Raw genomic sequence first — 227761 nt, 5'->3', positions numbered from 1 at the left:
CGCCGGGCGGGCTCCGGTGGCAGCCGGTCGACTCCCGCGAGGTGGCGGCCCGGCTCGTGGAGCTGGCCCTCGGCGAGCCGGCGGGCCTGGTGCCGGACCTGGCCGGGCCCGCGGTGTACGGCTTCGCCGAGCTGACCCACGGATATCTGCGGGCGCGCGGGAAGCGGCGGTTGACGCTGCCGGTCCGCATGCCGGGGAAGGTCGGCCGCGCCTATCGCGCCGGGGCGAACCTGACGCTCGAAGGGGCGGTCGTGGGCAGGCGGACGTGGGAGGACTTCCTGGCGGAGCGGGTCGGCTGACGCCTCCGCACGGCTTGCGGCCTCGGCCCGGTGCGCGGCGCGGGCCGCGTCGGCGGCGTCACCGCCATGAAGATCACGGACCCGCCCCGCGGCCCGGAGCGGCGCGAAGCCGGCGTACTGGCACGCCTGGTGACGGAAAGGCCGTCACCTCAGGCGCGGCGGCGCGCGGGTGGCCTGACGGTGCGGGGCGCCGGCTTCAGGGGCGCCGGCCCGAGACCACCGTGGCGTGGAGGTCCTCGTCGTGGCTCACCTCGGCGATCAGGCCCGCGTGGGTGAACCAGGCGGCCGTGGCGGCGGCCTGACGTCGGCTCGTCTCGACCAGGAGGTGGCCGCCGGGCGCGAGCCAGGCGAGGGCCTCCGCGGCCACGCGGCGCTGGACGGCGAGGCCGTCCGAGCCGCCGTCGAGCGCGACATGGGGCTCGTGGACGCGCGCCTCGGGTGGCAGGAACTCGATCTGTTCGGTGGGTACGTACGGCGCGTTGGCCACCAGGACGTCGACGCGGCCCCTCAGCGCGGCGGGCAACGGGGCGTAGAGATCGCCCTCGTGGACCGGGACGTCCGCCGCGAGATTGCGGCGGGCGCAGCGCACGGCGGCCGGGTCGATGTCGGCGGCGTGCAACTGGGCGCCGGGCAGGGCCGCGAGGAGCGCGGCGCCGACCGCGCCGGAGCCGCAGCACAGGTCGACGATCACGGGGGAGTGGCCGCCGGACAGGGCGGCGGCCTGCCGGACGAGGTGTTCCGTACGCCGCCGGGGCACGAAGACGCCCGGATCCACGGCTATGCGCAGGCCGCAGAACTCGGCCCAGCCGAGGACGTGTTCCAGCGGCAGACCGACGGCCCGCTGGTCGACCATGCGAGCGGCGTCGTCGGGCGTGCGGGCCGTGGCGAGGATCAGCCGGGCCTCGTCCTCGGCGAAGACACAGCCCGCGGCACGCAGCCGGGTGACGACGGCGGAGGGGGAAACGAGGGGAGCAAGAGCAGACATGAGGGCCTTCCGGGAATCCGAAGGGCGCTCTCGCGGCTCACCCGCGCGGGGCGGACCGTACGGCCACGAGGAGGGAGCGCCCTACCTGAACTGCGGTAATGGGTCTCACCTCCTCGGTCGCGTACTGCCTGAGCCGCCCACACTACCCGATGGGCCCGGACGGGAGTTCGTCCGCGATCCGGCCCGTGGCGATCAGGCCGCGGCGATCAGTCTGTGGCGATCAGCCTGTGGATCGAGGCCGCCATGCTCGCGGCGAACGCGTCCCGGGCGGCGGGCTCCAGCAGGTCCAGGGAGAGATACGGATTGAGGTCTTCCAGTTCCACCAGGAGGAGTTCACCGCCGGGCGCCCGGCAGGCGTCCACGCGCTGGATGCCGTGGTCGATGCCGTTCCAGTCGACGAACCGCTGCGCGAATTCCAGGTCCGCGGCGGTGGGTTCGTACGCCTCCAGCTCCCAGCGCCGGTCGGGGCGCGGCGCGTAGAGGGCGTACTGGAAATCCCGGTCGACGAAGTAGAACGACACCTCGTAGGCGAAGGGAATGCGCGGCTGCACGAGGACGTCCCCGTAAGACAGTTCCGCGAGCCGGTCCCCGGAGATGAATTCCAGACCTATGGAATCCGCGCCGAGCTTCGGCTTGACCACGTATGCGTCCGCCGCCGGCAGGCGGTCGATGTCCCGCGCCGCGTCGATGGTCGGTATGACGGGGAAACCGGCGGCGGTCAGGTCGAGGAGATACTGCTTGCCGACCATGTCGGCCTTGCCCGACAGCTGGTTGTAGACCCGCACACCGTGCTTCTCGGCGAGCGCGCGGAAATCGTCGTACGCGGCCTGGTAGTGCAGCACGGGGCCGCTGTTGCGGACCACGACCGCGTCGAAGTCCGCCATCAGCGCGGCGGCGTCCAGGGGATGGCAGAGGGCGATGTCGAATTCCTGGCGCAGCCGGGAGGAGAGAAAGATGTCCTCGTCGCAGTAACGGCGTCCTTTGGCCTCGTAGGCGAGGTCGGTGACGTAGAGGAGGCGGCGGCGAGGCTGGGAGGGCATTGGTTTCTCCTGGTGGGACGGGGTGCTCGCCAAGTTACACGGGTGCGCTGTTGCCTGCGGCGGGCTTTGTTCCCCTACCCCGCCCCTTCCCGGCTGCATCCGATATGCGGCTCCGCCGCGTGGGGGCAAGCCCCCAGACCCCGCAACACGCTTCGCGCGTTGTCCTGCCGGACGGGCTGAAAAGAAAATACCGGCGCGCCCCGCAACCGAATGGTGCCCACCCCCGGCACCCACCACAAACCAAGCCCGGCCGGCGCTTGAGGCCACCCGAACCGCAACTACACACAACCCGCAAGCGACCCGCAGGCGAATTCACGCCCCATACGGCCGGGCCGCCCGCGCCTCGCGGAGCGAAAGCGCCCACCACGCCAGCTGATCGAGCATGACCTTCGCCGCCCCCGCCGCCGCCTCGCCCGCCTCCACATCCACGTGCGCGCCGTTCTCCTCGAACTTGCCCCAGGGGCTGTGGAAGCTGACCGTCTCGCGAATGGTCACCGCGTGCAGTTCCGCGAAGACCGGGCGCAGGTGGGCGACGGAGCGCAGGCCGCCGGAGAGGCCGCCGTACGAGATGAACGCCACCGGCTTGGCGCGCCACTGCGAGTAGTGCCAGTCGATGAGGTTCTTCAGGGGCGCGGGGTAGCTGTGGTTGTACTCCGGCGTGAGGATCACGAAGGCGTCGGCCCGCTCCAGCCGCGGGGTCACCGCGCCCAGCGCCGCGGCGTCCTCCGAGGACAGCTCCCTGGAGAGGTGCATCGGCAGCGGGTGCTCGGCGAGGTCGATGATGTCGACCTCGACGTCGCAGCGCTCCGCGAGCCGCGCCTCGAACCACTTGGAGATGGTGGTCGCGAAGCGGCCCTCGCGGGTGGAGGCGATGATGACGGCGAGGCGGTAGGTGTTCTCGGACATGGGGTCCCCCGAGGATCTGTGCCGGTGGGATGACCGGCCCTGGCTGATGACCGGAAGCTTGTTACCTCAAGTTTGCTTGAGGTCAAGCGTGGTCTTCCGCTTTCGGGTTGGCCGTTGCCGGGTGCGAGTTTGTTGTGGTTGCGGTTCGGGTGGCCTCAAGCGCCGGCCGGGCTGGTTTGTGGTGGGTGCCGGGGGTGGGTCTTCCGGGCTGGGGACCTGGAACGCGGTGCGGGTGCCGTTTCGCGTGTTGAGTGCCCCGAATTCGCACCGCGTTCCAGAACCCCACCCTCCAGCCCCACCCCCTCCCACCGGAGGGCGAGTGCGGGACGTGTCCGCTTCAGGGTTCGCATTCAGCCCGTTGGGGGCACCTCCGTTAGCTGGGGGAGATTGAGGACAACGCGCGAAGCGAGTTGCGGGGTCTGGGGCGCAGCCTCCCCACGCGGCGGAGCCGCATATCGGATGCAGCCGGGAAGGGGCGGGGCAGGGGAACAAAGCCCGCCGCAGGCGCCACAGGACCGTACCCGGCCACGAACCAGCCCCGCGCAGCGACCCGTTGGGTCAGAACGCCGCGCGGATCTCGCCCACCCGCACCGCCCCGCCAAGGAGAGGCACCGAAGACATCCGGGCGACCGCCGGCACGGACACCCCCAGCAAGGACAGCGCACGGCCGAGCACCGGCCCCGTCGCCCGCAGCGCGCCGTCGTCGATTTTGAAGGCGAGGGCGCGGCCGTCGGGGAGGGCCACGGCCTGGACCGCTTCGGCGCCCATCTTGGAGAGGGCGCCGGGGACCTCGCGCATCAGCCAGGTGTCGGCGCGGCGCGTGCCGGCGACGTACTCGGGGTGGGCGCGCATCGCGTCCGCGACCCGGCGTTCCGGGGTGCCCGGCTCCGCGAGGACGAAGGTGCGGAAGGCCCGCGCGAGGCCGGTGAGGGAGATCGCCATCAGGGGCGCGCCACAGCCGTCCGTACCGACGTGGGCGACGCGCTCGCCGCTCGTCTCCTCCACGACCTGGAGGGCGAGCCGCTGGAGCGGGTGGTCGGCGGCGAGGTAGGAGGCGGTGTCCCAGCCGTTGACGGCGCAGGCCGCGATCATGGCGGCGTGCTTGCCGGAGCAGTTCATGGTGACGCGGTCGCGGACGTGCCCGGCCGCGAGGTACGCCTCCGCCTCGACGGGGTCGAGGGGCAGGTCGGGCGGGGTCTGCAGGACGTCCTCGGAGAGGCCGAACTCCGTGAGCATCGTCCGCGCCAGCTCAAGGTGGAACGGTTCTCCGGAGTGGCTGGCCGCGGCCAGTGCCAGCCGCTCACCGGAGAGCTCAAGACCGGCCCGCAGCACGGCGGCGGCCTGCATCGGCTTGTTCGCGGAGCGCGGGTAGACGGGCGCGGTCACGTCGCCCAGCGCCAGCTCGACGCTGCCGTCGGCCGCCAGCACCACCAGCGAACCGCGGTGGCGGCCCTCGACGAAGCCGGAACGTACGACCTCGGCGAGGACCGGCGATATGCCGGGGACGACGGCCGTGGCGGGGGAGTCAGTCGAGGAGGTCATCGTCGGCCTTCCGGGGGAGGTGGTGCGGACCGCCCCCGGTGGGTCACGAGAGGAGGTCGTCGACTTGCGCTTCTCCTTCACGGTACCTGCGGGCGATCTCCGCACTGCAATCGTCGGCCGTGCGCTGAAGCGCCTGGCGGCGTACGGACACCTGGCGCTCGTACGTCTCCAGGCGGCGCATGCCGCTCAGCAGCTCGGCGTCGGTGCGGGCGCCCAGGTCGGAGAGTTCCACCTCGGCCAGCATGTCCTCGACGAGCCGCCGGGACTCCTCGCTGTGCGGGGTCCCCAGCGTCACATGGCGGGCGGACGAGCGCTGGGTGGAGGGCCCGTCCGCGAGGATCTCCGACAGCCGCTCCACGACCAGCCGCGCCATGAGCGGGGCCCCCGGCGAGGCGCGGCGTGCCAGCTCGGCCCGCAGGATGTCCACGCGGCCCTGGAGGAGGCGCCGTACGTAGCTGAGATCCGCCTCGTCCCGCTGCGCGTCCCTGCGCAGCACGCGCAGCTCCGCCAGGCTCAGCTCGCGCAGCTCCCGCGCGGGGACGTCCGCCAGCCGCCCGGCGCGCTGGCTCGGCGGCCTCGGGTGCAGGCTGTCCGCTGTCTTGAGCATGGGACCGTCCTCAATGGGTGTGGACATGCGCTTTCCGTTCCCCTGGGGCGGCGCGCGTCCGGGGCACGTCGCCCGTGCGAACACCGCCTGCACGCATCGTGCCACTGTGTGATGCCCGGGCGCAGGGTCTCTCCACCCGAACGGCCCTGGATGGACGCAGGGCATCATGGTCCGTATGCGTGCAGTGGTGCAGAGGGTGGACGGGGCGAGCGTCGTCGTCGACGGTGAGACCGTAGGCGAGATCATCGGACAGGGCCTGTGCGTGCTTGTCGGAGTGACGCATGAGGACACGGAGCAGAAGGCGGCGCAGCTCGCCCGCAAGCTGTGGTCGCTGCGGATCCTGTCCGACGAGAAGTCCTGTTCGGACGTGGGGGCGCCGCTGCTGGTGATCTCCCAGTTCACTCTCTACGGTGACGCGCGGAAGGGGCGGCGGCCTACGTGGAACGGGGCAGCGCCGGGTTCTGTGGCCGAGCCGCTCGTGGAGGCGGTCGTCTCCGAGCTCCGGGCGCTGGGCGCGCGGGTGGAGACGGGGCGCTTCGGGGCGGACATGAAGGTGTCGTTGACGAACGACGGTCCGTTCACGGTCCTTGTGGAGGTGTAGGGGTTTTCTTCCCCCCCAGCCAGATCCAGCCCGTTGGGGGCACCTCCCAGCGGTAGCTGGGGGAGTTCGAGGACGCGGCCGCGGGCCGCTCCCGCCGCAGGCGGCAACGCACCCGCACCCGGAAGCGCACCCGCACCCCCGCCCCGGCGAACCCTACGGCTCCACCACCACCTCCTGCGAAGCAGCCGTCGCCTCGCCCACAAGCAGCCCCGCGTCCGTCGCGACGTTCCGCTTCACCAGCGCCAGAGCGATCGGCCCCAGCTCGTGATGGCGCGCCGCCGTCGTGATGAAGCCGAGCTGCCGCCCCTCGGGGCCGTCCGAGGCCAGGCGGACCGGCGCGCCGTGTGCCGGGAGGGAGACCTCGCTGCCGTCCAGGTGCAGGAAGACCAGGCGGCGCGGCGGCTTCCCCAGGTTGTGGACGCGGGCGACCGTCTCCTGGCCGCGGTAGCAGCCCTTCTGGAGGTGGACGGCCGTGCCGATCCAGCCCAGCTCGTGGGGGATGGTGCGGTGGTCGGTCTCCAGGCCCAGGCGGGGGCGGTGGCCCTCGACGCGCAGCGCCTCGTACGCGAGCACGCCCGCCACCGGGCCGTGCGCGGCGGCGAAATCCGCCAGGCTCGCGCGCGGCAGGAAGAGATCGCGGCCGTGCGCTGTCTCGCGCACCCGCACGCCCTCGGGGACCTCGGTGATCGAGCCCGCGGGGAGGTGGACGACGGCGAAGTCGTCCGTGCGGTCGGCGACCTCGACGCGGTAGAAGAACTTCATGCTCTCCAGATAGGCGATCAGGCCGCCCTGGGTGCCGGGCTCGACGTGCGCCCAGGTCGTCTCGCCGTCGTCCACCAGATAGAGCGCGTGCTCGATGTGGCCGTTGGCGGAGAGGACCAGCGCCTCCGTGGCCTGCCCGGCCGGGAGGTCGGTCACGTGCTGGGTGATGAGCAGGTGCAGCCAGCTCAGCCGGTCGGCGCCGGTGACGGTGACGACGCCGCGGTGCGAGAGGTCGACGAGACCGGACCCTCCGGCGAGCGCGCGCTGCTCGCGGAAGAGGTCGCCGTAGTGCGCGGCGACGCCCTCGTCGGGAGCCTCGGCGGCGACGGCGCCGGGCAGCGAGAGCAGCGGGCTGGCTTTCGAATGACGCAGCATGCGCACAAGCCTACGACCCGCCGGCGGCCGCCTTCGAGGAGCAGTCGGCGCACCGGCCGAAGATCGCGAAGTGCTTCATGTCGGTGTCGAAGCCGAAGGTCTCGCGCAGTCGCGCCGTGAACGGCTCGGCCACCGCCAGGTCGGCCTCGATCACAGTCGTGCAGTCGCGGCAGACGAGGTGTATGTGGTGGTGCCGGTCGGCGAGGTGGTAGGTCGGGGCGCCGTGCCCGAGGTGGGCGTGGCTGACCAGGCCCAGCTCCTCCAGCAGCTCCAGGGTCCGGTAGACCGTGGAGATGTTGACCCCGCCCGCCGTGCGCCGGACCTCGGTGAGGATGTCGTCCGGTGTCGCGTGCTCCAGCCGGTCGACCGCCTCCAGGACGAGCTGGCGCTGCGGCGTCAGCCGGTAGCCGCGCTTACGGAGGTTGCTCTGCCAGTCGGTGTCCACCACGCCACCAGTCTAGGCAGCGTCAGGCGCCGCGGACCCCCTTGAGGAAGCCGGCGAGCGCCGCGATGGCCGCGGGGTTGCGGGGGCTCTCGACGAGGTCGACGTAGTCGAGGACGAAGATGCGGTCGTTCTTGACGGCGGAGACGTTCGCCAGCGGGCCGTAGGACTTCAGGAAGCGCTTCTTCTGCTCCGCGCTCACGTCCCCGTAGTTGTTGATCACGATGACGTCGGGGTCGCGCTCCACGACCGTCTCCCAGCCGACCTCGGTCCAGGAGTCCTTGAGGTCCTTCATCACATGGTCGCCGCCGGCCTTGGTGATGATGTCGTGCGGCCCCGCGTAGGCGCCCGCGGTGGTGGGCTTGTCCTGGCCGCTGTCGTAGAGGAAGACCTTGGGCTTCGGGGCGTCCGCCGGGACCTGCGCCTGCGCGTCGGCGACCTGCTTCTTGAAGCCGTCGATCAGCTTTCGCGCCCGGTCCTCGACGTCGAAGACCTTGCCGAGCGTCTCCAGGTCGGTGTAGAGCGCCTCCAGCGGCGGCATCACGCCGCGCGAGCTCCCCGTGCCGTTGTGGCAGGACTCGGTCAGGACATACGACCCGACGCCCAGCTTCTTCAGGGCGGCCGGGGTGAAGCCGTTGCCCTCGCCGAAGCCGTAGTTCCAGCCCGCGAAGACGAGATCGGCCTTGGCGTCCAGGACGAGCTCCTTGGTGATCTCCTTCTTGGACAGCCACTTCACCTTCTTGTAGCCGTCCGCCCACGGCACCGACCGGCGGTCGCCCTTGTAGTCGGGCGCCACATAACCCGCCATGTGGTCCTCAAGGCCGAGCGCGAACATGATCTCCGCGATGCCGACGTCATTGGTGACCACCCGCTGCGGGGCCTTGTCGTACGTCGTCCTCACCCCGCAGTTCTCCACGGTCACGGGGTAGTGCCCGGAAGCCTTCGCCTCGGCGGGGGAGTCCGGGGAATCCGACACCTTCGCTCCGCAGCCCGCGAGGGCCAGGGCGGCGAGCAGGGCGACGGCGGTGCGCAGAGCACGCATGGGGCGGGTCCTTACGGGGTCGGGAGACGGTCGAAGAGCAGGCGCGTGGCGCCGGACTCGGGGTGCGGTACGCGGTGGGCCCGTACGCCGAAGACGTCGGCGAGCAGCTCGGCGGTCAGCACCTCGTCCGGCGGGCCGGACGCCACGACGCGGCCGCCCGCGATGACGTACAGCGCGTCGCAGTGCGTGGCGGCCAGGTTCAGGTCGTGCAGCGCGGCCAGGACCGTCAGCCCCGCGCCGCGTACGAGCGAGAGGACCTCCAGCTGCTGGGCGATGTCCAGGTGGTTGGTGGGCTCGTCCAGGACCAGCACCTTCGGCTGCTGGGCCAGGGCGCGGGCGATCAGCACACGCTGCTTCTCGCCGCCCGACAGGGTGGGGAAGGCACGCCCGGCGAGGTGGCCCGCACCGACCCGCTCCAGGGCCGCCGCGCACACCGCGCCGTCCTCGGCGGTGGCCCGCGCGGCGGCGCCCTGGTGCGGCAGCCGGCCCATCGCGACGATCTCCGCGACGGTGAAGTCGAACTCGCTCGCCGACTCCTGCGGCAGCGCGGCCAGCCGCCGGGCGCCCTCGCGGGCGGTCAGCGCGTGCAGGTCGTCGCCGTCCAGCCGTACGGTGCCGGTGGCCGGGCGCAGCGCGCGGTAGACGCAGCGCAGCAGGGTGGACTTGCCGCTGCCGTTCGGGCCGATCAGACCCACGAACTCCCCGGTCCCCGCCCGCAGCGCGATCTCCGCCACGAGGCGGGCGCCCGCGATCTCGACCGACAGGTCCTCGATGTCGACGCGCATGGTCAGGCCCCTCCGAAGCTGTAGCCGCGGCGGCGCATGAGCAGCACGAAGCAGGGCACGCCGATGATCGCGGTGATGACGCCGACCGGCAGTTCCACGGGCGCCAGCAGCAGCCGGGAGACGATGTCGACCCACACCAGCAGCACCGCGCCCAGCAGCGGGGCCACGGCCAGCACCCGGCGGTGGTCGGCGCCGACGAGCATGCGGGTGATGTGCGGGACCATCAGGCCGACGAAACCGATCGCCCCGCTGACGGCGACGACGGCGCCGGTGACGGCGGCCGCCACGACGAACAGCTCGCGGCGCAGCCGGTCGGGGGCGACGCCGAGCGCGGCGGCCGTCTCGTCGCCCATGGCCAGGGCGTTGAGGCCGCGCGCCGTCCACAGCAGATACCCGAGCCCGGCCAGCACGACCGCGGCCGCGATCGGCACGGACGCCCAGGTGGCGCCCGCCAGGCTGCCGAGCAGCCACATCATGGCCGAGCGGGCGGCCTCGCCGCGGTCGGCGCTGAAGACCATCAGGGTGGTGACGGCCGAGAAGCCGTAGTACATCGCGGAGCCGGTCAGCACCAGCCGCAGCGGCGTCAGGCCCTGCGGGGTGCGGGCGGCGAGGTAGACGAGCAGCATCGCGGCGAGCGCCGAGGCGAAGGCGGCGCCGGACAGCGCCCAGACGCCCAGGGAGCCCAGCGCCCCGAAGAGCAGCACGGCGTTGGCGCCGACGGCCGCGCCCGAGGAGATGCCGAGGACGAAGGGATCGGCGAGCGCGTTGCGGACCATGGCCTGCACGGCCACGCCCACGGAGGCCAGCCCCGCGCCGACGACGGCGGCCAGCAGGGCGCGCGGGAAGCGCAGCTCCCACACGATGGTGTAGGCGGAGACCTCGTCCGGCGCGATGGTCCCGCCGGTCAGCCCGGCCCGCAGGAAGCGGAACGTCTCGCCCCAGGTGATCCCGGCCGCGCCGAGGCCGACCGCGCACACGAGGGAGACCAGCAGGGCCACGCCCAGCCCGGCCAGCAGGGGCGGCAGCGGCGGCCGCCGGAGTGGCGGCGGTCCGCCGGTGGTCACGGTGGCCTGGAGGGTGGTCGCCACGGGGTACGCCTTGGGCTCGGGCCGCTTCGTACGTACCAAGGAGCGGCCCGGGACGAGGAGTGCGCCCGGGTGTCCCCTCGCAGTCCACGGCGAGTTGTCAGGAGCTGACGCCGCCGCGGGTGATCGGGCTCGCGGAAGGCCCCTGGGGGGCCTTCCGCCTACCGTTGCGGGTCAGCGCCGGACTTCGACCGGACTTCCCCCGCGGGGCGCTTCTTCGAGTCGTACGGGTCGTGCTCAGCCGGTGTAGGGCGTGCCGTCCTGGTTGAAGAAGGCGACGCCGTCCGGCATGTCGTCGGGCAGGCTCGCGGCCCACTCCTTGAGGTCGGCGACCTTCTTCAGGTGCGCCGACATGTAGGGGCGCAGCGGCACCTCGGGGGTGGCCTTCTCGCCGACCCACATCAGGTCGCCCTTGACATAGCCGTAGAGGCGCTTGCCGCCTGTGTACGGACCGGCGGCCGCGGTGCGGGCGACGGCGTCCGTCGCCAGGTCGATCTGCGGCTTCTGGTCGGCCAGCTCGCCGTACCAGACCTCGGCGACGCCCTGGTCGCGGATCATGACGATCTCGACCTTGCGGTCCTTGTCGATCCGCCAGTAGCCGCTCTCGGTCTCCAGCGGGCGGACCATCTTGCCCTCACCGTCGAGCACCCAGCTGTGCGACGTGTACTCCAGGAAGTCACGGCCGTCGTGCGTGAAGGTGACTTCCTGCCCGAAGTTGCACTTCTCGGAGCCGGGGAAGTCGGCGACGCCGGCACCCTCCCACTTGCCGAGGAGGAAGACGAGGGGCACGAGGTCCGGGTGGAGGTCGGACGGAATCTCGATCATGGGCTCAGACGATCTGTAGGAGACGGTGAGGGAGAACGGTCAGCTGCCGTGGGTCAGCGCTGGCCCTGGTAGAGCTTCTTCCAGGTCAGCCCGGCGAAGGCGAGCACGCCGACGGCGACCAGCACGAGCAGGGTGGTGAAGACTGCCTCAAGCACGAGCGTGCTCCTCGGTCGGAGAGAGGGGGTACGGACCGCCCCCGAGTCTAGTCGGACGCGTCGGGAGCGGCTCTGTGAGGTGGGTGGCACGCGGTGGGACCCGCCTACAGTGAGCGCATGGCGAAGAAGAAGCTTGTCCTCAAGGTCACGGCGGGCGCGGACGCGCCCGAGCGCTGCTCCCAGGCATTCACGGTCGCGGCCGTCGCCGTGGCCAGTGGTGTCGAGGTCTCCCTGTGGCTCACCGGCGAGGCGTCGTGGTTCGCGCTCCCCGGCCGGGCGGCGGAGTTCTCCCTGCCGCACGCGGCGCCGCTGCCGGAACTGATCGAGGGGATCCGGGTCGGTGGGGGTCTCATCACGGTGTGCACGCAGTGCGCGGCGCGCCGCGACATCGAGGAGAAGGATCTGATCGAGGGCGCGCGGATCGCCGGCGCGCAGGTGTTTGTGGCGGAGGCGATGGGGGACGGCGTGCAGGCGTTGGTGTACTGAGCCGTTGTGAGGGCCGAGGGGGGCGTGGCGCCTGCGGCGGGCCTTTCCCGCTACCCGCCCCTTCCCGGAACCGGTGAAGACCCCGGATTCCCGGAACCGGGGAGACCCCGGACCCCAGTGCCCTGCGGGCGCGTCCTCGATCGCCGGACGGGCTGGTCGCTAGCGCCGCCTCTTCCCGTCCAGCTCGTCCCACCACTCATCAGACTTCGGGTCGCCCGACGGATCGTCCCACCAGCGGTCATCCGGCCCGTGCCGGTTCGCGACGATCGCGGCCACCGGGGGGATGACCATGGCGAAGAGGCACATGCCCACCGCGGCCGGCACGGACCACAGCCGCACCACGCCCCACGCCAGGACGAACATGCCGATGCACGTCCCCATCATGGCGAAGTACCAGTGCCGGCGCCGCGCGTACATACACCCACCGTACGACCGGACCCCGCACGGCGCGAAGGGCCGCACCCCGATCATGGCGTCCAACCCCGGGGTGTGGCCCTCCGGCCGATCGCGAGCCGTCAGACGGCGATGGCGACCTCCGCGAGGGCGCCCTTCTCGGCGACGACGACCTTGCGGTCGGCGGTCGCCCCGGGCACCAGCGCGCGCAGCGTCCATGTGCCCTCGGCGGCGTAGAACCGGAACTGACCGGTCGCGGACGTCGGGACCTCGGCGGTGAACTCGCCGTTGCTGTCCAGGAGTCGGACGTAGCCGGTGACGGGCTGGCCGTCGCGGGTCACGGAGCCCTGGATGGTGGTCTCACCGGGCTTGGCGGTCGACGCGTCGGGGCCGCCGGCCTTTGCTCCACACATAAGCGTTCCTTGAGGGGGAGGGGAAGGGTCAGTTGGCGCCGAGCTCGATCGGCACGCCGACGAGGGAGCCGTACTCGGTCCAGGAACCGTCGTAGTTGCGGACGTTCCGCTGGCCGAGCAGCTCGTGCAGCACGAACCACGTGTGCGCGGAGCGCTCACCGATGCGGCAGTAGGCGATGGTGTCCTTGGACAGATCGACGCCGGCGGCCTCGTAGATCGCCTTGAGCTCGTCGTCCGACTTGAACGTGCCGTCGTCGTTGGCCGACTTCGACCACGGGATGTTGCGCGCGGTCGGGATGTGGCCGGGGCGCTGCGACTGCTCCTGCGGGAGGTGCGCCGGGGCGAGCAGCTTGCCGCTGAACTCGTCGGGGGAGCGGACGTCGACGAGGTTGAGCGTGCCGATGGCCGCCACCGCGTCGTCGCGGAACGCGCGGATCGAGGTGTCCTGCGGCCGCGCCCGGTATTCCGTACGCGCCCGCTGCGGCACCTCGGCCACGAGGTCGCGGGAGTCGAGCTCCCACTTCTTGCGGCCGCCGTCGAGGAGCTTCACGTCCTGGTGGCCGTAGAGCTTGAAGTACCAATACGCGTACGCCGCGAACCAGTTGTTGTTGCCGCCGTAGAGGACGACGGTGTCGTCGACCGCGATGCCCTTCTCCGACAGCAGCTTCTCGAAGCCGGCCTGGTCGACGAAGTCGCGGCGCACGGGGTCCTGGAGGTCGGTCTTCCAGTCGATCCGGACCGCGTTCCTGATGTGGTTCTTGTCGTAGGCCGAGGTGTCCTCGTCGACCTCGACGATGACGGTCTTCGGGTCGTCGATCCGGGCCTGTACCCAGTCGGCGTCCACCAGGACGTCACTGCGGCTCATGCTGTTCTCCTCCGGGGCGGTTGCAAGTGTGCGCGGTGAGCTTCCGGATGAAGGGAGCGTGCGTTGCCGCGCAGCGGTTGGTGCGGTGGCCTCGACGGGCCGAGGGGGAACGAGCGCGGGGCGGGCGGCGGCGTTGGAGTGTGCCGGGTGCGCGCCCCCGTCAGACATCGCGACAGAGCATGGCGGCGACGCGGCATAGGTCGACTGCCCGCCGCTTCGTGAGGTCCGCCTGTCGCTTCATGGGTCGATCGTAGGGAGGGGTGGGTGGGCGTGTCACCGGTGTGTTGAATGCTGAGACGAAATCTTCCGTGATGTGGGATTTCGGGGTGGAGCCGAGCGGCCGGGTGGGGCGGGGGCGCCGTCCGGGGCCCGGGAATCCTGGCTTGCGGACGCGGTTGTCTCGCAGGGTGGATTTCCTGGGGCGGGTCCGTCGCGGCTTGCCATGGGGTGGCCTCAGGCGCCGGCCGGGCCTGGGTCTGTGGTGGGTCCGGTGGAGGTGGCTGGGGGAGGCGACGGGTCCGCGGGTCGGGGTCTGGGGCAGCGCCCCGGTTCCGGGAAGGGGCGGGCAGGGGAAAAAGCCCGCCGCAGGCGGCCCCCGGTCAACCCGCCAGATTCACATGCGACCCAGCCAGCGTGATGTCCACGCCATCCCCCGTCGCCACGACCTGATCCAGCTTCAGCCCCCGCGGCAACCCACTGATCTTCCGATCAAAATCGATCTTCTGCCGGATCAGCTGCTCCAAGCCAGGAAACCCCTGAGCCGGAATCGACTCCGCCCGCACACTGATCGTGTCGCCCCCGGATACCGAGACCGTCGATTCGACGCTGCGCTCGATGCTCTGGCCCATGGCCGAGATCTTGCCGGTGACCTTCACCTGGCTCTTGCCCGCCGCGTTCGTGCCGCCGTAGCCGACCGTCACGGCCGGGTCGTTCACGGCCTTGGTGAGGTCGGCGTACGAGATGTGGGCGGTGCCCGTCGCGCGGTCGGCGACGGCGGAGGTGAAGCTGCTGTTGATCTTCACGTCCTGGAGCTTCGCGTCGAAGCCGGTGACGCGGACCGACTTCTCGCCGTCCCCGGCGGTCACGCCGTCGAGCTTCACATCGACCTCGTCGAGGGAGGAGCTCGCGATCTGGGTGAGGAAGGGAAAGCCCTTGATGGATACGTCGGGGGTGCCCGAGAGGTTCTGCGAGCTGCGTATCTTCTCGGCGGCCTGGTCCTCGGCGAAATAGACCGCGACGCGGTCGGCACCCACGAACAGGGCCCCCAGGACGACGGCGATGATCAGGGTTATTCGTAGCGCGCGCATCGGTTTCTCTCGCTCCCCCGGGTCACGGTCAGGCCCCCTGCCTGTGCAGGGAGCCTAACCGGACGGCGCGGAAAACCGGCGAACCCGCTGATCAGGGGACGATCAGCCGAGAGCCCGGCCGAGCACGTAGACGGCCGGGGCGGCCGCCGCCAGCGGGAGCGCGACGCCCGCCGTCATGTGCACGAAGCGGGACGGGTAGTCGTAGCTCGCCGCGCGCAGCCCGGCCAGCGCGCAGACGCCCGCGGCCAGGGCGAGCAGCGCCGCGGAGGTCCCGAAACCGGTCAGCTGGCCGGTCGCGACGCCCGAGCCCGCGGCCGCGATCAGGGCGACGACGGGGGAGGCGACCGACGGCAGGGGCAGCGCGCGGGCCAGTGCCGTCACCGCCACCGCGACCGCGCCGATCACGACGGCGTCGGAGGTCGTGGCGGCCAGGTGCCCGGCCGCGACCACCGTGAGGGCGGCCGAGGCGCCGGCGACCATCAGACCGTACAGCCGCTCGTCGGGCGCGGCGTTGCTGCGCAGCTGGAGCACCAGCGTCAGCAGCACCCACACGCCGAGCGTGCCCATGAGCACGGTCGGCGCCTGGTCGGCGTCCGTGGCCAGCAGCCCGATGTCCGCGGCCAGACCGCCGAGGAAGGCGAGCGCGATGCCCTGCCGGGCCGGCCACATGCCGTTGAGCCGGAACCAGCCCGCCGCCGTCACCGCCTGGAGCAGCGCCACCGGCACGGCCAGCGCGACGTGCCCGAGCGGCGCGGCCGCCGCGAGCAGACCCGCGAGCACGGCGGTCAGCACGGCGGGCCGGAAGCCCGGCGCGAGGATCTGCGGGCGGCCCTCCGCCTTGGCCTTCTCGGCCGCGGTCATCGGCCGCTCCGGAGCTGCGGGCGCGGGCGGCACCTGCGAGGAAGCGGCAGACCGCGCCTCAGGCTGTGCGGAAGGCCGCTCGGCCGGCATCTGCCCGAAGCCGTCCGCCTCCGGCGCCGCCGCGCGGCCGTGGCTCGCGAACGCGCCGTCCTGCGCGGGCTCGCCGGGCCACGACGCGCCGTAGCCCTGATCCGCCGCCGAGGGCGCGACCGGCTGCTGCCAGGTCTGCGTGTCCCAGGTCGGGGTCTGCCAGGTCTGCGTCACGGGCTCCTGCTGCGCGTAGCCCTGCTGCCCGCCCTGCGTCGTGGGCCACGCCGAGGGGCTCTGCGGCTGCTGGGGCTGTGCTTGCGCGTACGGGTCGTACGGCTGATAGGCGTCGTAGCCGGGCTGGGCCGGAGGCTGTACGCCCTGCTGGTCGTAGGGACCGTACGGTTCACGTGGTTCGTACGGTTCGTAGGGCTCTCGCTGCCCGTATCCGTTGTGCGGCTGATTGCTCATCGTGCCGGGGTCACCCTCCTGCGAAGGGCGGGAGCACCTCGACGGTGCCGCCCTCGGCCAGTTGGACCGTCGTGTGGTCGCGTGTGCCGACCGGGTCGCCGTCCACGAGGAACGAGCAGCGCTGGAGCACCCGGGCGAATTCGGGGCGCTCCAAGTGGCGCCGCCGGGCCGCGTCCAGCGCGTCCGCGAGCGTGCGCGCGGCGTACGGCTCCTCGGCCGTGCCCGCCGCGGCCTTCGCCGCGGCCCAGTAGCGGATCGTGCCCGCCGGCCCCGGCTGCCTCGGCAGCTCCACCGGCCGCGCCGGTTGTGTCGTCGCCACGGCGACCCCTTTCCTTCATGTGCGGCTCCCATGATGACGGGTGTATGCGGAGTCACGACGCCCACCTGCAAAACGGGAAGCCGTGTGGCGGGGGCCTCACATAGGCTGCATGTGTGTTGGTACGACTTACGCGGGCGTATCTGAGGCCCTACTCCAAACCCATCGCGCTGATCGTGCTCCTACAGCTCGTCCAGACGCTCGCCACGCTCTACCTGCCCACCCTGAACGCGGACATCATCGACGGCGGTGTCGTCAAGGGTGACACGGGATACATCCTCCGCTACGGCGGCTGGATGCTCGGGGTGACCCTCGTCCAAGTCGTGTGCGCCGTGGGCGCCGTGTACTTCGGCGCCCGGACGTCCATGGCGCTGGGGCGCGACCTGCGCGCCGCCGTCTTCGACCGGGTGCAGTCCTTCTCCGCCCGCGAGGTGGGCCAGTTCGGCGCGCCCTCGCTGATCACCCGGACGACCAATGACGTCCAGCAGGTCCAGATGCTGGTCCTGATGGCGTTCACGCTGATGGTGTCCGCCCCGATCATGTGCGTCGGCGGCATCGTGATGGCGCTCAACCAGGATGTGCCGCTCTCCGCGCTGCTCCTGGTGATCGTCCCGATCCTCGGCATCATCGTGTCGCTGATCATCTGGCGGATGCGCCCGGTCTTCCGGGGCGTCCAGGAGCGCATCGACACGGTCAACCGCGTGCTGCGCGAGCAGATCACCGGCATCCGTGTCATCCGCGCCTTCGTCCGCGACACCCACGAGCGGCGGCGCTTCGGGGGTGCCAACACCGAGTTGATGGACGTCTCGCTCAAGGCCGGCCGGCTGATGTCGCTGATGTTCCCGTCGGTGATGCTGGTCGTGAACCTCTCCTCGATCGCCGTCCTGTGGTTCGGCGGCCACCGCATCGACGGCGGCCACATGGAGATCGGCGCGCTGACGGCCTTCCTCAGCTATCTGATGCAGATCCTGATGTCGGTCATGATGGCCACCTTCATGTTCATGATGGTGCCGCGCGCCGAGGTCTGCGCCGAGCGCGTCCAGGAGGTCCTCTCCACCGACTCCAGCGTCGTGCCCCCGGCCGCGCCGGTCACCCGGCTGCGCCGCTCCGGCCATCTGGAGCTCACCGGCGTGGAGTTCCGCTTCCCCGGCGCCGAGGAGCCCGTCCTCAAGGACGTCTCGCTGGTCGCCCGGCCCGGCGAGATCACCGCCGTGATCGGCTCCACCGGCAGCGGCAAGTCCACGCTGCTCGGCCTGGTGCCCCGGCTCTTCGACGCCACGGCGGGCACGGTCCTGGTCAACGGCGAGGACGTCCGCGAGATCGACCCCGTGCTGATCTCCGAGACCGTCGGCCTCGTCCCGCAGAAGCCCTATCTCTTCTCCGGCACCGTCGCCTCCAACCTCCGCTACGGCAAGCCCGACGCGACCGACGAGGAGCTGTGGCACGCGCTGGAGACCGCGCAGGCCCGCGACTTCGTCGAGAGCATGGACCTCGGCCTGGAGGCGTCCATCGCCCAGGGCGGCTCCAACGTCTCCGGCGGCCAGCGCCAGCGCCTGGCCATCGCCCGCGCCCTGGTCCGCCGCCCGGAGATCTATCTCTTCGACGACTCCTTCTCCGCGCTCGACTACGCCACCGACGCGCGGCTGCGCGCCGCGCTGGCCCGTGAGACCGGGGACGCGACCGTCGTCATCGTCGCCCAGCGGGTGTCCACCATCCGTGACGCCGACCGCATCGTCGTCCTCGACGAGGGCCGGGTCGTCGGCACCGGCACCCACACCGAGCTGATGGCGTCGAACGAGACCTACCGGGAGATCGTGCTCTCCCAGCTCACCGAGGAGGAGGCGGCGTGACGTCCCCGGAAAAGCCGGCGCAGCCGGGCCAGGAGGGCGGGCAGCCCGGCGAAGGGTCCGGCGGGACGCCGCGCAGAGGCCCCGCCCCGGCGGCCGGCATAGGCCGCTTCATGGGCGGCCAGCCCACCGAGAAGTCCATGGACTTCGCGGGCTCCAGCAAGCGGCTGCTGGCCGTGCTCCGGCCCGAGCGGGCCCTGATCACCGTGGCCCTGCTGCTCACCCTGGGCAGCGTCACGCTGTCCGTGCTCGGCCCCAAGATCCTCGGCCGGGCCACCGACCTGATCTTCGCCGGCGTCGTCGGCCGGGGCTTCCCCGAGCACGTGACCAAGGCCCAGGCCATCGACGCCATGCGGCAGAAGGGCGACGGCAAGGTCGCCGACCTGCTCTCCTCCGTCGACTTCACCCCCGGCAAGGGCATCGACTTCGGCGCCGTCGGCGACGTCCTGCTCTGGGTGCTGCTGATCTACGTCGCCGCCTCCGTCTTCGCGCTCATCCAGGCCCGCATCGCCACCGTCGTCGTCCAGCGCTCGGTCTTCCGGCTGCGCCAGCAGGTCGAGGACAAGCTGGGCCGGCTGCCGCTGAGCTACTTCGACAAGCAGCAGCGCGGCGAGGTCCTCTCCCGGGCCACCAACGACATCGACAACATCCAGCAGACCTTCCAGCAGACCCTGAGCCAGATCGTCACCTCCGTGCTCACCATCGCCGGTGTGCTGGCGATGATGTTCTGGATCTCCTGGCTGCTGGCCCTGATCGCGCTGGTCACCGTCCCGGTCTCCGTGATCGTCGCGACCCGCGTCGGCAAGCGGGCGCAGCCGCAGTTCGTCGCGCAGTGGAAGAGCACGGGCAAGCTCAACGCCCACATCGAGGAGATGTACACCGGCCACTCCCTGGTCAAGGTCTTCGGCCGGCAGAAGGAGTCCGCCGAGACCTTCCGCAAGGAGAACGAGGACCTCTACGCGGCCGGCTTCAAGGCGCAGTTCATCTCCGGGATCATCCAGCCCGCGATGATGTTCATCGGCAACATCAACTACGTGCTCGTCGCCGTCGTCGGCGGTCTGCGCGTCGCCTCCGGCTCGCTGTCCATCGGTGACGTCCAGGCGTTCATCCAGTACTCGCGGCAGTTCAGCCAGCCGCTCACCCAGGTCGCCTCCATGGCCAACCTCGTGCAGTCCGGCGTCGCCTCCGCGGAGCGCGTCTTCGAACTGCTCGACGCCGAGGAGCAGTCCGCCGACGCGGCCGCCCCGGCGGAGCCGCGCCCGGTGCGCGGCGAGGTCGCCTTCGAGGAGGTCTCCTTCCGCTACGAGGCCGACAAGCCGCTCATCGACGGCCTCTCCCTGACCGTGAGCCCCGGCCAGACGGTCGCCATCGTCGGCCCCACCGGCGCGGGCAAGACCACCCTGGTCAATCTGCTCATGCGGTTCTACGAGGTGAGCGGCGGCCGCATCACCCTCGACGGCGCCGACATCGCCGCCATGCCGCGCGAGGAGCTGCGCTCCCACATCGGCATGGTCCTCCAGGACACCTGGCTCTTCGGCGGCACCATCGCCGAGAACATCGCCTACGGTGCCGAGGGCGCCTCCATGGAGAAGATCGTCGAGGCCGCGAAGGCCACCCACGTCGACCGCTTCGTCCGCACCCTCCCCGACGGCTACGACACCGTCATCGACGAGGAGGGCTCCAACGTCAGCGTCGGCGAGAAGCAGCTCATCACCATCGCCCGCGCGTTCCTGGCCGAGCCGGAGATCCTCGTCCTCGACGAGGCCACCAGCTCCGTCGACACCCGCACGGAGGTGCTGATCCAGCACGCCATGGCTCAGCTGCGGACGGGCCGCACGAGCTTTGTGATCGCCCACCGGCTCTCCACGATCCGGGACGCGGACGTGATCCTGGTGATGGAGTCGGGGCACATCGTGGAGCAGGGGACGCACGAGTCTCTGCTGGAGGCGGACGGGGCGTATGCGCGGCTTTATGCGGCGCAGTTCGCGGAGGCGGTTGCCGGGGGCTGAGCGGTTTTTGTCTGCGGGTGCGTTGCCGGGTGCGGGTCCGTTGTGCTTTCGGTGGGGTGCCGGGTGCGAGTTTGTTGTGGTTGCGGTTCGGGTGGCCTCAAGCGCCGGCCGGGCTGGTTTGTGGTGGGTGCCGGGGGTGGGTCTTCCGGGCTGGGGACCTGGAACCCGGTGCGGGTGCCCTTTGCGTATTGAGTGCCGCGAATTCGCACCGCGTTCCAGAACCCCACCCTCCAGCCCCACCCCCTCCCACCGGAGAGCGAGTGCGGGACGTGTCCGCTTCAGGGTTCGCATTCAGCCCGTTGGGGGCACCTCCCAGCGCTAGCTGGGGGAGTTTGAGGACAACGCGCGAAGCGTGTTGCGGGGTCTGGGGGCTTGCCCCCGGTTTCGGGAAGGGGCGGGTAGGGGAAGAAGCCCGCCGCAGGCGCCGACCGGCCGGCCGCCGGGGCCTGGGGCACGTGCCCCAGTGCGGGAAGGAGCGGGCTGGCAAAAGCCCGCCGAACGCGCCACGCGCCCCCATGCCTCAACGCGCCCCCCATGCCGCGATGTCAAGCCCCACCCCCCACGACCACCCGAAGTGACCGACGAAACACAAGGTCATGCAAAATCGTCCGGCCACCGCAAAGCCCCGTGGGCTATCCTGCTGCGCAGAGAGGATCCGGGCAGAGCAGCCCCCGGGTCCTTTTGTGCATTCAGACGCGCGCCCGCGCGGATGAGCGCAAGCGCGCTCCAGGGCGCGCACCCCGAAGACCGCCAGCACAAAACCGTACGAAGCAGAGCCGCACACTCCCCCAGTGCGTCAGCCTGGGTGGTATCCCCTTTGCAGGGACCGAGGAGGACCGACGTCATGGGCGAGCGAAGCGCGCGCGACACCCGGAAACGTACGACGACCCCGGCAGGGGGCGGCCGATGAGCTCTCTGCTGCTCCTTACCAACGCCCTCCAGCCGTCGACGGAGGTGCTGCCCGCCCTGGGCCTGCTCCTGCACAGCGTGCGGGTGGCCCCCGCCGAGGGGCCGGCGCTGGTGGACACCCCCGGGGCCGACGTCATACTGATCGACGGCCGCCGCGACCTCCCGCACGTACGCAGCCTCTGCCAGCTGCTGCGCTCCACCGGCCCCGGCTGCCCGCTGATCCTCGTGGTCACCGAGGGCGGCCTGGCCGCCGTCACCGCGGACTGGGGCGTCGACGACGTCCTGCTGGACACCGCGGGGCCCGCCGAGGTCGAGGCGCGGCTGCGGCTCGCGATGGGCCGCCAGCAGATCTCCATGGACGACAGCCCGATGGAGATCCGCACCGGCGACCTCTCCGTGGACGAGGCCACCTACAGCGCCAAGCTCAAGGGGCGGGTGCTGGATCTGACCTTCAAGGAGTTCGAGCTCCTGAAGTATCTCGCCCAGCACCCCGGCCGGGTCTTCACCCGGGCCCAGCTGCTCCAGGAGGTCTGGGGCTACGACTACTTCGGCGGCACCCGGACCGTGGACGTCCACGTGCGACGGCTGCGCGCCAAGCTCGGGCCCGAGCACGAGTCCCTGATCGGCACCGTCCGGAATGTCGGGTATCGCTTCGTGCTCCCCGAGAAGCCGGAGAAGGCCGCCGAGCGCCCCGATGACCGCAAGCCGGAAGAGGGGGCCGGGATAGAGTCCGCGCCCCCGGAATCCCATGGTGCTCGACCGGCCAAACGCTAGGTGGACCCGCGTAGACTGCCGCGCGTGGCCAAGGTGACGCGGGACGATGTGGCGAGACTGGCGGGGACGTCGACCGCGGTGGTCAGCTATGTCATCAACAACGGTCCGAGGCCCGTGGCCCCGGCCACGCGCGAGCGTGTCCTCGCCGCGATCAAGGAGCTCGGCTACCGCCCCGACCGGGTCGCCCAGGCCATGGCCTCCCGACGGACGGATCTCATAGGTCTGATCGTCCCGGACGCACGGCAGCCGTTCTTCGCGGAGATGGCACACGCCGTCGAGCAGGCGGCGGCCGAGCGCGGGAAGATGGTCCTCGTCGGCAACTCCGACTATCTCGACGAGCGCGAAGTGCACTATCTGCGCGCGTTCCTGGGCATGCGGGTCTCCGGCCTGATCCTGATCAGCCAGGGCCCCAGCGAGCACGCCGCCGCCGAGATCGACGCCTGGGACGCCCGGGTGGTCCTGATGCACCGGCGCCCCGACGCGATCGACGACGTGGCCGTCGTGACGGATGACGTCGGCGGCGCGCAGCTCGCCACCCGGCACCTCCTGGAGCACGGCCACCCGTACGTCGCCTGCCTCGGCGGTACGGAGGAGACGCCCACCGTCGGCGACCCCGTCACCGACCACGTCGAGGGCTGGCGCCGGGCCATGCGGGAGGCCGGGAAGTCCCTGGAGGGCCGGCTCTTCCAGGCTCCCTACAACCGCTACGACGCCTATCAGGTCGCCCTGAAGCTGCTCTCCGGCCCGGACCGGCCGCCCGCGCTCCTCTGCGCCACGGACGACCAGGCCATCGGCGTCCTGCGCGCCGCGCGCGAGCTCCGCATCGACGTGCCGCGCGACCTGGCCGTGGCGGGCTTCGACGACGTCAAGGAGGCGGCCCTGACGGACCCGCCCCTGACCACCGTCGCCTCCGACCGCATCGCCATGGCCCGGGCCGCGGTGGATCTGGTGTTGGACGACGGCCTCCGCGTGGCCGGCTCGCGCCGCGAGCGCCTCAAGCAGTTCCCTTCGGCGCTGGTGGTCCGCCGGTCCTGCGGCTGCGGCGGCTGAACCCGGTCAACGGATCTGTCCCTTGAGCATCCGGATGAGGGTGCGGAATTGGGTGACGGTGAGGGTGAGGACGGTGGTGGGGTTGTCGCTCTCACGGAGGAGGAGGGTTCCGTTGGGCGAGGTGGTTATGTTCAGGCAGGCGTCGCCTTCGGAGCAGTAACTGGACTGCTGCCAATTGCCGGGGGTCATTGGCCGCTTCCTTCACAATTGTTGGGCGATATTGTGGATGAAGTCGCGTGACTCGCTCTCTTTCAGCGCGATTGCCTCCATCCGGTCAAGCAGTACCCGGTACTTGTTCAACTGCGCCTCGGCGTCGAGCAGCACAGAGCCGTGCGATTGATCGAGGTGCACAGTGTCGAGCTGCGGAACCGGGCCGTGTGCGTAGCAGATGGACTGTGCAGAACCGGGATACGCTCCAGCGTCGAACGGGATCACCAGTACCGTGATGTGTTCCTGCTCGCTGAGCTCCAGCACGTGTTCAAGTTGACGTCGGGTGACCTCGGGGCCGCCGAACTTCATTCGAAGCGCGGCCTCGTGAATGATGGTTGTGTACGGGGTCGGGGTGTCGCGGTAAAGAATCACCTGACGTCTGATCCGGTAAGCCACTCGGTGTTCGACTTCTGGGGGCGAGAGCTCCGTCACGCCATTGCGGAAGACTTCACGTGCGTGTTCCGCTGTCTGCAACAGTCCCGGAATGTGCGCTGTGTAGGCCGTGCGAATGCGCACCGCATGGTGTTCCATCTCGGCCAGGTCGAGGAGCGACGACGCCAGGATCTCGCGGTACTCCTCCCACCAGCCGCGCTTCCGTTCTCCGGCCATGCTGACGAGCCCCTCGATCAACTCCTCGTCCGAGCAGTCGTAGTGACGCGCCCAGGAGCGGATTCGCTCCGCGCTCACCCCGAAGCGGGCCACTTCGACGTTGCTGATCTGGGCCTGGCTGGCGCCGAGGACGCGGCTCGCCTCGGTGGCGGACAATCCCGCGCGCTCGCGGAGCCTGCGTAGCTCGGCCCCAAGTCGCAGTCGTCGTGCGGTCGGTGCGGGCCTGCTGGCCATACCCGCTCCTCCTTGCCTGTGCATCGTGCGCATCCGTCACCCGTACGAGCGCACATCTCAACTATTCGGCAGATCGGCATGAATTTACATGCACGGCAGCGCTACGGTGTGACTCAGGCCACCAATCGGCCCGCCGTGCAAACGGAAGCGCATCGCCCTGCTCGGGCGACATTGACACCGTGCGGCAATCGCCAACCACCTCCTCCAAGGAGCCGTCATGGCAACCGTATCCCCGGAGAACCCCTGGTCGTACACGCTCAACCTGCCGAACGACCCCCGCTCCGCGTGGATCGCCCGCATCACCCTGCGCGGCGTGCTCAGCAGTCACGAGCTCAACGAACTCCGCGACGACGCCGAGCTGTTGACCTCGGAGCTCGTCACCAACGCGTACCGCTATTCCGACGGCGCCGTCGAGCTGCGGATCCGCGAACTCGCCACCCCCGGCATCCGCATCAGCGTGTGGGACACGAACCCCGAAGTGCCCGAGCCGTTCGAGCAGCCCGTGCTGCGGCCCGTCGAGCCCCGGCGCACCGACACGACGTACGGCAGGGGGCTGTTGATCGTCCGGCGCTGCGCGGACAACTGGGGGAGCACCTCCTACGGGCACCGCTGGTACGGGCCGGGGTTCCGGGGGAAGTGGCTGTGGTGCGAACTCGGGGCGAAGCGGGGCGCCGAAGGCGCCGGTCGGGCCAAAGTGACCCCTCTTGTCAGTGGCACGTGAGACGGTGATCTCCAGTCCGCCGACAGTGAGGATCCGTAATGGCGAAGATCAAGGGCCAGGTCAAGTGGTTCAACGAGTCGAAGGGTTTCGGCTTCATCACCCCGGCGGACGGGAGCAAGGATGTGTTCGTCCATTTCTCCGCGATTCAGGGCAACGGCTTCAAGACGCTGGCCGAGGGGCAGCACGTGGAGTTCGAGATCCAGGACGGCCAGAAGGGCCCGTCGGCGGTGAACGTCACCGCTGTCTGAGAAGTCAGTGTGGCGTGGTCGTCGTGATCGTGTGCCCATTGCATGTCGGCAAGCTAGGCGGATCGCGACGACCCATACGCACGACGCTCGGCAAGTGCCCCTGACTGCACGCGAATTGGTGGCGGCCCGGCCGGGCGTTCGAGACGAACCGGCTGCTCAGACCCGCTTCGCGTGGAAGATGCCCCACACGATGAGCCCCTTGCGGCAGGCCGCCGCCACCTGGGGCAGGCTCCGGCGCAGGCCGTCGAGGTAGGTGGCGTTGACGGAGGCCGCGAGGGTGGGGGAGGGGGAGAGGACCTGCTCGGTGAGGCGGTCGTAGTGGGTCTGGAGGTGGTCGCTCAGATCCTCGAACGTCACGTCGGCCAGCGGCAGCTCACGCAGCTGGTCCTGGTAGAAGCCGAGGGTGGCGAACTCCTCGATGGCCAGCCGCTCGGTGAGCGGGCGCAGTTCCTCGGCGGGGGCGTCCACGGCGGCCATGAAGTCGGTGAAGACCAGCTGCCCGCCGGGCCGCAGGACGCGCACGGCCTCGCGCAGCGCGGTGGGGCGGTCGCCGCTGTGGCACAGGGCGTCCTGCGACCAGACGACGTCGAACGAGCCGTCGGGCGCGGGGACGTCGTGGAAGGATCCGGTCACGACGTCGATCAGGCCGTCGAGCCCGCGCGCGAGGTTGAGCTCGTGGTTCCGGCGGTTCTGCACCTCGCTGATGTTGAGCGCGGTGACGCGGCAGCCGTACGTCTCGGCGAGCTGCCGGGCGGCACCGCCGTAACCGGAGCCCATGTCCAGGACGGTGCTGCCGGACCCGAGCGCGCCGGCCGTCTTCGCGGCCATCCGCTCGACGGTCCGGCGGGCGGCCACGGCCACCGCTTCGTGCGCGTTGTCGTAGATGCCGACGTGGATGTTCTCGCCGCCCCACGCCTGCGCGTAGAAGCCGTCGACGTCGCTGGTGTCGTAATACGTCCGTGCCACATTGTCCTCAGCCATGGCGCATACCTAGGCAATACGCGCCCGGCGCAAACCCCCGGTCAGAGACCGGGTGGCGCCACCGGTGCGCCCGGCAGCCGGACGGACGCCACCGCGCCGCCGCCTTCCGCCGGGCCGAGGGACACCTCGCCGCCTGCCTGGCGCACCGTGCGGGCCACGATCGAGAGGCCCAGGCCGCTGCCGGGGAGGCTGCGGGCCGAGGGGGAGCGCCAGAAGCGTTCGAAGACGTGCGGGAGTTCGTCGGCGGGGATGCCGGGGCCGTGGTCGCGCACGGTCAGCTCGCCGCCGGTCAGGGTGACCTCGACCGTGCCGCCGGGCGGGCTGAACTTCACCGCGTTGTCGAGGAGGTTGACCAGGGCACGCTCCATGGCCGCCGGTTCGGCCCGTACGAACCAGGGGTCCATGCGCACCGCGAACCTCAGGCCCGAGCCGCGCAGCCGGGCCCGCTCCACCGCGCGCCCGACCGCCTCGTGGAGGGCGATCACCTGCACCGGGCCGCCGTCCGGCGCGGCGTCCGGGCGGGAGAGCTCCTGGAGGTCGCCGATCAGCGCCGCGAGCTCGGTCATCTGCGCCTTGACGCTGGCGAGGAGCGCCTTGCGGTCCTCCGGGGGGATCGCCCGGCCGGTCTCCTCGCTCCGCACGAGCAGATCGATGTTGGTGCGCAGCGACGTCAGCGGCGTACGCAGCTCGTGCCCGGCGTCCGCGATCAGCTGCTGCTGGCGGTCGCGGGAGGAGGCGAGGGCGGCCGTCATGGAGTTGAAGGAGCGGGACAGCCGGGCGATCTCGTCCTCGCCGTCGACGGGGATGCGCACGGCGAGATCCTCCGTGCGGGCGATGTGCTCGACCGTGTCCGTCAGCCGGTCCACGGGCCGCAGGCCGGCGCGGGCGATGCCCAGGCCCGCGGTGGCGGCGCCGAGGACGCCGACCCCGGCGGTGAAGGCGAGGACGAGCGCGAGCTTGTTGAGCGGCTTGTCGATGTCGCTCAGCGGCTGGGCGATCGAGACCGCGTAGACGCCGGGCACGGTGCTCGACGAGGTGGCGACGCGCATCTCCTGGCCGTTCTTCGCCCGCCCGTCGTGCAGCACCGGGTCCGGGCCGTTCTGCCCGACGGTCAGATCCTCCGGGGAGACCTCGACGGGCGACTTCCCCGGCGTCGTGCAGATCGCGCCCCGCGTCGTGATGATCTGGAAGGTGTACTGACTGGGGGTCGCCCGCTGCCCGGCGCCGCACGTGCGCTGGAGGTCGACGACCGTCTCGTCCGTCGGCCGGACGTTGGTCAGGGTGGTGTCCCGCTGCTGTTCGAGCTGCTGCTTGAGGACCACCCAGGAGACCCCCGCGACCGCCGCGACCGCGACGGCGACGGCGGCCGCCGAGAGCAGCGCGAGCCGTGAGCGCAGGGGCAGCCGACGGAAACGGCCGATCATTCGGACCCGCCGCCGTCCGCCCGCAGGACGTATCCGACACCCCGCACGGTGTGGACGAGCCGTGGCTCGCCACCGGCCTCCGTCTTGCGGCGCAGATACATCACATACACATCGAGGGAGTTGGAGGACGGCTCGAACTCGAAGCCCCAGACCGACTTCAGGATCTGCTCCCGGGTGAGGACCTGCCGCGGGTGCGCGAGGAAGAGCTCCAGCAGCGTGAACTCCGTGCGGGTCAGCTCGACCGGCCGGTCGCCGCGGGTCACCTCGCGCGTGGTGAGGTCCATGTGGAGATCGGCGAAGGCGAGCGTGTGGGAGACCGCCTCCACGGCCGCCGCCGCGTAGGAGCTGCGGCGCAGCAGGGCGCGGATCCGGGCCAGCAGCTCGTCCAGCTCGAAGGGCTTGACCAGATAGTCGTCCGCCCCGGCGTCGAGGCCGGTGACGCGGTCGCCGACGGTGTCCCGGGCGGTGAGCATCAGGATGGGCACGGTGACCCCGGAGGCGCGCAGCCGGCGGGCGGCGGTCAGGCCGTCCATCCGGGGCATCAGCACGTCGAGCACGATCAGCTCCGGGTCGTAGGCCGTGACCTTCTCCAGCGCGTCCAGCCCGTCGACGGCGAGCTCCGTGCCGTACCCCTCGAAGGCGAGACTGCGGCGCAGCGCCTCGCGGACGGCGGGCTCGTCGTCCACGATCAGGATGCGGGCGGGCTGGTCGCCGTGCTCGGCGGGGCTCATCGGCTTACCTCACGGGTCTACGGGTGGCGTCTCCTGTCCCCCTCAGCGTCGCACGCCGGGCGGTGGCGGGTTTCCTCCCCTGTGGACAACTCAGCTGCCGCCCGCCCGGAGCTTCGCCAGGTCGGCCTTGACGGTGTTGATCGGGATCGCGAAGCCGAGGCCGACGCTGCCCGCGGAGTCGCCCTGGCCGCCCGAGGAAGCGGACGAGTACATCGCGGAGTTGATGCCGATGATCTCGCCGCTCATGTTGATGAGCGCGCCGCCGGAGTTGCCGGGGTTGAGCGAGGCGTCCGTCTGGATGGCCTTGTAGGTGGTCTTGGAGGAGCCGGTGTCGCCGTTGTACTGGTTGCCGCCGAACTCGAACGGCCACTGCGGGAAGCCGCCGCGGCCCTGCCGCTGCTGCCCCTGGTCCTGGCCCTGCTCCTTGGCGACCGTGACATCGCGGTTGAGGGCGGAGACGATGCCGCTGGTCACCGTGCCGGTGAGGCCCTCGGGGGAGCCGATCGCGACGACGTCGTCACCGACCCGGATCTTGCCGGAGTCGCCCAGGGTCGCCGCCTTGAGGCCGCTCGCGCCGTTCACCTTGATCAGGGCGAGGTCCTTGTCGGGGTCCGTGCCGACGACCTTGGCGGTCTTGCTGCTGCCGTCGCTGAAGGAGACGTTCACGCTGTCGGCACCCGCGACCACGTGGTTGTTGGTGACGATCTCGCCGCCGCTCGTGACGATCACGCCGGAGCCGGTGGACTCGCCGGAGGTGGTCTGCGCCTTGATCTCCACGATGCTCGGGCTGACCGCCTTGGCCACGGCGGAGACGCCGCTGGTCTTGGAGGACGCGTTCTGCACGGGCGTCGAGTGGCTGCTGGTGCCGGAGTGCGAGGCGAACTCGCCGACCAGGGCGGCCGAGCCGCCGCCGACGACGGCCGCGACCAGCGCGCAGGCGGCGATGAGCGCGACGGGGCGGCGGGCGCGGGGCGCGGCGTGGGTGTTGCCGTTGCCGTTGCCGGGGATGCCGTTGTCGGGGGTGCCGAAGCCGGTGTAGCCGCCGTCGCCGGGGCCACCGGTGCCGCCCGCGCCACTGCCGTGGGCCGCGCTGCCGTGGGCTGCGCTGCCGTCGCCGGGCCAGACGGTGACGCCGGACGCCGTGGTGACCGGCTGCTGAGGGGCGTACGACGGCTGCGCCGGGTACGCGAAGGGCTGCTGCTGGAAGTCAGGTTCCTGTGCGCCGTTGCGGCGGTCGTTGTCCGTCATGGCTATGACTGTGCTCCGGCTAGATGAAAACAGTCTGAGTGGGCCCTGAGAAGCCCGACAGAAGCGGGTATGCCCGGTATAAGGACCGGTCGGCGACCGGATGGGTGATCTTCGGCCGCCCGGGCGGGGAGGCGGTCCCGTCGAGGGTACTGACTGGTAGCCGCGGGCGGGCGCTTCCGGCCGGCCGGGGCTTCCCGGACGACGTCGCGGAGGTAGTGATCATGCAGGTGGCCGGCTGGCACGTCGAGGTCGAGTTCGACGAGGACGAGACGCGCACGCGCGCGGCGGCGCTGCTGCGGCTGCGTGACGGCACGGACTTGAGGGGGCGGGGGCAGGCTACGCGGGATCCCCGGGACGCTGACGAGCGGCGGATCGGGGAGGAGCTTGCCGGGGGGCGGGCCTTGCTCGATATCGGGCAGCAGTTGATGGTGAAGGCGGGGGCTGAGGTTCAGAATCTTTGAGGGTGGGGGCGGTGGGGTGGGCGCGGCGCGGTTGCGCCTGCGGCGTTTTGTCCCCCTGCCCCGCCCCTTCCCGAAACCGGGGGAGGCCCCCGGACCCCCGACGCGGCTGCGCCGCGTGTCCTCAAACGCCGGACGGGCTGGATTTCGCGGACCGTAGCCGCATATCCAGCCCGTCCGTTGGTTTGGAGACCGCCTGACCGCTAAAGGTCAGAGCGCTACTTCACCACGGTGATCCTGTCCGCCTTCGGCGGGCTCAGCGGATTCGTCTTCGACGAGTGTGCCGTCAGGTACGCGTTGAAGACGTCGAGGTCCGATGCCCCGATGCGCGGGTTCTTGCTCTCCTTGAACGCCGGGAAGCCGTCGCCGCCACCCGCAAGGAACGCGTTCGCCGCGACACGGTAGGTCTTCGCCGGGTCGATCGCCGCGCCGCCGAGCTTCACCGAGGAGACGTCGACGCGGGCCGCGCCCTTCTTCGTCATGTCGAGGGTGTAGGTGAGGCCCTTGCTGACCTGGAGGATGATCGGCTCGGCCTCGTTCACGCCGCTGACCTGCTGCTGGAGCAGGGAGAGGAGCTGGGCGCCGGTCAGGTCGGCCGTGGCCATCATGTTGGTGAAGGGCTGCACGGTGAAGGACTCGCCGTAGGTGACGACGCCGTCCCCTTCCGCCCCCGACGCCTTGTAGGCGAGGTCGGAGCGGATGCCGCCGGGGTTCATGAACGCGATCTGGGCGCCGCCCTTGTCAGCCGGGGCCAGGGCCTCCAGCTGGGCGTCGGCGATGACGTCACCGAGCGGCTTCTCGTAGTCCTGCGAGCCGCGGCCGTTGATGTCGGCGGAGATATAGCCCACCGGCTTGTTCGCCACCGGCGCGGACAGCTTCCGCCAGCGGTCGACGAGGGCCGTCATGTCGGGGGCCTTCGGCTGGTCGCGGTCCACGACGTGGTTGGCGGCGCGCGGGTGCTTCACCGGGGTGCGGACGATGTCCTTGGTCCGCCGGTCGTACGTCAGTGTGGTGTCGGTGTACAGCCGCCCGAAGGACGCCGCCGAGGTGACCGTGCGGGGCGCGCCCGACGGGTCGGGGATGGTGCAGGTGTACGCCGCGTGCGTGTGGCCGGTGACGAGGGCGTCGACCTTCGGCGTGATCTTCTTCGCGATGTCCACGATCGGGCCGGAGATCCCGGCGCCCGCGCCCGGGGAGTCGCAGTCGAAGTTGTACGCCCCGGAGGCCGGCAGCCCGCCCTCGTGGATGAGGGCGACGATCGACTTCACGCCCTGGCGGTCGAGCTCCTTGGCGTACTTGTTGATCGTCTCGACCTCGTCACCGAACTTCAGGCCCTTCACGCCCTCCGCGGTGACGACGTCCGGCGTGCCCTTGAGCGTGACGCCGATGAAACCGATCTTCACGCCGTTGTGCTTCCACACGGTGTACGGCTTGAGGATGGGCTTGCCGGTCTTCTCGTCCGTGACGTTCGCCGCGAGATACGGGAAGTCGGCGCCCTGGAACTTCTTGCCCTTCTCGAAGCAGCCGTCCTTCGGGTGGCAGCCGCCCTTCTGCATCCGCGTCAGCTCGGCGCGGCCCTCGTCGAACTCGTGGTTGCCGACGGAAGTGACGTCCAGCCCGAGCTTGTTCATCGCCTCGATGCTCGGCTCGTCGTGGAAGAGCCCCGACACCAGCGGGCTGGCCCCGATCAGGTCACCGGCCGCCGCGGTCACGGAGTACGGGTGGCCCTTGCGCGCCGTGCGCAGCGAGTTGGCGAGGTACTCCACGCCGCCCGCCGGTATGACCTTCTTCGTGCCGTCCGGCCGCAGCTCCGTGACGGTGCCCGAGGAGCCCTGCGGGGGCTCCAGGTTGCCGTGGAAGTCGTTGAAGGAGAGCAGCTGTACGTCGACCGTACGCGAGTGGTGGGCGCTCGCCGGGCCGGCCGTCGCCAGGACACCGGCGGTGGCCGCGAGTACGGCGACGGTCGTGGTCAGCCGTCTGGAGCGGCGCTTCCGTGGCGGCGTCGCGTGCATTTGTTCCCCTTTGTGCTTATGCGGTTGTTACTGGTCGCCGGAAGCTTAGAGTCAACGCGCGTAGCGCGTCAGGAGGGTTGAGATGACGATTCCGTAGCTCCTGGTGCCCGAGGTCGTAGGCTCGACCCATGAGTGACGTCGCGAACAACACAGGCGGCCAGCGGTCGGTCGAGGTAACGGAGGAACTCGCGCCCGAGGTGGCGCGGGAGGTGCTGGTGCTGATCGAGGAGGCCGCCGCCGTCGACGGCCAGCCGGCCGTCTCGGAACAGGGCCGCCTCCAGCTGCACGGGCGCCGCGCGGGCGTACGGCACGTACTGCTGCGCGACGAGGAGGGCGAGCTCATCGGCTACGGCCAGTTGGAGGACAGCGACCCGGTGGAGGCGCCCGCCGGCGAGCTCGTCGTGCACCCCTCACGGCGCGGCCGTGGGCACGGGCGGGCGCTGGGCAGCGCCCTCCTCGCGGAGTCCGGCAAGCGGCTGCGCGTCTGGGCCCACGGCGGCCACCCCGCCGCGCGCCACCTCGCGCAGGTGCTGGGCCTGAGCCTCTTCCGCGAGCTCCGCCAGATGCGACGCCCGCTGGCGGGTCTGGACCTTCCCGACCCGGTCCTCCCGCCGGATGTCACCGTACGCACGTTCCGCCCGGGCGCTGATGATGCCGCGTGGCTGTCCTTGAACGCCGCCGCCTTCGCCCACCACCCTGAGCAGGGCTCCCTCACGCAGCGGGACCTCGACGACCGCAAGGCGGCCGAGTGGTTCGACCCGGAGGGCTTCTTCCTCGCGGAGCGGGCCGGCGAGATCGTCGGCTTCCACTGGACGAAGGTCCATGCGGCGGAGGGGTTGGGTGAGGTCTATGTGCTGGGGGTCCGCCCCGGGTTCCAGGGGGGTGGCCTGGGGAAGTCGCTGACGACGATCGGGCTGCGGCATCTGGAGGGGCGGGGGTTGGCTACGGCGATGCTTTATGTCGACGCGGATAATGTGGCGGCTGTGGCGGTTTATGAGGGGTTGGGGTTTGGGGTGCATGAGACGGACCTGATGTATCGGACTGAGAGCTGATCTTTGGGTGCGGGTCCGTTGTGCTTTCTGTGGGGTGGCCTCAAGCGCCGGCCGGGCTGGTTTGTGGTGGGTGCCGGGGGTGGGTCTTCCGGGCTGGGGACCTGGAACGCGGTGCGGGTGCCGTTTCTTGTGTTGAGTGCCCCGAATTCGCACCGCGTTCCAGAACCCCACCCTCCAGCCCCACCCCCTCCCACCGGAGGGCGAGTGCGGGACGTGTCCGCTTCAGGGTTCCCATTCAGCCCGTTGGGGGCACCTCCCAGCGTTAGCTGGGGGAGTTTGAGGACAACGCGCGAAGCGTGTTGCGGGGTCTGGGGGCTTGCCCCCAGTTTCGGGAAGGGGCGGGGCTGGGGAACAACCAGCCCGTCCGGCGTTTGAGGACGCGGCCGCAGGTCGCTCCTGCCGCAGGCGGCAACGAAACCCGCGGCCGGGGCCTGGGGCACGCGCCCCGGTGCGGGAAGGGGCGGGGCTGGGGAGCAAGCCCGCCGCAGGCGACAGCCCGCCCATTTGACACGCACCAACCCCATGCCCCACCCTTTCACTAGTCAAATAGTGAAAGGGTGCTCGTGGTCGAGTTCCGCATCGACCGCCGCAGCGGGGTCGCCACCTACCTCCAGATCGTTCAGCAAGTGGAGCAAGCCCTCCGGCTCGGCCTCCTCGCGCCGGGCGACAAGCTGCCCACGGCCAAAGAGGTCGTCGCGGCCACGGCCATCAACCCCAACACCGTGCTGAAGGCGTATCGCGAGCTCACCCGCGACGGCCTGGTCGAGGCGCGCCCCGGGCTCGGGACGTTCGTACGGCGGTCGCTCGCCCGCCCGCAGGCCGGTGCCGATTCGCCGCTGCGCGCCGAGCTCGCCGAGTGGATGGAGCGCGCTCGCGCGGCCGGGCTCGCCCGGGAGGATGTCGCCGCGCTGGTCGGCTCCGTCCTGGAAGAGCGCTTCGAGGCCCCATGACCGACTTCACCTTCCGTCCCGGCCTGACCGCCCTGGAAGCGGTCGGGCTCGGTGTGAGGCACCGGCGTGGCTGGGCGCTGCGCGACTGTTCCTTCCGGCTGCCCGCGGGCCGCGTCTGCGCGCTGGTCGGGCCCAACGGCGCGGGCAAGTCCACGCTGCTGTCCCTGGCCGCCGGGCTGCGCAGGCCCACCGAGGGTTCGCTGACCGTCCTCGGCGGCAGGCCCGGCGACGAAGGGGTGCTGCCCCGTGTCGCGTACCTCTCCCAGAACAAGCCGCTCTATCCCCGCTTCACTGTCGCCGAGACCCTCCGCATGGGCCGCGAGCTCAATCCCGCGAGCTGGGACCAGGCCACCGCCGAGGCGCTCCTGGCGGACGACGGCCTGCCGATGGGCGCCCGCGTCGCCGACCTCTCCGGCGGCCAGCGCACCCGCGTCGCCCTGGCCCTCGCCCTGGGCAAGCGGCCCGAACTGCTGCTCCTGGACGAGCCGATGGCCGACCTCGACCCTCTCTCACGTCACCGCACGACCACCGCCCTGATGACGGCCGCGGCCGAGCGTTCCGTGACGGTCGTCATGGCTTCGCATGTCCTCGCCGAGCTCGACGGGATCTGTGACTACCTGCTGCTGGTCGCGGACGGGCGGGTGCGGCTGGCGGGCGAGGTCGAGGATCTGGTGGCGGCTCATTCGGTGCTTGTGGGGCGGTGCGAGGGTTCTGACGATCCGTTCGCCGCGCATACGGTGGTGGAGGCCCGGCGGACGGGCCGTCAACTGACCGCTCTCATCCGGCCGGAGGGCCGTCCGGTCCTCGGCTCTTGGCAGAGTGCGGAGCCGTCTCTGGAGGAACTTCTCCTGGCCCATCTTCGCTCGCCGGGGGTGCCTTCTCTTTTGACGCCTAGCGCGGAGCCGCGGGGCGGGGGCCGTGGCGCTCGCGGCGGGTCCCTCCCCTGCCCCGCCCCTTCCTGACCGCACCTGTCCTTGCGGGTCGGCTCGCCGCCTGCGGCGGGCTTGTTCCCCTACCCCGCCCCTTCCCGCACTGGGGCGCGTGCCCCAGGCCCCCGGCCGCGGGTTTCGTTGCCGCCTGCGGCGGGGGCGGCCTGCGGCCGCGTCCTCAAGCGCCGGACGGGCTGTTTGTTCCCCAGCCCCGCCCCTTCCCGAAACTGGGGCTGCCGCCCCAGACCCCGCAACACGCTTCGCGCGTTGTCCTCAAACGCCGGACAGGCTGAAGAGAAAAGACGGGCGTGCCCCCACAACCCGCTGTCGCCCCCCGGCACCCACCACAACCCAGCCCGGCCGGCGCTTGAGGCCACCCCACCGCAAGCACAACGGACCCGCACCAGACAACAGCAAACCCCACAACCGAGCCCGGCCGGCGATTGAGGCCACCCGAACCGCAACCACACACAACCCGCACCCGACAAATGAAACCGCGCCCGCGCCAGCGCAAGCGCACCCGCACGTCATGTGACCGTTACCCCCAATTCAACACCGGTTGCGACTCTTGCCGAATGCAGCCCGCCGTGCCCCACGCACCAGATCGCCGGCTACGCGCCGCCGGCGCGTCCGCGCGGAACAATGAAGACATGACCTCGTCGAGCAGCGCTCAGGCACACGGTTTCGGTAATCCGCAGCCTTCCGTCGGCTCCATCGCGGCGCACAGGCCGTACGCGGTGGCGGCACCGGCCTCTCCGGGGCTGGAGCCGGATCTGGACGCTTCGGATCTGGGGACGTACGGGGACCCGGCGTACGGTGACGAGGGGCTCGAGGGCGCGTACGGAGAGGAGCCGCTGCCGCACGGACGGTTCCTGGACCGGGAGCGCAGCTGGCTGGCGTTCAACGAGCGGGTGCTGGAGCTGGCCGAGGACCCGGCGACGCCGCTGCTGGAGCGGGCCAACTTCCTCGCGATCTTCGCGAGCAACCTCGACGAGTTCTTCATGGTGCGCGTGGCGGGGCTGAAGCGCCGGATCGCCACCGGGGTGGCCACGCGCTCGGCGTCCGGGCTCCAGCCGAGGGAGGTGCTGGAGCAGATCTGGACCCGCTCCCGGGAGCTCATGGCCCGGCACGCCGCCTGCTATCAGCAGGACGTCGCGCCCGAGCTCGCCGAGCGCGGCATCCACCTGATCCGCTGGCCTGAGCTGACCGAGAAGGAGCAGGGCCGCCTGTTCACCCTCTTCCGGCAGCAGATCTTCCCGGTGCTGACGCCGCTGGCGGTCGACCCGGCGCACCCCTTCCCGTACATCTCCGGGCTCTCGCTCAACCTCGCCGTCGTCGTACGCAACCCCGTGAGCGGTCATGACCACTTCGCACGTGTGAAGGTCCCGCCGCTGCTGTCGCGCTTCCTGGAGGCATCCCCGGAGCGGTACGTCCCGCTGGAGGACGTCATAGCGGCGCACCTGGAGGACCTGTTCCCGGGCATGGAGGTGCTCGCGCACCACATGTTCCGGGTGACCCGTAACGAGGACCTGGAGGTCGAGGAGGACGACGCGGAGAACCTGCTCCAGGCGCTGGAGAAGGAGCTCATGCGGCGCCGCTTCGGCCCGCCCGTGCGGCTGGAGGTCGAGGAGACCATCGACCCGTACGTCCTCGACCTGCTGGTGCGCGAGCTGAAGATCTCCGACGCCGAGGTCTACCCGCTGCCCGGCCCGCTCGACCTGACCGCGCTCTTCCGCATAGCGTCCCTGGACCGGCCCGAGCTGAAGTACCCGAAGTTCGTGGCCGGCACCCACCGGGACCTCGCCGAGGTCGAGTCCGCGTCCGCGCCCGACATCTTCGCGGCGCTGCGCGAGCGGGACGTGCTGCTGCACCACCCGTACGACTCCTTCTCCACCTCCGTGCAGGCGTTCCTGGAGCAGGCGGCGGCCGACCCGGACGTCCTCGCGATCAAGCAGACGATCTACCGGACCTCGGGCGAGTCGCCCATCGTGGACGCTCTGATAGACGCCGCGGAGTCCGGCAAGCAGGTGCTCGTCCTCGTCGAGATCAAGGCCCGCTTCGATGAGCAGGCCAACATCAAGTGGGCGCGCAAGCTGGAGGAGGCGGGCTGCCACGTCGTCTACGGCCTGGTGGGCCTGAAGACGCACTGCAAGCTGTCGCTGGTGGTGCGGCAGGAGGGCGACACCCTGCGCCGCTACTCCCACGTGGGCACCGGGAACTACCATCCCAAGACCGCCCGCCTCTACGAGGACCTCGGGCTGCTCACCGCCGACCCGCAGGTCGGCGCGGACCTCTCCGACCTCTTCAACCGGCTGTCCGGCTACTCCCGGCGCGAGACCTACCGGAGGCTGCTGGTCGCCCCCCGGTCGCTGCGCGACGGGCTGATCGCCCGGATCGCCAAGGAGGTCGGGCACCACCGGTCCGGGCGGCCCGCCTACATCCGCATCAAGGTCAACTCGATGGTCGACGAGGCCGTCATCGACGCCCTCTACCGGGCGGCGCGCGAGGGCGTGCCGGTGGACATCTGGGTGCGCGGCATCTGCGCGCTGCGGCCCGGGGTGGCCGGGCTCTCGGAGAACATCCGGGTGCGCAGCATCCTCGGCCGGTTCCTCGAACACTCGCGGGTCTTCGCGTTCGGGAACGGCGGCGACCCCGAAGTCTGGCTCGGCAGCGCTGACATGATGCACCGTAACCTCGACCGGCGCATCGAGACGCTGGTGCGGGTCACCGACCCCGCGCACCGGGCCTCGCTCGGCCGGCTGCTGGAGACCGGGATGTCCGACTCCACCGCCTCCTGGCACCTCGGCCCGGACGGCGGCTGGCGGCGGCACGCGACGGACGCCGACGGGCAGCCGCTGCGCAACGTACAGGAGATGCTCATTGACGCCCGGAGGCGCCGGCGTGGCTCAGCGACCGCATGACCAGCCGCTTACGGTCACCGTGGCCGGGGGACGGGAAATGACGACGACGCGGCGGCCGGCCGCGCCGGACCCGGCCGTGGACACGGCGACCTCCGGAGAGGTGCTCGCGGCCTATCTGCACGGCCAGGCCGTGGAGTTCCTGCGCAGCCTGCGGCTGCACGCCGAGAGCGGCGCGGGCGCCGAGGACGCGACGGAGGCCGCCCGGCTGCTGCGCCGCTCGGCCCGCCGCATCGCCGGTGTCCTGGGTGTCTACCGCCCGCTCACCGACGCGGCCTGGACCGACCACCTCAGCTCCGAACTGGTCTGGCTGTCGGAGACGCTGGGCCGCGAACACGCCTACGCGGCACGGCTGGCCCGGCTGCGCGGGGCACTGCACCGGCTGTCCGGGGCGACGCCCTGCGAGGAGCGGGCCTGGAGCGGGCTGACGGTCGGCGCCGCGCGGGCCGGGGCGCTGCTGGAGCGGCAGTTGACGCTGGCCCGGACCCGGGCGCACTCGGCCGCGCTGCAGACCTTCGGCTCCTCGCGGTTCCACGCCGTCGCCGACGCGGCCGCCGTGCTCGCCTCCGAGGTGCCGCTCGACCCGGCCGCGCACGACCTCCCCGCCCGCGAGGCGCTGCCCCGGCTCGTGGAGCAGACCCAGCGGCGGCTGGTGGAGGCCGTCGAGCAGCTGCCGCTGTCCGTCGCCGGGCACCCGTACAACGCCGAGGCCCTCACCCACGGCCTCGCCGCCCTGCCGTCCTCCGACGCACCGCCGGCGGAGGCGCGCCAGGACGCGCCGTGGCACCAGGTGCGCAAGCTCGTACGGCTGCGGCGGTACGCGCAGGAGGTACTGGACGAGCACCGGCAGGGCGAGGCCGAACCCTCCCTCTCCGTCAGCCTGCTGAACGCCGGTCAGGCCCTGGACCGCCACCGCGACGCCGCCGAAGCGGCCGCCGCGGCCGCCGCCGCGGCCCGCACCCCGCGCATCGCCCCGGCCACGGCGTACGCCCTCGGCGTCCTCCACGCCGACCAGCGCCACGAGGTCGAAGCGGCCCGCTTCGCCTTCGGCCGGGTCTGGCAGCGCATGGGGGGAGCGGCGCTGTGAGCGACGACGTCATCCGCGCGGCGGGGTGCGTGCTGTGGCGGCACGGTGCCGGCCTGGAGATCGCCCTCGTCCACCGCCCGCGCTACGACGACTGGTCGCACCCGAAGGGCAAGCTCAAACGGGGCGAGGACGCGGCGGGCTGCGCGGTGCGGGAGGTGCTGGAGGAGACGGGGATGGTGTGCGTCCTGGGGGCGCCGTTGCCGACGGTTTGTTATGAGGTGGACGGGCGGGAGAAGGAAGTGCGGTATTGGGGGGCTCGGGCGGTGTCCGGGGTGTTTGTCCCCAACCGGGAGGTGGATGAGCTTCTTTGGCTTTCGCCGGGGGTGGCTCGGGGGCGGCTCACGGAGGCGCGGGACCGGGAGTTGGTGGATGCGTTGCTGGGGGTGCTGCGGGTGGGGTGACGGGGGTTTGTTCCCCCGCCCCGCCCCTTCCCGGCTGCGTCCGATCCCGGCTGCGTCCGATGTGCGGCTCCGCCGCGTGGGGGCTGCGCCCCGGACCCCGCGACACGGCTTCGGCGCGCGCTGGGGTCCGGGGCCTCCCCGGTTTTCGGGAAGGGGCGGGGCAGGGGAACAAGCGCCGCGGGCGCCACCGGCCCGCACCCGCAAACGGACCCGCGCCCGAACCGCCGAAAACTACAGCGGAGCCACCGCGTCCCAGCGAAGCGAGAGTTCCCCCTGCCGCCACCGCCCCGGCCCGTCCGTCAGCGGCCACGACCCAGCCAGAGAAGCCGCCGTACGAATCCACCGCTGCCGGGCGGAGAGCGCGGAATACGGCGCGGCCGCCGCCCACGCCCGGTCGAAGTCCCGCAGGAACGCGTGCACCGGCTCGCCCGGGACATTGCGGTGGATGAGCGCCTTGGGAAGGCGTTCCGCCAGGTCGGAGGGGGTGCCCAGGGAGCCGAGGCGGGCCGCGAAGGTGACCGTGCGGGGGCCCTCGGGGCCGAGGGCGACCCAGACGTGGCGGCGGCCGATCTCGTCGCAGGTGCCTTCCACGAGCAGGCCGCCCGGCGCGAGCCGCGCGCAGAGGCGGGACCAGACGGCGGCGACCTCGTCCTCGTCGTACTGCCGCAGCACGTTCGCCGCCCGGATCAGCGCGGGCGCGCGGCCCGGGCCGCCGCCGAGGGGGACCTCGAAGCCGCCGTGGGCGAAGGCCAGCCCGTCGCGTTCGTACGGCTTCGCGGCGGCGACCCGCTCGGGGTCTATCTCCACGCCGACGACCTCCGCCCCCGGGCAGGCGGTGCGCAGCCGGGTGAGCAGCTCGACGGCGGTCCAGGGGGCCGCTCCGTAGCCGAGGTCGACGGCGACGGGGTCACCGCTCCGACGCAGGGCGGGGCCGTGGGTGTGGGCGATCCAGCGGTCCATGCGGCGCAGCCGGTTGGGGTTGGTGGTGCCCCGGGTGGCCGTCCCTATGGGGCGGCGGGCGGGGGCGGTACGGCTGGCCATGCGCTCAACTGTAGGTCAGCCCTCCGTTCCCGGGTCACACTTTGGTAAAGGGGAAATGGGAGGCGACCTCCGCGACGTTGCCCCCGTGTAACGCGCTGCATGCCCCTCACGAAGCGGACGGAGGACTCACCCGGTGAGCCAGTACGCATCCAGGCTCGGCGCACGCCGTGGCCGCGCGCTCGGCACCTTCGCCCAGAGCCCCCTGCGGCGCATCGGCACCCCTCGGCGGCCCCGCCGCATAGCGATGCTGAGCGTCCACACGTCCCCGCTGCACCAGCCGGGCACGGGCGACGCGGGCGGCATGAATGTCTACATCGTCGAGCTCGCCAAGCGCCTGGCCACGCTCGACATCGAGGTCGAGATCTTCACCCGGGCCACCACCGGAGCCCTCCCGCCCGCCGTGGAGCTGGCCCCGGGCGTGCTGGTGCGGCACATCGACGCGGGCCCGTACGAGGGGCTGGCCAAGGAGGAGCTGCCCGCGCAGCTGTGCGCGTTCACGCACGGCGTGATGCGGGCGTGGGCGGGCCACCGGCCGGGCCACTACGACCTGGTGCACTCGCACTACTGGCTCTCCGGCCACGTCGGCTGGCTCGCCGCGGAGCGCTGGGGCGTGCCGCTGGTGCACGCCATGCACACCATGGCGAAGGTCAAGAACGCCGCGCTCGCCGCCGGGGACACCCCCGAGCCCGCCGCGCGCGTGATCGGTGAGACGCAGATCGTCCGCGCGGCGGACCGGCTGATCGCCAATACGGACGGCGAGGCCGAGGAACTCGTGCGGCACTACGACGCCGAGCCCGGCAAGGTCGCCGTCGTCCACCCCGGTGTGAACCTCGACCGCTTCACCCCGAGCGGCGGCCGCGCGGCGGCGCGCGAGCGGCTCGGGCTCCCGGCCGACGCCCTGATCCCGCTCTTCGCCGGGCGCATCCAGCCGCTGAAGGCGCCCGACATCCTGCTGCGCGCGGTCGCCGAGCTCCTCGACCAGGACCCCGGCCTGCGCCGGCGGCTGGTCGTCCCGGTGGTGGGCGGGCCGAGCGGCAGCGGCCTGGCCAAGCCGGAGGAGCTGCACAAGCTGGCCGCCCGGCTGGGCATCACCGATGTCGTACGGTTCCGGCCGCCGGTCGGCCAGGAGCAGCTCGCGGACTGGTACCGCGCGGCGTCCGTGCTGGTCATGCCGTCGTACAGCGAATCCTTCGGCCTGGTGGCCGCGGAGGCGCAGGCGTGCGGCACGCCGGTCGTCGCGGCGGCCGTGGGCGGGCTGCCGGTGGCCGTGCGGGACGGCGTCAGCGGCTTCCTCGTCGACGGCCACGACCCCGCCGACTACGCGCGGGCGCTGCGCCGCTTCGCCGACCAGCCCTCGCTCGCGGACGCGATGGGCGCGGCCGCGGCCCGCCACGCGCGGTCCTTCGGCTGGGACACGGCCGCCGCCGCCACGGCGGACGTGTACTCCGCCGCGGTCCAGGACCGGCGGCGTCGCCTACGCTCGTCGCATGTCTGACGCGAAATCCGTCATCGAGCAGACGTTCCACGAGGCGGGCCTCGAATGGGAGAGCCCCGCCGACGGTACGTATGTGGTCAAACTCCCCGGCACCCGCAAGCTGTCGACGACCGTGTCCCTGATCGTCGGCAAGCACTCGCTGTCGGTCAACGCCTTCGTCGTACGCCGCCCCGACGAGAACCACGAGGCGGTGCACCGCTGGCTGCTGGAGCGCAACACCCGGCTGTACGGGGTGGCGTACGCGACGGACCGGCTCGGGGACATCTACCTCGTCGGCCGCCTGCCGCTTGCCGCAGTCACCCCGGACGAGATCGACCGCATCCTGGGCACGGTGCTGGAGAACGCGGACGGCAGCTTCAACACCCTGCTGGAGATGGGCTTCGCGAGCGCGATCCGCAAGGAGTACGCGTGGCGCACCTCGCGCGGCGAGTCGACGCGCAACCTGGAGGCGTTCGCGCGCCTGACGCAGGAGGAGCGGGGCTGAGCCCCGCGTCCTCACGCCCCTGACATGCTCGCTCCCTCGGGCGCGGGCGCGCTCTCCACCCGGCGGTCCGGCTCAGGCGCGGAGCCCCGGGAGAGCGTGCGCGTCAGCGCCCAGTAACCCGCACCCGCCACCGTCCCCACGACGGCGCAGCCCGCCCACAGCGCGTCCGCCCCGTAGTGGTCGAGCACCGTGCCGCCCGCCAGCGGGGCGACGAGCGCGGCGCCGGACCAGGACAGGGCATAGACGCCCTGGTAGCGGCCGCGGCCGTGGACGGGGGAGAGGCGCACGACGAGGCCCATCTGCGTGGGGGAGTTGACGATCTCGGCCAGGGACCAGACGCAGACGGTCAGCACATAGGCGGCGAGCGACCCGCCGGCGAAGGCGGTGAGCCCGAATCCGTAGCCCCCGAGCAGCGCGGAGATCACCAGCAGCCGGCCCGGGTCGCGGTGCTCGATGAAGCGGGTCACCGGGATCTGGAGGGCCACGATCAGGATGCCGTTGACGGCGATGGCCATGCCGTAGTCAGTGGTCGAGAAGCCGTCCTTCGCCATGGCCACGGGCAGCGCCACCGAGGACTGCAGGAAGATCAGCGCGAGCAGGAAGGACAGCCCGACCACGCTCATGTAGCGCCCGTCGCGCAGCACCGTGCCCATGCTGACCGCCGGCCCCTCCTCGCCGGTGGCCGCCGCCGGGGTGGCCGGGCGGGACTCGGGCAGCTTGACGAAGACGAGGACCGCGCACACCAGCGTCATGACCGCCTCGCCGAGGAAGCCGGCGAGATAGCTGTACTGCGCGATGAACCCGGCCGCGGCCGACGAGATCGCGAAGCCCAGGTTGATGGCCCAGTAGTTGAGGGCGAAGGCCCGCACGCGGTCCTCGGGCGCCACGATGTCCGCCATCATCGCCTGCACCGCGGGCCGCGAGGCGTTGGAGGCCATGCCCACCACGAAGGCGACCGCGGCGATGGCCACCGGGCTCTGCGCGAACCCGAGCGCGGCCACCGACACCGCGGTCGAGGTCTGGGCGATCAGCAGCGTCGGTCTGCGGCCCAGCCGGTCGGTCATCACGCCCCCGCCGATCGAGGACACGACGCTGCCGAGACCGTGCAGCGCGGCCACCAGCCCCGCGTACGAGGCGGAATAGCCCCGGTCGACGGTGAGATAGAGGGCCAGGAAGACGGAGACGAACGCCCCCAGGCGATTGACCAGGGTGGACGTCCACAGCCACCAGAACTCCCGGGGCAACCCCGAAACGCTCTCCCTCGCGGCGCGCCCGACGCTCGCTACGGCCATTCCCCAACCCCCGATATGTAAGTGTCTCCTGCGAAACCCGCAACTTACAGAGGTGGGATCATCGAGCGCCACCGAATTGACGGCGGCGGTCAATCGTCCGTACCACGGCAGGGGCGGGCGGCACCACCCCTGCCGTCGATTACGCTCATGGGCATGGCCGACGCACCGTACAAGCTGATCCTCCTCCGCCACGGCGAGAGCGAGTGGAACGCGAAGAACCTGTTCACCGGCTGGGTGGACGTCAACCTGAACGAGAAGGGCGAGAAGGAGGCTGTCCGGGGCGGCGAGCTGCTCAAGGACGCCGGCCTGCTCCCCGACGTGGTCCACACCTCCCTCCAGAAGCGCGCCATCCGCACCGCGCAGCTCGCGCTGGAGTCCGCGGACCGCCACTGGATCCCCGTGCACCGCTCCTGGCGGCTGAACGAGCGCCACTACGGCGCCCTCCAGGGCAAGGACAAGGCCCAGACCCTGGCCGAGTTCGGCGAGGAGCAGTTCATGCTCTGGCGCCGCTCCTACGACACCCCGCCGCCCGCCCTTGAGGACGGCACCGAGTTCTCGCAGAGCGACGACCCGCGCTACGCCTCGATCCCGAGCGAGCTGCGCCCGCGCACCGAGTGCCTCAAGGACGTCGTCACGCGCATGCTGCCGTACTGGTACGACGGCATCGTCCCGGACCTGCTGGCCGGCCGCACCGTCCTGGTCGCGGCCCACGGCAACTCCCTGCGCGCCCTGGTCAAGCACCTCGACGGCATCTCCGACGCCGACATCGCGGGCCTGAACATCCCCACCGGCATCCCGCTCTCCTACGAGCTCGACGCCGACTTCCGCCCCGTCGTCCCCGGCGGCACCTACCTCGACCCGGAGGCCGCCAAGGCCGCCATCGAGGCCGTGAAGAACCAGGGCAAGAAGAAGTAACCCTCCCCGATCACCGGCGCGCCGCGCCCTGAGCGCGTCCGGAAAAGGCCCTCTGCCTGCGGTTTCACCGCCGGCAGGGGGCCTTTTCGTGTTGTCTCGCGTGGTGACGGAGAGCGAGTTGGTCACCGAATGGAGCAAGAGAACCACGGTGCGGATGCGGCGCGTGAGTAGCGGGGTGAGCCTCTTGTCAAGGAGGTAACACCATGGATTCAATCCGTACCGCTCTGTGCGGCGCCGCGGTCGTCGCGGCCTGCGCGGTGCCCGCAGCTCCCGCCTACGCCTTCGGCCACCTCGGCAACCTGGCGACCCCGGTCGAGAAGACCACGGTCCCCGCCACCGGCCACGGTCACGACCGGGACGACTGCGACGACGACCACGACGGCCGCTGGGACCACGACGGCCGCCACGACCGTCATGACCACGACGGGCGTCACGACGGCCGCTGGGACGACGACGACTGCGACGACGACGGCGGGCGTCACGACCACGACGGTCGTCACGACGGCCGTGACGACCACGACGGGCGTCACGACGGCCGGCACGACCACGACGGCCGTGACGACCACGACGGCCGGCACGACGGGCGTCACGACGAGGGCCGCCACGACGGCCGGCACGACCACGACGGCCGTGACGACCACGACGGCCGGCACGACGGGCGTCACGACGAGGGCCGCCACGAGGGCCGTCACGACCACGAGGGCCGCCACGACGAGCACCGTCCGCACGGGCACGCCCACGCGGGTGGTGGAGCCACCGCACTGATGGCCTCCTCCACGGAGTCGTCCAGCGACACCCCCGTCCTCATCCTCGCCGCGGGAGCCACTGCCGGCATAGCCGGTGGCATGTTCTGGTACCGCCGCCGGACCGCCTCGGCCAAGCAGTGATGTGACGGGAAGAAACAGGTGACATGTCAGAACCGCGCACAGGCGGCTTCACGAAGCGCCTGCTGACAGGGGTGGCCTGGGCGGCCGTCGCGCTCGCCCTGTGCCTGGTGGGCGGCGGTGACACCGATGAGCCGGCGATCGTCAAGGCTCGGAAGACCGGTGGAGCCGCGGCCAAGAGCCACCCTCCCGCGCGTGGCCTGCCCCCGGTACACGAACCGTTGCCGGGGGCGGGCCCCCAAGGACTGGTCATCAAGCCGCTGGGGATCAAGGCCCCCATCGAGGCCCACGGCCTCGACGCACAGGGCGGCGTCGAAGCGCCCCCCTACGAGCGGGCCAACACCGTGGCCTGGTACCGCGACGGCGCCCAGCCCGGCACCCCCGGCGTCGCCGTCCTCGTCGGCCACGTGGACACCAAACAGGCCCCGGCCGTCTTCTACGAACTGAGCAACACCAAGCCCGGCACGAAGATCGATGTCTCCCGTTCGGACGGCTCCACCGCGGAGTTCACCGTCGAGGACGTCTCCGTCGTCCCCAACGACCACTGGGACGACGAGAAGGTCTACGGCCCGCGCTACAAGGACGACCCGGACCGTCCCGAGCTCCGGCTGCTCACGTGCGGCGGTGACTACGACCGCAACAAGCACACCTACCTGGCGAACATCGTCGTCTACGCCTATCTCACCGGCAGCACGGAGCCCAAGGTCCCGCCGGCACCCCCGCCGCCCCCGCCGCCCGCTCCCGCACCGGACACGTAGGGCACGGGCGGTGCGGAAAGGGGCCCCCGGCCGGAGAGAATCCGGCCGGGGGCCCGCTTCCGTGAGTGACGTGCGCGTGTGCGGCTAGCCGCAGCCGCCACCGCACTGGCACGGTCCGCCGGACTGGCAGCCGCACGAACAGCCGGGCCCGCACTGGCAGCCTGAGGCCGGAGTCGGAGGGGTGTGAGTCATATGCGGTACCTCCTCGAAGGGTGGTCTGCCTGACTCTCAGTCAAGGACGGTCCGCTTCGCCCGTCAATGCCCATGGCGTACGCATGTCCGGGCGCACGGAGGGCGCGACGGCGCACTTCCGGAGATCACGCGCCGTCCACTGCTCCTGTGCGCCCCTCGCCCTGGGTCAGCTCGTCGGCGTGCTCACCCGTCACCAGATAGACCACCCGCTTGGCGACCGAGACCGCGTGGTCGGCGAACCGCTCGTAGTAACGGCCCAGCAGCGTCACGTCGACGGCCGTCTCGATGCCGTGCTGCCAGCGGTCGTCCATCAGGTGCTGGAAGAGCGCACGGTGCAGCAGGTCCATCGCGTCGTCGTCCTGCTCCAGCTGGAGCGCCAGGTCGACGTCCTTGGTGATGATCACCTCGCCCGCCTTGGCCATCAGGCGCTGCGCCAGCTGCCCCATCTCCAGGATCGTGGCGTGCAGATCGCGCGGGACCGCCCTGTCCGGGAAGCGCAGCCGGGCCAGCTTGGCCACGTGCTGCGCGAGGTCGCCGGAGCGCTCCAGGTCGGCGCTCATGCGCAGCGACGTCACCACGATCCGCAGATCGGTGGCGACCGGCTGCTGGCGGGCCAGCAGGGCGATCGCCCGCGCCTCCAGGTCCCGCTGGAGGTCGTCCACCTTGGCGTCGGCGGCGATCACGGACTCCGCCAGCTTGAGGTCCGCGTCCAGGATCGCCGTGGTGGCGCGCCCGATCGCGGAGCCGACGAGCCGGGCCATCTCGACGAGGCCCTCGCCGATCGAGTCGAGCTCCTCGTGGTACGCGTCCCGCATCCTTGACCTTCTCTCCTGCTCGATGGAACGCCGTGCGGAGGTGTGCGGCACGGCGCCTTCCCGGACCGCTCCCGCCGGCGGATCCCACGTTCCGGCCGGAACGCTACGGCCTGCGGCCTCCGGAGTGAATCCGTGCTGTCCTGAAGGTGAACTCTCGGCAACGTATGTTCGAGATGGCACTCGTTTGGCTGTGGATGCCTCCTGGACCCCGCATAACCTTGACTCATGAACGTGAACGCGGCAGTCGCCGCAGCGGCAGCGATCGCCGGTCTGTGCACCGGAGTGATCGCCATGCTGGCGTTCCGCTGGAGCGAGCGCGACCAGGCGAGGCCCACCCGCAGCTCCCTGCACACCGACGCCGTGCTCCCTCCCGGCGTCGACACCGTGCTGTCGGTGCTGCGCTCCTCGGCCGTCGTGCTCGACGAGGCCGACACCGTGGTCAAGGCCAGCTCCGCGGCGTACGCCCTGGGGCTGGTCCGCGGCGGGAAGCTGGCCGTCGAGCCGATGCTCCAGATGGCGCGCGACACCCGCCGCGACGGCGAGATACGCCAGGTCGAGCTCGACCTGCCGCGGCGCGGCACGGGCCGCGGCGACGCCCTCGCGGTCTCGGCCAGAGTGGCTCCGCTCGGCTCCCGGCTGGTGCTGCTGCTGGTCGAGGACCTCACGGAGGCGCGCCGCATCGAGGCCGTCCGCCGGGACTTCGTCGCCAACGTCAGCCACGAGCTCAAGACGCCGGTCGGCGCGCTCTCCCTGCTGTCCGAGGCCGTCATGGACGCCGCCGAGGACCCCGAGGCCGTCAACCGCTTCGCGGGCCGGATGCAGATCGAGGCCACCCGGCTCACCAACCTCGTCCAGGAGCTCATCGACCTCTCCCGCGTGCAGAACGACGACCCGCTGGAGGACTCCGAGCCCGTCCGGGTCGACGAGCTGGTCGCCGAGGCCATCGACCGCTGCCGCCACCAGGCCGGCACCAAGCAGATCACCATGGCCGCGGGAGGCACCGCCGATCTGCATGTGTGGGGCAACCGCGGCCAGCTCGCCGCCGCGCTCGGCAACCTCGTGGAGAACGCGGTCAACTACAGCCCCGCCCGTACGCGCGTCGGCATCGCCGCCCGCCATATCGCCGCGCCTGGCGGCGACCTCATCGAGATCGCCGTCACCGACCAGGGCATCGGCATCTCGGAGAAGGACCGCGAGCGGATCTTCGAGCGCTTCTACCGCGTCGACCCGGCGCGCTCGCGCGCCACCGGCGGCACCGGCCTCGGCCTCGCCATCGTCAAGCACGTGGCCGCCTCGCACGGCGGGGAGGTCACGGTCTGGAGCGCCGAGGGCCAGGGCTCCACCTTCACCCTGCGGCTCCCGGAGGCCGGCTCGGTCCGCGACCGCGACCGCCGCGGCCCCCGCCGCGTCGACGACTCCCTCATCAGCGAACACCTTCCCACTCCGGAGGTGCTTCCGTGACCCGTGTTCGGGGAACGACCCCCGTTGCCCCCACAGAGACCCGACCGGAGGTCCACCCGTGACCCGTGTGCTCGTCGTCGAGGACGAGGAATCCTTCAGCGACGCTTTGTCCTACATGCTCCGCAAGGAAGGGTTCGAGGTCGCCGTAGCCGCCACCGGGCCCGACGGGCTGGACGAGTTCGAGCGCAACGGCGCCGACCTGGTCCTGCTCGACCTGATGCTCCCCGGCCTGCCCGGCACCGAGGTCTGCCGCCAGCTGCGGGGGCGCTCCAACGTCCCGGTCATCATGGTGACCGCCAAGGACAGCGAGATCGACAAGGTCGTCGGCCTGGAGATAGGAGCCGACGACTATGTGACCAAGCCCTTCTCCTCCCGCGAGCTGGTGGCCCGCATCAGGGCCGTCCTGCGCCGCCGGGGCGAGCCCGAGGAGGTCACCCCCGCGGCCCTGGAGGCCGGCCCCGTCCGGATGGACGTCGACCGGCACGTCGTCACGGTCTCCGGCGGCAAGGTCGACCTGCCGCTGAAGGAGTTCGACCTCCTGGAGATGCTGCTGCGCAACGCGGGCCGGGTGCTCACCCGCATGCAGCTCATCGACCGGGTCTGGGGCGCGGACTACGTCGGCGACACCAAGACCCTCGACGTGCACGTCAAGCGGCTGCGCGCCAAGATCGAGCCCGACCCGGGCGCGCCGCGCTATCTGGTGACGGTCCGCGGCCTGGGCTACAAGTTCGAGCCGTAAGCAGGCGGGCGTACGGGGGCCGCACGGCCGCCCTTGCGCCGGTACCGACGCCGAGGGGCCCGGAAGCACGCGCTTCCGGGCCCCTCGGCGTGGATCAGCCGGCCGGGATCAGTGACCGGCGTGCTGCTGGCCGCCCTGCGAGGGCTCACCGGCACCCGGCTTGCCCTCGGCGCTCTGCTGGCCGCCCGGGGCGCCCGTGGAGCCCTCGGCGCCGGGCTTGCCGGGCTTGCCCGCCTGCGCCGGGGCGGAGGCGGACTGCGACGGGGCGGAGGAGGGCGCCTCGGGGCCCCACTCCTTGAAGAAGCTCTTCGCGGGCACGACGAAGGCGCCGATGTTCACCGCGCCGGTGTCGCTGAAGTCGAAGCTCAGCTTCTGCTGCTCGCCGTCCTTGAGCGCCTCACGGCCGTTCGGCAGGACCGCGGAGGCATTGCCCTTGCCACCGAGGACGACGGAGCCGCCCGCGGGCACCACGAGCTGGCCGGAACCACTCGCGGGGGTGATCTTCACGGTCGCGTTCTTGCCGACCAGGGAGATCGCGCGCAGCGTCTGGTCCTTGCGGCCGTTGTTGAAGAGCTTGCCGGTGATCACGGCCGGGCCCTTGGCGTCCAGGTCCGGCTGGGTGATCACGTTCATGTTCTGGAGCTTGATGTCGCCGACCGAGGTGGCGGCGTTGTCCGGCTTGACCTCAAGCGTCTGCGCGCTGTTGCCCGCCGCGCAGGCGGAGAGCGAGGCGATCGAGAGCACGAGGGCGGAAGCGGCGAGGGTGCCGCGTCGAAGGCTGCTGCTCACGGCGGCGGCATCTCCTTGGACGAAGTAAGAGGTGTGTCAGCGCGCTTAGGTTACCGAGCCCCGTCCGGGCCCTCGCACCCGACCCGCCCCCATGGTCAACTCGGCCCCTGTCGGCGGCATGGCCGAATATCCGCCCCGAACGCACGCGGAGCCGAGTGACGGGTGATGCGGGGGATTATCGGCAAGGAATGCGGGAGGCCCGGGAAGATGTCCCGGAATTGATCAAGACGCCCGTGATCAATTCCGGAATCCGGCCGCGGAAGTGAGTCCGGCCCCGAACGGAGTAGCGGAAGTCCGCCGTCCGGACCCCGGCAAAACGGGACGTTCGACCGCTCGCGAGCCACTCCGCACGCGTGTAACGTGCCCGTTTCGCCTTGCCCGAAGAACCGCTCCGACCTGCGAATACCCGCTTCCGGAACCCTCCCGCAGCACGTTCCGGTTGCTGTTGTCAAGCCCCGAGATATGCCCTGACCTGCGGAAACGCCATTCAGAACGGGCAGTTCCCGTGTTAGACTGGATAGCCACGGAAGGGGTACCTGTCACATGACGTTCAAGGTTGGCGACACCGTGGTCTATCCCCATCACGGGGCCGCGCTGATCGAGGCCATCGAAACTCGCCAGATCAAAGGCGTGGACAAGACCTACTTGGTGCTGAAGGTCGCCCAGGGTGACCTGACGGTTCGGGTGCCGGCGGACAATGCGGAGTTCGTCGGTGTGCGCGATGTGGTCGGCCAGGATGGGCTGGACCGGGTCTTCGAGGTGCTGCGCGCACCGTATGCGGAAGAGCCGACGAACTGGTCCCGTCGCTACAAGGCAAATCTCGAGAAGCTCGCGTCCGGCGACGTGATCAAGGTCGCCGAGGTCGTGCGCGACCTGTGGCGTCGCGAGCGCGAGCGCGGCCTCTCCGCCGGTGAGAAGCGCATGCTCGCGAAGGCGCGCCAGATCCTGGTCAGCGAGCTCGCTCTCGCGGAGAACACGAACGAGGACAAGGCCGAGGCCCTGCTCGACGAGGTTCTCGCGTCCTGACGCAGCGCTCCACTCGTCATCGAGGGAGCACAGCAGCGCTGCGCGCAACGCAGCAGGTGCCGGACGAAAGAAGTGCCGCGGTGCCCGCGCGATGACGACTGTCATCCGCCGGGCGCTGCGGCATCTCTGCTCCGGCGCCGGGGTTTCACGCCGTGCCTGGCGTGCCGGGCCCGGGCAGCCGACCCGACCAATGTCACGGAAGGGGCTGGTCGGGGCGTCGTGCCCGGCACGCTGAGGCCATACCCAATTCGGCCGAGGAAGCAAACCTGAACGCCAACGCAATGTCTGATCGAGCCCCCGCCGTCACTCCTTCGCGTACCGCCGCGGTGATCCCCGCGGCCGGGCGCGGCGTCCGCCTCGGCCCGGGTGCCCCCAAGGCCCTGCGCACGCTGAGCGGCACCCCGATGCTGGTCCACGCCGTACGGGCGATGGCCGCCTCCCGGGCCGTGAGCCTCGTCGTCGTGGTCGCCCCGCCGGACGGTGCCCCCGAGGTCCGCAACCTCCTCGACGACCATCCGCTGACCGGCCACGGCGCGGCCGAGATCCTGGTCGTCCCCGGTGGCGAGACCCGGCAGGAGTCCGTCCGCCTCGGCCTCAAGGCCCTCCCCGGCGACATCGGCGTCGTCCTGGTGCACGACGCCGCGCGCCCCCTGGTGCCCGTCGACACCGTCGACGCCGTGATCTCCGCCGTACGGGACGGCGCCCCCGCCGTCGTGCCGGCGCTGCCGCTGGCCGACACGGTCAAGCAGGTCGAGCCCCGCACGGGTGACGCCGCGGGCGAGCCCGAGCCCGTCGTCGGGACGCCCGAGCGGGCGCTGCTGCGGGCCGTGCAGACCCCGCAGGGCTTCGACCGGCGCACCCTCGACGAGGCGCACGAGCAGATCGCCACGGAGGGCGAGGGCGCCACGGACGACGCCGGGCTCGTGGAGCGGCTCGGCAGGCCCGTCGTCGTGGTGCCCGGCCACGAGGAGGCGTTCAAGGTGACCCGGCCGCTGGACCTCGTCCTGGCCGAGGCCGTACTCGCCCGCAGGAGGGCCAATGACCGGTATTGATCACTCCGCGCAGATCATCCCGCTCGTGGGCATCGGCACGGATGTGCACGCCTTCGAGGAGGGCCGCGAGCTGTGGTGCGCGGGCCTGCTCTGGGAGGACGCCACGCACGGCCTCGCGGGCCACTCCGACGGCGACGTCGCCGCGCACGCCGCGTGCGACGCGCTGTTCTCCGCCGCGGGCGTCGGGGACCTCGGCGAGCACTTCGGCACGGACCGCCCGGAGTGGTCCGGCGCGTCCGGCGTCACCCTGCTGGCCGAAGCGGCGCGGATCGTCCGCGCGGAGGGCTTCGAGATCGGCAATGTCTCGGTCCAGGTGATCGGCGTGCGCCCGAAGATCGGCAAGCGGCGCGCGGAGGCCCAGAAGGTCCTCTCCGCGGCGGTCGGAGCCCCCGTGTCGGTCTCCGGCACCACGAGTGACGGTCTGGGCCTCACGGGCCGCGCCGAGGGCCTCGCGGCCGTCGCCACGGCGCTGGTCTTCCCCAGGATCTGACCGGCCCGGCCCTCGGGGGCATACGGTGGTCGCGCACGGTGACATCCGGTCGCTGTGCGTGAGGCCCGTCCCAGCCGTCCCCCGAGGGAAGGATCCGCGCCGTGTCCGCCGCACTCTCCGACGACCTGAAGAAGCTCCTCGACGACACCCCCGTCTTCGCCACCGTGGGCACCGTCCAGCCCGACGGCAGCCCCCAGCTGTCCGTCACCTGGATCGCGCGCGACGGGAACGACCTGCTGATCTCCACGACCGTCGGCCGCCGCAAGGAGAAGAACTTGCGGCGGGACCCGCGGGTGACCGTGCTGATCAACCCGCACAACGCGCCCTACACCTACGCCGAGGTGCGGGGGACGGCCACGCTGACCACCGAGGGCGCCCAGGAGCTGATCAACACGCTGTCCCGGAAATACACCGGGAAGGATTACGCGGACTTCAACCCGGCGGCCGCTGAGGACGCGGAGCGCGTGGTCGTGCGGGTGAGCCCACGCAAGGTCATCGGCTCGATCTGACGACGCCCCGCCGGGGGCGGGCCGGGCGGACCGGCCCGCTCGGCGGGGCGTGCGATCGGAGGTGGGGCGCGCGGGTCAGACGCGGTCGGACTTGCCCGCGCCCACGCGGTCCGGCTCGGCGGGTTCGTACAGCCGGACCCGCTTCGGCATCGGCAGGCCCTCCCGGGTCTGCGCGGTCGGCTGGGCGGGGGCGGGCGGCGCCGAATGACGGCGCATCTCGTCCATCCCCTTCAGCAGGCCCTTGCGGAGCCTCTTGCCCAGCGGCCGCTCCACGTATTTGTGCAGCAGCCACGCCGCGCCCAGCATCACCACGACCAGGCTCGGTACGAGCACGTGCGGAGGGATGCGGTCGCGCAGGGCGTAGATGACGGTCATGCCGATGTACTGGTGGATCAGATACACCGGATAGGTGAGCGCGCCCGCCGTCGACAGCCAGCGCCACTGCACGCGGTTGAGCTTGCCCAGCGCGATCAGCGCCATCAGGGCGAAGGCCACGACGACGATCAGCGAGGCCGGCCAGGTCGGGACCGTGTGGCTGGAGTTGTCCGCCACCCGCCGCGGCACGTGGTGCAGGGCGAGCAGCAGCGACATGGCCACGATGCCCCAGAGCAGCGCCGTGGGCTTGTAGCGGTACATCAGATAGAAGGCGATGCCCGCGATGAAGTACGGCGCGTAGAGCGGCATGGTCCACATGTCGAGGATCTTGCTGTCGACGCTGGACGAGGTGACCGCGGCCACCGTCCAGATGCCGCAGAAGAGCACGCACTTGCGGTACGTCACACCGGTGGCGACGACGATCGCGAAGAGCACGTAGAACTTCAGCTCGATGAAGAGCGTCCAGTAGACACCGTCGACGTCCCAGACCCCGACGCCCGTCTGGAGCATGGTCAGGTTGGTGAGGACCGCGTCCCAGTTCTGCACCTGGCGCACCTGCGGCCACAGGGTGACCACGGCCGCGGTCAGGAAGATCGCCACCCAGTAGGCCGGATAGATCCGGGATGCCCGGGAGACCACGAAGTCGCCCAGGGAGCGGCCCCAGGTGCTCATGCAGATGACGAACCCGCTGATCAGGAAGAAGATCTCGACACCTGTCCACCCGTAGCGGGCGAACATCTGCAGATGGGGGAAGATCTCCCGGGTGTCACGGCCCCAGCCGCCGCGCAGGGCGACGTAGTGGAACGTCACGACCATCAGGGCCGCGATGATGCGGAGCCCGTCCAGGACATAGAGCCGTGGTGCTGACTGCGGGACGGCTGCCCGGCCGCCATCGAGTTCACCTCGTCTGGCGAAACGCATGTCGTCCTCTCCGATTGGCTGAAGTCGGCTCATCCTACGCAGGCCCATTCGTAGGCATGCTGACATAGGAAGTCCCCGTGCTGCCGTGACAGTTATCTCCTGTCTCTCGCGTATTTCCAAGCCCCGGCCTGACGTGATCTTCACAAGGGTCCACGGATATCCGTACAAGGCAGGTCACCCCGCCCGGATATCCGTTGCCGCGCGGCGCAGACCGCGCCCGAGAACCCCCGCCAGCGGGCGTTCCACGTACCGGTGCACGAGCCACGCGGCCTGGAGCATCCCCAGGACGAGGGCCGGGAGCAGGACGTAGCGCGGCACCAGGCCGGCGGTGTGCCGGATCACCAGCCAGCCGACGCGTTCGTGGATCAGATAGAGCGGGTAGGTCAGCGCTCCGGCCGTGGTCAGCCACCGCCGGTCCAGCCGCCGGGTGCGGCCGAGCGCCACCGCCGCGACCGCGACGAAGAACAAGGTCAGCAGGGCCGTCGTCGGCCAGTGCGGCACGTGCCGGCCCATGTGGCCTTCCGCGCGCGCCTGGGCGTCGACAAGGGCGTGCTGGGCGATCAGGAAACAGCTGCCCACGATCAACCAGAGCGCCATGTTCGGGCGGAAGCGGTACATCAGGTAGAAGGCGATACCGGCGATGAAATACCAGCAGTCCTCCGGCATGAGGATCTGGTCGAGCACCGGGTTGTGCACGGCGGCGGCGATGACCCCGGCGAATCCCCAGACCGCGCAGAAACCGACGGCCCGCCGATAGGTCAGTCCACGCCAGGCGATCAGCGCGAAGAGCAGGTAAAAGCGCATCTCGACCCAGAGCGTCCAATAGACGCCGTCGACCGAGTCCACCCCCAGAGGCGATTGCAGCATCGTCAGGTTGACGGCGACATCCCTCGGACGGAGGGTTTCGTCCACCGCGGGCCACAAATAGACGGCGAGGGTGACGAGGAGTACCCCGAACCAGTACGCGGGGAAGAGCCGCGTGACGCGCGACACGGCGAACTGTCCGACGCTCTTGCCCCAGCCGCTCATGCAGATCACGAAGCCACTGACCAGGAAGAACAGCTGCACGCCCAGCCAGCCGTAGGACGCGGGCAGGAAGGCCGTCGGGAAGACCGCCGCGGACGGCCGCTCCCAGATCCCGCTGCCGAAGGCCACGTAGTGATAGGCCACCACCATCAGCGCGGCGAACAGCCGCAGCCCGTCCAGCGCGGCCAGCCGCCCGCGCCGCTCACCGCCCGCCGGTCTGCGCGCCGTCTCCAGCGGCCCGGCGGGCGGGCCCGGCCGTTCGGGGTGCTCCTGTTGTACCGGCAGAGTGGAGTGCAACACCCCTCCAGGTTTCCGCGGCGTCCCACGAGAAGTCGTCACCGAGAAGTTGGCTTCGTGCCGCGGAAGTTACCACGCGAAGTTATATTTTTGGCGCAATAAGCAAATAAGGGGCAAAATGTTCCGTCCGATGAACGAACCGGCCGTTTGCCCGGGGCACTGCCCGGAGCCCACTACCCTGGTTCCGTGACCATTCGCCTGTACGACACCAGCGCCCGGCAGATCCGTGACTTCTCCCCGCTCACGCCGGGCTGCGTCTCGATCTACCTCTGCGGCGCGACCGTGCAGGCCGCTCCGCACATCGGACATATCCGCTCCGGTCTCAACTTCGACATCATGCGCCGCTGGTTCACCCACCGCGGCTATGACGTGACCTTCGTACGCAACGTCACGGACATCGACGACAAGATCATCAAGAAGTCCGCCGAGCAGGGTCGCCCCTGGTGGTCGATCGGCTATGAGAACGAGCGCGCCTTCAACAGCGGTTACGACGTGCTCGGCTGCCTGCCCCCCACGTACGAACCACGCGCCACCGGCCATGTCACCGAGATGGTCGAGATGATGCGCGGCCTCATCGAGCGCGGACACGCCTATGAGGCGGAGGGCAACGTCTATTTCGACGTGCGCTCCTTCCCCGGCTACCTCGAGCTCTCCAACCAGGAGCTGGACAACCTCCTCCAGCCGTCCGGCGAGGGCGAGACCGGCAAGCGCGACTCCCGCGACTTCGCGATGTGGAAGGCCGCCAAGCCCGGCGAGCCCTCCTGGGAGACCCCGTGGGGCCGCGGCCGGCCGGGCTGGCACCTGGAGTGCTCGGCCATGGCGCACAAGTACCTGGGCGCGGCGTTCGACATCCACGGCGGCGGCCTGGATCTGATCTTCCCGCACCACGAGAACGAGATCGCCCAGGCCAAGGCGTTCGGTGACGACTTCGCCTCCTACTGGGTGCACAACGCCTGGGTGACCATGAGCGGCGAGAAGATGTCGAAGTCGCTCGGCAACTCCGTGCTCGTCTCCGAGATGGTCAAGCACTGGCGCCCGATCGTCCTGCGCTACTACCTCGGCACCCCGCACTACCGTTCGATGATCGAGTACAGCGAGGAGGCCCTGCGCGAGGCGGAGGCCGCCTTCGCGCGGATCGAGGGCTTCATCCAGCGGGTCGTGGAGAAGGCCGGCCCGGTCGAGCCCGCCGCCGAGGTGCCGCCCGCCTTCGCCGAGGCGATGGACGACGACCTGGGCGTCCCGCAGGCCCTCGCGATCGTCCACACCACCGTGCGCCAGGGCAATTCCGCGCTGACCGCCGACGACAAGGAATCCGCCGTCGCCCGGCTGGCCGAGGTCCGCGCCATGCTCGGCGTGCTCGGCCTCGACCCGCTCGACGCGCAGTGGGCCGGTGCCGCGAGCGGCCGTGGTGACGATCTGCACGGCGTGGTGGACTCGCTGGTCAGGCTGGTGCTCGAACAGCGCCAGGCCGCCCGCGGCCGCAAGGACTACGCCACCGCCGACGCCATCCGCGACCAGCTCCAGCAGGCGGGCCTCGCCATCGAGGACACCCCGTCCGGGCCCCGCTGGTCCCTGTCGTAGCGGGCCCGGCACCCGAGCGACGCCGCCCGTCCTGAGAGACACTTTTCGTACGTACGTTTACAAGAGCCGCCCCCGGTGGCTCTGAGCAGTGAAGAAACAGGTGCACCCATGGCCGGCAACAGCCAGCGCAGGAACCGCCGCACGTCCAACAAGAAGGGCGCGACGGTCGGCAGCGGCGGCAAGCGGCGCCGTGCCCTGGAGGGCAAGGGTCCGACCCCGCCCGCTTCCGAGCGCAAGGGCCACAAGAAGAACCGTCTCGCCAACGCCAAGGTCCGGCACGAGTCCAAGCGCCCCGCCCCGCGCCGCGGCGGCCCCAAGGGCGCCAACGAGCTCGTCGTCGGCCGTAACTCCGTCGTCGAGGCGCTGCGCGAGGGCGTCCCCGCGAACACGCTCTACATCCAGCAGTACCTGGACAACGACGAGCGCGTCCGCGAGGCGCTCCAGCTCGCCACGGACAAGGGCCTCAACCTCATGGAGGCCCCCCGTCCCGAGCTCGACCGGATGACGAACGGCCTCAACCACCAGGGCCTCGTCCTGTCGGTGCCGCCCTACGAGTACGCCCACCCCGACGACCTCACCGCCGCCGCGTTCGACGACGGCGAGGACCCGCTGATCGTCGCCCTCGACGGCATCACCGACCCGCGCAACCTCGGCGCCGTCGTCCGCTCCGTCTCCGCCTTCGGCGGCCACGGCGTGGTCGTCCCCGAGCGCCGCGCGGCCGGCATGACCGCCAGCGCCTGGAAGACCTCCGCGGGCACGGCCGCCCGTACGCCGGTGGCGCGCGCCACCAACATGACGCGGCTGCTGGAGTCGTACCAGAAGGCCGGGCTCGTGGTCGTCGGCCTGGCCGCCGACGGCGACGTCGAGCTGCACGAGCTGGAGGCGCTGGGCGGCCCGGTCGTCATCGTCGTCGGCAGCGAGGGCAAGGGCCTGTCCCGCCTCGTCGGCGAGACCTGCGACTTCCGCGTGCGGATCCCGATGCCGGGTGGCGCGGAGTCCCTCAACGCCGGTGTCGCGGCGGGTGTGGTCCTCTACGAGGCGTCGCGCCGCCGCGCCTGACCCTTTGTGACCGCTCGTGGTCACTAAATGACATCGAACGCCGGAAGGGCCGGTTAAACCAGCCCTTCCGGCGTTCGGCGTCTCATGATCTTGACGGGTCTCGGACAGTTCGAACCGGTCAAGGCAGTGTCCTAATCAGAAGTCACTCGGTTAGATGAGTGTGGACACCAGAACACCCCGCACACCCACGGGGGGAAGCTCTTCCGGGTACGACGACCAGCCCGCGCTGAGTACGGTGAAAGTGCCGTCCGACCCGGCGCAGATCGTCGTCAACCATATGAGTTTCCGCGTGCAGCTCGCCCGGCCGCCGCGTGTCGCCCGGCAGTTCGCCGGGGTCGCCGACACGGCACAGCTGCCCACCGTCAAGGGCGCGGCCAGGCGCCGCGCCCCGGTGGTGTGGAGCGGCCGGACCCAGCCCGGCGACGCGGCGCCCACCGAACTCCTGCAAGCCGTAAGGGACTCCGCGGCCGGGCCTGTGGACACCGCGACCGGCAAGGACGCGGGCTCCACCCAGGTGCTGCCCCGGATCCGCGTCGACGGCCCTCCGCCCACGGTGGTCGGCCCCCGCGGCTCCGGCGAGCACACCGGCCCCGGTGAGCTCGTCGACGCGGTCGGCCCCCAGACCCAACTGCTGCGCGGGGTGCGCCCCACGGACAGCGCGTACGACGAAGACCAGTACCAATACCCGGAGTTCGACGAGGACGACGGCGACGACCCCGGGCGCAGGCGCGAGCGCGGCGGCAACGACTCCGTCCGGCACGCCTATTACCCCGGGCGCCGGATGAACCTCGGCGTCGTGCTCCTGCCGTTGCGGATCTTCCTCGGCCTCATCTCCATCTACGCGGGCATGGGCAAGCTCTGCGACCCCGTCTATTTCGACGGCGGCCGCCGGGGCTCCATGGTCACCTGGCTCACCGCGCTGCACCCCTGGCCCATGGCCGCGCCCCTGCGCACCCTCGCCCTCGCCCATCCCGTGGGCTCCGGGCTCACCGTCGCCTTCCTCCAGGTCGTCGTCGGCGTCCTCACCATCCTCGGCCTCTGGCAGCGGCTCGCCGCGGGCATCGGCGTCCTGCTCTCCGCGGTCCTCCTCATGACGGTCAGCTGGCGCACCGTGCCCGTCTACAACGCGCCCGACATCGTCTACCTCGCCGCGTGGAGCCCGCTGGTCATCGCCGGAGCGCCCTTCTACTCCATCGACGGCCGCCTCGCCGGGGAGGCGTGGCGGCGCCTCGGCCCCCGCGCCGAGCTGTGGGACCTGCGCCGGCGCGTGCTGCGCCGGGGCACGGTCATGGCCACCGTCGTCATCGGCCTGTCCCTGATCGCCGGTTCGACGCTGGGCGGCGCCGTGCGCTCCTCGGAGACGGTGCGGACCCCCGGGCCGAGCGACCCGCCCGTCAACAACCTCCCCGGCACGCCGCTCCCGCAGACCCCGGGCACCGGCGCCCCGACCCACGGCGGCCGCGGGTCGGCCACCCCCGGCACCCCCAGGCCGACCCCCTCGGGCAAGAAGACCGCCACGCCCTCCGCCACCGCGCCCGCCGTCCCCGGCACCGCGCGGGCCCCGGAGAGCACGGCGGGCGCGGCCGGGCACCCGGGCGCCAGCCAGGGCGCGCACTCCACGCCGCAGACGCACGTGCGGCCCGCCGCTCCCGCGGCGCCGCGCAGCCCCTCCGGATCGTCCGCCGCGAACGGCTCCACGGGCGGCGGTACGGGATCCTCCGGCAACTCCTCCTCCGGCGGCTCGACCGGCGGCGGAGGGGCCCTGGGCGGCCTCCTCGGCTGAGGCACGGCGCACCGCGCCCCCGCACCCGGCCAGGGTGCGGGGGCGCTTTCGTACGCTCGTCAGCCCGCGAGCTCCTTGGCGGCCTCGGTCAGGTCCTTCGCGGTGTCGATGGCCCGCCAGTACGCGCCGTGCGGCAGCGGGTAGCCCGCCAGCCGGCGCTCGCGCGCGAGGCGCGGGAAGGTCGTGCGCTCGTGGTCGCCGTGATCGGGCAGCAGGGCGGTGAAGGCCGCGGAGAAGACATAGACGCCCGCGTTGATCAGATACGGCGAGGGCGGCGACTCGATGAAGTCGAGGACCTTGCCGAACTCGTCCGTCTCCACGGCTCCCCAGGGGATCCGCGGCCGGGCCAGTGCCAGGGTGGCCGTCGCGTCACGCTCGTGGTGGAAGGCGGCCATCTCGCGGAGCGAGAAGCGGGTCCAGATGTCGCCGTTGGTGGCGTACCAGGGGCGGTCGGGGTGCGGCAGCGACGCCGCCGCGAACTTGAGGCCGCCACCGCGGCCCAGGGGCTCCCGCTCCACCACGGTGGTCACGCGGAGCGGCAGATCGGCCGACACGAGCCACTCCTGGAGAACCTCGGCCAGATGGCCGCAGGAGACGACGGCGTCAGTGACTCCCTCGGCGGCGAGCCAGGCCAGTTGATGGCCGATGATCGGGGTCCCGGTGCCGGGGATCTCGACCATCGGCTTGGGGCGGTCGTCGGTGTACGGGCGAAGCCGTGACCCTTGGCCTCCGGCCAGGACGACGGCTTGGGTGGGGTACGGGTACGCGTGCGTGCCTGTCATGCTCCGCACGATATGCCGTGGCCCGGGCGGGGGTGCGGGCGGCGGTGCGCGCGGTCGCGCGGGGTGCTGCCGTACGGCGGGCCGTACGGGTGGTGCGGCGGCCGGGCCCGTGGGCGGTGCTCAGTGGGCCTGGGCGACGCCGGAGGCGAACGAGGTGTCGCAGACGGGCCGGGAGAACTTCTGGGCCTGCTTGGCGCCGTACTTGGCGACCGCGGCGCGGCCGAGCGCACGCGCCAGCTCGGCGCAGTGCTGAGCGAGGGACGGACGGCCGTTGGTCGCGGCCTGGAGGTGTGTGAGCGCGGTGCCCGGGTTCTTCACCTGGAGCTCGGTCAGCAGCTGGTCGCGCAGCACCTCGTACGGCGCGCGGGCTGCCTTGGCCTGGGTGGAGGCGGTGTCGGACGAAGCGGTCAGCACCTGCGAGTCGGCACTCGGCGCGGCCCACGGGACGCGGGTGACCGCGAGTGTCCCGGAGAGCACGAGCACGACGGGGAGGACGAGGGCGAGAGTTCTGCCGATGCGGCGGGCGGCCTGGTTCATGTCGCAGATGGTAGCGAGGGGTAATGATATGGCGACATTTAGTCACCCCTTTGAGCGAATGATTCGAGGTTTATCGCGGGACGTGAGTTGACGTACGCGCTCGAAAAGGTGACGGGTGTCGGGGTTGGGCGGGACATGCGTCCGGGCTCCGCCCGCTGCCGCGTCCTCAAACGCCGGACGGGCTGATTGTGCTGGTTACGGTCCGCACAATCAGCCCGTCCGGCGATTGAGGACAACGCGGCGGAGCCGTGTTGCTGGGGGCCCGGGGTCTCCCCGGTTTCGGGAAGGGGCGGGGCTGGGGAAAAGTGCCGCAGGCCCACCAGCCCGCACCCGGCAACGGACCCGCACCCAGGCCCAACCCGCCCTCCCTAGTCGCTCAGCCGCTCACCCGACGACGTCGAGAAGACGTGCAGCTCGCCCGCCCGCGGAACCACCCGCAGGAGCGCGCCCTTCTCCGGGACGTTGCGGCCGTTGACGCGGACCACGAGGTCCTTGCGGTCGTCGCCGACCTCGGCCGTGCCGTAGACGTAGCCGTCCGCGCCCAGTTCCTCGACGACGTTGACCGTGACCGCGAGGCCGGCGGGGGCCTCCTTGCCGAGGGACGGCGCGGAGCCGCCCTGCTCGACCACGTCGAAGTGCTCGGGCCGGACGCCGACGGTCACCGTGCGGTCGCCCCGGTCCGCCGCGGCGGAGAGCGCCTCACGGGAGACGGGCACCACGCTGTTGCCGAACTTCACGCCGCCGTCGGTGATCGGCACCTCGACGAGGTTCATGGCGGGGGAGCCGATGAAGCCCGCGACGAAGAGGTTGGCGGGGCGGTCGTACATGTTGCGCGGGGAGTCGACCTGCTGGAGCAGGCCGTCCTTGAGCACGGCCACCCGGTCGCCCATGGTCATGGCCTCGACCTGGTCGTGGGTCACGTACACCGTGGTGATGCCGAGGCGCCGCTGGAGCCCGGCGATCTGGGTGCGGGTCTGGACGCGCAGCTTGGCGTCGAGGTTGGACAGCGGCTCGTCCATGAGGAACACCTGCGGCTCGCGGACGATCGCGCGCCCCATGGCCACGCGCTGCCGCTGGCCGCCGGAGAGCGCCTTGGGCTTGCGGCCGAGGTACTCCGTGAGGTCCAGGATCCTGGCCGCGTCCTCGACCTTCTGCCGGATCTCCGCCTTGTTGACGCCCGCGATCTTCAGGGCGAAGCCCATGTTGTCGGCGACGGTCATGTGCGGGTAGAGCGCGTAGTTCTGGAACACCATCGCGATGTCCCGGTCCTTGGGCGGCAGGTGGGTGACGTCGCGGTCACCGATGCGGATCGCGCCGCCGTTGACGTCCTCCAGCCCCGCGAGCATGCGCAGCGAGGTGGACTTGCCGCAGCCGGAGGGCCCGACGAGGACGAGGAACTCGCCGTCCTCGATCGCGATGTCGAGCTGGTCGACGGCGGGCTTGTCGCTTCCCGGGTAGATCCGGGTCGCCTTGTCGTACGTGACCGTAGCCATGGTTCGAGATCCCTTCACCGGCAGGAACGTGCCGGACGATCCGAGTAAAAGGAGTGGTCCAGTCCAATTGGACGGGTTGCCGGTGACGCTACCTGTGGGCGGGGCGGTTGTCAGCAGGCGAGCGGGCCCGACCTTCGCGCGCCGTCTTCCGGCCGCCCGGGGCCGTGGCAACTCTGTGGCTGGTCGGAGGGGGTGCTGTGTAGAGTGGGGCAGCGTTCGTGGGCGCAGCCCGCGTGCGTCGTGCCGCCTTAGCTCAGTTGGCCAGAGCGTCGCTCTTGTAAAGCGAGGGTCGTCGGTTCGAATCCGACAGGCGGCTCGCGTCAGCGCCGCACAGCGCGTGGACCGGCCCTCCGTGATCTTTCACGGAGGGCCGGTGTCATTGCGGGAGCGTACGCGTCAGCTCCGTACCTCCTCGCCCTCCGTCCGGTACGGGGACACCCGCGGGTGCTCGGTGGCCGGCTCCGCGCGGGGCGCGTCCTGGTGACCCGGCCACCATGCCTTGTGGCCGAGGAGCGAGGTCACGGTCGGGACCAGCAGCATGGCCATGATGAAGGCCGTGAGCAGGATGCCGAAGGCGACCGCGAAGCCCATCTGCTGGAGCATGGAGTTGTCGGCCAGCATCAGGACGCCGAAGGTGCCCGCCAGGATGATCGCCGCGGAGGAGATCGTCGGTGCCGAGCGGGAGACGGCCGTGCGGATGGCCTCGCGGGCCGGGACGCCGCGGCGGACCTCCTCGCGCAGGCGGGCGACCATGAGGATGTTGTAGTCGGTGCCGATGGCGACGACGAAGAGATAGACGATGATCGGCAGCATGAACAGCAGGCCGCTCTTGTGCTGCGCGCCCTGGAAGAGCCAGACGGTCGCGCCGAGCGTCGCGCCGAAGCCCAGGGCGACGGAGATCATCAGATAGAGCGGCGCCACCAGGCTGCGGAGCAGCAGCCCCAGGATGATCATGATGGCGAGGCCGGCGACGGGGAAGACGACCGTGTAGTCGTGGGTGACGGCCTTCTCCACATCGGAGAGGACGGCCGAGGTGCCGCCGACGACGGCCCGGGTGCCCTCGGGCGCGGCCGCGTGCGCGCCGTCGCGGAGCGAGCCGCCGGCCAGCTCGATGGCCTTGTCCTCGGTGGGCCGGTACTTCAGGACGACGCTGTACTGCGCGACGGTGCGGTCGGGGCTGGTGGCCGTGAGCGCGGCGGAGCCGACCCCGTCGAGCTTCGCGAGCCTGTCGCGGTAGGTGTCCAGGGCGCCCTTGTCGAGCGGGGCGGCGTCCTTGGACTGGACGTAGACCATCGCCGGGTCGGACTGGCCGGCGGAGAAGCCCCGCTGGAGGTCCTTCATCGCCTGGACGGACTCCAGCTTCTGCGGCAGCTGGCTGTCGGTGTCGAACTCGGCCTTGAAGCTGAACGTGCCGATGGCGAGCACCGCGAGGACCAGGGCGGAGACGGCCCCGATGAGCCCCGGGCGGTGGGCGACGGCGGAGCCGAGGCCGTTCGCGACGCGGTTGCGCGGCTTCTTCTTCCACGACTTCGACGGCCAGAACGCCTTGGTGCCGAGCAGGGAGAAGACGGCCGGCACGAGGGTGAGCGCGGCCACGAGGGTCACGCCGACGGAGATCGCCAGCGACGGGCCCATCGCGCGCATCATGCCCATGGTGGAGAGCAGCAGGGCGAGGAAGGCGACGATGACGGCGCCCGCGGCGGAGGCGATGGTCTCGCCGACCCGGGCGACGGCGTTGACCAGCGCGTTCTTGGGTTGTTCGCCGGCCCTCAGCTCCTCGCGGTAGCGGAAGAGGAGGAAGAGGATGTAGTCGGTGCCGACGCCGAAGAGGACGACGATCAGGATCGCGGATATGGAGTTGTCGGCCTTGAGTCCGCCGAGGTGGGCGACGGTGCCGATGAGTCCGAGGGCGACGGAGAAGACGACGCCGATGATCAGTACGGGCAACAGGGCGATCAGCGGGCTGCGGAAGATGACGAGCAGCAGAATGACGATCAGGAGGAGGGTCGCCGACATGATCATGGAGTCGGTGTCGCCGGAGGACTCCTTGGCGTCGAGAGCGGTGGCCGCCTGGCCGGTGAAGCCCACCTTCAACTGAGTGCCGCCGAGCAGGGACTTGGCATCCGAGCGGAGGTCCTTGACCGCGTCGGGGACGGTGCTGTCCTGGGAGTTGCGGTCGACGGCGATGACATTGGCGAGGGCTATCTCACCGTTGGGCGACACGGCCTGCGGATTGGTCGCCACCTTGGCTATGCCCTTGTGGTGCTTGGCGTCCAGGCCCTGGGTGATCCGGGCGACGGCGTCCTTGTCGGGCTGGGTGAGCCTGCCGCCGTCGGTCCGCTGGAACACGGCGATCGCGGAGGGCTGTTGGGTCTGCGGGAATGCCTTCTCCTGAAGTTTCCCGGCCTGTACGGACTCGTAATGCGAAGGCAGAAATTCCGTTTCATCGGTTGTCGACTTCAAACCAGGGGCGAGCATGGCGAGTGCCACAGCCGCGATGATCCAGCCCGCTATGGTCAGCCAAGGGCGGTGGACGGCGAACCGCCCGATCCGTCGGAACATGGTGCTCCTTCAACTATGGTTCAGCGCTGCCCGGCGGAAGAACGACAACGGAATGAGTTCGGTTCGGGCGTCAACACGCTAGGGGGGCGGGATTCCCCTCCACAACGAAATCAGGGGGAAATCGGTCCTGGGTCGGGGTGCTTCTCATCCGGGCGGATGAGGGGCTCTCACCCGTGAGGTAGAGAAATCGCTGCCGACCGCCTCCGTCCGGATTACGCTGCCTTCATGAGCGATGCCGCTGAGCCCGCCCCCTCGGCCGCCGGGGCGACCGAGGGATCCCAGGTCCTGGCCGCCCGCATGGAGCGCGCCGCCGTCTCGGCCGCCGCGGCGGGGCTGGCCGGCCTGCTGGTCACGCCGGGCCCCGACCTGACCTGGCTGACGGGCTACCGCCCGCACACCACGGAGCGGCTCACCGCGCTGCTGCTGGCGCCCGGCCACCGCCCGCAGCTGCTGGTCCCGGCGCTGGAGGCGCCCGACGCCGAACGGGCCCCGGGCGCCCACGCCTTGACGATCACGGGCTGGACGGACGGCCAGGATCCGTATGCCGCGCTCGCCCCGCTGCTGGACCCGCGGGGCCGCTACGCCGTCTCGGACGGCGCCTGGGCACTGCACCTGCTGGCCTTCCAGCGGGCCTGCCCGGGCGTGAGCTTCGGCGCGTTCACCGAGCTGCTGCCGATGCTGCGCGCGGTCAAGGACGCGTATGAGGTGGAGCGGCTCGCGGCGGCCGGCGCGGCCGCGGACGCCGCGTACGAGGACATCGTGCGGCTGCGCTTCGCGGGGCGGCGTGAGCGGGACGTGGCGGCGGATCTGGCGCGGCTGCTGCGCGAACACGGCCACAGCCGGGTGGACTTCACGGTGGTCGGCGCGGGCCCCCACAGCGCGAACCCGCACCACGACGCGGGCGACCGGGTCATCGAGGACGGCGACATGGTCGTCATGGACTTCGGCGGCCTCATGGACGGCTACGGCTCGGACACCACCCGTACGGTCCACGTGGGCGAGCCGACCGCCGAGGAGCGCAAGGTGCACGATGTGGTGCGCGAGGCGCAGCAGGCGGCCTTCGAGGCCGTACGGCCGGGCGTGGCGTGCCAGGAGATCGACCGCGTGGCCCGCAAGGTCATCCGCGCCGCGGGCTACGGCGAATACTTCATCCACCGCACCGGCCACGGCATCGGCGTGACCACCCACGAACCGCCCTATCTGGTCGAGGGCGAACACCTCCCGCTGCGCCCGGGAATGTGTTTCTCGATCGAACCGGGCATTTATCTCCCGGGCCGCTTCGGGGTCCGTGTCGAGGACATTGTGGCCTGCACGGACTCGGCGGGCCGCCGCTTGAACAACACGGCGCGGGAACTGCTGGTGGTGCGGTGAGAGAGCGGGCCGTCCGCCGCTCTGCCCGGCGGCGTCGAGCCATGCCGCCCGACAGCCCTCGATGTGCGCCCGTGCGCATTCACCGAGGGCTCGTTCGGATCCGCCCAAGGCCGGGGCGAAGGGATTTCCCCGGACGGCGGCGGAGTTCGCCGGATCAGGCCGGCGGCTCGCCCGGTTCGTAGGCGTGCAGGTGGTGGCGGGCCTCGGCCTCCGACCGGTCGGGGGGCGGGGGCGCGGTGTGTTTGGGGGCGCCCGTGGTGACCAGGAGGCTGCTGGTCGCGGCGGCGAGGAGCATGATGCCCGAGGCCACGCCGATGGCGACGTTGAAGCCGTGGACCACGCCCGCCCTCACGATCGCGTCCCGGGCGGCCGGGGTGAGCCGTCCGCCTGCCCGCAGGCGGTCCGCGACGTACGTGGCGCTGGTGGACGTGGCGATGGTGTTGAGGAGTGCCGTGCCGATCGAACCGCCCACCTGCTGAGCGGTGTTGACCGTCGCGGACGTGACGCCGGAGTCCCGTGGCGCCACCCCCGAGGTCGCGGTGGCCATGACCGGCATGAAGATCAGGCCCATGCCGAGGCCCACCATGATCTCCGACGGCAGGACGTGCGAGATGTACGCGGGCTCCACCGGCAGGAAGGTCAGCAGGAAGAGCCCGCCGGCCGCCAGCAGCGCGCCCGGTGCCATCAGCGCGCGCGGCGGTACGTGGGTCATCAGCCGCGCGGAGACCTGTGTGGAGCCGGTGACGATCGCGGCGGTCATCGGCAGGAAGGCCAGGCCCGTCCTGACCGGTGAATAGCCGCACACGACCTGGAGGTAGTACGTCATGAACAGGAACATCCCGAACATGGCGATGACCGCGAGCGCCATCGTCAGCACCGAACCCGCGCGGTTGCGGTCGCGCAGTATGCGCAGCGGGAGCAGCGGGCTCGGCGCCCGCTTCTGCCACCAGGTGAACAGCCACAGCAGCGCGGCGCCGCCGGTCAGCAGCCCCAGCACGCGCGCGTCGCCCCAGCCGCGCGGCTCGGCCTCGCTGCACCCGTAGACGATCGCCACGAGGCCCCCGCAGCCCAGCAGCACGCCCGGGATGTCCAGCCGCGGCTTGCCCTGGCCACGGCGGCGGTCGTCGTGGAGGAACGCCCCGGCGCCCAGGAAGGTGAGGATCGCGATCGGGGTGTTCACGTACAGGCACCAGCGCCAGTTCAGGTATTCGGTCAGCAGGCCGCCGGCGATCAGCCCGATCGCCGAGCCGCCGGCCGCGATCGCGCCGTAGATGCCGAACGCCTTGGCGCGCTCGCGCACGTCCGTGAACGTCGTGGTCAGCAGGGACAGCGCGGACGGTGCCAGCAGCGCCCCGAACGCGCCCTGGAGCGCCCGCGACATGAAGAGCATCCCCGAGGACTGCGCGGCGCCGCCGAGCGCGGACGCGGCGGCGAAGCCGACGAGCCCGGTCATGAAGGTGAGCTTGCGTCCGACCAGGTCCGCGATCTTGCCGCCGAGCAGCAGCAGACCGCCGAACGCGAGGGTGTAGGCCGTGATGACCCACTGCCGGTTGCCGTCCGACATCTGGAGGGCGCGCTGCGCGGACGGCAGGGCGATGTTCACGATGGTGGCGTCGAGGACGACCATGAGCTGCGCTGTGCCGATGACGACCAGACCCCACCAACGGCGGGGGTCCGATGCGGTCCGAGTGGCGGATGGGGTAGGTATAGGGCCCGTATTCCTGAAGCTCATCGGAACCTGCTCTCGCGTCCGATTCGGTGCGTATGCGGTTGTGCGCGACGCGTATACCTATGCGCTCACGCGCGCCATCCAGACTAGGCCCGATGAGGGACGTCCGCCCGTCGGAGGGCGGCTTGTTTTCGCCCCCGATTACCGGACGGAAGCGCTCCGGGACACGCGAACGTGCCCCTGGGACGGATGGGGAGCGAGGGGTCAGGGGACGAGCACGACCTTGCCCACCGTCCCGCGCGACTCCAGCGCCCGGTGCGCCGCGGCCGCCTCCGCCAGCGGGAAGCGCGTGACGACCGGAGCCACCCGCCCGGCCGCGGCGTGGGCGAGTGCCTCGGCCTGCGCACGGCGCATGCCGGCAGGCCCCCCGAGCCGCTCCATCATCGGCTGTCCCAGCACGCAACTCGACGTGACGCCCCGCGCGGCGAGCTCCTCGGGGGTGAACGCCGCGACGGGCCCCGGGCTCGCCGGGACCGCCGTCCAGCCGTGGCTGAGGTGCCGTCCCCCGCGCCCCAGCAGGCCGACCGCGGCCCGGGCCGCGTCCCCGCCGACCCCGTCGAGGACGACGGTCGCGGCCCGCCCGCCGAGCGCCGTACGGGCTCTTTCCGGCCACGCCGGGTCCGTGTAGTCGAGGGCGATGTCGGCCCCCAGCTCCCGCACGCGCTCCACCTTCGCGGGCCCTCCCGCGAGGCCGACGACCTTGGCGCCCGCGCGCTTCGCGTGCTGCACCAGCAGCGTGCCGACGCCGCCCGCGGCGGCCAGGACCACGACCACGTCGTCACCGGTCAGTTCCGCCAGGGCGAGGATGCCGAGAGCGGTGCGGCCGGTGCCGACCATGGTCACGGCGTGATCGTCGGCGAGCCCCTCGGGGATGTCGAGCAGCTTGTCCGCGTCGGCGAGCGTGAGCTGCGCGTAGCCCCCCGGCACCTGGCCCAGGTGGGTGACGACGCGGCGGCCGAGCAGCGCGGGATCCACGCCCGCGCCGAGCGCCTCGACCGTGCCCGCGACCTCGTGCCCGGGGATCACGGGCAGCTCGGGCGGCTTGTGCGGCCCCTTCGCCCGCCCTTGCCGCAAGGTCGTGTCGACGAGGTGGACCCCCGCCGCCGCGACCGCGATCCGCACCTGACCGGGGCCCGGCACGGGGTCGTCGGCGCGCTCGTACGTGAGGTTCTCCGCGGGGCCGAAGGCGTGCAGCCGGATCGCGTGCATGGGTGCTCCTCCTCGGGGCAGGGCGCCGGTGATGAGGCCGGACACCCAGGTCAGGGACGTTGTCAGTGCCATGTGCCACCGTGGACGCATGGTGATGGGCGACAGGGCACAGGGCAGGGCGAGGCCACGTAAGGCGGCCCCCACGGCCAGACTCCCAGAGGTGCGGCTGCCACCGCTGCGGCCGTACGAGGGACCCGGGCTGGAGCCGGAGGGGGATTACGACGGGCTGGACTTCACCGAGGCGGACCTCGCGGGCCAGAGCGCGCGGGGCGGCCGCTTCATGGACTGCCGGATACACCGCTGCGCGCTGGACGAGGCCCGGCTGGGCCGGGCGCGGTTCATGGACTGCGTGCTGGACGGCGTCCGGGGCGTGGGCACGGATCTCGCGGAGGCCACGCTGCGCGATGTCGAGGTGCGCGACGCCCGGCTCGGCGGCACGCAGCTGCACGGCGCGGTCCTGGAGCGGGTCCTGGTGCGCGGCGGCAAGATCGACTATCTGAATCTGCGCGAGGCGAAGCTGAAGGACGTCACCTTCGAGGGCTGTGTGCTCTCCGAGGCGGACTTCGGCGGTGCCGTCCTGGAGCGGGTCGTCTTCCGCGACTGCGCGCTGCGGCGCGTCGATTTCTCGGCCGCCCGGATGACGGACGTCGATCTGCGCGAGGCCGGGGAGCTGGACATCGCCCGGGGCGTCGAGCGGCTCTCGGGAGCGGTCATCAGCCCGTCCCAACTGCTCGATCTCGCGCCCGCGTTCGCGGCGCAGACGGGCGTCAGGGTGGAGGCGCCGCCCGGGTGACCCCGCCGGCGGGCCGGGCTCAGGAGCGGCGGTTCACACGCGCGGGAAGCGGGCCTGGAGGTCCCAGATCACCGGGTTGTCGGCGAGGCCCTCGTGCATGTCCGACAGGTCCGCGATCAGGTCGTGCAGGAAGTCCCGGGCCTCGCGTCGCAGTGCCCGGTGGTTGAAGTTGAGCGGCGGCTCGTCCGCCGGCATCCAGTCGGCCTCGACCTCCACCCAGCCGAACCGCCGGGCGAAGAGCATCCGGTCGGTCGACTCGGTGAAGTCCAGCTCGGCGTACTGCGGGACCGAGGAGCGGTTGCCCCGGGGGTCCTGGTCGACCTGTTCGAGGACGTCGCACAGCGCCCAGGCGAAGTCCAGGACCGGCACCCATCCCCAGGCTGTGGACAGCTCGCGGTCGGTCTTCACGTCCGCGAGGTAGACGTCACCGCAGAAGAGGTCGTGCCGGATCGTCCGCACGTCCGCCGTGCGGTAGTCCGTCTGCGGCGGGTCGGGGAAGCGGCGCGAAAGCGAGTAGCCGAGGTCGATCACGCTTCGATGGTGTCACGGCAGGGAGGTGTACGCGTAAACGCGCGGCCCGGGGCCCACGCGCACCGGACCGCGCCCCCGCCTTCCTGGGCGGTGGGAGCGCGGTCCGACGGGGTCACGGGAGGGGTGGGGGGTTCACCAGGGGCGGATCACTTGACGTTGATCGCGGTCCAGGTGGCCGCGACCGCCTTGTACTCCGCGCTGGTGGCGCCGTAGAGGTCCGCGGTGGCCTTCAGCGTGCCCGCGCGGGCGCCCTTGTAGTTGGTGGTGGAGGTGAAGTACGTGGTCAGGGCCTTGTACCAGATCTTGGTGGCCTTGTCCCGGCCGATGCCCGCCAGCTTGGACTTGTCGTAGGTGGGGCTGTTGTAGGTCACGCCGTTGATCGTCTTCGTGCCGCTGCCCTCGGACAGCAGGTAGAAGAAGTGGTTGGCGGGGCCGGAGGAGTAGTGGACGTCGACGTTGCCGAGGCTGGACGACCAGTAGTCCTTCGACGAGCCGTCCTTGCTCGGCTTGTCCATGTAGCGCAGCGGGGTGCCGTCGCCGTTGATGTTGATGGCCTCACCGATGAGGTAGTCGCCCTTGTCGGTGCCGTTGTTGGCGTAGAACTCGGCGGCGGTGCCGAAGATGTCCGAGGTCGCCTCGTTGAGGCCACCGGACTCGCCGCTGTAGTTCAGGCCGGCCGTCGCCGAGGTGACACCGTGGCTCATCTCGTGGGCGGCCACGTCGAGCGAGGTCAGCGGGTGGCTGTTGTTCTCACCGTCGCCATACGTCATGCAGAAGCACTCGTCGTCCCAGAAGGCGTTGACGTAGTTGTCGCCGTAGTGGACGCGGGAGTAGGCGGCCTTGCCGTCGTTCTTGATGCCCGTGCGGCCGAGGACGTTCTTGTAGAAGTCCCAGGTCACGGCCGCGCCGTAGTGCGCGTCGACCCCCGCGGTCTGACGGCCGCCGCCCCAGGTGTCGGTGGAGTTGGTGTACAGCGAACCCGTGCCGGACGTCCCCTGGTTGAGGTCGTACGTCTTGTGACCGCCGCGCGAGCCGTCGGTGAGCTGGTAGCCCGAACCGCTCTTCGTCGTGGTCAGCGGGACATTGCCGCTGTAGGTGCTGGTGCCCGTGCCCGTCTCGATGGCCTCGCGCTGGAAGAGCTTCTTGCCCGTCGACGCGTCGGTGATGACGTGCAGCTTGCTCGGCGTGCCGTCCTTCTGGACGCCGGTCACCACGGTCTCGTAGGCCAGGACCGGCTTGCCGCTCGCCGCCCAGACGACCTTGCGCGGGGCCTGGCTGTCGGTCTTGGCGTTCTTCTGGTCCGCGGAGGCGCTCAGCGCGCTCTTCTTCGCGGCGGCGGGGGCGAGCGAGGGCGTCGTCGTGGGCACGGATATGTCGGCGTCCGTCGCCTTGTCGACGCTGCGCGAGCCGCTCTTGCTCTCGTGCACGACCAGGTCGCCGCCGAGCACCGGCAGACCCTCGTACGTCCGCTCGTAGCGGGTGTGCACCGTGCCGTCGACGTCCTTGATGACGTCACGGACGACCAGCTTCTCCTTGCCGCCGAGACCGATCTTCGCGGCGGTGCTTCCCGCCTCCGTCTGCGCGGTCTTGATCGCGGCCGACCGCTGCCCCGCGGAGAGCGCGAGCGCCTGCGCGCCGTTCTGGTGGTCCGTCCTGGCGGTCGCCGAGCCGCTCTGCACGCCGACGACGACCATGGCGGCCGAGGCGACGAGGGCGGCGGCACGCAGGGTGTTCTTGCGGGAGGTGGAGGTGATGCTTCTCAACTCTGTCTCCTATGAGGGGGGTTAGGGCAGGCGGGTGTACGACTGCCCTTTGGTGCGCGTGTGGTGCAGGAGCGAATTGAGAAGAGACTCTGCCACTGATGCGGCGTCATTGACAGGGGCGCAACAAGGAATTGATCTCCCGTTCTCCGAAACGCGGTTGTTTGGTTCCGCTATGCGGTGAACTGGGTGGGGGGTTTGTTACGCGAGCGCCTGGGGTGGCGGAACGGGGACTTCCGTAAAAGGGCATGCGAGAGCCGCCCCGGGCGGTGGGTGCCCGGGGCGGCTTTCGGATGCGGTGCGGGGGTGGCCGGAGCGGGGGCGCTCGACGGCGGGGCGCGCTCAGCCGAGCCGGTCGGAGGCTCCCGCGGGCGGCGCGGCCTCAGGTGTTCCCTCAGGCGTGCGCTCAGGAAGCAGGCCGGCTTCTTCGGGGCGCGGGCCGCGGCCGCAACGCCACTGTGCCCGGCATTGCGGCCGTATACGGTCGGCGGACGCGCGGACTACCGCTGCTCGTCCGTCGGCGGCTGGTTGCCGAGCTGCTCGTTGAGCTTCTGCTGGACCGTGTCGGTCTGGCTCTGGTACTTGTTCTGTGTCTTCGCGTCGAAGGCGTCACCGGCCTTCTCGACGCCTTGCCGCGCTGTGTCCTCGTGGCCCTTGAGCAGGCCCTTGAGCTTGTCGAGCATGGACATGGCTGTCCTCCTCACGGAACGCTGACGCACCCAGCATCGCCGCATTCCGCCCGGCCCGCATCCTCGGCGGCTCCCCGGCGAGCGGCGCGCGGGGGCCCCGGGGCGGCGTGCGGTGCCGGGGCCGCGCCGGGGGAGGTCAGCCGGTGCTCGTGTATCCGCAGTTCCAGCACTTGTACACGCCGTTGCCCATCTGCTGCATCATGTTCTGGCAGTTCGGGCAGGCGAGCGCCAGGGGTGTCATGGGGCGACGGTGATCGCCCCGCTGGGGCAGCCGGGGCAGACGCCGCGGACGATCGCCGGCGAGGTGGCGTCGCCGGGATTCTCCGCGACGACGACCACCTTCAACGGAAGCCGGCAGTCCGGGCAGCGCTCGTACTCCCGATCCCGGTCGCCGATCGCCGCGGCGAGGATGCGGTCGAGTGAGTCGCCGTCGTCCATGGTGCGTATGTCCTGTCTCCACGGGATTCCCCTCCTTGGGTACTACGTACCCGCCGTGGAGCACCCCAACTCTGCGGCCGGGGCCCGGCTTACGGGGCGGGGGCGGAAGGTGGCCTGTGTGCCGAGGTATTCGCGGGTGTGTATCGTGCGGGCCCGATCCGGAGCCTCGGCGCGGGCACCCGATTTTCCCCACCGCTGGGCCGCGTGCACTGCCTGCCGGTGCCGGTCCAGCTCCGTGCCGAGTGCGTCGCCTCCGGCGAGATCGCCCGTGCGGCGAGCCGTCTCTCGGGCCAGGAGGAGCTTGGCGCACATGAAGCAACCGGGTCCGTGCGCTGCCTGGAGGTGACTGCGGGCCTCGGCGGTCTTGCCGCCGCGCGTCGGGAGAGCCGAAACGCGTCCCCCCGCAGTACGCCGGGCGGCAGCCGCCCGAGGTGGTCGAAGCCGGCCGGGCCGGAAGAGGAAGGGATCTCTCTTCCGGCCGTTCGCTCAGCGGAGCGCCGTCAGCTGTTCTTCCTGATCGAGAGCTGGTCGAGGTGGACGTCGCACGAATTGCCCTGCTCGCACGAGAGCTTGATGGAGTTCGGGCCCTTCTTGAGCTGGATGAGGGACCAGGTGCCCTTCCAGCCGTTCTCCCAGTCCTTCGTGCCGCCGAAGTTCTTCATGTTGATGGGGCGCGACTCACGCTGGCCGTTGGTGGTGATGGTGAGGTTGGCGTCCGTGCCGGGGACGCCGTAGCGGGCGTCGAGGCGGTATTCGCCGTCCGAGTCGACATTCACCTGCCACTCGACGGCGGCACCGACCTGGTTCATGCCGGTTATATACAGCCCACCGTCGGCCTGCGCGCCCTTCACCGTCTTCTCCGTGGTGGCGCCGCCCGAGAGATTGAGGGTCGCCGCGTCGCGCTGCTGAAGGCCCGCCGCCGAGGAATTGCTCGGCTCGTCCTTCCGCGGTTCCTTCGGCTTCCCGCTCTCCTGCTGCTTCGGCTTGTTGTCGCCGCCGTCGGCGCTCGTCTTCGAGTCATCGCCGCCGCTGTTGGTGATCATCGCCGCGCCGATGCCGCCCGCCACCACCACGACGACGGCTATGGCGGCGACGAGCAGACCGCGGCGCTTCGGGCGCTGGGGGCCACCGTGGCCGCCGGGCGGGGGGCCCGGCTGGCGGGGGGTGCCGCCCGGGAGCGTCTCGGGGGCCGCGTAGTGCGGTGCGGGCTGGTGCGGGGGCTGCTGGCCGCCGTACGTCTGGTTCTGCTGCCCGTACTGCCGGGTGCCCACCGTGCGGACCTGGTGGTAGGACGTGCGGGGGACGCCGGGCCGGGGCGCGGCGGAGCCGGCTTCCTGGCTCCCGTCACCACCCTCCGAGCGGTACAGGTGCGCGAACGGGTCGTCGCCCTCCGGCGTTCCCGAACCGTTATTACCGGCCGTCATCCCCTGTCACTCCCAACCTGGTGCCCACCGGCGCTCACGTGCGCGAGCGCCCCGGACCGCCGCTGCCGAGCCGGGGCGGCCCGGGCATCCACGCGGTCCGGATGGCCAATTTTCACGATCGATTCACGTCGGCGGCGGTGGCCGCATTCGGCGCAGCCTACCCGGTAATCATGGGCCCACGCCGTGGTCCGGACCTCAGCCTGCCCGCCGCCCCGCCTTGGCACGTGACCGTTTTTCGACGTACATCCGCTGATCGGCGGAGCGGAGCACCTCGTCGGCGGACATCCCGCAGCCCGCCCAGCCGATCCCGAAGCTCGCGCCGACGCGTACGGCGCGGCCGTCGACCCTTATCGGCGGGATGATCGCGTTGCGCAGCCGGACCGCGAGGTCCTCGGCGTCCGCCTGGCCGAGACCGTCGGCGAGGACCACGAACTCGTCGCCGCCGAGCCGGGCCACGGTGTCTCCCTCGCGCACGCCGTCGGTCAGCCGCCGGGCGACCTCGATGAGGACGGCGTCGCCCGTGTGGTGCCCGAAGCGGTCGTTGATGGACTTGAAGCCGTCGAGGTCGCAGAAGAGCACGGCCAGGCCCTTGGTCCCGTCGTCCTCGGAGTCCTCGTCGGGCGCGACGGTGTGCACGTGCCCCGGATAGGGCGCGCCGCCGTGTTCGGCGCCGAATTCGCCGGTGGCGCTGTCGGGCGCGAAGTCGGAGGCGTAGTCGGCGGCGAAGTCGGGGGCGTAGTCCGGCCCGAGGTCGGAGCCGAAGCCGTGTCCGTACTGCTGCTGCCCGTACGCCGCGCTCTCGACCTCGTCGAAGCCGTCGAGGGAGCCGTACGGGGCGACCGCCGCGTGCTCCTCGGCGCGGGCCGGGGTGCCGCACAGCCGGCTGCTGAGGCGGGCGCGCAGTTCGGCGCTGTTGGGCAGGCCGGTCAGGGAGTCGTGGCTGGCGCGATGGGCGAGCTGCAATTCGTGGCGCTTGCGCTCCTCGATGTCCTCGACGTGGGTGAGGAGATAGCGCGGGCCGTCCGCCGCGTCGGCCACCACGGAATTGCGCAGCGAGACCCAGACATAACTGCCGTCGCGGCGGCCGAGGCGGAGTTCGGCCCGGCCGCCCTCGGCGGAGGTGCGCAGGAGGGTGCCGATGTCCTCGGGGTGGACGAGGTCGGAGAAGGAATAGCGGCGCATCTGCGAGGCGGACCGGCCCAGAAGGCGGCACAGGGCGTCATTGGTGCGGTGCAGCCGCCCGTGCTGATCGCCGCCCATCTCGGCGATGGCCATGCCGCTGGGCGCGTACTCGAAAGCCTGGCGGAAGCTTTCCTCACTCGCGCGCAGCGCCTGCTGCTCGCGCTCCAAGCGGACGAGTGCCCTTTGCATGTTTGCGCGGAGCCGAGCGTTGCTGATCGCAATCGCGGCCTGGAACGCGTACATCTGGAGGGCCTCCCGGCCCCAGGCCCCCGGGCGGCGTCCGTTGCGCGGCCGGTCGACGGATATGACGCCGAGGAGTTCGCCCCCGGCGGTGCCCGCCGTGTACATCGGGGCGAAGAGGCGGTCCATGGGGTGCCACTCGTCCGGGAAGCGCGGGGCGGGCCCGGCGGTGTGCCACTGAGGCACGTCGTCGTCGTCGAGCACCCAGCCCTCGGTGTACGGGATGAAGCGCAGCGAGCCCCACTGGTCCGCCATGGCGAGCCGGCGCTCCCACGAGACCCGGGAACCGACCCGCCCGGCCATCAGGGCCTCGGCGTGTGCGCTGCCCGCGACGGCGGCCACGACGAGATCCCCGTCGGGCCGCACGAGATTGACCGCCGAAAGCTCATAGCCGAGGCCGGCGATGATGCCGTCCGCGACGGTCTGCAAGGTGTCCGCGAGGCTACGTGCTGTGTTCAGATCGGCAACCACCTGATGCAATCCCCGCAAGGTCGCAAGGCGGACGTACGGCTCCGACTCGGTCTCCATCTTCGCTCTCCCCCGAGACCTCGACAGCAACTCCAGGCTTCTTGTCGTCCGTTTATCACGGCCACTGAATCACAGCGAGCTGACCACTCGGTACACAGGGTCAACAATTAGCGCCCTCTGTGACTCATGTCACAGGGCGTGATGAAGTCCCGCCACTGGCGTTCGAGCGCGCTCTTATGCTTCGTGAACGCAAATCCGAAACCCATACGGCACCCATATGGACGCCATCCGGAGGTGAATCGGATGACCGCCGAAAGGTAATCGGCCACGCTTTGGCGCGAATCGGTCGCGGAGCGCGAGGATCCCCGGCGGGCCGGGGATTTCTTGCCCGGGAGGCAGCACCGGCGACCTAGGACCCGGCTGGTCCTGAAGCCCGATGCGGGGGGACGGCGCGGCGGCTAGCGTGCACAGCGTGTTGCAGACGACTTCGCCCCACGAGACCGCCATACCCCATGCTGAAGGGGTGAGTGCCGACGAGTTCCGGGCCGCCCTCGCACGCCTCGCCGCGGGCGTGGTGCTGGTGACCGCCCACGACGCCGAGGACGGGCCGCAGGGTGAGGACGTCGGGATGACGGCGACCGCGTTCCTGTCCGTCTCCCTCGAACCGCCGCTCGTGATGGTGAGCGTTCGCAACGGCTCCCGCATGGACGACCTTCTGGAACGGCAGCCGCTGTGGGCGGTGTCCGTCCTCGCCGAGAGTCAGCGGCACATCGCGGGCCGCTTCGCGATGAAGGGCCGGATCAGCGACCGGCTGCTGTTCGAGGACATCCCCTACGAGCGCGGGGCGCGGACGGGGGCCCCGCTGGTGCGGGGCGCGCTGGCCGTCCTGGAGTGCCGGACCGAGCAGCGGGTCGAGGCGGGGGACCACACGCTGGTGATCGGCCGGGTGCTGGCGGCGCACGCGCCGGGCACGGAGAGCGGGCCGCTGACGTACTTCAAGGGGCGCTACCGGCGGCTGGCCTGAGACCGCCTCGCGGGGCTTCCGTGAGTCCCGCGGGGCTCAGCCCCAATCCCGCCCGGAGCGGCCGCGCTTGGTGTCGCCGCGCTGCTTCTTCTCGCGCAGCCGCCGTTCGTTGATGCCGCGCGGGATCTTCGTGGGCCGCCGCGGCCGGGGCGGCGGCGCGGACGCCTCGGCGAGGAGCGCGGCCAGCCGCACGGCCGCGGCCTCGCGGTTGCGCCACTGGGAGCGGTGCTCCGACGCCCGTACGGTCACCACGCCGCCGACCAGGCGGTTCGCGAGCCTGGCGAGGGCGCGCTCCTTCCACACCGGGGGCAGCGCGTCGGTGGCGGCGAGGTCGAAGCGGAGCTCGACCTGGCTGTCGCTGGTGTTGACGTGCTGGCCGCCGGGGCCCGAGGAGCGCGAGAAACGCCACATGAGCTCGGACTCCGGGAGGCAGACGGAGCCGCGGATGACATGGGGACCGGACATGTCCCCCATGATCCCGCGCCCGGGGCGGACCGTCACCCCGTTTTGCGCCGGGCCGGGCCGGCCCCGGCGACGCCCCATCAGGAAATGGCAAAGAAAGTAAAGCTGACTGGAACCCTGGGTCCCCCGGAGGGCGTTATCAAGGGTGACGGCGACCCCGCGGCCGCCATCGCAGCGATTCCATCAGAAAGGGACCTTTCCCATGGCTGTAAGCCTGTCCAAGGGCGGCAACGTCTCCCTCACCAAGGAGGCCCCGGGCCTGACGGCCGTCACGGTCGGCCTCGGCTGGGACGTCCGCACCACCACCGGCACGGACTTCGACCTCGACGCCAGCGCGATCGCCGTGAACCCCACGGGCAAGGTCTACTCCGACGCCCACTTCGTCTTCTTCAACAACAAGTCGACGCCGGACCAGTCCATCGTCCACACCGGTGACAACACCACCGGCCAGGGCGACGGCGACGACGAGTCGATCAACGTCAACCTCGCCGCGCTCCCGGCCGACGTCGAGAAGATCGTCTTCCCCGTCTCCATCTACGACGCGGCGAACCGCGGCCAGAACTTCGGCCAGGTCCGCAACGCCTACATCCGCATCGTCAACCAGACCGGCGGCGCCGAGATCGCCCGCTACGACCTCAGCGAGGACGCGGCCACGGAGACGGCCATGGTCTTCGGCGAGCTCTACCGCAACGGCGCGGACTGGAAGTTCCGCGCGGTGGGCCAGGGCTACGCGTCGGGCCTGGTGGGCATCGCGCAGGACTTCGGCGTGAACGTCTGAGGCGAGCGCGTCGGACAGACGCAGGAGGGCCGCCCCTTTGGGCGGCCCTCCTGCTGTTCCTGGCGATGGGGAACTGGTGAACGGATCGGGATTCCCGAACGGGTGAACGTGCTTCGAGAGGGTTCCTCCTCGCTATAGAGGAGGGCGCCAGGACCGGGACAAGGCGGCCGGCTGGGCGTACCGCCTGTCCTGCCTGAAGGCGAAGTACGCCTGTCCCGCGCTGCTCCTCGTGGTGCCAGGACAAGGCGAGGATCGGCCTGGGGGACTCCCGGGCGGGAGAGACCTGGAGGAAACTGATGCCTATCCGTACCTACTTCCCCGGCCGCGGCACCATGATCGAGCAGGCGCTCCTCGAAGGCGAAGCGAAGGGGCGGGCCGAGGGGCGGGCCTGGGAGCGTGCGCTGATGGTGATGCGCGTGCTGAGGAACCGGGACGTCGCCGTCTCGCCGGAGGTTCGGGAGCGGGTCTCCAGCTGCACCGACCTGGACACCCTGGAGCGCTGGCTGGACCGGGCGTTCATCGTGGCCACGGCTGAAGAGCTCTTCTCCGAGCAGGACTGACCCCAGGACGCCGGGCGGGCCCGGTCAGGGTCCGTCCGGTCGTCGCACCGCCTCCAGGAAGTGGCGCACCGTCTCCGTCATCGCCGCTCGCGCCGAGGTCAGGTATTTCCTCGGGTCGGCCGTCGACGGGTGGGCCTCCAGGAAGGCCCGTACCGCCCCCGTGAAGGCCACGTTCAGCGCCGTGCCCACGTTGATTTTCCTCATGCCCGCGGTGATCGCCCGGCGGAGTTCCCGGTCCGGGACGCCTGAGGAGCCGTGGAGGACCAGGGGCACGGGAACGGCGTCCCGGAGGGCGGCGATCAGGGTGTGGTCGAGGGTGGCCGTGCGGGTGGACATCGCGTGGGTGCTGCCGACCGCGACCGCGAGGGCGTCCACGCCGGTCTCGGCCACGTAGGCGGCCGCTTCCGCGGGGTCCGTGCGGACGCCGGGGGTGTGGGCGTCGCCCGCCTTGCCGCCGACGCGGCCCAGCTCCGCCTCGATCCACAGGCCGCGTTCGTGGGCCCAACGGACCGCTTCCGCCGTGGCCTTGACGTTCTCGCCGTACGGGAGCTTCGACGCGTCGTACATCACCGAGCTGAAGGGGTGGGCGTGCGCCTCGCGCAGCAGGGCGTCGTCCTCGACGTGGTCCAGGTGCAGGGCGAGGCGGGCCGTCGAGGACGCGGCGACCGCCGCCGTCGCGGCGGCGATGGGGGCGAGGGCGCCGCCGTGGTACTTCACGGCGTTCTCGGAGATCTGGAGGACGGCGGGGGAGCCGGCGGCCTCCGCGGCCGTGGCGATCGCCTCCGCGTGCTCGACGGTGATGACGTTGAAGGCGATCACGGCCTCGTGCGCGGTGACGAGATCGGCGGTACGGGTCAGGGGCATGCGGGGCAACTCCCTTGCTGGTGAGGGGTTCTGTGCCGGTCTACAGCGGCGTCACCGAGACCTTCGGCAGCAGCTCCTCGTACGTCTTCCGGTCGAACTCGCCCGCCGCCCGCGCCCGTACGGTCGCCGCCGCGAGGGCCACGGCGCGGGCCACGCGCTCGGGCCAGGGGGTGCCCTCGACCCAGCCGGCGAGGAGGGACGCGACCGCGGAGTCGCCCGCGCCGGTCGGGTTGCCGGTCAGCCGCCGCGGCGGGGCCGCGCGCCAGGTGCCCTCCGGGGTGACGGCGAGCATGCCGTCGGCGCCCAGGGTCGCGGCCACCGCGTGGGCGCCCCGGCGCCGGGCGTCGAGGGCCGCGCGCAGCGGTTCGGTGGAGCCGGTGAGGGCGGCGAGTTCGCCGGCGTTGGGCTTGACCAGGTCGGGGCGGGCGGCGATGCCCCGGCGCAGCGGCTCGCCGCTGGTGTCGAGGAGTACGGGCACGCCGAGCGCGCGCGCCTGCCGTACGAGATGGGCGTACGCGCCGACCGGCACACCCGGCGGCAGGCTGCCGCACAGGGCGACGGCGGCGGCCTCGGGCAGGAGGCGGGCGTAGGCGTCGGTGAAGGACGCCCACTCCTCGGGCGAGATCGCGGGGCCGGGTTCGTTGAGCTGGGTCGTGTCGCCGGTGGCGGCGTCGACGACGGCGACCGTGCGACGGGTGGGGCCGAGGACGGGGACGAGAGCGTCGGTGAGGTTGCCCGCGGCGGGGGCGCCCTCGGCGAGGAGGCGGCGCACGGTCTCGCCCGTCGCGCCCCCGGCGAAGCCGGTGACGACGGTGGGGTGGCCCAGCGCGGCGAGGACGCGCGCGACGTTGAGGCCCTTGCCGCCCGCCCGTTCGGTGACGTCCGTGACGCGGTGCGAGGCGTGCGGCCGCAGACGTGGAACGCGGTAGGTCAGATCGAGTGCGGTGTTGAGCGTGACCGTGAGGATCATCGGCGGCTCTCTCCCATGACCGGGGACGGCGTTTGACCGGGGACCGCTTTTACGACGGCATGACGGCTCTGTGAACGGCTGCCCGAGCGATCATGCCAAAACCGCGGCGGCGCGCCCAGACCTCGGACGCGCCGCCGCGGTGTGAACTCCCGTCAAGGGCGCGATGAACTACCGCACTTCGGGCCTAACCACCCATTCGCCCTTGCGCATGACACCCACCAGGTCGTAGGAGGCGTCGAGGACGACGAGGTCCGCGTCCTTGCCCGCCTCCAGGGAACCGACGCGGTCGTCGACGCCCAGCAGCCGCGCCGGGTTCGCCGACAGGGCCCGTACGACGTCCTCGACCGGCAGCCCGTCGACGGTCACCGCGCGCTTGAAGGCGGTGTCGAGTGTGAGCGTGGAGCCCGCGATCGAACCGGCCGTCGGACCGTCGGCGATCCGCGCGACGCCGTCCTTGACCTCGACGCGCATCGGGCCGAGCGGATACATGCCGTCGTTCATGCCGGCCGCGCCCATCGCGTCCGTGATGAACGCGACCCGGTCCGCGCCCGCGCTGTGGAACGCCAGCTGAAGGGCGGCGGGGTGGAGGTGCGTGCCGTCGTCGATCAGCTCGACCGTGACCCGCTCGTCCTCCAGCAGTGCCGCGATGGGGCCGGGCGCGCGGTGCAGCAGGGACGGCATCGCGTTGAAGAGGTGGGTGGCCACCGTCGCGCCCGCCTCGACGGCCTCCAGCGTGGCCTCGTACGTGGAGTCCGTGTGGCCGACCGCCGCGACGACGCCCGCGTCCGCGAGCAGGCGGACGGACTCCAGGCCGCCGGGGAGCTCCGGGGCGAGGGTCATCATGCGGGCCGCGCCGCGCGCCGCGTCGATCAGCTTGCGCACGTCCGCCGGGTCGGGGTCGCGCAGCAGCCCAGGCTGGTGCGCGCCGCAGCGGTGCGGCGAGATGAACGGGCCCTCGAAGTGGATGCCCGCCAGGTCGCCCTGCTCGGTCAGCTCCGCGAGGACGGCCGCCTGCCGGGCCAGGTCGTCGAGGCCGCCGGTGACCGTGGAGGCGACGGTCGTGGTCGTGCCGTGCGCGCGGTGCGTACGGATGGCCGTGAGCGCCTCCTCGGCGTCGCCCGAGGAGAAGGACGCGCCACCGCCGCCGTGCACGTGCATGTCCACGAAGCCGGGGACGATCCAGTGGCCGGTGAGGTCGAGGACCGGGGCGCCGGCGGGCGGCACCGCGGCGATCCGCCGGCCTTCGACCGCCACCCGCCCGTTCTCGACCACGCCGGACGGCAGGACCACGCGGGCACCGGCGAGAACCGTTCGTTCGACCATCAGGCGGATACCTCCGTGGCATCGGTGGAGAGAAGGTCCCAGGCGAGCAGGCCCGCGCCCAGGCAGCCGGCGGCGTCCCCGAGCGCCGCCGGGACGACGCGGGGGGTCTTCTGGAAGGTGATCCGCTCCGCGACGGCGGCGCGCAGCGGCGTGAACAACGTTTCCCCGGCCTCGGCGAGCCCGCCACCGATGATCAGCGTATGGGGGTCCAGGAGGGTGAGCCCGATGACGAGGCCGTCCGCGAGGGCGTCGACGGCCTCCTGCCACACGGCGCGGGCGCGCGGGTCGCCGGCCGCGACGGCCGCCGCGCAGGCCGCGGCGTCGGCGGCCGGGTCGCCGGTGGCCCGCGCCCAGGCGGCGCTCACGGCCGCCGCCGAGGCCACGGTCTCCAGACAGCCGAGGCCGCCGCAGCCGCACTTCGGGGCGTTCGGTCCGGAACGTACGGAAATGTGGCCGATCTCGCCCGCGTAGCCGTGCGCGCCCTGCTCGATCCGGCCGTCGATGCCGATCGCTCCCGCGATGCCGGTGCCGAGGGCGACGAACAGGAACCGGTCGGCGCCCCGGCCCGCGCCGATCCGGCCCTCCGCGAGGCCGCCCGTGCGGACGTCGTGGCCCAGGGCCACGGGGGTGCCGCCGCCCAGGCGCTCGCGCAGCAGGTCGCGCAGCGGGACGTCGCGCCAGCCGAGGTTCGCGGAGTAGACGGCGGTGCCGGCCTCGCTGTCCACGATCCCGGGCACGGCCACGCCGGCTGCTTCCGCCCCCTGCCCGAATGTCTCCCGCCCCGTCGCTTGCAGCTCGGCCGCGAGGTCCAGGATGCCGCCGACCACCGCGTCCGGGCCCTGGCCCCGGCGGGTGGGACGGCGGGCTTCGTGCAGGAGCTGGTGGTCCGGACCGATGAGTGCGGCTTTCATGGCGGTGCCGCCGACGTCCAGGGCGATGACGTGTTTCACGTCTGTAGTGTCGCGTGTGGGGTGGGAAAGGTCTAGTCCACTGTTGGGTGGGGGCGGTTCGTTCGTCGGGTGCGGGTTGTGTGTGGTTTCGGTTCGGGTGGCCTCATGCGCCGGCCGGGCTGGGTTTGGTGGGGTTCGCCGTTGTCTTCTGCGGGTCCGTTGTGCTTTCGGTGGGGTGGCCTCAAGCGCCGGCCGGGCTTGGTTTGTGGTGGGTGCCGGGGGTGGGTCTTCCGGGCTGGGGACCTGGAACGCGGTGCGGTGCGGGTCTTGCGTATTGGGTGCCGTGATGTCGCACCGCGTTCCAGAACCCCACCCTCCAGCCCCACCCCCTCCCGCCGGAGGGCACGTTCAGGGTCCGTTCCGGGCGACAACTCAGCCCGTCCGGCGCTTGAGGACGCGCCCGCAGGGCGCTCCCGCCGCAGGCGGCGAACCGGCCCGCAGCTCGGGGTCCGGGGCAGCGCCCCCCACGCGGCGGAGCCGCACATCAGACGCAGCCGGGAAGGGGCGGGGTGGGGGAAAAGCGCCGCAGGCCAACGCACCCGCACTCGTGGGCCTGGGGCACGCGCCCCGGTGCCCCTACCCGTTCAAGATGACGCTTCGCGTCAACCCCCGCGGTTCGTCCGGGTTCAGGCCCTTCGACTCCGCCACCGCGACAGCGAGACGCTGCGCACGGATCAGGTCCGCCATCGGATCGAGGCGGGAGCCCGCCGCCACGAGCGTGCCCCCCGACCGCTCCACATCCGCCGGAAGCCCCGCGGGGACCGTGCCCAGGATCCACGCCACCCGGCCGGGAGCGGTGATCGAGATCGGGCCGTGGCGGTATTCCATCGCGGGGTAGGACTCGGTCCAGGCGCCCGCCGCCTCGCGCATCTTCAGGGCCGCCTCCTGCGCGAGCCCGTACGTCCAGCCCGTGCCCAGGAACGTCCACTGCCCGGCCGAGACCACGGACGGCGGCAGCGGCTCCGTGAGAGCGGACTCCGCGTCCGCCGCCGCCTCGGCGACCGTGCGGACGTCCGAGGGGAGCGGACCGTACGCCTCCAGGCCCGCGCGGAGGCAGGCGAGGGCCGTGGTCGCGAAGCGGGTCTGGACGACGGACTCCTCGTCGGCCCAGTCGAGCGGGGCGACGGAGCCGGCCACGTCCGTCACCGGCGTCCCGGGGCCGGCGGTCAGCGCGAGCGTGCGCGTGCGGCCGCGCAGGGCCGACAGCAGGTCGAGGACCTCCGTCGTGGTCCCGGACCGGGTGATCGCCACGACCCGGTCGTACGCGCGGCCCCGGGGGAACTCCGAGGAGGCGAACGCGTCCGTCTCGCCCTGCCCGGCGGCCTCGCGTAGCGCCGCGTACGCCTGGGCCATGAACCAGGACGTGCCGCACCCGGTCACCGCGACCCGCTCGCCCGGCCGGGGCAGTTCCGTGGCGGCCGCCGCCCCGGCGGCGCGCCGCCAGCAGCCGGGCTGGGTGTCGATCTCCGCCGCCGTACGGGAAGCGGAACGTGAAGAGGAAGGCTGCTGCATGCGCTGAGGCTCCTTGCGAGAGGTGCGGTGGGCGTCGGGAACGTGGATAGCAGCCCCGCCATGAGGGAGGGAAGATGCGGAAGGGCGATACCGAAGCGCAACCGGAGCCGGCTGGACCGTAAGGTGGCGCGCGGGAGAGACTCACGGTCTCCAGCGAGGAAAACGAACCACGAAGGTGGGAAGCAGTAGTGCAGCGGCGGCGGTTCCTGGGTATGACGGCGGCGGGTGCCGCCACTGCGGCGTTGGCTCCCGCACTGACGGCTTGCGGGAGCGGCGGTCCCGGTTCGGGCACCAAGAAGCTGAAGCTGATCGCCGCGGACTACGGCGACAATCCGTCGAACAGCTCGAAGAAGTACTGGGACGCCCTCGTCCGCGACTTCGAGGACCAGCACAGCAAGATCAAGGTCGACGTCGAGGTCTACAGCTGGACCGAGGTCGACAAGAAGGTCGCCGACCTGGTCGCGGCGGGCAAGGCCCCCGACCTCGCGCAGATCGGCGCGTACGCGGACTTCGCGGCGGCCGGCAAGCTCTACAGCGCCGACCAGCTGCTCACCGTCCCCACCCAGGCGGAGTTCATCGCGTCGATCGAGAAGGCGGGTGAGGTGCACCGCGTGCAGTACGGCATGCCGTTCGTCTCCAGCACCCGTCTGCTCTTCTGCAACAAGGAGCTCTTCGACAAGGCCGGCATCGCCAAGGCCCCCGAGACCTGGGACGAGCTCCAGGCCGCGGCGAAGAAGCTCCAGGCGAACGGCGTGAAGATACCCTTCGGCCTGCCCCTCGGCCCGGAGGAGGCCCCGGCCGAGACGATGATGTGGTTCCTCGCCGCCGGCGGCGGCTACACCGATGCCAACGGTGTCTACACCATCGCCCACGACGAGAACGTCAAGGCGCTGGAGTGGCTGCGCGACGAGCTCGTCGCCAAGAAGCTCACCGGCCCCCTCGACCCCGCCCGCACCAACCGGCAGGACGTCTTCGACGCCTTCTGCAAGGGCGACGTCGGGATGCTCAACGGCCACCCCACGCTGATGCAGCAGGCCGACGCCAAGGGGATCAAGTACATCACCGCGCCGCTGCCCGGCATCAAGGGCAAGTCCAAGTCGACCATGGGCGTCGCCGACTGGATGATGGCGTTCAAGCAGAACGGCAACCGCGACCAGATCGGTGCCTTCCTCGACTTCGTCTACAGCACCAAGAACGTGCTGGACTTCACCGGGCAGTACGACCTGCTGCCGGTGACCGCCTCCGCCTCCGCGAAGATGGCCGCGGACTCGGGCCGCAAGAGGCTGAGGCCGTTCCTGGACCAGCTGGAGAGCGCCGAGTTCTACCCCGCCGACAAGACGTCCTGGGCGGCGGTCAGCAAGGCGATCAAGGAGAAGATCGGCTCCACGGTGAAGACCGGCGGGGACCCGAACAGCGTGCTCAGCGAGATCGAGCGCGAGGCGAACTCCCTGGAGACGGCGAGTCAGGGGCATTAGACGATGGCCGGCGAAGATCCCGTGAACCCCGGGCCGGGCGGGCCGGGGCTCTCCGGGCGGGACCGGGACGTGCTGGCGCTGGAGCGCCGCACGTGGCCGGGGCCGGGCGCGAAGGAACGCGCGATCCGCGAGGACCTCGGCCTCACCCCGACCCGCTACTACCAGCTGCTCAACGCGCTGCTGGACGACCCCGCCGCGCTCGCGCACGACCCGGTGACGGTCAACCGCCTCCGGCGGCTGCGCGAAGCACGGCGGGAACGGCGCTGACCGGGCCGGTCCCAGTCGTACGTTCGAGCCCCTCCGGCGCTCCGGGACAGTAGGGTCGTCCCATGGGCAGTCATCCACTCCCCGAACCCCGCAGCCGCGCCGGCCGCCACGGCCTCGCCGAGCTGCTCGCCGCGCCGGACAAGAGCGTCGTCGCGCTGGACTTCGACGGCACGCTCGCCCCGATCGTCCCGGACCCCGAGCAGGCCCGCGCCCACCCAGGCGCCGTGCCCGCGCTCGCGCGCCTCGCGCCCGCGCTGCGCTCCGTCGCCGTGATCACCGGCCGCCCGGCGGGCGTGGCCGTGCGCTACGGCGGCTTCGCCGGAGTCCCGGGGCTGGAACACCTCGTCGTGCTGGGCCACTACGGCGCCGAGCGCTGGGACGCCGTCACCGGCACCGTCAAGGCCCCCGCCCCGCACCCGGGCGTCGCGGCCGTGCAGGCCGCGCTGCCCGGGGAGCTCGACCGGTCTGGCGCCTGGCGGGGCACCTGGGTCGAGGACAAGGGCCGCGCCATCGCCGTGCACACCCGGCGCGCCGCCGACCCCCAGGCCGCCTACGACGCCCTGCGCGGCCCGCTGGAAGCGCTCGCCGCGCGGCACGGCCTGATCGTCGAACCGGGCCGGTTCGTCCTGGAGTTGCGCCCGCCCGGCATCGACAAGGGCGTGGCCCTCGCTGAGTACGTGCGCGAGACGGGCGCCCGCGCCGTCCTCTACGCCGGTGACGACCTCGGCGACCTCGCGGCCTTCGCCGCCGTGGAGGAGCTGCGCGCCGAAGGGCTGGCCGGCCTCCTCGTGTGCAGCGGCAGCACGGAGGTCACCGAACTCGCCGAACGGGCCGACCTCGTGGTGGACGGCCCGAGCGGCGTAGTGGAGCTGCTGACGGCCCTCGCGGACCGCCTGCCTACCGGCTGAACCTCATTCGTCGTCCGGGTCCTTGGCGGCGGTCGGGTCACCCTTGGCCGCCTTCTCCGGCAGGCCCAGGGTCTTCAGCGCCGTCGTCCAGTCGTGGGCGATCGCCTGCTGCGCCTTGACGAGATCCGCCTTGCCGGCACAGATCGCGGTCTTGAGCTTGGTCTCGACCACGTCCTTGGGGTTGTTGGGCCCCGCGCCCGGCTTGTGGCCGGGGGAGGGCGGCTCGACCCACAGATTGCGCGGGTCGTTGGGGTCGCCGCCGAGCTGGAGGCTGATCAAGTGGTCGTACTCGTAGTCCTTCAACGAGCCCTTGTAGCCGTACGAGGCCGCGTTGGCGGTCTTCTCGCGGCTGGTGATGCCGACCGGCGGCCGGATGTCCTTGGTGTAGCCGCTGCGGCAGATCGTCGTCTTCACTGTCGCCTGCGTGACCTTCGGATTCGTCGCTCCGGGCGTGCACTTGGGGTCGGGCAGGGGCTCCTTGGCCGAGGTGTACTGGTAGTGACAGCTGCCCTCCGCGGGCTGCTTCTGCACGGTGTACGCGGGCTGGGGGCCCGGGCCCACGGGTATGGCGCCGTCTCCCGCGGCGGGCGCGGACGACCCTGTGGCCGAAGTGGAGGGGGAGGCGCCGGACTTGGCGTTCTTGGTGTCGTCGGAGCTCTTGCTCCCGGAGTCGGAGGAGCAGCCGGTGGTCAGTGCGGCTGCGACGAGGGCGACGGCCGCGAGGGCGGTGGCGGCTCGGGGTGGGGCGATCTGCATGGCCTCATGGTTACCCGGGGGCGGGGCGGGGCAGGCGGCGGCCCGAAGCACTTTGCCGAAGGCTGGCCGGGTGTTTGCTCCGGGGTGTGCGCGGGGGGTGGGTGCGGGGCGGCCGGCGCCCGCAGCGGGCTTTTTCCCCTACCGCCCCTTCCCGCGTGCATCTGATGTGCGGCTCCGCCGCGTGGGGGCGCGCCCCAGCCCCCCCGGCTACCGGTCCGTTGCCTCCCCCGGACTCCGTCTGGGGGAGCCCCCAACGGGCTGGATTTCGCAGACCGTAGCCGGCACATTCAGCCCGTGGGGGCACCTCTGGGGAGGTGGCTGGGGGAGTTCGAGGACAACGCGCGAAGCGTGTTGCGGGGGTCCGGGGCCCGTAGCCCAGGCGACTACAGCGCGGCCAGCTGGTCCAGGAACCAGCGTGCCGGAGGGAGCGCCACCGCCGCGGCGGCAAGCCGCTTCGTGCGCGACGCCCGTTCCGACGGGTCCATCAGGAGAGCCGTGTGCAGAGCCGACGCCGTGGCCTCCACGTCGTACGGGTTGACCACGAGCGCGTCGTCCCCCAGCTCCGCCACCGCCCCCGCCTCCCGGGAGAGGACGAGAGCGCAGCCGTGGTCGGAGACGACGGGGACCTCCTTGGCGACCAGGTTCATGCCGTCGCGGATGGGGTTGACGAGCGCGACGTCCGCCAGGCGGTAGGCGGCGAGCGAGCGGGCGAAGTCGTCCTTGACGTGCAGGGAGACCGGTTCCCAAGCCGCGGTGCCGAAGGTCGCGTTGATCTCCCGGGCGACCCGCTCGACCTCCGCCGTGTACGCGCGGTAGACCTTCAGATCCTGCCGGGAGGGGTACGCGAAGGCGATGTGCACCACCTTGCCCCGCCACTGCGGGTGGTCCTCCAGCAGCCGGCGGTAGGCGTGGAGGCCGCGCACGATGTTCTTGGACAGCTCGGTGCGGTCGACGCGCACGATCGCCTTGCGGTCCGGGCCGAGCTGTGCGCGGAGCGCGGCCATCCGCTCCTCGACGTCCGCGCGGTGCGCGCGCTCCCGCAGGAAGTCCGCGTCGGCGCCGAGGCCGTGCACGCCGAGCCGGGTCGTCCGGCCCTCGAAGAGCACCGCCGTCCCGCCCGTGCCGCGGACGACCTCAGCCCCCAGGACCTTCTCGCAGCAGTCGGCGAACGCGTCCGCCCAGCGCTCGGTCAGGAAGGCCGCGCGGTCCCCGCCGAGGATGCCGCGCAGCACCCGCTCGGCGATGTCGTCCGGCAGCAGCCGGTAGTAGTCCGGCGGGGCCCAGGGGGTGTGCGAGAAGTGGCCGATCCGCAGGTCGGGACGGCGCTCCCGGAGCAGACCCGGCACCAGCGTGAGGTGGTAGTCCTGCACGAGCACGGCGGCTCCCTGCGCGGCCTCCTCGGCGAGGGCGTCCGCGAAGGCCGCGTTGTACGCCTCGTACGCCGCCCACTGCCGCCGGAAGTCCGCGTCGAAGACGGGTGCCAGGGGCGTCTCGTAGAGCATGTGGTGGACGAACCACAGCACGGAGTTGGCGATGCCGTTGTAGGCGGCGGCGAAGGTGTCCGGGTCGACGTCCAGCATGCGCACCCGGTGGCCGCCGGTGTCCTCGGTGTCGAGCCTGCGGCCCGCGCGCCGCGCCGCCTCGCGGTCGCCCTCGCCCATGGCCGCGCACACCCACACGGCGCCGGCGTCGCGGTCTATGGCGCTGAGCCCCGAGACGAGGCCGCCACCGCCCCGGCCGGCGGTCAGCTCGCCGTCGACCAGCTTGTACGAGACCGGGCCGCGGTTGGAGGCGACGACGATCTGTGCGGTGTGCGTGTGCGGTTGCATGTGCTCAACGACCATGTGGCCAGCCTTGCCTGGCCGCCGGTCGTTCAAACGTTTGTCGGGGCCGGGGTGCGGGTGCGGACGGGCTGGCGCCTGCGGCGGGCTTGTTCCCCAGCCCCGCCCCTCCCCGCACATCAGACGCAGCCGGGAAGGGGCGGGGCTGGGAAAAAGGCCCCCTACGCCGCGTCCCGTGCCGCGTATTCCGGGATTTCCCGCATCGGCGGCCGCTCCTCCGTGTCCACCGCGTACGTCCGAGGGACGAATCCCTCGGACGTACGCTCGAACTGGGTCAGGGACGGCCGCACCAGGTGGCCGCGGGCCAGGCGCAGCTGTGCCGTGCGGTAGATGGCCGCGGCCATCCGGCCCAGCGCGCGGCCGTCCTGGTGGCGGTGGACGCGGACGCCCACGTCGACCTGGGCCAGGGCGTCCAGGCCGACGGTGTGGAGGGCGTCGACCAGGAGGCCCAGTTCCACGCCGTAGCCCACGGGGAACGGCAGGCGTTCCAGGAGCGAGCGGCGGGCCGCGTACTCGCCGCCCAGGGGCTGGACGAAGCCCGCCAGCTGCGGCCAGTGCAGGTTGAGCAGGGGTCGGGCCACCAGCTCGGTCACCCGGCCGCCCTGCCCGGCCACTTCGCCGAGCGGGCGGTCGTACATCGCCTTCACGAACGCGATGCCCGGGTCGGTCAGCAGCGGGCCGACGGTGCCGGAGACGAAGTCCGCGGAGAAGTCGCGCAGATCGGCGTCGACGAAGCAGACCACGTCCCCGCGCGTCACCAGCAGCGACCGCCACAGCACCTCGCCCTTGCCGGGCAGGGCGGGCAGTCGCGGGAGCACCGAGTCGCGGTGCACCACGCGCGCGCCGGCCGCGGCGGCGACCTCGGCCGTGCGGTCGGTGGAGCCGGAGTCGAGCACCACCAGCTCGTCGACCAGCGGCACCGCGTCCGTCATCAGTTCGCGCCGGATCGTGGCGACGATGTCGCCGACGGTCGCCTCCTCGTCCAGCGCGGGGAGCACCACGCTGATGGTGGTGCCCTTCTCCCGTTTGGCCGCGAGCAGCTGGTCGAGCGGACGGTCTCCGACGGACCAGGACCGCCGGCCCAGCCAGCGCTCCACCTCTTCCAGCACGTGAACGACTCCTTCGCTCCGGTGTTGTCCTGTGACGCATCTCGCGGAACGGACGACCTGCTCGGGTGTCCGTGCCTTCGGTTACAGTCTGAACAACGCGGAACGCCGTCGTATGTCGGGGTCACCGCGCGCACAAACGCCTGGGCAGTGCCCAGTGCCATACCGCTCATCCAGAGGGGCAGAGGGACACGGCCCGTTGAAGCCCCGGCAACCCTCCCGCCGGTCTCGCAAGCGCGAGGCTCCCGGTGGGGAAGGTGCCAATTCCGTCTCGTGGCGAGGTTCGCCGCGAGGAAGATGAGGAGAAAGGGCCTCGCCTCCATGGCTGTGCAGTCTGTCGAAAGCTCAACCACTTCTGTCGCGCTCGGTCCCGCCGTCGCCCTCTCGTGCCGTGAGTGCGGGGAGCGGTTCGACCTCGGTCCCATCTTCGCCTGCGCCGCCTGTTTCGGCCCGCTCGAAGTCGCGTACGACCTCCCCACCGGCGATCCCGAGGCCCTGCGCCGCCGCATCGAGGCCGGTCCCGACAACATCTGGCGCTACGCCCCGCTGCTGCCCGTACCCGAGAACGTGGCGGAGAAGCCCAGCCTCAACCCCGGCTTCACCAAGCTCGTCAAGGCCGACAACCTCGCCCGCGAGCTGGGCGTCACCGGCGGGCTGTACGTCAAGGACGACTCCGGCAACCCCACGCACTCCTTCAAGGACCGCGTCGTCGCCATCGCGGTCGAGGCGGCGCGCGCCTTCGGCTTCACCACGCTCTCCTGCTCCTCGACCGGCAACCTCGCCGGCGCGGTCGGTGCCGCCGCGGCCCGCGCGGGTTTCAAGTCCTGTGTCTTCATCCCGCACGACCTGGAGGCCGGCAAGGTCGTCATGGCCGCGGTCTACGGCGGCGACCTGGTGGGCATCGAGGGCACCTACGACGACGTGAACCGCTTCTGCTCCGAGCTGATCGGCGACCCGCTCGGCGAGGGCTGGGGCTTTGTCAACGTCAACCTCCGCCCGTACTACGGCGAGGGCTCCAAGACCCTCGCGTACGAGATCTGCGAGCAGCTGGGCTGGCGCCTGCCGGACCAGATCGTGATCCCCATCGCCTCCGGCTCCCAGCTCACGAAGATCGACAAGGGGCTGAAGGAGCTGATCGCGCTGGGCCTGGTCGAGGACCGGCCGTACCGGATCTTCGGCGCGCAGGCGGCGGGCTGCTCGCCGGTCTCCCGCGCGTTCAAGGACGGCCACGACGTGGTGCGGCCGGTGAAGCCGGACACGATCGCGAAGTCCCTCGCCATCGGCAACCCCGCCGACGGGCCGTATGTGCTCGACATCGCCCGGCGGACGGGCGGTGCCGTGGAGGACGTGGACGACGCGGAGATCGTCGACGCGATCCGGCTGCTGGCCCGGACGGAGGGGATCTTCGCGGAGACCGCGGGCGGGGTGACGGTGGGCGTCACCCGCAAGCTCATCGAGCGCGGGGTGCTCGACCCCGCGCTGACGACGGTCGTGCTCAACACCGGCGACGGGCTCAAGACGCTGGACGCCGTGGCGGCCGGGCCGTCCGCGACCATCCGGCCGTCCCTGGAGGCGTTCCGCACCGCCGGGCTCGCCACCGGCTGATGTCCCCACCCGACCATTCACCGGACACCGGAATACCGGAAAGGCAGGACCCCCATGAGCATCTCCGTTCGCATCCCCACCATCCTCCGCACCTACACCGGCGGTGTCGCCGAAGTCCCGGCCGAGGGGGCGACGCTCGCCGAGGTGATCGGCGATCTGGAGAAGAACCACCCCGGCATCGCCGCCCGCGTCCTCGACGACGCGGGGAAGCTGCGCCGGTTCGTGAACGTGTATGTCAATGACGACGACGTGCGCTTCGAGCAGGGGCTTTCGACGCCCACGCCCGACGGCGCCGGGGTGTCGATCATCCCCGCCGTCGCCGGCGGCTGAGCTTTACGCAAGCTTCCTGCGAAAGGTCCCCTGAATCGCCCCGGCCGTGAAACGGACGGGGCGATTCCGTCTGTTGAGCGCGATACAGTTGGGGCGATCCCCCTCCGGCGTCAGTGCCGAACGCATATGAGAACCCGTCAAGTTGTGCGCGAACTGTGTGCGCGAATTGTCGGGTTGCTTGCGCTATGCCCGGCCCGACTTGCCCTGGATCCACCGGAGTTCGCCGCATTTCGGCAATCAGCCGCGCCGGGAATTCTCGTCCGAGTGACCTGTTGCAGACGGCATCCGTGCAGATACATTCAGCCGCGGTCGACGCGTTCCGGCGCACACCACCGGGATTTCCCCTGCCACCGGCTGGGGAGAAGTTCCGGAGGTGAGGTCTGACCCGGGTCCGCGAAGTGCGGTCCTGCGCAAGGGCCAGTAATAGGGGAGTTAGGCATGGCTCAGGGCACCGTCAAGTGGTTCAACGCGGAGAAGGGGTACGGCTTCATCGCGGTCGACGGTGGTGCGGATGTATTCGTCCACTACAGCGCGATCCAGATGGACGGCTACCGCACCCTCGAGGAGGGTCAGCGAGTGGAGTTCGAGATCTCGCAGGGCCAGAAGGGGCCGCAGGCGGACATGGTCAAGCTCGCCGTCTGATCTCGGCGCATCGACCACCGGCTCACTCAGCTCGCCGAGGGGCCCGTACCCGCGCACCGGGGTACGGGCCCTTCGTGTGCCCTCGCGCGCGTATGTGTGCGCGTACGCGCGCGTTCCGTGTGTACCCGGAAGTCACGCCGTAGGGGCGCCCTTCTGTGGAGGCGCTCGCGCCCCCGGGCTTCGTCCGGGGGTGCCCCCGGTGCCACTAACGGTGCGCTCATGAACGGATCGCTTGCGCCCCCAGACTTCGTCCGGGGGTGCCCCCGGTGCCACTAACGGTGCGCTCATGAACGGATCGCTTGCACTCTGGGGGGTCGAGTGCTAATCATTGGCGTTAGCACTCTCCGAGTGAGAGTGACAGATTTGGACCGTCGGTGAGGTCCATCAGCCGGGTGGGGCAAGGAACCGCCAGGCCGGTGAGCCGTCCGTCGCGGGCGCCAGCGCGGTCCGGAGAAATCCACCCCGTCCTGGGAGGACCACTTCACATGGCCAAGATCATCGCGTTCGACGAGGAGGCACGGCGCGGTCTCGAGCGCGGGATGAACCAGCTCGCCGACGCCGTCAAGGTCACCCTCGGCCCCAAGGGCCGCAACGTCGTCCTCGAGAAGAAGTGGGGCGCCCCCACGATCACCAACGATGGTGTGTCCATCGCCAAGGAGATCGAGCTCGAGGACCCGTACGAGAAGATCGGCGCCGAGCTGGTCAAGGAGGTCGCGAAGAAGACGGACGACGTCGCCGGTGACGGCACGACGACCGCGACCGTCCTGGCCCAGGCGCTGGTCCGCGAGGGCCTGCGCAACGTCGCCGCGGGCGCCAACCCGATGGCCCTCAAGCGCGGCATCGAGAAGGCCGTCGAGGCCGTCTCCGGTGCGCTGCTCGAGCAGGCCAAGGACGTGGAGACCAAGGAGCAGATCGCCTCCACCGCCTCCATCTCCGCCGCCGACACCCAGATCGGCGAGCTCATCGCCGAGGCGATGGACAAGGTCGGCAAGGAAGGCGTCATCACCGTCGAGGAGTCCCAGACCTTCGGTCTGGAGCTGGAGCTCACCGAGGGTATGCGCTTCGACAAGGGCTACATCTCGGCGTACTTCGCCACCGACATGGAGCGTATGGAGGCGTCCCTGGACGACCCGTACATCCTGATCGTCAACTCGAAGATCGGCTCGGTCAAGGACCTGCTGCCGCTCCTCGAGAAGGTCATGCAGTCCGGCAAGCCGCTGCTGATCATCGCCGAGGACGTCGAGGGCGAGGCCCTGTCGACCCTGGTCGTCAACAAGATCCGTGGCACCTTCAAGTCCGTCGCCGTCAAGGCCCCGGGCTTCGGTGACCGCCGCAAGGCCATGCTCGGCGACATCGCCATCCTCACCGGTGGCACCGTCATCTCCGAGGAGGTCGGCCTCAAGCTGGAGAACGCCGGTCTCGACCTGCTCGGCCGCGCCCGCAAGGTCGTCATCACCAAGGACGAGACGACCATCGTCGACGGTGCCGGTGACAGCGACCAGGTCCAGGGCCGCGTCAACCAGATCCGCGCCGAGATCGAGAACAGCGACTCGGACTACGACCGCGAGAAGCTCCAGGAGCGCCTCGCGAAGCTGGCCGGCGGCGTGGCCGTCATCAAGGCCGGTGCCGCGACCGAGGTCGAGCTCAAGGAGCGCAAGCACCGCATCGAGGACGCCGTCCGCAACGCGAAGGCGGCCGTCGAGGAGGGCATCGTCGCCGGTGGTGGCGTGGCCCTGCTCCAGGCTTCCGCGGTCTTCGAGAAGCTCGAGCTCGAGGGCGACGAGGCCACCGGCGCCAACGCCGTGCGCCTGGCCCTGGAGGCCCCGCTGAAGCAGATCGCCGTCAACGGTGGTCTCGAGGGCGGCGTCGTCGTGGAGAAGGTCCGCAACCTCACGGTCGGCCACGGTCTGAACGCCGCGACCGGCGAGTACGTCGACATGATCGCCGAGGGCATCATCGACCCGGCGAAGGTCACGCGTTCCGCCCTGCAGAACGCCGCGTCCATCGCCGCGCTGTTCCTGACCACCGAGGCCGTCATCGCCGACAAGCCGGAGAAGGCCGCCGCGGCCGCTCCGGGCGGCATGCCGGGCGGTGACATGGACTTCTGAGCCGACTCCTCCCGCCGCTCACCGGCTTCTGTCCGGTGAGCGGGGAACGGCTCGCGTCCTGCCGAGGGCGGCACCCCGTGATGGGGTGCCGCCCTCGGGCGTTCGCGCGTTCAGCTCCGCGAGCGCCGCCTTGCCGAAGCCGAAGAGGTACGTCGCCACGAACCCCGCCACGTATCCCACCAGCAGCCCCAGCGCGTAGACCGCCGCCGTCCGGCCGAGGCCGTGGTTGCCCTTCAGCAGGGGGAAGAGGGCCCAGCCCGACGGGCCGATGGCCGTGGTGCCGACCTTGGTGCCCAGCTGGTTGAGCAGGCCCACGAAGCCGCCGCCGAACGCGCCGCCCACGCACGCCGTGACGAACGGCCGCCCCAGCGGCAGCGAGACGCCGTAGATCAGCGGCTCGCCGATGCCCAGGAAGCCGGCCGGCAGCGCGGAGCGGATCGTGCCGCGCACCGAGAGATTGCGCCGGAGCCGGACGTAGACCGCGAGGGCCGCCCCCACCTGGCCCGCGCCCGCCATCGCCAGGATCGGCAGCAGGACGGTGTAGCCCTCCTGCTGGATCAGCGTCGTATGGACGGGGATCAGCGCCTGGTGCAGGCCCAGCATCACCAGCGGCAGGAACAGCCCGCCCAGCACGAAGCCCGCGCCCGCGCCGCCGTTGGCCAGCAGCCAGTCCGCCCACCGCCCGACGGCCGCGGCCGCCTTCCCGGCCGCGTACATCAGCCCGTACAGCGTGACCAGGCCCGTCGCCAGCACCGTGAGCGTCGGGGTGACGAGGACGTCCAGGGTCTCCGGCACCCGGCCGCGGCACCACCTCTCGACACACGTCGCCAGCAGGGCGGCGGCGAGCGCGCCGAGCACCCCGCCCTGGCCCGGCGCCAGCCGCTCCCCGAAGGCGCTGACCCGGCCGACGCCGCCGTACACCGTGATCGCCGCGACCGCGCCGCCCAGCACCGGGGTGCCGTCGAACTCCTTCGCCGTGTTGTAGCCGACGAACACCGCGATCAGCGACATGAAGCCCGAGGCGATCGCGGTCAGCGCGGGCGAGAGGCCGGGCAGCCAGTGGAGATTGGTGAGCAGACCGCCGAGCCCGGCGACGATGCCGCAGCCGATCAGCGCCGGGATCAGCGGCACGAAGACGGCCGCGATCCGGCGCAGGAAGAGCTTGCCCGGGGTGGCGTTGCGCTCGGCGCGGCCGGCGCGGATCGCCGCGCCCCGCTCGGCCAGGGCCTCGGCGGTGACCGGCGCGGCCGCGCTCAGCCGGGTCAGCTCGGGCGCCACCCGGGCGACGGCCCCCGGGCCCAGCACGACCTGGTACGCCCGCCCGTCCTCGACCACGCCCAGCACGCCCGGCAGCGCCCGCAGCGCCTCGCCCCGGACGAGGGCGGGGTCGTGGAGCTCCAGCCGCAGCCGGGTCATGCAGTTCTCGACGGAGGCGATGTTCCCGGCGCCGCCCAGGAGCGGGAGCAGCGCGGCGGCCGTGGCGGCGTGGCTGTCGTCTGGGGCCATGGGCAAGTCCCTTGCTCCGGGGACGCTCGTAACGGGATTCTCTCCCGCGGGTCAGCCCCCGGCGACCGCACGCAGGGCCGTGCGCAGGTGCCCGGCCGACTCCTCCAGCAGGCGCGCGGCCGTGGGGCCGTCGACCCCACCGAGCACGACGAGGATCGCGTTCTTCACCTCGCCGCCGGTCTCCGCCAGCGCCGCCTCCGTCTCCGCGTCGGAGGCGCCGGTCGCCAGGGCGACGATGTGCCGGGAGCGGGCGCGCAGTTTGTCGTTGGAGGCGCGCACGTCGACCATCAGGTTCCCGTAGGTCTTGCCGAGCCGGATCATGGTGATGGTCGAGAGCATGTTGAGGACGAGCTTCTGCGCGGTGCCCGCCTTCAACCGGGTGGATCCGGTGAGGAGTTCGGGTCCCACGACGACCTCGATCGCGTGCTCGGCGGCCGCGCCGAGCGGCGAGCCGGCGTTGCAGGACAGCCCGACGGTGAGCGCGCCCGCCGCGCGGGCGTGTGTGACGGCGCCGAGGGCGTACGGGGTGCGGCCGGAGGCCGAGACGCCCACGACCGTGTCGGCCGGGCCGATGCCGATCGCCCTCAGGTCCCCGGCGGCCAGCTCCCGGCTGTCCTCGGCCCCTTCCACCGCCGTGACCAGCGCGGGCGCGCCGCCCGCGATGAGGCCGACGACCTGCGCGGGGTCGGTGTTGAAGGTCGGCGGGCACTCGCTGGCGTCCAGCACGCCGAGCCGGCCGGCCGTGCCCGCGCCCGCGTAGACGAGCCGTCCGCCACCGGCCATCCGGGCCGCGATCGCGTCGATGGCCTCGGCTATGCCGGGGAGTCGCGCGGCGACGGCGGTGGCGACGGTGGCATCCTCACCGTTCATGATCTTCGCGATGTCGAGCGTGGGCAGCCGGTCGATGTCCGCGAGTTCGGGGCGGAACGCCTCGGTGGTGAGGGTGGCGAGCTCGGCGCGGAGCTCCGCGTGCGCGGGCGAGTCCATGGGGGCGGCGCCTCTCCGTGGCGGGCCGCTGGTCACGGCAGGTCCCGGCCGCGGGGGTCGTGCCGGTGGGCGAGCGCTTCGTAGGAGGCGGACAGGGCGGGTGCCGCCCGCTCGTACGTCCGCTGGGCGACGCCGATGAACAGGCAGTCCACCACGAGGAGTTGGCTGGTGCGGCTCGACATGGCGGCCGGGCGCAGCTCGCTCTCACGGGCGGTGGAGGTGGTGAGGACGTGGTCGGCGTACTGCGCGATCTCCCCGTCGGGGCGGCCGGTGATCGCGATCGTCGTCGCACCGTGCTCGAAGGCGACCCGCAGCGGCTCGATGACGTCGGTGGTCCGGCCCGAATGGGTGATGGCGATGGCGACGTCACCGGCCCGCAATTGCACGGCGTTGGTGACGGCCAGGTGGGGGTCGGCGGGCGCGTGCGCGATCATGCCGATGCGCAGCAGCTTCTGCACCAGGTCCTGGCCGACGAGATGGGACGCGCCGATGCCGTAGACGTCGGTGCGCCGGGCGGTGGCCAGCGCGCCGACCGCCGACTCCAGCTGCGCGGTGTCCAGCGCGGCGGCGGTGTCGGCCAGGCACTGTGCCTCCTCGTGGGCGAGCTTGGCGACCACGTCGGCCAGCGGGTCGTCCACCGCGATGTCGGCCGTGACGGCCGGGGCGCGGCCCGCCGCCTGCTCGGCCGCGAGCGCGGCGAGCGCCAGGCGCAGGTCGCGGTAGCCGGGGTACCCCAGGATGCGCGCGGTGCGCACGACGGTGGCCTCGCTGGTGCCGGTGCGCTCCGCGAGACCGGTGACCGTGAGTGCGGCCGAGCCCGCCGGGTCGCCCGCAACGGCCTCGGCGACGCGCTGCATGGAGCGGGTCATCGAGGGCGCCAGCGTGCGGACCTTGGCGGCCAGCGCGCCGGGGGCCGGAGGTGTGACGGCGGGTGCCGGGACGGCCGTGAAAGTTTCTTTCAGTTTGCTGCTCACCTCATGAAAGGTATTTTCGGACCGGTGAACCGTCAACCCTCCCCATCCCGGACAATGGACCATATGGAGCTCGAACAGGCACTGCACACGGCGCGCGCCCTCGTCCTCGCCGACCTCATGGCCGGTGACGTGGCGGAGGCCGATGTCGTCTCCCTCGTCGAGGACGCGGTGGTCCACCGCCGGTGGTGGGTCGAGCAGTGGCCGGAGGGCGTGGCGTACGTCGTGGGGCTGATCGCCCAGGACGTCCAGGACGCCCTGCTGGAGCGGCACGGCCGGTGGCCCCTGTGCCCGGTCTGCACGGACTCCGGCGACCCGCACGCCCTGGAGGTCGAGCCCGAGCTCGGCCCCGACCCGCACTGGGCCTGTGCCAAGCAGGCGGTGCTGGTGGCGCGCGTGGGGTCGCTGGGGGCGGCACCGCGGTGACCCTCTATATCGACCCGCCGACCTGGCCCGGTCACGGACGCATGTGGTCCCACCTGGTCAGCGACGTGTCGTTCGCCGAGCTGCACGAGTTCGCGGCGCGGCTCGGTGCCCCCTCGCGGGCGTTCGACCGGGACCACTACGACATCCCGTCGACGTCGTACGGCGAGGCCGTGCGGATGGGCGCGCGGGAGGTGGGCAGCAAGGAGCTCGTGCGGCTGCTGGTGGTGGCCGGGCTACGCAGGCCCAAGCACGAACGGCCCGCCGGCGGGCTGCTGTAGCCCCTCAGGCCGTCAGCAGCTCCAGCTCCGTGCCGAGGTTGCGGCGGGCCGTCGGCTCCCAGCGCTCGTGGCCCAGCGGCGTGCGGAACAGGCGCGGCAGCCCCAGCAGATGCCGCAGCACCGCCGCCCGGCCCTCGCGGAACGCCGCGTCGGGCACGAAGCCGTACTCCTCGCGGACCGCCGCCGCGTACGCCGCGTACTCCTGCGGCGCCCCCGCCAGCACCGCCAGGTCCGCGTCGCACAGCACCTCGCCGTTGCGGTCGCCCTCCGCCGGGTCGTGCGTCACCGTCAGCCGGACGAGCCGGGCGGTCTCCGCGGTCCGGTCCGCGTCGAGGCCCAGCTCCGGCAGGGCGCGCTCCGCGAGATGCGCGCTGCGCTCCTCGTTCTCCGAGCGGTCCGGGCGGTAGACCGCGTCGTGGAACCACGCCGCGAAGCGCACCGTGTCGGCGTCCTCCGCGTACGCCGCCAGCTCGTCGACGCGGTCGAGGACCGCCGCCAGGTGGTCGACCGTGTGGTACCGGCGCTGCGGCTCCGACCAGCGGCGCAGCAGGTCCTGCGCGTACGGCGCCGGGTCCGGGGCGGTGGCCCCGCCGCGGGCCCGTACGACGGTGTCCCGCCAGCGGGCGCGCAGGGCGGGGCCGGACGGGTGCTGGGGCGTGTCTGCCGCCGTGTCTGCCATAGGCCAATTGTGGAGCACCGCTTTTGACGCCGGGCGCCGGTGTGGCACTCTGTGCTACATGTCTAGACCAATTCTCGAGGTCATCGCGCTCACCCCCGAGGACGCGGTGGCGGCCCAGGCCGGAGGGGCGGACCGCCTCGAACTGGTCACCGACATGGCCGCGGACGGGCTCACCCCCGCCGTCACGACCTTCGCCGCCGTCCGCGCGGCCGTCTCCCTCCCCGTACGCGTCATGCTCCGCGCCACCGACGGCTTCTCCGCCGGGACCGCGTCCGAGCTCGCCGCCCTGTGCGATGCCGCTCGGGCGCTGGCCGCCGAGGGCGCCGACGAGTTCGTCCTCGGCTTCCTCACCGACGACGGCCGGGCCGACCTCACCGCCGTCGCCGCCCTCGCCGAGGCGGTCGGGCCCCGGGCCCGGTGGACCTTCCACCGCGCCATCGACCGCGCCGCCGACCGGGACGCCCTGCGCAAGCAGCTCGCCGACTTCCCCGGCCTCGACACCTACCTCACCGCGGGCTCCGCCTCCGGCGTCGGCGACGGCATCCCCACGCTGCTCGCCGAGGCGGCGCGGGGGGACGAGCCGGGCTACGAGCCGCGCATTCTGGTGGGTGGCGGGCTTCAGCTGAAGCATGTGCCTGTGCTTCTTGACGCGGGGCTGAGTGGGTTCCATATCGGTGGCGCGGCCCGGCCTGGGGGGTGGGCTGCTCCGGTTTCCGCTTCGGCGGTTTCGGTCTGGCGGGAGGCGCTTGGGGGTTGACCGGGTTTCTTCCGCGGGTTGTGTGTGGTTGCGGTTCGGATGGCCTCAAGCGCCGGCCGGGCTGGTTTGTGGGGGCTTGCCCCCCACGCGGCGGAGCCGCACATCAGACGCAGCCGGGAAGGGGCGGGCAGGAGAACGAAGCCCGCCGCGGGCGACGACCGGCGCGCGGCCGGGGCCTACGTCAATTCGTCCGGCAGCGGCGCCGCGTGAATGACCGTCAGCCCCGATACCGCTCGGGTCAGCGCCACGTAGAGGCGGCGCAGGCCCGTTCGTTCGTCCGGTTCTCCTGATACCACCCGCTCCGGCTCGTCCAGGACGACGTAGTCGTACTCCAGGCCCTTCGCGAGCGTCGCCGGGACCAGGGTCAGGCGGGCCTCCGCGCTCGTCTCCTCGCCCGGGGCGAGGCAGGGCAGGCCCGCCTCCTCCAGGGCCGCGGCCAGCGCGGGGATGCGGGAGTCCGCCGCGATCAGGCCGGTCGAGCCCTCGTGGGCCAGGGCTGCCCGGCACGCTTCGATCACCGCTGTGTCCAGGTCGTCCGCGGCGACGGAGCGTACGGAGAAGTCGCCCGCCGCCTCGCGTACGGACGTCGCCTCGCCCAGCTCCGGCGCGATCGCGGGCAGGAGGCGGGACGCGTACGCGATGACCTCACGGGGGACGCGGAAGCCCTGCGTGAGTTCCTCCACGGTGGCGTCCGGCTTGCCCAGGTGGGTGAGGGCCTCCGTCCAGCTGCGGGTGGCCCACGGGGTCGTGCCCTGCGCCAGGTCGCCGAGGATCGTCGCCGAACCCGTCGTGCAGCGCCGGCCCACCGCTCTGTACTGCATGGGGGAGAGGTCCTGCGCCTCGTCCAGGACCACGTGCCCGAGCGAGGGCGTGCGGGCCACGAGGTCGGCGGCCTCGTCGATCAACACCGCGTCCGCGGCGGTCCACTTGGCGGACTTCACGCTCCGGGCCGGCCTGTCCATGAGGATCCCCGCCTGCTCCTCCGGCGTGAGGAGGCCCTCCGCATGCTCGGCCAGGAACTCCGCGTCGGTGAGCAGCCGGAGCACCAGCTTCGCCGGATCGACCTGCGGCCAGACGGACTTGACCACCGCCTTCACCGCCGCGTTGCGGGCCACCGCGTCCTGCACGCGGTCGTCGGGCGCCTCGCCCGCCGCCTCCATGCGGATGAGCACGGCGTGCGCGATGCGCTGCGGCAGGGCGTCGCGCGCCGCCCCGTAGCGGATGTCACGGGCCAGCAGCTCGCGGACGATCTCCTCGATCTCGTACGCCGGGACCCGCCACCGGCGCGAACCGCGCACGACGACGAGCGGCTCCACCGGCATCGTCACCCCGGACCGCACGGCCCGCCGCAGCACCTCGGCCATGCGGGCGTCGCCCTTGACGCACGCCGCGGCGGCGGTGTCCGTGCCGCGGACCTCGACGTGGGCGACGAGGTCGTCGACGGTGGCCTGGGCGACGTTCAACTCGCCCAGCGCGGGCAGGACCTGCTCGATGTAGTGCAGGAACGACCGGTTCGGCCCGACGACCAGCGTGCCGGTGCGGGCGAGGCGCTCGCGGTGGGCGTAGAGCAGATAGGCCACACGGTGCAGGCCGACGGCGGTCTTGCCGGTGCCCGGGGCACCCTGGACGCACACCGTGCCGCCGATGTCCGCGCGGACGATCTCGTCCTGCTCCGGCTGGATCGTGGCGACGATGTCCCGCATCGGGCCGACGCGCGGCCGCTCGATCTCCGCCTGGAGCAGCTGACTCGTCCGCTCGGCGCCCGCCGTGTCGGTGAGATCCTCGTCCTCGTACGCCGTCAACTCGCCGCCGGTGTAACCGAACCGGCGGCGCGTGCCGACGTCCATGGGGTTCTTCTTCGACGCCCGGTAGAACGGCTGGGAGACCGGCGCGCGCCAGTCGATCACCATCGGGTCGCCGTCCGCGTCGTGCACGTGCCTGCGGCCGATATAGAACCGCTCGCCCTCCGCACCCTCCGCCTGATCGGCGTCCGGCGCGTGCACATAGTCGAGGCGGCCGAAGAAGAGCGGGGTGTGCGCGAGGTCGGCGAGGGCGGTGATGCGGTCGTCGATCTGGCGTTGCAGGACAGCCGCGTTGACCCAGTTCGCGGTCACGTCCTTGATGTCCAGGGACTCGACGTCGGCACGCATCGCGCGCAGCGCCGCCCGGGAGGAGGAGAGATGGGCGCGCTCGCGCTCGAGAGGGGCGTTGGCATCGGTCACTTGCTGCGCGGGCACGGCATGGCCTCCGGGAGAGTGCTGTGGACGAGCGGGACCCGCCGGTTTCCGACCGGACGGGGGCGCTCCCGTAGCGTGCGGGAGGCGGCAGGACGGGCGATTGTAACCAGCACGCAGAAGGCGCGCGAATGAATTTCCGACGCGCCCCTGGCCCTTCTCAGGGTCGCCCTCCCCCTTCCGTAGGGGACGGCATGGGCCTTGGGTCGTACGGCAGCGCCCCGGGGTTTACACCGGCAGGGCGATGTGGCGAGGGGCACCCGAAAACCATCATGGACGACATGACCACCGCATCCGCAACCCCGGACACCACGCCCTTCTCCTTCACCGCCGCCCTCCGCGCGATCAAGGCATTCGCCGGCGCGGCCGTCAGCGTCGTCCTCCTCGGGCAGTACACCGACGAGCGGCGCGTCTGACCACGCGCCGCCCGGCCCGCCGCGTCTGAACACGCGCCGCCCGGCCGCTCCCGGACGCCGGTCCGCTACGCGTCCTCGCCCGCGAGCAGGGAGTCCGCGTCCACGATGCGGTACGCGTAGCCCTGCTCCGCCAGGAAGCGCTGGCGGTGCGCCGCGAAGTCCTGGTCGACCGTGTCACGCGCCACCACCGAATAGAAGCGCGCCTCGTGGCCGTCCGCCTTCGGCCGCAGGACGCGGCCCAGGCGCTGTGCCTCCTCCTGGCGGGAGCCGAAGGTGCCCGACACCTGGATGGCGACGGTCGCCTCCGGCAGGTCGATGGAGAAGTTGGCGACCTTCGAGACCACCAGGACGCTCAGCTCACCCTCGCGGAACGCGCCGAAGAGCTTCTCCCGCTGGGCGTTGGTCGTCTCGCCCTTGATGACCGGCGCGCCCAGGTGCTCGCCCAGCTCGTCGAGCTGGTCGATGTACTGGCCGATGACCAGCGTCTGCTCACCCCGGTGCTTGGCCACCAGCGCCTCCGTGACCCGCCGCTTGGTGGCCGTGGTCGCGCAGTAGCGGTACTTCTCCTCCGTCTCGGCCGTCGCGTACGCCAGCCGCTCGCTGTCCGTCAGATTGACGCGGACCTCGACACAGTCGGCGGGCGCGATGTAGCCCTGCGCCTCGATCTCCTTCCAGGGGGCGTCGAAGCGCTTCGGGCCGATGAGCGAGAACACGTCCGACTCGCGGCCGTCCTCGCGCACGAGCGTCGCGGTCAGGCCGAGGCGGCGGCGCGCCTGGAGGTCGGCGGTGAACTTGAAGACCGGCGCGGGCAGCAGGTGCACCTCGTCGTAGACCACCAGACCCCAGTCGCGGGAGTCGAAGAGCTCCAGGTGCGGGTAGATGCCCTTCCGCTTCGTCGTCAGGACCTGGTAGGTGGCGATGGTGACCGGCCGGATCTCCTTCTTCGTGCCGCTGTACTCGCCGATCTCGTCCTCGGTCAGCGACGTCCGCTTGACCAGCTCGTGCTTCCACTGCCGCGCGGAGACCGTGTTGGTGACCAGGATCAGCGTCGTGGCCTTCGCCTGCGCCATCGCGCCCGCGCCCACGAGCGTCTTGCCCGCGCCGCAGGGCAGCACGACGACGCCGGACCCGCCGTGCCAGAAGCCCTCCACGGCCTGCTTCTGGTACGGGCGCAGCGACCAGCCGTCCTCGCGCAGCTCGATGGGGTGCGCCTCGCCGTCGACGTAACCCGCGAGGTCCTCGGCCGGCCAGCCGAGCTTCAGCAGCGTCTGCTTGATCTGTCCGCGCTCGGACGGGTGCACGGCCACCGTGTCCGGGTCGAGCCGGGCGCCCACCAGCGGCTGGATCTTCTTCGACCGCAGGATCTCCTCCAGCACCGGCCGGTCCGTGCACTCCAGGACCAGACCGTGCGTGGGGTGCTTCACGAGCTTGAGCCGCCCGTAGCGCGCCATCGTCTCGGCGATGTCCACGAGCAGGGCGTGCGGCACGGGATACCGGGAGTAGGCCACCAGGGCGTCGACGACCTGCTCGGCGTCGTGCCCGGCCGCCCGCGCGTTCCACAGCCCCAGCGGCGTGACCCGATACGTATGGATGTGCTCCGGCGCGCGCTCCAGCTCCGCGAACGGGGCGATGGCCCGACGACACGCGTCCGCCTGCTCGTGGTCCACTTCCAGCAGCAACGTCTTGTCGCTCTGGACGATCAGGGGTCCGTTCAACGCTTCACCCATTTCTTTCGGCCAAACGTCCAGTGTGCCTGATCGCTGCGCTTGGCTGGGCTTGGTTGGGGGTTCGCCGTTGTCTTCTGCGGGTCCGTTGTGCTTTCTGTGGGGTGGCCTCAAGCGCCGGCCGGGCTGGTTTGTGGTGGGTGCCGGGGGTGGGTCTTCCGGGCTGGGGACCTGGAACGCGGTGCGGGTGCCGTTTCGCGTATGGAGTGCCCCGAATTCGCACCGCGTTCCAGAACCCCACCCTCCAGCCCCACCCCCTCCCACCGGAGAGCAAGTGCGGGACGTATCCGCATCAGGGTTCCCATTCAGCCCGTTGGGGGCACCTCCCAGCGCTAGCTGGGGGAGCTTGAGGACAACGCGCGAAGCGTGTTGCGAGGTCTGGGGCGCGCCACGTTGTGGGGGTCTGGGGGCTCGCCCCCAGTTTCGGGAAGGGGCGGGTAGGGGAAAAGCGCCGCAGGCCCACGGACCCGCAGGCGGGGGCTGGGGCGCGGCCCTTACGCCGGGTCGTCCGCCAGCTCCGCCACGCCAGTGATCCGGTGCAAGGGATACGTGCGGATCTCATCCGCCGTGTGGTCGTACGCGGTCACGAAGCCCCCTTCCACCCGAACCGGCGCGATCACCCGCTGGCTCGCCGCGCCCTCCGCGTTGACGTAGCCGATCCACACCGGTGTGCCCGTGAGGACCGCGGCCTGGACCGCGGCGAGGGTGTCCGCGGAGGTCGTGCGGGGGAGCCGGCCGGTGGCAGTGTCGGGGAGCGGTTTGCGTTCGGCGGTGGCGGCCATGTCGCCCGCGCGGATGGCCCGTACCGCCGCGCCCAGGAGCGTCGCGTCGGGCGCGGGCGGGCCCTCGGGGACGGGGGCAGGGGCGGTGCGGGGAGGGGTGCGGTGGGCGTCGGCGCGGGCGATCAGTACGTCGCCCTCGGCGGACTCCGCCGCCGGCGCGTACCCCATGTCGCGCAGCCCCGCGAGGAGCGCGTCCGGTGCCGCTTGTGCGGCCAGCACCGTCGGCGCGAGGCGGCGCAGCCGCAGGGGCGCGGAGCGGCGGTCGGCGAGGATCTCGGCGAGGACGGCCTCGTCGTCGCAGCGGAGGTAGGAGGAGGCGGCGCCCACCCGCAGGTGGCCGTGGCGGCGGGCGACGTCGTCGACGAGATAGGCCAGCGGCTGCGGCACGGGTGTGCGCGAGTGGGCGGTGAGGAACGCCTTCAGGTCGTCGGCGGTCCGCCCGGCGTCCAGGGCCCGCCGCACGGAGGCGGGGGTGAAGCGGTAGACCGTGGCCCCGCCCTTGGACTCGATGTCGGCGAGCACGCCCAGCGTCTGGGCCAGCGGCCGGACGAGCGGTCCGGGGGCGACGGCCGTGAGGTCGGCCTGGAGCAGGATGTGGTCGAGCGGCTCCGGCAGCAGCGGGGCGAGGAGGGCCGCGGCCCGTACGCCCGCGGCGCCCAGCTCCGGGTCGGTCGGCGGCCGCCACACGGCGTGCGCTTCGTCGGCGGGCGGGAGCAGGGCGCGGCCGTGGGCGGAGAGGGCGCCGCGGTTGACGACGCCGAGCAGTTCGGCCTCGGCCAGGGCCCAGCGGGCGAGGCGGGTGCGCAGGTCCTCCTCGGCGCCGGTGGTGACGCGCGGCGGGCGCTCCCAGTGCAGCCGGGCCAGGAGCGCATCCGGGGAGACGGAGGCGCCCGGCGGGAGGGTGGCGAGCAGCGCGAGGACGCGGTGGCGGACCTCGAGGGCCGGGCCGCGGTCGAGGTCGGGGCCGAGCGCGGCGAGCGTACGGGCCTTGGCGTCCCGGCCGCCGACGAGCCCGGCCGCGCGGGTCGCGGCGAGCCAGGCGGTGGCCAGCCGGGCCCAGCGCTGCTCGGCGGGCAGCTTGAGCCAGTCGTCGTAGGCGGGCGTCGGGGCGTACCGCTCGTCGACCTCGCCGTCGGAGGCGAGCAGCCCGGCCGCGTACGCCAGCTCCACCCAGAAGGCCGCCGTCTGTTCAGGGGTGTCGAGGACGGCCGCCGTGCGCTTGAGGTCGCGGACGCTGAGACCGCCCGCGCGCAGCACCAGCGGACCGCCGGTCTCCCACTCCTTCAGCAGCTCCTCGACGGTGGCCAGGGCGGTGAACGCCTGGCCGGCGGCCGCCGCGTCCACGGTCCGCTCCGCGTGCTGGGTCACCGGCGCGAGCTCCGGGGCCACCGGCTCGGGCGCGCGGTGCGCGCGCCCGGCGCGCAGGTGGAGGGCGACTTCGCGGGGCAGCACCACATTGCCGGGTCCGGCGGACAGCAGCAGGCCGCGGTCCAGCAGCCAGCGCAGGTGCGGGGCGGGGTCGGCGGTGACCGTGCCGTACGGCGGGCCCCACAGCAGCTTGCCGAGCACGGCCGTCGCGTCGGCGGGGGCCCCGGCGAGCAGCGCGGCCATACGCGTACGGTCCTCGAACAGCTCGGTCAACGCTTCGACGGCCGTCACTGGATCGTGTGTCGCGGGCAGTCCGGCCGCCGCGATGATCTGCTGGACGCGGCCCGGGGACATGCCCGCCGTGGCCTCCGCGACCGACGGCCCGAGGCCGGTGGGGGAGGGGTGCGCGGCGCTCGGCGCGAGCAGTTCGCGGGCCGTGCGGACCAGCCGCAGCCGGTCCTCGCCGCCCCAGACCAGGGCCTGGTCGCGCAGCGTCCCCAGGGCGCGCGGCAGTTCACGGGAGACGCGGGGGTCCGCGGCCTCGTCACCGCTCAGCAGCGCGTCCAGCGTGGCGTACGGACAGGGGTCCGGGGCGACCGCGAGTGTCTCCGCGACCTGCAGGGCGAACCGGTCCAGGCGCTCCAGCGCGCGGACGACGGAGGCGCGGGTGCCGGCGCGGGTGGCCAGCTGCGTGAGGTCGCCGGGGACGGGGTTGAGCAGGTCAGGCCGGGCGACGAGGAGGGCCGCGAGGGCGTCGTCGGGCCTGCCGCGCAGCTCTTCCGCGAGGGTGCGGGGGACGCCGGTTCTGTCGGCGGGGCGGCGCGGGGTGGTCATTCTGCTTACGGTACCGGTCCGCTGCGCTTTGCTGCTGATCTGCTTGGGGGCGCGGGTCGCTTGCGCCTGCGGCGGGCTTTTCCCCAGCCCCCGGCAACACGGCTTCGCCGCGTTGTCCTCAAACGCCGCGCACTCAGATCAGCCATATCCATCCCGTTGGGGGCACCTCTGGGGGGCACCCCCGGACGGAGTCCGGGGGAGGCAGCTGGGGGAGTTTGAGGACGCGGCCGCAGGGCGCTCCCGCCGCAGGCGGCAACGGAACCCGCGGCCGGGGGCCTGGGGCACGTGCCCCCCACGCGGCGGAGCCGCACATCAGACGCAGCGGGAAGGGGCGGGTAGGGGAAAAGCCCGCCGCAGGCGTAAGCGACCCGCACCCCGGCACTCCACAGAACCCCGAACAACCCCGCCCGCCCCGCAGGGAACCGGTACCGTCGGAGGACGAGCGGTCTTAGGGGATTCGGTGGGGATCGAGAGCGATCAGCTGGTTTTTGACTACCTGAGCCGAGTCGGCGACATCGCGCAACGCACCGCGCTGACCTCCGCCGACCGCATGCGGCTCGTGTCCCGTCTGCGTACGGAGATCGAGCGCCGCAGATCGTCCGAGGGGGCGGACACCCCCGCCGCCGTGCAGCGCATCCTGTCCGGGTTCGGCACTCCGGACGAGGCCGTGGCGGACGCGAACGGGTTCGTCACCGCCGAGAGCGGCAGGGTTCCGGCGCAGCGCCGTGAGGACGAGGCCGCCCGGGGCGTGCCCGCCGTGGCGCCGCCGCACCTCGCGCCCGCGGAGGAGCTCGGCCCCGCCGGCGAGGTGCCGGACTGGTGGCGGGTGGACCCGGGGCCGTTCGGCAAGGGGGAGGCGGTGCACGGCTTCGTCGGCGGCATCGAGATCCCCGAGATACTGAAACCACCGCCCCGCGAGCCGGCGGCCGGGGTGCCGGCCGAGGCCGTGGAGGCGGAGGCGGAAGAGGAGGCGGAGGAGGAGACCGGGGAGACCCGGCGCCGCCCCAGCCTGCTGCGCCGCCCGGACGGCGAGCCGGTGAGCGTGCTGCTGCTCCTGGTGGCGCTGGTGCTGCTGGTGGGCGCGGTGCTGGGCAACTGGTTCGTGCTCGCCGCCGGCTGGGCGCTGGCCTATTTCACGCGCAAGCTCTCGCACCACGAGTCGCAGTGGGCGGTCATGGGCGTCCCCGGCCTGACGCTCGCGGCCTGGGCGGTCTGGCTGTGGGGCCGTACGGAGGGCCGCTGGGGCGACCCGGTGCCGGAGGGCGGCCTGGGCGCGGCGCTGTCGGACTCCTGGCCGTGGGTCGTGCGCGCGGCGGCCGTCACCTCGGCGCTGTACGTGTTCTGGCGCTCGCGCCGCCCCGGCTGACCTCAGACGGCGGCCCGGTCCGACTCCCACGGCCGGCCCGCCACCACCAGCGGACTGCCCGTCACCGGGTCCGGGACGACGACCGACTCCAGGCCGAAGACGTCGCGTACGAGATCGGCCGTCACGATCTCCGACGGCGCGCCCTGGGCCACGATCCGGCCCGCCCGCATCGCTATCAGGTGGTCGGCGTAGCGGGCCGCCTGGTTGAGGTCGTGGAGGACGGCGACGACGGTGCGGCCGCGTTCGTGGTTGAGGCGGCGGCAGAGGTCGAGGACCTCCACCTGGTGGGATATGTCGAGATAGGTGGTGGGTTCGTCGAGGAGCAGCAGGTCCGTCTCCTGGGCGAGGGCCATCGCGATCCACACGCGCTGCCGCTGCCCGCCGGAGAGTTCGTCGACGGAGCGCTCGGCGAGGGCGGCCGTGTCGGTGCGGGCCAGCGCCTCGGTGACGGCGCGCTCGTCGTCGTCGGACCACTGCTGCCACCAGCGCTGGTGCGGCTGGCGGCCGCGGGAGACGAGGTCGGCGACGGTGATGGCCTCGGGGGCGACGGGCGTCTGCGGGAGCAGGCCGAGGGACCGCGCGATGGTGCGGGTGGGGATGCGGGACAGTTCGGTGCCGTCGAGGAGGACGGAGCCGCGGGCCGGCTTGAGAAGGCGCCCGAGGGCGCGCAGCAGGGTCGACTTGCCGCAGGCGTTGGGGCCGACGATGACGGTGACGGCGCCGTCGGGGACATCCACGTCGAGCCCGTCGACGACGGTGCGGTCCTCGTAGGCGAGGGTCAGGTCGCGGGCGGTGAGCCGGGCCGTGCGGCCGCTGATCTCGGTCACGCTTTTCCTCCGGTGCGGCCCCTGATGATGAGCCAGATCAGATAGGGGGCGCCGACGGCGGCGGTCAGGACGCCCACGGGCAGCTGGGTCGGCTCGAAGAGCCTGCGGCCGAGCAGATCCGCGACGATCACGATGACCGCGCCGGTCAGCGCCGAGCAGAGCAGGGGGATCTGGGCCGTGCGCGTCATCCGGCGGGCCAGCTGCGGGGCGAGCAGGGCGACGAAGTCGACGGGCCCGGCGGCGCCGGTGGCGATGGAGGCCAGCACGACGCCGAGTACCGCCAGGCCGAGCCGGACCCGGTTCAGCCGGACGCCGAGCGCGGTCGCGGTGTCGTCGTCCAGCGAGACGGTGCGCTGCGCGCGGGCCGCCCAGCAGACGAGGGGCGCGAGCAGGAGCAGCGCCCAGGCCACCGGGACGGCCTCGGCCCAGCCGCGGTCGCCGAGCGACCCGGTCATCCACACCTTGGCCTGCTGGGCGACGAGGTAGTCGCCCTTGGTCATGAAGAGGTTGGTGAGCGACCGCAGCGCGACCGCGAAGCCGATGCCGATGAGGACGAAGCGGGTGGCGTGCAGCCCGCCGCGCCACGCGAAGACGTAGACGAGGGCCGCCGCGAGCAGTCCGCCGATGACGGACAGATAGGGCAGGAAGGCGTACGACGTGACGCCGAAGGTGAGCGCGCCGACGGTCAGCGCGCTCGCGCCCTGGGTCACGCCGATGATGTCGGGGCTGGCCAGGGGATTGCGGGAGACGGTCTGGATCAGCGCCCCGGCCACGCCGAAGGCCGCGCCCACGAGCAGGCCCACGGTCATCCGGGGGAGCCGGAAGGTGCCGACGGTGAGCTCCTCCGGCGACGGCTGCCCGAGGACGACCTTCAGGGCCTCGGCCGGTGACACGAAGGACTGGGCCGCGCAGAGGTACGCCAGGCACGCGGCGGCCAGCAGCGCGGTCAGCGCGAGGGCGACACCGGTGGCCCGCCGGTGGACGAGGAAGGAGGCGCGCCCGGCGCGTACGAGGGTGTATCCGGCGGGGCGGGACACGGCGAGCGTCACGCGGCCACCGCCTTCTTGCGGCGGACGAGCGCGATCAGGAACGGCACCCCGACGAGCGCCGTCATCACCCCGGACGGGACCTCGCTCGGCGGGAAGACGATCCGGCCGACGGTGTCGGCGACCAGCAGCATCACGGGCCCGATGAGCGCCGCCATGGGCAGCAGCCAGCGGTGGTCGGTGCCGACGATCGCGCGGGCGATGTGCGGGACGGCGAGGCCGACGAAGGCGATCGGGCCGGCCGCCGCGACGCCCACGCCGGTGAGCACCGTGGCACCGACGCCGCCGACGATCCGTACGGTCGCGACGTTCTGGCCGAGCCCCTTGGCGACGTCCTCGCCGAGCGCGAGCGCGTCGAGGCCGCGGGCCACGCTCAGCACCAGCACCACGCCGACCAGCAGGAACGGCCAGATCTGGCCCGCGATCCCGGTGTCCTGGCTCGGCAGCGAGCCGACCTGCCAGAACCGGAAGCGGTCCAGGACGGCGGCGTGGGTGGTGAGGACGCCGTGCACGACGGACAGCAGCAGCGCGTTGATCGCGGCACCGGCCAGCGCCAGCTTCACGGGGGTGGCGCCGCCCCGGCCGCGCGCCGCGACGGCGTAGACGGCGACGGAGGCGAGCGCCGCGCCCGCGAAGGCCCACCACACATAGCCGGACAGCGTCTGCACCCCGGCGAAGGTCATCGCGAGGACCACGCCCAGCGAGGCGCCGTGGCTGATGCCGAGGATGCCGGGGTCGGCGATGGGGTTGCGGGTGATGCCCTGAAGAACCGTTCCCGCGATGGCGAGCGCGGCGCCCACCATCACCCCGACGACCGTGCGGGGCAGCCGCATCTCCCGCACGACGGCGGTGGCCTTGCCGGGGGTGCCGTGCCAGAGCGCGTCGAAGACCTGGGAGGGCGGGGTCGTACGGGCCCCCACGGCGAGGCTGAACAGCACCGCCACCAGCAGGGCGACGACCGCGGCCGCCGTCCAGCCGACGCGGCGCCGGACCCGTGGGGACCCTGGGCTGCTGATCGGGACGGCGGCTGACATCGCTTCCACTCATGGCTCGTACGGACATCGGGCGCGGCGGTACCCTCGATCGCCGGACGGCCCGGACGTGCCGCGGGCCATCGGTCACGTGCGGCACACCTGGCCCGCCCCGCGGCCGGGACCACGTCCGCCGGACGGAGTCCGCGGGGACTCCGCCGCGGGCGACGGCCGGGGCGCGGCCGGCACACCGGCCCCACCGGCCACGGCCGAGGTTAGGCGACGCTAAGTGTACGGGTCGGGCATCGCGGCAGAATGTGGGGCATGACCTTGCATCCGCGGCTGCCGGCCGACGCCCCGTTCACCGTCGGCTTCGACCTCGACCTGACCCTCATCGACTCCGCGCCGGGCATCCGGGCCGCGTACGAGTCGCTGGCCGCCTCGACGGGCACGCGCATCGACGTCGACCTGGTGTGCAGCCGGCTGGGGCCGCCGCTGGAGCAGGAGCTCGCCAACTGGTTCACCGCGGACCGCGTCGCCGCGGCCGCCGCGGACTACCGCGCGGTCTATCCCACGCTCGCGATCGCCGCGTCACCCGTCATGCCGGGCGCGCGCGAGGCGCTCGACGCCGTACGGGAGCTGGGCGGCCGGTCGGTCGTCGTCACCGCGAAGTACGAGCGCAACGCACGGCTGCACCTCGATCACCTCGGGCTCGCCCCCGACGCGCTCGTCGGCGACCTCTGGGCGGAGGGCAAGGCCACGGCGCTGCGCGCGCACGGCGCGACGGTCTACGTCGGCGACCACACCGGCGACGTGCGCGGCGCGCGTACGGCGGGTGCGCTGTCCGTAGGGGTCGCGACGGGTCCGTGTGACGAGGAGGAACTGCGCGCCGCCGGGGCCGATGTGCTCCTCGCCGACCTCACGGCCTTCCCCCGCTGGCTGCGCGACTACCGCGAGGCGGCCGCGCCGTCCGGGACCGCGGCCGGCAGCGAGGCGCGCGCCTGACGGCGCTGCGCCGCGACGGAACGCAGCACTCCGGCGGCCGCGATCAGGAATCCGACCCCCATCAGCATGCAGACGAAGTACGCTGCCGACGGCAGCGGACGGGCGCCCAGGAAGAGGGGCGCGACGGTCGCCAGGGTGGCCACCGCGCCCACGAGGAAGACGATGGCGCCGACGCGTACCAGCAGATCCCCGTCCCGGGGAGTTTCGCTACTCACCTGACCAGGGTAGATCCATAGCCGACGGCGTGGTGGCACCTCTCGCCCCCGGCGCCGCACGGAAAAAGGACGTCTTGTCACCGGGCCCGGGACCATTAGCCTTGGGGGTAGCGGGTCTTACGACCCGCTGTAGTGCTATCAAGAGCTGTTTTTCCGTTGATTGCAGACGTTTTCCGTATTTCCGACGAGACACGAGGACGAGGACAGACGTGCCTACCGGCAAGGTCAAGTGGTTCAACAGTGAGAAGGGCTTCGGCTTTCTCTCCCGCGACGACGGCGGAGACGTCTTCGTCCACTCCTCGGTGCTCCCGGACGGGGTAGAGGCCCTCAAGCCCGGACAGCGGGTGGAATTCGGTGTCGTGGCCGGCCAGCGCGGTGACCAGGCGCTCACGGTGACGCTGCTCGACCCCGCCCCGTCGGTCGCGGCCGCCCAGCGCCGCAAGCCCGATGAGCTGGCGTCGATCGTCCAGGACCTCACCACGCTCCTGGAGAACGTCACCCAGCAGCTGGAGCGCGGCCGTTACCCCGACAAGGCCCATGGCGCGAAGATCGCCGGAATGCTGCGGGCGGTGGCCGACCAGCTGGACGTCTGACCACCGCTCCCGCTCGCGGGACGCGCGAGTGACCGCCCGACGGGCCGACCGTCAGGCGAACTCCAGTGCCTCCGGGCCGAGGGGCGGCACCAGCCCCTCGGCCGCGGCGCGGGTCAGCAGCCCGCGCACCGCGGCGTAGCCGTCCTCGCCGAGGTCGGCGGTGAACTCGTTGACGTAGAGCCCGATGTGCTGGTCGACGACCGCCGGGTCCATCTCCTGGGCGTGCGCCAGGACATACGGCCGGGCCGCCGCCGGGTCCTCCCAGGCCATCTGCACCGACGTCCGTGCCGCCCGGGCCAGTTCGCGCAGCCGGGCCGCGCCCAGCGAGCGCTTGGCGATGATGGCGCCGAGCGGGATCGGCAGGCCCGTCGTCGACTCCCAGTGCTGCCCCATGTCGGCCAGGCAGTGCAGCCTGTACCGCTGATACGTGAACCGCGCCTCGTGGATCACGAGTCCGGCGTCCACCTTGCCCTCCCTGACGGCGGGCATGATCTCGTGGAACGGCAGGACGACGACCTCGCCGACCCCGCCCGGCACCTCCGCCGCGGCCCACAGCCGGAACAGCAGATAGGCCGTCGAGCGCTCGCTCGGCACCGCGACCGTCTTCCCGGCCAGCCCGGCGGCCCCGCCCGGCTCGCGGGTCAGCACCAGCGGACCGCAGCCCCGGCCCAGGGCGCCGCCGCACGGCAGCAGCGTGTACTCCTCCAGGACCCAGGGCAGTTCCGCGTACGACACCTTCAGCACGTCGAACTCGCCGCGCTCGGCCATGCCGTTGGTGATGTCGATGTCGGCGAAGGTGACGTCGAGGGCGGGCGCGCCGGGGACGCGGCCGTGGGCCCAGGCGTCGAAGACGAAGGTGTCGTTGGGGCAGGGCGAATAGGCGATCTTGAGCGGTTCACTCATGGGGTCCTCCTCGCGTGCGGTGACGGTGCTGCGGGGACCGGCGCGGGCCGGGCCTTACGGAAGGTCGGTGACGGGCGGGAAGACGCCCGCCGCCACGAGGGCCCCGGGGAGCGCCGCGAACGCGTCCGCGAGGGCGGCGAGGGCGTCGCCGATGCGCCAGGCGGCGCGGTCGCGCGGGCCGACGGGGTTGGAGACCGCGCGGATCTCCAGCACCGGCACCCCGTGCGCCGCGGCGGCCTCGGCCACGCCGAAGCCCTCCATGGCCTCGGCCAGCGCGCCGGGGCGCAGCTTCGCCAGCGCGCGGGCGCGCGCCGCGGAACCCGTCACCGTCGACACGGTCAGCACCTCACCGCGCCGGGCGCCGGTCGCGCGGGCCACGGCCGCCACGAGCGCCTCGGGGGGCCGGTGTTCCACGGTCCCGAAGCCCAGCTCGGTGACGGGGAGGAAGCCCTCGGGCGTCTCGGCGCCCAGGTCCGCGGCGACGATCGCGTCGGACACGACGAGGGACCCCACCGGGGCCCCCGCCGTCGCGCCCGTGAAGCCGCCGCCGATGCCCGCCGAGACCACCAGGTCGTATGGGCCGCCGGAGACCGCCGCGGCCGTCAGGGCCGTCGCGGTGCCGGCCGCCGCCGCGGCCGGGCCGACGCCGGCGGCCAGCGCGTCGACGACCAGCGGGACGGCACCGGCCGCGGTGGCGGCGCTGACGGTGCGCCGCAGCACGAAGCCCGGCACGGCGAGCTCCGCGGTCCGCGCCGGGCCACCGGCCGGGGCGGTGGCCCCCGCCGTGCCGCGGGTGACCGCGTCACGCTCCGCCGCGACGGCGGTGACGACGAGTACGCGCATCAGCGGGACCTCCGGGCCGTCAGTCCTTGTCGAGCTCGAGCTTGACGCTCCACACGCCGTTCTTGCTGACGACCGACAGGACCGTGGACTTGTCCAGGGTGCCCATCTGCTGGTTGTAGAAGAGCTGGTCGCCCTCGAGCGAGGTGTACGTCTGCTTCGTCTGGTTCGAGCGCGGCTGGTTGCCGGCCACCACGAACCAGCTCTCGTCGGCGATCTTCGGCTCGACGCCCACGCGGATCTTGTCGCCCTGCTTCACCTTGATGCTCTTGACCGACTTGTCGGCCAGGCACTTCTGGAGGGCCGACTGGTCGAGCGTCTTGCTCTCGTCGAAGCAGGCGGCCTCGGTGGTCACCGTGGTGGAGCCGACGGACACCGTCGCCAGGGGCGTCGGCTTGTCGCAGGCGGAAAGGGCGACGAGGCCGAAGGCGACGGCGCCGACAGCGGCAGCGGCACGTCGGCGCTTGCCCTGGAAAAACGCATCGGTCATGCGCGCAGGCTATCGGGCCCGTCCACTCACGCCACGCGCGGGTGCGGCGAGCCGCGCCGGGCCGCCGTCAGCAGGCCCCGCACAGCGGTGGCCACACCCAGCGCCAGCACCCCCGCGGCCACCGACATGCCGAGGGTGCCGTTGAGCGGGAGCACGATGCCGATCGCCCCGCCGGCCACCCAGGACATCTGGAGCAGCGTCTCGGAACGCGCGAACGCCGACGTCCGCACCTCCTCCGGCACGTCCCGCTGGATCAGCGAGTCCAGCGACTGCTTGCCCAGCGCCTGCGCGATGCCCGCCACGGCCGCCACGACCGCCACGAAGAAGGCGCTGAAGAAGGCGGCCGCGGCCACCGTCGCCCCCAGGGACAGCGTCAGCACCAGCGCGATCGTCTTCTCCGGGCCGCGCGAGCGCAGCAGCGCGCCGATCGCCGTGCCCAGCGCGTTGCCCCCGCCCGCCGCGACCGCCACGACACCCAGGGAGAACGCCGGGCTCAGCCCCCCGATCGGGTGTACGCGCAACAGGAAGGCCAGGAAGAAGGTGAGGAAGCCGGAGAGCATGCGCATGGCGCTGTTGGCCTGGAGGGCGTGCAGCACCGAGCTGCCGACGGTGCGCAGGCCCGGCCGGGGCGCCTTGCCGTTCTTCTGCCGCTCCTTCCGGCCGGTCTTCCGCCGTACGGTGCTCCGGTGCCGCTCCAGCGCGGGCCGCAGCGAGGAGCGGTGCTCACCGGAGACCAACTGCGCCCTGGCCTCGCCCTTCGCCGAGTCGACCTTGTGCGGCAGCGAGAACGACAGCAGGGTGCCCCCGGCGAACACGACGAACGCCCCGTACAGCGGCCACGCCGGCCCCAGCTGGTGCAGCCCCGCGCCCAGCGGGGCCGCCACACCCGTGGCCAGCAGCCCGCCGAGCGTCACTCTGGAATTGGCCTTCACCAAGGAGATGCGCGGTGGCAGCAGCCGGGGCACGACCGCCGACCGCACCACGCCGTACGCCTTCGACGCCACCAGCACGCCCAGCGCCGCCGGATACAGCTCGAGGCCGCCGCTCGCCACCGCGCCCGACATCGTCAGCGCCAGCAGCGCCCGCGTCAGCATCGCCCCCGCCATCGCCGCCCGGCGGCCGTGCGGCAGCCGGTCCAGCAGCGGCCCGATCACCGGGGCCAGGAGGGTGAACGGCGCCATCGTGACCGCCAGATACAGCGCCACCCGGCCGCGCGCCTGATCCGTGGGCACCGAGAAGAACACCGTCGACGCCAGCGCCACCGTGATCAGCATGTCGCCCGCCGAATTCACGGCGTGCAGCTCGATCAGCTTGCCCAGCCCCGACTCGCCCGCGCCGTGCGCGTGCGTGGCCCTGCGGACGCCCCGCGCCGCCCCCGTGAACGGGCTGCGCAACACGCGGCCGGCGCCCCGGGCCGCACGGCGGAGCGGACCGCCTTCGGCTGACCGGATGGCTCCCACCACGCCATACTGCCCCAACTGCCACCGGGCATGGCACTTTCCGCCCATCCGTGGGGCGCGCCCGGCGCCCTCTCCGCTCTCCCCGCCCGGGGGCTCGCCGAAGCCCGGGTATCCCCCGGGTGTCCTGGCGGGGTAGCGTGCGTAGCGCGCCACCGGTGGTCGTTCTTGGCCGCGCCCCGAGTCTCCATCCCGCAGAATGGGAGTGACTAGGTGCGCCCGAGGCCGTTCGGGCGCGGACGTCGACGCGGTCCTCCGGTCCGCTCCGTCCGCCGACCCGGCCGTTCGGCTGGCGCACTCGTGAGACGGCGTGGAAGAGAGAATCGATTCTTGTGAGTGCTGCGATGCGAAGCCGTACCCCGGACCGCCTGTGCGCCGAGGCGGTCGAACTCGCCCGTACGGCGGCCGAGGAAGCGGCGCTGCCGGGCATGGTCGGCGACCACGTCGAGGTCGCCGCCGACGGGGACCGCGTCGTCACCCACTACTTCGCCTGCCTGGACCCCGGCTACCGCGGCTGGCGCTGGGCCGTCACCGTCGCCCGCGCCTCCCGCGCCAAGGCCGTCACCCTCGACGAGACCGTCCTGCTGCCCGGCCCCGACGCCCTTCTGGCCCCCGAGTGGGTCCCTTGGAGCGAGCGGCTGCGCCCCGGCGACATGGGCCCGGGCGACCTCCTCCCCACCGAGGCCGACGACCTGCGCCTGGAGCCCGGCTGGACCGGCGAGGACGCCCCGCCGCCGAACTCCGCCCTCGCCGAGGAGATGGACCGCCTCGCCGAGGCCGAGGACGCCGACGTCACCGTCGGTTCCCCCGCCGTCCAGGCCACGCCGCCCGCCCGTGGCTCCATCGCCGCCGTCGCCGAGGAACTCGGCATGCGGCGCGCCCGCGTCCTCTCCCGCTACGGCCTCTACTCCGCCGCCGACCGCTGGGACGACTCCCACGGCGCGAAGACCCCCATGGCCCAGGCCGCCCCCGCGTCCTGCGTCAGCTGCGGCTTCCTCGTGCGCCTCGGCGGCTCCCTCGGGCAGGCGTTCGGCATCTGCGCGAACGAGTTCGGGCCGGCGGACGGGCATGTCGTGTCGCTGTCCTACGGGTGCGGGGGGCACTCCGAGGCGGCGGTCATGCCGAAGGCTCCGCGGCCTTCCCCTCCTGTGATCGACGAGACGTTGGTGGATCCGCTTCAGCTTCACCCTTCTTCCGGGGCGGGGTCGGTTTCGGCTGACGGGCCTGATGAGGAGCTCGGGCACTCCTAGGGTTTGCGGTTCTTTTGTCGGGTGCGGGTTGTTTGTGGCTGGGGTTCGGGTGGCCTCAAGCGCCGGCCGGGCTGGGTTTGTGGTGGGTGCCGGGGTGGGTCTTCCGGGCTGGGGACCTGGAACGCGGTGCGGGTGCCGTTTCGCGTATGGAGTGCCCCGAATTCGCACCGCATTCCAGAACCCCACCCTCCAGCCCCACCCCCTCCCACCGGAGGGTGAGTGCGGGGAGTGGATGTCCGTCCGTGCGTGCGGGTGGGTGAAGGCCCGCCCTTCCGCCGGTGGGTGAGTGCGGGGCCCGTCCGCGTGCAGGTCGGTGAAGGCCCCGCTCCCCGCGCCGGTGGGTAAGGGTGGGGAGCAGATGTCGTCCGTGCGTGCAGGTGGGTGAAAACCCGGCTTCGGCGCGGCGGGCGGGGTGGGGGTGTGGGGGCTTAGCAGACACTCTTACTAGTGGGGTAATCGGAGTGGCGGCCAAGGGGAGGGCGATCATGGACCCTGATCCGGCACCGCGCAACCGCACCCGACGGACGTTCAGCCATAGCAACCCCAAGGTCAGGGAGTAGACGTGAGCGGCATCCGATCCGCGCCCCGCGAAGCCGATGGAACGGACCCGTTCGGGACCATGCGGCTCCGACGCAACGCGTTGGACGCCTGGATCACCGCACCCGCGCGGTTCCGGGAGGACGCCAACGCCGAGGAGGACCTGGTCCTCGGCGGCTACCGCGACCGCCTCGTCGTCGAGCTCGCGCAGAACGCCGCCGACGCCGCCGCACGGGCGGGCGTGCGCGGCAGGCTGCGCCTGACCCTGCACCCGGCCACGGCCGGCTCGCCCGCCGTGCTCGCCGCCGCCAACACCGGCGCCCCGCTCGACAACGCCGGCGTCGCGTCGCTGGCCACGCTGCGGGCCTCCGCCAAGCGCGACGAGACGCGGGAGGCCGTCGGCCGGTTCGGCGTGGGCTTCTCCGCCGTGCTGGCCGTCAGTGACGAGCCCGCCGTCATCGGGCGCTCCGGTGGTGTGCGCTGGTCGCTCGCGGAGGCGCAGGCGCTGGCCGCCGGGGCCGCCGCGGGCAACCGCGACCTCGCCGAGGAGATCCGCCGCCGCGACGGCCATGTGCCGCTGCTCCGGCTCCCGCTGCCCGCCGAGGGCTCCGCGCCCGAGGGTTACGAGACCGTCGTCGTCCTCCCGCTGCGCGACGGCGCCGCCGAGGACCTGACCCGGCGTCTGCTGGGCGGGGTCGACGACGCGTTGCTGCTGGCCCTGCCCGGCCTGGCCGAGGTCGTCGTCGAGCTGCCCGGCGAGCCCGTACGCATCCTGGACCGGCGCGACGAGGGTCCGTACGTCCTCGTCCGCGACACCGCGCGCGGCGCCGCGACCCGCTGGCGTGTCGAGCGCGCGGTCGGGCGGCTGGAGCCGGAGCTGCTCGCCGACCGGCCGGTGGAGGAGAAGCTGCGCCCCCACTGGTCGCTGGCCTGGGCCGTGCCGGTGGGTCCTGACGGCGCGCCCGCGCGGCCGGAGACGGCGCCCGTGCTGCACGCCCCCACGCCCACCGACGAGCCGATGGGGCTGCCCGCCCTGCTCATCGCGACCTTCCCCCTCGAACCCACCCGCCGGCACACCGCCCCCGGCCCGCTGACGGACTTCCTCGTCGAGCGCGCCGCCGAGGCGTACACCGCGCTGCTGCGCGACTGGCAGCCCGTCTCCACCGGCACCCTCGACCTGGTCCCCTCGCCGCTGGCCAGCAGCGCCGTCGACGCCGAGGTGCGGCGGCTGGTGCTGGAGCGGCTGCCGCGCGTGCCCTTCCTGCCGCGCGCCGTGCGGCCCGCGGACGTGCCGGAGGAGGCGCGGGAGGCGTACGCCCAGCCCCTGCGGCCGATCGACGCCGAGGTCGTCGAGGGCGCCGGGGCGGAGACCGCCGCCGTGCTCGGCGAGCTGTTCCCCAACCTGCTGCCCGCCGGGCTGGAGCGCCGCCCCGAGCTGCGCGCGCTCGGCATCACGCGCGTCCCGCTGGGCGAGGTCGTCGACCGGCTCGCGGGTGTCGACCGCGAGCCCTCGTGGTGGCGCAGGCTCTACGACAGCCTCTCCGGTGTCGACCCCGACCGGCTGAGCGGCCTGCCCGTTCCCCTCGCCGAGGGCGCGCGCACGGCCATCGGCCCCCGGCAGGTCCTGCTGCCGCCGCCGGGCGGCACGGAGCGGCTGTCGAGGCTCGGGCTCAAGGTCGTCCACCCCGACGCCGCCCACCCGCTGCTGGAGAAGCTCGGCGCTACGCCGGCCTCGCCCCGCGCGATCCTGACGACCCCTCAGGTGCGGGCCGCCGTCGCCGCGTCGCTCGACGCCGACGAGGTCTGGGACGAGGACGCCCTCGACAGCGAGGCCCTCGCCGAGACCGTTCTCGGGCTCGTGCGCGACGCCGGCCTCGCCCCCGGCGACGAGCCCTGGCTCGCCGCGCTGGCCCTGCCCGACGAGGACGGCGAGCTCGCCCCCGCCGGTGAACTCGTCCTGCCCGGCAGCCCCTTCGAGAGCGTCATCCGCCCCGGCGAGCTCGCCGCCTGCGACGCCGCGCTGGCCGAGCGCTGGGGCGAGCAGCCGCTGACCGCCGTGGGCGTGATGGCCACCTTCGCGCTCGTGCGCGCCACGGACGTCGTCCTCGACCCGGACGAACTGGAGCCCCGCGACACCGACTTCGCCGAGCCCGACGACGTCGGCCTGCTCGAAGCCGTCGACGTCTGGTGCGAGGACGTCCTGGACCAGCTGCCCGAGACGCCCGTGCCGCCCGTCGCCACCGAGATCGTCGCCGTGCGCGACCTCGACCTCGTCGACGACGACGCCTGGCCGCGGGCGCTCGCCATGCTGGCGCAGCCGCCGCTGCGGGACGCGCTGACCGCGCCCGTGCGCGTGCTGCTGCCGGACGGTACGACGGAGTCCGTACGGCCCTACACCGCGTGGTGGCTGCGCGGCCACCCCGTGCTGGACGGCCGCAGGCCCGCCGGGCTGCGCGTCGCGGGCGGCGATCCGCTGCTGCGCGGGCTGTACGAACCGGCGGACGCGGCCGGGCTCGCCGACGACCAGGTGCTGCGCGCCCTGGGCGTACGCACCTCGGTGGCCGCGCTGCTCGACGAGCCGGGCGGCGCCGCGGAGCTCCTCGGGCGGCTCGCCGACGAGGACCGCGCCGTCGACGCGGCCCAGCTCCACGCCGTCTACGGCATGCTGGCCGGGCTCGACCCCGATCAGGTCACCCTGCCGGACGAGCTCCGTGCCGTCGTCGACGGTGAGGTCCGCGTCGTGGACGCCGCCGACGCGCTGGTCGCCGACGCCCCCGACGTCCTCCCGCTCGCGGCCGGGCACCCCCTGCTGCCCGTACGGCCGGCGCGGGCGGCGGAGCTCGCGGAGCTGCTCCAGGTGCGGCGGCTGAGCGAGGTCTTCGCCGTGCGCGTCCCCGACGGGGAGGGCGCGCCGCGGAGCGTGCCGGAGGGGGTGCGCGCGCTGCTGCCGGGCGCGCCGGAGACCTACGTCGAGCACGAGGGGCTCGTGGTCGGCGGTGTCGAGCTGGACTGGTGCCTCGGGCAGGACGGCGTGCTGCACGCCACGACGCTGGAGGGGGTGGCGGCGGGCCTCGCGTGGGCGGCCGGCGCCTGGTCCCGGCGCTTCGAGGCGGCGGCGCTGCTGGAGGACCTGTCCCGCACGACCGAGCTGGCGCGGGCCCGCTGGTTCGACTGACGGCTCCCGCCCGGAACTACCCTGGAATGGAGCCCACTCAGGAGGCCGTCATGACCAGGAAAGTCGCCGACTGCCGCAGGTTCCCCAGCGAGACGAACTGCACGCTGACCATCACCGGCGAAGAGGACGAGGTCGTGGAAGCCGCGACTCAGCACGCGATCTCGGTACACAAGCATCAGGAGGGCCCTGAGCTGCGTGAGCGGATCAGGGAGTTCCTGGAGGACGAGAAGGCCAAGGCGTAGCGGCGGAGTGCCTGGTCGCTGCGCTTGGCTGGGCTTGGTTGTGGGGTTCGCCGTTGTCTGGTGCGGGTCCGTTGCCGGGTGCGGGTTGTTTGTGCTTTCGGTGGGGTGGCCTCAAGCGCCGGCCGGGCTTGGTTTGTGGTGGGTGCCGGGGGTGGGTCTTCCGGGCTGGGGACCTGGAACGCGGTGCGGGTGCCGTTTCGCGTGTTGAGTGCCCCGAATTCGCACCGCGTTCCAGAACCCCACCCTCCAGCCCCACCCCCTCCCACCGGAGGGCGAGTGCGGGCTGTGGGGTGCGCCGGTCCTTTCTTTGAGCTTGGGTGCCCCGGTCAGGTCGGGAAGCGGCGGCCCACCCAGCGCCAGGCCAGTTCCAGGGCCACGGCCGCCGCCGCGGCGATCGCGACGGCGGCCCACGGCATGGTCGTACCCACCAGTTTCAGCGCGAAGAAACGCTGGAGCCAGGGCACGGCCAGGACGACGAGGAAGCCCAGGCCCATGGCCAGAACGAGGGCGATCCGCCACCACGTGTACGGGCGGGCGATGATCGCCAGGACCCACATCGAGATCAGGAACAGCGTCAGCGTCGCCACGCTGGTCTGGGCGGCGAGGCTGTCCGGCCCGGTGTAGTAGGCGCGCGCGGTCAGATACGCGGCGAAGGTGGCCGCGCCCGCGAGCAGGCCCGCCGGGACTGCGTACCGCATCACTCGGCGTACGAAGTGCGGCTTGGCGCGCTCCGTGTTGGGGGCCAGCGCCAGGAAGAAGGCCGGTACGCCGATGGTCAGCGTCGACAGCAGGGTCAGGTGGCGCGGCAGGAACGGATACGGCACCCGGGAGCAGACGACGAGAACCGCCAGCAGCACGGAATAGACGGTCTTGGTGAGGAAGAGGGTCGCGACCCGGGTGATGTTGCCGATGACGCGGCGCCCCTCGGCCACGACCGACGGCAGCGTGGCGAAGCTGTTGTCGAGCAGGACGATCTGCGCGACGGCCCGGGTCGCCTCGGAGCCGGAGCCCATGGAGACCCCGATGTCGGCGTCCTTGAGCGCCAGGACGTCGTTGACACCGTCGCCGGTCATGGCGACGGTGTGGCCGCGGGACTGGAGGGCGGCGACCATGTCGCGCTTCTGCTGCGGGGTGACGCGGCCGAAGACGCTGCCCTCCTCCAGGGCCTTGGCCATGGGTTCCTTCTCGGCGGGCAGACGGCGCGCGTCCACCGGCGCCTCGGAGCCGGGCAGGCCGAGCTTGGCGGCGACCGCGCCGACGGAGACGGCGTTGTCGCCGGAGATCACCTTGGCGGAGACGCTCTGCTGGGCGAAGTAGCGCAGGGTGTCACCGGCGTCGGGCCGCAGCCGCTGTTCGAGGACGACGAGGGCGGTGGGGCTGACGTCCTCGGCGACGCGCGGGTCGTCGAGCTCGCGCTCGGCGCGGGCCAGCAGCAGGACCCGCAGCCCCTGGGCGTTGAGCTGCTCGGTCTCGGAGAGGGCGGGGTGGCCGTCCGGCAGCAGGACGTCGGGGGCGCCGAGGAGCCAGTTGCCGCTCTCGCTGTCGGGGCCGTTGAGGGCGGCGCCGCTGTATTTGCGGGCGGAGGAGAAGGGCAGCGACTCGGTGCAGCGCCAGCCCGCGCCGTCGGGGTAGGCGTCGATGATGGCCTTGAGGCTGGCGTTGGGCCGTGGATCGCTCTCGCCGAGCGCGCCGAGCACCTGGCGGACGTACGCCTCGTCCGCGCTCTTCAGCAGCACCCGCAGTTCGCTCACGTCCATGCCGCCCTCGGTGAGGGTGCCGGTCTTGTCGAGGCAGACGGTGTCGACGCGGGCCAGGCCCTCGATCGCCGGCAGCTCCTGGACCAGGCACTGCTTCCGGCCGAGCCGGATCACACCGATCGCGAAGGCCACGGAGGTCAGCAGCACCAGGCCCTCGGGGACCATCGGCACGATGCCGGCCACCATCCGCCGGACCGCCTCCTTCCAGTCGTGGCCCTGCACGACGAGCTGGCTGATGACGAGGCCGACGGCGGTCGGGAGCATCATCCACGTCACGTACTTGAGGATCCGGCTGATGCCGGTGCGCAGCTCGGAGTGGACGAGCGTGAAGCGGGACGCCTCCTCGGCGAGCTGGACGGCGTACGCCTCGCGGCCGACCTTGGTGGCGGTGTACGAGCCGCCTCCGGCGACGACGAAGGAACCGGACATGACCTTGTCCCCGGGCCGCTTCAGCACCGGGTCCGCCTCGCCGGTGAGCAGCGACTCGTCGATCTCCAGCCCGTCGGCTTCCCGGATCTCGCCGTCGACCACGCACTTGTCCCCGGGGCCCAGCTCGATGAGGTCGCCCAGCACGATCTCCCCGGTGGGGATCGCCGAGGGCTCCCCGTCCCGGCGGACGGTCGGCCTGGCCTCGCCGATCACCGCGAGGGAGTCGAGGGTCTTCTTCGCGCGCAGCTCCTGGATGATGCCGATCGCGGTGTTCGCGACGATCACGAACCCGAAGAGTCCGTCCTGGATCGGCCCGACGACCAGGATGATCAGGAAGAGCACGCCGATGATCGCGTTGAACCGGGTGAAGACGTTGGCCCGGACGATCTCAGCGGTCGACCGGGAGGAGCGCACGGGTACGTCATTGACCTCACCTCTCGCTACGCGCTCGGCGACTTCGGCTCGGGTGAGGCCGGGGGGCGGGGCCGGAGGGTGTGCCGGTTCGCTCATGGGTCCGACGGTAAGGGGTGCGGGGTGTTTGTGCCTTGTGGTGGGGCGGGGTTTGCTGGTGTTTGGTGCGGGTGTGCGTTGCTGGTTGCGGTTCGGGTGGCCTCAATCGCCGGCCGGGCTTGGTTTGTGGTGGGTGCCGGGGGTGGGTCTTCCGGGCTGGGGACCTGGAACGCGGTGCGGTGCGGGTCTTGCGCGTTGTGTGCCGTGATGTCGCACCGCGTTCCAGAACCCCACCCTCCAGCCCCACCCCCTCCCACCGGAGGGCACGTTCAGGGTCCGTTCCGGGCGACAACTCAGCCCGTCCGGCGTTTGAGGACGCGCCCGCAGGGCGCTCCCGCCGCAGGCGGCGAACCGGCCCGCAGTCGGGGGTCTGGGGCAGCGCCCCAGTTTCGGGAAGGGGCGGGGTAGGGGAAAGGCACCCGCAACGGGGCCTGAGGCGCGAGCCCCCACGCGGCGTAGCCGCAGATCAGATGGCGGGGAGCGGCGAGGTAAGGGCCCGGGGCCGGGCCCCGGTCAGTGCGGAGGCGACGCCGGGTTCCCCTGCCGGGCCACAGACGCCGCATGCCGCCGGATCGCCGCATCCCGCTTCCGGACGTACCAGATCCCGATGAGCCCCAGCCCCCCGCCGGCCGCACACGTCCAGACCCACCACAGATGCCCGTGGTCCTGGAACCAGCCGTAGAACGGCAGCTGCACGAGGAAGAGGACGAACCACAGGATCGTGCCGCCGGTGATCGTGGCGACGACGGGCCCTTCGAGGGGCTCCGGTGCCTCGTGCCTGGGTGTCCACTTCGTCATGGGGCGAAGCCTAGTCCGTGCGGCCCGGCGCGCCGGGAGGGAGGCCCTTGCCCTATAGGGGTCTACGCGCGGAGATAGCAATTCCGCGTTTGTTTATTCATACTGAATCGAACCGGATCTGGTGAGATTGTTTCGTTCGATCATCCAATCAAGATCCTTTTTGTTCACCCGCTGTCTCCCACGCCTCCCCCAGGCCCGTACCGACTGAGGTCTCGTATGCCCTCCTCGGCCACCTCCCCGGTCGACGCCCAGCAGCCGCCGTCCCCCGCCTCCGGGGGCTCCGCCCTCGACCGGTTCTTCCGGATCACCGAGCGGGGCTCGTCCGTCTCCGGTGAGCTGCGCGGTGGCCTGGCCACCTTCTTTGCGATGGCGTACATCATCGTGCTGAACCCGATCATCCTCGGGGCCGGTCACGACAAGTTCGGCCATCAGCTCGACAACGGTCAGCTGGTCACCGCCACCGCGCTGATGGCCGGGCTCTCCACCGTGCTCATGGGCGTGATCGGCAATGTGCCGATCGCCTGCGCCGCCGGGCTCGGCATCAACGCCGTCGTCTCGCTCCAGCTCGCGCCCAAGATGAGCTGGCCGGACGCGATGGGCATGGTCGTGCTGGCCGGCCTGGTGCTGATGGTGCTGGTCGCCTCGGGCCTGCGGCAGCGCGTCATGGACGCCATCCCCGGCGGTCTGCGGCGCGCGATCGCGATCGGCATCGGCATGTTCATCTCGCTGATCGGCCTGGTCGACTCCGGCTTCGTCACCCGCAACCCGGACGGCGCGCACACCACCGTGCCGATGGGTCTCGGCCAGGGCGGGCAGCTGCACGGCTGGCCGGTGCTGGTCTTCGCGATCGGGCTCGCGCTGACGTTCATCCTCGTCGTGCGGAAGACGCGGGGTGCGATCCTCATCGGGATCGTCGTGATGACCTTCGTCGCGATCATCATCAACTCGCTGGCCACGATCCCCGACGCCAACTGGGGCCTGAGCGTCCCGCAGGTGCCGGACAACGTCGTCGGCACCCCCGACTTCGGCCTCGTCGGCAATGTCAGCCTCTTCGGCGGCTTCCACGAGGTGGGCTGGCTGACCGGCTGCCTGTTCGTCTTCACCGTGCTGCTGTCCGGCTTCTTCGACGCGATGGGCACGATCATCGGCGTCGGAGAGGAGGCCGGGCTGACCGACGAGCGGGGCCAGCTGCCGAACATGGGCAAGATCCTGATGGTGGACGGCGTCGCCGTCGCCGCGGGCGGCCTCGGCTCGGCCTCCGCCAACACCTGCTTCGTGGAGTCCACGGCCGGCGTCGGCGAGGGTGCCCGCACGGGCCTCGCGAACCTGATGACCGGCGGGCTCTTCCTGCTGGCCCTGGTCTTCACCCCGCTCGCCAAGATCGTCCCCTCGCAGGCGGCCACGCCCGCCCTGCTGGTCGTCGGCTTCCTGATCATGGCGGCCAACGTCAAGGAGATCGACTGGAGCGACTTCACGATCGCGATCCCCGCGTTCCTGACGATCATCTCGATGCCGTTCACGTACTCGATCACCAACGGCATCGGCATCGGCGTCCTCGCCTTCATCCTGCTGCGCATCGCCGACAAGCGGACGCGAGAGATCCCCTGGCTGCTCAACGTGGTCGGGCTCTGCTTCCTCGTCTACTTCCTGCTCAACCCGATCGAGCAGATGCTGGGTGTGAAGTAGGGGCGGATTCCGCGTGGGGAGCGGCCGGGTGCGACGCGCACCCGGCCGTTTCGCGTGTACGGGAGGGCCCGCGGCGACGCGTGCGGCCGGAGTGTGAGGGGGCGCGCGGATCCCGCCCCACGGCCCTCTGCCGCCGGACGCCCCCGTCCCGCCCCGAGCGCCCCTGCCGCCCCGCTTTATTTAGCGCGGGTAATGAGTTAACCTAAGGAACATGTCGGACCCAGGCACCCAGGACAACGCCAGCCAGGACGACACCGCGGCAGTGGACTCCCTGCGCTCCGGTGTCATGCGTCTGTCGCGTCGGCTCAAGCACCAGAGGGTCGACGAGTCGCTCAGCCCCACCGAGATGTCGGTGCTGGGCACCCTCGCCCGCTGCGGGCACGCGACCCCCGGCGAGCTCGCCCGCAAGGAGCATGTGCAGCCCCCGTCGATGACCCGCATCGTCGCCCTGCTCGAAGCCAAGGGCCTGGTCCGGCTGGAGCCCCACCCCGAGGACCGCCGCCAGAAGGTGGTCACCCAGACCGAGCGGGCCGAGGCCATGCTCGAGGAGAGCCGGCGCAAGCGCAACGTCTGGCTCAGCGAACTGGTCGGCCGGCTCGACGAGGACGAGTGGGCGACGCTGCGCGCCGCCGCACCCGTGCTGGAGAAGCTCGCGCACCTGTAACCCCCACACAAGTGAGGAGGCGAACCCACTTTGAGTACGGGACCCGGAGCAGACTCCGCACCCGCACCGAACACCCCCGACGACACCCCGACGAGCAGCAGTACCACCGCCCTGACCAAGCCCAAGGGCGGCACCTTCAGCTCGCTGAGGATACGTAACTACCGGCTCTTCGCCACCGGCCAGGTGGTCTCCAACACCGGCACCTGGATGCAGCGCATCGCCCAGGACTGGCTGGTCCTCAGCCTCACCGGCTCCTCCACGGCCGTCGGCATCACCACCGCGCTGCAGTTCCTGCCCATGCTGCTCCTCGGGCTCTACGGCGGCGTCATCGCCGACCGGTGCCCCAAGCGACGGCTGCTCCTCATCACCCAGACCGCGATGGGCGTGACGGGCCTCGCGCTCGCCGTCCTCACCCTCTCCGGGCACGTGCAGGTCTGGCACGTCTACCTCACCGCGCTCGCGCTCGGCCTCGTCACCGTCCTCGATAACCCCGCCCGGCAGGCGTTCGTCGTCGAGATGGTCGGCCCGGCCGACCTGCGCAACGCCGTCAGCCTCAACTCCGCGAACTTCCAGTCCGCCCGCCTCGTCGGCCCCGCCGTCGCCGGTGTGCTGATCACGGCCGTGGGCAGCGGCTGGGCCTTCCTGCTCAACGGTCTGTCCTTCACCGCCCCGATCGCCGGGCTGCTGCTGATGCGCACCGCCGAGCTCCACAAGGTCGACCGCGCCCCCCGTGGCAAGGGCCAGCTCCGCGAGGGACTGCGCTACGTCGCCGGGCGCCCGGACCTCATCTGGCCCATCGTCCTCGTCGGCTTCATCGGCACCTTCGGCTTCAACTTCCCGATCTGGCTGACGGCGTACGTCAACGACGTCTTCCACGCCGGCGCCGGCACCTACGGCCTGCTCAACACCCTGATGGCGGCCGGTTCGCTGGCCGGCGCCCTGCTCGCCGCCCGGCGCGGCACCTCGCGGCTGCGCGTGCTCGTCGGCGCCGCGCTGCTCTTCGGCCTGCTGGAGATCACGGCCGCGCTCGCACCCGAGTTCTGGATCTTCGCGGTGCTGCTGGTCCCGATCGGGATGGCCGGCCTGACGATCAACGTCACCGCCAATTCGAGCATCCAGCTCGGCACGGACCCCGCCATGCGGGGCCGCGTCATGAGCCTGTTCATGATGGTCTTCATGGGCGGCACGCCGCTGGGCGCGCCCCTGGTCGGCTGGGTCACCGACGCGTACGGCGCCCGGACCGGCTTCTGCGCCGGCGGCGCGGTCTCCATGCTGGCCGCTCTCGGCGTCGGCGTGGTCCTCGCCCGCGTCGGCGGACTCCGCCTGAAGATCGACCTGCGCCACGGCCGTCCGCGTGTGGCGTTCGTCCCCAAGGAAGCGGCGCCCGTCTTGACGGCTGCCGCTTGAGTCGTGTGAGTCGTGCTGTTCGCGGTGCGTGTCTTGACGGTTGCCGACCCGGACACGCCGTCCATGGCGCCCTCACAACCGGACGGGCTTCTCCCGAGCCCGTCCGGTGACCGGGGGAGGGACACTGACCCCATGCGACTTTTCGCCGCCGTGAACCCGCCGCCGGAGGTCGTCGCCGAACTCGCGGCCGCCGTCGCCCCGCTGCACTCGCTGCCCGGCGCGGCGCATCTCCGGTGGACCGCGCCGGACACCTGGCACTTCACCCTCGCCTTCCTCGGCGAGGTCGACGAGGCGCTGCTCCCGGAGCTCACCGAGCGGCTCGCGCGCGCCGCGCACCGGCATCCGCCGCACGAGCTGCGGTTCGCCCGGGGCGGGCGGTTCGGCGACCGCGTCCTGTGGGTCGGCGCCGACGGCGAGCGCACCGTCCTCCGCGACCTGGCCCGCTCCACCGCCGCCGGGGCGCGCCGCGCCGGGGCCGCCGTCGACAGCACTCACGACTTCCACGCCCACCTCACCCTCGCCCGCGCGTCGGGCCACCCGGTCCGTCTGCGCCCGTACGCGGAGGGGCTCGCCGACTTCGTCGGCATGCCGTGGACGGTGGACCGGCTGGAACTCGTCCGTAGCCGGCTGCCGGTTTCCGGCTTGCCGGGGGAGCGGCCGCGTTACGAGACGGTGGGGGCGTGGGAACTGGGCCGTTCCGGAGTGGTTCCGGACGGCGGTTAGGCTCATGGGGTGGACCCGAAGACCAGAAACCGGATCATGAGCGGTGTGCTCGTTGCGATGCTTGTTGTTGTGGTTGTGGTGGCTGCGGTGCGGTGATCTTTGTTGGCGGGTGCGGTTGTTTGTGGCTGGGGTTCGCCGTTGTCGGGTGCGGGTCCGTTGTGCTTTCGGTGGGGTGGCCTCAAGCGCCGGCCGGGCTGGTTTGTGGTGGGTGCCGGGGGTGGGTCTTCCGGGCTGGGGACCTGGAACGCGGTGCGGTGCGGGTCTTGCGCGTTGCGTGCCGTGATGTCGCACCGCGTTCCAGAACCCCACCCTCCAGCCCCACCCCCTCCCGCCGGAGGGCGAGTGCGGGACGTGTCCGCTTCAGGGTTCGCATTCAGCCCGTCCGGCGTTTGAGGACGCGGCCGCAGGCCGCTCCCGCCGCAGGCGGCAACGCACCCGCAGTGGGAAGGGGCGGGTGGGGGACAAGCCCGTCGTCGGCAGCCGCAGGCCCGTCCCCCATGGCGCCACCTACCAAGCGAACGCCTCCGGTGCCTGCCCCGGGCCCGGGAAGATGTCGTCGAGGGCCGAGAGCAGGTCGTCGGACAGCCGGAGTTCGACCGCCCGCAGTGCGGAAGAGAGCTGATCCGCTGTGCGCGGCCCCACGATGGGGCCGGTGATGCCGGGCCGGGAGAGGAGCCAGGCCAGGGCCACCTCGCCGGGTTCGAGGCCGTGCTTGTCGAGGAGGTCCTCGTAGGACTGGATCCGGTCGCGGACCGTCGTGTTCGCGAGCGCCTCCGCCGACCGCCCGGAGGCGGAGGTTCCGTCGCGTTCCTTGCGCAGGACGCCGCCGAGGAGTCCGCCGCCGAGCGGCGACCAGGGGATGACGCCGAGGCCGTACGCCTGTGCCGCCGGGATGACCTCCATCTCGGCGCGCCGCTCGACGAGGTTGTAGTGGCACTGCTCGCTGACGAGGCCGAGCGCGCCGCGCCGCCGCGCCGCCTCGTTCGCCTGGGCGATGTGCCAGCCGGCGTGGTTCGACGAGCCCACGTAGAGGATCTTGCCTTGCTGGATCAGGACGTCCACGGCCTGCCAGATCTCGTCCCACGGCGTGCGGCGGTCGACGTGGTGGAACTGGTAGAGGTCGATGTGGTCCGTCCGCAGCCGCTTGAGGCTGGCGTCGACGGCGCGGCGGATGTTCAGGGCGGACAGACGGTCGTGATTGGGCCAGACAGGGCCGTCGGGGCCCATGTGACCGAAGAGCTTGGTGGCGAGGACGACCTTGTCGCGCCGCTCGCCGCCCTTGGCGAACCAGGTGCCGATGATCTCCTCGGTGCGGCCCTTGTTCTCGCCCCAGCCGTAGACGTTGGCGGTGTCGAAGAGGTTGATGCCGGCGTCGAGCGCGGCGTCCATGATGGCGTGGCTGTCGGACTCGTCCGTCCGGGGACCGAAATTCATCGTCCCCAGCACGATCCGGCCGACCTTGAGCCCCGTGCGTCCGAGCTGCGTGTACTCCATGGGCACCAGCCAACGCCTTCGAGTGCGCTCCGATCAAGGGTGACCCGCGCCGTACGTCTTTACGGGCGGCCCGCGTAGGGCTCGCCGACGCCCCACGCCTGGTGCATCGCGTCGGCGAACGCGGCGGCGATGCGGTGCTCGCCCGAGGCGTTGGGGTGGGTGCCGTCGTAGGTGTCGCCGTCGATGTCCCAGTCCCGCGGGTGGGAGGCCAGGAGCAGGGGCGAACCGGGGGCGTCGAGGTCGGCGACCGTCTTGCCGAGCAGCTCGTTGAACCGCTCGACCTCGGCCGCGAAGGCGGGGTCGGCCAGGGCGCGGACGTTGGGGATGACGGGCAGCAGCACGGCCCGTACGCGCGGATTCGCCTCGCGGGCCGCGGCGAGGAAACGGCGGACGTTCTGGGTGGTCTGCTCGGCGTCGGTGTAGAAACCGAGGTCGATCAGGCCGAGCGAGATCAGCAGCGTGTCGGCCTTCCCGGCCCGCACGGCGTCCTTGATCAGCGGGGCCATGTGCTGCCAGCCCTCGCCCCACCCGGCGAGGTGCGCCCGTGCGCGCTCGGGGAAGTCCGGGTCGCCGTAGTCGAGGGAGACGGGTGCGTCGGCGGCCGGCTCGTGCAGCTCCTTGCGCGGCCCGACGATCTTGTACGGGCCGCCGTAGGAGGCGTTGAGGTGCTGCCACATGCGGTAGCGCCAGGTGAGGTCACCGGCGCTACCGATCGTCATGGAGTCGCCGACGAACATGATCCGCATGGACCCATCATCGCGCACGGGACGCGGCTCCCTCTCCGGAGGGAATCGGCACGGCCATTCCGCCGGGCCGCCGCGGTTCGGACGCGGCGCGCCCGCGCGCGGGCCGAAGACTCGTACCGCTGATCAGCCACGCGGTACGAGGGAAGGACCACGGCCCATGTTCGAGGACGCCCACGCATTCAGCAGCTTCGCGGTGAACGACACCGGTCGCGCCAAGGAGTTCTACGGCACGACGCTCGGCCTGCGGCTTTCCGAGGAGTCCATGGCGGGCCACACCTTGCTGACGCTCCGGCTCGCGGGCGGCGGTACCGTCCTGGTCTACCCCAAGGAGAACCACACCCCGGCGTCGTTCACCGTGCTCAATTTCCCTGTGGACGACATCGACAGGGCTGTGGACGAACTCGGCCGCCGCGGCGTGACCTTCGAGCGCTACCCCGGGTTCCACCAGGACGAGAAGGGCATCGCCCGCGACGGCGGTCCGCGGATCGCCTGGTTCACCGACCCCGCGGGCAACGTGCTGTCCGTGCTCCAGGCCGGCTGATGTCCCCGTCGGCGCCGTCGGCGGAGCCGGTCCGCCGGCCGCTGTGGTGGCGCTGCCTCCTCGGCGGCCTGGCGCTGTGGGTGCTCGCCCTCGTCGTCACCTACGCCACGCAGAACACGAACCTGCTGCCCACCCTCATCCTGCTCGGCAGCTTCCTGATCCCCTTCTGCTTCGCCCTGTGGGCCTATGAGAAGGAACGCGGCCTCGGGCTGGATGTGCTGCTCGGCTGCTTCGTCGTCGGCGGCGTGCTGGGGGTGCTCGGGGCGTCCGTCCTGGAGTATTACCTGCTGCACCCCTCGGTGTGGCTCTTCCTCGGCGTCGGCCTGATCGAGGAGGCGGTGAAGGCGGCGGCCCTGATGTTCGTCCTGCGCCGCCACCGTGAGATCCGCGGCCTGCGTGCCGGGCTCGTGCTCGGCGCGGCGGTCGGCTTCGGCTTCGCCGCCTTCGAGAGCGCCGGTTACGCCTTCAACGCGCTCTTCACCCTGCACGGGATGTCGCTGCGTGGCCTGGTCGAGACCGAGATCCTGCGCGGGCTGCTGGCCCCCTTCGGCCACGGCCTGTGGACCGCGATCCTGGGCGGTGCCCTGCTTGCCGACCGCGAGGCCGGGCACTTCCGCCTCACCGGCCGGGTCGCCGGCACCTACGTGGGCGTGTCCGTGCTGCACGCCCTGTGGGACTCGGTCAGCGGCATCGCCGTCTGGCTGGTGTACGCCCTGACCGCCACCCCGCGGCAGCACGCCCTGTTCGACCACGGCTACATCCCGCGCCCGACGGGCGAGCAGAAGCACCTCTACACGCTGTTCTCCGACGGCGGCCTCGTCGTGGTGGCCCTGCTGGGTGTGGCATGGCTGCTGTCGGTGGCGCGGGGGACACGACGGCGATGACGGGCGGACGGCGTGGAGACGGCCGTACCCGGTGCCGTGGCACCGGGTACGGCCGGGTTGCGGGGAGGATCAGCTGTCGGTCCAGCCGTAGTTCACCACGGAGCCGTGGCCGCCGCAGTCGCCTCTGAAGATCCAGTAGCCGGTGCCCACCCACGCGCCGTAGAGCCAGGTGCCGTCGGAGCACTGGGTCCACGACTGCGACCTGCCGTAGTCGACATGGCAGTTCGCGGTCCAGACGGTGCCCGTGTTGCGGAAGCTGTCGCACGACGAGACGTGCGCGGGTGCGGCGGAGGCCGCGGTCGTGCCTCCCACCACCCCGCCGGCTGCGAGGAGCGAGGATACGGCGGCGTACGTCAGGCGGCGTTTCATGTTCTTCATGACTTCCCCTCCGGTGCGACGCTGCACTGGTCGGACGTGAACCTATAGGCGGCGCGCCCGAGTCGAAGCGCGGAAATTCGCCAACCTGTTCACCGGGGAAGTGGATCAGGCCCGGATCCTGGGAATCCGGGCCTCACCAAAGGGGCTGACTATGATCGGCTGCCTGGATCTTCCTTCTCCAGCAGGGCCAGTTCGCGGCGGAGGGCGGTGATGGCCTCCTCTTTCTCGGAAGCGGAACGCGTCCTATCCGAACGCAGCGTCTCGATCTTGCTTTGGAGAAAGGCGCGTTCCGCTTCCCGGTCCCGTGGTGCGCGGGCGGTTTCGCGTGCGAATTCCTCCCGCAGGTCGGCAACCGGGGCGGGCTCCTCCGATTCCGGTTCGTCCGGCCGGCGGTCGCGCGGCGGCCCGGGTGGCTGGGACATCGGCACGCTCAGCTCTCCACCGCGAAGGCGTAGTCCGGGTCCAGGAAGACCGTGCGGAATCCCGTGTTGTCGGTCCGGATATAGCTGTCCGCGCTGCTCAGCAGCTGCCAGGAGCCCCACGCTCCGCCGCTGTCCCGGGTGATCAGCATCGTCCGGAGCGCGCCGAAGCGGTTGGTGTGGCTGTACGAAGGCTGGAAGGTCTCGACGATCGGCGCCCAGGACCCGATCCACCCGCCGGTCTGGTCGGCCGGCGCGGCGGCGTAGTCGTACTGATAGATCAGGTCGTACCGCTGCGCGGCCTGATTCCACAGCAGCGCCTGATTGCGCCAACTTCCGGGTGTGAGCTGCCAGGTGCTGTTCCATACACCCAGAACCTGATAGTCCTGACCGTGCGCGGACCTGGTCATCAGATAGGCGCCGAGGGAGGACCACGGAATGTCGATCTGCCAGTGGTCGTCGCGCGCCCAGTCGAAGACCTTGAAACGCGGAGCGTCCTGGGAGTAATAGGAGACGAATGCCTCAAGGCCCTTGCCCGCCCGGTTCATGGCGGTGAGATAGAGCCACGTATTGACATTTCCGCCGGGCGAGGTCGGGCAGATGACTTCCCAGTAGAGGGAAGTGCCCTGGGCGAATCCGGTCTTGAACGGGGTGTTGTAGAAGACGCCGTAGCCGACGCCGCCGGGCGTCGGGGCGTCCGCGCGGTCACGCAGCCCGAGGGCCGGCTCGCCGAGCCTGTCGGCCAACTGGGCCTGTGCCGCCTGTCGTTCGGCCGGGCTCAGCGTGGGGTGCGTACGGGCCATGTGCACCTTGCTCGCCAGGAAGGCCAGCTCGGCGTGCTCGTCGGGTTGTCGGCCGGCCGTACGGCGGAAGGTGTCGCGCTCGTCCGACGGCGGGGCGGACGGCTCCTGGCCGGAGTTCGGAGTGGGTACGGGGGAGTCGGGTGGGACGTCCATCGACGCGCCTCCTCCGGGGAGGGTGGAGCGGATGGCGACGGCCGCCGGGACAGGGGGCCGCAGCCTATGTGCGCATGCTCGCGGCACGTCCCCGGCAGGGCAAGAGGAAATGGTGCAGATTCACCCGAAGGTGACGTTCCGGGGAGGCGGCGACCCGGTTCGGTCCGCCGCCTCCCCGGGAACGGGACGGGTCAGAGGCGTTCGATCACGTAGTCGACGCAGACCGTCAGCGCCTCGACGTCCGACGGCTCGATCGCCGGGAACATCGCCACGCGCAGCTGGTTGCGGCCCAGCTTGCGGTACGGCTCGGTGTCCACGATGCCGTTCGCCCGCAGCGTCTTCGCGACCGCCGCCGCGTCCACCTCGTCGGAGAAGTCGATCGTGCCGATGACCTGCGACCGCTTGGCCGGGTCGGTGACGAACGGGGACGCGTACGGCGACTTCTCCGCCCAGGAGTAGAGCCGCGAGGAGGAGTCGGCGGTCCGGGCGACCGCCCAGTCCAGGCCGCCCTGCCCGTTGATCCACTCCAGCTGCTCGTTGAGCAGGAAGAGGGTGGAGAGGGCGGGGGTGTTGTACGTCTGGTTCTTCAGCGAGTTGTCGATCGCGGTCGGCAGCGAGAAGAACTCGGGGATGTGCCGCCCGGACGCGTGGACACGCGCCGCGCGCTCCAGGGCCGCCGGGGAGAACGCGGCCAGCCACAGGCCGCCGTCGGCGGCGAAGGACTTCTGCGGGGCGAAGTAGTAGACGTCGCTCTCGGTGATGTCCACGGGCAGCCCGCCCGCGCCGGACGTGGCGTCCACCAGCACGAGCGCGCCCGCGTCGGCGCCCGCCACGCGCCGGACGGGCGCGGCGACACCGGTCGACGTCTCGTTGTGCGTGAACGCGTAGACGTCGGCACCCGCCTCCGCCTCCGGCTCCGGGTGCGTCCCGGGCTCCGACGAGATGACCGTCGGCTCCGCCAGCCACGGTGCGAGCTTTGCCGCTTTCGCGAACTTCGAGGAGAACTCGCCGAAGGAGAGGTGCTGCGACTTGCTCTCGATGAGTCCGTGCGTCGCGATGTCCCAGAAGGCGGTGGACCCGCCGTTGCCGAGGATCACCTCATAGCCCTCGGGCAGCGAGAACAGCTCCCGGATGCCGTCCCGCACCTTGCCCACCAGGTTCTTGACCGGGGCCTGGCGATGAGACGTACCGAGCAGTGAGCTCCCGGTGGCGGCGAGGGCACCGAGCGCCTCCGTCCGCACCTTGGAGGGGCCCGCGCCGAAGCGTCCGTCGGCGGGCTTGATGTCAGCGGGGATCTGGATATCAGCCACGGTTGCAGGGTAGCGGCAGGTTGTCCTTGGGCTGGGGGCGGTCCAGGGGGTGAGACTTTTGTCCGCGGGGTGTGTGTGGTTCGCGGGTGCGGGGTGTTTGTGCCTTGCGGTTCGGGTGGCCTCAAGCGCCGGCCGGGCTTGGTTTGTGGTGGGTGCCGGGGGTGGGTCTTCCGGGCTGGGGACCTGGAACGCGGTGCGGGTGCCGTTTCGCGTATGGAGTGCCCCGAATTCGCACCGCGTTCCAGAACCCCACCCTCCAGCCCCACCCCCTCCCACCGGAGGGCGAGTGCGGGAGGTATCCGCTTCAGGGTTCCCATTCTGCCCGTCCGGCGATTGAGGACGTGCCCGCAGGGCGCTCCCGCCGCAGGCGGCAACGGACCCGCAGTCGGGGGTCTGGGGCAGCGCCCCCCACGCGGCGGAGCCGCACATCAGACGCAGCCGGGAAGGGGCGGGCAGGGGAAAGAGCCCGCCGCAGGCGCCACGGACCCGCGCCCGGGGGCCCGGGGCACGCGCCCCGGTGCGGCAAGGGGCGGGGAGGAAAAAGCCCGCCGCAGGCGCCCAACACCCCCGCAATCCCCCTCACTCTCGCCACACTTGACCCATGAATGACCCCCGCCACCTCCACGCCGCCCTGCGAGCAGCCACCCGCGGAGACGTCGCCTTCGACCCGGGCAGCCGCGCCCTGATCACCATGGACGCCTCCAACTACCGCCGCCTGCCGCTCGGCAGATTCGCCCCGCGCGACGAAGAAGACGTCGAGGCCGCCCTCGCCGTCTGCCGTGAGCACGGCGTGCCCGTCGTGGCCCGCGGTGGCGGGACCTCGATCGGTGGGCAGGCCACAGGAGTCGGGGTGGTCATGGACTTCACCCCGTACATGAAGGAGATCACCGGGATCGACCCGGAGGCCCGTACCGCCGTCGTGCAGCCCGGCGTCGTGCTGGACACGCTGCGCGCGGCGGCGCGGAAGCACGGGCTGACGTTCGGGCCCGACCCGTCGACGCACGCGCGCTGCACCCTCGGCGGGATGATCGGCAACAACGCGTGCGGCTCGCACTCCGTCGCCTGGGGTACGACGGCGGACAACGTACGTGAGCTGCGGGTTCTCACATACGGCGGCGAGCGGGCGCGGCTTCGGCGCGGGCTCGGCGGGCTGCCGCCGCGGCTGGCCGAGGGGCTGCGGGAGCTGGCCGAAGGGCAGTTGGCGCTGCTGCGTACCGGCTTTCCGGAGCTGCCGCGGCGGATCTCGGGGTACGCGCTGGACCAACTGCTGCCCGAGAAGCACGTCGACGTGGCCCGCGCGTTCACGGGCAGCGAGGGCACGCTCGGGGTGCTGACCGAGGCGACGGTCGCCCTGACGGCGGCGCCGCGTGCCCGTGCCCTGGCGGTGCTGGCGTACGGGCACGAGAGCGCGGCGGCCGACGCGGCGCACCTGCTGCTGCCGTTCGGGCCGCTGACCGTCGAGGGCATGGCCGCCGATCTCGTGGGTGGCGCGTCCGGGCTGCCGAAGGGCGCGGCCTGGCTGTTCGTGGAGACCGGTGGGGACTCCCCGGCCGAGGCGGCTGCGCGCGCCGGGGAGATCGTGCGGGCGGCGGCGCCGGAGACGACCGGCCATACGGTGATCACCGACCCGGCGGGGCAGCGCGCCCTGTGGCGGGTACGGGACGACGCCGCCGGCACGGCCACCCGCATGCCGGACGGCACCGAGGCGTGGCCCGGCTGGGAGGACTGCGCGGTTCCGCCGGCCCGGCTGGGCGCTTATCTGCGCGAGTTCCGGGCGCTGTTGGGCCGCTACGGGCTGCGCGGCGCGCCGTACGGGCACTTCGGTGACGGCTGCGTGCACGTACGCGTCGACTTCGACCTGGTGAGCGCGGGCGGGGTGCGGCGCTTCCGGGAGTTCTCCGAGGACGTGGCGGAGCTGGTCGTCGCGCACGGTGGTTCGCTGTCGGGCGAGCACGGTGACGGGCAGGCGCGGGCGGAGCTGCTGCCGAGGATGTACGGTCCCGGGATGGTGCGGGCCTTCGAGTGCTTCAAGGACCTCTGGGACCCGGAAAACGGCCTCAACCCCGGCATCCTGGCCCGCCCCCACCGCTTGGACGAGAACCTCCGCTTCGCGTCCCTGCCCAAGGGTCCGGTTGACGTGGAGTTCGCCTATCCGGGTGATGGCGGGGACTTCACGGCGGCGGTCCGGCGGTGCGTGGGCGTCGCCAAGTGCCGGGAGACGGTGGTGACCGGTGCGGGCGTGATGTGCCCCTCGTATCGCGTGACGGGCGAGGAAGCGCACTCCACGCGCGGCCGCGCCCGGCTGCTGCACGAGATGCTGGCGGGCGAGGTCGTACGGGACGGCTGGCGCTCCGGGGAGGTCCGGGACGCGCTGGACCTGTGCCTCGCGTGCAAGGGGTGCCGCAGCGACTGCCCGGTGGGTGTCGACATGGCGACGTACAAGGCGGAATTCCTCCATCACCACTACGCGGGCCGGCTGCGGCCCGCGGGTCACTACTCGATGGGGTGGCTCCCGGTGTGGCTCCGCGCGGCCTCGGCGCTCCGGGCGGCGCCGCTCCTGAACGCGCTGGCTCGCGGTCCGCTCGGCACGGCCGCCAAGCGGATCGGCGGTATCGCGCCGGAACGGACGCTGCCCACGCTGCCGGGGAGGACGTTCCGGTCCTGGTGGGCGGGGGCGGAGCAAGCGGACGGCTCCGTCGACACCGTGCTGTGGCCGGACACGTTCACCGACCACCTCGCGCCGCGGGTCGGCCGGGCCGCCGTCGCCGTGCTCCACGACGCCGGTCTGCGCGTCACGCTCCCGCCGAAGGCGGCGTGCTGCGGCCTCACGTGGATCTCCACCGGCCAACTCGCCACCGCGCGACAACAGTTGAGGCGAACCCTCGATGTCATGGCCCCCGCCCTCGACGCCGGCCTCACCGTCACCGTCCTGGAACCGAGCTGCGCCGCCGCGCTCCGCACCGACCTGCCCGGGCTCCTCCCCGACGATCCCCGCGCGCACCGGCTCGCCGCGTCGGTCCGCACCTTCGCCCAGACGCTCGAAGAGCGCGCGCCGCACTGGGCGCCGCCGCGCGTCGACCGTCCCGTGGTCGGGCAGACCCACTGCCATCAGCACGCGGTGCTGGGGGACGGTGCGGAGCGCCGATTGCGCGAACGCGCCGGACTGACCGGGGAGTTGAGCGGAGGATGCTGCGGCCTCGCCGGGAACTTCGGTTTCGAGCGGGGGCACTACGGCGTGTCCGTCGCCTGCGCGGAGGAGCAACTGCTGCCGTCGGTGCGGGCGGCCGGGGCGGGGGCCGAGGTGCTGGCCGACGGGTTCTCCTGCCGTACGCAGCTCGGCGGGCTCGCGGGGCGCGAAGGGCGGCACCTGGCGGAGGTGCTCGCGGATTGCCTCCCAGGCAACTCCCGTAAGCAGTACGAAAAATAAAGGCAAGCACGCTTGCTTGTTTCTCTGGTGGCTGGGAGCCTCGGGGCGGCGGCAACGCCAGGCACGGGGGGCCGGCGCAATCGTTCGTCACATCACCTGTCCCAGAGGAGTACGCGGTGATCAACCCCGTCGAGGCAGCCGAGGACCTACGGATGGCCGGGGCCCGCTCCCCGCTCCGCGTCGGCAACGCCTCCGGTTTCTACGGAGACCGCTTCGACGCCCTGCGCGAGATGCTCACCGGCGGCCCCCTGGACGTGCTCACCGGCGACTATCTCGCCGAACTCACCATGCTCATCCTCGGCCGGGACCGGCTCAAGAACCCCCGGCGCGGATACGCCAAGACGTTCCTCGGCCAGCTGGAGGAGGGGCTCGGGCTCGCCGTCGACCGGGGCGTGAAGCTCGTCGCCAACGCGGGCGGGCTCAACGCCGCCGGGCTCGCCGACGAGATCCGCGCGCTCGCCGACCGCGTGGGCGTGTCCGTGCGCGTCGCGCACGTCGAGGGCGACGACCTGCTCGCCGAGCGCGACTGGGGGCCGGGCGTGCTCACCGCCAACGCCTATCTCGGCGGCGCCGGGATCGCCGCCTGCCTGCGGGCGGGCGCCGACGTCGTGGTCACCGGCCGCGTCACCGACGCCGCGCTCGTCACCGGACCCGCCACCGCGCACTTCGGCTGGCTGGCGGAGGACCTCGACCGGCTCGCGGGCGCGGTCGTCGCCGGGCATGTCCTGGAGTGCGGCGCGCAGGCGACCGGCGGCAACTACTCCTTCTTCCAGGAGATATCGGGCCCGCACGGCGTCGGGCACCCCGGCTTCCCCATCGCCGAGATCCACGCGGACGGCTCCGCGGTGATCACCAAGCACCCCGGCACGGGCGGCGCGGTGACCGTCGGCACGGTCACCGCCCAGCTGCTCTACGAGACCGCGGGCCCGCGCTACCCCGGCCCCGACGTCACGGCCCGGTTCGACACCGTGCGGCTCACGGACGACGGGCCGGACCGGGTGCGGATCAGCGGGGTGCGGGGCGAGGTCCCGCCGCCGACCCTCAAGACCGGCCTCACCCGGGTGGGCGGCTGGCGCAACGAGGTCGTGTTCGTCCTCACCGGCCTCGACATCGAGGCCAAGGCGTCCCTCGTCCGCGAGCAGCTCGAAGAGGCCCTCGCCCGGCGCCGCCCGGCCGAGGTCCAGTGGACCCTCGCCCGCACGGACCGCGCCGACGCGCCCGTGGAGGAGGAGGCGAGCGCCCTGCTGCGGCTCGTCGTGCGCGACCCCGACCCCGAGGTGGTCGGCCGGGCCGTCAGCAGCGCGGCGATCCAGCTCGCCCTGTCCAGCTACCCCGGCTTCCACGTCACGGCCCCGCCGGGCAACAGCATGCCGTACGGGGTCTTCGAGGCGGCGTACGTCGACGCGTACGCGGTGCGGCACGTGGCGGTGCTCCCCGACGGGACACGGCTGAGGATCCCGCCGTGCTCGGGCGCCGGGCGGCACGGGGAGCCGGACCCCGGATCCGCCCCGCCTCCCGGGCCGGGGACCGGCACCCTCGCGGCGCTCCCGTCCCCGCCGCTGCCCCCGCCCCTGCCCGCCGGCCCCACCCGCCGCGTCCCCCTCGGGACGATCGCCGGCGCGCGCAGCGGGGACAAGGGCGGGTCCGCCAACATCGGTGTGTGGGTCCGGAGCGACGACGCCTGGCGCTGGCTCGCGCACGAGCTGACCGTCGAGCGGTTACGCGAACTCCTGCCCGAGGCCGCCCGGTTCACCGTCGAGCGGCACCCGCTGCCCAACCTCCGGGCGCTCAACTTCACCATCGACGGGATCCTCGGCGAAGGCGTCGCCTCCCAGGCCCGCTTCGACCCGCAGGGCAAGGCGCTCGGCGAGTGGCTGCGCGCGAGGCACGTGGACATCCCGGAGGCGCTGCTGTGACCACCCTGGCGTCCGCGCTCGACCCCGCCGGTCCCGAATACCTCGCCGCCCGCGAGGCCATGCTCGCCAAGCTCGCCGAACTCGACGCGGAACACGCGAAAGCACTCGCGGGAGGCGGCGAGAAATACGTCGCACGGCACCACGCCCGAGGCAAGCTGCTCGCCCGTGAGCGCATCGAACTGCTCCTCGACCCCGACACGCCTTTCCTGGAACTGTCACCGCTCGCCGGCTGGGGCAGCGATTACGCGGTGGGCGCGTCCATCGTCACCGGTATCGGCGTGGTCGAGGGCGTGGAATGCCTCGTCACGGCGAACGACCCGACCGTACGGGGCGGTGCCAGCAATCCCTGGACGCTGAAGAAGGCCCTGCGCGCCAACGAGATCGCCCTCGCCAATCGCCTGCCCTGTATCGCGCTCGTGGAATCCGGCGGCGCCGATCTGCCCAGCCAGAAGGAGATCTTCATTCCCGGCGGCGCCCTGTTCAAGGACATCACCCGGCTGTCCGCCGCCGGCGTCCCGACCGTCGCGGTCGTCTTCGGGAACTCCACCGCCGGTGGCGCGTACGTCCCCGGAATGTCCGACCACGTCATCATGGTGAAGGAACGGGCCAAGGTCTTTCTCGGCGGGCCGCCCCTGGTCAAGATGGCCACCGGTGAGGAAGCGGATGACGAGGCGCTGGGCGGCGCCGAGATGCACGCGCGGGTCTCGGGACTCGCTGATCACCTCGCCGTCGACGAACTCGACGCGCTGCGCCAGGCCCGGCGGGTGGTCGCACGCCTCAACTGGCGGAAATCCGGGCCCGTTCCAGGGACCGTGGTTCCTCCTGTGCACGACGAGGAGGAATTGCTGGGCGTCGTGCCCGGCGATCTGAAGGTTCCCTTCGATCCCCGCGAGGTCATCGCCCGCGTGGTCGACGGCTCCGGCTTCGACGAGTTCAAGCCGCTGTACGGCACCAGCCTGGTGACCGGGTGGGCGCGGCTGTACGGATATCCGGTGGGCGTCCTCGCCAACGCCCAGGGCGTCCTCTTCAGCGCCGAGTCCCAGAAGGCCGCGCAGTTCATCCAGTTGGCGAACCGGCTCGACACCCCGTTGCTCTTCCTGCACAACACCACCGGCTATATGGTCGGCCAGGAATACGAGCAGGGCGGCATCATCAAGCACGGATCGATGATGATCAACGCCGTGTCCAATTCCCGGGTCCCGCACCTGTCGGTGCTGATGGGGGCCTCGTACGGCGCCGGGCACTACGGCATGTGCGGGCGGGCGTACGACCCCCGGTTCCTCTTCGCGTGGCCCAGCGCGAAATCCGCCGTCATGGGACCGCAGCAGCTGGCGGGCGTGCTCTCGATCGTCGCGCGCGCGGCCTCGGCGGCGAAAGGGCAGCCCTACGACGACGAGGCCGACGCAGGTCTGCGGGCCGCCGTGGAGCGGCAGATCGAGGCGGAATCGGCGGCCCTGTTCCTCTCGGGGCGGCTCTACGACGACGGTGTCATCGATCCGCGCGACACGCGGACCGTGCTGGGCCTCTGCCTTTCCGCCGTGCATTCCGCGCCCGTGGAGGGCGCGCGTGGCGGCTTCGGTGTCTTCCGGATGTGAGGGCTCTCGTGACGATTCATTCCGTGCTGGTCGCCAATCGGGGCGAGATAGCCTGCCGGATCTTCCGCACCTGCCGTGAACTCGGTATCACGACCGTCGCGGTTCATTCGGACGCCGACGCGTCCGCGCGGCACGTGCGGGAGGCGGACGCGTCCGTGCGGCTGCCGGGGTCGGCCGCCTCCGGCACCTATCTGCGCGGGGACCTCGTGGTGAGAGCCGCGCTCGCCGCCGGGGCGGACGCCGTGCACCCGGGATATGGATTCCTTTCCGAGAGCGCGGAGTTCGCCCGCGCGGTCGCCGCGGCCGGGCTGGTGTGGATCGGTCCGTCGCCGGCCGCGATCGAGGCCATGGCGTCGAAGACCCGGGCGAAGGAATTGATGGCCGCCGCCGGGGTGCCCCTGCTCGCGGCCCTCGATCCCGCCGGTATCACCGAAGCCGGGCTGCCGGTGCTCGTGAAGGCCGCCGCCGGTGGTGGCGGGCGCGGAATGCGCGTGGTGCGCGAGCTCGGCGAACTCGAGGGCGCGCTGGCCTCGGCCCGTACCGAGGCGCTGTCCGCGTTCGGCGACGCCGAGGTGTTCGTCGAGCCGTATGTGGAGGACGGGCGGCACGTCGAGGTGCAGGTGCTCGCGGATGCGCACGGCTGCGTGTGGACGCTGGGCACCCGCGACTGCTCGCTCCAGCGGCGGCACCAGAAGGTGATCGAGGAGGCGCCGGCGCCGTTCCTCCCCGAGGAGTCGCGCTCCGCCCTTTCGGAGGCCGCCGCCGAGGCCGCACGGGCCATCGGATATGTGGGCGCGGGCACCGTCGAATTCCTGATGGGCCGGGACGGACGGCCGTACTTCCTGGAGATGAACACCCGCTTGCAGGTGGAGCACCCGGTCACCGAGTGCGTGTACGGCGTGGATCTGGTCGCCCTGCAATTCCGGGTGGCGGAGGGAATGCCGCTGGGCGAGCCGCCGGTGGCGAACGGGCACGCGGTTTCCGCGCGGCTCTACGCGGAGGATCCGGCGAACGGCTGGCTGCCGCAGACCGGGGTGGTGCGGTGCCTGGAAGTGGGGGCCGGTGCCTCCGCCACGGCCGTCGCCCCCGCCATGGGCGGTGGCCTTTCCGCGGCCGGCGGAATGCTCCGTGTCGATTCCGGCGTCGAGGACGGCGATTCCGTCAGCGCGCATTACGACCCACTGCTCGCCAAGGTCATCACCTGGGCACCCACGCGGGCCGAGGCCGTGCGACGGCTCGCCCGCGAACTGGAGCGCGCCCGCGTCCACGGGCTCGTGACCAACCGGGAATTGCTCGTACGCGCGCTGAGGCACCCGGAGTTCGTCGCCGGGCAGATGGACACCGGATTCTTCGACCGGTATCTCCCCGAACTCACGGAGCCCGGGGACGGTGCAGCCGTACGCGTCGCCGCCCTGGCCGCCGCGCTCGCCGACGCCGCCGCGCGGCGGACGGCGGAGATTCCCCCGGTGCCCCGCCACGTGGGCGGGTGGCGCAACCTCCCTTCCCGGCCGCAGGTCAAGCGCTATCGCACCGAGCCCGGCGGGGAAGAGATCGAGATCCGCTACCGGCTCGGGCGAAACGGGCTGGAGGCCGAGGAATTCCCGCACGTCCGGCTGCTGAGCGCGCACGCCACGGAAGTCGTGCTGGAGACCGGCGGCATTCGCCGCGCGTACGAGGTGGCCGCGTACGGCGACCGCGTGCACGTGGGCCCGCACGCGTTCTTCGCCCTGCCGCGCTTTCCCGAGCCCCGCACGCGGATCGCGCCCGGATCCCTTCTCGCGCCCATGCCCGGTGTCGTCGTGCGGCTCGCCGAAGGTCTCGCGGTCGGGGAAGCCGTGCGCGCCGGCCAGCCTTTGGTGTGGATCGAGGCCATGAAAATGGAACACCGTGTCGTCTCGCCCGCCGACGGCACACTCGCCGTCCTGCACGCCGTCCCCGGCCGTCAGGTCGAGGTCGGCGCCCTGCTCGCCGTCGTCACCGAGGAGCCGACGCCATGACCCTTGTCGAGAGCACGGAACACGCCGATCTCCGCGCCGCCGTCGCCGCGCTCGGCCGCCGCTACGGACGGGAATACGTCGCCCGGGCCGTACGGGAAGGGAAGCACACCGACGAGCTGTGGGCGGAGGCCGGTGAGCTCGGATACCTGGGCGTGAACCTGCCCGTCGAGTACGGCGGCGGAGGAGGAGGCATCTCCGAACTAGCCATTGTCCTGGAGGAATTGGGAGCCGCCGGAAGCCCGCTTCTGCTGATGGTCGTCTCACCCGCGATCTGCGGCACCGTGATCGCCCGCTTCGGCACGGAGGGGCAGAAGCGGAAATGGCTGCCCGGACTGGCCTCCGGCGCGCTCCGCATGGCCTTCGGCATCACCGAGCCCGAGGCCGGTTCCAACGCGCACCGCATCACCACGACCGCCCGCCGGGACGGCGACGGATGGGTGCTCAACGGGCGCAAGGTCTTCATCTCGGGAGTCGACGCCGCCGACGCCACACTGATCGTCGGGCGCACGGAGGACGCGCGGACCGGCAAGCTCAAGCCCTGCCTCTTCATCGTCGGGAGGGAAACACCCGGTTTCTCGTTCCGGCGGATCCCTATGGAACTCGCCTCGCCCGAAGCGCAGTTCGAGCTGGTCATGGACGACGTCCGGTTACCGGGCGACGCCCTGGTGGGCGACGAGGACGCCGGTCTGCTCCAGCTCTTCGCCGGACTCAACCCCGAGCGCGTCATGACCGCGGCGTTCGCCATCGGCATGGCTCGCTATGCCTTGGGCCGGGCCGTGGAATACGCCCGCACGCGACAGGTGTGGAAAGAACCCATAGGCGCCCATCAGGCCATCGCGCACCCCCTCGCGCAGTCGCACATCGAGATCGAACTCGCCCGGCTCATGATGCGAAAGGCCGCTCATCTCTACGATTCCGGTGACGACGCCGACGCGGGGGAAGCCGCGAACATGGCGAAGTTCGCGGCCGCCGACGCCGCCGTGCGCGCCGTCGACCGGGCCGTGCACACCCTCGGCGGCAACGGCCTCTCCACCGAGTACGGGCTCGCCCAGCTGATCACGGCGTCCCGGGTGGCGCGGGTCGCGCCGATCAGCCGGGAGATGATCCTCAATTACGTGTCGCACCGAACGCTGGGACTCCCCAAGTCCTACTGACCAGAATCGAGTTGCCCGATGCTCGTCCGCCGTTCCCATGAGCAGGGGATAGCCACCCTGACGCTCGATTCCCCGCATCATCGCAACGCCCTGTCCGCACAGCTCGTCGGTGAGCTGCACGACGCTCTCGCCGGGGCGGCGGAGGATTCCGGTGTCCGGGCCGTCGTTCTGACGCACACCGGCAACACGTTCTGCGCCGGTGCCGACCTGAGCGAGGCGGGCTCGGACGCGTCGGCTCCGCTGGGGCTCGTCCGGCTGATGCGCGCGGTCGTGGAGCTGCCCAAGCCCGTCGTCGCCGTCGTCGACGGGCACGTCCGGGCCGGCGGGCTGGGGCTGTTGGGGGCCTGCGACATCTCCGTGGCGGGGGAGCGGTCCTCGTTCGCCTTCACGGAGGCCCGGCTGGGGCTGGCGCCCGCAGTGATCTCCATGGTGCTGCTGCCGCGGCTGGACGCCCGCGCGGCCGCGCGCTACTTCCTGACCGGCGAGCGCTTCGGCGCGGCGGAGGCCGCCCGCACCGGGCTGGTGACGCTGGCCGGCGAGCCGGACGAGGTCCTCGCGCCGGTGCTGGACGGGCTGCGGCGCGGCTCGCCGCAGGGGCTCGCCGAGTCCAAGCGGCTGGTGACGGCTGAGGTGCGGCGCGTCCTCGACCGCGACACGGACGCGCTGGCCGGGCGGTCCGCCCGGCTGTTCGCCTCGGAGGAGGCGCGCGAGGGCATGACGGCGTTCCTGGAGCGGAGGGATCCCGCATGGGTCCGGTGAGCGCGCCCAAGCAGGACCGCAGCCGCGCCACCCGGCAGCGGCTGCTGGAGGCGGCCGTGGAGTGCCTCGCGGAGTACGGCTGGGCCGGTTCGACGGTCTCCGTGGTGGCCGAGCGGGCCGGGGTGTCGCGGGGCGCCGCGCAGCACCATTTCCGTACGCGGGAGGACCTGTTCACCGCGGCCGTCGAGTACGTCGCCGAACAGCGCTCGGCCGCCCTGCGCGCCGCACTCACCCCGGCCGGCCTGATCTCCGGCCCGGCCCGCACCTACGTGGTCGTCCGCGAACTCGTCGGCGTCTTCACCGGCCCCCTCTTCAGCGCGGCCCTCCAGCTCTGGGTCGTCGCCGCGAACGAGGAGCCGCTCCGCGCCCGCGTGACGGACCTGGAGACACGGGTGGGCCGGGAAGTGCACCGGATGACCGTGGAACTCCTGGGCGCGGACGAGAGCCGCGAGGGCGTACGGGAAGCGGTGCAGGGCGTGCTCGACATGGCCCGCGGCATGGGCCTGGCCAACCTCCTGACGGACGACAGCGCCCGCCGCGAACGCGTGGTGGCCCACTGGTCGGACGTCCTGGACGCGATGCTGCGGACACCGGCTCCCGAGCGGGAAGGGGGCGGCGGAGAGGGATGAGCGGGCTCGGCCGAGGGCGCCGCGGCGTTGTCATGGTGCGCATGCCTGTCATCCGAAGATAAGGAAGAAACATGCAAACCGCCGGTCTGGTCTTCTTGTTGATCGCCGTCATGTCGAATGCCATCGTTTACGGCACCGACGCCTTCTGCGCGCTCGTCCAGCGGTCCGCCATGGCGCGGGCCGACGATGTCACGCTGGCCCGCGCCATGGGTTACGTCCATCTCTACGGTGACCGCCGCATGCCCGTCGCGGGTGCCGTCAGCGTCGTCGCGATCGTGCTCGGCATCGTCACGACGGCGCTGGCCGGCTCGTACGCCTCGGCCGTGCTGGCGGGCACCGCGGCCGTGGCCGCGGGCGTCTGGCTGGTCGTCTACGCCAAGGTCAGCGCGCCGATCAACCGGGCGTTCGTCGAAGCCGTCCTCGCGGACCGGCAGCCCGAGGACGCCCGTGCGCTGCAGCGGGGCTGGGACAGGGTCATCAACCTCCGTGTCGCGCTACAGGGTTATCTGCTCGCGGCACTGACCGTGGCCGTCGCCGTCCGCTGAGCCCGGCACCCATGAAGCCCCCCGGACCCGCCGCGCGGGCCCGGGGGGCGGGATTCAGCTCCGTACCGCCGGGATGTCGGCGTAGCCCGAGATCTCGCGGGGGTTGCGGGGGCCGGGGCCCACGTAGCGGGCCGACGGGCGGACCAGGCGGCCCGTCCGCTTCTGTTCGAGGATGTGCGCGCTCCAGCCCGCCGTGCGGGCGCAGGTGAACATCGACGTGAACATGTGCGCCGGGACCTCCGCGAAGTCCAGCACGATCGCGGCCCAGAACTCGACGTTCGTGGCCAGCACCCGGTCCGGGCGGCGGTTGTGGAGCTCCTCCAGGGCCGCCTTCTCCAGCGCCTCGGCGACCTCGAAGCGGGGCGCGGCCAACTCCTTGGCCGTGCGCCGCAGGACGCGCGCGCGGGGGTCCTCGGCGCGGTAGACGCGGTGGCCGAAGCCCATGAGGCGCTCACCGCGGTCCAGGGCCTGTTTGACGTACGCCGTCGCGTCGCCCGTGCGCTCGATCTCCTCGATCATGCCGAGCACCCGGGACGGCGCCCCGCCGTGCAGCGGGCCGGACATCGCGCCGACCGCGCCGGACAGGGCGGCGGCGACGTCCGCGCCGGTCGACGCGATGACGCGGGCGGTGAACGTCGAGGCGTTCATGCCGTGTTCGGCCGCGGAGGTCCAGTACGCGTCGACGGCCTTGACGTGCCGCGGGTCGGGCTCGCCGCGCCAGCGCTTCATGAAGCGCTCGACGATGGTCTCCGCCTTGTCGATCTCCCGCTGCGGGACCATCGGCAGGCCCTGCCCGCGCGCCGACTGGGCGACGTAGGAGAGCGCCATGACGGCGGCGCGGGCGAGGTTGTCGCGGGCGGTCGCCTCGTCGATGTCGAGGAGCGGCTTGAGGCCCCAGACGGGGGCGAGCATCGCCAGCGCCGACTGCACGTCGACCCGGATGTCACCGGAGTGCACGGGGATCGGGAACGGCTCGGCGGGCGGCAGACCGGGGTTGAACGAACCGTCGACCAGCAGACCCCAGACGTTCCCGAAGGACACCTGACCGACCAGGTCCTCGATGTCCACACCGCGGTAGCGGAGTGAGCCGCCTTCCTTGTCGGGTTCTGCGATCTCCGTCTCGAACGCGACGACTCCTTCGAGTCCGGGTACGAAGTCGGACATCAGGCGGCTCCTCATGATGTGTGCGACGAGCGGGTCCGGGCCGGTTACGCGGCCGCTCGGCGCGGCTCGCGGTCCGGATCGGTCAACCCGGTCATGCCCCGTGCGGCTGTCTTTCACCCGGTTCCGCGCCCGGCCCTTCGCGGGCGCCGGGTACCGGATTCAGGCCGGACACGATAGCTGGTGATGTGCGGGCCCCACAGCCTCCCGCCCTGCGATTTTGAGGTGTCCGGACAGACGCGGGGAAGGGTGATGTCCGGCACACCGCGGAATTCCGCGATCGCCGGGTCCGGGGGGAACGCGAAGGGCAGACTGATCGGCTACGCCCGAGTGGGCGAAGAGGGCCGGTGTTGCAAGATGAGCGCGTGACCCATCCCGATGAGTTCCTCACACCGGAGTCCCGCCCGCCGGAGTTCCACGCGGGCGCCCTCGACCCCGCCGGCATGCGCGAGCAGTACGGCTCCCGGGGCCTGCTGGAGACGGACCTGGCCACCGGCCCGTACGAGCAGTTCGCCGTCTGGTTCGCCGAGGCGTTCGCGAGCGGGCTCCAGGAACCCAACGCCATGGTCCTGTCGACCGCGGATGCCGAAGGACGGCCCAGCGCGCGGACCGTGCTCCTCAAGGGCTATGACGAGCGCGGTTTCGTCTTCTACACCAACTACGGCTCGCGCAAGGCCGGTGAGATCGACGGCAATCCGCACGTCTGTCTGCTCTTCCCCTGGCACCCGCTCGCCCGGCAGGTCATCGTGACGGGCACCGCGCGGCGGGTGGACCCGGCGGAGACCGCCGCGTATTTCCACTCCCGGCCGCACGGCTCGCAGCTCGGCGCGTGGGCGAGTTCCCAGTCGGCGGTCGTCGGCTCGCGCGCGGAGATCGACGCGGCGTACGAGCGGCTGGCCGCACGCTATCCGGAGGGCGAACCGGTGCCGGTGCCCACCGGGTGGGGCGGATTCCGGGTGGTCGCGGAATCGGTGGAATTCTGGCAGGGCCGCGAGAACAGGCTGCACGACCGCCTGCGGTATGTCCTGGCGGACGGCCTCTGGCGAGTGGAGCGGCTCTGCCCGTGAGGGCGCGGCCGGAGGGACCCGGAAAACGCAGCGATCCGTGGGCCACTGCTCGTCATGACGACGAGCGCCGAGCGGACGACTCGGCAGCCCACGGATCGGGTGACTGCTCGGGATTGGCCGGCGGAGCCGGCGTTGCGCTGTGCGCGACGACGGGCGCTAGCCCGCAGTCACCTCACGCGTCCGGACTGAAATCATGTCCCGAACCACCTCCCTTCTCGTGTGCGCACCACCCTAGGAAGCGTGCCGGAGAGCCACAACCCAATTTCCTGTGGGCAACGATTTCCCCGAAGACGGTGTGGTGCACAGCACGGTCGAGTTGAATGGCCCGTCGTGCAGGACATGCAGACGCGTCCAGCTGGGGGTACCTCGTGACCGCACCACACCAGTCCGGGCCGGTCCGCCCGGAAGCACTCGCCGGGCCCGGGTCCGGTTCCGCCCCCGGCGCCGACTGCGACGACTCGGACCTTCTCGCCGCGCTCCTCGACGGGATGGACGCGGCCCTGTGCGCGTTCGACGCCGACGGCACGGTCACCCACTGGAACCGCGAGGCCGAGCGGATACTGGGCTGGACCGCGGCCGAGGCCGTCGGGCGGCACGGGCTGGCCGGCTGGGCGGTGCGCACGGCGGACGCCGAGGAGGTCACCGCGCGGCTGATGGCCGCGATGCGGGCGCACGGCCGCCAGGTGCACGAGTTCGCGCTGCTGACCAAGGACGGCGGGCGGGTCCTCGTGCGTACGCAGCTGTCGGCGGTACCCGGTGCGGACGGCAGGCCCGCGGGCGCGTACTGCGCCTTCAGCGAGGTGCACACGCAGATCGACCTGGAGCGGTCGATCGCGCTGAGCGAGGCGCTGTTCGGGGACGCGTCGTGGGGCGTGGTCCTCGTGGACGCCGATCTGCGCCCGGCGCTCGCCAACGCGCATGCGGCGCGCGCCTTGCGCTCGGGGCGGACGGCGCTGCTGGGGCGCCCCCTCGGTGAGCTGCTCGACCAGGGTGTGGAGGAGATCGAGGGCGCCCTCCAGCACGTACTGGCCGCCGGCGCCCCGCCCGCCCCCACCGACCTCTGGGTCACTCTGCGCGACCAGGGCGGGGCCCCGCCCGAGCGGCGCTGCTGGCGCAGCGGCTTCCTGCGGCTGGCCTCGCCGCTGGCGGAGGAGCCGGTGCCGCTGGGGGTGGCGTGGCTCTTCCTGGACGTGACGGCGACCCGGCTCACCGAGCAGGACAGCGCGCGACTGCGCTTCCGCGGCAGCCAGTTGCACCGCGCGGGCCGGGCGGTCGCCGAGTGCGAGGACCCGATGGAGGCCGCCACCCTCTATCTGGACTTCGCGCTCGCCGGCTTCGCCGACCACGCCCTGGTCGACCTGCTGCCGGAGCCGGAGGCGACCCCGAGCGAGCCGGTCAGAGTCGTACGGGCCGCGGCCACGCCGTCCGGTACGCCCGGCCCGGCCGCCTCCCCGGCGACCGTCCGGGGCGGCATCCCGGTGCCGTACGCGGAGGGCCACCCGGCGCTCCAGGCGGTCGAACGCTGCGGTTCCGTACGGGCGGTCTCGGACTGCTCGGAAGGGTGGGCGGCGGCGCGCAAGTGGCCGGACGGCACGCTGCACGCCCTGGCGACGCCCCTGCGCAGCCGGGGCCGGACGGTGGGCGTGGTCACCTTCCTCCGCGGCCCGTCCCGGCGGCCGTTCGACAGGGCGGACGCGACGTACGCGGAGGACATCGCCTCACGGGTGGCGGCCTCGGTCGACCTCGCGGTGGCGGCGGGCGGTTAGAACCGGGGGGCTGGAGCGGGGGAGCGGAGCGGTCAGTGCCGGAAGAAGATGCGGTCGCCGTACTCGTCCATGACGCGGCCGTTCCACTCGTGGCCCCCGTCGACGTTCCCGGAGCGGAGCATCGGCGGGTCGATCCCCCGCTCGGCGAGCGCCCCCGCGGCACAGGCGACGACGGCTTGCATCAGCGCGCTCGTGACCACGGTGGACGCCGGGCCGAAGGGCGCGGCGATGCCGTCGGCGGTCAGCTCCGCGTCCCCGATACCGATCTTGCTGTCGATGACGAGGTCGCAGTGGTCCTTGAGGAACGTCCCCGACGTGTGCCGCGACCGGGTGTGCTCGGCGTAGGAGAGCGACGTGACGCCGACGACGCGGAGCCCGAGCGCGCGGGCGTTCATGGCCATTTCCACGGGCAGCGAGTTGCGGCCCGACAGCGAGATGATGACCAGCACGTCACCGGCCCGCGCGGGGCTCGTGTCCAGCACCGCGCCGGCGAGGCCGTCGACCCGCTCCAGCGCGCTGCCGAGGGTGGCGGGCATGACGTCGAGGCCGATGACACCGGGCACGGCGAGCAGGTTGACCAGGGCGAGGCCGCCCGCGCGGTAGACGACGTCCTGGGCGGGCAGCGAGGAGTGCCCGGCACCGAAGACGAAGATCCGGCCCCCGGCCGCCACGGCGTCGGCCAGCATCGACCCCGCCGTGGCGATGTGCTCCGCCTCCTCGTCGCGCACCCGCCGCAGGAGCCCGATCGCGGCGTCGAAGAACTGCCCGGCCAGCTTGTTCTCGCTCATCGCTGCGGGGCTCCTTAGCTAGGGATCCGGTGGCGCGTACGGTCTGGGCGTACGCTCGTGGCGCGGATCACGTTGCGGTCTGGACCTGGGCCCTGTCAATACGACGACGGCGGGCGTCGCCGTCCGCGGCACCGTTGTCAGCGATATGCGTCAGAATTGAGTCCGGGGCCAGCGCACGACTTATCAAGGGGCACGCATGTCCGGTTTGATCGACACCACGGAGATGTATCTCCGCACCATTCTCGAGCTCGAGGAGGAGGGTGTGGTCCCCATGCGTGCCCGCATCGCCGAGCGGCTCGACCAGAGCGGCCCGACGGTGAGCCAGACGGTGGCCCGCATGGAGCGTGACGGCCTGGTCTCGGTCGCGGGCGACCGGCACCTGGAGCTCACCGAGGAGGGCCGCCGGCTGGCCACGCGCGTCATGCGCAAGCACCGCCTCGCGGAGTGCCTGCTCGTCGACGTGATCGGCCTGGAGTGGGAGCAGGTGCACGCCGAGGCGTGCCGCTGGGAGCACGTGATGAGCGAGGCGGTGGAGCGGCGCGTGCTGGAGCTGCTGCGCCACCCCACGGAGTCGCCGTACGGCAACCCCATCCCGGGCCTGGAGGAGCTGGGCGAGAGGCCCGAGCCGGATCCCTTCCTCAACGACGGCATGGTCAGCCTGATGGACCTGGAGCCGGGCAGCGAGGGCAAGACCGTCGTCGTCCGCCGCATCGGCGAGCCCATCCAGACGGACCCCCAGCTGATGTACACGCTGCGCCGGGCGGGCGTGCAGCCGGGCGCGGTCGTCAGCGTGACGGAGTCCGCGGGCGGCGTGCTCGTCGGCAGCGGCGGCGAGGCGGCGGAGCTGGAGGCGGACATCGCCACGCACGTGTTCGTGGCGAAGCGGTAGTTCCGGCGGCGGTGGCGGTCGGGGCGCTGCCTGCGCCCCCTCTTTTCCGGGGCCGCGCCCGAGGTCCTTTCCGGGGTCGTGCCCCGAGTCCTTTCCGGGGTCGCGCCCCAGGCCCCGTCGACCGCGCTCCGCGCGGTGTCCTCGAAGGCCGGACGGGCCGGAGTGCGCGGACCGCGGGTTCGTCGCCCGCGGGACGGGGGACGCTGGAGTGCGCGGATCGTGGGTTCGTGCCCTGAGGGTCCGTACTTCCGGCCCGTCGGGGACCCCCAAGGGCGCTCTGCTCCACTCCGCGACGCCGAGCCCGCGCCCCCCCGGCCCGCCGCGGGTGGCGCGGTCAACTCCGGCCCGGACTCCCGGTATGGGGCGCAAAGCCCCCCGCCTCATGCCACGCTGGCGCTGACGCATATGCGCGGTGCGCCGTCGTCCCGGGGAGGGGGCTGCGATGAGGTCGGTGGCCGGGGATGACGAGGGCCCCGGCGCTCTCACGAGCAGCCGGGGCCCTGCCTCCCCATGCACCCCCGTGGCGACCCGGAGCCCCGAGCTCCCAGGGTCCGCCCCGTGGACCTTCTTCCCCGAGCGGTCCACGCCCAGGTCGATTACTCCCCTGGGCGCCGCCGGTCAACCCTTCAGCAAGGTCACTCGAACGAGGGGTGTTGCACGCGACAGCCGAGTGTTCGAATACCAGTTCTATACAGTGGAGCTGATCGGGGGAGAAAAGGGGGTGCCAGGCTCATGGCGCGGCGTATCGACGTGAGTGGAGGCGGCGGAGTTCGGCTCGCCGCCTGGGAGTTCGCGGACCCGCCGAAGGCGGAGGGCGGCCCGGAGGGCGCGGTGCTGCTGCTCCACGGTCTGATGGGCCGCGCCGCGCACTGGGCGGAGACCGCCCGCTGGCTCTCCACCCGCCATCGCGCGGTCGCCCTCGACCTGCGGGGCCACGGCCGCAGCGAGCGCCCCGTCGACGGCCCCTTCACCCGCGAGGCGTATGTCGCGGACGCCCAGGCCGCCGTCGAGCAGCTCGGGCTCGCGCCCGTCACCCTCGTCGGCCACGCCATGGGCGCCCTCGTCGCCTGGCAGCTCGCCGCCCGCCGCCCCGATCTGGTGCGGGCCCTGGTGATCTGCGAGATGCGGGCCTCCGCGCTGGGGGTCGCCGGGCGGCGCGAGTGGGGCGAGTGGTTCAAGTCCTGGCCCGTGCCCTTCGCCACGCTCGCGGACGTCCGCAAGTGGTTCGGGGAGGACGACCCGGCCCTGGAGCGCCCCAAGCCGGCCCGCGGCGATTTCTACGCCGAGGTGATGGCGGAGCGCTCGGACGGCTGGCGCCCGGTCTTCTCCCGCCGCCAGATGCTGCTCGCCCGCGAGACGTACGCACGCGACGCGCACTGGGAGGACCTCGCGCTGGTGCAGTGCCCGACGCTGGTCGTCCGCGGGCTCGACGGCGAGCTGGGCCGGGCCGAGGCCCACGAGATGGTGCGGGTGCTCCCGCGCGGGGTCTACGCGGAGGTCCACGACGCGGGCCACTTCGTGCACTACGACCAGCCGGACGCCTGGCGGCGCGAGGTCGAGCGCTTCCTGGAGACGGCGCTCCCGGCGTAGCCGGGCGTCCTCTTGGCCGGTCCTCACACCGGCCGGTCCTCGCGCGGAAAATTCAACAAGCGTTGACATAATTCGGGTGCGAGGTGTCCACTGGAGGTACGGCTCACCGAGCACTGACCGTGCACACCGAGGAGATGCCATGTCCTCCCAGCTGTCGTCCGCGTCCCTGTCCGCCGACGTGCTCGTCGTCGGCGCCGGTCCCACCGGCCTGCTGCTCGCGGGGGATCTCGCCGCCGCCGGAGTGCGGGTCACGCTGCTGGAGCGGCGGGCCGAGGAGTCCAATCTGACCAGGGCGTTCGCGGTGCACGCGCGCACCCTGGAGCAGTTCGACGCCCGGGGCATCGCCGAACGGCTCCTGGAGACCGGGGTGTTCACCTCCTCCCTGCGCTTCTTCGGCCGGGCCCGGGTCGACCTCTCCCGGCTGCCCACCCGCTTCCCGGGCGTGCTGCTGACCCCGCAGTACGAGACGGAGCGCGTCCTGGAGGAGCGTGCCCTCGCCCTCGGCGCGGTGATCAGGCGCGGCGCCGAGGTGACCGGCCTCCGCCAGGACGCCGACGGCGTGGAGGCGGACGTACGCGAGGGGGAGGCCGGAAGCCGACTGCGCGCGGCGTATGCGGTGGGGGCCGACGGGGTGCGCAGCGCCGTGCGGAAGGCGCTGGGGATGCCCTTCCCGGGGAAGGGCATCCTGCGGTCCGTGATGCTCGCGGACGTCCGCGTCGACACCGAGCCCGCCGGGCTGCCCGCCTTCGAGGCCGGGGCCGGTGGCTTCGCGTTCCTGGTGCCGTTCGGTGACGGGTGGTACCGCGCCATCGCCTGGGAGCGCGGCAGCGATCTTCCCTCCGACGCCCCCGTCGACATGGAGGATCTGCGGGCCGTCACCCGGGACGCGTTCGGCACCGACTTCGGGATGCACGACGTCCGTTGGACCTCGCGATTCCACAGCGACGAGCGGCAGGTGCCGCGCTACCGCGACGGCCGGGTCCTCCTCGCGGGCGACGCCGCGCACGTCCACTCGCCCGCCGGGGGCATGGGGATGAACGCGGGCATCCAGGACGCCGCCAACCTCGGCTGGAAGCTCGCCGCCGTGCTCCAGGGCCGGGCGGAGAGCGCGCTGCTCGACAGCTATCACGACGAACGCCACCCGGTCGGCAAGCTGACCCTCCGCCTGAGCGGCGCCATCCTGCACGCCGCGCTCCTCGGCTCACCGGCCGCCCGCGCCCTGCGCGACGTGGCGGCCGGTGCCGTCGGAGTCCTGCCCTTCGCCCTCGACCGCGGCGCGCGCCTGGTGTCCGGCATCGGCATCGACTACCCCGCCCCGCCCGGGGCCCACCCGCTGACCGGCCGCCGCGCCCCCGACCTGCCGCTGGCCGAGAGCGCCGACGGCCCGTCCAGGCTCTATGAAGCACTGCGCGCCGGACGGCACGTACGCGTCCTGCCGCGCGGCGCGAAGGCCGGCACCGAGCCGGACGTCACCACGGTCACCCGGGCCGACGCGCTCCCGGTGACCCTGCTCGTGCGGCCGGACGGGCATGTGGCGGAGGCTTCCTGACCGCCGCCCGGCACGGTTGCGGAGCGGGGGACCTCACCTGCGCCGGGCGTCCGCGGCGTCCCGCCCGCACGCGTACGCCAGCGAGCTGACCAGCTCCTCGGCGTCGGGGAGCCAGCGGTTGGCGGCGGTGGGTTCGCGCGCCCAGAGCACCGAGCCGCGCGACCCCATGCGAGTCGGCGGGGCGACGACGTAATCCCCTTCACCCCGCGCGACCAGATCGAGCGTGGAGGGGTGCCAGCCGAGCTTGCGCGCGAGATCGCCGACCTTCAACGCCCCACCGGGCAGCACGAAGAACAGCATCCGCCCGTACGGCGTGCAGGTGACGGGGCCGAGCGGGGTGCCCATGCGCTCCATGCGGGCGAGCGCCAGACACCCGGCGGTGTCCGGCACGTCCAGCGCGTCGAACGTGCGCCCCGTCGGCAGCAGGACCGAGGAGCCGGGCTGCCGCGCCCACATCCGGCGGGCGGCGACGGCGCTCCCGGTGGCCTGGGTCGCCCAGTCGGGGCGGGCGGGGTGCGCACCCGGGGCGGGGCAGCCCAGCTCGCCGCACGAGCAGCGCTCCCGCCCCTCCTCGGCCTCCAGCCAGGTGCCGGCGAAGACGTCCCAGTGCCGTTCTTCCGCGTACCGGACGGCCGCGTCCAGCAGCCGCTCGCCGCGCTGTTGGGGGACGAGCGGTGCTCCTACTACTCCGATGGTCTCTTCCACGTCCTTCACAACTCCCCTTGTCACGAGGGGTTACGGCTCAGGGTCATGCTTGTCGGTCGCGGTCGGATATGCACATGGGGCGCACGGATGCATGTACGGGGGCGCAGGCGCGGGTTCCCCGCCGCAGGTGGGTAGCCACCTGCGAGGCGAAAGGGCGATGCAGTCATTGTTTGGCCATTGCCACCTTTGCTGTCATTACCGTTAAGTCCGCATTCTCCGGACATTCAGGGGGCAAAGATCACAGGGGAAGACGCTCTCAGCAGCTGTCTCAGCTTCTCCGCACCTCGCGGCGCGAGCCGCGAACGCTTAGCAGTCTCAGGGGGTACAGCATGGCCGCACGGCCACTCGTGGCGCGGCAGCCGAACGAACGGCTGCAAGCACTCATCCAGGAAGCAGCCTGCTCCAACGCCGGGTTGGCGCGCCGCGTCAACATGTGCGGGGCCGAGCACGGCCTCGACCTGCGGTACGACAAAACATCCGTAGCCCGCTGGCTCCGTGGCCAGCAACCCCGCGGCCGCGCTCCCGGCATCATCGCCGAGGCGCTCGGCCGCAAGCTCGGCCGCACGGTCACGATCGACGAGATCGGCATGGCCAACGGCAAGAACCTCGCGTCCGGCGTCGGCCTCCAGTTCTCCCCGACCGTACTGGGAGCCATCGAGCAGGTCTGCGAGCTGTGGCGCAGCGACGTCGGACGGCGGGACTTCCTCAGCGGCACGTCCGTGGCGTCCTCCGCCCTCGTCGAGCCCAGCCGTGACTGGCTGATCACCGGCGCCGACCCACAGGTCGCGCGCAACGCCGGGGCCCGCGTGGGCGCCTCGGACGTCGAGGCCGTACGCGCGACCACGGACGCCCTCGTCGAGCTCGACCACCGCTACGGCAGCGGACACGTCCGGCCCGTCGTCGTCCACTACCTCAACAGCGTCGTCTCCGGGCTGCTCGCCGGCTCGTACCGGGAATCCGTCGGACGGGAACTCTTCGCCGCCGTCGCCCGGTTGACCGAGCTCGCCGGTTACATGGCCGTCGACACCGGCCAGCCTGGGCTCGCACAGCGCTACTACATCCAGGCTCTGCGGCTCGCCCAGGCCGCCGGGGACCGTGGTTACGGCGGCTATGTGCTCGCCGCCGGCATGAGCCACCTCGCCGCGTCCCTCGGCAACCCACGGGAGATCGCCCAACTCGCCAAGGCCGCGCAGGAAGGGGCGCGGGGGCAGGTCACCCCGCGCGCCGAAGCGATGTTCTGCGCGGCGGAGGCCCGGGGGCACGCGCTGATGGGGGACGCGCGTGCCTTCCAGACGGCCGCCGGGCGCGCCCTGAACCACCTCGAACAGGCCGGGGCCGAAGCGGGCAAGGGCACCGGCGACGATCCGCCCTGGATCCGGCACTTCGACCACGCCTACCTCGCCGACGAACTCGCCCACTGCCACCGCGACCTCGGCCAGGCCGACCAGGCGCGGCGCCAGGCGGAGGACGCCATCGCGGGCCACCCCGAGGGGCGGGTGCGGCGCCGCGCCATCGGGATGCTGCTCCTGGCCACGGCGCAGGTGCAGCAGCGCGACGTGGACGAGGCGTGCGCGACGGGCACGCGCGCCCTGGAACTGCTCGGCACGCTGCGGTCCAACCGGGGGGCGGAGTATCTGGACGACTTCCAGCAGCGGCTGGCTCCTTACCGGGAGGAGCCGGTGGTTCGGGAGTTCGGGGCGCGGTTGGAGGTGGCGGCGGCGTAGGGGCAGGCTGCTGCCCCTGCTTCTGGGTTCTTGTTTGTTGTCCGGTGCGGTGTGTTTGTGGTTTGGGTGGGGTGGCCTCAAGCGCCGGCCGGGCTTTGGTTGGTGGGGTTCGCCGTTGTCTTCTGCGGGTCCGTTGCGCCTGCGGCGGGCGGCCTCAAGCGCCGGCCGGGCTGGTTTGTGGTGGGTGCCGGGGGTGGATCTTCCGGGCTGGGGACCTGGAACGCGGTGCGGTTGCCGTTTCGCGTATGGAGTGCCCCGAATTCGCACCGCGTTCCAGAACCCCACCCTCCAGCCCCACCCCCTCCCACCGGAGGGCGCGTGCGGGGTGGTGGGGTGTGCCCGCCTTTTCGGTCCGCCTGGGGTGCTCGTTGCTGTCCGGGTGGGCCCGACGTTTCTTTTCAGCCCGGGGCGCACGCGTTTCTTTCAGCCCGTCCGGCGTTTGAGGACGTGCCCGCAGGGCGCTCCCGCCGCAGGCGGCGAACCGGCCCGCAGGTCGGGGCCCGGGGCAGCGCTCCAGTTCCGGGGCGCGCAGAGTTGTGGGGGTCTGGGGGCTTGCCCCCGGTTTCAGGAAGAGGCGGGATCGGGGAACAAGCCCGCCGCGGGCGCCCACCCACCCGCAGCCGGGGCCTGGGGCGTGTGCCCGGCGCCGGGAGGAGCGGGGTGGGGAACAAGCCCGCCGCCCCACCCGCCCCGCCGTCGTCGGCGCACCCCGTCAGCCGTCAGGATTCGCTTCCAGGCAAGTCAGTTCGATGCTGTCGATCACGGCCTCGTTCGTCTGATGGGTGAGGTGGGCGACGTTCTCGATACCGACCGCCATCCAACCCGACAGGCTCATGATGAGTACGCGCAGACCGTCCGTGCCGTGTTTGGCGAGCACCTCGTCGGCGACCCGCATGGCCTCCTCGGGCACCCGCTCGGCCGGTTCGAGCCCGACGACCTTTCGCATCAGGCCGATCGTGGTGTGGGAGATCTCCGGTGCGATCGCCCGCAGCCGCCGGTCCTCCTCCTCGTCCACTCTTCCCCTCCTTCTGCGCATGATTCCTGGCTACTTGGGAGCACCGTAGGGCACCCCGCAACCCCACGCACTCCGGCTTGACAACGCGTACCCGCGCAGTCCCCCTGGGCGTGAGGAGCGAGGTCACCGTGCGGCTCGGCCGCGCTCCGCGGCGCCCCGGACGGAGTCCGGTGGAGGTGGCCGGGGGAGATCGGAGGCCGCCCGCCGCAGGCGTGAACCGGCCCGTACCGGAAAAGGCGAGCCGCACCCGGTCCACGGCCCCCGCACCCAGCGGACATGGCACCGCCGCCCGGCGACCCGGTAGCGTGAGGCGACGCCAAGTCCCGTACAAATAGGAGTTCCGGTGACGCAGAGCGGACAGGGAAACGTGCCGCAGCCTCCCGCGCAGGCCCCGCGCGAGGGTGTTGTGCTGCCCGCTCAGCAGGAATCCGCCGAGCGGCGCGGCGCCGATCGGCTCCCGGCTCCGGCGCCGGGGCAGCCGTGGGGGCAGCCCTGGGGGCCGGACGCGCAGCGTGCGCCGCTGCCGCCGGAGATGCCGCCGGGCGCGCCGCTGCCGCCCGCCCAGGCGCCGGGCGCCTCGGAGGCCACGCGGTACCTCCCGCCGGTCCAGGACTCGGCCTCGGCGAATGAGGCGACGCGGTACATACCGCCCGTGGGCGGCGGGCCGCTGCCCGACGCCGCGGCCGCGGCGACCCAGTACCTGCCGCCCGTGCCCGCGAGCCCGCAGGGTGAGGCGACGCAGTTCCTTTCGCCGCAGCCGGGCGGGCCGGAGCTTCCGCAATATCTGCCGCCGGTCGACAACGGCGCGGCCACGCAGTACCTCCCGCCGGTGCAGGAGGCGGGCGCGACGCAGTATCTGCCGCCGGTGGCCGACGAGGGCGCCACGCAGTATCTGCCGCCGGTGTCGCCCGGCCCTCCCGTTCCGCCCGGCCCGCACATACCCCCGGCCGGTGGGGCGGCCTTCGCGCAGGCGGGGGAGCGGCCGCCGCCTGCCGAGTTCGACGGGCTGTTCCGGGAGAGCGGTGCCACGGAGGCGCCCCAGGCGCACCGGCAGGTGCCGCCGCCGCGCGGTCCCCAGGCGGGTCCGCCGCCCCAGCCGCAGCCTCAGCAGCCGCCGCGCAGGAAGAAGCTGCCGACCCCCGCGATCGTCGGGATCGTCGTCGCGGCCTGTGCCGCGGCCGGGCTCGGTGCCGGCGCGCTGCTCAGCGGTGGCGGCGACGACAAGAGCGATCAGCAGAACGCGGCGTCGAGTTCGTCCGCGCCCGGCTCGTCTCCGGCGGCCGACGACGGCAAGAAGGACCCGGAGGCCAAGGCCGACGATCCGGCGCTCGCCCAGGCGAAGGCGCTCGACGCGCTCCTGAAGGACAGCAACAACAGCCGTGACGCTGTCATCAGGGCGGTCGACGCGACCCGCGGCTGCAAGGACCTCGACAAGTCGGGGAGCGATCTCCGGGACGCGGCGAAGCAGCGTGACGGCCTGGTGACCCGGCTCCAGCAGACCTCGATCGACAAGCTTCCGGACAACGCGGAGCTGTCGGCGCAGCTGACGAAGGCGTGGCAGTCCTCCTCGGCGGCGGACAGCCACTACGCGGCGTGGGCGGGTCAGGCGGCCGGCAAGGGCGGCTGCGTCAAGGGCCACGCCAAGCCGACGGGTGACAGCGCGGCGGGTGACAAGGCGAGCGGCGACGCGACGGCGGCCAAGAAGAAGGCGGCCGACCTGTGGAACCCGATCGCGAAGAAATACCACCTGTCCCAGCACCAGTGGACGCAGCTGTAGCAGCGGCGGGCCGCCTCCGGGCACGGGCCCCCGGCCGGGGGTGCGGAGGGGGAACGTACGATCGAGCGTGTGACAGCTTCGGAGAAGTCTCCCCGCCGCGGCCGCCGCTCGACCACCATGGACGGCATGCCGCTCAATGACATGCCATGGTGGCGCTGGCGCGTGAACGTACGCTCCGCGCTGCACATGCTCTCCGACCCGGTGTTCCAGCAGGAGTGCTGGCTGGCCGGGCGCGCGGGTTTCGGGGACGTCACCGACGCCGTCTACCGGCTGGTCGAGGACACCTGGCTGGACAACTGGTCGGCCGAGAAGTACCTCGGGACGATCTTCCGGGACTCCGCCGAGGTGGCCGTCGTCGACGTCGCCGTGCTGCGGGTGCTGCGGATCATGCACCAGGTGGGGGCCGACGCCCCGGTCTCGGCGTATCTGGAGCACCACGGCTGGCCGGACGCCGTCCGGGCCGCCCGTGAGGCGCACGTCCGGCTGGCGGCGAACGACGGGGACGACCCGGACGTCCCGCCCCGTTCGCTGGACGTCCTGGCCCTGGCCACCGGCGCCCGCTGAGCGGGCCCGGCGCCCGGCGCGGTCAGGAGGGGCCGCCGGGTGTGCGACGCTATTGGGCTATGAACGCCTCGCAGTCCCCTGTCACCGAAGGGGCCCCGGAACAGTACGTCCTCACGCTCTCCTGCCCGGACAAGAAGGGCATCGTGCACGCGGTGTCCAGCTATCTCTTCATGACCGGCTGCAACATCGAGGACAGCCAGCAGTTCGGCGACAGAGACACCGGGCTCTTCTTCATGCGCGTGCACTTCGGTGCGGACGCGCCGGTGACGCTGGAGAAGCTGCGGGCCAGCTTCGCCGCCATCGGTGACTCCTTCGCGATGGACTGGCAGATCCACCGGGCCGACGAGAAGATGCGCATCGTCCTGATGGTGTCCAAGTTCGGGCACTGCCTCAACGACCTGCTGTTCCGCTCGAGGATCGGCGCGCTGCCGGTCGAGATCGCCGCGGTCGTCTCCAATCACACCGACTTCGCCGAGCTCGTCGGTTCGTACGGCATCCCCTTCCACCACATCCCGGTGACGAAGGACAACAAGGCGGAGGCCGAGGCCCGCCTGCTGGAGCTCGTGCAGGCGGAGAACGTCGAACTGGTCGTGCTGGCGCGCTATATGCAGGTGCTCTCGGACGACCTGTGCAAGGTGCTCTCCGGGAAGATCATCAACATTCACCACTCCTTCCTGCCGAGCTTCAAGGGCGCCCGCCCGTACCACCAGGCGCACGCGCGTGGTGTGAAGCTGATCGGTGCCACCGCGCACTACGTGACCGCCGACCTCGACGAGGGCCCGATCATCGAGCAGGAGGTCGAGCGCGTCGGCCACGAGGTCACGCCCGACCAACTGGTCGCGATCGGCCGCGACGTGGAGTGCCAGGCGCTGGCCCGCGCGGTGAAGTGGCACAGCGAGCACCGCGTCCTCCTCAACGGCCGGCGGACGGTCGTCTTCGCCTGAGCCCCGAGCCCGCGGCCCCCTCTCCCGTCACAGCCGGGAGAGGGAAGCCGTGGCCAGAAGGACGTCGTCGATCGCCTCGCTGTCACCGGTGCGGCCCACGGCCGCGTCCTTCGGGGGTATGTGGCCCGCGGCCAGCCGGCAGAACTCGATCCCGTCCAGGGCGACGTGGGCGACCGTCCCTTCGGGTGAACCGAGGGCGCCGGGGGAGTCCAGCGGGACGTACCAATGCCCGCCGCCGCTGCCCTCGACCTCCAGGTGGAGCGTGCGGCCCGGGGCGCCCGCCGCGACCAGGGTGCGGGCCGGCGGGGCGAGCCCGGCGCGGCGGCGGCCGGCCAGGGCGCCGGGCAGCATCCGGGCCGCCAGGCCCACCATGTGCCTGAGGTGGCCGGGCGCGGGCGGGTCGTAGGGATAGTCGACGGCCTCGGCGATGTCCGAGGCGTGCACCCAGCACTCGAAGGCCCGGTCGACGAGGGAGTCGCGCAGGGGCAGGCCGAACGCGCCGTAGGACACCGGCAGGCCGGCCACCTCCTCGGCGGCGAAGGACACGCCGCGGATCAGCGCCGTGCTCTGGTCGCGCCAGGCTCCGCGCGCCGTGCCGGGGCTGTGCCGGCCGGGAGCGCCCGCTGCCGCCTGCTGTGCCCAGAGCGCCTCGGTGCGCTCCGTGGGCGAGCGGGTGGCGCCGGGACCCAGCGGGTCCGGGAGGCCGAGCGCGGTGGAGACGAGGCCGTCCACGGCCATGAGGTGGCCGATCACGGCGGCCGCGGTGAGGTCGCGGGCCATGGACCGCTCGCCGTCGAACCACTTCAGCCGCACCGGAGCCCGCCACTCCGCCTCGCCGATGTCACGCAGCAGCGCGTCGAGCCGGGCCGTCTCCGCGTCGTACGGCGCGGCCCACTCCGGCACCGGGACGCGGGCCGGGCGCCGCCCCAGGCAGGAGTCGAGCACCCGGGAGCGCAGCCTCGGGTCGAGGTCGAGGCTGTCCTCGGGGTGCAGCAGGGCGACCGCGTCCCGCAGCCGCACGGCTTCGTCCGCACAGGTGGCGCAGTCGGTCAGGTGCTCCTCGACGGCGGCCGTCTCCTCGCAGGAGCAGGCGGCCAGCGCCCAGGCGCCGAGCAGTGACTTGAGCACCTTGTGGGTCGTCCGGGCATCGGCCGCGGCGTCGCTCATCGCACTCCTCCGTGTGTGCGGGGCGCGGTCACGCGGGGCCCGTGGTGCGCGGTGGAGAGCAGTTGCAGCCCGAGCCGCAGCCGGCGGCGGGCCTCGTCCTCGGTGACGCCGAGCTGGGCGGCGGCCTGGCGGTAGTCGAGGCGGCGTAAGTAGGCGAGGTCCAGGGCGGCGCGCAGCGGGGCGGGCATGGAGGTGACGATGTAGTCGGCGCGGGCGGCGGCGGAGGCCGCGCGGACCTTCTCCTCGATCTCCTCCGGGCTGCTCCGGCCGTCGCTCTGGGCCCGCCGGAGCCGCTCGACGGCCTGCTGGTGGGTGAGGGAGGCGAGCCAGGAGCGCAGGGAGCCCTGCTTCGGGTCGTAGGCGCCGGGGTGCTCCCAGACGTAGCCGAAGACCTCGCGCGTGACGCGGTCGGCGCCGCTCTCGTCGCCGAGCACCCGGTGGGCCTGGGTGTGGACGAGCGTGGCGAAGCGGTCGTAGAGCTCGCCGAGCGCCGCCGCCTCACCGTGCGCGAGCCGCTGCTGCATCTTGCGGTCCCACCTGGGTGGTGCGTCGGTCGTCATGCCGCCCCTCCTTACGTGCGCCCGGCCGTCCCGCGTGGCTCTCGTACTGATGATCGCTCGCGCTTGTGCGCGGCGTCACATGCTTTACGAATGTAGTCGGCGGGTGTGACACCGCAGACGCGTTTGCGGCAAAGGGGGCCTCGCGACGGCTGCGGATGGTATTGCCACGGTCACTTTCCGCACCATTGTCCGATCGTTATAGATCGTACGTGCGCGAATGTGCCGATGTGTTATGCGTGTGTGACCGGATCTAGGAGAATTGAGGGTTCGAGCTGGGCATAGGCTCGTTGAGGGCCGATCGGCGTTGTGGTGTTTCACGAGGGAGCGGTCGGGCAGCCGCACCCGAGGAAGGGTCCGTTCCGGGGAACGAGAGACCGAGCGAAGGGGCTTCGAGCGCGTGACGCTGAAGGTGAAGGACGCCGACCAGGGGGACTGGGCAGTCCTCCTGGTCTCCGGTGAGATGGACCTGGTGACGTCGCCGGTGGTCCGGCAACGCGTGCACGACGCGGTCGCCGACGGCCGCCGCAGTCTGGTGCTCGACCTGGCCGACGTGCGCTTCTGCGACTCCAGCGGCGTCGGGGTGCTGATCGCCGCGCGTCGTCTGATGCGCTCCTGTCAGGGCCGGCTGAGACTCATCCTGCCCGAGCAGGGCGGCGCGGACGGATCACACATCAACAGGGTCCTCGCGGCGCTCGGGGTGCGCCGCCTCTTCGACATCTACCCCGACCTGGCGGCCGCGACGCACGAAGAGCCGCTTTCCGCATAACGGTTGTCCGGCTGCCCGACGCCTGATGCCCCCGGTCCCTACCCTTCCAGGGGGAGTTCCGCCCGTACGACGAATCCCCCGTCCTCCGTCCGGTGCGCCAGGAGTGTTCCGCCGAGGCTCTGCGCGCGCTCGCGCAGGCCCACCAGCCCGTGGCCGCCGCCCGGCAGGTCCGGCGCGGGCGCGGCCGCGTCCGGCGGGCCGTTGCGGACCTCGACCAGCAGCCGGGGCGCCGCCGCCCCCGTGCCTGTCTCGGCCACACGCACGCGTACGCGCGCGCCGGGCGCGTGCTTACGGGCGTTGGTCAGCGCCTCCTGCACCGTGCGGAAGGCCGCGCGCTCCACGGCCTCCGAGCGCTCCGCCGCCGGGTCGCACCCGCTGTCGTACGCGACGTCCAGCGCGCTCAGTTCGATCAGCCGCGGCAGATCGGCGAGGCTCGGCTGCGGGGTGAGCTCCTCGGTGTCCGCGCCCGCGGCGCGCAGGATGCCGACCATGTGGCGGAGCTCCTCCAGCGTGCGCACGGACAGTTCGCGGATCTTCGTGGCGCCGTCGCGCGCCTGCGCGTCCCGCGTGCTGATCTGCACGGCACCCGCCTGCAGGCTGATCAGGCTGACCTGGTGGGCGACGACGTCGTGCATCTCCCGTGCCAGCCGGGCGCGTTCGGTGGCCAGCACCTGGTCGGCGAGGAGCCGGTCCTCGCGGGCGCGGCTGCGGGTCAGTTCGTCGAGCCGGGCGGCGAGTTCGCGGCGGGTGCGGGTGAGCAGGCCGAGCGCGATGGGGGTCGCGGCGGTGACCAGCGCGTCGACGAGCAGCAGAGCGGTCTGGCGGCGGTCGGAGAAGGAGAGTTCGGAGGCCGGGAACGGCAGGAAGTGCGCGACGGCCAGCAGCAGCCCGGTGACGGCGAGCAGCCGGCGGTCGGTGCGGCGTACGGCCACGGTGTAGAGGGCGATCATCGGGGCGAACCAGATGTAGCCGATGTAGATGCCCGGCAGCGTGGCCAGGAAGACGGTGACGGGGAACCGCCGCCGCCACAGCAGTGCCACCGCGGCGAGCAGCGAGACGCCCATGCCCCGGCCGAAACCGGCGCCGTTGACGAGCAGCGCGTCCACCGTCGCCAGCAGCGCGGGCACGAGGACGGGCGCGGCCTTGTGCACCGCGGCGGGCATCCGGTGCCCCGCTCTCACGGTCACCGCGTGCCCCGCCCGGCCGTCATCGCCTCGGCGGCGCGGATCGCGGCGCGCCTCACCGCGGGCTCCCCGGCGCCGGGCGCGAGCCGCCTGCCGGGCGCGGGCCGCGGGCGGGCGTGCGGTGCGGGGTCGCCACCAGGCCCGCGCGGTCGGCGACGATCGCGGCCTGGACGCGGTTGAGGCCGCCCAGCTTGCCCAGGACGGCCCGCACATGGTCCTTGACGGTGCTGGGGGCCAGGCCCATGCGTTCGGCGATCTGCGGGTTGGCCAGGCCCGCGCCGACGTGGGTGAGGACCTCGCGCTCGCGCGGGGTCAGCGTGGCCACCGCCCGCGCGGCCGTCGACTCGGCCTCCGCGGCGAGGTAGCCGCCGATGACCGCGCGCGTCACGCCCGGGTCGAGGACGCTGCCGCCGGCCGCGAGGGTGCGTACGGACTGGACGAGCTGCTCCGGGTCGGTGTCCTTGAGCAGGAAGCCGGTGGCCCCGCCGCGCAGCGCCGCGGCGAGGTACTCGTTGGCGTCGAAGGTGGTGAGCATGGCCACGGCGGGCGGCCGCGGGAGGCCGCGCAGGGCGCGCAGCACGGTCAGGCCGTCGACGTCCGGCATCCGGATGTCGAGCAGGACGACGTCCGGGGCGCAGCCGAGCACGGTGTCCACGGCCTCGCCCCCGCCGCAGTCCGCGACGACCTCGATGTCCGGGGCCGTGCCCAGGATCATCCGCAGCCCGGACCGGACGAGCTGCTCGTCGTCCACCACCGCAACACGGATCACCGACCGCTACCTCTTCCTGTCAGCTCTGTCCGGCCGGACCGCCCGGGGGCCTCCGGCGGGCGGGCCGGTCTCCGGCCCGCCGCACCGCCCGCGAGGACGGCCAGAAACGGAGCGTAAGGCTCCAGTCGTCGGTTTGTCCGCTCCGTGCGGCACCCCCGCCGACCGGAGGGGGTCCACCGGGACCCGGGACGGATGCCGTCCGGGCACACCACCGGGCAGCATGACCTCCATGCTGCACCATGCCGGGGGCCGCGACCGTGCGCCCGGCCGCCCGTGGCGCGCCACGCGCGCGGAGCGACGCGGCAGCACGCGGTCACGGACCGCCGCGTCCCCCACAAGCGGCGGCCTGTGCACCGCGTGCTGCCGCCACCGGTGGCCGCTACAGCACCCCGCTCCTGAAGGGCGGCTCGGTGGGCGCGGGCCCCAGCGTCGTCGTCCCCGGCGCCGCGCGGTGCCCCAGCCCCGTGCGGTACGCGTCCAGCGCGGCCTCCGTACGGCCCGTACGCCGCAGCAGATCACCCAGCAGACGGCACAGGTCGGCGAGGTCGCCAGCGGCTCCCGTGCGCTCCAGGAGGGACAGGGCGGAGCAGTAGTGCTCCTCCGCCGTCTCGTGCTCCCCGCGCTCGTCCGCGATGAGGCCCAGCAGCCGGTGCGCGCCGCCCGCGTGGACGGCGCCCCGCTCGGCACCCAGCGCCGAGGGCGACAGGAGGGGCCGCAGCAGCCGCTCCGCCTCGTCCGTCTTGCCACGCCGCCGCAGCACGTCCGCCAGCTCCACCTCGACCTGCACGGTGAACAGCGCGGCCCGCTTGGACGCCAGCATGTCCCGGGCCGTGCGCAGCTCGCTCTCGGCCCCCTTCAGGTCGCCGTCCTGCGCGCGGACGTAACCGCGCATCCAGTGGCAGTGGGCGAGTTCCGTACGGATGTGCAGCTGGAGATAGAGCTCCTGCGCCTTGGCCAGGGACGCGTCGGCCTCGGCGATGCGCCCCTCGGCGATCAGCGTACGGGCCACCCCCCGGTGCATCCCCGCGACGAGCGCCGGGTCCTCCACCTTGGGCGCGAGGGCCAGCGCGAGCTCGGCGGCGTGCGCGGCCCGGGCGTGCGCCCCCATGTCCATATAGGGCGCGATGGACGCCGTGTAGAGGAGCAGCAGCGCGTCCGGGTCGTGCAGCCCCGAGGCGTTCAGTTCGTCGACGGCGGACTCCAGCAGATAGCAGGCGTAGCGCAGTTCGCCGGCGAGCAGGTGCGCGGTGGCGCGCCCCCGGAGGGCCGGGACGCGGCGCGGCAGCGGCTCGTCCGCGAGGAGCTGTTCGGCGGCCGTGAAGTGGCCGCGCGCCTCGGCGAGATCGCCCGTCTCCAGGGCGCAGTCCCCGAGGCCGAGCAGCGCGGCGCTCTGCTCGGGGACGAGCGCCAGCCCGGCCGCCTCCTCGCGCAGCGCGCCGAACAGCTCCGCGGCGTCCCGCGCGGCGCCCGTGGCCAGCGCCCGGCGGGCGTCCGTGAGCCGCATCCGCAGCGCGGTCGCCAGGTGCGCCGGGCGTCCGGTGGCGAGCTCCTCGACCGTGGTGCCGAGCCGCTCGGCGAGGTGGCGCAGCGCGTTCTCCGACGGGCGCACCCGCCCGGCTTCCAAGGTGGAGACGTACGCGGCCGTATAGGCGGGCTCGGCCAGCTGGCGCTGCGTGAGGCCCTTCTCCGTGCGCAGCCGCAGCACACGCCGCCCTATGTCCAAGGGCCCGTCCGCCCGCATGCCCTGGGTGCTGTTCTCGGCCACTGGTGCCCCTCGATAAGTTACGCCGTGTGATGCACGCGGTGAGTCAAACCCTTCCGGGCCCGCTCATGGCTGTCCGATGTCCTACTGATGCCTGTCCGATGTCCGGCCGACATCCGGCGGGCCCGTTCACATGAGGGTGGAAAGCATGCCGGAGACCGTCCGCGGGGCGGCTGTCACGACGGGAAGAGCTGGTACGACCTTCCGGCAGCCCGGACTCGTCCTCACCGACCACCACTTCGAGGTGCCCCTCGACCACGCGGACCCCGGTGGCGAGACCATCCGCCTCTACGCCCGCGAGGTCGTCGCCACCCGCCACGAGCACGACGACCTGCCCTGGCTGGTCTACCTCCAGGGCGGGCCCGGCTTCGCGGCGGGCCGCCCGCTCGGCAGGGAGAACTGGCTCGACCGCGCGCTGGAGGACTACCGCGTCCTCCTGCTCGACCAGCGCGGAACCGGACGCTCCACACCCGCCGACCGCCAGACGCTGCCGCTGCGCGGCACGCCCGCCGAACAGGCCGACTACCTGGCCCACTTCCGGGCCGACTCCATCGTCCGCGACTGCGAGCTCATCCGCCCCCGGCTGACCGGCGGGCGGCCCTGGACCGTGCTCGGCCAGAGCTTCGGTGGCTTCTGCGCGGTCAGCTATCTCTCGTACGCCCCCGAGGGGCTCGCCGAGGTGATCATCACCGGCGGCCTGCCCTCGCTCGACGCCGACCCGGACGCCGTCTACCGTGCCGCCTATCCGCGCATGGAGCGCAAGAACCTCGCGCACTACGCGCGTTACCCCGGCGACGAGGCGGCCGCCCGGCGCATAGCGGCCCACCTCGCCGGGCGCGAGGAGGTGCTGCCCGACGGCACCCTCCTGACCGTCGAGGCGTTCCAGCAGCTCGGCATCCTGCTCGGCACCGGCGACGGCTCCCACCGGCTGCACTATCTCCTGGAGGACGCCTTCGTGGACACGGTCGCCGGGCCGCGGCTGTCCGACGCGTTCGCCGAAGCGGTCGCCGCGGTGCTCTCCCGCGCCCACTGCCCGCTCTACGCGATCCTCCATGAGGCCATCTATGCCCAGGACGGGCGTGCGACGCACTGGTCCGCCGAGCGCGTGCGCGCCGAATTCCCGCAGTTCGACCAGCACTTCGAGCCCGGCGCGCGCTTCCTCTTCACCGGCGAGACCGTCCACCCCTGGATGCTGCGCACCCACCCCGCGCTGCGCCCCCTGCGGCACACCGCGGAACTCCTCGCCGAACGCAAGGGCTGGACGCCCCTCTACGACCCCGAACGCCTCGCCCGCAACACCGTTCCCGTGGCCGCCGCGATCTACCACGACGACCTCTACGTCGACACCGGACACTCACTGCGCACCGCCCGCGCCATCGGCGGCCTGCGCACCTGGGTCACCGACGAGTTCGAGCACGACGGCGTGCGGGCGAGCGGTCGCGTGGTGCTGGACCGGCTGCTGACGCTCGTGCGGGACGACGGGTGACCATGGCGCTTCAGGCTGATACGGACCGGCGGGTGGCCGTACCGGAGTGATAACTCCCCGTGACCCCGCGGAAGTTCCCGCATCTCTTTGAGCCATCACTCGCGTCACGGCCATTGCCCCGGTCCTCCCGAGCCCCTACGTTGAGCTGCACCTTAACTCGACTTAACCCGCCGCTTACACCGTGGCGGGAACTCGGGAGGAACCCCCCATGCGCAGACGAATATCCCTCGCGGCCGGCGCGGCCGCCCTGACGGCCGCCCTGGCCGCCACGGCCGCGCCGGCGGTCTCCGCCGCCACGCCGCAGCCCGGACGCTCCCAGTCCGTCGAATACTTCACCGGCCCCGACGGCCACCCCCGCCACACCACGGTGCCCGCGTCCCCCACCCCGCCCCGGTCCCTGCGGTCCTCGGTCCGCGGCGACGGCGACGTCATCTCGGTCGTCCGGAACGGCCCGGTCGGCAGCAAGCTCGACGTCGTCTTCGTCGGCGACGGCTACACCGCGGCACAGCAGGGCGACTTCCACACCGCCGTGCGCGCCAAGTGGGCCAAGATGTCGGCCGTCGAGCCGTACGCCTCGTACAAGAACCTGTTCAACGTCTGGGCCGTGGACGCCGTCTCCCACGACTCCGGCGTCTCCGGCGACCCGGGCAAGGACGTCGTCAAGGACACCGCGCTCCGCTCCGCCTTCTTCTGCGACGGCATCGAGCGGCTGCTGTGCGTCGACACCGGCAGGGTCGAGTCGTACGCCGCGAAGGCGCCCGCCGCCGACCTCGTGGTGGTCCTGTCCAACTCCACCAAATACGGCGGCGCGGGCTACAACGACGTCGTCTCCAAGGTGGGTTACGACGGGATCGCCACGGCCTCCTCGGACAACGCCAAGTCCGACCAGATCGCCGTCCACGAGACCGGCCACTCCCTGGGGAAGCTCGCGGACGAGTACCAGTACGACGAGTACGGCACCTACACGGGCGCCGAACCGGCCCAGGCGAACATCACAAGGCTGAGCGCCGCCGAGATGACCGCGCAGCGGCAGAAGTGGTACCGCTGGATCGGCCGGACCTCACCGGACGGCGGCACGGTCGGCGCGTACGAAGGCGGCGGCTACTACCCCAAGGGCCTCTTCCGGCCCACCGAGAACTCGATCATGCGCACCCTGGGGCACGAGTTCAACCTGCCCGGCCGGGAGGCCATGATCGCCGGGTTCTACCGGCACGCGAGCGCGCTGACGAGCGACCGCCGCACGGACACCGCCGTCGGCCGGGGCGAGCGCCTCACCGTGCGGCTGTCCGCGAGCAGCGTGGCGGTCCGGTGGTACGTCGACGGGCGCGAGATCACCGGCGCGCGCGGACGGCTGTCGGTGACTCCCCGGGCGCTCGGCGTCCCCGACGACCACGGGGCGCACACGGTGTCGGCGCGGGCGGCGGACGGCACGGACGCGGTGCGCGACCCCCTGCTGCGGGAACGGATGCGGGGCGCGCTGACCTGGACGACAGCGCGCTGAGCCGGTGCCTGACCGGACCGGCGCGGAATAGGACAGGACCCGGCCTACATCGCTCCTAGGCTCACCCCATGAGCAGTTTCCGCCCTCGCCTCACCGATGAACAGCGCCGCGCCCGCCTCGGCCGCCGGCACCTCCTCGCGCCCGCGCACCGCGCCGCGTCCGTCGAGGACGTGGCGGATGCCCTCGTGGGGCTGCACGCCACCGACGCCGCGACCGTGTATCTGTCCGCGTGCGCACGGCTGGCGGAGCCGTCGGTGGCGGAGGTGGAGCGCGCGCTGTACGAGGACGTCACGCTGTGGAAGCTGCTGTCCATGCGCCACACGATCTTCGCCGTGAGCTCCGGGCTCGCCCCGTACGTCGAAGCCTCCACCGCGCGGGCGATCGCGGCGCGGGAGCGGGCCGCGTTCATGAAGTTCCTCCGGAAGGGCGCCGAGAGCAGCTGGGACGAACAGCGGCTCGCCCGGACGGAGGGGGAGGTGCTCGCCGCCCTCGCCGCCCGCGGGGAGGCGACCACGGCCCAGCTCGCCGAGGACGTGCCCGCCCTGCGGGAGACGATCCTGGTCTCGGCGGGCAAGCCGTACGCGGCCCGGCAGAGCGTCGGCAGCCGGATGCTGCGCCTGCTCGCCTCGGACGGACACGTACGCCGCGCCCGTCCAAGAGGATCGTGGACCAGCAGCATGTATGCATGGGCGCCCGTGCACCGACTGCCGGAACTCCCCGTGCGGGAGTCCAAGGCGGAAGTGGCCCGGCGGTGGCTCGCGTCCTTCGGTCCGGCGACGGAAGCGGATCTGAAGTGGTGGACGGGCTGGACGCTCGGGGACACGCGCCGGGCGCTGGCCGATGTGGGCGTCCAGGACGTGGAGTTGGCCCACGGCCCGGGATTCGCCCTGCCGGACGACCTGGAGGACGTCGAAGCGGCCGAACCGTGGGCGGCGTTCCTCCCGGGCCTCGACCCCACCGCCATGGGCTGGCGAGGCCGGGACTGGTATCTGGACCCGGACCACGTGCCCGCCCTCTTCGACCGCGCGGGCAACATCGGCCCCACCGTGTGGTGGAACGGCCGCGTCGTCGGCGGCTGGGCCCAGCGCCCGGACGGCGAGGTCGTCTGGCGGCTGCTGTCGGACGCCGGCGGCGGTGCGGCCTCCGCCATCGCAGCGGAGGCCGCCCGGTTGTCGGCGTGGCTGGGCGCCGTGCGGGTCACGCCGCGCTTCCGGACGCCGTTGGAACGGGAGCTTTCACTCACGCGCTGAGCGGGGTCCGGCGAACCTTGCGGGTCGGCTGCGGGTGGTCTGGTTCCGCACCACCGCTGCGCGGCGGTGTCCTCAAGCGCCGGACGGGCCGGACGCGGCTGATGCGGGTGTGCGGTTCAGTGCGCCGGGGGTGCCACTCGGCGGGCCCCCGGGTGTCAGGCGGGCTCGGGCCGTTCGACGTTCGGGGACGGCGTCGCGCCGTACGGCTTGGTGATGAACTCGATCGCGCACGTGCCGCCCGGGTCCTTGATGTAGACGCCGCGCCCGCCGTACTCGCGGTTGATCTGCCCCTCGCGCTTCATCGCCGGGTCCGCCCAGTAGCGCACGCCCTTCTTCTCGATGCGGCCGAAGATCGCGTCGAACTCCGCGTCCGTCACGAGGTACGCGAGGTGGCTGATGTTGATCGCGTCCGGCGCCACGTGGTCGTCGGCGAAGTCGATGCCGACGCCGTTGGAGCTGGTGATCTGGGTGAAGGGGCCCCAGTCGAGGGGCGCTTCGGTGTCCATCAGCTCGGCGATGAACGCGGCGGTCTCACGGCGGTCCCTGACGTGGACGATGATGTGGTTCAACTCGTTGGCCATGACGGATCCTTCCTTCATGAGGTGACCCTGCGCGCTTTCCCGGGCACGGCGAGCGCGCCGAGCGCGGCGCATGCCGTGAACGCGGCGGCGATCAGCAGGGCCCTGCCGTATCCAGCGGTCAGTGCCTGCTGGATGTCCTGGGGGTGGGTGGCCAGGCGCCCGGTCGTGACGTGCGAGGCGACGGTCGCCAGGAGAGCGAGTCCGAGCGCGCCGCCGACCTGGCGGGAGGTGTTGACGAGGCCCGAGGCGAGCCCCGCCTCGGCGCGGTCGGTGCCACTGGTCGCGGCCACGGTGGCGGGCATCATCGCGAGTCCCGTACCGAAGGTGGCGAGGACGAACGGTGCTGCCACATCAGTTGCATAATTCCCGTCGGCCCGGATCCAGGAGAGCCAGACGAAGCCGACCGTGCTCAGTGCCATGCCGGCGACGAGCAGCGGGCGCGGCCCCGTGCGGGCGATGATCCGGGTGGCGAGCTGCGCGCCGACGATGATGGCGAGCGAGCCGGGCAGGAAGCACAGGCCCGCCTTGACCGCGCTGTAGCCGAGGATCTGCTGGAAGTAGAGCGACAGCAGGAACCACATCGCGAAGGAGGCCGCGCCCATCCCGAGCACGACGAGGTTGGCGGTGGCCAGGCCGCGGCGGCGCAGGACGGCGAGTGGTACGAGCGGATGCGCGACCCGCGACTCCACGGCGAGGAAGGCCAGGAGCAGCAGCACCCCGGCGGTGAGCGGCGCCCACACGGTGGGGGAGTCCCAGCCGTGCGTCTCGGTGGAGATGATCCCGTAGACGAGCGCGGTCAGGCCGGCGGTGACGGACGCGGCGCCGGGGAGGTCGAGGCGGCGCAGCCCGCCCCGTCCGGAGGTGGTGGCCGGGACGTACACCAGGGCCGCGGCCAACAGGGCGACGCCTATGGGCACATTGACGAACAGTACCCAGCGCCAGCCCGCGTACTCCGTGAGCACCCCGCCGATGACCGCGCCCGCCGCGCCGCCCGCGGCCATGACGGCGCTCCAGGCGCACATCGCGCGGGTCCGGGCCGCGGGCTCGGTGAACGTCGTCATGATCAGGGTGAGGGTGGCCGGGGCGAGCACCGCGCCGCCGATGCCCTGCACGGCGCGGGCGGTGATCAACAGCGCGCCGTCGGTGGCGAGTCCGCCCGCCAGGGAGGCGGCGGTGAAGGCCGTGAGGCCGGTGAGGAAGGCGCGCTTGGTGCCCACGAGGTCGGCCGCGCGGCCGCCGAGCAGCAGGAGCCCGGCGAAGCCGAGGGTGTAGGCGTTGACGATCCACTGCTGACCGGCGCCGCCGAGGTGGAGTTCGGCGCGTATGGACGGCAGGGCCACGTTCACGATCGACACATCGAGGATGACCATGAACTGGGCCGCGCAGGCGATGAAGAGGATCGCCGCGGTGGGCCGGGGGCTCCGGGCGGGCGCGGGACCGGCGAGCGCCGCGGCCGGGTGGCGCGCCTCCCGCGGGGCCGGTGTCCGGGTCGTCGGTGCTGCTGGGTCGGGCATGGCGGAGACATCCTCACGAGCGCTGGACACCCCTCTAAATTAGAGGCTGTCTAAAAATGTAGCACCTCTATTTCCGGTCCTCCGGGGACGTATCCTGGGCTCATGACCCCGCCCGCCGACGCCGCGCCGACCGCTTCTGTGCCCGTGGCCGGGCTGCGCGGCCGCAAGCGCGAGCGCACCCGCCGCGTGATCTCCGACGCGGCCTTCCGGCTCTTCGCCGGGGAGGGGTTCGACGCCGTCACCCTCACCCGGATCGCGGCCGAGGCGGACGTGGCGCCGGCCACCGTCTTCACGCACTTCGCCTCGAAGGAGGACATCTTCTTCGGCCGCCGCGAGGAGTTCGACGCGCAGTTGTGGGAAGCGGTGCGTTCAGGCGCGAGCGGCGCCGAGCTCCTCGACGCCTTGCGCGGCTCGCTCGCGGACGCCTGCGAACTGATCCTCGGTGACGAGGACGCCGTCGCCCAGGGACGCGTCTTCTCCCGCGTCCTGCTGGGCAGTCCGGCCCTCGGCCGCAGCTACACGCACTTCATGCGGCGCCGCCAGGAGCGCCTCCTGGAGCTGCTCGTCGAGCGCGCGGGCCCCCGCGTGCGCGCCGTGCCGGGGCTCCGCGCGGAACTGGAGATCTTCGCCGCCCTCGCGGTCGCCGTCCGGCAACTGGTGTTCGACGTACTGCACGCGAAGCTCGCGGAGGGCGAGCCGCCCGCCCGCATCCGCGCGGCGGTGCGCGACACGCTCGACCGTGCCGCCGGCCGGCTGGCCCGGGCGTACGCCGAATCGGATGTGCTGGACGCGGCGTAGAGTCCCGCCTTCTCCCGCCCCTGGGCGGGTAATTCGCATGCGGTGACCCGGTGGCGATGGGACCGTACGCGGCATGGATGACATCACCGCCCATGAGGCGGTCATTCGGCGTGCCGGAGGGCTCGACGCGCGGGAGGCCGCCGAGGTCTGGCTCCGTTCGTACGACGCGGCGCTGCCCACGGTCCGGCGCGCGCACTCCGACGACGAGGTCCGCGATTACTTCCGGGAGGTGGTGATCCCCGGCCGGGAGGTCTGGGTGGCGCAGTCGCCGGACGGTCCCCTCGTCGGTGTGATGGTTCTCGGGGAGGGGCGCATCGACCAGCTCTACCTCGCGCCGGACCGACGCGGACAGGGCCTCGGTGACCGCTTCGTCGCCCTGGCGAAACGGCGCCACCCCACCGGCCTCGACCTCTGGACGTTCCAGGTCAACACCCCGGCTCACCGCTTCTACGAACGCCACGGCTTCACCGAGGCGGACCGGACGGACGGCGGCGCGAACGAGGAGGGGGAGCCGGACATCCGCTACGTATGGCCGGGGATGCCGTCCGGCGGACACCGCCGACACCTCACTTGAACGCGTTCAAAAACAGGTCTACAGTCACCGCCAAGAGAGTTTTGAACACGTTCAAGAAGGGGTTGGGGACGTGGACCTCACTGTTGTCGCGTACGTCATCTACCTGGTGATCAGCCTGGGTCTCACGGTCTGGGTCGCGCGCACGCTCAGCCGGAACGGCCGGGTCTTCCTCGCCGACGTGCTGCACGGGAACGAGAAGCTCGCGGACGCCGTGAACCACCTGCTGGTGGTCGGCTTCTATCTGGTGAACCTGGGCTTCATCGCCCTGTACCTCCAGGACGACAGCACGATCGCCGACGCCCGCGGCGTGTTCGAGGCGCTGTCGAGGAAGCTCGGCGTCGTGCTGCTCGTGCTCGGTGTCATGCACCTCGGCAATGTCTACGCGCTGAACAAGTTCCGCCGGCGCGGAATGATGGACCGGGAGCAGGTCCCGCCGGTCCCGCCGCAGGCGTACACCGGCCCGGCCGGACCGTGGGCCGCGCCGGCCGGCGGGGCCTGAGTCCGTTGAACACCCCCGCCACCACCGCCGACCGGGGCGCCGAGCGCGCCCCGGTCCGCCGGCTCACCGTGCTGTACGACGACCGGTGCCCGCTCTGCTCCTTCCTGCGCGACTGGCTCGTGAGGCAGCGGCAGCTCGTGCCGCTCGACCTCGTGCCGGTCGGCTCCCCGGAGGCCCGGAGCCGCTTCCCGCACCTCGACCACGCGGCGGCCTTCGAGGAGATCACCGTCGTCGGGGACGGCGGGCAGGTCTACCGAGGGCCCGCCGCCTGGGTGGTGTGCCTGTGGGCGCTCGCCGAGTACCGTCCGCTCTCGCACCGGCTCAGCACGCCCTCCGGGATGCGCCTGGCGCGCGGCGCGGTGCTGACCGCCGCCAAGTACCGCGGGGCGCAGTGGCGGCAGCGCACCGGGCGGGCCGGCGGCGGCGCGCACGACGGGCGGGACGGCTGGGTGTACTCCCCGGCGGCCGGGTGGGCTTACGTCGCTCCCGCCTCCACCGCCGTTCCCGCGGCCCCCGCGGCCTGTGACAGCGGTTGTGCCACGCCCGATTAGGCTCTGACCGTGCCAGCAGACAACGAGCCCCGACCGGCCAAGAGCGAGCAGACCCGCGCTCTGATCCTGGAAACCGCGATGCGGCTGTTCCAGGAGCGGGGCTACGACAAGACCACGATGCGGGCCATCGCCAAGGAGGCCGGGGTCTCCGTCGGCAACGCGTACTACTACTTCGCCGGCAAGGAGCACCTGATCCAGGGCTTCTACGACCGGATCGCCGCCGAGCACCAGGTGGCCGTCCGGGAGGTGCTCGACCGGGAGACCGGCCTGGAGGCGCGGCTCGCCGGGGTCCTCCAGGTGTGGCTGGACATCGCCGCGCCGTACCACGAGTTCGCGGCGCAGTTCTTCAAGAACGCCGCCGACCCGGAGAGCCCCCTCAGCCCCTTCTCGTCCGAGTCCGAGCACGCGCGCGAGGCGGCCATCGCCGTGCACCGCGAGGTGCTGGCGGGCTCCAAGGCGAAGGTCCCGGCCGAGCTCGCCGATGTGCTGCCCGAGCTGATGTGGCTGTCACAGATGGGGCTCGTCCTGTACTGGATCTTCGACCGCTCGCCCGACCGCGCGCGCAGCCGCCGCCTGGCCGACCGCGGCGCCCGCCTGACCACCCGCGGTGTCACCCTGGCCCGCTTCCGGGTCCTGCGCCCCCTGGTGCACGAAGTGCACGAGCTCTTCACGGATTTCCTGCCGGGAATGGCGCAGTCGGTGGCCGCGCGCAAGTGAGGTCCGGGAGTCGTGGTGGCGGCCGCCGCCCGGAAACGCGGAACCGCCCCGGACGACATCATCGTCCGGGGCGGTGGCTGTGCACTCGGCAGGATTCGAACCTGCAACCTCTTGATCCGTAGTCAAGTGCTCTATCCGTTGAGCTACGAGTGCCCGTCGTCTCCGGTGGCCCTCGGGGGGCTGCCGGGTCGGCGTTGCGGGAGCAATATTACCCGAACATTTCCGTGATCCTTCCCGCCCGGCCGCCGGGGCGTCCCGTCGGCCGGGGACGCCCGCGGAGAGGCTCCGGAGGCGCACCTGTGGAGCGTGTCCCCCGTACGCGCACAACCGGCCGGTACGGGCGCGGTGAGGTGGGGGGAGGAGGGGCAAGATGTGTTCATGGGGACCTTCGCCGCGCACGATGGTCTGATCGTCGGCCGCTACCGCCTGAGGGAGAAGATCGGGCGCGGTGGCATGGGCACCGTCTGGCGTGCCACCGATGAGCTGCTCGCCCGCGAAGTCGCGGTCAAAGAGCTGCACATGGATGACGACCGTTCGCTCTCCGGAGCCACCACTCTCCCGACATCCAGCGTCGACCGCACGCTCAGAGAGGCGCGCGCCGCCGCGCTGATCAACCATCCGAATGTGGTCGCCCTCCACGACATAGTGATCCAGGAGGGGCGCCCCTGGATCGTGATGGAGCTGATCGAGGGGCGCGCGCTGTCCGAGGTCCTGGCGGCGGACGGGCCCGCCGGGGCACGGGAGGCGGCCCGCATCGGGGCCGCGCTGCTGGGCGCGCTGCGGGCCGCGCACGCCCGGGGTGTCCTGCACCGTGACATCAAGCCGCCGAACGTCCTGCTGGAGGCCGGTACGGGGCGTGTCGTGCTGACGGACTTCGGCATCGCGCGCGTCTCCGGAGCCACGACGATCACCGAATCCGGCGCGTTCGTCGGCTCACCCGAATACACCGCGCCGGAGCGCATCGCCGGGCGCAGCACCGGACCGGCGTCCGACCTGTGGTCCCTGGGCGTGCTGCTCTGTGTGGTGCTCAGCGGTGAATCGCCCTTCCGCCGCGACTCGTTGGGCGGCATCCTGCAAGCCGTCGTCCAGGACGAGATCCGGCCACCCGCGGCGGCCGAACCCCTGCTGCCGGTCATCCGGGGGCTGCTGGAACGCGACCCCGGGCGCCGGATGGGCGCGGACGAGGCGGAATGGCTGCTGCTGACCTACCTCGCCTCGGGCCGGATGCCCGAGGCGGTGGGCCGCTCCGGTCCCCGCGCGCTCCGGCGCCCCCGCCGCAGGGGCAGGCCGCGCGCGCGAAGGCGCGCCCACGGCACCGGCCCGCTCACTCCGCGGTCCGCCACCTCGCCGCTGCCCCCGCCACCGCCCTTCGGGCCCGCTCCGCAAGGCCGCGCCCGGCTCGCCCTGATGACCGGTGTCGCCGTGATGACGCTGGCCGGGATGGGCGCCGGGCTCGCCGCTCTGCTGACGGGCTCGGACACCGGAGGGGTGGACGACAAGCCGAGCCACGTGGCGAGCGGCCCGCTGTCGCACTCGCCCTCAGCCCGCTCGCCCTCCGTGCCGCCCGCCACCGCCGCCGTCGACGCCCCGGACGGCTATCACGCGGTCCAGGACCCCGCGGGCTTCGCCCTGGCGGTCCCGGACGGCTTCACCCGCTCCTTCGAGCCGCCGCGCGTCCTCTACCGCTCGCCCGGCGGGAAGTTCGTCATCGGCGTCACGATCCAGGACCGGCAGGAGGACGGTCCGATGGGCGCGCTGCGCACCGCCGCCGAGGCGGCCCCCGACCGCTATCCGGGCTATCGCGACGCCACGGTCACCCCCGTCACGCACAAGGATGACTTCGCCGCCCTCTGGGAGTTCACCTGGGACGAGGACACGGGCGACGGGAGCGCCCGGCGCATGTACGACGTCTGCTGGGACGAGGGCGACAAGAGGTACGACGTGTGGGTGGCCTCCCCCGACGGCCAGGCCGCTGAGGGCCGCCGCTACGCGCAGACGGCGCTCGACACCTTCGTACGCGTCCGGCCCGTGTCGGTTCCCTGACGGCCGTCGGAGAACCTCGCCACGACGGCCGCCAGGCAACGCCGTCCCCGGCAGTCCCCCGGATTTCCTCGGCGGCCGTCACGGAAGCGGCACGGGGCGGCGGCCCGGCGGAAAGTGGTTACTGCCGGGTACCCAAAGTGTGCGAGCCCGCCTACGCTCGCCCCCATGACCGACTCGCGGCACAGCGCAGCAGCAGAGGGACCGGCAGCGGAAGCGGCGGCACCGGTGGAGGGCGGGAACCCGGTCGCCCCGCCCGGAGCCCGTACCGCCGCGGACGTCGTCACGCCCGCGCTCGTCGCCCGGCTCACCCGGGGGCTCACCGGATCCGGGACGACCGTCAGCCATACGCCCTTCACCGGGCGGAAGCTGGCCGACCTGCCGGAGTCCGGCCCGGAGGACGTGGCCGCAGCGTTCGGGCGGGCACGCGAGGCGCAGCGCGCGTGGGCGGCCGTGCCCGTACGGGAGCGCGCCGCCGTCCTGTTGCGCTTCCACGACCTCGTGCTGGCCCGCCAGGCGGAGGTGCTCGACCTGATCCAGGTGGAGACCGGCAAAGCCCGGCTGCACGCGCACGAGGAGGTGCAGGCGGTGGCCGTCTCCGCCCGCCATTACGGGCGCAAGGCTCCCGCGTATCTGCGTCCCAAGAGGCACACCGGCGTCGTGCCGGCACTCACCAAGGTCACCGAACTGCGCCTGCCGCGTGGTGTCGTGGGCCAGATCTCGCCGTGGAACTACCCCTTCGAGCTGTCCGCCGGCGACGCGCTGCCCGCCCTCGTCGCGGGCAACGCCCTTGTCACCAAGCCCGACACCGAGACCGCTCTGACCGCCCTGTGGGCCCGGGAGCTGCTGATCGAGGCGGGGCTGCCCCCGGCGGTCTGGCAGATCGTGCTGGGGGAGGGGCCGGTGGTCGGACCCGCCGTCGTGGCGCACGCCGACTACGTCTCCTTCACCGGCTCCACCGCCACCGGCCGCGAGGTCGCGCGGGGAGCGGCCGCCCGGCTGGTCGGCTGCTCGCTCGAACTCGGCGGCAAGAACGCCATGCTGGTCCTGCGCGACGCCGACATCGAGAAGGCGGCGGCGGGCGCGGTCCGCGGCTGCTTCTCGTCCGCGGGGCAACTGTGCGTCTCCATCGAGCGGCTGTACGTCCACGAGTCGGTCGCCGAGGCCTTCATCGAGCGCTTCGTCGCCCGGACGCGCGCGATGCGGCTCGGCACGGGCCTCGCCTACGGCGCCGACATGGGGTCGCTGGTCTCCGCCAGGCAACTGGAGACCGTCACCCGGCACGTCGAGGAAGCCGTGGCCAAGGGCGCCACCGTCCGCACCGGCGGCCGCCCCCGGCCGGACGTCGGCCCGCTCTTCTACGAACCGACCGTCCTCGAAGGCGTCGAGGCGCCGATGGCGGTCTGCACGGAGGAGACGTTCGGGCCGGTGGTCTCCGTCTACCGCTTCCGTGACGAGGACGAGGCCGTCGCGACGGCCAACGCCACTCCGTACGGGCTGAACGCGTCCGTCTGGACCGAGGACGGGCGGCGCGGCCGCGCGGTCGCCGCCCGGCTGCGGGCGGGCACCGTCAACGTCAACGAGGCGTACGCGGCGGCCTACGGCAGCGCGCAGTCACCCATGGGAGGCATGGGCGACTCCGGCCTCGGCCGCCGGCACGGCTCCGAGGGCATCCTGAAGTACACCGAACCCCAGACCGTCGCCCAGCAGCGGCTCATGCCGCTCGCACCGTCCTTCGGGATGACGGACGAGAAGTACGCGGAGTTCATGACCCGCAGCCTGCGCGCGCTGAAGGCACTGCGCCTGCGCTGACCGGACGCTCTTACGGAGGTACAGGTGCCCGCGTCTGCCGACGACAAGAAGGACCGCGAGGAGAAGGCCCGCGCCGGGAAAGACCCCGGCGGGAAAGACCCCGGCGGGCAAGACCCCGGCGGTGAAAACCCTTACGACTACGACGTGATCGTCGTCGGCTCGGGCTTCGGCGGAGCGGTGTCCGCCCTCCGCCTGACCGAGAAGGGCTACCGGGTGGGCGTGCTGGAGGCGGGCCGCCGCTTCACCCGCGACACTCTGCCCAGGAGCTCCTGGGACGTACGCAACTACCTGTGGGCGCCCGCCCTCGGCCTCTACGGCATCCAGCGCATCCACCTGCTCGGCCATGTGATGGTCCTGGCGGGCGCCGGCGTCGGCGGCGGGTCCCTCAACTACGCCAACACGCTGTACGTCCCGCCGAAGGCGTTCTTCGACGACCCGCAGTGGGCCGGCATCACCGACTGGCAGGAGGAGCTCAAGCCGTACTACGCGCAGGCGCAGCGCATGCTCGGCGTGCGGCTCAACCCGACCATGACGCCCTCGGACGTCCATCTGCGGGCGGCGGCCGAGAAGATGGGCGTGGGGGAGACCTTCCACCGCGCGCCGGTGGGCGTTTTCTTCGGGGACGGGCAGGACGCGGACGGCGCGTCCCGCGCGCGGCCCGGCGAGGAGGCCGCCGACCCGTACTTCGGGGGCGCGGGACCGGCGCGCAAGGCGTGCGTCGAGTGCGGTGAGTGCATGACCGGCTGCCGTCGCGGCGCGAAGAACACCCTCAACGAGAACTACCTCCACCTCGCCGAACGGGCCGGGGCCGTTGTTCACCCGATGACGACGGTCGTCGCCGTCACGGAACACCGGGAGGGCGGCCACCGCGTCGTCACCGTCCCCACCGACAAGCGGCGCAAGGCCCGCCCCCGGGTGCTGCGCGCGCGGCACGTGGTGATCGCGGCCGGCACGTACGGCACGCAGACGCTGCTGCACACCATGAAGGACAAGGGGCTGCTGCCCCGCATCCCCGACGGGCTCGGACGGCTGACCCGGACGAACTCGGAGGCACTGGTCGGCGCGCAGACCGACGACCGCCGCTACCGCGCGGCCCATGGCGCGCCGGAGGCCGACTTCACCCGGGGCGTCGCGATCACGTCGTCGATCCATCCGAACGCCAACACGCATATCGAGCCCGTCCGTTACGGCAAGGGCTCCAACGCGATGGGTGTGCTGTCGATCCCCCAGGTGCCGGTGGGCACGCGCGCCCCGCGCGCCGTGGCGTTCGCGGCACACTGCGCGCGGCACCCGGTGCAGCTGCTGCGTTCGCTGTCCCTCCACCGCTGGTCCGAGCGCACGATCATCGGGCTCGTCATGCAGTCGCTCGACAACTCCCTGACGACGTACCGGAAGGAGAAGGGCATCGGCAGGGGACTGCTCACCGCGCGGCAGGGGCACGGCACGCCCAACCCGAAGCAGATCCCCGAGGCGGCCGAGGCGGCGACGCTGATCGCGCGGGAGATCAACGGCTTCGCGGGCAGCAACGTCGGTGAGCTGATGGGCACCCCGCTCACCGCGCACTTCCTGGGCGGCTGCCCGATCGGCGCGGACGCCACGCAGGGCGTCATCGACCCGTACCACCGGCTGTACGGCCACCCGGGGATCTCGGTCGTCGACGGCGCCGCGGTCTCGGCGAACCTCGGCGTCAACCCGTCACTGACGATCACGGCGCAGGCGGAACGCGCGATGTCCTTCTGGCCCAACAAGGGCGAGCGGGACGCGCGCCCGCCGCAGGGCGGCACATACGAGCGCGTACCGGCGGTGGCACCGCACCACCCGGCGGTCCCGAAGGGCGCGTTCGCGGAGCTGCTGTTGCCCTGGCCGCGGCGCCTCCGGGCGACGGTCAGATTGACCGCTGACCGCTGACCGCTGACCGCTGACCGCTGACCGCTGACCGGGATCACCGCGCACGGCGAAGGGCCCCGGGCCGCTTCCGCGGGGGCGTGCGGGCGGTCCGGGGCCCTTGACTGCCGGCACCGGGGGTCGGGCAGGGCCGGTGCCGCGGAGCGGCGCCGGGGGGAGCGCCGCTGGCATCTGGGTGGTGCGTTCGCGCTCGCCGCGCGATTCGTGCGGGCGCCTCGCCGAGGACAGTGGTTCAACCAATGGCGGTACGGAGCCGGGGCTTCGGCGCTCTCTTGGCATCGTGCGGGATGCGCCGCTCCGAGCGCAACCGTTTCGACCGGATACGGTCGGTTCCAGGCGTCCCCGGAACCGACCGTCCTTCGGGTGGCGGCCGGGCTGCTGTCCCCTGCTGACCGGTCGCCTCGCCACCGGAACGCGGTCCCACGACGTGCGTACGCGCACGTCTCGCGCTCCGGCGGATCCGCCCTGTCGCGCCGGGCGACCGGGCGAGCAGGGGCGGAAGCCACGCGTGCATTTCGGTGGGCCGCTCCTGGCCGGCGCGGCACCGGGTCCAACGAAGGGTGCGGAGGGCGGTCACGCGCCTTTCGGGTGACGAGGGGGTGGTGCGGGAGCGGACCACCGGCTCAGACGCGCCCCCTGCAGAGCTCCAGCAGCGTCATGGCGAGAGCCGTGCCCGGCTTGCCCAGCCGGCCGCTGTAGTGGCCGAGGATCTCCATCTCGCGCGCCAGGTTCACGCGCCGCCCGCCGGAGGCGATGCGTTCGCGCTGGATCACCGCCGAGACGGCCATCCGTTCCTGCACGAGACCGATGATCCGGCCGTCGAGATCGTCGATCCGCTTGCGCTCGTCGGTGATGACGCCCGCGGCCTCGTCGGTGCGGGCGCCGGTCTCCGCGACGGTCCGAGTGCTCATGTGTGTTCCTCCAAAGGGGCGCGGCCCCCCGGAGCGGCAAGGCCCGGGAAAACGACAGGCGCCCCGGGCCTTGTCGGCCCGGGGCGCCTGTCGAAGTCGCTTGTCAGTGGCTCAAGCAGCACGACCATGGCAGCCGGACGGGCCGGTTGCCATAGGTAAAGACGTAGGTCAGGTGCTTGCGCATGGCGGACAGTATGGCCCGGGCGAGGCCCCGGGGACAACGCGGATTCGGATGGTGAGACAAAAGCAAGCCCCCACGCCCCGGTAGAATCGACAAATAGAGACCCCCTCACCGACCGCCGGAAGGCCGCTCCCGTGTCAGCAGCACCCCCCGCCGCCGCCCACGACAACACCGCGGAACCGGTGCTCGTTGTCGACTTCGGTGCGCAGTACGCCCAGCTCATCGCCCGTCGAGTCCGTGAGGCGCGGGTCTACAGCGAGATCGTCCCGTCCACCATGCCGGTGGCCGAGATGCTCGCCAGGAACCCCAAGGCGATCATCCTCTCCGGCGGCCCGTCGTCCGTCTACGAGGAGGGCGCGCCGACCGTCGACCGCTCCCTCTTCGAGGCCGGCGTCCCGGTCTTCGGCATGTGCTACGGCTTCCAGCTGATGGCCACCACCCTCGGCGGCACCGTCGACAACACCGGCGCGCGCGAGTACGGCCGTACGGCGCTGACCGTCTCCCGCCCCGGCTCGACGCTCTTCGAGGGCACCCCCGCCGAGCAGTCGGTGTGGATGTCGCACGGCGACGCCTGCTCGGCCGCCCCCGAGGGCTTCACCGTCACCGCGTCCACGGACGTCGTGCCCGTCGCCGCCTTCGAGAACGACGAGAAGAAGCTCTACGGCGTCCAGTACCACCCCGAGGTCATGCACTCCACGCACGGCCAGCAGGTGCTGGAGCACTTCCTCTACCGCGGCGCCGGCATCGAGCCCAGCTGGACCACCGGCAATGTCATCGAGGAGCAGGTCGCCGCGATCCGCGCCCAGGTCGGCACCAAGCGCGCGATCTGTGGTCTCTCCGGCGGCGTGGACTCCGCCGTCGCCGCCGCCCTGGTCCAGAAGGCCATCGGCGACCAGCTCACCTGCGTCTACGTCGACCACGGCCTGATGCGCAAGGGTGAGACCGAGCAGGTCGAGAAGGACTTCGTCGCCGCGACGGGCGTCCAGCTGAAGGTCGTCGACGCCCAGGAGCGCTTCCTGACCGCCCTCGCCGGCGTCTCCGAGCCGGAGGCCAAGCGCAAGATCATCGGCCGGGAGTTCATCCGCGTCTTCGAGCAGGCCCAGGCCGAGATCGTGGCCGAGGCGGGCGCCGAGGGCGAGGACGTCGCGTTCCTCGTCCAGGGCACGCTCTACCCCGACGTGGTCGAGTCCGGTGGCGGCACCGGCACCGCCAACATCAAGTCCCACCACAACGTGGGCGGCCTCCCCGAGGACCTGGAGTTCGAGCTCGTCGAGCCGCTCCGCCAGCTCTTCAAGGACGAGGTCCGCATGGTCGGCTCGGAGCTGGGCCTGCCGGACGAGATCGTCCAGCGCCAGCCCTTCCCGGGCCCGGGCCTCGGCATCCGCATCGTCGGCGAGGTCACCAAGGAGCGCCTGGACCTGCTGCGCGAGGCCGATGCCATCGCCCGCGAGGAGCTGACCCTCGCCGGTCTCGACCGCGAGATCTGGCAGTGCCCGGTCGTCCTGCTCGCGGACGTCCGCAGCGTCGGCGTCCAGGGCGACGGCCGCACCTACGGCCACCCGATCGTGCTGCGCCCGGTCTCCTCCGAGGACGCCATGACGGCCGACTGGTCGCGCCTGCCGTACGACGTCCTGTCGAAGATCTCGACCCGCATCACCAACGAGGTCGACGACGTGAACCGCGTCGTCCTCGACATCACCAGCAAGCCGCCGGGCACCATCGAGTGGGAGTAGTCCTCCCCTGAGGCCCGCCGGGGTCAAACGCCAGTGCCGTCGCTCATTCGTTTGGGTGGCGGCACTGTCATGTGGGATGGGTACGCTGACTGTACGGCCCGGAATCCCGTCCATGGGAGGACTTATGACCGCTGAGATCGCGTCCCCCCGGCCGGTGCCGCCGCAGGCCGGTTACACCGTGGACGACCTGCTGACGCTGCCCGACCTCCCGCCGCACACGGAGCTGATCGACGGGAGCCTGGTTCTCGTGGGTCCGCAGCGATATTTCCCTAGCATCTGATCGACCTGCTGCTGAACGGACTCCGGCGTACTGCGCCACCCGAGCCGCGGGCTGTCCGGGAGATGGCGGTGCCGCTAGGCGGAACGGCCCGGAGCCGGACATCTCCGTCATCCGTGCCGGGGCGGTGCGGAGTAGAGAGCAGACGTACTTCCAGGTCAGGGATGTGCTGCTCGCGGTCGAGGTGGTCTCCCCGGACTCGGAAGCCCGGGATCGTGACACCAAGCCGCACAAGTACGCCGCTGCGGGCATCCCGTACTTCTGGCGCGTCGAGATGGTCGGTGCGGACTGTCAGCCCGTCGTTCATGTCTTTGAGCTCGACAAGGAGTCGCGCGGCTACACCCCGACCGGTACGTACCGCGACACACTCAAGCTCTCCGTCCCCTTCGACATCGACATCGGCCTCACGGAGATCGACCAGCTGTGATCGCCTGGCTGTTGCGGGTCAGGAGGTTGATGACGTTTCGCTGATCAGCGGATCTCGTTGTCGGGGTGCTCGCTGTCGTAGGACTCGCGGGAGCGAGCGATGTGGGCCCGGTGTTCGAGTGACCAGTCGGCGAGTGCCTTGACGAGGTGGGTCAGGCTCGCGCCCGTCTCGGTGAGCCTGTAGTCGACCTGGGCCGGCACGGTCGGATACACGGTCCGAAGGACCAGACCGTCTCGCTCCAGCCGGCGCACCGTAAGGGTCAGCATGCGCTGAGAGATCCCGTGAATGGCGCGCTGAAGTTGCCGGAAGCGCTGCGGGCCGCTGGCGAGCTCGACGATGACGAGGACCGACCACTTGTCACCGACCCGGTCGAGGACGTCGCGGATCCCGCAGTCGGGGTGGTCCTGCTGTCCGCAGGGTTCGAGTTCAGCGGGTCCGGCGGTTACCTCGGTGTGCGTCACTGACACTGAACTGCCTCCTTGTGGGTCGACCTGGGCCGGTTGAAGATCTCACCGTAGTTACTGAAGAGAACCACGGTAGGAGACAGAACCGCAATGATCATGGTGACCGGCGCGAACGGACAGCTCGCCTCTCTCACGCTCCGGGAGTTGGCGGAGCGCCACGTGCCCGCCCTGGGCGGCACTCGATCGCCCGCGGAAGGGCAGCGGCGACTCGACTTCGACGACCCCACGAGCCTCGACCTCACCGGCGTTTCTACGCTGGTCCTCGTCTCGGCGGGGTACGCCGAGGACGACCAGGTCATCGCCCGGCACCAGGCAGCTCTGGACGCTGCGGTGCGCGATGGCGTGAGCCACGTGGTCTACACCAGCCTCACCGGCGACGGTAACCACCTCGGCTTCGCGCTCGCCCATCGGGCCACCGAGCAGCTGATCAAGGTCAGTGGACTTGGGTGGACGGTCCTGCGCAACGGGCTGTACGCCGAACTCTTCGGGGCGCTCCTGACCTGGACTGCTGACGGCGTGGAATCAGCGTTCGCCGACGGCGCGCTCGCCGCTGTGGCGCGGGCGGACCTGGCCGCGGCCGCAGCCGTCGTGGCCAGCAATCCGACTCCGCACGCCGGCAAGACCTACGACCTGGTCGGCGAACCGATCAGCGCCGCCGGCATCGCCGAATCCCTCGGGGTCGCGCACCGGACCATCGGGCTCGGGGAGTACCGGGCCCAACTCCTCGCCGACGAGGCGCTACTGCCGTTCCAGCCGGCGATGCTCGCCTCGATCGCGACCAGCGTCCGCCACGGGTTCCTCAGCACCACCAGCCCCGACCTCGCCCAACTACTCGGCCGACCGCTCACCGACCCGCTCACCGTCGCCACGGACGCCGCGGCCGCGATGCGCCCCGACGCCAGCTGACACGGATGGTTCACCGCAATGCGCCGCTGTCCATCGAAGGCCGCCGTCGCCTGATCGAACGCTGCCGCACCCGACCGATCGCGCACGTCGCCGCCCGCCGAGATGGGTATCTCTCGGGCGTGCGCCTCGAAGTGGGTTACCTAACCGCTGTCGGCAACACGGGGACCTCGGACTGCCCGACCGGTCCTCGACTCCGTCCCGCCAGCCGACCGCGACCAGCGCAGACGTCGTCGCGCAGATCGAGGACCTGCGGCGCAGGAACAAGTGGTCCGCCTCCCGAATCGCCTTTGAGCTGCAAGAAGACGGCTGGACGATCAGCCGCCGTACCGTCTCACGGCACCTGCGCACACTCGGATTGAACCATCGCCGGTTCCTCGACCCGAACGGAGAATCCAACCGCGAGCCACGGCGGATCACAGCCCGCCGGCCCGGACACATGGTCCACATCGACGTGAAGAAGGTCGGGCGGATCCCCGACGGCGGCGGTTGGCGAGCCCATGGCCGAGGGAGCGATCAGGCCAAGGCTGCCGAGCGTCGGAAGCGGAATGGCCGGCGCGCCGGATATGCCTGCCTGCACTCGGCCGTCGATGGGTACAGCCGACTCGCCTGCACCGAATCGCTGAGCGGTGAGAAGGCCGGCACCGCCATCGCGTTCCTGCACAGAGCGCGAGCCTGGTTTGCGGCACACGGCATTACCCGCATCGAGCGGATCGTCACCGACAACGGCTCCTGCTACCGAGCCGACGCCTTCGCTCGGGCTCTCCTCGGGTCACGGCACCAGCGGATCGCTCCATACACGCCCCGCCACAACGGCAAGGTAGAGCGATACAACCGGATCCTTGCCGAGGAGTTCCTCTATGCCAGGACCTGGCAATCCGAAGGCCAACGAAGCCAGGCGCTCAACATGTGGAACATCCACTACACCTACCACCGGCCCCACAGCGGCGCGGGAGGGCAACCACCAGCTGCCCGACTGCGTGACGGCGTCACCAACGTCGTGGCCTCGTCCACCTGGCGGCGTCCGCCCCAGGGCGCCGCTTTTCTCTTGCGCGCATGGCGAGACGAAACGTATCGTTTCGAATGTGAGTCGTCGAACCCTCGCAGGAGGAACCGCCATGCAGCAAACCGTCGACGTCGCCCCCGACGTGCACCTGTGGAGCGAAGCGCGTGGGCCCGCCGACGCGCCCGCGCTGCTGCTGATCATGGGCGCGCAGGCGTCCGGCCTGGGCTGGCCCGAGGAGTTGGTCGACGCGCTGGCGGTCCGGCATCAGGTGATCCGCTACGACCACCGCGACGCGGGCCGCTCGACCTGGTCGTACGACGCGCACCCCTACCGCATCAACGACCTCGCCGAGGACGCGCTCGCCGTCCTGGACGCGTACGGCGTCGAACGCGCCCATGTCGTCGGGATGTCACTCGGCGGCATGCTGGCCCAGCTGCTGCTGGCCGACCATCCGGAGCGCATCCTCAGTGCCACCCTTTTCAGCACCTGCGCGCTCAGCGAGAAGCCGCTGACCGCTCCCGACGGCACGGAGACCGCCGCCGCCGACCTGCCGGCCATCGACCCGCGCGTGCTGGAGATGTGGGCGCGGCCCGTCGAGGACCACGGCCTGGAGGCCGAGCTCGACCGGCGTGTGGAGCACTGGCAGGTGCTCAGCGGCACCGACCTCCCCTTCCACGCGGACGAGATGCGCGAGCGCGAACGCCGGATCATCGAACACGCGGGGCGCTACGACGTCTCCACCGCCCATGGGCGCGCCGACCACTCCGACATGCTGCGCACGGACGAGCTGGCGCGTAACACCGTTCCCACGCTCATCGTCGAGGCCCCGGCCGAACCCGTCTTCCCGCCGCCGCACCCGAGCCACCTCCAGCAGGCCATCGGCGCCGCCCGCCTGGTGCGGATGCCGGGCATGGGGCACGCGCTGCCACGCGAGTGCCTCGGGCCGCTCGCCGACGCGATCCTGGCGCACACGGCGCGTGTGTGATCCGTGGTGCCGCGCCCCTGTCCTCCTCGCCTACCCGGAGGTAGCTTCCGAGGCGTACGGAACCGCGCGCATCGTAAGGAGAAGCTCATGTCGCCAAGGCCCGAGCCCGTACCCGCGGATCAGCTCCGGTTCGCGCTGCCGCCGAAGCACGAGAATGTCGAGGACGAGCGGCGGCACTGCAAGGAACGGCTGGCCGCCGCGCTGCGGATCTTCGGGCGGTTCGGCTTCGAGGAGGGCGTCGCGGGCCACATCACCGCGCGGGACCCGGAGTTCACGGACTGCTTCTGGGTGAACCCCTTCGGGATGTCCTTCAAGCACATCACCGTCAGCGATCTGATCATGGTCGACCACGACGGGCGGGTCGTGGAGGGGCACCACCACGTCAACGAGGCGGCGTTCGCGATCCATTCGCAGATCCACCAGGCTCGCCCGGACGTCGTGGCCGCCGCGCACAGCCACTCCACGTACGGGCGGGCGCTGTCCGCCCTCGGGGAGCTGCTGGAACCGATCACGCAGGACGTCTGCCCCTTCTACCAGGACCACGTGCTGTTCGACGACTACACGGGGGTCGTCGTGGACCTGGAGGAAGGCCGCCGCATCGCGACCACCCTGGGGCCGCACAAGGCCGTGATCCTGCGGAACCACGGGCTGCTCACGGTCGGGGACTCCGTGGACGCCGCGGCCTGGTGGTTCATCACCATGGAGCGCTCGTGCCAGGTGCAGCTGCTGGCCAAGGCCGCCGGGAAGCCGGTGCACATCGACGCCGCGCACGCCGAGGAGACCCGGGAGAAGCTGGGCAACGACCTGGCCGCGTGGATCAACTACCAGCCGCTCTACGAGCAGATCACGCGGAGCGAGCCCGAGCTGCTGAGCTGAGGCCGGCGGCGTCGACGGCCGGTGGCCGGACCCCCGCCGACAGGCGGGGGTCACTCGTTCTTCCGGGCGCCTTTTCGGGGCATTCGCCCTGCTTACGATGGTCGGGAGCCGGGGCTTCGCCGCCTCGGCTCCGCCATGCCTGGAAGCAATGAACCGGTTGGAGAACCATGCGCCTCTCCCGTTCCGTCGGGCTGCCCGTCGCCCTGGCCCTGGCAGGGCTGGCCGTCACCGGCTGCGGCGGTGGCGCCGAGGCCGAGGAGCGGCCCGCCGCGAAGTCCTCCTCGTCCGCGCCGGCATCGCCGTCCCCTTCCGCCACGCCCGTCACGGAGAAGCCCGCCCCGGCCGCTCAGACGCTGACCAACGCGGCGAAGGTCGTACGCCCGGAGACAGCCCCCGCGAACGGTGAGAAGGTCGGCGTCGGCCAGCCCATCGCCCTGGTCTTCAAGCAGCAGAAGGTCTCCAAGGAACTGCGCGCGGGCATCGAGGGCCGGCTGAAGGTCTCCACCTCGCCGAAGGTCCTGGGCGCCTGGCACTGGAACGAGACCAAGGGTGACACCCGCGTCCACTTCCGTCCCGAGAAGTACTGGCCGGCGGGGACCAAGGTCACGCTCGACGCGCGCCTCGCGGGCGTCAAGCTCGCCGAAGGGACGGCCGCGGGCGGCGGCGACCGCACGGTCTCCTTCACCGTCGGTGACTCGATGATCAACACCGTGGACCTCAAGGCCCACAAGCTGACGGTCGTCCGCAACGGCGAGACGCTGCGGACCATCCCCATCAGCGGCGGCGACGAGTCGAAGAACTTCCAGACCCGCGACGGCATCAAGACCATCCTGGCCAAGGAGGGCCGGGTCGTCATGGACTCGCTGTCCATCGGCATCCCGCGCAACCACCCCGACGGGTTCTACGGCTCGTACGACTTCAGCATGCGCGAGACGATCAGCGGCGAGTACGTGCACGCGGCCCCCGACAACGCCGAGTCCTTCGGCAAGGAGAACGTCAGCCACGGCTGCATCGGCATGTCGACCGCCGACGCCAAGTGGCTGTACGGGCTGAGCCTCAAGGGCGACGTCGTGCAGGTCACCGGCAGCTCCAAGCCGAAGCCGATGGACCACTTCGGCAACGGCTACGGCGACTGGAACCTCAGCTGGCAGGAGTGGCTGGAGGGCAGCGCGCTGGGCGTCCGCACGGGCTGAGAAGGCAGCTGAGAGGAGGCCGGGAAGACAGGCCGGGAAGACCGGCTGAGAAATCCGCCAGCCCTTCGGGTGACGACGATGCGTTGTCCACAGGCGGGTTATCCACAGGGCTGAACAGGCACCGCCTTCCGTACGTATGGTCGGATGACGACAAAGACGGAGAGGCGGCGGACGGTATGTCATTCCTGGGTCGCGGGGAGGCGGTGGGCGGCAGCGGTGAGCGGCGGTCCACGCTCTCGCGGTATGCCCTGCTGCCGCTGAGGATCTTCCTCGGCGTCACCTTCATCTACGCGGGGCTCGACAAGCTCACCGACTCGGCCTTCCTCGCGAGCAGCGGGCCGGGCTCCCTCGGTGAACTGCTCCACTCGGTGCGGGATTCGAGCGCGATCCCGGCCCTGGCCGACCTCGCGCTGAAGAGCCCGGTCGGCTTCGGGTACGCCATAGCCCTCGGCGAGCTGGCGGTGGGCATAGGCACCCTCCTCGGCCTGCTCGCCCGGGTCGCGGCGGCGGGCGGCGCCCTGATCTCGCTGAGCCTGTGGATGACGGTGAGCTGGTCGTCCACGCCGTATTACTACGGCAACGACCTCGCCTATCTGATGGCCTGGCTGCCCCTGGTGCTCGCGGGCGCGCCCTATCTGTCCGTCGACGCCATATGGTCCCGCGGCCACCGGGACCACGCGCGACGGGGGAGGCTCTTCAGCTGACGGGGCGTGAGCCTTGCACCCCTCCCGCGTGCGGGTGGATGCGGCGACTCTCCCGCTGCTCGTCGGGCCGCGTGGTGTCCCGTGTGCCCCTTCCGCGTGGATGCGGCGACGGTGTGCCCTCACGGACATCGGTGTCGGCGCCCTTCCCGCCCGCGGGCGGATTCAGCGGCCGTCGAGGACGTCCGTGAGGTCAAGGTCAAGCCGCTCCCGCGCGGGGGCGGATTCAGCGCGGGTCCCGGTCCAGCGGGTCGGGCGAGTCGCCGCCGCGGGCCCGGTGGCGGCGCAGCGCGAAGGTGAGGGAGGAGACCAGACCGGCCGCGCAGAAGCCGATGCCCAGGGCGGGCAGCAGAGCGTAGGAGGGGAAGTGCCACGTGCCGTGGGCCAGGGCCAGATAGGCGAAGCAGCCGCCCAGCAGCACCAGTCCGACGACGACCTTGCCCGGCTCGAATTCATGCCGTCGCACGGTCCACCTCCACCTGGCCGATGCCGACCTTCAACCGGATCTCCAAGGTGCCGCGCGAGGACTGCCCGACGCGGGGCTCCAATGTCAGGTGCTGCTTCTGGTTCGGCCTGATGTCGACGTTGTCGTGGCCCCCGCCGGGCATCCGGACGTCGCCGACGCCCACGTCGACGGTCAGCTTCGTCGTCACGTCCTCCGGGACCACCAGCTTGAGCTGTCCCGCGCCGACCTCGGCGGCCGTGCGGACCGGGGCGTCCTTCGGCCACTGGAGGCCGGTCAGGTCGAGCACGCCCACGCCGCTGCCCACCCGGTAGGAGTCCTGCACGGAGGCCGCGCTCGCCGGGTGCCAGGTGGACCGCGTCCAGTCGGTGGTGACCGACTTGGGCAGCGCGGCCGCGCCGCTCAGCAGCAGCGCCGTCAGCACGGCCATGACGACCGTGCCGCCGCCCGTGCGGCCGTACAGCGAGCTGATCACGATACCGAGGCCGTAAGCCCCGAGGGCGAGGGCCAGGCCGGTCTCCAGACTGGTGCCCAGCGGCTTGTGGTGCCAGGTCAGACCGGTGCCCAGGGCGAAGAGGAGGAGGGCCAGCAGAAAGATCCAGCCGCCGAGCGGGTGGGGGCGGCGGACCGGGCGGGAGCGGGTGCGCTCGGCGGTCTCCTTGTCGTACGGACCGTCGTCCGGGCCCCACAGATAGCCGGTCCGCGTGCCCATGGGGCCCGTGGTGCCGTCCTTGACGATCGGGTCGCGCCACCAGGACGGCGTGCCCGGGGCGGGCGGCGCCTTGGTCTCCGGGGGAGCCTCCACCGTCTTCTGCGGCTTCTGCGCGGTAGCGGCCGCCTCCTCGGGGGCCTCCGGGCGGTGGCGGTGGCTCGACCAGTAGGCCGCGCCGGCCAGGGCGACGGTCAGCATCAGCGCGAAGGACATCACCGCGCTGTTGTTGAGCATGGAGAGGAAGAGGCCGCAGCCCACCAGGGCGCACAGCACGGCGGTCAGGGCCGGGCCTTCGACGCGCCCGGACAGCAGCCGCTTGGCCTCGTTCTCCTCCTCGCCCTCCTGCGGGATGAGCAGCCACGCGAAGCCGTAGACGATCAGGCCGAGGCCACCGGTGACCGCGAGTACGCCCAGCACCACCCGGAAGATCACGGGGTCGAGGTCGAAGCAGCGGCCGAGGCCGCCGCACACGCCGGCGACCACCTTGTGCTCACGGCTGCGCCGCAGCGGTGGCCGGACTTCCGGCGGGGAGCCGTGAACCGCGCCGCCCTGCCGGGCGTCCTCGGTGGTGGGTGTGTCGGTCATACAGAACATGGTGTCAACCGGAACGCGCTTTCGGCACACCTCTCAACCCTGGCCGTTCCCTGAGATCGCCCCTGAGACGGCGCCGGATATCGTGGCGCATCGAACACTTATGGGGGAAGCGGAGGGGAGCACGGTGTCTGAGTCAGCGTCCGGGTCCGCGGCGGCCGGGCCGGGGGAGGACCGGGGGCGGCTGGTCGCCGGCCGGTACCGGCTGCTCGAGCGGATAGGCCGGGGCGGCATGGGCACCGTCTGGCGCGCCGAGGACTCGCTGCTGGACCGTCAGGTCGCCCTCAAACAACTGCACGTCGCGCACTATCTGGACGAGGACGAGCTCGCCACCCTCTACGAGCGCACCCGCCGCGAGGCCCGCAGCGCCGCCCGGATCAACCACCCCAATGTGGTCGTCGTCCACGACGTGGTCGAGGACCGGGGCCTGCCCTGCATCGTCATGGAGTATGTGCCGTCGACGACGCTCGGCGACGTCCTCAAGAGCGGCACGATCACCCCTGACGAGGCCGCCCGGATCGGCCGCGGCATGATCGCCGCCCTGCGCGCCGCCCACGCGGCCGGCGTGCTGCACCGCGACGTCAAGCCCGGCAACGTCCTGCTCGGCGAGGGCGGGCGGGTCGTGCTCACCGACTTCGGCATCGCGCAGTCCACCGGCACCTCGACGCTGACCAAGACCGGCGAGATGGTCGGCTCCATCGACTACATCGCGCCCGAGCGGGTCAAGGGCGCCAAGCCGGGCCCCGCCGCCGACCTGTGGGCGCTGGGCGCCACGCTCTACCAGGCGCTGGAGGGCCGGCCGCCGTTCCGCAAGGACACCGCCGTCGAGACGGCCTACGCGATCGCCATGGACCCGCTGCCGCCGCCGCGCCACGCGGGGCCGCTCACCAGGCTGGTCGAGACGCTGCTGGCCAAGGACCCGGCGCTGCGGCCCCCGGCTGAGCTGGCCGAGCAGATCCTGCGGGAGCCGGCCGCCGAATCGGAGACGGCGGTGCACCCGGCACTCTCGGAGCCGGTGGTTCCGTCCGCCGCCGAGGAGAAGCCGGCGCCCGCGGACGCCGCCGGGCCCGGGACCCGTACGGACGACACCGCACGCACGCAGGCCGGGCCCCGCGCGGACGCCGTCCGTACCGCGGGTGAGGCGGCGACGGAGGCCAGGACGGAGGCCGCGCCCGCCGGACCGCCCGCGCCCCCTGGCGGCAGGGCCCGCAAGGGACGCGCGCTCCTGTGGAGCGCGGTGGCCGTGGTCGCCCTCGCGGGGGTCGCCGGCGGCCTGTACGTCCACTTCGAGGACGGCGGGACCTCCGACGAGGCCGTGGCCCGTGACGAGCCCGGCAAGGAGGCCGCGTCCGGCGGGCCCCGGCCGGGGCCGAAACCCTCCCCGTCCGCCTCCTCTTACTCACCGCCGCCCGTGCCGGCGGGCTATCACCTCGTGGAGGAGAAGAGGCTCGGCGTGTCCTTCCCCGTGCCCGACGGGTGGACCCGGCAGGAGAAGTCGGCGGTGGAGGTCGACTACCTCGACCGCACCACCCGCGTCGGCCTCAAGATCAACGTGCTGGACTTCGCCGGACCCGACCACCTCCAGCACTGGAAGGACGTCGAGGACCAGCTCAAGACCGAGGTCAACGGCTACAAACGGGGACGGATGCAGGAGACGTCCTTCCGGGGGGAGCCCGCCGCGGTCTGGGAGTTCACCTTCCAGGGCCGGGCGCGCGAGTACCGCGCGATCGACCTCGGCTTCGGGAAGGAGGGCGGCAGCGAGTACGCGATCTACCTCTCGGCCCCCTCGGCCGACTGGGACCGCTACCGGCCCGTGTTCGACGTGGTGAGCGACGGATTCCGCCCCAAGCGGTAGCCCGCCCCCGGGTCTTGTCAGGGTCGACCCTGATGCTCCCGCCCGCCTCCCCGTGTGACGATCGGACCATGACCACCGCCACCCCCCATACCGAAGACCGCCCCCTGCGCAAGCTCTACCGCAGCGCGGAGGGGCGGATGCTGGGCGGCGTGGCGCGCGGTCTCGCCGGGCACCTCGGCGTGCCGGTCTCGTGGGTGCGCATCGTCTTCCTCGCGCTGCTGCTCGCCCAGGGCATGGGCGCGGTGCTCTACGCCGTCTTCTGGTTCGTCGTCCCGCTCGGCGTCGGCGGGGTCGACGCCCCCCGTCCCGCGCCCGTGGAGACCTACCCCGACGGGCCGCGGCGCCTCTTCGCCCGCAAGCCCGACCGCGGGCAGGTCTTCGCGCTGATCGCGCTCGTCATCGGCGGCGCGATCTTCGTGGACAACCTCCACCTCGGCCGCGCCAACGCCTATATCTGGCCCATGCTCCTGGTCGGCGCCGGCGTGGCCCTCGTCTGGCGGCAGGCCGACAACGCCCGGCGCGCGCACTGGATGGAGGTCAGCCGCCGCAAGCGCGTCCTGCCGCTCGCGCGCGGCGCGGCCGGCGTCGTGCTCGCGGGCGTCGGCGTCACCGGCATCGTCGTACTCCAGGGCTCGGCCGAGCACCTGGGCACCGTCCTCCAGGCGTCACTGGCCGTCCTCGTCGGCATAGCGCTGCTGGCCGGACCCTCGGTCGTGCGGATGACCCAGGACCTCTCCGCCGAGCGCACCATGCGCATCCGCGCCCAGGAGCGGGCCGAGGTCGCCGCCCACGTCCACGACTCCGTCCTGCACACCCTCACCCTGATCCAGCGCAACGCCGAGGACCCCCGCGAGGTCGCCCGCCTCGCCCGGGCGCAGGAGCGCGAGCTGCGCGCCTGGCTCTACCGGCCCGAGGGCCGCGGCAAGGACGAGGCGCAGGAGCCCACCACCCTCGCCGACGCGGTCAAGGCCGCCGCCGCCGAGGTCGAGGACCACCACGGCGTCCCGATCGAGGTCGTCGTGGTCGGCGACTGCCCGCTGGACGAGCGGCTGGCCGCGCAGATGCAGGCCGCCCGTGAAGCCATGGTCAACGCCGCCAAGTACGGTGGCGAGGGCGGCGCCGTCCAGGTCTACGCCGAGGTCGAGGGGCGCACGGTCTTCGTCTCCGTGCGCGACCGCGGCCCGGGCTTCGACGTGGACGCGGTACCGGACGACCGGATGGGCGTCCGCGAGTCCATCATCGGCAGGATGCAGCGCAACGGCGGCACGGCGAGACTGCGGTCCGTGCCCGGCGGGGGAACCGAAGTGGAGCTGGAAATGGAGAGGGCGTCATGACGACCGAAGAGACGGCGGAGCGCCATGTGCGAGTGGTGCTCGTGGACGACCACCGGATGTTCCGGACCGGCGTGCAGGCGGAGATCGGCGCCACCGACCGCACGGGCGTCGAGGTGGTCGGGGAGGCCGCCGACGTCGACCAGGCGATCACCGTCATCACCGCGACCCGCCCCGAGGTCGTCCTTCTGGACGTCCACCTCCCCGGCGGCGGCGGTGTCGAGGTGCTGCGCCGCAGCGCCCCGCTGATGGCCGACCCGGAGCGGCCGGTGCGCTTCCTCGCGCTGTCCGTCTCGGACGCCGCCGAGGACGTCATCGGCGTCATCCGCGGCGGTGCCCGCGGCTACGTCACCAAGACCATCACCGGCACGGACCTCGTCGACGCCGTCTTCCGGGTCAAGGACGGCGACGCGGTGTTCTCCCCACGGCTCGCGGGCTTCGTCCTCGACGCCTTCGCCTCCACCGACGCCCCGCCGGTCGACGAGGACATGGACCGCCTCACCCAGCGCGAGCGCGAGGTGCTGCGCCTGATCGCGCGCGGCTACGCGTACAAGGAGATCGCCAAGCAGCTCTTCATCTCGGTGAAGACGGTGGAGTCCCATGTCTCCGCGGTGCTGCGCAAGCTCCAGCTGTCCAACCGCCACGAGCTGACCCGCTGGGCCACCGCCCGCAGGCTGGTCTGAGGCGGCCGCCCGCCCGTCCGCTGTGCCCGGCGGCCGGGCGGGCGGGAACCCGCGCGGCCTCCAGGCCATCTAGAACGGGCGAGAGGCTCTCACTCCCGTAGGGCCGGGGCCCGGACCGGGCCCTACGATCCGAAACGAGAGCCCGATGAGCCTGACGGGGACGCCCTTCCTCCTCACCACGATCGTGCTGGTCGTGGTCGCCCTCGCCGTGCCGCTGACCCTGTGGGGCAGGGTCGGCGGGCCCAAGGCCGTACGTCACGTCACCCGCTTTTTCATGCTGCTGTTCGCGCAGGCGACCGCGATCACGCTGGTGTTCGTGATCGTCAACAACGCCAACGGGCTCTTCGACAACTGGGCCGACCTCCTCGGCACCGGCAACCATGTGCGGGCCGCGGCCGACCTCGGGCCCGACGGCACCGGCGGCAAGTCCGTGCAGGACGAGCCGAAGGTGCTCCAGAAGTTCACGCCCGTGTCGGACAAGCGCATGGGCGCCGGTGTGCGGCAGACCGAGCTCAAGGGGCACATATCGGGCGTGGAGGGCGAGGTCTACGTCTGGCTGCCGCCGCAGTACGACGACCCCGCTTACCGGGACAAGAAGTTCCCCGTCGTCGAGGTGCTGCCCGGTTTCCCCGGGTCGGCGAAGGCGTGGTTCGGCTCGCTGGAGGTCAACACGCAGCTCAAGCCGATGATGGAGAAGGGCGAGGTCGCGCCCTTCATCATCGTGGCCCCGCGCACCACCCTGCTCGGTGACGTGGACACCGGCTGCGCCAACATCCCCGGCAAGGTCAACGCCGACACCTGGCTGAGCGTCGACGTCCGCAAGATGGTCGTCGACAACTTCCGCGCGGAGGAGAAGCCGGACGGCTGGGCCGTCGCGGGCTACTCGGCGGGCGCCCACTGCGCCGCGAAGCTGGCCATCGCCCACCCCGACCGCTACCGCGCCGGCGTCAGCCTCTCCGGCTACAACGACCCCGCCGGCGAGTCGGCCTCCCTGACCGCCAAGACGCCCGAGCTGCGCGACGAGAACAACCCCTGGAAGATGCTCCAGCGCGCGAAGACGCCGCCGCGCGTGGCCCTCTTCGTCTCCGGCGCGGAGGACGACGGCTATCAGGGAGGCATGGCCCTCAAGCAGGCGGCCAAGGCGCCGACGACGGTGGACGTGGTGAAGGTCCCGGCGGGGGCGGGCGGCCATGGCACGGCGGTATGGGAGCGGCAGGTGCCGGACGTCTTCCGGTGGCTGACGAAGAGGGTGCAGTAGGCGGGGCGGACAGGGGAAAAGCCCGCCGCAGGCGGCACCCACCCGCACCCGGCAACGCGCCCGCACCCTCAAGCCGGCCGCGCCGCCCCGGCAAACGGCATTTCATCGACAGGAGCCAACCGCACCGGCGCCCCCGGATGCGGCGCATGGATCATCTGGCCGCCGCCCACGTAGATGCCGACGTGACTGACGCCGGAGTAGAAGAACACCAGATCCCCAGGCTTCAGCTGCCCCCGGGCGACGCGCCGCCCGGAGTTGATCTGGGTGTAGGTCGTACGCGGCAGTGACACCCCCGCCGCCTGCCACGCGGCCTGCGTCAGACCGGAGCAGTCGTACGCCGACGGACCGGTCGCCCCCCAGACGTACGGCTTGCCGAGCGCGGCGTACGCGAAGGCCACGGCCTTGGCCGCGCGCTCGGTGGGGGCCTGGGCCTCGCCGCCCTGGGCGACGGCGTGGACCGTGCGGGCCGCGGCGGGCACGACGGCCGCCACGCCGTGTGCGGGGGCGGAGGTGATGTCGCCCTGCTCGACGGCCGCGCGGGCCGGTGCGGGCATCTGGTCCAGCAGCTGCTGGGCGTCGTTGAGCTTCGCCTCGATGGTCTGCTTGTCGCGGGCGAGCGACGCCTGCTGGCGCTTGAGCTCGGCGAGCCGGCCGTCGGCGGTGGTCCGCACCTGCTGGACGTCCCGCAGCTCGTGCCGGAAGCGGTCGACGGCGACGGCCTCGCGGCTGCCCGCCTGGTCGGCGAGGGCGGCCCGGTCCAGATACTGGCCGGGCGTGGAGGACAGCAGGAGCTGCACGCTCGTGGGGATGCTGCCGTCGCGGTACTGCGCGGTGGCCACGGACCCCAGCGCGTCGCGGGCGGCGTTGAGCCTCTGGGTCTTGCGGGCTGCCTCGTCCTGGAGGCCGTCAAGGGCCGTCTCCGCGGCGCGGGCCTTCTCCTTGGCGCCGTTGTAGCGCTCGGTGGCGGCCTCGGCCTGCTGGTAGAAGCGGTCGACCTGGTCCCGCAGCTGGGCGGTGGTCGGGCGGGGCGCGGCATGGCCGGTGCCGTCGAGGAGGGTGGCGGTGGCCGCGCCCGCCAGGGCCAGGGTGGCCGCGGTCCGCACGGTGCTGCTGGCGAGCGGGTGCTGCTTGGGCTTTCGGTGCGATGCCACGTCGGCCGTCACTTCCTTCTTCCACACCGGCTGATGGTGCTGGTGGTGCGGTTCGCGCTGGTGGTGCTGGCTTGTCCCGGTCCTGCCGTACGGCCCGTGCGGGCCCCGCGGCGCGGACGGCGGCGGCCCGCAGGGAGGGAGAGAACACGGACCGCCGCTGTCTGGGGCAGGACGCTAAACCGAGGGGTCACGCCCGAGAACGCACATGACCGCTACTGGCGTGAATCGGCCATGACGCGACTGGAGTTGATCAAGCGGAACGCGTTGGTACGGATGGATATATGCCGTGAGTGATCGAAGTGGCGATTGAGCCTTACCTGACTGCCGGGGGGTGCTATGGCCCCGGCTAGGGTCGGCCTCATGGACGTACTCATTCACGCCGTCGTCGGCCTCCACATCATCGGCATCGCCGCCCTGCTCGGCGGCTTCATGACCCAGATGAAGGCCATGGGCAAGGGCGAGGCGCGCATGGTCCCGGCGATGCTGCACGGGGCCCTGACCATGCTGGTCACCGGCATGGCGCTGGTCGGCCTCAACCAGGCCCAGGGCTACACCCTGGACACCTTCAAGATCGGCGTGAAGCTCGCGTTCCTGATCGTGATCCTCGGGCTGGTCTATGTGAAGCGCGACGAGGAGAAGGTCGAGGCGGCCGCCTTCGGCACGGTCGGCGCGCTGACCGTGGCCAACATCTTCATCGCGCTGCTCTGGACGTAAGCCCCCTCGGGCCCCGGACCCCGCACGGATCATGGCCGATTCACGGGGTGCCCGGGGAAGTGGGACCGGCTGTCAGTGGGGCGGCCTAGACTCGGGAGGCGATGAGCAGCCTCTTTGACGACAGCTTCCTGGCGGATCTCGGCCCCAGCGGCGAGGAGCCCCCGCCGCCCCCGGAGGACGCGGCCCCGGAGCCGGTGCCGCACGACCTCTTCGGGGGCGCTTTCGACGCGCCCGTGCCCCGCGAGGCGTATTACCGCGACGGCGCGGCCCGGCCCGCCGTCGACCCCGCCGCACTGCTGGAGGGGATGAACGACCAGCAGCGCGCCGCCGTCGTGCACACGGGCTCGCCGCTGCTGATCGTCGCGGGCGCCGGCTCCGGCAAGACGCGCGTGCTCACCCACCGCATCGCCCACCTGCTGGGCGCCCGCCACGTCCACCCCGGCCAGATCCTCGCGATCACCTTCACCAACAAGGCCGCGGGCGAGATGAAGGAGCGCGTCGAGGAGCTCGTCGGCCCGCGCGCCCACGCGATGTGGGTGATGACCTTCCACAGCGCGTGCGTGCGGATCCTGCGCCGTGAGAGCAAGAAGCTCGGCTTCACCTCCTCCTTCTCGATCTACGACGCCGCCGACTCCAAGCGGCTGATGGCGCTCGTCTGCCGGGACCTCGACCTCGACCCGAAGAAGTTCCCGCCGAAGTCGTTCAGCGCGAAGATCTCCAACCTCAAGAACGAGCTGATCGACGAGGAGACCTTCGCCGGTCAGGCGGCCGACGGTTTCGAGAAGACGCTGGCCCAGGCGTACGCGATGTACCAGTCGCGGCTACGCGAGGCCAACGCGCTCGACTTCGACGACATCATCATGACCACGGTCCACCTGCTCCAGGCGTTCCCGGACGTGGCCGACCACTACCGCCGCCGCTTCCGGCACGTGCTGGTCGACGAGTACCAGGACACCAACCACGCGCAGTACACCCTGGTGCGCGAGCTGGTCGGCACCGCGGAGAACGCCCCCGAGGACGGCGTCGCCGAGCTGTGCGTCGTCGGTGACGCCGACCAGTCGATCTACGCCTTCCGCGGTGCCACGATCCGCAACATCCTCCAGTTCGAGGAGGACTATCCGGACGCCACCACGATCCTGCTGGAGCAGAACTACCGCTCCACGCAGACGATCCTCAGCGCCGCCAACGCCGTGATCGAGCGGAACCAGAACCGCCGCCCGAAGAACCTGTGGACCGAGGCCGGCGCGGGCGCGTCCATCACCGGCTATGTGGCCGACACCGAGCACGACGAGGCGCAGTTCGTCGCCGACGAGATCGACCGGCTGACGGACGCGGGCGACGCCAAGGCTGGCGACGTCGCGATCTTCTATCGCACCAACGCCCAGTCGCGTGTCTTCGAAGAGATCTTCATCCGCGTCGGCCTGCCCTACAAGGTCGTCGGCGGCGTGCGGTTCTACGAGCGCAAGGAGGTCCGCGACGTCCTCGCGTATCTGCGGGTGCTCGCCAACCCCGAGGACACCGTGCCGTTGCGGCGCATCCTCAACGTCCCCAAGCGCGGCATCGGCGAGCGCGCCGAAGCGATGATCGACGCGCTGTCCCTCCGCGAGAAGATCAGCTTCGCGCAGGCGCTGCGGCGTGTGGACGAGGCGTACGGCATGGCCGCGCGCTCGGCGAACGCGGTCAACCGCTTCAACGTCCTGATGGAGGAGCTGCGCACCGTCGTCGAGTCGGGGGCCGGGCCCGCGACCGTGCTGGAGGCGGTGCTGGAGCGCACGGGCTATCTCGCCGAGCTCCAGGCGTCCACCGACCCGCAGGACGAGACCCGCATCGAGAACCTCCAGGAACTGGCGGCCGTCGCCCTGGAATTCGAGCAGGAGCGGGAGGGCGAGGAGGGGCAGGGCACGCTGGCGGAGTTCCTGGAGAAGGTCGCGCTGGTCGCGGACTCCGACCAGATCCCCGACGAGGACACCGAGGGCACCGGCGTGATCACGCTGATGACCCTGCACACCGCGAAGGGCCTGGAGTTCCCCGTCGTCTTCCTCACCGGCCTGGAGGACGGCGTCTTCCCGCACCTGCGCGCCCTCGGCCAGACGAAGGAGCTGGAGGAGGAGCGGCGGCTCGCCTATGTGGGCATCACCCGGGCGCGTGAGCGCCTGTATCTGACCCGGGCGAGCATGCGCAGCGCCTGGGGCCAGCCCTCGTACAACCCGCCGTCGCGGTTCCTCGAGGAGATCCCCGAGCAGTATCTCCAGTGGCGCCGTACGGGCCCCTCGACGCCGTCCGCGTCGATGGGCGCGGTCTCGGGGCTCACGCCCGGTTTCTCGTCCTCGCGCGGCAGCACGAAGGCGGGCCCGAGCGGCTTCGCGACCCGGCGCGCCAAGGAGAAGCCGGTCGTGGCACTCGCCGTCGGCGACCGCGTCACGCACGACTCCTTCGGCCTGGGCACGGTCGTCGCGGTCAAGGGCAGCGGCGACAACGCGGAGGCGACGGTCGACTTCGGCTCGGAGAAGCCGAAGCGGTTGCTTTTGCGATATGCGCCGGTGGAGAAGCTTTAGCCCTGCGGGGCTTGGGGGGTTCTTGTTTGTCCGGTGCGGGTCCGTTGTGCTTTCGGTGGGGTGGCCTCAAGCGCCGGCCGGGCTGGTTTGTGGTGGGTGCCGGGGGTGGGGACGTTCAGGGTCCGTTCCGGGCAACAACTCAGCCCGTCCGGCGTTTGAGGACAACGCGCGAAGCGTGTTGGGGGCCCGGGGTCTCCCCGGTTTCGGGAAGGGGCGGGGCTGGGGAACAAACAGCCCGGAGGGTGCTCCCGCCGCAGGCGCGGCCGGCCCGCAGCCGGGGGTCCGGGGCACGCGCCCCGGTTCGGGAAGGGGCGGGGTGGGGAACAAAGTGCCGCAGGCGCAACGGGCCCGCGCCCAGACGCGGCGGAGCCCTACGTCGGGTCCAGGTCGTGCGACCTCAGCCACGGCAGGGGATCGACCGCCGAACCCCCCGGCCGGACCTCGAAGTGGAGGTGCGGCCCCGTGGAGTTGCCGGAGTTGCCCGAGTAAGCGATGACGTCACCGGCCTTGACCTGCCCGGAACGAAGCTTCGTGCTGCTGAGGTGGCAGTACCAGGTCTCGGTCCCGTCGGGCGACGTCACTATGGCCATGTTGCCGTAGGCGACGTTGTACTGCGTACGGACCGTGCCGTCCGTCGCGGCCATGACCGGCGTCCCGTAACTGACGGGGAAGTCGATGCCGGTGTGGACGGACATCCAGTTGACGCCCGCCTGCCCGTAGTACGCGCTCAGGCCGTGCTGGGTGACGGGGAGCGCGAATTTGGGGCGCTCGGCCTCCTTGCGCGCCGCTTCCTCCGCCTTGCGCTTCTTCTCCTCTTCCTGGCGCGCCTTGAGGTCGAGGCGTTCCTGGGTGCGGGTGGCGCGGGTGGCGAAGTCGTCGGCGCCCCGGCTGAGGCCGGCGAGCTGGGTGTCCAGCTTGCTGTTGGCGATCGAGGGGACGGCCGCGGCGTCCGGAGCGGCGGCGGCCTGGGTCTGTTTCGCCTCGCCCTTGCCGCCGGAGACGGAGGCGGCGGCGATGCCCGCGACGCCCATGACCGCGACCGACGGTACGGCGACCGTCAACAGGGCCTTGCGGCGTGGCCGGTAGCCGGTGCGCGAGGAGCTTCCCTTGCGGCGGCTGCGGCTCTGCGCCGGGACGCCCGCCGCCGTCGGCGCGTCCTGCGCGTCGTCGGGCTCCGGCTGGTCGAGCACCGACATGGTCCGGGTCTCGGCGTCGGCGACGTAATGAGCGCCGGGCGAGGGAGCGGGACCCAGGTCGGCGCCGGAGAGATCGACCATGAGGGTGGGGGTGTGCTGCGCCTCGGGCGCCTCGGTGTTCGCGTAGGCGCTGGTGTCCCAGGTCTGCGTCTGCTGGGTGCTGATGTCGCCCCAGCCGGCGTCTTGCTGCTGTTCCCAGCCGGTGGTCTGCGTTCCGGCGGTGTCCCAGCTCTGGGCGTGGACGGAGGTGTCGGGGTTCCAGCCGCCGTCGGCGGGCTGTGCCCAGCCGGAGCCGGTGGCGGTGTCGTACGGTCCGGCCGTGTTCCAGGAGCCGGTGTCCGCGGCCGGGACGCCGCCCGGGTGGCCCCATGCCGAGGTGTCCCACTGGCCGGTCTGCCCGGTGTTGTAGCCGGTGAATTCCCAGGTCTGGGTCTGTCCGGTGACGCCCTGGTCCCAGCCGCCGTCGGTGAACTGGTTCCAGCCCGCCGTGTTGCCGCCCCAGGAGGCGTCGGGGGAGTGGCCCCAGCCGGAGGTGTCCCACTGCCCGGAGTCCTGGCCTTCGTAGCCGGGGTAGCCGTGCGGGGTGCCCTGCTGCTCGTACGACGTGTAGTGCCCGTAGGAGATGTCCTGAGCGGGACCGGCCGGGCCGGAGCCCGCCGACGGGTGACGGTCGTTCACCACCACTTCTCTTTCGCCTCGGGAGCAGGAGAATTAGCGGCGACTGTACCCGGCGGTTCGGGATGGCGACAATCTTCGTCACGTTTCAGGCGGTCCTGGGGCGGGCATTTGGCCGCCTTTCGGTGGACTGAACCCCGGGAAACCGATTTGACGTTCGAAGGTTGTTCGGTTTTCTGGCGGGTGGAATCGAGTTCCGTCCCCTCAAGGGTGAACGGACGGGGGTGCGCGGCGCCTTACGGGACCGGTCGCGGATCAGGCGACCGACGCCGCACCGGACGCCTCAGCTGCGGTTTCCTCCGCGATCAGGGCCTGACGGATGCCCGCCGCCACTGCCCAGTGCACCGGGAGCGCGAGATGGCCGACGCCGGTCACGCGGACATTGCGGGTGATCAGATCCGGGTGATCGATCCGCGCCGTCTCGACCGGCACCATTATCTGGTCCAAGTCGCTCCAGAAGCTGATGAAATGCGTCCGGCAATCGGGCGCGGGCGCGGCGAGTTCGGCTATGACATCCGAACCCGGGCGCATCTGCCGGACGAGGGGATGCGCGGACATCAAAGGCGCGACGCGGGTGCCCCCGTGCGGGGTGCCGAGCGTGACCAGCGTCCTCACCCGGGCGTCCCCGCCCAGGCGTTGGACGTAATAGCGCGCGATCAGTCCGCCGAGGCTGTGGCCCACGACGTCGATCTCCGCCCGGCCCGTCCGCGCGCAGAACTCCTCCACGTGCCGGGCCAGTAACTCGGCCGCGAGCCGGGCGTCGCAGGTCAGCGGGGAGTAATTCAGGGATTCGATCTGCTGCCAGCCGTTCCTGCGGAGGGAGCGGCGCAGCAGGACGAAGACGGAGCGGTTGTCGATGAAACCGTGGAGGAGAAGCACGGGCGGGTGGGGCGCGTGTTCTGTTTCCTGTTCTGTTCTGCCTTTTGCTCCCGATTCCGATTCGTCTTCGGGCGTGTCGTTGCGCCCTGTGGGTGGTGGGGGCAGTGGTGGCGGACGGCGCTCCTGCGTCAGGCCGGTGGGATAGAGCAGCGCGTGGCCCGTGAGGATCGCCAGCTCCAGCAGCGTGGACCTGACGAGCAGCGCCGAGGGGCGCAGCAGGGCGGAGAAGAGAGTGATCAAGCGCAGGGCCGCCATGGCCGACCTCCTGAACGGCACACAGAAGGCGGCTCTCTCCCCCCGTGCGCATTCACGGGCAGCTGTGCGCCACAGGCCGCATCACTGTGCCGCGCGGCTGTCGGCACACTGTTGCGGCGAGCTCGCCGCGGCTCCCCTCGCGACCGCCCGCGGTCCCGCCGCTCCGGTGACACGAGAGGCTCCAGGAGCCCTGGGATACGGAAGCGGGAGGGCGGTGCGTAGCGAACGTGTTGTCCCACGTGTGATTTCCCCCTCCCTCCCCACCGCGAAACGGCCGGGTGCGGGATGCTGGGGATAACGTTCGTTCACATCCCGCCCCCAGGGCGCGGGGAATCCTCTCGGCCGGTCGTCGGCGTCGTACTTGTCGTACTTGGAGGCAGTGATGGGAGTGACCGGTCCGATCCGTGTAGTGGTGGCCAAGCCGGGGCTCGACGGTCACGACCGCGGGGCCAAGGTCATCGCCCGGGCGTTGCGCGACGCGGGCATGGAGGTCATCTACACCGGCCTGCACCAGACGCCGGAGCAGATCGTGGACACCGCGATCCAGGAGGACGCCGACGCGATCGGCCTGTCCATCCTCTCCGGCGCGCACAACACGCTCTTCGCCAAGGTCATCGAGCTGCTGCGGGAGCGCGACGCGGAGGACATCAAGGTCTTCGGTGGCGGCATCATCCCCGAGGCGGACATCGCCCCGCTCAAGGAGCAGGGAGTGGCCGCGATCTTCACCCCGGGCGCGACGACGGCGTCGATCGTGGAGTGGGTCAACGAGAACGTCCGGGGGGCGGCGTAGCCGGCCGGGCACGGCGGCGGGCCGCGTCGCGCACCCGCGATTCCGGTCCGCCGCCTCATCCCGCCAACTCCGCGGCCATCACCGCGCGCAGGCGCAACGTACCGACGAGCCGCCGGAACGCCTCCGCCCAATAGCCGGCCGCACCGTCGGATTCGGATATGGAGAGCGGCTCGTCGGGCAGTGCCGTGAGTTCCTCCAGGCGGTCCGCCTGCGCCGGATCCAGACAGCGCTCGGCCAGGCCCATCACGCCGCTGAAGCTCCAGGGGTAGCCGCCCGCGTCGCGTGCGGCGTCGAGCGCGTCGACCAGGGCCGTGCCCAGCGGCCGCGCCCACGGCACCTCGCACACGCCCAGCAGCCGGAACGCCTCCGACAGCCCGTGCGCCGCGATGAACCGCGCCACCCACTCGGCCCGCTCCTCCGGCGGCAGCGCGGACAGCAGCTTCGCCGGGTCCCGCCAGGACGAGCCCTCCGGGGGCGCCGTCGGCGGGCCGAGCAGGACCCGTGACCACTCCGCGTCCCGCTGCCGGACGGCGGCCCGGCACCAGGCCGCGTGCAGTTCCGGCCGCCAGCCGTCGGCGACCGGCAGCGCCACGATCGCCTCGGCCCCACGGCCTCCGAACCGCTCGCGCCACATGGCCAGCGGGGCCGCCTCCACCACCTGGCTCAGCCACCACGACCGCTCGCCGCGGCCGGGCGGCGGCTTGGCGACGACGCCGTCCCGCTGCATGTCCCTGTCGCACTCGTGCGGCGCCTCGACCGCTATCCGGGCGGCACCGCCCGTGCGCTCCAGGGCCACGCACGTACGCGCCCGCTCCGCCATCCGCCCCGCGAGCGCGGAGTGGGGGAGATGCGCCAGCAGCTCCGCCGCCGTGGCGCGGACATTGCCGCTCCGGTCGGTCAGCGCGCGCTCCAGGAACGGCTCGTCGTCCGGGGAGAGCCCCTCGCGCAGCGAGTCCAGGAACATCAGCCGGTCCTCCGCCCGCTCCGTCCGCCAGGTCTCCGCCAGCAGCTCCCGGGCGGCCGCCGGGTCGCGGCGCCGCGCGGAGGCCAGGAGCGCCACCCGCTCGGCGAAGAGCCCCTCCTCCCACACCTTCCGGGCCTCGGCGGCGTCGGCCACGGTGTGGCTCGGCGCTGTGGCGGGTCCGGCACGGAGCGCGTACTTCCACTGCGGGTTGAGCCCGGCCAGCCACCGCGCCCGGGAGCCGCCGAACGTGAGCACCGCGGGCCGGAGATCCGTACGGGCGCGGGCCGCTTCCAGCAGTGCGGGCAGCAGGGCGGCGGGCGCTCGGTAGCCGTACCGGTTGGCGGCGGTCAGCCACTGCGGCAGCAGCTCCGTGAGATCGGGCGCGCCGATCCGCCTCCCCGCGCCGCTCCCGCCCCCGGAACGGTCGGCGAGCAGCAGGGCCAGCCGGCGCCGCGCGGCGGGCGGCAGCGCGGGCCGGGGGTCCTCGGGCGCGGGCTCCGGCCGTGGCCGAGCGGCGGCGGGCACGAGCCCCGCACGCCGCCGGACGGTGTGCAGGGCCGCGGCGTCCAGCAGGGCCATGGCGGCGTCCTGGCCGTCCCGCGGCCGCACGGGCGGAGTGCGCCGGGCGGTGCCGAGCAGGGCGGCGGAGACCAGATCGTCCCAGGTGGTGTTCATCAGGTTGCCCTTTCGCTGCGCGGTGCCGGCGGTTCGTCGTGAGAGCGCGCAACCGGAGGCGTTCGATCCGCTGCGCCCGGACCTCGGCGGGTGTCTCAGAGCTGTACGCATTCAGGGGCCCACGCGGACAACGGCGTGAAGCCCTGGTGGCCGCACTCGCCGAAGACCGTGACCGGCCGGCCGCCGGACAGCGCGGTGAGCCGCCACAGGCCGGAGCGGTCCCGGTGACGGGGGTGGACAGGGAGCGCCGAATCGCCGTCGGCGTCCGCCAGTTGCCAGCCCGCCTCCGGGCCCGGTATCGGGACCACGGCATCGAGGAGCACCGGCCAGGCATCGAGCCACGGGTCGTCGCGCAGGGCCTCGCCGTACGCCTCCAGCGCCCGTCGGACATCACCGCCCGGCGGGGGAGCGGGGCTGGGCTCCGAGGTCGCGTACCGGGTGCCCAGGGCGGCGCGCAGCGGTCGGGCCGCCGGGTAGTAGGCGAGGTCCGCGTCCAGCGAGAGGCCGGCGGGAAGCGACAACTCCGGTGGCCGGCCGCCCGCTCCGTACGAGAGGAGCAGCGCCATCCGGCCCGTGTTCCGGCCGCGGAGCCAGATCCGGCGGGTGATCAAGTGGCCGTCGTCGCTGTCCGACTGCGCCAGGACCAGCCAGTGGTCGCGGACGGGCGTGGCGGAAGCGAGCCGGGCCGTGGAATCCGCGGCGATGCCGACGCGCGTGCGCACCGTGGCGGCCAAGGGCTCGGGGAGACGGTCGAGGCGCAAGAATCCCTGGTTGAGCGTGTGCAGCAGCGCGCACTCCGCCAGCAGCCGCGACGCCCAGTCGCCGCCGGAAGCGCGCGTGGCCGCCAACTCCCGTACCCGCGCGGCCAGTCCGGGTGCCTGCGCGTCGACCATACGGGCCGCCGTCTCGTCCCACTGCCCGTACTCCGAGCCGTCGGCCGCGAGGCCGCCCCGCAGCAGGTCGCCGAGTCTCTGCTCCAACTCCCTCGCGCCTGCGGCCATGCGCCGCGACCGGCGCTCCGCTCTTCGCTGTGCCGCGTCGGTGTCCGTCGGTGCGGAAGGCGGTGCTCCGGACCCCGCTCGCCGCCGCCGGTCCAGCCACTGCCCGGCCCAGTCCGGCGGCCGGCCTTCCGGGACCGACTCCCCGTCCGCCGACCACAGCAGCAACAGCCCGAGCGCGTGCTCGCACGGGAACTCGCGGCTCGGGCACGAGCAGTGGAACGCGGGGCCGCCGGGGCCGTCGAGATCCACGACCGTCCGGCATGGCGGGCCGCCGCCCTCGCACTCCCCCCACACCGCGCCCGCGCCCCGCGCCCCCGCGCCCGACCACCGGCCCGGCACCGCGAGCCTGCCGCCCGCCATGCGTGACGGTGCGTCAGGGGTCAGCGTGAGCACCCGGTCCTCCGTCCAGCGTTCCCCCTGCGGATTCATGCCGCAAACGCTACGACCCCCCACTGACAATCGCCCTGACCTGCGGATTCCCGGCACCGGGGCCGATTGTCAGTGGTGTGGTGCAGGGTTGTTCACGTGACCCGGAACCGCACGACCGAGGGGGACTTGTGACCGTGCCCGGAATCGAGACCGAAGCGCTGCGCCCGCACGCCGAGGACGCCTTCGCGGGGGAGCTCAAGGCGCTCGCGGCCGCCGACGACAGGCCCCGTCCCGCCCGTTGGCGGCTGTCGCCGTGGGCCGTCGCCACCTACCTGCTCGGCGGCACCCTGCCCGACGGCACGGTGATCACCCCGAAGTACGTGGGCCCGCGCCGCGTCGTCGAGGTGGCCGTGACCACCCTCGCCACCGACCGCGCGCTCCTCCTGCTCGGCGTGCCCGGCACCGCCAAGACCTGGGTGTCCGAGCACCTGGCCGCCGCGGTCAGCGGCGACTCCACCCTGCTGGTGCAGGGCACGGCCGGCACCCCGGAGGAGGCCATCCGCTACGGCTGGAACTACGCCCGGCTCCTAGCCGAGGGCCCCAGCCGCGCCGCGCTCGTCCCCAGCCCCGTCATGCGCGCCATGGCCGCCGGCGCGATCGCCCGCGTCGAGGAGCTCACCCGCATCCCCGCCGACGTGCAGGACACGCTCATCACCGCGCTGTCCGAAAAGACGCTTCCCATCCCCGAGTTGGGGGAGGAGGTGCAGGCGGTGCGCGGGTTCAACCTGATCGCCACCGCCAACGACCGCGACCGCGGGGTCAACGAACTCTCCAGCGCCCTGCGCCGCCGCTTCAACACCGTCGTCCTGCCCCTGCCCGCCACCGCGGAGGCCGAGGCCGGCATCGTCGCCCGGCGCGTCGACCAGATCGGGCGCTCCCTCGACCTGCCCGCGGTCCCCGACGGCGCCGACGAGATCCGGCGCGTGGTCACCGTCTTCCGCGAGCTGCGCGACGGCGTCACCGCCGACGGCCGCACCAAGCTCAAATCCCCTTCGGGGACGCTCTCGACGGCCGAGGCGATCTCCGTCGTCACCGGCGGGCTCGCGCTCGCCGCCCACTTCGGTGACGGCGTGCTGCGCGCGAGCGACGTGGCCGCCGGGATCACGGCCGCCGTGATCCGCGACCCGGCGGCGGACCGCCTGGTCTGGCAGGAGTATCTGGAGGCGGTCGTCCGCGAACGGGACGGCTGGAAGGACTTCTACCGCGCGTGCCGGGAGGCCGCCGCATGACCGGGCCCGGCCCGGCCCTGCTGGGCATCCGCCACCACGGCCCCGGCTCCGCGCGGGCCGTCGGGGCCGCGCTCGACCGGTGCGGGCCGCGGGCCGTGCTGATCGAGGGGCCGCCCGAGGCCGAGCCGATCGTCCACCTCGCCGCCGACGAGGGCATGCGCCCGCCCGTCGCCCTCCTCGCCCACGCCGTCGACGACCCCGGGCGGTCCGTGTTCTGGCCGCTCGCGGCGTTCTCCCCGGAGTGGACCGCGATCCGCTGGGCCCTCGCCCACGGCGTCCCCGTCCGCTTCGTCGACCTGCCCGCGGCCCACACCCTCGCCCTGCGGGAGCAGGCCGGACCACCCGGCGGGGAAGGCCGGACGGAGCAGGCCGACCCGCTGGCCGTGCTCGCCGCGGCCGCCGGTCACGACGACCCCGAGCGGTGGTGGGAGGACGCGGTCGAGCACCGGAGCGGGTCCCGCGCGGATGACGCGCTCGCGCCGTTCCACGCCCTCGCCGAGGCGATGGCGGAGCTGCGGGCCGCCCACGGGGAGGGTCTCGGCCACGACGCCGCGCGCGAAGCGCACATGCGGCTGCGGATCAGGGAAGCGCGGCGGGAGTTCGGCGACGCGTTCGCCGTGGTCTGCGGCGCGTGGCACGTACCGGCGCTCGCGGAGAGGCGGACCGTCGCCGCGGACCGCGCGGAGCTCAAGGGCCTGCCCAGGGTCAAGGCCGGGCTCAGCTGGGTGCCCTGGACGCACCGGCGCCTCTCCCGCCACAGCGGTTACGGCGCGGGGATCGACGCTCCCGGCTGGTACGGCCACCTCTTCCACTCCCCCGACCGGCCCGTCGAGCGCTGGATGACCGAGGTCGCCCGGCTGCTGCGCGCCGAGGACCACCCGGTCTCCCCGGCCCACGTCATCGAGGCCGTACGGCTCGCCGACACCCTTGCCGCCCTGCGCGGCCGCCCGCTCGCCGGGCTCACCGAGACGCTCGACGCGGTCCGGGCCGTCATGTGCGACGGCTCCGACGTGCCCCTCGCCCTGGTGCGGGAGCGCCTCGTCATCGGCGACGACCTCGGCGAGGTGCCCGACGCCGCGCCCGCCACCCCCTTGCTGCGGGACCTGACCCGCCTTCAGCGCACCCTGCGGCTCAAGCCGGAGGCCACCGCCCGGGACCGCGAGCTCGACCTGCGCAAGGACACCGACGCCGCCCGCAGCCGGCTTCTCCACCGGCTGCGGCTCCTCGGCGTCGACTGGGGCGAGCCGGTGCCCTCCCGCGGTGGCACGGGCACCTTCCGGGAGACCTGGCGGCTGCGCTGGGACCCCGAGCTTTCCGTCCGGATCGCCGAGGCGGGCGCGTGGGGCACGACCGTGGAGGCCGCCGCGACGGCGAAGGCCGAGTCCCAGGCGGCCGGCACCCCGGCCCTCGCCGGGCTCACGTCCCTCGCCGAGCGGTGCCTGCTCGCGGGGCTGCCCGACGCCCTCCCCACCGTGATGCGCGTCCTCGCCGACCGCGCGGCGCTCGACGCGGACGTCGCGCACCTGGCCGCGGCCCTGCCCGCGCTGGTCCGCTCGCTGCGGTACGGCGACGTGCGCCGCACCGACACCGCTGCCCTCGGCGAGGTGGCCGCGGGCCTCGCCGAGCGGGTCTTCGTCGGCCTGCCCGCCGCCTGCCACGGCCTGGACACGGACGCGGCGGCGGACATGCGCGGCCACCTGGACGCGGTGCACCACGCGGTCGGCCTGCTCGCCGGTGCCCAGGCCCCGCCCGGCGGCGTACGCGAGCGCTGGTCCGCGGTGCTGCGGCTGCTCGCCGGGCGGGACGGCCTGCCCGGCGGGATCCGGGGGAGAGCCACGCGACTCCTCCTGGACGAGGGCCAGCTGACGGAGGACCGGGCCGCCCGGCTCATGGGGCTCGCGCTCTCGGGCGCGGCCGCACCGCTGGAGGCGGCGGCGTGGATCGAGGGATTCCTGGGCGCGGGCGACTCCGGCGGCATGCTGCTCGTCCACGACGAGCGGCTGCGCGCACTGGTGGATTCGTGGCTCGTGGCGGTGCCCGGCCGCGAGTTCACGGGGGTGCTGCCCCTGCTGCGGCGCACGTTCTCCGCGTACGGGGCGGGAGTGCGGCGGACGCTGGGCGAGCTGATCCGGCGGGGCACCGTGGCCGCTTCGCGGGACGTGCCGGGATTCGGGGCGGGGGCGGACGAGGAACGGGCGGCGGCCGTGGTGCCGGTGCTGCGCGTGCTGCTGGGGGTGGACGGCGGGGCGGCCGACCCGCTCTTTCCGGAAGCGGGTTCCCAGGCTCTGGATGTGGCCCCGCTCTTTCCGGAAGCGGGTTCCCAGGCTCTGGATGTGGCCCCGCTCTTTCCGGAAGCGGGTTCCCAGGCTCTGGATGTGGCCCCGCTCCTTCCGGAAGCGGGGCTCCAGGCCGCAGACGCTGCCCGGCCTCTCCCGTCGGACGTCGCCCGGTCGCTCCTCCCGGATGCCGGACGGGCGGATTCCGCTGCCCGGCCGCTCCCCTCGGCCACTGCCCGGCCGCTGTTCCCGGATGCCAGCCGGGCCGTTGCCTCCGCCCGGCCTCTCCTCCCGGACGCGGTCCGCGCCGGTCTCCCCGCCCGGCCCCTTCCCTCAGCCACCCGGCAGGCCGATGCCCCGCCCCCGGCCCCGCCGTCGTCCCCCGAGCGGCTCCGCCGCTGGCGGCTCGTGCTCGGGGACGACGGCCGCGGGAGCGGCCCCCCGCTCCGCGGCGCCGACATCGCGCTGGACCGCACGCTCGACGCTCTCTACGGGGACGCCGGCGGGAGCGCGGGGCTCGGGGCCTCCGTGCCGTACGCCGCCCGCTGGCTGGGGGACATCCGTACGTACTTCCCGGCGTCCGTCGTTCAGGTGATGCAGCGTGATGCCATCGACCGGCTCGGGCTGGCCGCGCTGCTGCTGGAGCCGGAGATGCTGGAGGCCGTGGCGGCGGACGTACGACTCGTCGGCACTCTGCTGTCTCTCGCCAAGGCCATGCCGGAGACGACGAAGGAGACTGCGCGGGTCGTTGTCCGCAAGGTCGTCCAGGAGCTGGAGGAGCGCCTGGCACAGCGGACCCGCGCGGTGGTCGGCGGCGCCCTGGACCGGTCGGCCCGCGTGGCGCGCCCCCGGCACCGGGACATCGACTGGGACCGCACCATCCGGGCCAACCTCAAGAACTACCTGCCCGCTCACCGCACCGTCGTCCCCGAGCGGCTCGTCGGCCACGGGCGGGCGGCGCGGGCGGTGCGCAAGGAGGTGATCCTCTGTGTCGACCAGTCCGGTTCGATGGCGGCCTCGGTCGTCCACGCCGCCGTGTTCGGCGCCGTCCTCGCCTCGACGCGGTCCCTCGACACCCGGCTCGTCGTCTTCGATACCGCGGTCGCCGACCTCACCGACCGGCTGGCCGACCCCGTCGACGTGCTCTTCGGCACCCAGCTCGGCGGCGGCACCGACATCAACCGGGCACTCGCCTACTGCCAGTCCCGGATCACCCGCCCGGCGGAGACCGTCGTCGTCCTCATCAGTGATCTCTACGAGGGTGGGATACGCCACGAGATGCTGCGGCGGGTCGCGGCGATGAAGGCGTCCGGAGTGGCGTTCGTGACGCTGCTCGCGCTGTCCGACGAGGGCGCCCCGGCGTACGACCGTGAGCACGCGGCGGCGCTGGCGGCCCTGGGCACGCCCGCTTTCGCCTGCACCCCGGACCTCTTCCCGGAGGTGATGGCCGCCGCGCTGGAGAAGCGCCCGCTGCCCGTCCCCGAGCCCTGACCGGAGGGGCCGCCGGGTGCGATCCGTGAGCGATCCGTGTGCGATCTGTGAGGGTAATCACGGCCGGAGTGTGACCTGCGATTTAGGGACCTCCGTCCCTCGGGGATAACCTGCGAGACGGACATGCCGCGTCAACGGTGAACGTGTGCCGCCCTCGTAAAAGATCGCGTCGTCACGCTGGCCTGCGGCACGCCCGCGCAGACACTGAACCGCGATATCCATGGAAAAGGGACGGACGCGCGTGGACCTGTTCGAGTACCAGGCGAGGGACCTCTTCGCCAAGCACGGTGTACCGGTGCTGGCCGGTGAAGTCATCGACACGCCTGAGGCGGCGCGCGAGGCCACTGAGCGGCTGGGCGGCAAGTCGGTCGTCAAGGCTCAGGTGAAGGTCGGCGGCCGCGGCAAGGCCGGCGGCGTGAAGCTGGCCGCCACGCCGGACGAGGCCGTCGCCCGCGCGACGGACATCCTCGGCATGGACATCAAGGGCCACACGGTCCACAAGGTGATGATCGCCGAGACCGCTCCCGAGATCCTCGAGGAGTACTACGTCTCGTACCTCCTCGACCGCACCAACCGCACCTTCCTGGCCATGGCCTCGGTGCAGGGCGGCATGGACATCGAGGAGGTCGCGGAGAAGACCCCCGAGGCCCTCGCGAAGGTCCCGGTCGACTCCAACGAGGGTGTGACCATCGAGAAGGCCCGCGAGATCGTCGCCCAGGCGAAGTTCCCGGCCGAGGTCGCCGAGAAGGTCGCCGAGGTCATGGTGACCCTGTGGAAGACCTTCGTCGCCGAGGACGCGCTCCTCGTCGAGGTCAACCCGCTGGCCAAGGTCGCGAACGGCGACGTGCTGGCCCTGGACGGCAAGGTCTCGCTCGACGAGAACGCCGACTTCCGCCAGCCGGAGCACGAGGCGCTCGAGGACAAGGCCGCGGCCAACCCCCTCGAGGCCGCCGCCAAGGCCAAGGGCCTCAACTACGTCAAGCTCGACGGCGAGGTCGGCATCATCGGCAACGGCGCGGGTCTCGTCATGAGCACCCTGGACGTCGTCGCGTACGCCGGTGAGAAGCACGGCAACGTCAAGCCGGCCAACTTCCTCGACATCGGTGGCGGCGCCTCCGCCGAGGTCATGGCCAACGGTCTTGAGATCATCCTCGGCGACTCGGACGTCAAGTCCGTCTTCGTCAACGTCTTCGGTGGCATCACCGCGTGCGACGAGGTCGCCAAGGGCATCGTCCAGGCCCTGGAGCTGCTGAAGGCCAAGGGCGAGGACGTCTCCAAGCCGCTGGTCGTCCGCCTCGACGGCAACAACGCGGAGCTGGGTCGCAAGATCCTGTCCGACGCCAACCACCCGCTGGTGCAGCGCGTGGACACCATGGACGGCGCGGCCGACAAGGCCGCCGAGCTGGCTGCGAAGTAAGGGACGAGGACTCCACAACCATGGCTATCTTCCTCACCAAGGACAGCAAGGTCATCGTCCAGGGGATGACCGGCGCCACGGGCATGAAGCACACCAAGCTCATGCTGGCCGACGGCACCAACATCGTCGGCGGCGTGAACCCGCGCAAGGCGGGCACGAGCGTCGACTTCGACGGCACCGAGGTGCCCGTCTTCGGCTCTGTCGCCGAGGCGATGGAGAAGACCGGTGCCAATGTCACCGTCGTCTTCGTGCCGCCGGCGTTCGCCAAGGCCGCCGTGGTCGAGGCGATCGACGCCGAGATCCCGCTGGCCGTCGTGATCACCGAGGGCATCGCCGTCCACGACTCCGCCGCCTTCTGGGCGTACGCGGGCTCGAAGGGCAACAAGACCCGGATCATCGGCCCGAACTGCCCCGGTCTCATCACCCCGGGCCAGTCCAACGCCGGCATCATCCCGGGCGACATCACCAAGCCCGGCCGCATCGGTCTGGTGTCCAAGTCGGGCACGCTGACCTACCAGATGATGTACGAGCTCCGTGACATCGGCTTCTCCTCGGCCGTCGGCATCGGTGGCGACCCGGTCATCGGCACCACGCACATCGACGCGCTCGCCGCGTTCGAGGCCGACCCCGACACCGACCTGATCGTCATGATCGGTGAGATCGGCGGCGACGCGGAGGAGCGGGCCGCGGACTTCATCAAGGCCAACGTCACCAAGCCGGTCGTCGGCTACGTGGCCGGCTTCACCGCGCCCGAGGGCAAGACGATGGGCCACGCCGGCGCGATCGTCTCCGGTTCGTCCGGCACCGCCCAGGCGAAGAAGGAGGCCCTCGAGGCCGCGGGCGTGAAGGTCGGCAAGACGCCGTCCGAGACCGCTCTGCTGGCGCGCGAGGCGCTGTCCGCCTGAGCCGTACGGTTCCACGGTGTGGGCCCGCGTCCCGGAAGGGGCGCGGGCCCACACCCGTTCCGGCGGGCCCGTCCGGGTGAAGCTGTCCACCCGTCAGGCTTAAAAGGTGCATAAGTGAATGCGGGCGACACGACGGCTATTTGCCCGCTACCCGTACGAAAGCCATCTTGTTGGCAGCATGGGGCCGTGACCCCTTTTGCCGATCACAGCCCGCAGTTGCCTTCGCGGAGCAGGTCCACCGCCGCGGGGCCACCTCCGATGGCGGGCGCGGTGTTCCTCGGCGGGATGGTCGCCGCGGGTCTCGGGCTCGGCGCGCTCGCCGTGGTCGTCCTCTCGCTCTGGATCTCCTCCCCCTACCCGGACAGCGGCCCCGCGACGGCCCTGCGCGTCGCCGCCGCCCTGTGGCTCCTCGCGCACGGCGCGCACCTCGTCCGCACCGAGACGCTCACCGGCGCCCCGGCGCCGATCGGCCTGACGCCCCTGCTCTTCACCGTGCTGCCCAGCTGGCTGCTCTACCGGGCGACCCGGCACGCGCTCGACCCGGTGGAGGACCAGCCGTCGGACGACGCGCCGGACGGCCCGGCGGGGGAGCCCGCCGCGGGACACGCCGTCCCGACCCCGCGCAAGGCGATCGCGGCCCTGCTCGGCGGCTACTTCTCCGTGGCCACGGCCGCCGCGCTCTACGCCTCCTCCGGCCCCCTCCCCGTCGATCCCCTGAGCGCCCTGCTGCACCTGCCGCTGTTCGCGGGCGTGGCCGTGGGCGGGGGCGCGTGGGCGGCGGCGGGCTTCCCCGGCATGACACCCCCGCCCTTCGCGCGCCGGGCGCTTGAGGGGCTCCCCAGGGGCGTACGGCGCTGGTTCACGCGCCCCCGGCTGACGGAGGTCGTACGGACCGGGGCCGTCGGCACCGGCGCGCTGCTCGGTGGCGGCGCGCTGCTGCTCGCGGGCTCGCTCGTGCTGCACGTGACCGTGGCCCAGCAGTCGCTCCTCCAGATGACCTTCGCGTGGTCCGGCCGCGTCGCCGTGCTGCTGCTGTGCGTGGCGCTGCTGCCGAACGCGGTCGTGTGGGCGGCGGCGTACGGGCTGGGGCCGGGGTTCATGGTTGGCGTGGACGGCGTCGTCGGCCCGCTCGGGGTGGCCGGCTATCCGCTGCTGCCCCGCTTCCCGCTCTTCGCGGCCCTGCCGCCGCCGGGCCCCTCCGGCCCGGCGGCGCTGGCGTTCGCGTCGGCGCTGTCGGCCGGCGCGGGGGCGGCGATCGCGTACGCGACCGTCCCCCGGGAGCCGAAGGCCCTGCGCCGCTCGAAGGCCGGCCGCACGGCCGCGACCGCGGCGCTGGGCGGGGTGCTCTGCGCGGTGCTGATGTCCGTCCTGTCCTACGTGGCGTCCGGCCCGCTCGGCGAGGACACGCTCACCGACTTCGGCCCGCCCTGGTGGCTCGTGGGCGGCGCGGCGCTGGTCTGGACGACGACCCTCGGCGTACCGGGCGCGCTGATCCTGCGCTGGGTCCGCCGCCGGGCCCGTCCGAAGCCGGCGCCGCGCGCGGTGGTCGCGACGACGACCGCACCGCGTCGCCCGCGCCGCCCGGAGCTCGTACCGACGTGGTGCAAGGGACCCGTGGCGGCGCTCGGCCTCGTCCCGCCGGGTTCCGGCGAGCCGACACCGTCACCGGAGCCGGTGGCCGGACCGGTCGCGCGGTCGCGCCGGGTCCCGGGCGGGGCGGTGGTACGGGCGGCGGGGGCGTGGCTGGGGTTCGCGGCGCCTGCGGAGGAGGTTCCCGCCCCGGAGGAGACGGTCACCGAGGCTCTCGCCCCTGCCACGGAGATGCCGGCCGGTGGGGCCTTGGAGGGGCCCGAGCCCCCGCGGGAGCCGGTGGAGCGTGCGGCCGCGCGGCGGGAGGCGTCAGCGGCCCGCGGGGCCGCGAGGCGCGAACGGCGGCGTGGGGGGCGGGGCCGTCGTGAGGGCGCGGAGGCTCGTGAGCCCGGGGGGTGCGAGCCCGGGGTGCGCGAGGCCGAGGGCCGTGAGGCCGAGACGGAGGTTCCGGAGCCTGGGGCTCATGAGGGGCGGGAGTCCGGAGCGCCCGCGGCTGAGCCCGACGTGTGCGAGCCCGTCGTCGACGAGAGCCAGGCCGTGGAGGAACTGCCGGTCCGGGCCGGGCTGTCGCCCGCTCCTCTGGGCCTGCCGCTGCCCGGTCCTGCCGTCCGGCAGCGGGCGGGGGACACGCTCCTGGACGCCGTACGCGAGCCGAAGTGGTCGCGGGCGCGCGGGTGGTGGTGGCGGGCCACGGCGAAAAGGGGGCGGGGGAGGCATGCGGCCGCCGCCGCACCGGGCGGGGTGCCCGGCGGAGTGGAGGCGGGGGTGCCGGTGGAGGGGGTGGTCGTGGGGGCCTGCGACTCGGCGGGGGTGGCGGCTTGGCACGAGACGGGGGCGCGGCGGGTTCGGTGGGCGGCGTTGCGGGAATCGGGGGGTGGGCTGGTGCCGGAGTTCGAGCCGCGGGATGTGAGCCGGCCGTCTGAAGGGCCGTGATCTCTTGTTCCCCACCCCGCCCCTTCCCGAACCGGGGCACGCGCCCCAGACCCCCGCAGCGTGGCGCGCCCCGGAACTGGGGCTGCCGCCCCAGACCCCGCGACACGGCTTCGCCGCGTTGTCCTCGAACTCCCCCAGCTACCTCCCCCCAGACTCCGTCCGGGGGCGCCCCCAGAGGTGCCCCCAACGGGCTGAAAGAAAAAGACAGGCGCGCCCTGACACCAACGAGCACCCCGGGCGGGCCGAAAAGGCGGGCACACCCCACCACCCCGCACTCGCTCTCCGGTGGGAGGGGGTGGGGCTGGAGGGTGGGGTTCTGGAACGCGGTGCGACATCACGGCACGCCATACGAGTCAGGGTGCCCGCACCGCGTTCCAGGTCCCCAGCCCGGAAGACCCACCCCCGGCACCCACCACAACCCCAGCCCGGCCGGCGCTTGAGGCGGCCCGCCGCAGGCGCAGACAACCCGCACAAGGCGACGCCGAGCCCGCCGAACCCCAGGCCGGTCGGCGCTTGAGGCCGCCCGAATCGCAACCCCACACAACCCGCGCCCGGAACTCAGTCCTGCGCCCCCAACAACGGCCGCAACTCCTTCGGCAGATGCGACTCACAAGCCTGCCGCGAAGACTGCGTCAGCGCATCGTCCACGCACGTGTAGTAGTCCTTGTAAACGATCTGGAAGGCGAACGTCGCCGCCACGATCGCTAGGGACAGGCCGCCCATGACCAGGCCGCTCACGGCCGCCGTGGTCTGGGGGCGGGCAGCGCCGGGCGCGGGCGGTGGCGGGGGTGGGATGTCCGGGTCCGTGCGCTGTTTCTGCTGCGGCTTCGCGCGCAGGGAGCTGATGGCCCAGTAGACGGAGAGCGCGCCGAGAAGCAGCGCCACCTGCGGGATGCTGAAGAGGGCGAAGAAGAAGCCCCACAGGCCGGCCAGCAGGGCGTAGCGCGCGCGGCGCTGGGCCGGGTCGGTCGGGTCCCAGCGGAGGCCGCCGCCGGCGCCACCGCTCGGGGGGCTCGAAGGGCGCTGGCCTCCGAAGCCGCCGCCGTGGGGGCCGGGCTGCCGGCTGCTCCACTGGCTGCCCCAGGCCGGAGGCTTCTCACCGTCAGAGCCGTCAGCGCCGTCGCCGTCCTCACCGCGCCCCTCGGGCCGCTCGCGCGGCTCCCAGGGCCGGTCCGGCCGGTCCTCCGGCGGGGGCGCGAACGGATTGTCCTGCTGATCACCCGATGGCTGATCACCCGATGGCTGATCACCTGACGACGAGGAAGGCGAAGGCGAGGACGAAGACGACGGCGGCCGCTTCTCCAGGGACGGCCGCCCGTCCGGGGACGGCGACGAGGAGCGCTCGTGCGCCATGCGGGCGTTCCCTGTCGCCGCCCCCCGGGAATCCCCGAAGGCTTCGGAGGGCTCGGTGGACAGCGGGAAGCGGTGAGCCGCGTGGAGGCG

200 protein-coding genes, 2 tRNA genes, 3 pseudogenes and 2 riboswitches (1 of these 207 running past the window's edge) are annotated in these 227761 nt (G+C 72.2%); of the genes and pseudogenes, 109 read left to right on the top strand and 96 right to left on the bottom strand.

The window, feature by feature from the left end:
• Window positions 1–299, top strand: the final stretch of a protein-coding gene (locus ACH427_RS06355) for an SDR family oxidoreductase (RefSeq protein WP_398868238.1). It extends 463 nt beyond the left edge of the window; the window shows 299 of its 762 coding nt (coding positions 464–762); its start codon lies off the left edge, out of view; the stop codon is at window positions 297–299.
• Window positions 300–495: 196 nt separating this feature from the next.
• On the opposite strand, the gene ACH427_RS06350 is transcribed toward ACH427_RS06355, so the two are convergent.
• The 5 genes from ACH427_RS06350 to ACH427_RS06330 all read right to left on the bottom strand — a co-directional run bounded on the left by ACH427_RS06350 (window position 496) and on the right by ACH427_RS06330 (window position 5406).
• Window positions 496–1284: a putative protein N(5)-glutamine methyltransferase gene (locus tag ACH427_RS06350; protein ID WP_398868237.1), complete on the bottom strand. Its 789-nt coding sequence runs from the start codon at window positions 1282–1284 to the stop codon at window positions 496–498.
• 206 nt (window positions 1285–1490) lie between these two features.
• Window positions 1491–2324: a hypothetical protein gene (locus tag ACH427_RS06345; RefSeq protein ID WP_398868236.1), complete on the bottom strand. Its 834-nt coding sequence runs from the start codon at window positions 2322–2324 to the stop codon at window positions 1491–1493.
• Between the two features lie 312 nt (window positions 2325–2636).
• The gene (locus ACH427_RS06340; RefSeq protein WP_398868235.1) at window positions 2637–3230 is read right to left on the bottom strand and encodes an NADPH-dependent FMN reductase; all 594 of its coding nucleotides are present in this window, start codon (window positions 3228–3230) and stop codon (window positions 2637–2639) included.
• A gap of 558 nt (window positions 3231–3788) precedes the next feature.
• The gene (locus ACH427_RS06335; RefSeq protein ID WP_398868234.1) at window positions 3789–4772 is read right to left on the bottom strand and encodes an asparaginase; all 984 of its coding nucleotides are present in this window, start codon (window positions 4770–4772) and stop codon (window positions 3789–3791) included.
• A gap of 43 nt (window positions 4773–4815) precedes the next feature.
• A complete protein-coding gene (locus tag ACH427_RS06330) occupies window positions 4816–5406 on the bottom strand; it encodes a hypothetical protein (RefSeq protein ID WP_398868233.1) in 591 nt (196 codons plus the stop codon).
• Window positions 5407–5554: 148 nt separating this feature from the next.
• Between ACH427_RS06330 and dtd the strand changes: the two genes are divergently transcribed.
• Complete coding sequence (gene dtd / locus ACH427_RS06325) at window positions 5555–5980, top strand: D-aminoacyl-tRNA deacylase (RefSeq protein WP_398868232.1); 426 nt, start codon at window positions 5555–5557, stop codon at window positions 5978–5980.
• A gap of 153 nt (window positions 5981–6133) precedes the next feature.
• On the opposite strand, the gene ACH427_RS06320 is transcribed toward dtd, so the two are convergent.
• The 6 genes from ACH427_RS06320 to ACH427_RS06295 all read right to left on the bottom strand — a co-directional run bounded on the left by ACH427_RS06320 (window position 6134) and on the right by ACH427_RS06295 (window position 11296).
• Window positions 6134–7117 (bottom strand): YgfZ/GcvT domain-containing protein, encoded by a 984-nt coding sequence (locus tag ACH427_RS06320; RefSeq protein WP_398868231.1) that lies wholly within the window; start codon window positions 7115–7117, stop codon window positions 6134–6136.
• 10 nt (window positions 7118–7127) lie between these two features.
• Window positions 7128–7565, bottom strand: a complete 438-nt coding sequence (locus ACH427_RS06315) for a Fur family transcriptional regulator (protein WP_398868230.1) — start codon at window positions 7563–7565, stop codon at window positions 7128–7130.
• 19 nt (window positions 7566–7584) lie between these two features.
• Complete coding sequence (locus ACH427_RS06310; RefSeq protein ID WP_398868229.1) at window positions 7585–8601, bottom strand: ABC transporter substrate-binding protein; 1017 nt, start codon at window positions 8599–8601, stop codon at window positions 7585–7587.
• Between the two features lie 11 nt (window positions 8602–8612).
• Window positions 8613–9386: an ABC transporter ATP-binding protein gene (locus ACH427_RS06305; protein ID WP_398868228.1), complete on the bottom strand. Its 774-nt coding sequence runs from the start codon at window positions 9384–9386 to the stop codon at window positions 8613–8615.
• A 2-nt stretch (window positions 9387–9388) separates the two neighbouring features.
• The gene (locus tag ACH427_RS06300) at window positions 9389–10474 is read right to left on the bottom strand and encodes a FecCD family ABC transporter permease (protein WP_398868227.1); all 1086 of its coding nucleotides are present in this window, start codon (window positions 10472–10474) and stop codon (window positions 9389–9391) included.
• 117 nt (window positions 10475–10591) lie between these two features.
• A riboswitch (cobalamin riboswitch) is annotated at window positions 10592–10674 on the bottom strand.
• A gap of 34 nt (window positions 10675–10708) precedes the next feature.
• On the bottom strand, window positions 10709–11296 hold the full coding sequence (locus ACH427_RS06295) for an FABP family protein (RefSeq protein ID WP_361532540.1): 588 nt from the start codon (window positions 11294–11296) through the stop codon (window positions 10709–10711).
• 272 nt (window positions 11297–11568) lie between these two features.
• Between ACH427_RS06295 and ACH427_RS06290 the strand changes: the two genes are divergently transcribed.
• Entirely contained in the window at window positions 11569–11937 is a 369-nt protein-coding gene (locus ACH427_RS06290; RefSeq protein ID WP_398868226.1) for a DsrE family protein, read from the top strand.
• Between the two features lie 159 nt (window positions 11938–12096).
• Here the strand turns inward: ACH427_RS06290 and ACH427_RS06285 are convergent, their stop codons facing one another.
• The 6 genes from ACH427_RS06285 to ACH427_RS06260 form a co-directional block, all read right to left on the bottom strand.
• Entirely contained in the window at window positions 12097–12354 is a 258-nt protein-coding gene (locus ACH427_RS06285; protein ID WP_398868225.1) for a DUF3099 domain-containing protein, read from the bottom strand.
• 98 nt (window positions 12355–12452) lie between these two features.
• Complete coding sequence (locus ACH427_RS06280) at window positions 12453–12743, bottom strand: DUF1416 domain-containing protein (protein WP_398868224.1); 291 nt, start codon at window positions 12741–12743, stop codon at window positions 12453–12455.
• 28 nt (window positions 12744–12771) lie between these two features.
• A complete protein-coding gene (locus tag ACH427_RS06275) occupies window positions 12772–13608 on the bottom strand; it encodes a sulfurtransferase (RefSeq protein WP_398868223.1) in 837 nt (278 codons plus the stop codon).
• A gap of 599 nt (window positions 13609–14207) precedes the next feature.
• Entirely contained in the window at window positions 14208–14915 is a 708-nt protein-coding gene (locus ACH427_RS06270; protein ID WP_398868222.1) for a DUF2993 domain-containing protein, read from the bottom strand.
• 102 nt (window positions 14916–15017) lie between these two features.
• Complete coding sequence (locus tag ACH427_RS06265; protein WP_398868221.1) at window positions 15018–16274, bottom strand: hypothetical protein; 1257 nt, start codon at window positions 16272–16274, stop codon at window positions 15018–15020.
• Window positions 16275–16284: 10 nt separating this feature from the next.
• Entirely contained in the window at window positions 16285–16560 is a 276-nt protein-coding gene (locus tag ACH427_RS06260; protein ID WP_398868297.1) for a MoaD/ThiS family protein, read from the bottom strand.
• Between the two features lie 146 nt (window positions 16561–16706).
• On the opposite strand from ACH427_RS06260, the gene ACH427_RS06255 reads away from it, so the two are divergent.
• The 4 genes from ACH427_RS06255 (at window position 16707) to ACH427_RS06240 (ending at window position 23179) form a co-directional block, all read left to right on the top strand.
• Window positions 16707–18440, top strand: coding sequence for an ABC transporter ATP-binding protein (locus ACH427_RS06255; RefSeq protein WP_398868220.1), 1734 nt, complete (start codon window positions 16707–16709; stop codon window positions 18438–18440).
• A gap of 110 nt (window positions 18441–18550) precedes the next feature.
• The gene (locus ACH427_RS06250; RefSeq protein WP_398868296.1) at window positions 18551–20446 is read left to right on the top strand and encodes an ABC transporter ATP-binding protein; all 1896 of its coding nucleotides are present in this window, start codon (window positions 18551–18553) and stop codon (window positions 20444–20446) included.
• Between the two features lie 906 nt (window positions 20447–21352).
• The gene (locus ACH427_RS06245) at window positions 21353–22129 is read left to right on the top strand and encodes a response regulator transcription factor (protein ID WP_398868219.1); all 777 of its coding nucleotides are present in this window, start codon (window positions 21353–21355) and stop codon (window positions 22127–22129) included.
• A gap of 24 nt (window positions 22130–22153) precedes the next feature.
• Window positions 22154–23179, top strand: coding sequence for a LacI family DNA-binding transcriptional regulator (locus ACH427_RS06240; protein ID WP_366008233.1), 1026 nt, complete (start codon window positions 22154–22156; stop codon window positions 23177–23179).
• 6 nt (window positions 23180–23185) lie between these two features.
• On the opposite strand, the gene ACH427_RS06235 is transcribed toward ACH427_RS06240, so the two are convergent.
• Together ACH427_RS06235 and ACH427_RS06230 are read right to left on the bottom strand one after the other, a co-directional pair.
• Window positions 23186–23368 carry a DUF397 domain-containing protein gene (locus tag ACH427_RS06235; RefSeq protein WP_398868218.1) on the bottom strand — a complete coding sequence of 61 codons (183 nt, stop codon included), beginning with the start codon at window positions 23366–23368 and terminating at the stop codon, window positions 23186–23188.
• A 12-nt stretch (window positions 23369–23380) separates the two neighbouring features.
• A complete protein-coding gene (locus tag ACH427_RS06230; RefSeq protein ID WP_398868217.1) occupies window positions 23381–24232 on the bottom strand; it encodes a helix-turn-helix domain-containing protein in 852 nt (283 codons plus the stop codon).
• A gap of 217 nt (window positions 24233–24449) precedes the next feature.
• Between ACH427_RS06230 and ACH427_RS06225 the strand changes: the two genes are divergently transcribed.
• On the top strand, window positions 24450–24953 hold the full coding sequence (locus tag ACH427_RS06225; protein WP_398868216.1) for an ATP-binding protein: 504 nt from the start codon (window positions 24450–24452) through the stop codon (window positions 24951–24953).
• 38 nt (window positions 24954–24991) lie between these two features.
• Entirely contained in the window at window positions 24992–25201 is a 210-nt protein-coding gene (gene cspE, locus ACH427_RS06220; RefSeq protein WP_398868215.1) for a transcription antiterminator/RNA stability regulator CspE, read from the top strand.
• A gap of 156 nt (window positions 25202–25357) precedes the next feature.
• Here the strand turns inward: cspE and ACH427_RS06215 are convergent, their stop codons facing one another.
• From ACH427_RS06215 to ACH427_RS06200, 4 genes are all read right to left on the bottom strand, one after another.
• Window positions 25358–26182 carry an SAM-dependent methyltransferase gene (locus ACH427_RS06215; RefSeq protein ID WP_398868213.1) on the bottom strand — a complete coding sequence of 275 codons (825 nt, stop codon included), beginning with the start codon at window positions 26180–26182 and terminating at the stop codon, window positions 25358–25360.
• A gap of 41 nt (window positions 26183–26223) precedes the next feature.
• Window positions 26224–27606: a sensor histidine kinase gene (locus ACH427_RS06210; protein WP_398868212.1), complete on the bottom strand. Its 1383-nt coding sequence runs from the start codon at window positions 27604–27606 to the stop codon at window positions 26224–26226.
• Window positions 27603–28337 (bottom strand): response regulator transcription factor, encoded by a 735-nt coding sequence (locus tag ACH427_RS06205; protein ID WP_398868211.1) that lies wholly within the window; start codon window positions 28335–28337, stop codon window positions 27603–27605. The genes ACH427_RS06210 and ACH427_RS06205 overlap by 4 nt, the downstream gene beginning before the upstream one ends.
• A gap of 90 nt (window positions 28338–28427) precedes the next feature.
• A complete protein-coding gene (locus ACH427_RS06200; protein ID WP_398868210.1) occupies window positions 28428–29585 on the bottom strand; it encodes a S1C family serine protease in 1158 nt (385 codons plus the stop codon).
• 38 nt (window positions 29586–29623) lie between these two features.
• Between ACH427_RS06200 and ACH427_RS06195 the strand changes: the two genes are divergently transcribed.
• Window positions 29624–30046 (top strand): DUF1876 domain-containing protein, encoded by a 423-nt coding sequence (locus ACH427_RS06195; RefSeq protein ID WP_398868209.1) that lies wholly within the window; start codon window positions 29624–29626, stop codon window positions 30044–30046.
• Window positions 30047–30261: 215 nt separating this feature from the next.
• On the opposite strand, the gene ACH427_RS06190 is transcribed toward ACH427_RS06195, so the two are convergent.
• On the bottom strand, window positions 30262–32055 hold the full coding sequence (locus ACH427_RS06190; RefSeq protein ID WP_398868208.1) for a bifunctional metallophosphatase/5'-nucleotidase: 1794 nt from the start codon (window positions 32053–32055) through the stop codon (window positions 30262–30264).
• A 128-nt stretch (window positions 32056–32183) separates the two neighbouring features.
• Here ACH427_RS06190 and mshD point away from each other — a divergent pair, with 128 nt between their 5' ends.
• The 6 genes from mshD to ACH427_RS06160 all read left to right on the top strand — a co-directional run bounded on the left by mshD (window position 32184) and on the right by ACH427_RS06160 (window position 39392).
• Window positions 32184–33107 (top strand): mycothiol synthase, encoded by a 924-nt coding sequence (gene mshD / locus ACH427_RS06185; RefSeq protein ID WP_398868207.1) that lies wholly within the window; start codon window positions 32184–32186, stop codon window positions 33105–33107.
• A gap of 563 nt (window positions 33108–33670) precedes the next feature.
• The gene (locus ACH427_RS06180; protein ID WP_398868295.1) at window positions 33671–34057 is read left to right on the top strand and encodes a GntR family transcriptional regulator; all 387 of its coding nucleotides are present in this window, start codon (window positions 33671–33673) and stop codon (window positions 34055–34057) included.
• Window positions 34054–35019, top strand: coding sequence for an ABC transporter ATP-binding protein (locus tag ACH427_RS06175; protein WP_398868206.1), 966 nt, complete (start codon window positions 34054–34056; stop codon window positions 35017–35019). The genes ACH427_RS06180 and ACH427_RS06175 overlap by 4 nt, the downstream gene beginning before the upstream one ends.
• Before the next feature lie 617 nt (window positions 35020–35636).
• Window positions 35637–37907: an RNA degradosome polyphosphate kinase gene (locus ACH427_RS06170; protein WP_398868205.1), complete on the top strand. Its 2271-nt coding sequence runs from the start codon at window positions 35637–35639 to the stop codon at window positions 37905–37907.
• 37 nt (window positions 37908–37944) lie between these two features.
• Window positions 37945–38991, top strand: coding sequence for a CHAD domain-containing protein (locus ACH427_RS06165; RefSeq protein WP_398868204.1), 1047 nt, complete (start codon window positions 37945–37947; stop codon window positions 38989–38991).
• On the top strand, window positions 38988–39392 hold the full coding sequence (locus ACH427_RS06160) for an NUDIX hydrolase (RefSeq protein ID WP_398868203.1): 405 nt from the start codon (window positions 38988–38990) through the stop codon (window positions 39390–39392). The genes ACH427_RS06165 and ACH427_RS06160 overlap by 4 nt, the downstream gene beginning before the upstream one ends.
• A 231-nt stretch (window positions 39393–39623) precedes the next feature.
• Here ACH427_RS06160 and ACH427_RS06155 read toward each other — a convergent pair whose 3' ends face one another.
• Window positions 39624–40433 (bottom strand): class I SAM-dependent methyltransferase, encoded by an 810-nt coding sequence (locus tag ACH427_RS06155; protein ID WP_398868202.1) that lies wholly within the window; start codon window positions 40431–40433, stop codon window positions 39624–39626.
• A gap of 133 nt (window positions 40434–40566) precedes the next feature.
• On the opposite strand from ACH427_RS06155, the gene mshA reads away from it, so the two are divergent.
• Together mshA and ACH427_RS06145 are read left to right on the top strand one after the other, a co-directional pair.
• Complete coding sequence (gene mshA / locus ACH427_RS06150; protein ID WP_398868201.1) at window positions 40567–41928, top strand: D-inositol-3-phosphate glycosyltransferase; 1362 nt, start codon at window positions 40567–40569, stop codon at window positions 41926–41928.
• Window positions 41921–42412 (top strand): YbjN domain-containing protein, encoded by a 492-nt coding sequence (locus ACH427_RS06145; RefSeq protein WP_398868200.1) that lies wholly within the window; start codon window positions 41921–41923, stop codon window positions 42410–42412. The genes mshA and ACH427_RS06145 overlap by 8 nt, the downstream gene beginning before the upstream one ends.
• Window positions 42413–42423: 11 nt before the next feature.
• Here the strand turns inward: ACH427_RS06145 and ACH427_RS06140 are convergent, their stop codons facing one another.
• Entirely contained in the window at window positions 42424–43704 is a 1281-nt protein-coding gene (locus tag ACH427_RS06140) for an MDR family MFS transporter (RefSeq protein WP_398868199.1), read from the bottom strand.
• 153 nt (window positions 43705–43857) lie between these two features.
• On the opposite strand from ACH427_RS06140, the gene ACH427_RS06135 reads away from it, so the two are divergent.
• The 3 genes from ACH427_RS06135 to ACH427_RS06125 all read left to right on the top strand — a co-directional run bounded on the left by ACH427_RS06135 (window position 43858) and on the right by ACH427_RS06125 (window position 46261).
• Entirely contained in the window at window positions 43858–44619 is a 762-nt protein-coding gene (locus tag ACH427_RS06135; protein WP_398868198.1) for a phosphoglyceromutase, read from the top strand.
• 203 nt (window positions 44620–44822) lie between these two features.
• Window positions 44823–45506 carry a hypothetical protein gene (locus tag ACH427_RS06130; RefSeq protein ID WP_398868197.1) on the top strand — a complete coding sequence of 228 codons (684 nt, stop codon included), beginning with the start codon at window positions 44823–44825 and terminating at the stop codon, window positions 45504–45506.
• A 23-nt stretch (window positions 45507–45529) separates the two neighbouring features.
• Window positions 45530–46261 carry a class F sortase gene (locus ACH427_RS06125; RefSeq protein WP_398868196.1) on the top strand — a complete coding sequence of 244 codons (732 nt, stop codon included), beginning with the start codon at window positions 45530–45532 and terminating at the stop codon, window positions 46259–46261.
• Window positions 46262–46578: 317 nt separating this feature from the next.
• Here the strand turns inward: ACH427_RS06125 and phoU are convergent, their stop codons facing one another.
• Window positions 46579–47268: a phosphate signaling complex protein PhoU gene (phoU, locus tag ACH427_RS06120; RefSeq protein WP_398868195.1), complete on the bottom strand. Its 690-nt coding sequence runs from the start codon at window positions 47266–47268 to the stop codon at window positions 46579–46581.
• 225 nt (window positions 47269–47493) lie between these two features.
• Between phoU and ACH427_RS06115 the strand changes: the two genes are divergently transcribed.
• Both ACH427_RS06115 and ACH427_RS06110 read left to right on the top strand, forming a co-directional pair.
• The gene (locus ACH427_RS06115) at window positions 47494–48729 is read left to right on the top strand and encodes a sensor histidine kinase (RefSeq protein ID WP_398868194.1); all 1236 of its coding nucleotides are present in this window, start codon (window positions 47494–47496) and stop codon (window positions 48727–48729) included.
• Between the two features lie 58 nt (window positions 48730–48787).
• Window positions 48788–49468, top strand: coding sequence for a response regulator transcription factor (locus ACH427_RS06110; RefSeq protein ID WP_017242433.1), 681 nt, complete (start codon window positions 48788–48790; stop codon window positions 49466–49468).
• 108 nt (window positions 49469–49576) lie between these two features.
• On the opposite strand, the gene ACH427_RS06105 is transcribed toward ACH427_RS06110, so the two are convergent.
• Window positions 49577–50257 (bottom strand): DUF461 domain-containing protein, encoded by a 681-nt coding sequence (locus ACH427_RS06105; protein WP_398868192.1) that lies wholly within the window; start codon window positions 50255–50257, stop codon window positions 49577–49579.
• A gap of 543 nt (window positions 50258–50800) precedes the next feature.
• On the opposite strand from ACH427_RS06105, the gene ACH427_RS06100 reads away from it, so the two are divergent.
• The 4 genes from ACH427_RS06100 (at window position 50801) to ACH427_RS06085 (ending at window position 53334) form a co-directional block, all read left to right on the top strand.
• Complete coding sequence (locus ACH427_RS06100) at window positions 50801–51283, top strand: CarD family transcriptional regulator (protein WP_003953493.1); 483 nt, start codon at window positions 50801–50803, stop codon at window positions 51281–51283.
• Window positions 51284–51564: 281 nt separating this feature from the next.
• Window positions 51565–52335, top strand: a complete 771-nt coding sequence (gene ispD, locus ACH427_RS06095; protein WP_398868190.1) for a 2-C-methyl-D-erythritol 4-phosphate cytidylyltransferase — start codon at window positions 51565–51567, stop codon at window positions 52333–52335.
• Window positions 52322–52825 (top strand): 2-C-methyl-D-erythritol 2,4-cyclodiphosphate synthase, encoded by a 504-nt coding sequence (gene ispF / locus ACH427_RS06090; RefSeq protein WP_398868189.1) that lies wholly within the window; start codon window positions 52322–52324, stop codon window positions 52823–52825. Before ispD ends, ispF begins: the two co-directional genes overlap by 14 nt.
• A 101-nt stretch (window positions 52826–52926) precedes the next feature.
• On the top strand, window positions 52927–53334 hold the full coding sequence (locus ACH427_RS06085; RefSeq protein WP_398868188.1) for a PPOX class F420-dependent oxidoreductase: 408 nt from the start codon (window positions 52927–52929) through the stop codon (window positions 53332–53334).
• Window positions 53335–53409: 75 nt separating this feature from the next.
• Here the strand turns inward: ACH427_RS06085 and ACH427_RS06080 are convergent, their stop codons facing one another.
• Entirely contained in the window at window positions 53410–54630 is a 1221-nt protein-coding gene (locus ACH427_RS06080) for an acyltransferase family protein (RefSeq protein WP_398868187.1), read from the bottom strand.
• A gap of 174 nt (window positions 54631–54804) precedes the next feature.
• Window positions 54805–55956 carry an acyltransferase family protein gene (locus ACH427_RS06075; protein WP_398868186.1) on the bottom strand — a complete coding sequence of 384 codons (1152 nt, stop codon included), beginning with the start codon at window positions 55954–55956 and terminating at the stop codon, window positions 54805–54807.
• A 183-nt stretch (window positions 55957–56139) separates the two neighbouring features.
• Here ACH427_RS06075 and cysS point away from each other — a divergent pair, with 183 nt between their 5' ends.
• From cysS to ACH427_RS06060, 3 genes are all read left to right on the top strand, one after another.
• Entirely contained in the window at window positions 56140–57534 is a 1395-nt protein-coding gene (gene cysS, locus ACH427_RS06070; RefSeq protein WP_398868185.1) for a cysteine--tRNA ligase, read from the top strand.
• A 108-nt stretch (window positions 57535–57642) separates the two neighbouring features.
• Window positions 57643–58593: a 23S rRNA (guanosine(2251)-2'-O)-methyltransferase RlmB gene (gene rlmB / locus ACH427_RS06065; RefSeq protein ID WP_398868184.1), complete on the top strand. Its 951-nt coding sequence runs from the start codon at window positions 57643–57645 to the stop codon at window positions 58591–58593.
• Between the two features lie 154 nt (window positions 58594–58747).
• Complete coding sequence (locus tag ACH427_RS06060; protein WP_398868183.1) at window positions 58748–60376, top strand: DoxX family membrane protein; 1629 nt, start codon at window positions 58748–58750, stop codon at window positions 60374–60376.
• Window positions 60377–60435: 59 nt separating this feature from the next.
• Here the strand turns inward: ACH427_RS06060 and ACH427_RS06055 are convergent, their stop codons facing one another.
• From ACH427_RS06055 to ACH427_RS06045, 3 genes are all read right to left on the bottom strand, one after another.
• Window positions 60436–61158 carry an NDP-sugar synthase gene (locus ACH427_RS06055; RefSeq protein WP_398868182.1) on the bottom strand — a complete coding sequence of 241 codons (723 nt, stop codon included), beginning with the start codon at window positions 61156–61158 and terminating at the stop codon, window positions 60436–60438.
• 120 nt (window positions 61159–61278) lie between these two features.
• Complete coding sequence (locus ACH427_RS06050) at window positions 61279–61695, bottom strand: hypothetical protein (RefSeq protein ID WP_398868181.1); 417 nt, start codon at window positions 61693–61695, stop codon at window positions 61279–61281.
• Between the two features lie 368 nt (window positions 61696–62063).
• On the bottom strand, window positions 62064–63188 hold the full coding sequence (locus tag ACH427_RS06045; protein ID WP_398868180.1) for an ABC transporter ATP-binding protein: 1125 nt from the start codon (window positions 63186–63188) through the stop codon (window positions 62064–62066).
• A 242-nt stretch (window positions 63189–63430) separates the two neighbouring features.
• Here ACH427_RS06045 and ACH427_RS06040 point away from each other — a divergent pair.
• A tRNA-Thr gene (locus ACH427_RS06040) sits at window positions 63431–63504 on the top strand.
• An 80-nt stretch (window positions 63505–63584) separates the two neighbouring features.
• On the opposite strand, the gene ACH427_RS06035 is transcribed toward ACH427_RS06040, so the two are convergent.
• A complete protein-coding gene (locus ACH427_RS06035) occupies window positions 63585–65750 on the bottom strand; it encodes an MMPL family transporter (RefSeq protein ID WP_398868179.1) in 2166 nt (721 codons plus the stop codon).
• 225 nt (window positions 65751–65975) lie between these two features.
• Between ACH427_RS06035 and ACH427_RS06030 the strand changes: the two genes are divergently transcribed.
• Window positions 65976–67121, top strand: coding sequence for a M24 family metallopeptidase (locus ACH427_RS06030; protein ID WP_398868178.1), 1146 nt, complete (start codon window positions 65976–65978; stop codon window positions 67119–67121).
• A 154-nt stretch (window positions 67122–67275) separates the two neighbouring features.
• On the opposite strand, the gene ACH427_RS06025 is transcribed toward ACH427_RS06030, so the two are convergent.
• A complete protein-coding gene (locus ACH427_RS06025) occupies window positions 67276–68853 on the bottom strand; it encodes a DHA2 family efflux MFS transporter permease subunit (RefSeq protein WP_398868177.1) in 1578 nt (525 codons plus the stop codon).
• Window positions 68854–69054: 201 nt separating this feature from the next.
• Entirely contained in the window at window positions 69055–70059 is a 1005-nt protein-coding gene (locus tag ACH427_RS06020; protein ID WP_398868294.1) for a zinc-binding dehydrogenase, read from the bottom strand.
• A gap of 88 nt (window positions 70060–70147) precedes the next feature.
• Between ACH427_RS06020 and ACH427_RS06015 the strand changes: the two genes are divergently transcribed.
• Complete coding sequence (locus tag ACH427_RS06015) at window positions 70148–70852, top strand: pentapeptide repeat-containing protein (protein ID WP_398868176.1); 705 nt, start codon at window positions 70148–70150, stop codon at window positions 70850–70852.
• 33 nt (window positions 70853–70885) lie between these two features.
• On the opposite strand, the gene ACH427_RS06010 is transcribed toward ACH427_RS06015, so the two are convergent.
• The 6 genes from ACH427_RS06010 to cdgB form a co-directional block, all read right to left on the bottom strand.
• Complete coding sequence (locus ACH427_RS06010; RefSeq protein ID WP_398868175.1) at window positions 70886–71383, bottom strand: hypothetical protein; 498 nt, start codon at window positions 71381–71383, stop codon at window positions 70886–70888.
• 146 nt (window positions 71384–71529) lie between these two features.
• On the bottom strand, window positions 71530–73077 hold the full coding sequence (locus ACH427_RS06005) for a M4 family metallopeptidase (RefSeq protein ID WP_398868293.1): 1548 nt from the start codon (window positions 73075–73077) through the stop codon (window positions 71530–71532).
• A gap of 566 nt (window positions 73078–73643) precedes the next feature.
• Window positions 73644–73832, bottom strand: coding sequence for an antitoxin (locus tag ACH427_RS06000; protein WP_398868174.1), 189 nt, complete (start codon window positions 73830–73832; stop codon window positions 73644–73646).
• Window positions 73833–74069: 237 nt separating this feature from the next.
• Entirely contained in the window at window positions 74070–74270 is a 201-nt protein-coding gene (locus ACH427_RS05995) for a hypothetical protein (RefSeq protein ID WP_398868173.1), read from the bottom strand.
• Between the two features lie 500 nt (window positions 74271–74770).
• Window positions 74771–75694 carry a carbohydrate-binding protein gene (locus tag ACH427_RS05990; protein ID WP_398868171.1) on the bottom strand — a complete coding sequence of 308 codons (924 nt, stop codon included), beginning with the start codon at window positions 75692–75694 and terminating at the stop codon, window positions 74771–74773.
• A 195-nt stretch (window positions 75695–75889) separates the two neighbouring features.
• Entirely contained in the window at window positions 75890–77644 is a 1755-nt protein-coding gene (gene cdgB, locus ACH427_RS05985) for a diguanylate cyclase CdgB (protein ID WP_398868170.1), read from the bottom strand.
• 412 nt (window positions 77645–78056) lie between these two features.
• Here cdgB and ACH427_RS05980 point away from each other — a divergent pair, with 412 nt between their 5' ends.
• Window positions 78057–78608: a flavin reductase family protein gene (locus tag ACH427_RS05980; RefSeq protein ID WP_398868169.1), complete on the top strand. Its 552-nt coding sequence runs from the start codon at window positions 78057–78059 to the stop codon at window positions 78606–78608.
• A 36-nt stretch (window positions 78609–78644) separates the two neighbouring features.
• Here the strand turns inward: ACH427_RS05980 and arfB are convergent, their stop codons facing one another.
• The gene (gene arfB / locus ACH427_RS05975; protein ID WP_398868168.1) at window positions 78645–79073 is read right to left on the bottom strand and encodes an alternative ribosome rescue aminoacyl-tRNA hydrolase ArfB; all 429 of its coding nucleotides are present in this window, start codon (window positions 79071–79073) and stop codon (window positions 78645–78647) included.
• A gap of 199 nt (window positions 79074–79272) precedes the next feature.
• On the opposite strand from arfB, the gene ACH427_RS05970 reads away from it, so the two are divergent.
• Window positions 79273–79848 carry a TerD family protein gene (locus tag ACH427_RS05970; protein ID WP_398868167.1) on the top strand — a complete coding sequence of 192 codons (576 nt, stop codon included), beginning with the start codon at window positions 79273–79275 and terminating at the stop codon, window positions 79846–79848.
• Window positions 79849–80144: 296 nt separating this feature from the next.
• Window positions 80145–80408: a hypothetical protein gene (locus ACH427_RS05965; protein ID WP_398868166.1), complete on the top strand. Its 264-nt coding sequence runs from the start codon at window positions 80145–80147 to the stop codon at window positions 80406–80408.
• A 24-nt stretch (window positions 80409–80432) separates the two neighbouring features.
• On the opposite strand, the gene ACH427_RS05960 is transcribed toward ACH427_RS05965, so the two are convergent.
• The 5 genes from ACH427_RS05960 to ACH427_RS05940 form a co-directional block, all read right to left on the bottom strand.
• A complete protein-coding gene (locus ACH427_RS05960) occupies window positions 80433–81272 on the bottom strand; it encodes a ketose-bisphosphate aldolase (RefSeq protein WP_398868165.1) in 840 nt (279 codons plus the stop codon).
• 40 nt (window positions 81273–81312) lie between these two features.
• Window positions 81313–82242, bottom strand: coding sequence for a 1-phosphofructokinase family hexose kinase (locus ACH427_RS05955; protein WP_398868164.1), 930 nt, complete (start codon window positions 82240–82242; stop codon window positions 81313–81315).
• Window positions 82243–82410: 168 nt separating this feature from the next.
• A complete protein-coding gene (gene nagA, locus ACH427_RS05950; RefSeq protein ID WP_398868163.1) occupies window positions 82411–83565 on the bottom strand; it encodes an N-acetylglucosamine-6-phosphate deacetylase in 1155 nt (384 codons plus the stop codon).
• Complete coding sequence (locus tag ACH427_RS05945; protein WP_398868162.1) at window positions 83565–84515, bottom strand: ROK family protein; 951 nt, start codon at window positions 84513–84515, stop codon at window positions 83565–83567. The genes nagA and ACH427_RS05945 overlap by 1 nt, the downstream gene beginning before the upstream one ends.
• Before the next feature lie 576 nt (window positions 84516–85091).
• The gene (locus ACH427_RS05940) at window positions 85092–86027 is read right to left on the bottom strand and encodes an SIS domain-containing protein (protein WP_398868161.1); all 936 of its coding nucleotides are present in this window, start codon (window positions 86025–86027) and stop codon (window positions 85092–85094) included.
• 188 nt (window positions 86028–86215) lie between these two features.
• Here ACH427_RS05940 and ACH427_RS05935 point away from each other — a divergent pair, with 188 nt between their 5' ends.
• From ACH427_RS05935 to otsB, 3 genes are all read left to right on the top strand, one after another.
• Window positions 86216–87502 carry an extracellular solute-binding protein gene (locus tag ACH427_RS05935; RefSeq protein WP_398868160.1) on the top strand — a complete coding sequence of 429 codons (1287 nt, stop codon included), beginning with the start codon at window positions 86216–86218 and terminating at the stop codon, window positions 87500–87502.
• A gap of 3 nt (window positions 87503–87505) precedes the next feature.
• A complete protein-coding gene (locus tag ACH427_RS05930) occupies window positions 87506–87769 on the top strand; it encodes a DUF3263 domain-containing protein (protein WP_398868159.1) in 264 nt (87 codons plus the stop codon).
• A 62-nt stretch (window positions 87770–87831) separates the two neighbouring features.
• Window positions 87832–88677 (top strand): trehalose-phosphatase, encoded by an 846-nt coding sequence (gene otsB, locus ACH427_RS05925; protein WP_398868158.1) that lies wholly within the window; start codon window positions 87832–87834, stop codon window positions 88675–88677.
• 3 nt (window positions 88678–88680) lie between these two features.
• On the opposite strand, the gene ACH427_RS05920 is transcribed toward otsB, so the two are convergent.
• From ACH427_RS05920 to ACH427_RS05910, 3 genes are all read right to left on the bottom strand, one after another.
• Window positions 88681–89433 (bottom strand): hypothetical protein, encoded by a 753-nt coding sequence (locus ACH427_RS05920; protein ID WP_398868157.1) that lies wholly within the window; start codon window positions 89431–89433, stop codon window positions 88681–88683.
• A 383-nt stretch (window positions 89434–89816) separates the two neighbouring features.
• Window positions 89817–91277 (bottom strand): trehalose-6-phosphate synthase, encoded by a 1461-nt coding sequence (locus ACH427_RS05915; RefSeq protein WP_398868156.1) that lies wholly within the window; start codon window positions 91275–91277, stop codon window positions 89817–89819.
• Between the two features lie 158 nt (window positions 91278–91435).
• Window positions 91436–92383: a glucosyl-3-phosphoglycerate synthase gene (locus ACH427_RS05910; protein ID WP_398868155.1), complete on the bottom strand. Its 948-nt coding sequence runs from the start codon at window positions 92381–92383 to the stop codon at window positions 91436–91438.
• A 163-nt stretch (window positions 92384–92546) separates the two neighbouring features.
• A riboswitch (SAM riboswitch) is annotated at window positions 92547–92684 on the top strand.
• Window positions 92685–92701: 17 nt separating this feature from the next.
• On the opposite strand from ACH427_RS05910, the gene thrC reads away from it, so the two are divergent.
• From thrC to groL, 4 genes are all read left to right on the top strand, one after another.
• A complete protein-coding gene (thrC, locus tag ACH427_RS05905) occupies window positions 92702–93985 on the top strand; it encodes a threonine synthase (protein WP_398868154.1) in 1284 nt (427 codons plus the stop codon).
• Between the two features lie 54 nt (window positions 93986–94039).
• On the top strand, window positions 94040–94315 hold the full coding sequence (locus tag ACH427_RS05900) for a MoaD/ThiS family protein (RefSeq protein WP_398868153.1): 276 nt from the start codon (window positions 94040–94042) through the stop codon (window positions 94313–94315).
• Between the two features lie 438 nt (window positions 94316–94753).
• A complete protein-coding gene (locus tag ACH427_RS05895) occupies window positions 94754–94957 on the top strand; it encodes a cold-shock protein (RefSeq protein WP_005315736.1) in 204 nt (67 codons plus the stop codon).
• A 485-nt stretch (window positions 94958–95442) separates the two neighbouring features.
• Window positions 95443–97065, top strand: coding sequence for a chaperonin GroEL (gene groL, locus ACH427_RS05890; RefSeq protein ID WP_366007490.1), 1623 nt, complete (start codon window positions 95443–95445; stop codon window positions 97063–97065).
• An 18-nt stretch (window positions 97066–97083) separates the two neighbouring features.
• Here the strand turns inward: groL and ACH427_RS05885 are convergent, their stop codons facing one another.
• Genes ACH427_RS05885 through ACH427_RS05875 form a run of 3 tightly spaced genes read right to left on the bottom strand, consistent with a single transcriptional unit; the run spans window position 97084 to window position 100532 of the window.
• On the bottom strand, window positions 97084–98571 hold the full coding sequence (locus ACH427_RS05885; protein ID WP_398868152.1) for a PTS transporter subunit EIIC: 1488 nt from the start codon (window positions 98569–98571) through the stop codon (window positions 97084–97086).
• A gap of 51 nt (window positions 98572–98622) precedes the next feature.
• Entirely contained in the window at window positions 98623–99558 is a 936-nt protein-coding gene (gene murQ, locus ACH427_RS05880; protein ID WP_398868151.1) for an N-acetylmuramic acid 6-phosphate etherase, read from the bottom strand.
• Window positions 99559–99590: 32 nt separating this feature from the next.
• On the bottom strand, window positions 99591–100532 hold the full coding sequence (locus ACH427_RS05875; RefSeq protein ID WP_398868150.1) for a MurR/RpiR family transcriptional regulator: 942 nt from the start codon (window positions 100530–100532) through the stop codon (window positions 99591–99593).
• Window positions 100533–100595: 63 nt separating this feature from the next.
• Here ACH427_RS05875 and ACH427_RS05870 point away from each other — a divergent pair, with 63 nt between their 5' ends.
• A complete protein-coding gene (locus ACH427_RS05870; protein WP_398868149.1) occupies window positions 100596–100955 on the top strand; it encodes a hypothetical protein in 360 nt (119 codons plus the stop codon).
• The gene (locus tag ACH427_RS05865) at window positions 100952–101233 is read left to right on the top strand and encodes a DUF4031 domain-containing protein (RefSeq protein WP_398868148.1); all 282 of its coding nucleotides are present in this window, start codon (window positions 100952–100954) and stop codon (window positions 101231–101233) included. The genes ACH427_RS05870 and ACH427_RS05865 overlap by 4 nt, the downstream gene beginning before the upstream one ends.
• 4 nt (window positions 101234–101237) lie before the next feature.
• On the opposite strand, the gene ACH427_RS05860 is transcribed toward ACH427_RS05865, so the two are convergent.
• Window positions 101238–101912, bottom strand: coding sequence for a hypothetical protein (locus tag ACH427_RS05860; RefSeq protein WP_398868147.1), 675 nt, complete (start codon window positions 101910–101912; stop codon window positions 101238–101240).
• A gap of 58 nt (window positions 101913–101970) precedes the next feature.
• On the opposite strand from ACH427_RS05860, the gene ACH427_RS05855 reads away from it, so the two are divergent.
• Window positions 101971–102669 carry a copper homeostasis protein CutC gene (locus ACH427_RS05855; RefSeq protein ID WP_398868146.1) on the top strand — a complete coding sequence of 233 codons (699 nt, stop codon included), beginning with the start codon at window positions 101971–101973 and terminating at the stop codon, window positions 102667–102669.
• 176 nt (window positions 102670–102845) lie between these two features.
• Here the strand turns inward: ACH427_RS05855 and ACH427_RS05850 are convergent, their stop codons facing one another.
• Window positions 102846–104906 carry a HelD family protein gene (locus tag ACH427_RS05850; RefSeq protein WP_398868145.1) on the bottom strand — a complete coding sequence of 687 codons (2061 nt, stop codon included), beginning with the start codon at window positions 104904–104906 and terminating at the stop codon, window positions 102846–102848.
• Between the two features lie 278 nt (window positions 104907–105184).
• Between ACH427_RS05850 and ACH427_RS05845 the strand changes: the two genes are divergently transcribed.
• Window positions 105185–105319, top strand: coding sequence for a hypothetical protein (locus ACH427_RS05845; protein ID WP_398868144.1), 135 nt, complete (start codon window positions 105185–105187; stop codon window positions 105317–105319).
• 65 nt (window positions 105320–105384) lie between these two features.
• On the opposite strand, the gene ACH427_RS05840 is transcribed toward ACH427_RS05845, so the two are convergent.
• Window positions 105385–107034: a DNA repair helicase XPB gene (locus ACH427_RS05840; protein ID WP_398868143.1), complete on the bottom strand. Its 1650-nt coding sequence runs from the start codon at window positions 107032–107034 to the stop codon at window positions 105385–105387.
• Window positions 107035–107537: 503 nt separating this feature from the next.
• Window positions 107538–110027 carry a helicase-associated domain-containing protein gene (locus tag ACH427_RS05835; RefSeq protein ID WP_398868142.1) on the bottom strand — a complete coding sequence of 830 codons (2490 nt, stop codon included), beginning with the start codon at window positions 110025–110027 and terminating at the stop codon, window positions 107538–107540.
• A gap of 460 nt (window positions 110028–110487) precedes the next feature.
• Between ACH427_RS05835 and ACH427_RS05830 the strand changes: the two genes are divergently transcribed.
• Window positions 110488–111393 carry a hypothetical protein gene (locus ACH427_RS05830; protein ID WP_398868141.1) on the top strand — a complete coding sequence of 302 codons (906 nt, stop codon included), beginning with the start codon at window positions 110488–110490 and terminating at the stop codon, window positions 111391–111393.
• Between the two features lie 2 nt (window positions 111394–111395).
• Here the strand turns inward: ACH427_RS05830 and ACH427_RS05825 are convergent, their stop codons facing one another.
• Genes ACH427_RS05825 through ACH427_RS05815 form a run of 3 tightly spaced genes read right to left on the bottom strand, consistent with a single transcriptional unit; the run spans window position 111396 to window position 114300 of the window.
• Window positions 111396–112211 (bottom strand): ABC transporter ATP-binding protein, encoded by an 816-nt coding sequence (locus tag ACH427_RS05825; RefSeq protein WP_398868292.1) that lies wholly within the window; start codon window positions 112209–112211, stop codon window positions 111396–111398.
• A 5-nt stretch (window positions 112212–112216) separates the two neighbouring features.
• Entirely contained in the window at window positions 112217–113269 is a 1053-nt protein-coding gene (locus ACH427_RS05820; protein WP_398868140.1) for a FecCD family ABC transporter permease, read from the bottom strand.
• On the bottom strand, window positions 113266–114300 hold the full coding sequence (locus ACH427_RS05815) for a FecCD family ABC transporter permease (RefSeq protein ID WP_398868139.1): 1035 nt from the start codon (window positions 114298–114300) through the stop codon (window positions 113266–113268). The genes ACH427_RS05820 and ACH427_RS05815 overlap by 4 nt, the downstream gene beginning before the upstream one ends.
• 261 nt (window positions 114301–114561) lie before the next feature.
• On the opposite strand from ACH427_RS05815, the gene ACH427_RS05810 reads away from it, so the two are divergent.
• Entirely contained in the window at window positions 114562–115242 is a 681-nt protein-coding gene (locus ACH427_RS05810; RefSeq protein WP_398868138.1) for an HAD family hydrolase, read from the top strand.
• Here ACH427_RS05810 and ACH427_RS05805 read toward each other — a convergent pair.
• Window positions 115185–115457 carry a hypothetical protein gene (locus tag ACH427_RS05805; protein WP_398868137.1) on the bottom strand — a complete coding sequence of 91 codons (273 nt, stop codon included), beginning with the start codon at window positions 115455–115457 and terminating at the stop codon, window positions 115185–115187. The genes ACH427_RS05810 and ACH427_RS05805 overlap by 58 nt on opposite strands.
• 209 nt (window positions 115458–115666) lie before the next feature.
• Between ACH427_RS05805 and ACH427_RS05800 the strand changes: the two genes are divergently transcribed.
• Window positions 115667–116050 carry a cold-shock protein gene (locus ACH427_RS05800; RefSeq protein WP_030881035.1) on the top strand — a complete coding sequence of 128 codons (384 nt, stop codon included), beginning with the start codon at window positions 115667–115669 and terminating at the stop codon, window positions 116048–116050.
• A gap of 51 nt (window positions 116051–116101) precedes the next feature.
• On the opposite strand, the gene ACH427_RS05795 is transcribed toward ACH427_RS05800, so the two are convergent.
• From ACH427_RS05795 to ACH427_RS05780, 4 genes are read right to left on the bottom strand one after another with little or no spacing between them, the layout of a single operon-like run.
• Complete coding sequence (locus ACH427_RS05795) at window positions 116102–116953, bottom strand: 1,4-dihydroxy-6-naphthoate synthase (protein ID WP_398868136.1); 852 nt, start codon at window positions 116951–116953, stop codon at window positions 116102–116104.
• A 54-nt stretch (window positions 116954–117007) separates the two neighbouring features.
• Entirely contained in the window at window positions 117008–117796 is a 789-nt protein-coding gene (locus tag ACH427_RS05790; protein ID WP_398868135.1) for a futalosine hydrolase, read from the bottom strand.
• Window positions 117797–117815: 19 nt separating this feature from the next.
• On the bottom strand, window positions 117816–118283 hold the full coding sequence (locus tag ACH427_RS05785; protein ID WP_398868134.1) for a DUF2771 domain-containing protein: 468 nt from the start codon (window positions 118281–118283) through the stop codon (window positions 117816–117818).
• A 26-nt stretch (window positions 118284–118309) separates the two neighbouring features.
• Window positions 118310–119743 (bottom strand): MFS transporter, encoded by a 1434-nt coding sequence (locus tag ACH427_RS05780; RefSeq protein WP_398868133.1) that lies wholly within the window; start codon window positions 119741–119743, stop codon window positions 118310–118312.
• Window positions 119744–120084: 341 nt separating this feature from the next.
• Here ACH427_RS05780 and ACH427_RS05775 point away from each other — a divergent pair, with 341 nt between their 5' ends.
• From ACH427_RS05775 to ACH427_RS05765, 3 genes are all read left to right on the top strand, one after another.
• The gene (locus ACH427_RS05775; protein WP_398868132.1) at window positions 120085–120990 is read left to right on the top strand and encodes a DUF3027 domain-containing protein; all 906 of its coding nucleotides are present in this window, start codon (window positions 120085–120087) and stop codon (window positions 120988–120990) included.
• 619 nt (window positions 120991–121609) lie between these two features.
• Complete coding sequence (locus ACH427_RS05770) at window positions 121610–124702, top strand: sacsin N-terminal ATP-binding-like domain-containing protein (protein ID WP_398868291.1); 3093 nt, start codon at window positions 121610–121612, stop codon at window positions 124700–124702.
• 50 nt (window positions 124703–124752) lie between these two features.
• A complete protein-coding gene (locus ACH427_RS05765; protein ID WP_398868131.1) occupies window positions 124753–124944 on the top strand; it encodes a DUF1059 domain-containing protein in 192 nt (63 codons plus the stop codon).
• A gap of 326 nt (window positions 124945–125270) precedes the next feature.
• On the opposite strand, the gene ACH427_RS05760 is transcribed toward ACH427_RS05765, so the two are convergent.
• Together ACH427_RS05760 and ACH427_RS05755 are read right to left on the bottom strand one after the other, a co-directional pair.
• Entirely contained in the window at window positions 125271–127640 is a 2370-nt protein-coding gene (locus ACH427_RS05760; protein WP_398868130.1) for a cation-translocating P-type ATPase, read from the bottom strand.
• Window positions 127641–128153: 513 nt separating this feature from the next.
• On the bottom strand, window positions 128154–128438 hold the full coding sequence (locus ACH427_RS05755; RefSeq protein WP_398868129.1) for a DUF2530 domain-containing protein: 285 nt from the start codon (window positions 128436–128438) through the stop codon (window positions 128154–128156).
• A 216-nt stretch (window positions 128439–128654) separates the two neighbouring features.
• Here ACH427_RS05755 and ACH427_RS05750 point away from each other — a divergent pair, with 216 nt between their 5' ends.
• From ACH427_RS05750 to thpR, 4 genes are all read left to right on the top strand, one after another.
• Window positions 128655–130124 carry an NCS2 family permease gene (locus ACH427_RS05750; RefSeq protein ID WP_398868128.1) on the top strand — a complete coding sequence of 490 codons (1470 nt, stop codon included), beginning with the start codon at window positions 128655–128657 and terminating at the stop codon, window positions 130122–130124.
• Between the two features lie 211 nt (window positions 130125–130335).
• On the top strand, window positions 130336–130788 hold the full coding sequence (locus ACH427_RS05745; protein WP_366006809.1) for a MarR family transcriptional regulator: 453 nt from the start codon (window positions 130336–130338) through the stop codon (window positions 130786–130788).
• Window positions 130789–130818: 30 nt separating this feature from the next.
• A complete protein-coding gene (locus tag ACH427_RS05740) occupies window positions 130819–132195 on the top strand; it encodes an MFS transporter (RefSeq protein WP_398868127.1) in 1377 nt (458 codons plus the stop codon).
• Between the two features lie 132 nt (window positions 132196–132327).
• Complete coding sequence (gene thpR, locus ACH427_RS05735; RefSeq protein ID WP_398868126.1) at window positions 132328–132918, top strand: RNA 2',3'-cyclic phosphodiesterase; 591 nt, start codon at window positions 132328–132330, stop codon at window positions 132916–132918.
• A 507-nt stretch (window positions 132919–133425) separates the two neighbouring features.
• Here the strand turns inward: thpR and ACH427_RS05730 are convergent.
• On the bottom strand, window positions 133426–134412 hold the full coding sequence (locus ACH427_RS05730) for an aldo/keto reductase (RefSeq protein ID WP_398868125.1): 987 nt from the start codon (window positions 134410–134412) through the stop codon (window positions 133426–133428).
• 59 nt (window positions 134413–134471) lie between these two features.
• Complete coding sequence (locus ACH427_RS05725) at window positions 134472–135158, bottom strand: GDSL-type esterase/lipase family protein (RefSeq protein ID WP_398868290.1); 687 nt, start codon at window positions 135156–135158, stop codon at window positions 134472–134474.
• Window positions 135159–135315: 157 nt separating this feature from the next.
• Here ACH427_RS05725 and ACH427_RS05720 point away from each other — a divergent pair, with 157 nt between their 5' ends.
• Window positions 135316–135699, top strand: coding sequence for a VOC family protein (locus ACH427_RS05720; RefSeq protein WP_398868124.1), 384 nt, complete (start codon window positions 135316–135318; stop codon window positions 135697–135699).
• Window positions 135699–136583, top strand: coding sequence for a PrsW family intramembrane metalloprotease (locus ACH427_RS05715; RefSeq protein ID WP_398868123.1), 885 nt, complete (start codon window positions 135699–135701; stop codon window positions 136581–136583). Before ACH427_RS05720 ends, ACH427_RS05715 begins: the two co-directional genes overlap by 1 nt.
• Window positions 136584–136652: 69 nt before the next feature.
• Here ACH427_RS05715 and ACH427_RS05710 read toward each other — a convergent pair whose 3' ends face one another.
• The 4 genes from ACH427_RS05710 to serC form a co-directional block, all read right to left on the bottom strand.
• Complete coding sequence (locus tag ACH427_RS05710) at window positions 136653–136961, bottom strand: hypothetical protein (RefSeq protein WP_398868122.1); 309 nt, start codon at window positions 136959–136961, stop codon at window positions 136653–136655.
• A 149-nt stretch (window positions 136962–137110) separates the two neighbouring features.
• Window positions 137111–137389 carry a hypothetical protein gene (locus ACH427_RS05705; RefSeq protein ID WP_398868121.1) on the bottom strand — a complete coding sequence of 93 codons (279 nt, stop codon included), beginning with the start codon at window positions 137387–137389 and terminating at the stop codon, window positions 137111–137113.
• Window positions 137390–137391: 2 nt separating this feature from the next.
• On the bottom strand, window positions 137392–138336 hold the full coding sequence (locus ACH427_RS05700) for a hypothetical protein (RefSeq protein WP_398868120.1): 945 nt from the start codon (window positions 138334–138336) through the stop codon (window positions 137392–137394).
• Window positions 138337–138527: 191 nt separating this feature from the next.
• Window positions 138528–139646, bottom strand: a complete 1119-nt coding sequence (gene serC / locus ACH427_RS05695; protein ID WP_398868119.1) for a phosphoserine transaminase — start codon at window positions 139644–139646, stop codon at window positions 138528–138530.
• Window positions 139647–140247: 601 nt separating this feature from the next.
• Here serC and ACH427_RS05690 point away from each other — a divergent pair.
• The 8 genes from ACH427_RS05690 (at window position 140248) to ACH427_RS05655 (ending at window position 151668) form a co-directional block, all read left to right on the top strand.
• Window positions 140248–143073, top strand: a complete 2826-nt coding sequence (locus tag ACH427_RS05690) for an FAD-binding and (Fe-S)-binding domain-containing protein (RefSeq protein WP_398868118.1) — start codon at window positions 140248–140250, stop codon at window positions 143071–143073.
• A 152-nt stretch (window positions 143074–143225) separates the two neighbouring features.
• Window positions 143226–144989, top strand: a complete 1764-nt coding sequence (locus ACH427_RS05685) for an acyclic terpene utilization AtuA family protein (protein WP_398868289.1) — start codon at window positions 143226–143228, stop codon at window positions 144987–144989.
• Window positions 144986–146584 carry an acyl-CoA carboxylase subunit beta gene (locus ACH427_RS05680; RefSeq protein WP_398868117.1) on the top strand — a complete coding sequence of 533 codons (1599 nt, stop codon included), beginning with the start codon at window positions 144986–144988 and terminating at the stop codon, window positions 146582–146584. Before ACH427_RS05685 ends, ACH427_RS05680 begins: the two co-directional genes overlap by 4 nt.
• Window positions 146585–146592: 8 nt before the next feature.
• Window positions 146593–148581, top strand: coding sequence for an acetyl/propionyl/methylcrotonyl-CoA carboxylase subunit alpha (locus tag ACH427_RS05675; RefSeq protein ID WP_398868116.1), 1989 nt, complete (start codon window positions 146593–146595; stop codon window positions 148579–148581).
• Window positions 148578–149735, top strand: coding sequence for an acyl-CoA dehydrogenase family protein (locus ACH427_RS05670; RefSeq protein WP_398868115.1), 1158 nt, complete (start codon window positions 148578–148580; stop codon window positions 149733–149735). Before ACH427_RS05675 ends, ACH427_RS05670 begins: the two co-directional genes overlap by 4 nt.
• Window positions 149736–149753: 18 nt before the next feature.
• Complete coding sequence (locus ACH427_RS05665; RefSeq protein WP_398868114.1) at window positions 149754–150494, top strand: enoyl-CoA hydratase family protein; 741 nt, start codon at window positions 149754–149756, stop codon at window positions 150492–150494.
• Window positions 150482–151123 (top strand): TetR/AcrR family transcriptional regulator, encoded by a 642-nt coding sequence (locus ACH427_RS05660; protein WP_398868113.1) that lies wholly within the window; start codon window positions 150482–150484, stop codon window positions 151121–151123. Before ACH427_RS05665 ends, ACH427_RS05660 begins: the two co-directional genes overlap by 13 nt.
• Before the next feature lie 71 nt (window positions 151124–151194).
• On the top strand, window positions 151195–151668 hold the full coding sequence (locus ACH427_RS05655) for a DUF1772 domain-containing protein (protein WP_398868112.1): 474 nt from the start codon (window positions 151195–151197) through the stop codon (window positions 151666–151668).
• Between the two features lie 54 nt (window positions 151669–151722).
• Here the strand turns inward: ACH427_RS05655 and ACH427_RS05650 are convergent, their stop codons facing one another.
• Entirely contained in the window at window positions 151723–152832 is a 1110-nt protein-coding gene (locus ACH427_RS05650) for a citrate synthase 2 (RefSeq protein ID WP_398868111.1), read from the bottom strand.
• 440 nt (window positions 152833–153272) lie between these two features.
• On the opposite strand from ACH427_RS05650, the gene pdxH reads away from it, so the two are divergent.
• Both pdxH and ACH427_RS05640 read left to right on the top strand, forming a co-directional pair.
• Window positions 153273–153896, top strand: a complete 624-nt coding sequence (pdxH, locus tag ACH427_RS05645; RefSeq protein ID WP_398868288.1) for a pyridoxamine 5'-phosphate oxidase — start codon at window positions 153273–153275, stop codon at window positions 153894–153896.
• 368 nt (window positions 153897–154264) lie between these two features.
• Window positions 154265–155662: a PAS domain-containing protein gene (locus ACH427_RS05640; RefSeq protein WP_398868110.1), complete on the top strand. Its 1398-nt coding sequence runs from the start codon at window positions 154265–154267 to the stop codon at window positions 155660–155662.
• Between the two features lie 32 nt (window positions 155663–155694).
• Here the strand turns inward: ACH427_RS05640 and ACH427_RS05635 are convergent, their stop codons facing one another.
• On the bottom strand, window positions 155695–156450 hold the full coding sequence (locus tag ACH427_RS05635) for an SIS domain-containing protein (protein WP_398868109.1): 756 nt from the start codon (window positions 156448–156450) through the stop codon (window positions 155695–155697).
• Between the two features lie 196 nt (window positions 156451–156646).
• On the opposite strand from ACH427_RS05635, the gene ACH427_RS05630 reads away from it, so the two are divergent.
• From ACH427_RS05630 to ACH427_RS05620, 3 genes are all read left to right on the top strand, one after another.
• Window positions 156647–157339 carry a metal-dependent transcriptional regulator gene (locus ACH427_RS05630; protein WP_398868108.1) on the top strand — a complete coding sequence of 231 codons (693 nt, stop codon included), beginning with the start codon at window positions 156647–156649 and terminating at the stop codon, window positions 157337–157339.
• Between the two features lie 732 nt (window positions 157340–158071).
• On the top strand, window positions 158072–158929 hold the full coding sequence (locus tag ACH427_RS05625) for an alpha/beta fold hydrolase (protein WP_398868107.1): 858 nt from the start codon (window positions 158072–158074) through the stop codon (window positions 158927–158929).
• Window positions 158930–159068: 139 nt separating this feature from the next.
• Window positions 159069–160478, top strand: a complete 1410-nt coding sequence (locus ACH427_RS05620) for an FAD-dependent monooxygenase (protein WP_398868106.1) — start codon at window positions 159069–159071, stop codon at window positions 160476–160478.
• Window positions 160479–160511: 33 nt separating this feature from the next.
• Here the strand turns inward: ACH427_RS05620 and ACH427_RS05615 are convergent, their stop codons facing one another.
• Window positions 160512–161183, bottom strand: coding sequence for a bifunctional DNA primase/polymerase (locus tag ACH427_RS05615; RefSeq protein ID WP_390752581.1), 672 nt, complete (start codon window positions 161181–161183; stop codon window positions 160512–160514).
• Between the two features lie 329 nt (window positions 161184–161512).
• On the opposite strand from ACH427_RS05615, the gene ACH427_RS05610 reads away from it, so the two are divergent.
• Window positions 161513–162907, top strand: a complete 1395-nt coding sequence (locus tag ACH427_RS05610; protein ID WP_398868105.1) for a transcriptional regulator — start codon at window positions 161513–161515, stop codon at window positions 162905–162907.
• Between the two features lie 712 nt (window positions 162908–163619).
• Here the strand turns inward: ACH427_RS05610 and ACH427_RS05605 are convergent.
• Window positions 163620–163922, bottom strand: coding sequence for a hypothetical protein (locus ACH427_RS05605; protein WP_116213435.1), 303 nt, complete (start codon window positions 163920–163922; stop codon window positions 163620–163622).
• Between the two features lie 343 nt (window positions 163923–164265).
• On the opposite strand from ACH427_RS05605, the gene ACH427_RS05600 reads away from it, so the two are divergent.
• The 3 genes from ACH427_RS05600 (at window position 164266) to purU (ending at window position 167207) form a co-directional block, all read left to right on the top strand.
• Window positions 164266–165699 carry a hypothetical protein gene (locus tag ACH427_RS05600; RefSeq protein WP_398868104.1) on the top strand — a complete coding sequence of 478 codons (1434 nt, stop codon included), beginning with the start codon at window positions 164266–164268 and terminating at the stop codon, window positions 165697–165699.
• Between the two features lie 126 nt (window positions 165700–165825).
• On the top strand, window positions 165826–166263 hold the full coding sequence (locus ACH427_RS05595) for a hypothetical protein (RefSeq protein WP_398868287.1): 438 nt from the start codon (window positions 165826–165828) through the stop codon (window positions 166261–166263).
• 59 nt (window positions 166264–166322) lie between these two features.
• On the top strand, window positions 166323–167207 hold the full coding sequence (gene purU, locus ACH427_RS05590) for a formyltetrahydrofolate deformylase (RefSeq protein ID WP_398868103.1): 885 nt from the start codon (window positions 166323–166325) through the stop codon (window positions 167205–167207).
• 27 nt (window positions 167208–167234) lie between these two features.
• Here purU and ACH427_RS05585 read toward each other — a convergent pair whose 3' ends face one another.
• Complete coding sequence (locus ACH427_RS05585; RefSeq protein ID WP_398868102.1) at window positions 167235–168374, bottom strand: maleylpyruvate isomerase N-terminal domain-containing protein; 1140 nt, start codon at window positions 168372–168374, stop codon at window positions 167235–167237.
• Window positions 168371–168934: a sigma-70 family RNA polymerase sigma factor gene (locus ACH427_RS05580; RefSeq protein WP_398868101.1), complete on the bottom strand. Its 564-nt coding sequence runs from the start codon at window positions 168932–168934 to the stop codon at window positions 168371–168373. Before ACH427_RS05580 ends, ACH427_RS05585 begins: the two co-directional genes overlap by 4 nt.
• 397 nt (window positions 168935–169331) lie before the next feature.
• Between ACH427_RS05580 and ACH427_RS05575 the strand changes: the two genes are divergently transcribed.
• On the top strand, window positions 169332–169700 hold the full coding sequence (locus ACH427_RS05575) for an STAS domain-containing protein (protein ID WP_398868100.1): 369 nt from the start codon (window positions 169332–169334) through the stop codon (window positions 169698–169700).
• Window positions 169701–169738: 38 nt separating this feature from the next.
• On the opposite strand, the gene ACH427_RS05570 is transcribed toward ACH427_RS05575, so the two are convergent.
• The 3 genes from ACH427_RS05570 to ACH427_RS05560 form a co-directional block, all read right to left on the bottom strand.
• Window positions 169739–170863: a sensor histidine kinase gene (locus ACH427_RS05570; RefSeq protein ID WP_398868286.1), complete on the bottom strand. Its 1125-nt coding sequence runs from the start codon at window positions 170861–170863 to the stop codon at window positions 169739–169741.
• A 76-nt stretch (window positions 170864–170939) separates the two neighbouring features.
• On the bottom strand, window positions 170940–171653 hold the full coding sequence (locus ACH427_RS05565; protein WP_398868099.1) for a response regulator: 714 nt from the start codon (window positions 171651–171653) through the stop codon (window positions 170940–170942).
• Between the two features lie 379 nt (window positions 171654–172032).
• Window positions 172033–173394 (bottom strand): helix-turn-helix domain-containing protein, encoded by a 1362-nt coding sequence (locus ACH427_RS05560; protein WP_398868285.1) that lies wholly within the window; start codon window positions 173392–173394, stop codon window positions 172033–172035.
• A 169-nt stretch (window positions 173395–173563) separates the two neighbouring features.
• Here ACH427_RS05560 and ACH427_RS05555 point away from each other — a divergent pair, with 169 nt between their 5' ends.
• The 3 genes from ACH427_RS05555 (at window position 173564) to ACH427_RS05545 (ending at window position 177652) form a co-directional block, all read left to right on the top strand.
• Window positions 173564–174901, top strand: a complete 1338-nt coding sequence (locus tag ACH427_RS05555) for an alpha/beta fold hydrolase (RefSeq protein ID WP_398868098.1) — start codon at window positions 173564–173566, stop codon at window positions 174899–174901.
• A gap of 208 nt (window positions 174902–175109) precedes the next feature.
• Window positions 175110–176402 carry a M64 family metallopeptidase gene (locus tag ACH427_RS05550; protein ID WP_398868097.1) on the top strand — a complete coding sequence of 431 codons (1293 nt, stop codon included), beginning with the start codon at window positions 175110–175112 and terminating at the stop codon, window positions 176400–176402.
• Between the two features lie 68 nt (window positions 176403–176470).
• Entirely contained in the window at window positions 176471–177652 is a 1182-nt protein-coding gene (locus ACH427_RS05545) for a winged helix DNA-binding domain-containing protein (protein WP_398868096.1), read from the top strand.
• A 155-nt stretch (window positions 177653–177807) separates the two neighbouring features.
• On the opposite strand, the gene ACH427_RS05540 is transcribed toward ACH427_RS05545, so the two are convergent.
• Together ACH427_RS05540 and ACH427_RS05535 are read right to left on the bottom strand one after the other, a co-directional pair.
• Complete coding sequence (locus ACH427_RS05540; protein ID WP_398868095.1) at window positions 177808–178233, bottom strand: VOC family protein; 426 nt, start codon at window positions 178231–178233, stop codon at window positions 177808–177810.
• A gap of 14 nt (window positions 178234–178247) precedes the next feature.
• Window positions 178248–179747: an MFS transporter gene (locus tag ACH427_RS05535; RefSeq protein WP_398868093.1), complete on the bottom strand. Its 1500-nt coding sequence runs from the start codon at window positions 179745–179747 to the stop codon at window positions 178248–178250.
• 102 nt (window positions 179748–179849) lie between these two features.
• Between ACH427_RS05535 and ACH427_RS05530 the strand changes: the two genes are divergently transcribed.
• The 5 genes from ACH427_RS05530 (at window position 179850) to ACH427_RS05510 (ending at window position 182886) form a co-directional block, all read left to right on the top strand.
• Window positions 179850–180545, top strand: coding sequence for a TetR/AcrR family transcriptional regulator (locus ACH427_RS05530; protein WP_398868092.1), 696 nt, complete (start codon window positions 179850–179852; stop codon window positions 180543–180545).
• 73 nt (window positions 180546–180618) lie between these two features.
• Entirely contained in the window at window positions 180619–181119 is a 501-nt protein-coding gene (locus tag ACH427_RS05525) for a GNAT family N-acetyltransferase (RefSeq protein WP_398868091.1), read from the top strand.
• Between the two features lie 70 nt (window positions 181120–181189).
• Window positions 181190–181618: a hypothetical protein gene (locus ACH427_RS05520; RefSeq protein WP_398868090.1), complete on the top strand. Its 429-nt coding sequence runs from the start codon at window positions 181190–181192 to the stop codon at window positions 181616–181618.
• A 5-nt stretch (window positions 181619–181623) separates the two neighbouring features.
• Entirely contained in the window at window positions 181624–182169 is a 546-nt protein-coding gene (locus tag ACH427_RS05515) for a thiol-disulfide oxidoreductase DCC family protein (RefSeq protein ID WP_398868089.1), read from the top strand.
• 78 nt (window positions 182170–182247) lie between these two features.
• Window positions 182248–182886: a TetR family transcriptional regulator gene (locus tag ACH427_RS05510; protein ID WP_398868284.1), complete on the top strand. Its 639-nt coding sequence runs from the start codon at window positions 182248–182250 to the stop codon at window positions 182884–182886.
• A gap of 80 nt (window positions 182887–182966) precedes the next feature.
• On the opposite strand, the gene ACH427_RS05505 is transcribed toward ACH427_RS05510, so the two are convergent.
• A tRNA-Arg gene (locus tag ACH427_RS05505) sits at window positions 182967–183039 on the bottom strand.
• Window positions 183040–183264: 225 nt separating this feature from the next.
• Here ACH427_RS05505 and ACH427_RS05500 point away from each other — a divergent pair.
• The 3 genes from ACH427_RS05500 (at window position 183265) to ACH427_RS05490 (ending at window position 188646) form a co-directional block, all read left to right on the top strand.
• Entirely contained in the window at window positions 183265–184929 is a 1665-nt protein-coding gene (locus ACH427_RS05500; RefSeq protein WP_398868088.1) for a serine/threonine-protein kinase, read from the top strand.
• Between the two features lie 165 nt (window positions 184930–185094).
• On the top strand, window positions 185095–186738 hold the full coding sequence (locus ACH427_RS05495) for a succinic semialdehyde dehydrogenase (RefSeq protein WP_398868087.1): 1644 nt from the start codon (window positions 185095–185097) through the stop codon (window positions 186736–186738).
• 144 nt (window positions 186739–186882) lie between these two features.
• Entirely contained in the window at window positions 186883–188646 is a 1764-nt protein-coding gene (locus tag ACH427_RS05490; protein ID WP_398868283.1) for a GMC family oxidoreductase N-terminal domain-containing protein, read from the top strand.
• Between the two features lie 620 nt (window positions 188647–189266).
• On the opposite strand, the gene ACH427_RS05485 is transcribed toward ACH427_RS05490, so the two are convergent.
• Window positions 189267–189554, bottom strand: coding sequence for a chorismate mutase (locus ACH427_RS05485; RefSeq protein WP_398868086.1), 288 nt, complete (start codon window positions 189552–189554; stop codon window positions 189267–189269).
• Window positions 189555–189869: 315 nt separating this feature from the next.
• On the opposite strand from ACH427_RS05485, the gene guaA reads away from it, so the two are divergent.
• Together guaA and ACH427_RS05475 are read left to right on the top strand one after the other, a co-directional pair.
• Window positions 189870–191468 (top strand): glutamine-hydrolyzing GMP synthase, encoded by a 1599-nt coding sequence (guaA, locus tag ACH427_RS05480; protein WP_398868085.1) that lies wholly within the window; start codon window positions 189870–189872, stop codon window positions 191466–191468.
• A 112-nt stretch (window positions 191469–191580) separates the two neighbouring features.
• Window positions 191581–192172: pseudogene (locus tag ACH427_RS05475) on the top strand (Uma2 family endonuclease).
• A 44-nt stretch (window positions 192173–192216) separates the two neighbouring features.
• Here ACH427_RS05475 and ACH427_RS05470 read toward each other — a convergent pair.
• Window positions 192217–192639, bottom strand: a complete 423-nt coding sequence (locus tag ACH427_RS05470) for a winged helix-turn-helix transcriptional regulator (RefSeq protein WP_398868084.1) — start codon at window positions 192637–192639, stop codon at window positions 192217–192219.
• Between the two features lie 87 nt (window positions 192640–192726).
• Between ACH427_RS05470 and ACH427_RS05465 the strand changes: the two genes are divergently transcribed.
• From ACH427_RS05465 to ACH427_RS05440, 6 genes and pseudogenes are all read left to right on the top strand, one after another.
• A complete protein-coding gene (locus ACH427_RS05465) occupies window positions 192727–193542 on the top strand; it encodes an NAD(P)H-binding protein (protein WP_398868083.1) in 816 nt (271 codons plus the stop codon).
• Window positions 193543–193547: 5 nt separating this feature from the next.
• Window positions 193548–194554 (top strand): annotated as a pseudogene (locus tag ACH427_RS05460) (IS481 family transposase); the annotation flags it as partial.
• A gap of 103 nt (window positions 194555–194657) precedes the next feature.
• On the top strand, window positions 194658–195530 hold the full coding sequence (locus ACH427_RS05455) for an alpha/beta fold hydrolase (RefSeq protein ID WP_398868082.1): 873 nt from the start codon (window positions 194658–194660) through the stop codon (window positions 195528–195530).
• A gap of 87 nt (window positions 195531–195617) precedes the next feature.
• Window positions 195618–196406 carry a class II aldolase/adducin family protein gene (locus tag ACH427_RS05450; RefSeq protein ID WP_398868081.1) on the top strand — a complete coding sequence of 263 codons (789 nt, stop codon included), beginning with the start codon at window positions 195618–195620 and terminating at the stop codon, window positions 196404–196406.
• A gap of 167 nt (window positions 196407–196573) precedes the next feature.
• Complete coding sequence (locus tag ACH427_RS05445) at window positions 196574–197599, top strand: Ig-like domain-containing protein (protein WP_398868080.1); 1026 nt, start codon at window positions 196574–196576, stop codon at window positions 197597–197599.
• 176 nt (window positions 197600–197775) lie between these two features.
• Window positions 197776–198303 carry a DoxX family protein gene (locus ACH427_RS05440; protein WP_398868079.1) on the top strand — a complete coding sequence of 176 codons (528 nt, stop codon included), beginning with the start codon at window positions 197776–197778 and terminating at the stop codon, window positions 198301–198303.
• A gap of 223 nt (window positions 198304–198526) precedes the next feature.
• Here ACH427_RS05440 and ACH427_RS05435 read toward each other — a convergent pair whose 3' ends face one another.
• Window positions 198527–198766 carry a hypothetical protein gene (locus ACH427_RS05435; protein ID WP_398868078.1) on the bottom strand — a complete coding sequence of 80 codons (240 nt, stop codon included), beginning with the start codon at window positions 198764–198766 and terminating at the stop codon, window positions 198527–198529.
• Window positions 198753–200060, bottom strand: coding sequence for a PspC domain-containing protein (locus tag ACH427_RS05430; RefSeq protein ID WP_398868077.1), 1308 nt, complete (start codon window positions 200058–200060; stop codon window positions 198753–198755). The genes ACH427_RS05435 and ACH427_RS05430 overlap by 14 nt, the downstream gene beginning before the upstream one ends.
• Before the next feature lie 109 nt (window positions 200061–200169).
• Here ACH427_RS05430 and ACH427_RS05425 point away from each other — a divergent pair, with 109 nt between their 5' ends.
• From ACH427_RS05425 to ACH427_RS05410, 4 genes are all read left to right on the top strand, one after another.
• Window positions 200170–201921 (top strand): serine/threonine-protein kinase, encoded by a 1752-nt coding sequence (locus ACH427_RS05425; RefSeq protein ID WP_398868076.1) that lies wholly within the window; start codon window positions 200170–200172, stop codon window positions 201919–201921.
• 68 nt (window positions 201922–201989) lie between these two features.
• A complete protein-coding gene (locus ACH427_RS05420; protein WP_398868075.1) occupies window positions 201990–203255 on the top strand; it encodes a PspC domain-containing protein in 1266 nt (421 codons plus the stop codon).
• Entirely contained in the window at window positions 203252–203935 is a 684-nt protein-coding gene (locus tag ACH427_RS05415; protein ID WP_361529910.1) for a response regulator transcription factor, read from the top strand. Before ACH427_RS05420 ends, ACH427_RS05415 begins: the two co-directional genes overlap by 4 nt.
• Before the next feature lie 145 nt (window positions 203936–204080).
• On the top strand, window positions 204081–205193 hold the full coding sequence (locus ACH427_RS05410) for an alpha/beta hydrolase (RefSeq protein WP_398868074.1): 1113 nt from the start codon (window positions 204081–204083) through the stop codon (window positions 205191–205193).
• A gap of 68 nt (window positions 205194–205261) precedes the next feature.
• On the opposite strand, the gene ACH427_RS05405 is transcribed toward ACH427_RS05410, so the two are convergent.
• Window positions 205262–206344, bottom strand: a complete 1083-nt coding sequence (locus tag ACH427_RS05405; protein WP_398868073.1) for an NlpC/P60 family protein — start codon at window positions 206342–206344, stop codon at window positions 205262–205264.
• Window positions 206345–206704: 360 nt separating this feature from the next.
• Here ACH427_RS05405 and ACH427_RS05400 point away from each other — a divergent pair, with 360 nt between their 5' ends.
• Both ACH427_RS05400 and pcrA read left to right on the top strand, forming a co-directional pair.
• Window positions 206705–207058: a hypothetical protein gene (locus ACH427_RS05400; RefSeq protein WP_398868072.1), complete on the top strand. Its 354-nt coding sequence runs from the start codon at window positions 206705–206707 to the stop codon at window positions 207056–207058.
• 101 nt (window positions 207059–207159) lie between these two features.
• A complete protein-coding gene (pcrA, locus tag ACH427_RS05395) occupies window positions 207160–209613 on the top strand; it encodes a DNA helicase PcrA (protein WP_398868071.1) in 2454 nt (817 codons plus the stop codon).
• A 371-nt stretch (window positions 209614–209984) separates the two neighbouring features.
• Here pcrA and ACH427_RS05390 read toward each other — a convergent pair whose 3' ends face one another.
• Together ACH427_RS05390 and ACH427_RS05385 are read right to left on the bottom strand one after the other, a co-directional pair.
• Window positions 209985–211487 carry a peptidoglycan DD-metalloendopeptidase family protein gene (locus ACH427_RS05390; RefSeq protein WP_398868070.1) on the bottom strand — a complete coding sequence of 501 codons (1503 nt, stop codon included), beginning with the start codon at window positions 211485–211487 and terminating at the stop codon, window positions 209985–209987.
• Window positions 211488–211739: 252 nt separating this feature from the next.
• Complete coding sequence (locus ACH427_RS05385; protein ID WP_398868069.1) at window positions 211740–212618, bottom strand: esterase/lipase family protein; 879 nt, start codon at window positions 212616–212618, stop codon at window positions 211740–211742.
• A 382-nt stretch (window positions 212619–213000) separates the two neighbouring features.
• On the opposite strand from ACH427_RS05385, the gene ACH427_RS05380 reads away from it, so the two are divergent.
• Window positions 213001–213408, top strand: coding sequence for a cobalamin B12-binding domain-containing protein (locus tag ACH427_RS05380; RefSeq protein ID WP_361533297.1), 408 nt, complete (start codon window positions 213001–213003; stop codon window positions 213406–213408).
• 55 nt (window positions 213409–213463) lie between these two features.
• Here the strand turns inward: ACH427_RS05380 and ACH427_RS05375 are convergent, their stop codons facing one another.
• The gene (locus ACH427_RS05375; protein ID WP_398868068.1) at window positions 213464–215047 is read right to left on the bottom strand and encodes a DUF5691 domain-containing protein; all 1584 of its coding nucleotides are present in this window, start codon (window positions 215045–215047) and stop codon (window positions 213464–213466) included.
• Window positions 215048–215142: 95 nt separating this feature from the next.
• Entirely contained in the window at window positions 215143–216477 is a 1335-nt protein-coding gene (locus ACH427_RS05370; protein ID WP_398868066.1) for an SWIM zinc finger family protein, read from the bottom strand.
• A 128-nt stretch (window positions 216478–216605) separates the two neighbouring features.
• On the opposite strand from ACH427_RS05370, the gene ACH427_RS05365 reads away from it, so the two are divergent.
• The 6 genes and pseudogenes from ACH427_RS05365 to ACH427_RS05340 all read left to right on the top strand — a co-directional run bounded on the left by ACH427_RS05365 (window position 216606) and on the right by ACH427_RS05340 (window position 226318).
• Entirely contained in the window at window positions 216606–217706 is a 1101-nt protein-coding gene (locus tag ACH427_RS05365) for an AAA family ATPase (RefSeq protein WP_398868065.1), read from the top strand.
• Window positions 217703–219952, top strand: a pseudogene (locus ACH427_RS05360) (DUF5682 family protein); the annotation flags it as partial. The gene ACH427_RS05365 and the pseudogene ACH427_RS05360, both read left to right, overlap by 4 nt.
• 624 nt (window positions 219953–220576) lie before the next feature.
• Window positions 220577–221473 carry a VWA domain-containing protein gene (locus tag ACH427_RS05355; RefSeq protein WP_398868282.1) on the top strand — a complete coding sequence of 299 codons (897 nt, stop codon included), beginning with the start codon at window positions 220577–220579 and terminating at the stop codon, window positions 221471–221473.
• Window positions 221474–221714: 241 nt separating this feature from the next.
• Complete coding sequence (gene sucC / locus ACH427_RS05350) at window positions 221715–222890, top strand: ADP-forming succinate--CoA ligase subunit beta (protein WP_398868064.1); 1176 nt, start codon at window positions 221715–221717, stop codon at window positions 222888–222890.
• 20 nt (window positions 222891–222910) lie between these two features.
• Complete coding sequence (gene sucD, locus ACH427_RS05345; protein ID WP_398868063.1) at window positions 222911–223795, top strand: succinate--CoA ligase subunit alpha; 885 nt, start codon at window positions 222911–222913, stop codon at window positions 223793–223795.
• A 186-nt stretch (window positions 223796–223981) separates the two neighbouring features.
• A complete protein-coding gene (locus ACH427_RS05340) occupies window positions 223982–226318 on the top strand; it encodes a DUF6350 family protein (RefSeq protein ID WP_398868062.1) in 2337 nt (778 codons plus the stop codon).
• Between the two features lie 558 nt (window positions 226319–226876).
• On the opposite strand, the gene ACH427_RS05335 is transcribed toward ACH427_RS05340, so the two are convergent.
• A complete protein-coding gene (locus ACH427_RS05335) occupies window positions 226877–227671 on the bottom strand; it encodes a hypothetical protein (protein WP_398868061.1) in 795 nt (264 codons plus the stop codon).
• Between the last annotated feature and the right edge of the window lie 90 nt (window positions 227672–227761).

The sequence above is a fragment of the Streptomyces sp. NPDC020379 genome (assembly GCF_044387105.1).
GTDB lineage: Bacteria > Actinomycetota > Actinomycetes > Streptomycetales > Streptomycetaceae > Streptomyces.
Note: the sequence above shows the minus strand (reverse complement) of the source record. Positions and strands in the feature narration are given on the sequence as shown.

Excerpts from the sequence above, each read along its gene's own strand:
- ACH427_RS06350 (WP_398868237.1), bottom strand. The coding sequence starts at position 1,284 with ATGTCTGCTCTTGCTCCCCTCGTTTCCCCCTCCGCCGTCGTCACCCGG.
- ACH427_RS06345 (WP_398868236.1), bottom strand. The coding sequence starts at position 2,324 with ATGCCCTCCCAGCCTCGCCGCCGCCTCCTCTACGTCACCGACCTCGCC.
- ACH427_RS06340 (WP_398868235.1), bottom strand. The coding sequence starts at position 3,230 with ATGTCCGAGAACACCTACCGCCTCGCCGTCATCATCGCCTCCACCCGC.
- ACH427_RS06335 (WP_398868234.1), bottom strand. The coding sequence starts at position 4,772 with ATGACCTCCTCGACTGACTCCCCCGCCACGGCCGTCGTCCCCGGCATA.
- ACH427_RS06330 (WP_398868233.1), bottom strand. The coding sequence starts at position 5,406 with ATGTCCACACCCATTGAGGACGGTCCCATGCTCAAGACAGCGGACAGC.
- dtd (WP_398868232.1), top strand. The coding sequence starts at position 5,555 with ATGCGTGCAGTGGTGCAGAGGGTGGACGGGGCGAGCGTCGTCGTCGAC.
- ACH427_RS06320 (WP_398868231.1), bottom strand. The coding sequence starts at position 7,117 with ATGCTGCGTCATTCGAAAGCCAGCCCGCTGCTCTCGCTGCCCGGCGCC.
- ACH427_RS06310 (WP_398868229.1), bottom strand. The coding sequence starts at position 8,601 with ATGCGTGCTCTGCGCACCGCCGTCGCCCTGCTCGCCGCCCTGGCCCTC.
- ACH427_RS06305 (WP_398868228.1), bottom strand. The coding sequence starts at position 9,386 with ATGCGCGTCGACATCGAGGACCTGTCGGTCGAGATCGCGGGCGCCCGC.
- ACH427_RS06295 (WP_361532540.1), bottom strand. The coding sequence starts at position 11,296 with ATGATCGAGATTCCGTCCGACCTCCACCCGGACCTCGTGCCCCTCGTC.
- ACH427_RS06290 (WP_398868226.1), top strand. The coding sequence starts at position 11,569 with ATGGCGAAGAAGAAGCTTGTCCTCAAGGTCACGGCGGGCGCGGACGCG.
- ACH427_RS06285 (WP_398868225.1), bottom strand. The coding sequence starts at position 12,354 with ATGTACGCGCGGCGCCGGCACTGGTACTTCGCCATGATGGGGACGTGC.
- ACH427_RS06280 (WP_398868224.1), bottom strand. The coding sequence starts at position 12,743 with ATGTGTGGAGCAAAGGCCGGCGGCCCCGACGCGTCGACCGCCAAGCCC.
- ACH427_RS06275 (WP_398868223.1), bottom strand. The coding sequence starts at position 13,608 with ATGAGCCGCAGTGACGTCCTGGTGGACGCCGACTGGGTACAGGCCCGG.
- ACH427_RS06270 (WP_398868222.1), bottom strand. The coding sequence starts at position 14,915 with ATGCGCGCGCTACGAATAACCCTGATCATCGCCGTCGTCCTGGGGGCC.
- ACH427_RS06265 (WP_398868221.1), bottom strand. The coding sequence starts at position 16,274 with ATGAGCAATCAGCCGCACAACGGATACGGGCAGCGAGAGCCCTACGAA.
- ACH427_RS06250 (WP_398868296.1), top strand. The coding sequence starts at position 18,551 with ATGGGCGGCCAGCCCACCGAGAAGTCCATGGACTTCGCGGGCTCCAGC.
- ACH427_RS06245 (WP_398868219.1), top strand. The coding sequence starts at position 21,353 with ATGAGCTCTCTGCTGCTCCTTACCAACGCCCTCCAGCCGTCGACGGAG.
- ACH427_RS06235 (WP_398868218.1), bottom strand. The coding sequence starts at position 23,368 with ATGACCCCCGGCAATTGGCAGCAGTCCAGTTACTGCTCCGAAGGCGAC.
- ACH427_RS06230 (WP_398868217.1), bottom strand. The coding sequence starts at position 24,232 with ATGGCCAGCAGGCCCGCACCGACCGCACGACGACTGCGACTTGGGGCC.
- ACH427_RS06225 (WP_398868216.1), top strand. The coding sequence starts at position 24,450 with ATGGCAACCGTATCCCCGGAGAACCCCTGGTCGTACACGCTCAACCTG.
- cspE (WP_398868215.1), top strand. The coding sequence starts at position 24,992 with ATGGCGAAGATCAAGGGCCAGGTCAAGTGGTTCAACGAGTCGAAGGGT.
- ACH427_RS06215 (WP_398868213.1), bottom strand. The coding sequence starts at position 26,182 with ATGGCTGAGGACAATGTGGCACGGACGTATTACGACACCAGCGACGTC.
- ACH427_RS06210 (WP_398868212.1), bottom strand. The coding sequence starts at position 27,606 with ATGATCGGCCGTTTCCGTCGGCTGCCCCTGCGCTCACGGCTCGCGCTG.
- ACH427_RS06205 (WP_398868211.1), bottom strand. The coding sequence starts at position 28,337 with ATGAGCCCCGCCGAGCACGGCGACCAGCCCGCCCGCATCCTGATCGTG.
- ACH427_RS06200 (WP_398868210.1), bottom strand. The coding sequence starts at position 29,585 with ATGACGGACAACGACCGCCGCAACGGCGCACAGGAACCTGACTTCCAG.
- ACH427_RS06190 (WP_398868208.1), bottom strand. The coding sequence starts at position 32,055 with ATGCACGCGACGCCGCCACGGAAGCGCCGCTCCAGACGGCTGACCACG.
- mshD (WP_398868207.1), top strand. The coding sequence starts at position 32,184 with ATGAGTGACGTCGCGAACAACACAGGCGGCCAGCGGTCGGTCGAGGTA.
- ACH427_RS06175 (WP_398868206.1), top strand. The coding sequence starts at position 34,054 with ATGACCGACTTCACCTTCCGTCCCGGCCTGACCGCCCTGGAAGCGGTC.
- ACH427_RS06170 (WP_398868205.1), top strand. The coding sequence starts at position 35,637 with ATGACCTCGTCGAGCAGCGCTCAGGCACACGGTTTCGGTAATCCGCAG.
- ACH427_RS06165 (WP_398868204.1), top strand. The coding sequence starts at position 37,945 with ATGACGACGACGCGGCGGCCGGCCGCGCCGGACCCGGCCGTGGACACG.
- ACH427_RS06155 (WP_398868202.1), bottom strand. The coding sequence starts at position 40,433 with ATGGCCAGCCGTACCGCCCCCGCCCGCCGCCCCATAGGGACGGCCACC.
- ACH427_RS06145 (WP_398868200.1), top strand. The coding sequence starts at position 41,921 with ATGTCTGACGCGAAATCCGTCATCGAGCAGACGTTCCACGAGGCGGGC.
- ACH427_RS06140 (WP_398868199.1), bottom strand. The coding sequence starts at position 43,704 with ATGGCCGTAGCGAGCGTCGGGCGCGCCGCGAGGGAGAGCGTTTCGGGG.
- ACH427_RS06135 (WP_398868198.1), top strand. The coding sequence starts at position 43,858 with ATGGCCGACGCACCGTACAAGCTGATCCTCCTCCGCCACGGCGAGAGC.
- ACH427_RS06130 (WP_398868197.1), top strand. The coding sequence starts at position 44,823 with ATGGATTCAATCCGTACCGCTCTGTGCGGCGCCGCGGTCGTCGCGGCC.
- ACH427_RS06125 (WP_398868196.1), top strand. The coding sequence starts at position 45,530 with ATGTCAGAACCGCGCACAGGCGGCTTCACGAAGCGCCTGCTGACAGGG.
- phoU (WP_398868195.1), bottom strand. The coding sequence starts at position 47,268 with ATGCGGGACGCGTACCACGAGGAGCTCGACTCGATCGGCGAGGGCCTC.
- ACH427_RS06115 (WP_398868194.1), top strand. The coding sequence starts at position 47,494 with ATGAACGTGAACGCGGCAGTCGCCGCAGCGGCAGCGATCGCCGGTCTG.
- ACH427_RS06100 (WP_003953493.1), top strand. The coding sequence starts at position 50,801 with ATGACGTTCAAGGTTGGCGACACCGTGGTCTATCCCCATCACGGGGCC.
- ispD (WP_398868190.1), top strand. The coding sequence starts at position 51,565 with ATGTCTGATCGAGCCCCCGCCGTCACTCCTTCGCGTACCGCCGCGGTG.
- ispF (WP_398868189.1), top strand. The coding sequence starts at position 52,322 with ATGACCGGTATTGATCACTCCGCGCAGATCATCCCGCTCGTGGGCATC.
- ACH427_RS06080 (WP_398868187.1), bottom strand. The coding sequence starts at position 54,630 with ATGCGTTTCGCCAGACGAGGTGAACTCGATGGCGGCCGGGCAGCCGTC.
- rlmB (WP_398868184.1), top strand. The coding sequence starts at position 57,643 with ATGGCCGGCAACAGCCAGCGCAGGAACCGCCGCACGTCCAACAAGAAG.
- ACH427_RS06060 (WP_398868183.1), top strand. The coding sequence starts at position 58,748 with ATGAGTGTGGACACCAGAACACCCCGCACACCCACGGGGGGAAGCTCT.
- ACH427_RS06055 (WP_398868182.1), bottom strand. The coding sequence starts at position 61,158 with ATGACAGGCACGCACGCGTACCCGTACCCCACCCAAGCCGTCGTCCTG.
- ACH427_RS06050 (WP_398868181.1), bottom strand. The coding sequence starts at position 61,695 with ATGAACCAGGCCGCCCGCCGCATCGGCAGAACTCTCGCCCTCGTCCTC.
- ACH427_RS06045 (WP_398868180.1), bottom strand. The coding sequence starts at position 63,188 with ATGGCTACGGTCACGTACGACAAGGCGACCCGGATCTACCCGGGAAGC.
- ACH427_RS06035 (WP_398868179.1), bottom strand. The coding sequence starts at position 65,750 with ATGTTCCGACGGATCGGGCGGTTCGCCGTCCACCGCCCTTGGCTGACC.
- ACH427_RS06030 (WP_398868178.1), top strand. The coding sequence starts at position 65,976 with ATGAGCGATGCCGCTGAGCCCGCCCCCTCGGCCGCCGGGGCGACCGAG.
- ACH427_RS06025 (WP_398868177.1), bottom strand. The coding sequence starts at position 68,853 with ATGAGCTTCAGGAATACGGGCCCTATACCTACCCCATCCGCCACTCGG.
- ACH427_RS06020 (WP_398868294.1), bottom strand. The coding sequence starts at position 70,059 with ATGCACGCGATCCGGCTGCACGCCTTCGGCCCCGCGGAGAACCTCACG.
- ACH427_RS06015 (WP_398868176.1), top strand. The coding sequence starts at position 70,148 with ATGGTGATGGGCGACAGGGCACAGGGCAGGGCGAGGCCACGTAAGGCG.
- ACH427_RS06005 (WP_398868293.1), bottom strand. The coding sequence starts at position 73,077 with ATGGTCGTCGTCGGCGTGCAGAGCGGCTCGGCGACCGCCAGGACGGAC.
- ACH427_RS06000 (WP_398868174.1), bottom strand. The coding sequence starts at position 73,832 with ATGTCCATGCTCGACAAGCTCAAGGGCCTGCTCAAGGGCCACGAGGAC.
- ACH427_RS05995 (WP_398868173.1), bottom strand. The coding sequence starts at position 74,270 with ATGGACGACGGCGACTCACTCGACCGCATCCTCGCCGCGGCGATCGGC.
- ACH427_RS05990 (WP_398868171.1), bottom strand. The coding sequence starts at position 75,694 with ATGACGGCCGGTAATAACGGTTCGGGAACGCCGGAGGGCGACGACCCG.
- cdgB (WP_398868170.1), bottom strand. The coding sequence starts at position 77,644 with ATGGAGACCGAGTCGGAGCCGTACGTCCGCCTTGCGACCTTGCGGGGA.
- arfB (WP_398868168.1), bottom strand. The coding sequence starts at position 79,073 with ATGTCCGGTCCCCATGTCATCCGCGGCTCCGTCTGCCTCCCGGAGTCC.
- ACH427_RS05970 (WP_398868167.1), top strand. The coding sequence starts at position 79,273 with ATGGCTGTAAGCCTGTCCAAGGGCGGCAACGTCTCCCTCACCAAGGAG.
- ACH427_RS05965 (WP_398868166.1), top strand. The coding sequence starts at position 80,145 with ATGCCTATCCGTACCTACTTCCCCGGCCGCGGCACCATGATCGAGCAG.
- ACH427_RS05960 (WP_398868165.1), bottom strand. The coding sequence starts at position 81,272 with ATGCCCCTGACCCGTACCGCCGATCTCGTCACCGCGCACGAGGCCGTG.
- ACH427_RS05955 (WP_398868164.1), bottom strand. The coding sequence starts at position 82,242 with ATGATCCTCACGGTCACGCTCAACACCGCACTCGATCTGACCTACCGC.
- nagA (WP_398868163.1), bottom strand. The coding sequence starts at position 83,565 with ATGGTCGAACGAACGGTTCTCGCCGGTGCCCGCGTGGTCCTGCCGTCC.
- ACH427_RS05940 (WP_398868161.1), bottom strand. The coding sequence starts at position 86,027 with ATGCAGCAGCCTTCCTCTTCACGTTCCGCTTCCCGTACGGCGGCGGAG.
- ACH427_RS05930 (WP_398868159.1), top strand. The coding sequence starts at position 87,506 with ATGGCCGGCGAAGATCCCGTGAACCCCGGGCCGGGCGGGCCGGGGCTC.
- otsB (WP_398868158.1), top strand. The coding sequence starts at position 87,832 with ATGGGCAGTCATCCACTCCCCGAACCCCGCAGCCGCGCCGGCCGCCAC.
- ACH427_RS05920 (WP_398868157.1), bottom strand. The coding sequence starts at position 89,433 with ATGCAGATCGCCCCACCCCGAGCCGCCACCGCCCTCGCGGCCGTCGCC.
- ACH427_RS05915 (WP_398868156.1), bottom strand. The coding sequence starts at position 91,277 with ATGGTCGTTGAGCACATGCAACCGCACACGCACACCGCACAGATCGTC.
- thrC (WP_398868154.1), top strand. The coding sequence starts at position 92,702 with ATGGCTGTGCAGTCTGTCGAAAGCTCAACCACTTCTGTCGCGCTCGGT.
- ACH427_RS05900 (WP_398868153.1), top strand. The coding sequence starts at position 94,040 with ATGAGCATCTCCGTTCGCATCCCCACCATCCTCCGCACCTACACCGGC.
- ACH427_RS05895 (WP_005315736.1), top strand. The coding sequence starts at position 94,754 with ATGGCTCAGGGCACCGTCAAGTGGTTCAACGCGGAGAAGGGGTACGGC.
- groL (WP_366007490.1), top strand. The coding sequence starts at position 95,443 with ATGGCCAAGATCATCGCGTTCGACGAGGAGGCACGGCGCGGTCTCGAG.
- ACH427_RS05885 (WP_398868152.1), bottom strand. The coding sequence starts at position 98,571 with ATGGCCCCAGACGACAGCCACGCCGCCACGGCCGCCGCGCTGCTCCCG.
- murQ (WP_398868151.1), bottom strand. The coding sequence starts at position 99,558 with ATGGACTCGCCCGCGCACGCGGAGCTCCGCGCCGAGCTCGCCACCCTC.
- ACH427_RS05870 (WP_398868149.1), top strand. The coding sequence starts at position 100,596 with ATGGAGCTCGAACAGGCACTGCACACGGCGCGCGCCCTCGTCCTCGCC.
- ACH427_RS05860 (WP_398868147.1), bottom strand. The coding sequence starts at position 101,912 with ATGGCAGACACGGCGGCAGACACGCCCCAGCACCCGTCCGGCCCCGCC.
- ACH427_RS05855 (WP_398868146.1), top strand. The coding sequence starts at position 101,971 with ATGTCTAGACCAATTCTCGAGGTCATCGCGCTCACCCCCGAGGACGCG.
- ACH427_RS05845 (WP_398868144.1), top strand. The coding sequence starts at position 105,185 with ATGACCACCGCATCCGCAACCCCGGACACCACGCCCTTCTCCTTCACC.
- ACH427_RS05835 (WP_398868142.1), bottom strand. The coding sequence starts at position 110,027 with ATGACCACCCCGCGCCGCCCCGCCGACAGAACCGGCGTCCCCCGCACC.
- ACH427_RS05815 (WP_398868139.1), bottom strand. The coding sequence starts at position 114,300 with ATGTCAGCCGCCGTCCCGATCAGCAGCCCAGGGTCCCCACGGGTCCGG.
- ACH427_RS05810 (WP_398868138.1), top strand. The coding sequence starts at position 114,562 with ATGACCTTGCATCCGCGGCTGCCGGCCGACGCCCCGTTCACCGTCGGC.
- ACH427_RS05795 (WP_398868136.1), bottom strand. The coding sequence starts at position 116,953 with ATGAGTGAACCGCTCAAGATCGCCTATTCGCCCTGCCCCAACGACACC.
- ACH427_RS05790 (WP_398868135.1), bottom strand. The coding sequence starts at position 117,796 with ATGCGCGTACTCGTCGTCACCGCCGTCGCGGCGGAGCGTGACGCGGTC.
- ACH427_RS05785 (WP_398868134.1), bottom strand. The coding sequence starts at position 118,283 with ATGACCGATGCGTTTTTCCAGGGCAAGCGCCGACGTGCCGCTGCCGCT.
- ACH427_RS05775 (WP_398868132.1), top strand. The coding sequence starts at position 120,085 with ATGCGAAGCCGTACCCCGGACCGCCTGTGCGCCGAGGCGGTCGAACTC.
- ACH427_RS05770 (WP_398868291.1), top strand. The coding sequence starts at position 121,610 with ATGCGGCTCCGACGCAACGCGTTGGACGCCTGGATCACCGCACCCGCG.
- ACH427_RS05765 (WP_398868131.1), top strand. The coding sequence starts at position 124,753 with ATGACCAGGAAAGTCGCCGACTGCCGCAGGTTCCCCAGCGAGACGAAC.
- ACH427_RS05760 (WP_398868130.1), bottom strand. The coding sequence starts at position 127,640 with ATGAGCGAACCGGCACACCCTCCGGCCCCGCCCCCCGGCCTCACCCGA.
- ACH427_RS05755 (WP_398868129.1), bottom strand. The coding sequence starts at position 128,438 with ATGACGAAGTGGACACCCAGGCACGAGGCACCGGAGCCCCTCGAAGGG.
- ACH427_RS05750 (WP_398868128.1), top strand. The coding sequence starts at position 128,655 with ATGCCCTCCTCGGCCACCTCCCCGGTCGACGCCCAGCAGCCGCCGTCC.
- ACH427_RS05745 (WP_366006809.1), top strand. The coding sequence starts at position 130,336 with ATGTCGGACCCAGGCACCCAGGACAACGCCAGCCAGGACGACACCGCG.
- thpR (WP_398868126.1), top strand. The coding sequence starts at position 132,328 with ATGCGACTTTTCGCCGCCGTGAACCCGCCGCCGGAGGTCGTCGCCGAA.
- ACH427_RS05730 (WP_398868125.1), bottom strand. The coding sequence starts at position 134,412 with ATGGAGTACACGCAGCTCGGACGCACGGGGCTCAAGGTCGGCCGGATC.
- ACH427_RS05725 (WP_398868290.1), bottom strand. The coding sequence starts at position 135,158 with ATGCGGATCATGTTCGTCGGCGACTCCATGACGATCGGTAGCGCCGGT.
- ACH427_RS05720 (WP_398868124.1), top strand. The coding sequence starts at position 135,316 with ATGTTCGAGGACGCCCACGCATTCAGCAGCTTCGCGGTGAACGACACC.
- ACH427_RS05715 (WP_398868123.1), top strand. The coding sequence starts at position 135,699 with ATGTCCCCGTCGGCGCCGTCGGCGGAGCCGGTCCGCCGGCCGCTGTGG.
- ACH427_RS05710 (WP_398868122.1), bottom strand. The coding sequence starts at position 136,961 with ATGAAGAACATGAAACGCCGCCTGACGTACGCCGCCGTATCCTCGCTC.
- ACH427_RS05700 (WP_398868120.1), bottom strand. The coding sequence starts at position 138,336 with ATGGACGTCCCACCCGACTCCCCCGTACCCACTCCGAACTCCGGCCAG.
- ACH427_RS05690 (WP_398868118.1), top strand. The coding sequence starts at position 140,248 with ATGAATGACCCCCGCCACCTCCACGCCGCCCTGCGAGCAGCCACCCGC.
- ACH427_RS05685 (WP_398868289.1), top strand. The coding sequence starts at position 143,226 with ATGGCCGGGGCCCGCTCCCCGCTCCGCGTCGGCAACGCCTCCGGTTTC.
- ACH427_RS05670 (WP_398868115.1), top strand. The coding sequence starts at position 148,578 with ATGACCCTTGTCGAGAGCACGGAACACGCCGATCTCCGCGCCGCCGTC.
- ACH427_RS05665 (WP_398868114.1), top strand. The coding sequence starts at position 149,754 with ATGCTCGTCCGCCGTTCCCATGAGCAGGGGATAGCCACCCTGACGCTC.
- ACH427_RS05660 (WP_398868113.1), top strand. The coding sequence starts at position 150,482 with ATGGGTCCGGTGAGCGCGCCCAAGCAGGACCGCAGCCGCGCCACCCGG.
- ACH427_RS05655 (WP_398868112.1), top strand. The coding sequence starts at position 151,195 with ATGCAAACCGCCGGTCTGGTCTTCTTGTTGATCGCCGTCATGTCGAAT.
- ACH427_RS05650 (WP_398868111.1), bottom strand. The coding sequence starts at position 152,832 with ATGTCCGACTTCGTACCCGGACTCGAAGGAGTCGTCGCGTTCGAGACG.
- pdxH (WP_398868288.1), top strand. The coding sequence starts at position 153,273 with ATGCGCGAGCAGTACGGCTCCCGGGGCCTGCTGGAGACGGACCTGGCC.
- ACH427_RS05635 (WP_398868109.1), bottom strand. The coding sequence starts at position 156,450 with ATGAGCGAGAACAAGCTGGCCGGGCAGTTCTTCGACGCCGCGATCGGG.
- ACH427_RS05630 (WP_398868108.1), top strand. The coding sequence starts at position 156,647 with ATGTCCGGTTTGATCGACACCACGGAGATGTATCTCCGCACCATTCTC.
- ACH427_RS05625 (WP_398868107.1), top strand. The coding sequence starts at position 158,072 with ATGGCGCGGCGTATCGACGTGAGTGGAGGCGGCGGAGTTCGGCTCGCC.
- ACH427_RS05620 (WP_398868106.1), top strand. The coding sequence starts at position 159,069 with ATGTCCTCCCAGCTGTCGTCCGCGTCCCTGTCCGCCGACGTGCTCGTC.
- ACH427_RS05610 (WP_398868105.1), top strand. The coding sequence starts at position 161,513 with ATGGCCGCACGGCCACTCGTGGCGCGGCAGCCGAACGAACGGCTGCAA.
- ACH427_RS05595 (WP_398868287.1), top strand. The coding sequence starts at position 165,826 with ATGCCGCTCAATGACATGCCATGGTGGCGCTGGCGCGTGAACGTACGC.
- purU (WP_398868103.1), top strand. The coding sequence starts at position 166,323 with ATGAACGCCTCGCAGTCCCCTGTCACCGAAGGGGCCCCGGAACAGTAC.
- ACH427_RS05585 (WP_398868102.1), bottom strand. The coding sequence starts at position 168,374 with ATGAGCGACGCCGCGGCCGATGCCCGGACGACCCACAAGGTGCTCAAG.
- ACH427_RS05580 (WP_398868101.1), bottom strand. The coding sequence starts at position 168,934 with ATGACGACCGACGCACCACCCAGGTGGGACCGCAAGATGCAGCAGCGG.
- ACH427_RS05570 (WP_398868286.1), bottom strand. The coding sequence starts at position 170,863 with ATGCCCGCCGCGGTGCACAAGGCCGCGCCCGTCCTCGTGCCCGCGCTG.
- ACH427_RS05560 (WP_398868285.1), bottom strand. The coding sequence starts at position 173,394 with ATGCGGGCGGACGGGCCCTTGGACATAGGGCGGCGTGTGCTGCGGCTG.
- ACH427_RS05555 (WP_398868098.1), top strand. The coding sequence starts at position 173,564 with ATGCCGGAGACCGTCCGCGGGGCGGCTGTCACGACGGGAAGAGCTGGT.
- ACH427_RS05550 (WP_398868097.1), top strand. The coding sequence starts at position 175,110 with ATGCGCAGACGAATATCCCTCGCGGCCGGCGCGGCCGCCCTGACGGCC.
- ACH427_RS05545 (WP_398868096.1), top strand. The coding sequence starts at position 176,471 with ATGAGCAGTTTCCGCCCTCGCCTCACCGATGAACAGCGCCGCGCCCGC.
- ACH427_RS05540 (WP_398868095.1), bottom strand. The coding sequence starts at position 178,233 with ATGGCCAACGAGTTGAACCACATCATCGTCCACGTCAGGGACCGCCGT.
- ACH427_RS05535 (WP_398868093.1), bottom strand. The coding sequence starts at position 179,747 with ATGCCCGACCCAGCAGCACCGACGACCCGGACACCGGCCCCGCGGGAG.
- ACH427_RS05530 (WP_398868092.1), top strand. The coding sequence starts at position 179,850 with ATGACCCCGCCCGCCGACGCCGCGCCGACCGCTTCTGTGCCCGTGGCC.
- ACH427_RS05525 (WP_398868091.1), top strand. The coding sequence starts at position 180,619 with ATGGATGACATCACCGCCCATGAGGCGGTCATTCGGCGTGCCGGAGGG.
- ACH427_RS05510 (WP_398868284.1), top strand. The coding sequence starts at position 182,248 with ATGCGGCTGTTCCAGGAGCGGGGCTACGACAAGACCACGATGCGGGCC.
- ACH427_RS05500 (WP_398868088.1), top strand. The coding sequence starts at position 183,265 with ATGGGGACCTTCGCCGCGCACGATGGTCTGATCGTCGGCCGCTACCGC.
- ACH427_RS05495 (WP_398868087.1), top strand. The coding sequence starts at position 185,095 with ATGACCGACTCGCGGCACAGCGCAGCAGCAGAGGGACCGGCAGCGGAA.
- ACH427_RS05485 (WP_398868086.1), bottom strand. The coding sequence starts at position 189,554 with ATGAGCACTCGGACCGTCGCGGAGACCGGCGCCCGCACCGACGAGGCC.
- ACH427_RS05465 (WP_398868083.1), top strand. The coding sequence starts at position 192,727 with ATGATCATGGTGACCGGCGCGAACGGACAGCTCGCCTCTCTCACGCTC.
- ACH427_RS05455 (WP_398868082.1), top strand. The coding sequence starts at position 194,658 with ATGCAGCAAACCGTCGACGTCGCCCCCGACGTGCACCTGTGGAGCGAA.
- ACH427_RS05450 (WP_398868081.1), top strand. The coding sequence starts at position 195,618 with ATGTCGCCAAGGCCCGAGCCCGTACCCGCGGATCAGCTCCGGTTCGCG.
- ACH427_RS05445 (WP_398868080.1), top strand. The coding sequence starts at position 196,574 with ATGCGCCTCTCCCGTTCCGTCGGGCTGCCCGTCGCCCTGGCCCTGGCA.
- ACH427_RS05440 (WP_398868079.1), top strand. The coding sequence starts at position 197,776 with ATGTCATTCCTGGGTCGCGGGGAGGCGGTGGGCGGCAGCGGTGAGCGG.
- ACH427_RS05430 (WP_398868077.1), bottom strand. The coding sequence starts at position 200,060 with ATGACCGACACACCCACCACCGAGGACGCCCGGCAGGGCGGCGCGGTT.
- ACH427_RS05425 (WP_398868076.1), top strand. The coding sequence starts at position 200,170 with ATGGGGGAAGCGGAGGGGAGCACGGTGTCTGAGTCAGCGTCCGGGTCC.
- ACH427_RS05420 (WP_398868075.1), top strand. The coding sequence starts at position 201,990 with ATGACCACCGCCACCCCCCATACCGAAGACCGCCCCCTGCGCAAGCTC.
- ACH427_RS05415 (WP_361529910.1), top strand. The coding sequence starts at position 203,252 with ATGACGACCGAAGAGACGGCGGAGCGCCATGTGCGAGTGGTGCTCGTG.
- ACH427_RS05410 (WP_398868074.1), top strand. The coding sequence starts at position 204,081 with ATGAGCCTGACGGGGACGCCCTTCCTCCTCACCACGATCGTGCTGGTC.
- ACH427_RS05400 (WP_398868072.1), top strand. The coding sequence starts at position 206,705 with ATGGACGTACTCATTCACGCCGTCGTCGGCCTCCACATCATCGGCATC.
- pcrA (WP_398868071.1), top strand. The coding sequence starts at position 207,160 with ATGAGCAGCCTCTTTGACGACAGCTTCCTGGCGGATCTCGGCCCCAGC.
- ACH427_RS05385 (WP_398868069.1), bottom strand. The coding sequence starts at position 212,618 with ATGGCGGCCCTGCGCTTGATCACTCTCTTCTCCGCCCTGCTGCGCCCC.
- ACH427_RS05380 (WP_361533297.1), top strand. The coding sequence starts at position 213,001 with ATGGGAGTGACCGGTCCGATCCGTGTAGTGGTGGCCAAGCCGGGGCTC.
- ACH427_RS05375 (WP_398868068.1), bottom strand. The coding sequence starts at position 215,047 with ATGAACACCACCTGGGACGATCTGGTCTCCGCCGCCCTGCTCGGCACC.
- ACH427_RS05370 (WP_398868066.1), bottom strand. The coding sequence starts at position 216,477 with ATGAATCCGCAGGGGGAACGCTGGACGGAGGACCGGGTGCTCACGCTG.
- ACH427_RS05355 (WP_398868282.1), top strand. The coding sequence starts at position 220,577 with ATGCAGCGTGATGCCATCGACCGGCTCGGGCTGGCCGCGCTGCTGCTG.
- sucD (WP_398868063.1), top strand. The coding sequence starts at position 222,911 with ATGGCTATCTTCCTCACCAAGGACAGCAAGGTCATCGTCCAGGGGATG.
- ACH427_RS05335 (WP_398868061.1), bottom strand. The coding sequence starts at position 227,671 with ATGGCGCACGAGCGCTCCTCGTCGCCGTCCCCGGACGGGCGGCCGTCC.